Annotated in this window: 211 protein-coding genes, 2 tRNA genes, 1 other RNA gene, 1 pseudogene and 1 riboswitch (1 of these 216 running past the window's edge); of the genes and pseudogenes, 114 read left to right on the top strand and 101 right to left on the bottom strand. The window is 60.2% G+C overall.

The features are described 5' to 3' along the window. The first annotated feature begins 40 nt into the window (after nucleotides 1-40). Together speE and speD are read left to right on the top strand one after the other, a co-directional pair. Nucleotides 41-904: a polyamine aminopropyltransferase gene (gene speE, locus SSARUM2_RS20480; protein WP_041036651.1), complete on the top strand. Its 864-nt coding sequence runs from the start codon at nucleotides 41-43 to the stop codon at nucleotides 902-904. Between the two features lie 27 nt (nucleotides 905-931). Further along, nucleotides 932-1726 carry an adenosylmethionine decarboxylase gene (speD, locus tag SSARUM2_RS20485; protein WP_004937510.1) on the top strand — a complete coding sequence of 265 codons (795 nt, stop codon included), beginning with the start codon at nucleotides 932-934 and terminating at the stop codon, nucleotides 1724-1726. A gap of 32 nt (nucleotides 1727-1758) precedes the next feature. Here the strand turns inward: speD and yacL are convergent, their stop codons facing one another. The 6 genes from yacL to pdhR form a co-directional block, all read right to left on the bottom strand. Continuing rightward, nucleotides 1759-2121 carry a protein YacL gene (gene yacL, locus SSARUM2_RS20490; protein WP_004937507.1) on the bottom strand — a complete coding sequence of 121 codons (363 nt, stop codon included), beginning with the start codon at nucleotides 2119-2121 and terminating at the stop codon, nucleotides 1759-1761. A gap of 139 nt (nucleotides 2122-2260) precedes the next feature. Further along, nucleotides 2261-4858, bottom strand: a complete 2598-nt coding sequence (acnB, locus tag SSARUM2_RS20495; protein WP_033635927.1) for a bifunctional aconitate hydratase 2/2-methylisocitrate dehydratase — start codon at nucleotides 4856-4858, stop codon at nucleotides 2261-2263. A 514-nt stretch (nucleotides 4859-5372) separates the two neighbouring features. Then, nucleotides 5373-6797, bottom strand: coding sequence for a dihydrolipoyl dehydrogenase (gene lpdA / locus SSARUM2_RS20500; protein ID WP_004937500.1), 1425 nt, complete (start codon nucleotides 6795-6797; stop codon nucleotides 5373-5375). 233 nt (nucleotides 6798-7030) lie between these two features. After that, entirely contained in the window at nucleotides 7031-8914 is a 1884-nt protein-coding gene (gene aceF, locus SSARUM2_RS20505) for a pyruvate dehydrogenase complex dihydrolipoyllysine-residue acetyltransferase (protein ID WP_060453166.1), read from the bottom strand. Nucleotides 8915-8927: 13 nt separating this feature from the next. Beyond that, nucleotides 8928-11591: a pyruvate dehydrogenase (acetyl-transferring), homodimeric type gene (gene aceE / locus SSARUM2_RS20510; RefSeq protein WP_039567225.1), complete on the bottom strand. Its 2664-nt coding sequence runs from the start codon at nucleotides 11589-11591 to the stop codon at nucleotides 8928-8930. Between the two features lie 165 nt (nucleotides 11592-11756). Next, entirely contained in the window at nucleotides 11757-12521 is a 765-nt protein-coding gene (gene pdhR / locus SSARUM2_RS20515) for a pyruvate dehydrogenase complex transcriptional repressor PdhR (RefSeq protein WP_004937490.1), read from the bottom strand. A gap of 631 nt (nucleotides 12522-13152) precedes the next feature. Between pdhR and SSARUM2_RS20520 the strand changes: the two genes are divergently transcribed. Further along, nucleotides 13153-14529 (top strand): amino acid permease, encoded by a 1377-nt coding sequence (locus SSARUM2_RS20520; RefSeq protein WP_033635929.1) that lies wholly within the window; start codon nucleotides 13153-13155, stop codon nucleotides 14527-14529. 63 nt (nucleotides 14530-14592) lie between these two features. On the opposite strand, the gene SSARUM2_RS20525 is transcribed toward SSARUM2_RS20520, so the two are convergent. Genes SSARUM2_RS20525 through SSARUM2_RS20535 form a run of 3 tightly spaced genes read right to left on the bottom strand, consistent with a single transcriptional unit; the run spans nucleotide 14593 to nucleotide 19165 of the window. Then, nucleotides 14593-15828, bottom strand: coding sequence for a cytochrome c (locus SSARUM2_RS20525; protein WP_060453167.1), 1236 nt, complete (start codon nucleotides 15826-15828; stop codon nucleotides 14593-14595). Further along, nucleotides 15825-16379 (bottom strand): (2Fe-2S)-binding protein, encoded by a 555-nt coding sequence (locus SSARUM2_RS20530; RefSeq protein WP_060439202.1) that lies wholly within the window; start codon nucleotides 16377-16379, stop codon nucleotides 15825-15827. The genes SSARUM2_RS20525 and SSARUM2_RS20530 overlap by 4 nt, the downstream gene beginning before the upstream one ends. After that, nucleotides 16376-19165, bottom strand: a complete 2790-nt coding sequence (locus tag SSARUM2_RS20535) for a molybdopterin cofactor-binding domain-containing protein (RefSeq protein WP_049235390.1) — start codon at nucleotides 19163-19165, stop codon at nucleotides 16376-16378. Before SSARUM2_RS20535 ends, SSARUM2_RS20530 begins: the two co-directional genes overlap by 4 nt. 208 nt (nucleotides 19166-19373) lie before the next feature. Between SSARUM2_RS20535 and SSARUM2_RS20540 the strand changes: the two genes are divergently transcribed. Continuing rightward, complete coding sequence (locus SSARUM2_RS20540) at nucleotides 19374-19958, top strand: nucleotidyltransferase family protein (RefSeq protein WP_060439203.1); 585 nt, start codon at nucleotides 19374-19376, stop codon at nucleotides 19956-19958. Nucleotides 19959-19966: 8 nt separating this feature from the next. Continuing rightward, nucleotides 19967-21019 carry an XdhC family protein gene (locus SSARUM2_RS20545; RefSeq protein ID WP_049213495.1) on the top strand — a complete coding sequence of 351 codons (1053 nt, stop codon included), beginning with the start codon at nucleotides 19967-19969 and terminating at the stop codon, nucleotides 21017-21019. Here SSARUM2_RS20545 and SSARUM2_RS20550 read toward each other — a convergent pair. Next, nucleotides 20943-21809 carry a helix-turn-helix domain-containing protein gene (locus tag SSARUM2_RS20550; RefSeq protein ID WP_039567215.1) on the bottom strand — a complete coding sequence of 289 codons (867 nt, stop codon included), beginning with the start codon at nucleotides 21807-21809 and terminating at the stop codon, nucleotides 20943-20945. The two genes, SSARUM2_RS20545 and SSARUM2_RS20550, sit on opposite strands and share 77 nt — an antisense overlap. Nucleotides 21810-21959: 150 nt before the next feature. Continuing rightward, nucleotides 21960-23606: a class I fumarate hydratase FumA gene (fumA, locus tag SSARUM2_RS20555; RefSeq protein ID WP_033649593.1), complete on the bottom strand. Its 1647-nt coding sequence runs from the start codon at nucleotides 23604-23606 to the stop codon at nucleotides 21960-21962. A gap of 349 nt (nucleotides 23607-23955) precedes the next feature. On the opposite strand from fumA, the gene SSARUM2_RS20560 reads away from it, so the two are divergent. From SSARUM2_RS20560 to ruvX, 6 genes are all read left to right on the top strand, one after another. Further along, nucleotides 23956-24468 (top strand): SprT family zinc-dependent metalloprotease, encoded by a 513-nt coding sequence (locus SSARUM2_RS20560; RefSeq protein ID WP_033649592.1) that lies wholly within the window; start codon nucleotides 23956-23958, stop codon nucleotides 24466-24468. Between the two features lie 101 nt (nucleotides 24469-24569). Then, a complete protein-coding gene (endA, locus tag SSARUM2_RS20565) occupies nucleotides 24570-25265 on the top strand; it encodes a deoxyribonuclease I (protein ID WP_033649591.1) in 696 nt (231 codons plus the stop codon). A gap of 69 nt (nucleotides 25266-25334) precedes the next feature. Beyond that, nucleotides 25335-26066 (top strand): 16S rRNA (uracil(1498)-N(3))-methyltransferase, encoded by a 732-nt coding sequence (gene rsmE, locus SSARUM2_RS20570; protein WP_033649590.1) that lies wholly within the window; start codon nucleotides 25335-25337, stop codon nucleotides 26064-26066. A 10-nt stretch (nucleotides 26067-26076) separates the two neighbouring features. Beyond that, entirely contained in the window at nucleotides 26077-27027 is a 951-nt protein-coding gene (gene gshB / locus SSARUM2_RS20575) for a glutathione synthase (RefSeq protein ID WP_033635939.1), read from the top strand. A 145-nt stretch (nucleotides 27028-27172) separates the two neighbouring features. Beyond that, a complete protein-coding gene (locus SSARUM2_RS20580; protein ID WP_033635940.1) occupies nucleotides 27173-27736 on the top strand; it encodes a YqgE/AlgH family protein in 564 nt (187 codons plus the stop codon). Next, nucleotides 27736-28158: a Holliday junction resolvase RuvX gene (gene ruvX, locus SSARUM2_RS20585; protein WP_015379046.1), complete on the top strand. Its 423-nt coding sequence runs from the start codon at nucleotides 27736-27738 to the stop codon at nucleotides 28156-28158. Before SSARUM2_RS20580 ends, ruvX begins: the two co-directional genes overlap by 1 nt. Here the strand turns inward: ruvX and SSARUM2_RS20590 are convergent. Then, nucleotides 28155-29177 carry a type IV pilus twitching motility protein PilT gene (locus SSARUM2_RS20590; RefSeq protein ID WP_060439204.1) on the bottom strand — a complete coding sequence of 341 codons (1023 nt, stop codon included), beginning with the start codon at nucleotides 29175-29177 and terminating at the stop codon, nucleotides 28155-28157. The two genes, ruvX and SSARUM2_RS20590, sit on opposite strands and share 4 nt — an antisense overlap. Before the next feature lie 20 nt (nucleotides 29178-29197). On the opposite strand from SSARUM2_RS20590, the gene SSARUM2_RS20595 reads away from it, so the two are divergent. The 6 genes from SSARUM2_RS20595 to hemW are packed head-to-tail and all read left to right on the top strand — an operon-like array spanning nucleotide 29198 to nucleotide 33365. Then, nucleotides 29198-29905, top strand: a complete 708-nt coding sequence (locus tag SSARUM2_RS20595) for a YggS family pyridoxal phosphate-dependent enzyme (protein WP_033649587.1) — start codon at nucleotides 29198-29200, stop codon at nucleotides 29903-29905. Between the two features lie 19 nt (nucleotides 29906-29924). After that, a complete protein-coding gene (proC, locus tag SSARUM2_RS20600) occupies nucleotides 29925-30746 on the top strand; it encodes a pyrroline-5-carboxylate reductase (RefSeq protein ID WP_033635943.1) in 822 nt (273 codons plus the stop codon). A gap of 31 nt (nucleotides 30747-30777) precedes the next feature. Then, a complete protein-coding gene (locus SSARUM2_RS20605; protein WP_033635944.1) occupies nucleotides 30778-31332 on the top strand; it encodes a YggT family protein in 555 nt (184 codons plus the stop codon). Continuing rightward, nucleotides 31329-31619 carry a DUF167 family protein YggU gene (gene yggU, locus SSARUM2_RS20610; protein ID WP_049235392.1) on the top strand — a complete coding sequence of 97 codons (291 nt, stop codon included), beginning with the start codon at nucleotides 31329-31331 and terminating at the stop codon, nucleotides 31617-31619. The genes SSARUM2_RS20605 and yggU overlap by 4 nt, the downstream gene beginning before the upstream one ends. Nucleotides 31620-31636: 17 nt before the next feature. Further along, nucleotides 31637-32230, top strand: a complete 594-nt coding sequence (locus tag SSARUM2_RS20615) for an XTP/dITP diphosphatase (protein WP_033635946.1) — start codon at nucleotides 31637-31639, stop codon at nucleotides 32228-32230. Next, a complete protein-coding gene (hemW, locus tag SSARUM2_RS20620; protein WP_041036677.1) occupies nucleotides 32223-33365 on the top strand; it encodes a radical SAM family heme chaperone HemW in 1143 nt (380 codons plus the stop codon). Before SSARUM2_RS20615 ends, hemW begins: the two co-directional genes overlap by 8 nt. A gap of 36 nt (nucleotides 33366-33401) precedes the next feature. Here the strand turns inward: hemW and SSARUM2_RS20625 are convergent. From SSARUM2_RS20625 to trmB, 5 genes and pseudogenes are all read right to left on the bottom strand, one after another. Then, nucleotides 33402-33488: pseudogene (locus SSARUM2_RS20625) on the bottom strand (DUF2442 domain-containing protein); the annotation flags it as partial. A 116-nt stretch (nucleotides 33489-33604) separates the two neighbouring features. Next, entirely contained in the window at nucleotides 33605-34327 is a 723-nt protein-coding gene (locus tag SSARUM2_RS20630; protein ID WP_041036679.1) for a DUF2884 domain-containing protein, read from the bottom strand. Between the two features lie 30 nt (nucleotides 34328-34357). Next, on the bottom strand, nucleotides 34358-35281 hold the full coding sequence (gene glsB, locus SSARUM2_RS20635) for a glutaminase B (protein ID WP_039567907.1): 924 nt from the start codon (nucleotides 35279-35281) through the stop codon (nucleotides 34358-34360). A gap of 95 nt (nucleotides 35282-35376) precedes the next feature. Continuing rightward, nucleotides 35377-35703, bottom strand: a complete 327-nt coding sequence (locus SSARUM2_RS20640) for a YggL family protein (protein WP_025304256.1) — start codon at nucleotides 35701-35703, stop codon at nucleotides 35377-35379. Further along, a complete protein-coding gene (gene trmB, locus SSARUM2_RS20645; RefSeq protein ID WP_033654659.1) occupies nucleotides 35703-36422 on the bottom strand; it encodes a tRNA (guanosine(46)-N7)-methyltransferase TrmB in 720 nt (239 codons plus the stop codon). Before trmB ends, SSARUM2_RS20640 begins: the two co-directional genes overlap by 1 nt. A 177-nt stretch (nucleotides 36423-36599) precedes the next feature. Here trmB and mutY point away from each other — a divergent pair, with 177 nt between their 5' ends. The 3 genes from mutY to mltC all read left to right on the top strand — a co-directional run bounded on the left by mutY (nucleotide 36600) and on the right by mltC (nucleotide 39109). Further along, nucleotides 36600-37700: an A/G-specific adenine glycosylase gene (gene mutY / locus SSARUM2_RS20650; RefSeq protein WP_223182207.1), complete on the top strand. Its 1101-nt coding sequence runs from the start codon at nucleotides 36600-36602 to the stop codon at nucleotides 37698-37700. Continuing rightward, nucleotides 37697-37969, top strand: a complete 273-nt coding sequence (locus SSARUM2_RS20655) for an oxidative damage protection protein (protein WP_004937404.1) — start codon at nucleotides 37697-37699, stop codon at nucleotides 37967-37969. The genes mutY and SSARUM2_RS20655 overlap by 4 nt, the downstream gene beginning before the upstream one ends. Nucleotides 37970-38032: 63 nt before the next feature. Beyond that, the gene (gene mltC / locus SSARUM2_RS20660) at nucleotides 38033-39109 is read left to right on the top strand and encodes a membrane-bound lytic murein transglycosylase MltC (RefSeq protein WP_060453169.1); all 1077 of its coding nucleotides are present in this window, start codon (nucleotides 38033-38035) and stop codon (nucleotides 39107-39109) included. A 50-nt stretch (nucleotides 39110-39159) separates the two neighbouring features. On the opposite strand, the gene speF is transcribed toward mltC, so the two are convergent. Then, the gene (speF, locus tag SSARUM2_RS20665) at nucleotides 39160-41325 is read right to left on the bottom strand and encodes an ornithine decarboxylase SpeF (RefSeq protein WP_033654703.1); all 2166 of its coding nucleotides are present in this window, start codon (nucleotides 41323-41325) and stop codon (nucleotides 39160-39162) included. Between the two features lie 705 nt (nucleotides 41326-42030). On the opposite strand from speF, the gene SSARUM2_RS20670 reads away from it, so the two are divergent. Next, nucleotides 42031-42106: transfer RNA gene (locus tag SSARUM2_RS20670), tRNA-Phe, on the top strand. A 998-nt stretch (nucleotides 42107-43104) separates the two neighbouring features. Here the strand turns inward: SSARUM2_RS20670 and SSARUM2_RS20675 are convergent. From SSARUM2_RS20675 to SSARUM2_RS20720, 10 genes are all read right to left on the bottom strand, one after another. Then, a complete protein-coding gene (locus SSARUM2_RS20675) occupies nucleotides 43105-43647 on the bottom strand; it encodes a LuxR C-terminal-related transcriptional regulator (RefSeq protein ID WP_041036684.1) in 543 nt (180 codons plus the stop codon). Between the two features lie 94 nt (nucleotides 43648-43741). Continuing rightward, entirely contained in the window at nucleotides 43742-44728 is a 987-nt protein-coding gene (locus tag SSARUM2_RS20680; protein WP_072270163.1) for a fimbrial protein, read from the bottom strand. A gap of 62 nt (nucleotides 44729-44790) precedes the next feature. Continuing rightward, nucleotides 44791-45303, bottom strand: a complete 513-nt coding sequence (locus SSARUM2_RS20685) for a fimbrial protein (RefSeq protein ID WP_223479953.1) — start codon at nucleotides 45301-45303, stop codon at nucleotides 44791-44793. 46 nt (nucleotides 45304-45349) lie between these two features. Next, on the bottom strand, nucleotides 45350-45853 hold the full coding sequence (locus tag SSARUM2_RS20690; protein WP_049235438.1) for a fimbrial protein: 504 nt from the start codon (nucleotides 45851-45853) through the stop codon (nucleotides 45350-45352). A gap of 13 nt (nucleotides 45854-45866) precedes the next feature. Next, nucleotides 45867-46529: a fimbrial protein gene (locus SSARUM2_RS20695; protein WP_049235437.1), complete on the bottom strand. Its 663-nt coding sequence runs from the start codon at nucleotides 46527-46529 to the stop codon at nucleotides 45867-45869. Nucleotides 46530-46564: 35 nt separating this feature from the next. After that, nucleotides 46565-47098, bottom strand: a complete 534-nt coding sequence (locus tag SSARUM2_RS20700; protein WP_077791485.1) for a fimbrial protein — start codon at nucleotides 47096-47098, stop codon at nucleotides 46565-46567. Between the two features lie 56 nt (nucleotides 47099-47154). Then, nucleotides 47155-47910 carry a fimbria/pilus periplasmic chaperone gene (locus SSARUM2_RS20705; protein WP_094860153.1) on the bottom strand — a complete coding sequence of 252 codons (756 nt, stop codon included), beginning with the start codon at nucleotides 47908-47910 and terminating at the stop codon, nucleotides 47155-47157. A 14-nt stretch (nucleotides 47911-47924) separates the two neighbouring features. Further along, nucleotides 47925-50465 carry an outer membrane usher protein gene (locus tag SSARUM2_RS20710; RefSeq protein WP_060431354.1) on the bottom strand — a complete coding sequence of 847 codons (2541 nt, stop codon included), beginning with the start codon at nucleotides 50463-50465 and terminating at the stop codon, nucleotides 47925-47927. Between the two features lie 44 nt (nucleotides 50466-50509). Next, nucleotides 50510-51052 (bottom strand): fimbrial protein, encoded by a 543-nt coding sequence (locus SSARUM2_RS20715; protein WP_225369090.1) that lies wholly within the window; start codon nucleotides 51050-51052, stop codon nucleotides 50510-50512. A gap of 91 nt (nucleotides 51053-51143) precedes the next feature. Then, on the bottom strand, nucleotides 51144-51689 hold the full coding sequence (locus SSARUM2_RS20720; RefSeq protein ID WP_041036694.1) for a fimbrial protein: 546 nt from the start codon (nucleotides 51687-51689) through the stop codon (nucleotides 51144-51146). Between the two features lie 508 nt (nucleotides 51690-52197). Between SSARUM2_RS20720 and SSARUM2_RS20725 the strand changes: the two genes are divergently transcribed. Next, the gene (locus tag SSARUM2_RS20725; RefSeq protein ID WP_049235435.1) at nucleotides 52198-52974 is read left to right on the top strand and encodes a winged helix-turn-helix domain-containing protein; all 777 of its coding nucleotides are present in this window, start codon (nucleotides 52198-52200) and stop codon (nucleotides 52972-52974) included. 136 nt (nucleotides 52975-53110) lie between these two features. On the opposite strand, the gene SSARUM2_RS20730 is transcribed toward SSARUM2_RS20725, so the two are convergent. Together SSARUM2_RS20730 and SSARUM2_RS20735 are read right to left on the bottom strand one after the other, a co-directional pair. Then, complete coding sequence (locus tag SSARUM2_RS20730; protein ID WP_033636027.1) at nucleotides 53111-53596, bottom strand: hypothetical protein; 486 nt, start codon at nucleotides 53594-53596, stop codon at nucleotides 53111-53113. Next, the gene (locus SSARUM2_RS20735; RefSeq protein WP_060453170.1) at nucleotides 53586-54344 is read right to left on the bottom strand and encodes a helix-turn-helix domain-containing protein; all 759 of its coding nucleotides are present in this window, start codon (nucleotides 54342-54344) and stop codon (nucleotides 53586-53588) included. The genes SSARUM2_RS20730 and SSARUM2_RS20735 overlap by 11 nt, the downstream gene beginning before the upstream one ends. 885 nt (nucleotides 54345-55229) lie before the next feature. On the opposite strand from SSARUM2_RS20735, the gene SSARUM2_RS20740 reads away from it, so the two are divergent. The 12 genes from SSARUM2_RS20740 (at nucleotide 55230) to SSARUM2_RS20795 (ending at nucleotide 70491) form a co-directional block, all read left to right on the top strand. After that, nucleotides 55230-56525 carry a lysine N(6)-hydroxylase/L-ornithine N(5)-oxygenase family protein gene (locus SSARUM2_RS20740; RefSeq protein WP_060453171.1) on the top strand — a complete coding sequence of 432 codons (1296 nt, stop codon included), beginning with the start codon at nucleotides 55230-55232 and terminating at the stop codon, nucleotides 56523-56525. A 50-nt stretch (nucleotides 56526-56575) separates the two neighbouring features. Next, the gene (locus tag SSARUM2_RS20745; protein ID WP_049235432.1) at nucleotides 56576-57460 is read left to right on the top strand and encodes an ATP-grasp fold amidoligase family protein; all 885 of its coding nucleotides are present in this window, start codon (nucleotides 56576-56578) and stop codon (nucleotides 57458-57460) included. Between the two features lie 603 nt (nucleotides 57461-58063). Beyond that, the gene (locus SSARUM2_RS20750; protein ID WP_049213299.1) at nucleotides 58064-58978 is read left to right on the top strand and encodes an alpha/beta hydrolase-fold protein; all 915 of its coding nucleotides are present in this window, start codon (nucleotides 58064-58066) and stop codon (nucleotides 58976-58978) included. Between the two features lie 427 nt (nucleotides 58979-59405). Beyond that, nucleotides 59406-59816, top strand: a complete 411-nt coding sequence (locus tag SSARUM2_RS20755; protein WP_004937348.1) for a GNAT family N-acetyltransferase — start codon at nucleotides 59406-59408, stop codon at nucleotides 59814-59816. A gap of 27 nt (nucleotides 59817-59843) precedes the next feature. Next, the gene (locus tag SSARUM2_RS20760; RefSeq protein ID WP_033636032.1) at nucleotides 59844-60533 is read left to right on the top strand and encodes a PAS and helix-turn-helix domain-containing protein; all 690 of its coding nucleotides are present in this window, start codon (nucleotides 59844-59846) and stop codon (nucleotides 60531-60533) included. A 20-nt stretch (nucleotides 60534-60553) separates the two neighbouring features. Next, nucleotides 60554-61855: a cytosine permease gene (locus SSARUM2_RS20765; protein ID WP_033649111.1), complete on the top strand. Its 1302-nt coding sequence runs from the start codon at nucleotides 60554-60556 to the stop codon at nucleotides 61853-61855. 529 nt (nucleotides 61856-62384) lie between these two features. Then, entirely contained in the window at nucleotides 62385-62999 is a 615-nt protein-coding gene (locus SSARUM2_RS20770) for a helix-turn-helix transcriptional regulator (RefSeq protein WP_033636033.1), read from the top strand. Continuing rightward, on the top strand, nucleotides 63000-63896 hold the full coding sequence (locus SSARUM2_RS20775; protein ID WP_004937338.1) for a queuosine precursor transporter: 897 nt from the start codon (nucleotides 63000-63002) through the stop codon (nucleotides 63894-63896). Further along, complete coding sequence (gene queF, locus SSARUM2_RS20780) at nucleotides 63874-64713, top strand: NADPH-dependent 7-cyano-7-deazaguanine reductase QueF (protein WP_039567184.1); 840 nt, start codon at nucleotides 63874-63876, stop codon at nucleotides 64711-64713. The genes SSARUM2_RS20775 and queF overlap by 23 nt, the downstream gene beginning before the upstream one ends. 123 nt (nucleotides 64714-64836) lie before the next feature. Continuing rightward, the gene (locus SSARUM2_RS20785; RefSeq protein WP_060453172.1) at nucleotides 64837-66984 is read left to right on the top strand and encodes a phospholipase C, phosphocholine-specific; all 2148 of its coding nucleotides are present in this window, start codon (nucleotides 64837-64839) and stop codon (nucleotides 66982-66984) included. A gap of 86 nt (nucleotides 66985-67070) precedes the next feature. Continuing rightward, complete coding sequence (locus tag SSARUM2_RS20790; protein ID WP_033636036.1) at nucleotides 67071-68207, top strand: ABC transporter substrate-binding protein; 1137 nt, start codon at nucleotides 67071-67073, stop codon at nucleotides 68205-68207. 160 nt (nucleotides 68208-68367) lie between these two features. Next, nucleotides 68368-70491 carry a TonB-dependent siderophore receptor gene (locus tag SSARUM2_RS20795; RefSeq protein WP_060453173.1) on the top strand — a complete coding sequence of 708 codons (2124 nt, stop codon included), beginning with the start codon at nucleotides 68368-68370 and terminating at the stop codon, nucleotides 70489-70491. A gap of 27 nt (nucleotides 70492-70518) precedes the next feature. On the opposite strand, the gene SSARUM2_RS20800 is transcribed toward SSARUM2_RS20795, so the two are convergent. Then, complete coding sequence (locus SSARUM2_RS20800; RefSeq protein ID WP_025304273.1) at nucleotides 70519-71415, bottom strand: LysR family transcriptional regulator; 897 nt, start codon at nucleotides 71413-71415, stop codon at nucleotides 70519-70521. A 272-nt stretch (nucleotides 71416-71687) separates the two neighbouring features. On the opposite strand from SSARUM2_RS20800, the gene SSARUM2_RS20805 reads away from it, so the two are divergent. The 8 genes from SSARUM2_RS20805 (at nucleotide 71688) to SSARUM2_RS20840 (ending at nucleotide 82699) form a co-directional block, all read left to right on the top strand. After that, the gene (locus tag SSARUM2_RS20805) at nucleotides 71688-73004 is read left to right on the top strand and encodes a M20 family metallo-hydrolase (protein WP_060453174.1); all 1317 of its coding nucleotides are present in this window, start codon (nucleotides 71688-71690) and stop codon (nucleotides 73002-73004) included. Further along, nucleotides 73001-74452, top strand: coding sequence for a M20 family metallopeptidase (locus SSARUM2_RS20810; protein ID WP_060453175.1), 1452 nt, complete (start codon nucleotides 73001-73003; stop codon nucleotides 74450-74452). Before SSARUM2_RS20805 ends, SSARUM2_RS20810 begins: the two co-directional genes overlap by 4 nt. Before the next feature lie 100 nt (nucleotides 74453-74552). Continuing rightward, complete coding sequence (gene abgT, locus SSARUM2_RS20815; RefSeq protein ID WP_028127596.1) at nucleotides 74553-76079, top strand: p-aminobenzoyl-glutamate transporter; 1527 nt, start codon at nucleotides 74553-74555, stop codon at nucleotides 76077-76079. A 180-nt stretch (nucleotides 76080-76259) separates the two neighbouring features. After that, the gene (locus tag SSARUM2_RS20820) at nucleotides 76260-77186 is read left to right on the top strand and encodes an aminoimidazole riboside kinase (protein WP_060453176.1); all 927 of its coding nucleotides are present in this window, start codon (nucleotides 76260-76262) and stop codon (nucleotides 77184-77186) included. Between the two features lie 195 nt (nucleotides 77187-77381). Further along, nucleotides 77382-78791 carry a carbohydrate porin gene (locus SSARUM2_RS20825; RefSeq protein ID WP_060453188.1) on the top strand — a complete coding sequence of 470 codons (1410 nt, stop codon included), beginning with the start codon at nucleotides 77382-77384 and terminating at the stop codon, nucleotides 78789-78791. 63 nt (nucleotides 78792-78854) lie between these two features. After that, nucleotides 78855-80225 (top strand): sucrose-specific PTS transporter subunit IIBC, encoded by a 1371-nt coding sequence (locus tag SSARUM2_RS20830; RefSeq protein WP_060453177.1) that lies wholly within the window; start codon nucleotides 78855-78857, stop codon nucleotides 80223-80225. Next, on the top strand, nucleotides 80225-81634 hold the full coding sequence (locus tag SSARUM2_RS20835) for a sucrose-6-phosphate hydrolase (protein WP_049235441.1): 1410 nt from the start codon (nucleotides 80225-80227) through the stop codon (nucleotides 81632-81634). Before SSARUM2_RS20830 ends, SSARUM2_RS20835 begins: the two co-directional genes overlap by 1 nt. A gap of 30 nt (nucleotides 81635-81664) precedes the next feature. Continuing rightward, entirely contained in the window at nucleotides 81665-82699 is a 1035-nt protein-coding gene (locus tag SSARUM2_RS20840; RefSeq protein ID WP_041036713.1) for a LacI family DNA-binding transcriptional regulator, read from the top strand. Between the two features lie 55 nt (nucleotides 82700-82754). Here the strand turns inward: SSARUM2_RS20840 and exbD are convergent, their stop codons facing one another. Both exbD and exbB read right to left on the bottom strand, forming a co-directional pair. Then, nucleotides 82755-83177, bottom strand: a complete 423-nt coding sequence (gene exbD / locus SSARUM2_RS20845) for a TonB system transport protein ExbD (protein ID WP_004937307.1) — start codon at nucleotides 83175-83177, stop codon at nucleotides 82755-82757. A 3-nt stretch (nucleotides 83178-83180) separates the two neighbouring features. Beyond that, nucleotides 83181-84158 (bottom strand): tol-pal system-associated acyl-CoA thioesterase, encoded by a 978-nt coding sequence (gene exbB, locus SSARUM2_RS20850; protein ID WP_072264955.1) that lies wholly within the window; start codon nucleotides 84156-84158, stop codon nucleotides 83181-83183. A 430-nt stretch (nucleotides 84159-84588) separates the two neighbouring features. Between exbB and metC the strand changes: the two genes are divergently transcribed. Beyond that, nucleotides 84589-85800, top strand: a complete 1212-nt coding sequence (metC, locus tag SSARUM2_RS20855; protein ID WP_060453178.1) for a cystathionine beta-lyase — start codon at nucleotides 84589-84591, stop codon at nucleotides 85798-85800. A 130-nt stretch (nucleotides 85801-85930) separates the two neighbouring features. Continuing rightward, on the top strand, nucleotides 85931-86593 hold the full coding sequence (locus SSARUM2_RS20860) for a DedA family protein (protein ID WP_033636044.1): 663 nt from the start codon (nucleotides 85931-85933) through the stop codon (nucleotides 86591-86593). A 67-nt stretch (nucleotides 86594-86660) separates the two neighbouring features. On the opposite strand, the gene SSARUM2_RS20865 is transcribed toward SSARUM2_RS20860, so the two are convergent. After that, complete coding sequence (locus tag SSARUM2_RS20865; RefSeq protein ID WP_033649081.1) at nucleotides 86661-87578, bottom strand: AraC family transcriptional regulator; 918 nt, start codon at nucleotides 87576-87578, stop codon at nucleotides 86661-86663. 196 nt (nucleotides 87579-87774) lie between these two features. Here SSARUM2_RS20865 and yqhD point away from each other — a divergent pair, with 196 nt between their 5' ends. The 3 genes from yqhD (at nucleotide 87775) to SSARUM2_RS20880 (ending at nucleotide 90797) form a co-directional block, all read left to right on the top strand. Beyond that, nucleotides 87775-88938, top strand: coding sequence for an alcohol dehydrogenase (gene yqhD / locus SSARUM2_RS20870; protein WP_060453179.1), 1164 nt, complete (start codon nucleotides 87775-87777; stop codon nucleotides 88936-88938). Between the two features lie 287 nt (nucleotides 88939-89225). Next, complete coding sequence (gene dkgA / locus SSARUM2_RS20875) at nucleotides 89226-90050, top strand: 2,5-didehydrogluconate reductase DkgA (RefSeq protein WP_033649079.1); 825 nt, start codon at nucleotides 89226-89228, stop codon at nucleotides 90048-90050. 141 nt (nucleotides 90051-90191) lie between these two features. Then, a complete protein-coding gene (locus SSARUM2_RS20880) occupies nucleotides 90192-90797 on the top strand; it encodes a transglycosylase SLT domain-containing protein (RefSeq protein WP_033649078.1) in 606 nt (201 codons plus the stop codon). Between the two features lie 63 nt (nucleotides 90798-90860). Here SSARUM2_RS20880 and SSARUM2_RS20885 read toward each other — a convergent pair whose 3' ends face one another. Continuing rightward, nucleotides 90861-93029, bottom strand: a complete 2169-nt coding sequence (locus SSARUM2_RS20885) for a YgiQ family radical SAM protein (RefSeq protein ID WP_060453180.1) — start codon at nucleotides 93027-93029, stop codon at nucleotides 90861-90863. An 80-nt stretch (nucleotides 93030-93109) separates the two neighbouring features. Further along, nucleotides 93110-93844: a GntR family transcriptional regulator gene (locus tag SSARUM2_RS20890; RefSeq protein WP_060428769.1), complete on the bottom strand. Its 735-nt coding sequence runs from the start codon at nucleotides 93842-93844 to the stop codon at nucleotides 93110-93112. 658 nt (nucleotides 93845-94502) lie between these two features. Here SSARUM2_RS20890 and SSARUM2_RS20895 point away from each other — a divergent pair. After that, a complete protein-coding gene (locus SSARUM2_RS20895; RefSeq protein WP_025304294.1) occupies nucleotides 94503-95900 on the top strand; it encodes a cytosine permease in 1398 nt (465 codons plus the stop codon). Continuing rightward, a complete protein-coding gene (locus tag SSARUM2_RS20900) occupies nucleotides 95897-96829 on the top strand; it encodes a PfkB family carbohydrate kinase (protein ID WP_049196192.1) in 933 nt (310 codons plus the stop codon). Before SSARUM2_RS20895 ends, SSARUM2_RS20900 begins: the two co-directional genes overlap by 4 nt. A 34-nt stretch (nucleotides 96830-96863) precedes the next feature. On the opposite strand, the gene SSARUM2_RS20905 is transcribed toward SSARUM2_RS20900, so the two are convergent. Together SSARUM2_RS20905 and xapA are read right to left on the bottom strand one after the other, a co-directional pair. After that, nucleotides 96864-98114 (bottom strand): nucleoside permease, encoded by a 1251-nt coding sequence (locus tag SSARUM2_RS20905; protein ID WP_060453189.1) that lies wholly within the window; start codon nucleotides 98112-98114, stop codon nucleotides 96864-96866. An 80-nt stretch (nucleotides 98115-98194) separates the two neighbouring features. Next, entirely contained in the window at nucleotides 98195-99016 is an 822-nt protein-coding gene (gene xapA / locus SSARUM2_RS20910) for a xanthosine phosphorylase (RefSeq protein ID WP_041036721.1), read from the bottom strand. Between the two features lie 137 nt (nucleotides 99017-99153). Between xapA and SSARUM2_RS20915 the strand changes: the two genes are divergently transcribed. After that, nucleotides 99154-100065, top strand: a complete 912-nt coding sequence (locus SSARUM2_RS20915; RefSeq protein WP_060453181.1) for a LysR family transcriptional regulator — start codon at nucleotides 99154-99156, stop codon at nucleotides 100063-100065. A gap of 17 nt (nucleotides 100066-100082) precedes the next feature. Here the strand turns inward: SSARUM2_RS20915 and ftsP are convergent, their stop codons facing one another. The 3 genes from ftsP to parC all read right to left on the bottom strand — a co-directional run bounded on the left by ftsP (nucleotide 100083) and on the right by parC (nucleotide 104885). Continuing rightward, nucleotides 100083-101498, bottom strand: coding sequence for a cell division protein FtsP (ftsP, locus tag SSARUM2_RS20920; protein ID WP_039569305.1), 1416 nt, complete (start codon nucleotides 101496-101498; stop codon nucleotides 100083-100085). Between the two features lie 132 nt (nucleotides 101499-101630). After that, entirely contained in the window at nucleotides 101631-102365 is a 735-nt protein-coding gene (locus SSARUM2_RS20925; RefSeq protein WP_033636057.1) for a 1-acylglycerol-3-phosphate O-acyltransferase, read from the bottom strand. Nucleotides 102366-102611: 246 nt separating this feature from the next. Continuing rightward, on the bottom strand, nucleotides 102612-104885 hold the full coding sequence (gene parC / locus SSARUM2_RS20930; protein WP_033636058.1) for a DNA topoisomerase IV subunit A: 2274 nt from the start codon (nucleotides 104883-104885) through the stop codon (nucleotides 102612-102614). Nucleotides 104886-105200: 315 nt separating this feature from the next. Between parC and SSARUM2_RS20935 the strand changes: the two genes are divergently transcribed. Together SSARUM2_RS20935 and SSARUM2_RS20940 are read left to right on the top strand one after the other, a co-directional pair. Continuing rightward, nucleotides 105201-105782 (top strand): NAD(P)H-dependent oxidoreductase, encoded by a 582-nt coding sequence (locus SSARUM2_RS20935; protein WP_033636059.1) that lies wholly within the window; start codon nucleotides 105201-105203, stop codon nucleotides 105780-105782. A 33-nt stretch (nucleotides 105783-105815) separates the two neighbouring features. Further along, nucleotides 105816-106124: a putative quinol monooxygenase gene (locus SSARUM2_RS20940; RefSeq protein WP_060453190.1), complete on the top strand. Its 309-nt coding sequence runs from the start codon at nucleotides 105816-105818 to the stop codon at nucleotides 106122-106124. Between the two features lie 5 nt (nucleotides 106125-106129). On the opposite strand, the gene SSARUM2_RS20945 is transcribed toward SSARUM2_RS20940, so the two are convergent. The 6 genes from SSARUM2_RS20945 to nudF form a co-directional block, all read right to left on the bottom strand. Continuing rightward, nucleotides 106130-107044, bottom strand: a complete 915-nt coding sequence (locus tag SSARUM2_RS20945; RefSeq protein WP_049212936.1) for a LysR substrate-binding domain-containing protein — start codon at nucleotides 107042-107044, stop codon at nucleotides 106130-106132. Nucleotides 107045-107127: 83 nt separating this feature from the next. After that, nucleotides 107128-109023 (bottom strand): DNA topoisomerase IV subunit B, encoded by a 1896-nt coding sequence (gene parE, locus SSARUM2_RS20950; RefSeq protein WP_282488509.1) that lies wholly within the window; start codon nucleotides 109021-109023, stop codon nucleotides 107128-107130. A 46-nt stretch (nucleotides 109024-109069) separates the two neighbouring features. Continuing rightward, nucleotides 109070-109654, bottom strand: a complete 585-nt coding sequence (gene yqiA, locus SSARUM2_RS20955) for an esterase YqiA (protein ID WP_025304306.1) — start codon at nucleotides 109652-109654, stop codon at nucleotides 109070-109072. Continuing rightward, nucleotides 109654-110481 carry a 3',5'-cyclic-AMP phosphodiesterase gene (gene cpdA / locus SSARUM2_RS20960; protein WP_033636061.1) on the bottom strand — a complete coding sequence of 276 codons (828 nt, stop codon included), beginning with the start codon at nucleotides 110479-110481 and terminating at the stop codon, nucleotides 109654-109656. The genes yqiA and cpdA overlap by 1 nt, the downstream gene beginning before the upstream one ends. A gap of 27 nt (nucleotides 110482-110508) precedes the next feature. After that, nucleotides 110509-110934: a DUF1249 family protein gene (locus tag SSARUM2_RS20965; RefSeq protein ID WP_004937244.1), complete on the bottom strand. Its 426-nt coding sequence runs from the start codon at nucleotides 110932-110934 to the stop codon at nucleotides 110509-110511. After that, nucleotides 110934-111566: an ADP-ribose diphosphatase gene (nudF, locus tag SSARUM2_RS20970; RefSeq protein ID WP_033649068.1), complete on the bottom strand. Its 633-nt coding sequence runs from the start codon at nucleotides 111564-111566 to the stop codon at nucleotides 110934-110936. The genes SSARUM2_RS20965 and nudF overlap by 1 nt, the downstream gene beginning before the upstream one ends. 347 nt (nucleotides 111567-111913) lie before the next feature. Here nudF and hasF point away from each other — a divergent pair, with 347 nt between their 5' ends. Then, on the top strand, nucleotides 111914-113431 hold the full coding sequence (gene hasF, locus SSARUM2_RS20975; RefSeq protein ID WP_041036729.1) for a multidrug efflux transporter outer membrane subunit HasF: 1518 nt from the start codon (nucleotides 111914-111916) through the stop codon (nucleotides 113429-113431). 150 nt (nucleotides 113432-113581) lie between these two features. Then, nucleotides 113582-115531 (top strand): dihydroxyacetone kinase operon transcriptional regulator DhaR, encoded by a 1950-nt coding sequence (gene dhaR / locus SSARUM2_RS20980; protein ID WP_041036731.1) that lies wholly within the window; start codon nucleotides 113582-113584, stop codon nucleotides 115529-115531. A 4-nt stretch (nucleotides 115532-115535) separates the two neighbouring features. Here the strand turns inward: dhaR and dhaM are convergent, their stop codons facing one another. From dhaM to SSARUM2_RS21000, 4 genes are read right to left on the bottom strand one after another with little or no spacing between them, the layout of a single operon-like run. Continuing rightward, nucleotides 115536-116966: a dihydroxyacetone kinase phosphoryl donor subunit DhaM gene (gene dhaM / locus SSARUM2_RS20985; RefSeq protein ID WP_060453182.1), complete on the bottom strand. Its 1431-nt coding sequence runs from the start codon at nucleotides 116964-116966 to the stop codon at nucleotides 115536-115538. Nucleotides 116967-116977: 11 nt separating this feature from the next. Next, on the bottom strand, nucleotides 116978-117610 hold the full coding sequence (gene dhaL, locus SSARUM2_RS20990) for a dihydroxyacetone kinase subunit DhaL (protein WP_033636066.1): 633 nt from the start codon (nucleotides 117608-117610) through the stop codon (nucleotides 116978-116980). Between the two features lie 9 nt (nucleotides 117611-117619). Next, nucleotides 117620-118690 (bottom strand): dihydroxyacetone kinase subunit DhaK, encoded by a 1071-nt coding sequence (gene dhaK, locus SSARUM2_RS20995; RefSeq protein WP_041036734.1) that lies wholly within the window; start codon nucleotides 118688-118690, stop codon nucleotides 117620-117622. 51 nt (nucleotides 118691-118741) lie between these two features. Further along, entirely contained in the window at nucleotides 118742-119842 is a 1101-nt protein-coding gene (locus tag SSARUM2_RS21000) for a glycerol dehydrogenase (protein WP_060453183.1), read from the bottom strand. A gap of 353 nt (nucleotides 119843-120195) precedes the next feature. Between SSARUM2_RS21000 and SSARUM2_RS21005 the strand changes: the two genes are divergently transcribed. After that, complete coding sequence (locus SSARUM2_RS21005) at nucleotides 120196-120858, top strand: DUF1190 family protein (RefSeq protein WP_015379087.1); 663 nt, start codon at nucleotides 120196-120198, stop codon at nucleotides 120856-120858. A gap of 3 nt (nucleotides 120859-120861) precedes the next feature. Then, entirely contained in the window at nucleotides 120862-122022 is a 1161-nt protein-coding gene (locus tag SSARUM2_RS21010) for a glutathionylspermidine synthase family protein (RefSeq protein WP_033649062.1), read from the top strand. A gap of 48 nt (nucleotides 122023-122070) precedes the next feature. Here the strand turns inward: SSARUM2_RS21010 and ygiD are convergent, their stop codons facing one another. Beyond that, the gene (gene ygiD, locus SSARUM2_RS21015; RefSeq protein WP_049212940.1) at nucleotides 122071-122853 is read right to left on the bottom strand and encodes a 4,5-DOPA dioxygenase extradiol; all 783 of its coding nucleotides are present in this window, start codon (nucleotides 122851-122853) and stop codon (nucleotides 122071-122073) included. 322 nt (nucleotides 122854-123175) lie between these two features. On the opposite strand from ygiD, the gene SSARUM2_RS21020 reads away from it, so the two are divergent. Further along, complete coding sequence (locus tag SSARUM2_RS21020) at nucleotides 123176-124708, top strand: alkaline phosphatase (RefSeq protein ID WP_049212941.1); 1533 nt, start codon at nucleotides 123176-123178, stop codon at nucleotides 124706-124708. Between the two features lie 53 nt (nucleotides 124709-124761). Here SSARUM2_RS21020 and ribB read toward each other — a convergent pair whose 3' ends face one another. Further along, entirely contained in the window at nucleotides 124762-125415 is a 654-nt protein-coding gene (gene ribB, locus SSARUM2_RS21025) for a 3,4-dihydroxy-2-butanone-4-phosphate synthase (protein ID WP_033636071.1), read from the bottom strand. Between the two features lie 109 nt (nucleotides 125416-125524). After that, a riboswitch (FMN riboswitch) is annotated at nucleotides 125525-125685 on the bottom strand. A gap of 147 nt (nucleotides 125686-125832) precedes the next feature. On the opposite strand from ribB, the gene SSARUM2_RS21030 reads away from it, so the two are divergent. Next, nucleotides 125833-126108, top strand: coding sequence for an accessory factor UbiK family protein (locus tag SSARUM2_RS21030; RefSeq protein ID WP_033654817.1), 276 nt, complete (start codon nucleotides 125833-125835; stop codon nucleotides 126106-126108). 58 nt (nucleotides 126109-126166) lie between these two features. Here the strand turns inward: SSARUM2_RS21030 and hldE are convergent, their stop codons facing one another. From hldE to SSARUM2_RS21045, 3 genes are all read right to left on the bottom strand, one after another. Further along, complete coding sequence (hldE, locus tag SSARUM2_RS21035; protein ID WP_033649059.1) at nucleotides 126167-127597, bottom strand: bifunctional D-glycero-beta-D-manno-heptose-7-phosphate kinase/D-glycero-beta-D-manno-heptose 1-phosphate adenylyltransferase HldE; 1431 nt, start codon at nucleotides 127595-127597, stop codon at nucleotides 126167-126169. Between the two features lie 77 nt (nucleotides 127598-127674). Beyond that, complete coding sequence (gene glnE / locus SSARUM2_RS21040) at nucleotides 127675-130512, bottom strand: bifunctional [glutamate--ammonia ligase]-adenylyl-L-tyrosine phosphorylase/[glutamate--ammonia-ligase] adenylyltransferase (RefSeq protein WP_125460760.1); 2838 nt, start codon at nucleotides 130510-130512, stop codon at nucleotides 127675-127677. A gap of 45 nt (nucleotides 130513-130557) precedes the next feature. Beyond that, nucleotides 130558-131865 carry an inorganic triphosphatase gene (locus tag SSARUM2_RS21045; protein WP_041036747.1) on the bottom strand — a complete coding sequence of 436 codons (1308 nt, stop codon included), beginning with the start codon at nucleotides 131863-131865 and terminating at the stop codon, nucleotides 130558-130560. A gap of 278 nt (nucleotides 131866-132143) precedes the next feature. Here SSARUM2_RS21045 and SSARUM2_RS21050 point away from each other — a divergent pair, with 278 nt between their 5' ends. Continuing rightward, a complete protein-coding gene (locus SSARUM2_RS21050; RefSeq protein WP_019453078.1) occupies nucleotides 132144-132764 on the top strand; it encodes a TIGR04211 family SH3 domain-containing protein in 621 nt (206 codons plus the stop codon). 122 nt (nucleotides 132765-132886) lie between these two features. Then, entirely contained in the window at nucleotides 132887-134131 is a 1245-nt protein-coding gene (locus SSARUM2_RS21055) for a multifunctional CCA addition/repair protein (RefSeq protein WP_033649056.1), read from the top strand. 39 nt (nucleotides 134132-134170) lie between these two features. Here the strand turns inward: SSARUM2_RS21055 and bacA are convergent, their stop codons facing one another. After that, entirely contained in the window at nucleotides 134171-134995 is an 825-nt protein-coding gene (gene bacA, locus SSARUM2_RS21060) for an undecaprenyl-diphosphate phosphatase (RefSeq protein WP_041036750.1), read from the bottom strand. 136 nt (nucleotides 134996-135131) lie between these two features. Continuing rightward, nucleotides 135132-135491: a bifunctional dihydroneopterin aldolase/7,8-dihydroneopterin epimerase gene (gene folB / locus SSARUM2_RS21065; protein WP_033636077.1), complete on the bottom strand. Its 360-nt coding sequence runs from the start codon at nucleotides 135489-135491 to the stop codon at nucleotides 135132-135134. A 107-nt stretch (nucleotides 135492-135598) separates the two neighbouring features. Here folB and plsY point away from each other — a divergent pair, with 107 nt between their 5' ends. Next, the gene (gene plsY, locus SSARUM2_RS21070) at nucleotides 135599-136237 is read left to right on the top strand and encodes a glycerol-3-phosphate 1-O-acyltransferase PlsY (RefSeq protein WP_033636078.1); all 639 of its coding nucleotides are present in this window, start codon (nucleotides 135599-135601) and stop codon (nucleotides 136235-136237) included. Nucleotides 136238-136267: 30 nt separating this feature from the next. Here plsY and tsaD read toward each other — a convergent pair whose 3' ends face one another. After that, the gene (gene tsaD, locus SSARUM2_RS21075; RefSeq protein ID WP_033654813.1) at nucleotides 136268-137281 is read right to left on the bottom strand and encodes a tRNA (adenosine(37)-N6)-threonylcarbamoyltransferase complex transferase subunit TsaD; all 1014 of its coding nucleotides are present in this window, start codon (nucleotides 137279-137281) and stop codon (nucleotides 136268-136270) included. Nucleotides 137282-137606: 325 nt separating this feature from the next. On the opposite strand from tsaD, the gene rpsU reads away from it, so the two are divergent. From rpsU to rpoD, 3 genes are all read left to right on the top strand, one after another. After that, the gene (rpsU, locus tag SSARUM2_RS21080; protein WP_001144069.1) at nucleotides 137607-137822 is read left to right on the top strand and encodes a 30S ribosomal protein S21; all 216 of its coding nucleotides are present in this window, start codon (nucleotides 137607-137609) and stop codon (nucleotides 137820-137822) included. 136 nt (nucleotides 137823-137958) lie between these two features. Beyond that, on the top strand, nucleotides 137959-139707 hold the full coding sequence (gene dnaG / locus SSARUM2_RS21085) for a DNA primase (protein WP_025304325.1): 1749 nt from the start codon (nucleotides 137959-137961) through the stop codon (nucleotides 139705-139707). 157 nt (nucleotides 139708-139864) lie between these two features. Further along, nucleotides 139865-141706, top strand: a complete 1842-nt coding sequence (gene rpoD, locus SSARUM2_RS21090) for an RNA polymerase sigma factor RpoD (protein WP_033636080.1) — start codon at nucleotides 139865-139867, stop codon at nucleotides 141704-141706. Nucleotides 141707-141780: 74 nt separating this feature from the next. On the opposite strand, the gene mug is transcribed toward rpoD, so the two are convergent. After that, nucleotides 141781-142269, bottom strand: coding sequence for a G/U mismatch-specific DNA glycosylase (gene mug, locus SSARUM2_RS21095; RefSeq protein ID WP_049212942.1), 489 nt, complete (start codon nucleotides 142267-142269; stop codon nucleotides 141781-141783). A 146-nt stretch (nucleotides 142270-142415) separates the two neighbouring features. On the opposite strand from mug, the gene SSARUM2_RS21100 reads away from it, so the two are divergent. Next, nucleotides 142416-142491: transfer RNA gene (locus SSARUM2_RS21100), tRNA-Ile, on the top strand. Nucleotides 142492-142612: 121 nt separating this feature from the next. After that, nucleotides 142613-143053, top strand: coding sequence for an aminoglycoside 6'-N-acetyltransferase (gene aac(6') / locus SSARUM2_RS21105; protein WP_049212943.1), 441 nt, complete (start codon nucleotides 142613-142615; stop codon nucleotides 143051-143053). Here the strand turns inward: aac(6') and SSARUM2_RS21110 are convergent, their stop codons facing one another. After that, on the bottom strand, nucleotides 143054-143770 hold the full coding sequence (locus SSARUM2_RS21110; RefSeq protein ID WP_033649025.1) for an HPP family protein: 717 nt from the start codon (nucleotides 143768-143770) through the stop codon (nucleotides 143054-143056). Between the two features lie 172 nt (nucleotides 143771-143942). Between SSARUM2_RS21110 and yfcF the strand changes: the two genes are divergently transcribed. After that, complete coding sequence (gene yfcF / locus SSARUM2_RS21115; protein WP_041036793.1) at nucleotides 143943-144578, top strand: glutathione transferase; 636 nt, start codon at nucleotides 143943-143945, stop codon at nucleotides 144576-144578. 73 nt (nucleotides 144579-144651) lie between these two features. Here yfcF and SSARUM2_RS21120 read toward each other — a convergent pair whose 3' ends face one another. Genes SSARUM2_RS21120 through SSARUM2_RS21130 form a run of 3 tightly spaced genes read right to left on the bottom strand, consistent with a single transcriptional unit; the run spans nucleotide 144652 to nucleotide 148684 of the window. Further along, nucleotides 144652-145893 carry an amino acid permease gene (locus SSARUM2_RS21120; RefSeq protein ID WP_039569357.1) on the bottom strand — a complete coding sequence of 414 codons (1242 nt, stop codon included), beginning with the start codon at nucleotides 145891-145893 and terminating at the stop codon, nucleotides 144652-144654. Between the two features lie 58 nt (nucleotides 145894-145951). Beyond that, nucleotides 145952-147406 (bottom strand): NAD-dependent succinate-semialdehyde dehydrogenase, encoded by a 1455-nt coding sequence (locus SSARUM2_RS21125; protein ID WP_004937166.1) that lies wholly within the window; start codon nucleotides 147404-147406, stop codon nucleotides 145952-145954. Between the two features lie 12 nt (nucleotides 147407-147418). Beyond that, on the bottom strand, nucleotides 147419-148684 hold the full coding sequence (locus SSARUM2_RS21130) for a 4-aminobutyrate--2-oxoglutarate transaminase (protein ID WP_016930169.1): 1266 nt from the start codon (nucleotides 148682-148684) through the stop codon (nucleotides 147419-147421). 121 nt (nucleotides 148685-148805) lie between these two features. Here SSARUM2_RS21130 and SSARUM2_RS21135 point away from each other — a divergent pair, with 121 nt between their 5' ends. Beyond that, entirely contained in the window at nucleotides 148806-150296 is a 1491-nt protein-coding gene (locus SSARUM2_RS21135) for a PLP-dependent aminotransferase family protein (RefSeq protein ID WP_033654788.1), read from the top strand. 15 nt (nucleotides 150297-150311) lie between these two features. Here SSARUM2_RS21135 and SSARUM2_RS21140 read toward each other — a convergent pair whose 3' ends face one another. Next, the gene (locus SSARUM2_RS21140; RefSeq protein ID WP_049212944.1) at nucleotides 150312-151931 is read right to left on the bottom strand and encodes an ABC-F family ATP-binding cassette domain-containing protein; all 1620 of its coding nucleotides are present in this window, start codon (nucleotides 151929-151931) and stop codon (nucleotides 150312-150314) included. A 307-nt stretch (nucleotides 151932-152238) separates the two neighbouring features. Here SSARUM2_RS21140 and SSARUM2_RS21145 point away from each other — a divergent pair, with 307 nt between their 5' ends. Further along, nucleotides 152239-154260: an NADPH-dependent 2,4-dienoyl-CoA reductase gene (locus SSARUM2_RS21145; RefSeq protein ID WP_033654790.1), complete on the top strand. Its 2022-nt coding sequence runs from the start codon at nucleotides 152239-152241 to the stop codon at nucleotides 154258-154260. Between the two features lie 193 nt (nucleotides 154261-154453). Here the strand turns inward: SSARUM2_RS21145 and rlmG are convergent, their stop codons facing one another. Continuing rightward, nucleotides 154454-155593: a 23S rRNA (guanine(1835)-N(2))-methyltransferase RlmG gene (gene rlmG / locus SSARUM2_RS21150; protein WP_033649017.1), complete on the bottom strand. Its 1140-nt coding sequence runs from the start codon at nucleotides 155591-155593 to the stop codon at nucleotides 154454-154456. A gap of 230 nt (nucleotides 155594-155823) precedes the next feature. Here rlmG and SSARUM2_RS21155 point away from each other — a divergent pair, with 230 nt between their 5' ends. The 7 genes from SSARUM2_RS21155 to sstT all read left to right on the top strand — a co-directional run bounded on the left by SSARUM2_RS21155 (nucleotide 155824) and on the right by sstT (nucleotide 161440). Beyond that, complete coding sequence (locus tag SSARUM2_RS21155) at nucleotides 155824-156114, top strand: type II toxin-antitoxin system RelE/ParE family toxin (protein ID WP_033636092.1); 291 nt, start codon at nucleotides 155824-155826, stop codon at nucleotides 156112-156114. A 14-nt stretch (nucleotides 156115-156128) separates the two neighbouring features. Continuing rightward, on the top strand, nucleotides 156129-156452 hold the full coding sequence (locus tag SSARUM2_RS21160; RefSeq protein ID WP_033636093.1) for a HigA family addiction module antitoxin: 324 nt from the start codon (nucleotides 156129-156131) through the stop codon (nucleotides 156450-156452). Next, entirely contained in the window at nucleotides 156445-156957 is a 513-nt protein-coding gene (locus SSARUM2_RS21165; protein ID WP_060453133.1) for a M48 family metallopeptidase, read from the top strand. The genes SSARUM2_RS21160 and SSARUM2_RS21165 overlap by 8 nt, the downstream gene beginning before the upstream one ends. Before the next feature lie 50 nt (nucleotides 156958-157007). Continuing rightward, nucleotides 157008-157988 (top strand): Gfo/Idh/MocA family oxidoreductase, encoded by a 981-nt coding sequence (locus tag SSARUM2_RS21170; RefSeq protein WP_033636095.1) that lies wholly within the window; start codon nucleotides 157008-157010, stop codon nucleotides 157986-157988. A gap of 1 nt (nucleotide 157989) precedes the next feature. After that, nucleotides 157990-158721 (top strand): glutamine amidotransferase, encoded by a 732-nt coding sequence (locus SSARUM2_RS21175; RefSeq protein WP_015379152.1) that lies wholly within the window; start codon nucleotides 157990-157992, stop codon nucleotides 158719-158721. A gap of 252 nt (nucleotides 158722-158973) precedes the next feature. Next, nucleotides 158974-159948, top strand: a complete 975-nt coding sequence (locus SSARUM2_RS21180) for a TerC family protein (protein ID WP_060453134.1) — start codon at nucleotides 158974-158976, stop codon at nucleotides 159946-159948. Between the two features lie 256 nt (nucleotides 159949-160204). Further along, nucleotides 160205-161440 (top strand): serine/threonine transporter SstT, encoded by a 1236-nt coding sequence (gene sstT / locus SSARUM2_RS21185; RefSeq protein ID WP_033649012.1) that lies wholly within the window; start codon nucleotides 160205-160207, stop codon nucleotides 161438-161440. Nucleotides 161441-161493: 53 nt separating this feature from the next. Here sstT and SSARUM2_RS21190 read toward each other — a convergent pair whose 3' ends face one another. From SSARUM2_RS21190 to SSARUM2_RS21200, 3 genes are read right to left on the bottom strand one after another with little or no spacing between them, the layout of a single operon-like run. Then, on the bottom strand, nucleotides 161494-162981 hold the full coding sequence (locus SSARUM2_RS21190; RefSeq protein ID WP_033654795.1) for an altronate dehydratase family protein: 1488 nt from the start codon (nucleotides 162979-162981) through the stop codon (nucleotides 161494-161496). 20 nt (nucleotides 162982-163001) lie between these two features. Further along, nucleotides 163002-164414, bottom strand: coding sequence for a glucuronate isomerase (uxaC, locus tag SSARUM2_RS21195; RefSeq protein ID WP_060453136.1), 1413 nt, complete (start codon nucleotides 164412-164414; stop codon nucleotides 163002-163004). 55 nt (nucleotides 164415-164469) lie between these two features. Beyond that, nucleotides 164470-164637, bottom strand: coding sequence for a hypothetical protein (locus SSARUM2_RS21200; RefSeq protein WP_154610867.1), 168 nt, complete (start codon nucleotides 164635-164637; stop codon nucleotides 164470-164472). A 77-nt stretch (nucleotides 164638-164714) separates the two neighbouring features. On the opposite strand from SSARUM2_RS21200, the gene SSARUM2_RS21205 reads away from it, so the two are divergent. The 11 genes from SSARUM2_RS21205 (at nucleotide 164715) to SSARUM2_RS21255 (ending at nucleotide 172247) form a co-directional block, all read left to right on the top strand. Continuing rightward, on the top strand, nucleotides 164715-166013 hold the full coding sequence (locus tag SSARUM2_RS21205; RefSeq protein ID WP_033636101.1) for an MFS transporter: 1299 nt from the start codon (nucleotides 164715-164717) through the stop codon (nucleotides 166011-166013). A gap of 119 nt (nucleotides 166014-166132) precedes the next feature. Continuing rightward, nucleotides 166133-166909, top strand: a complete 777-nt coding sequence (gene exuR / locus SSARUM2_RS21210) for a transcriptional regulator ExuR (protein ID WP_033636102.1) — start codon at nucleotides 166133-166135, stop codon at nucleotides 166907-166909. A 186-nt stretch (nucleotides 166910-167095) separates the two neighbouring features. Beyond that, nucleotides 167096-167542, top strand: a complete 447-nt coding sequence (locus SSARUM2_RS21215) for a hypothetical protein (protein ID WP_033636103.1) — start codon at nucleotides 167096-167098, stop codon at nucleotides 167540-167542. Between the two features lie 135 nt (nucleotides 167543-167677). Beyond that, nucleotides 167678-168358: a DedA family protein gene (locus SSARUM2_RS21220; RefSeq protein WP_033636104.1), complete on the top strand. Its 681-nt coding sequence runs from the start codon at nucleotides 167678-167680 to the stop codon at nucleotides 168356-168358. A 32-nt stretch (nucleotides 168359-168390) separates the two neighbouring features. Beyond that, the gene (gene mzrA, locus SSARUM2_RS21225; RefSeq protein ID WP_016930183.1) at nucleotides 168391-168729 is read left to right on the top strand and encodes an EnvZ/OmpR regulon moderator MzrA; all 339 of its coding nucleotides are present in this window, start codon (nucleotides 168391-168393) and stop codon (nucleotides 168727-168729) included. A 241-nt stretch (nucleotides 168730-168970) separates the two neighbouring features. After that, nucleotides 168971-169342: a DUF1090 domain-containing protein gene (locus tag SSARUM2_RS21230; protein ID WP_033649008.1), complete on the top strand. Its 372-nt coding sequence runs from the start codon at nucleotides 168971-168973 to the stop codon at nucleotides 169340-169342. A 164-nt stretch (nucleotides 169343-169506) separates the two neighbouring features. After that, nucleotides 169507-169812, top strand: coding sequence for a YqjD family protein (locus tag SSARUM2_RS21235; protein WP_004937125.1), 306 nt, complete (start codon nucleotides 169507-169509; stop codon nucleotides 169810-169812). A 2-nt stretch (nucleotides 169813-169814) separates the two neighbouring features. Beyond that, on the top strand, nucleotides 169815-170216 hold the full coding sequence (locus tag SSARUM2_RS21240) for a phage holin family protein (protein WP_033636106.1): 402 nt from the start codon (nucleotides 169815-169817) through the stop codon (nucleotides 170214-170216). Beyond that, nucleotides 170213-170500 carry a YqjK-like family protein gene (locus SSARUM2_RS21245; RefSeq protein ID WP_004937121.1) on the top strand — a complete coding sequence of 96 codons (288 nt, stop codon included), beginning with the start codon at nucleotides 170213-170215 and terminating at the stop codon, nucleotides 170498-170500. The genes SSARUM2_RS21240 and SSARUM2_RS21245 overlap by 4 nt, the downstream gene beginning before the upstream one ends. A gap of 294 nt (nucleotides 170501-170794) precedes the next feature. Next, nucleotides 170795-171190: a DoxX family protein gene (locus SSARUM2_RS21250; RefSeq protein ID WP_004937119.1), complete on the top strand. Its 396-nt coding sequence runs from the start codon at nucleotides 170795-170797 to the stop codon at nucleotides 171188-171190. A 70-nt stretch (nucleotides 171191-171260) separates the two neighbouring features. Then, complete coding sequence (locus SSARUM2_RS21255; protein WP_033649007.1) at nucleotides 171261-172247, top strand: glutathione S-transferase family protein; 987 nt, start codon at nucleotides 171261-171263, stop codon at nucleotides 172245-172247. Nucleotides 172248-172297: 50 nt separating this feature from the next. On the opposite strand, the gene SSARUM2_RS21260 is transcribed toward SSARUM2_RS21255, so the two are convergent. Then, nucleotides 172298-173194, bottom strand: a complete 897-nt coding sequence (locus tag SSARUM2_RS21260) for a LysR family transcriptional regulator (protein WP_025304355.1) — start codon at nucleotides 173192-173194, stop codon at nucleotides 172298-172300. Nucleotides 173195-173301: 107 nt separating this feature from the next. On the opposite strand from SSARUM2_RS21260, the gene SSARUM2_RS21265 reads away from it, so the two are divergent. Continuing rightward, nucleotides 173302-174003 carry a pirin family protein gene (locus SSARUM2_RS21265; protein ID WP_033636111.1) on the top strand — a complete coding sequence of 234 codons (702 nt, stop codon included), beginning with the start codon at nucleotides 173302-173304 and terminating at the stop codon, nucleotides 174001-174003. 57 nt (nucleotides 174004-174060) lie between these two features. On the opposite strand, the gene rnpB is transcribed toward SSARUM2_RS21265, so the two are convergent. Together rnpB and rsmI are read right to left on the bottom strand one after the other, a co-directional pair. Next, nucleotides 174061-174438, bottom strand: an RNA gene (gene rnpB, locus SSARUM2_RS21270) — RNase P RNA component class A. A 41-nt stretch (nucleotides 174439-174479) separates the two neighbouring features. Further along, complete coding sequence (gene rsmI, locus SSARUM2_RS21275) at nucleotides 174480-175343, bottom strand: 16S rRNA (cytidine(1402)-2'-O)-methyltransferase (protein ID WP_060453138.1); 864 nt, start codon at nucleotides 175341-175343, stop codon at nucleotides 174480-174482. Between the two features lie 62 nt (nucleotides 175344-175405). Here rsmI and SSARUM2_RS21280 point away from each other — a divergent pair, with 62 nt between their 5' ends. The 4 genes from SSARUM2_RS21280 to dolP are packed head-to-tail and all read left to right on the top strand — an operon-like array spanning nucleotide 175406 to nucleotide 179019. After that, complete coding sequence (locus tag SSARUM2_RS21280; protein WP_041036809.1) at nucleotides 175406-177442, top strand: penicillin-binding protein activator; 2037 nt, start codon at nucleotides 175406-175408, stop codon at nucleotides 177440-177442. Continuing rightward, the gene (locus SSARUM2_RS21285; protein WP_086556960.1) at nucleotides 177439-177792 is read left to right on the top strand and encodes a YraN family protein; all 354 of its coding nucleotides are present in this window, start codon (nucleotides 177439-177441) and stop codon (nucleotides 177790-177792) included. Before SSARUM2_RS21280 ends, SSARUM2_RS21285 begins: the two co-directional genes overlap by 4 nt. 51 nt (nucleotides 177793-177843) lie before the next feature. Beyond that, complete coding sequence (diaA, locus tag SSARUM2_RS21290; RefSeq protein WP_004937103.1) at nucleotides 177844-178434, top strand: DnaA initiator-associating protein DiaA; 591 nt, start codon at nucleotides 177844-177846, stop codon at nucleotides 178432-178434. A 9-nt stretch (nucleotides 178435-178443) separates the two neighbouring features. After that, nucleotides 178444-179019: a division/outer membrane stress-associated lipid-binding lipoprotein gene (gene dolP / locus SSARUM2_RS21295; protein ID WP_033636114.1), complete on the top strand. Its 576-nt coding sequence runs from the start codon at nucleotides 178444-178446 to the stop codon at nucleotides 179017-179019. Between the two features lie 39 nt (nucleotides 179020-179058). Here the strand turns inward: dolP and mtgA are convergent, their stop codons facing one another. The 3 genes from mtgA to arcB form a co-directional block, all read right to left on the bottom strand. After that, nucleotides 179059-179790, bottom strand: coding sequence for a monofunctional biosynthetic peptidoglycan transglycosylase (mtgA, locus tag SSARUM2_RS21300; RefSeq protein WP_060453139.1), 732 nt, complete (start codon nucleotides 179788-179790; stop codon nucleotides 179059-179061). Further along, complete coding sequence (elbB, locus tag SSARUM2_RS21305; RefSeq protein WP_047570433.1) at nucleotides 179787-180440, bottom strand: isoprenoid biosynthesis glyoxalase ElbB; 654 nt, start codon at nucleotides 180438-180440, stop codon at nucleotides 179787-179789. Before elbB ends, mtgA begins: the two co-directional genes overlap by 4 nt. Before the next feature lie 237 nt (nucleotides 180441-180677). After that, on the bottom strand, nucleotides 180678-183017 hold the full coding sequence (arcB, locus tag SSARUM2_RS21310) for an aerobic respiration two-component sensor histidine kinase ArcB (protein WP_033649005.1): 2340 nt from the start codon (nucleotides 183015-183017) through the stop codon (nucleotides 180678-180680). Nucleotides 183018-183428: 411 nt separating this feature from the next. Here arcB and SSARUM2_RS21315 point away from each other — a divergent pair, with 411 nt between their 5' ends. Continuing rightward, complete coding sequence (locus SSARUM2_RS21315) at nucleotides 183429-184136, top strand: phosphatase PAP2 family protein (protein WP_033649004.1); 708 nt, start codon at nucleotides 183429-183431, stop codon at nucleotides 184134-184136. Here the strand turns inward: SSARUM2_RS21315 and SSARUM2_RS21320 are convergent. After that, nucleotides 184131-185063 carry a TIGR01212 family radical SAM protein gene (locus SSARUM2_RS21320; protein WP_049212947.1) on the bottom strand — a complete coding sequence of 311 codons (933 nt, stop codon included), beginning with the start codon at nucleotides 185061-185063 and terminating at the stop codon, nucleotides 184131-184133. The genes SSARUM2_RS21315 and SSARUM2_RS21320 overlap by 6 nt on opposite strands. Before the next feature lie 691 nt (nucleotides 185064-185754). On the opposite strand from SSARUM2_RS21320, the gene gltB reads away from it, so the two are divergent. The 3 genes from gltB to SSARUM2_RS21335 all read left to right on the top strand — a co-directional run bounded on the left by gltB (nucleotide 185755) and on the right by SSARUM2_RS21335 (nucleotide 192293). Continuing rightward, nucleotides 185755-190215 (top strand): glutamate synthase large subunit, encoded by a 4461-nt coding sequence (gene gltB, locus SSARUM2_RS21325; RefSeq protein ID WP_039569401.1) that lies wholly within the window; start codon nucleotides 185755-185757, stop codon nucleotides 190213-190215. 14 nt (nucleotides 190216-190229) lie between these two features. Next, entirely contained in the window at nucleotides 190230-191648 is a 1419-nt protein-coding gene (locus SSARUM2_RS21330) for a glutamate synthase small subunit (protein WP_033649001.1), read from the top strand. A gap of 165 nt (nucleotides 191649-191813) precedes the next feature. Further along, entirely contained in the window at nucleotides 191814-192293 is a 480-nt protein-coding gene (locus tag SSARUM2_RS21335; protein WP_033649000.1) for a hypothetical protein, read from the top strand. 63 nt (nucleotides 192294-192356) lie between these two features. Here SSARUM2_RS21335 and sspB read toward each other — a convergent pair whose 3' ends face one another. The 5 genes from sspB to zapE all read right to left on the bottom strand — a co-directional run bounded on the left by sspB (nucleotide 192357) and on the right by zapE (nucleotide 196058). Beyond that, nucleotides 192357-192857, bottom strand: a complete 501-nt coding sequence (gene sspB, locus SSARUM2_RS21340) for a ClpXP protease specificity-enhancing factor (RefSeq protein ID WP_004937084.1) — start codon at nucleotides 192855-192857, stop codon at nucleotides 192357-192359. Between the two features lie 5 nt (nucleotides 192858-192862). Next, nucleotides 192863-193504 carry a stringent starvation protein SspA gene (sspA, locus tag SSARUM2_RS21345; RefSeq protein WP_025304366.1) on the bottom strand — a complete coding sequence of 214 codons (642 nt, stop codon included), beginning with the start codon at nucleotides 193502-193504 and terminating at the stop codon, nucleotides 192863-192865. 325 nt (nucleotides 193505-193829) lie between these two features. After that, nucleotides 193830-194222 (bottom strand): 30S ribosomal protein S9, encoded by a 393-nt coding sequence (gene rpsI, locus SSARUM2_RS21350; RefSeq protein WP_004937080.1) that lies wholly within the window; start codon nucleotides 194220-194222, stop codon nucleotides 193830-193832. A 15-nt stretch (nucleotides 194223-194237) separates the two neighbouring features. Then, entirely contained in the window at nucleotides 194238-194666 is a 429-nt protein-coding gene (gene rplM / locus SSARUM2_RS21355; RefSeq protein WP_004937079.1) for a 50S ribosomal protein L13, read from the bottom strand. Between the two features lie 264 nt (nucleotides 194667-194930). Then, nucleotides 194931-196058: a cell division protein ZapE gene (gene zapE, locus SSARUM2_RS21360; protein ID WP_033648999.1), complete on the bottom strand. Its 1128-nt coding sequence runs from the start codon at nucleotides 196056-196058 to the stop codon at nucleotides 194931-194933. Nucleotides 196059-196289: 231 nt separating this feature from the next. Between zapE and zapG the strand changes: the two genes are divergently transcribed. The 3 genes from zapG to degS all read left to right on the top strand — a co-directional run bounded on the left by zapG (nucleotide 196290) and on the right by degS (nucleotide 199389). Further along, a complete protein-coding gene (gene zapG, locus SSARUM2_RS21365; protein ID WP_004937074.1) occupies nucleotides 196290-196691 on the top strand; it encodes a Z-ring associated protein ZapG in 402 nt (133 codons plus the stop codon). A gap of 180 nt (nucleotides 196692-196871) precedes the next feature. Beyond that, a complete protein-coding gene (gene degQ / locus SSARUM2_RS21370; RefSeq protein ID WP_033636125.1) occupies nucleotides 196872-198242 on the top strand; it encodes a serine endoprotease DegQ in 1371 nt (456 codons plus the stop codon). An 88-nt stretch (nucleotides 198243-198330) separates the two neighbouring features. After that, nucleotides 198331-199389: an outer membrane-stress sensor serine endopeptidase DegS gene (degS, locus tag SSARUM2_RS21375; protein WP_033636127.1), complete on the top strand. Its 1059-nt coding sequence runs from the start codon at nucleotides 198331-198333 to the stop codon at nucleotides 199387-199389. A 71-nt stretch (nucleotides 199390-199460) separates the two neighbouring features. Here degS and murA read toward each other — a convergent pair whose 3' ends face one another. From murA to mlaF, 7 genes are all read right to left on the bottom strand, one after another. Then, the gene (gene murA, locus SSARUM2_RS21380; RefSeq protein ID WP_004937068.1) at nucleotides 199461-200720 is read right to left on the bottom strand and encodes a UDP-N-acetylglucosamine 1-carboxyvinyltransferase; all 1260 of its coding nucleotides are present in this window, start codon (nucleotides 200718-200720) and stop codon (nucleotides 199461-199463) included. A 55-nt stretch (nucleotides 200721-200775) separates the two neighbouring features. Then, complete coding sequence (gene ibaG / locus SSARUM2_RS21385; RefSeq protein ID WP_004937066.1) at nucleotides 200776-201030, bottom strand: BolA family iron metabolism protein IbaG; 255 nt, start codon at nucleotides 201028-201030, stop codon at nucleotides 200776-200778. Between the two features lie 140 nt (nucleotides 201031-201170). Next, nucleotides 201171-201473, bottom strand: coding sequence for a lipid asymmetry maintenance protein MlaB (gene mlaB, locus SSARUM2_RS21390; protein WP_016930202.1), 303 nt, complete (start codon nucleotides 201471-201473; stop codon nucleotides 201171-201173). Then, entirely contained in the window at nucleotides 201473-202102 is a 630-nt protein-coding gene (gene mlaC / locus SSARUM2_RS21395) for a phospholipid-binding protein MlaC (protein WP_033636128.1), read from the bottom strand. The genes mlaB and mlaC overlap by 1 nt, the downstream gene beginning before the upstream one ends. A gap of 14 nt (nucleotides 202103-202116) precedes the next feature. Further along, a complete protein-coding gene (mlaD, locus tag SSARUM2_RS21400; protein WP_033636129.1) occupies nucleotides 202117-202665 on the bottom strand; it encodes an outer membrane lipid asymmetry maintenance protein MlaD in 549 nt (182 codons plus the stop codon). Nucleotides 202666-202669: 4 nt separating this feature from the next. Continuing rightward, nucleotides 202670-203452 (bottom strand): lipid asymmetry maintenance ABC transporter permease subunit MlaE, encoded by a 783-nt coding sequence (mlaE, locus tag SSARUM2_RS21405; protein WP_004937059.1) that lies wholly within the window; start codon nucleotides 203450-203452, stop codon nucleotides 202670-202672. 4 nt (nucleotides 203453-203456) lie between these two features. Next, nucleotides 203457-204272 (bottom strand): phospholipid ABC transporter ATP-binding protein MlaF, encoded by an 816-nt coding sequence (gene mlaF, locus SSARUM2_RS21410; protein ID WP_028127533.1) that lies wholly within the window; start codon nucleotides 204270-204272, stop codon nucleotides 203457-203459. A 303-nt stretch (nucleotides 204273-204575) separates the two neighbouring features. Here mlaF and SSARUM2_RS21415 point away from each other — a divergent pair, with 303 nt between their 5' ends. From SSARUM2_RS21415 to SSARUM2_RS21475, 13 genes are all read left to right on the top strand, one after another. Then, nucleotides 204576-205553, top strand: a complete 978-nt coding sequence (locus tag SSARUM2_RS21415; RefSeq protein WP_025160120.1) for a calcium/sodium antiporter — start codon at nucleotides 204576-204578, stop codon at nucleotides 205551-205553. A gap of 16 nt (nucleotides 205554-205569) precedes the next feature. Then, nucleotides 205570-206556, top strand: a complete 987-nt coding sequence (kdsD, locus tag SSARUM2_RS21420) for an arabinose-5-phosphate isomerase KdsD (protein WP_033648998.1) — start codon at nucleotides 205570-205572, stop codon at nucleotides 206554-206556. Between the two features lie 17 nt (nucleotides 206557-206573). Next, nucleotides 206574-207128 carry a 3-deoxy-manno-octulosonate-8-phosphatase KdsC gene (gene kdsC, locus SSARUM2_RS21425; RefSeq protein WP_021505108.1) on the top strand — a complete coding sequence of 185 codons (555 nt, stop codon included), beginning with the start codon at nucleotides 206574-206576 and terminating at the stop codon, nucleotides 207126-207128. Further along, nucleotides 207125-207703, top strand: coding sequence for an LPS export ABC transporter periplasmic protein LptC (gene lptC, locus SSARUM2_RS21430; protein ID WP_033654803.1), 579 nt, complete (start codon nucleotides 207125-207127; stop codon nucleotides 207701-207703). Before kdsC ends, lptC begins: the two co-directional genes overlap by 4 nt. Further along, nucleotides 207672-208211, top strand: coding sequence for a lipopolysaccharide ABC transporter substrate-binding protein LptA (lptA, locus tag SSARUM2_RS21435; protein WP_004937045.1), 540 nt, complete (start codon nucleotides 207672-207674; stop codon nucleotides 208209-208211). The genes lptC and lptA overlap by 32 nt, the downstream gene beginning before the upstream one ends. A 6-nt stretch (nucleotides 208212-208217) precedes the next feature. Beyond that, nucleotides 208218-208943 carry an LPS export ABC transporter ATP-binding protein gene (lptB, locus tag SSARUM2_RS21440; protein ID WP_004937040.1) on the top strand — a complete coding sequence of 242 codons (726 nt, stop codon included), beginning with the start codon at nucleotides 208218-208220 and terminating at the stop codon, nucleotides 208941-208943. Between the two features lie 52 nt (nucleotides 208944-208995). Then, entirely contained in the window at nucleotides 208996-210429 is a 1434-nt protein-coding gene (rpoN, locus tag SSARUM2_RS21445; protein ID WP_043141961.1) for an RNA polymerase factor sigma-54, read from the top strand. A gap of 23 nt (nucleotides 210430-210452) precedes the next feature. Next, nucleotides 210453-210740, top strand: coding sequence for a ribosome hibernation promoting factor (hpf, locus tag SSARUM2_RS21450; RefSeq protein ID WP_004937038.1), 288 nt, complete (start codon nucleotides 210453-210455; stop codon nucleotides 210738-210740). A gap of 155 nt (nucleotides 210741-210895) precedes the next feature. Then, nucleotides 210896-211357 carry a PTS IIA-like nitrogen regulatory protein PtsN gene (gene ptsN / locus SSARUM2_RS21455; protein ID WP_016930212.1) on the top strand — a complete coding sequence of 154 codons (462 nt, stop codon included), beginning with the start codon at nucleotides 210896-210898 and terminating at the stop codon, nucleotides 211355-211357. A gap of 129 nt (nucleotides 211358-211486) precedes the next feature. Continuing rightward, the gene (rapZ, locus tag SSARUM2_RS21460) at nucleotides 211487-212341 is read left to right on the top strand and encodes an RNase adapter RapZ (protein WP_015379177.1); all 855 of its coding nucleotides are present in this window, start codon (nucleotides 211487-211489) and stop codon (nucleotides 212339-212341) included. Beyond that, nucleotides 212338-212610: a PTS phosphocarrier protein NPr gene (gene npr / locus SSARUM2_RS21465; protein WP_033648996.1), complete on the top strand. Its 273-nt coding sequence runs from the start codon at nucleotides 212338-212340 to the stop codon at nucleotides 212608-212610. The genes rapZ and npr overlap by 4 nt, the downstream gene beginning before the upstream one ends. A gap of 296 nt (nucleotides 212611-212906) precedes the next feature. After that, nucleotides 212907-213218 (top strand): type II toxin-antitoxin system HigB family toxin, encoded by a 312-nt coding sequence (locus SSARUM2_RS21470; RefSeq protein WP_033636137.1) that lies wholly within the window; start codon nucleotides 212907-212909, stop codon nucleotides 213216-213218. After that, a complete protein-coding gene (locus SSARUM2_RS21475; protein WP_033636138.1) occupies nucleotides 213215-213637 on the top strand; it encodes a helix-turn-helix domain-containing protein in 423 nt (140 codons plus the stop codon). The genes SSARUM2_RS21470 and SSARUM2_RS21475 overlap by 4 nt, the downstream gene beginning before the upstream one ends. 4 nt (nucleotides 213638-213641) lie before the next feature. Here SSARUM2_RS21475 and SSARUM2_RS21480 read toward each other — a convergent pair whose 3' ends face one another. The 10 genes from SSARUM2_RS21480 to SSARUM2_RS21525 all read right to left on the bottom strand — a co-directional run bounded on the left by SSARUM2_RS21480 (nucleotide 213642) and on the right by SSARUM2_RS21525 (nucleotide 222472). Beyond that, a complete protein-coding gene (locus tag SSARUM2_RS21480) occupies nucleotides 213642-215558 on the bottom strand; it encodes a PRD domain-containing protein (RefSeq protein WP_033648995.1) in 1917 nt (638 codons plus the stop codon). 51 nt (nucleotides 215559-215609) lie between these two features. Further along, nucleotides 215610-216824, bottom strand: a complete 1215-nt coding sequence (locus SSARUM2_RS21485) for a lactonase family protein (RefSeq protein WP_060453142.1) — start codon at nucleotides 216822-216824, stop codon at nucleotides 215610-215612. Nucleotides 216825-216918: 94 nt separating this feature from the next. After that, complete coding sequence (locus SSARUM2_RS21490) at nucleotides 216919-217659, bottom strand: KDGP aldolase family protein (protein WP_004937022.1); 741 nt, start codon at nucleotides 217657-217659, stop codon at nucleotides 216919-216921. Then, nucleotides 217656-218774: a DgaE family pyridoxal phosphate-dependent ammonia lyase gene (locus SSARUM2_RS21495; RefSeq protein WP_049234180.1), complete on the bottom strand. Its 1119-nt coding sequence runs from the start codon at nucleotides 218772-218774 to the stop codon at nucleotides 217656-217658. The genes SSARUM2_RS21490 and SSARUM2_RS21495 overlap by 4 nt, the downstream gene beginning before the upstream one ends. Beyond that, nucleotides 218758-219897: an amidohydrolase/deacetylase family metallohydrolase gene (locus tag SSARUM2_RS21500; protein ID WP_060453143.1), complete on the bottom strand. Its 1140-nt coding sequence runs from the start codon at nucleotides 219895-219897 to the stop codon at nucleotides 218758-218760. Before SSARUM2_RS21500 ends, SSARUM2_RS21495 begins: the two co-directional genes overlap by 17 nt. Nucleotides 219898-219957: 60 nt before the next feature. Continuing rightward, nucleotides 219958-220608: a DUF4310 family protein gene (locus tag SSARUM2_RS21505; RefSeq protein WP_033636148.1), complete on the bottom strand. Its 651-nt coding sequence runs from the start codon at nucleotides 220606-220608 to the stop codon at nucleotides 219958-219960. An 11-nt stretch (nucleotides 220609-220619) separates the two neighbouring features. Continuing rightward, nucleotides 220620-221396, bottom strand: a complete 777-nt coding sequence (locus tag SSARUM2_RS21510; RefSeq protein ID WP_004937006.1) for a DUF4311 domain-containing protein — start codon at nucleotides 221394-221396, stop codon at nucleotides 220620-220622. A 30-nt stretch (nucleotides 221397-221426) separates the two neighbouring features. Beyond that, nucleotides 221427-221723 carry a DUF4312 family protein gene (locus tag SSARUM2_RS21515; protein WP_033636150.1) on the bottom strand — a complete coding sequence of 99 codons (297 nt, stop codon included), beginning with the start codon at nucleotides 221721-221723 and terminating at the stop codon, nucleotides 221427-221429. Continuing rightward, nucleotides 221723-222088, bottom strand: coding sequence for a glycine-rich SFCGS family protein (locus SSARUM2_RS21520; RefSeq protein ID WP_033636151.1), 366 nt, complete (start codon nucleotides 222086-222088; stop codon nucleotides 221723-221725). The genes SSARUM2_RS21515 and SSARUM2_RS21520 overlap by 1 nt, the downstream gene beginning before the upstream one ends. Nucleotides 222089-222124: 36 nt before the next feature. After that, nucleotides 222125-222472 carry a glycine dehydrogenase gene (locus SSARUM2_RS21525; protein ID WP_033648990.1) on the bottom strand — a complete coding sequence of 116 codons (348 nt, stop codon included), beginning with the start codon at nucleotides 222470-222472 and terminating at the stop codon, nucleotides 222125-222127. Nucleotides 222473-222895: 423 nt separating this feature from the next. Between SSARUM2_RS21525 and rnk the strand changes: the two genes are divergently transcribed. Beyond that, entirely contained in the window at nucleotides 222896-223306 is a 411-nt protein-coding gene (rnk, locus tag SSARUM2_RS21530) for a nucleoside diphosphate kinase regulator (protein WP_004936993.1), read from the top strand. A gap of 37 nt (nucleotides 223307-223343) precedes the next feature. Here the strand turns inward: rnk and SSARUM2_RS21535 are convergent, their stop codons facing one another. The 3 genes from SSARUM2_RS21535 to SSARUM2_RS21545 are packed head-to-tail and all read right to left on the bottom strand — an operon-like array spanning nucleotide 223344 to nucleotide 226457. Continuing rightward, on the bottom strand, nucleotides 223344-224132 hold the full coding sequence (locus tag SSARUM2_RS21535) for a sulfite exporter TauE/SafE family protein (protein ID WP_049212952.1): 789 nt from the start codon (nucleotides 224130-224132) through the stop codon (nucleotides 223344-223346). Beyond that, entirely contained in the window at nucleotides 224125-225006 is an 882-nt protein-coding gene (locus SSARUM2_RS21540; RefSeq protein ID WP_060453144.1) for a formyltransferase family protein, read from the bottom strand. Before SSARUM2_RS21540 ends, SSARUM2_RS21535 begins: the two co-directional genes overlap by 8 nt. Beyond that, nucleotides 225003-226457 carry an FAD/NAD(P)-binding protein gene (locus SSARUM2_RS21545; RefSeq protein WP_041036837.1) on the bottom strand — a complete coding sequence of 485 codons (1455 nt, stop codon included), beginning with the start codon at nucleotides 226455-226457 and terminating at the stop codon, nucleotides 225003-225005. The genes SSARUM2_RS21540 and SSARUM2_RS21545 overlap by 4 nt, the downstream gene beginning before the upstream one ends. A 283-nt stretch (nucleotides 226458-226740) precedes the next feature. Between SSARUM2_RS21545 and SSARUM2_RS21550 the strand changes: the two genes are divergently transcribed. Next, nucleotides 226741-227176, top strand: the 5' portion of a protein-coding gene (locus SSARUM2_RS21550) for a helix-turn-helix transcriptional regulator (protein WP_041036839.1). It continues 347 nt past the right edge of the window; 436 of the gene's 783 nt are visible here — the first part of the coding sequence; its start codon is at nucleotides 226741-226743; its stop codon lies beyond the right edge, outside the window.

Raw genomic sequence — 227176 nt, forward strand, 5'->3', positions numbered from 1 at the left:
CGCCGATTTTTCATGGCTGTTATTACGGAGTTTCCCGCACATGACCCAGAAAGAAATTTGGTACGAAACGCTGCATACGGGCTTCGGCCAGTATTTCTCGGTAGAGAAGGTGCTGTACCGCGAGAAGACCGATCACCAGGATCTGGTGATCTTCGAGAACCCGGTGCTGGGGCGCGTGATGGCGCTCGACGGCGTGGTGCAAACCACCGAGCGTGACGAGTTCATCTATCACGAAATGCTGACCCACGTGCCGCTGCTGGCGCACGGCGCGGCGAAGAAAGTGCTGATCATCGGCGGCGGCGACGGCGGCATGCTGCGCGAAGTCAGCCGGCACCCTGGCGTGGAGCAGATCACCATGGTCGAGATCGACGCCGGTGTCGTCGAGTTCTGCCGCCAGTACCTGCCCAACCACAGCGCCGGCGCCTATGACGATCCGCGCTTCAAGCTGGTGATCGACGACGGCGTCAACTTCGTGAACCAAACCGACGAAACCTTCGATGTGATCATCTCCGACTGCACCGATCCGATCGGCCCCGGCGAAAGCCTGTTCACTTCGGCGTTTTATGAAGGCTGCGCCCGCTGCCTGAATGAGGGCGGCATTTTCGTCGCGCAGAACGGCGTCTGCTTCCTGCAACAGGACGAGGCGGTCAACAGCCACGCCAAACTGAGCCGCTACTTTACCGACGTCAGCTTCTATCAGGCGGCGATCCCGACCTATTACGGCGGCATCATGACCTTTGCCTGGGCGAGCCAGAACCCGGCGCTGCGCCAGCGCGATCTGCCTACTCTGCAACAGCGCTTTAACCAAAGCGGCCTACACTGTCGTTATTACAACCCGGCAATTCACGTCGGCAGTTTTGCCCTGCCGCAATATTTGCTCAATGCCCTGAACGTAACACGTTAAGCGAGAAGATAAAGGAGGTGGCCCAAATTGCATAAGCTAAAACTGCACGGCTTCAACAACCTGACCAAGAGCCTGAGTTTTTGTATTTACGATATTTGTTACGCCAAGACCGCGGACGACCGCGACGGCTATATCGCCTACATTGACGAACAATATAACGCCAACCGGCTGACCGAGATCCTGAGCGAAACCTGCTCGATCATCGGCGCCAATATTCTGAACATCGCGCGTCAGGACTACGAGCCGCAGGGCGCCAGCGTCACCATCCTGGTCAGCGAAGAGCCGATCGATCCGAAAGACGTCGATACGTCGGAGCATCCCGGCCCGCTGCCGAACACGGTCGTTGCGCACCTGGACAAGAGCCATATCTGCGTACACACCTACCCGGAAAGCCATCCGGAAGGCGGGCTATGCACCTTCCGCGCCGATATCGAGGTTTCGACCTGCGGCGTCATTTCGCCCCTCAAGGCGCTGAACTACTTAATTCACCAGCTGGAATCCGACATCGTCACCATGGACTATCGCGTGCGCGGTTTTACCCGCGACGTGAACGGCGTGAAACATTACATCGATCATGAGATCAATTCGATCCAGAACTTTATGTCGGAAGACATCAAGGCGCTGTATCACATGATGGACGTGAACGTTTACCAGGAAAATATCTTCCATACCAAGATGTTGCTGAAAGATTTCGATCTGAAGCACTACCTGTTCAACGCGGAACCGGAGGCGCTGAGCGCCGCCGAACGCAAGCAGATCACCGATCTGTTATGGAAAGAGATGCAGGAAATCTATTACGGCCGCAATATTCCGCATCTGTGATGGAAAGGGCGCGGCACGCCGCGCCCTGATGCTTAGTATTTCAGCATGAAAGAACGATAGGCCTTCAACACCAGCAGGAAGTCCTCAACGCCGCAGAATGAGAGGCTTTCTTCGTCGTAGTAATTCATCCCCTCTTCCATTTCATCGCCCTCGAACTCCAGCTGATTGGCGCGGATCATCACTTCTTCACCATCCATCAGCAGCGTATATTCATGGCCTTCCAGCTGCCATTGACGTTCACTGCCTTTGACCTCGGCCGCACCGGCTTCAATCCGGTCCAGCAGGTTGAAATCGCCTTTGACTTCTTCGTTGATCCAGTGGCCAATCGCTTCATGCCCCATCGAAAATCTGACGATCACCTGACCGGTGACGTCACGCAGAAATTCGTAATCCATAGCATGCCCTCCTGAGCCCTTTTTCTTAGTGTAAACATAAATGGCGGACTAACTCAGTGAGCGCTCGCAAAGTTGGCAACTGAGCAAAATAAAACGGGAGGCCAAGGCCTCCCTTTAAACAGTTGCGCAATATAGCGGCTTACACGGCGGTTTGGAAGATCACGCCGTCGGCTTTTTCGGTGTACTGCCCCAGCTGGTCAAAGTTCAGGTAGCGGTAGGTATCCGCCGCCGTCTTGTCGACCTGCGCCATATAGGTCTGGTACTCGTCCGGCGTCGGCAGGCGGCCCAGCAGGGACGCAACCGCAGCCAGTTCGGCTGACGCCAGATAGACGTTGGCACCGGTACCCAGACGGTTCGGGAAGTTACGGGTCGAGGTGGAGACCACCGTCGCACCGTCCGCCACGCGCGCCTGGTTGCCCATGCACAGCGAGCAGCCCGGAATCTCGATACGCGCGCCGCTTTTGCCGAAGACGCTGTAGTAGCCTTCTTCGGTCAGCTGAGCCGCGTCCATCTTGGTTGGCGGCGCCACCCACAGACGGGTTGGCAGCTGGCCCTTGTGCTGATCCAGCAGCTTGCCGGCCGCGCGGAAGTGGCCGATGTTGGTCATGCAAGAACCGATGAACACTTCATCGATTTTGCTGTTGGCCACGTCGGACAACAGGCGCGCATCGTCAGGATCGTTCGGCGCGCACAGGATCGGCTCCTTGATCTCGTTCAGATCGATGTCGATCACCGCCGCGTATTCCGCATCCGCATCGCCTTCCAGCAGTTGCGGATCCGCCAGCCATTTTTCCATGCCCTGAATACGGCGCTCCAGCGTACGGCGGTCGCCGTAGCCTTCGGAGATCATCCACTTCAGCAGCACGATGTTGGAGTTCAGGTACTCTTCGATCGGCGCCTTGTCCAGCTTGATGGTACAACCGGCGGCGGAACGTTCGGCGGACGCATCGGTCAGCTCAAACGCCTGCTCGACCTTCAGATCCGGCAGGCCTTCGATCTCCAGGATGCGGCCGGAGAAGATGTTTTTCTTGCCCTTCTTCTCGACGGTCAGCAAGCCTTGCTGGATCGCGTAGTAAGGGATGGCGTGCACCAGATCGCGCAGGGTGATGCCCGGCTGCATTTTGCCTTTGAAGCGCACCAGCACCGACTCAGGCATATCCAGCGGCATTACGCCGGTCGCGGCGGCAAACGCCACCAGGCCGGAACCGGCCGGGAAGGAGATGCCGATCGGGAAGCGGGTGTGGGAATCGCCGCCGGTGCCGACGGTGTCAGGCAGCAGCATGCGGTTCAGCCAGGAGTGGATCACGCCGTCGCCCGGACGCAGCGAGACGCCGCCGCGGTTCATGATGAAGTCAGGCAGCGTGTGGTGCGTGGTCACGTCGACCGGTTTCGGGTACGCGGCGGTGTGGCAGAATGACTGCATGACCAGATCGGCGGAGAAGCCGAGGCAGGCCAGGTCTTTCAGCTCATCGCGGGTCATCGGGCCGGTGGTGTCCTGAGAACCGACGGAGGTCATCTTCGGTTCGCAGTATTCGCCAGGGCGAATGCCGGCGACGCCGCAGGCGCGGCCGACCATTTTCTGCGCCAGCGAGAAGCCTTTGCTGCTGGCGGCGACCGGCTTGGCGATACGGAACACATCGCTGTGCGGCAGACCCAGCGCTTCGCGCGCCTTGGTGGTCAGGCCGCGGCCGATGATCAGCGGGATACGGCCGCCGGCGCGCACTTCATCCAGCAGCACGTCGGTTTTCAGCTCGAAGTTGGCGATCAGCGCGCCGGTTTCGTGGTTGCGCACTTCACCTTTGTATGGGTAAACGTCGATCACGTCGCCCATGTTCAGCTCGGACACGTCCACTTCGATCGGCAAGGCGCCGGCATCTTCCATGGTGTTGAAGAAGATAGGCGCGATCTTGCCGCCCAGCACCACGCCGCCGCCGCGCTTGTTCGGCACGTGCGGGATGTCGTCGCCCATAAACCACAGCACGGAGTTGGTGGCGGATTTACGGGAAGAACCGGTGCCGACCACGTCGCCGACGTAGGCCAGCGGGAAGCCTTTTTTGTTCAGCAGCTCGATCTGTTTGATCGGGCCGACGCTGCCCGGCTGATCCGGCACGATGCCTTCACGTTCGTTTTTCAGCATCGCCAGCGCGTGCAGCGGGATATCCGGGCGCGACCAGGCGTCCGGCGCCGGAGAAAGGTCATCGGTGTTGGTTTCGCCGGTGACTTTGAACACGGTGACGGTGATTTTTTCCGCCAGCTCAGGGCGCGACAGGTACCATTCGGCGTCGGCCCAGGACTGCATGATCTGCTTGGCGTGCGGGTTACCGGCCTTGGCCTTCTCTTCCACGTCGTAGAAGTTGTCGAACATCAGCAGCGTGTGGGACAGCGCTTTCGCGGCGATAGGCGCCAGCGTTTCGTTATCCAGCGCTTCGATCAGCGGGTGAATGTTATAGCCGCCCTGCATGGTGCCTAACAGTTCAATGGCTTTCTCGGGGGTAACCAGGGGGGATGTCGCTTCACCTTTGGCGATGGCCGCCAGGAAACCTGCTTTGACGTAGGCGGCTTCGTCGACGCCCGGTGGAACACGGTTAATCAGCAGGTCTAACAGGAATTCTTCTTCGCCTTTTGGCGGATTCTTCAGTAGTTCGACCAGCGCGGCCATTTGGGTGGCGTCTAGCGGCTTAGGGGCGATGCCCTCAGCAGCACGCTCGGCTACGTGCTTACGGTATTCTTCTAGCACGACGTTCTCCTCGCTCTCATTGTCATTTATTGTGCCTGGCGTATATGCAAACCGGGTTTATACCCTTGGGGTTTCACTCTGTGGCTAGGCGATCGGCCCGTAAAGGCCCCGAAACGGTGATTGGGGCAAACAGACACGGTCAAACAGCGTTACAGCATGAAAGACTGATGGGTAGAGCGCACGGCGATATTGATGCCATCTATCCTGACGGGGCACTGCTGTCGATGTCCTGGACTGTAAGGTACAGTGCCCGGTTCCGCTCAGCCAGCATATCAGGATTTGAAACGGTTGTTAATTCGTTCACATAAAAGCAACATTAAATCTTTGCTGAATCGTTGAGCGCAGCGTAATCGGCTGCCGGACTAGCAGGGCATTATATCCATATAATTAGAATGGATATAAGCAGAGGGATCGGAATTTGGCGCAGCGGCCACAAAAAAACCGCTTTCTGAGTTTGAGCAAAAAAAACGGCTCCTTGTCAGGAGCCGCTTGTTAACCGGTCAAACCAGCAGAATTACTTCTTCTTGGCTTTCGGGTTAGGCAGGTCGGTGATGCTGCCTTCGTAGATCTCCGCCGCCAGGCCCACGGATTCGTGCAGGGTCGGGTGAGCGTGGATGGTCAGCGCGATGTCTTCCGCGTCGCAGCCCATCTCGATAGCCAGACCGATTTCACCCAGCAGTTCGCCGCCGTTGGTGCCGACAATCGCGCCACCGATGATGCGGTGAGTTTCTTTGTCGAAGATCAGTTTGGTCATGCCGTCTGCACAGTCGGAAGCGATCGCACGGCCGGAAGCCGCCCACGGGAAGGTGGAGGTTTCGTAGCTGATGCCTTTCTCTTTCGCTTCTTTCTCGGTCAGACCCACCCATGCCACTTCCGGCTCGGTGTAAGCGATGGATGGGATTACTTTCGGATCGAAGTAGTGCTTCATGCCGGCGATAACTTCTGCGGCAACGTGGCCTTCGTGCACGCCTTTGTGCGCCAGCATCGGCTGACCGACGATGTCGCCGATAGCGAAGATGTGCGGCACGTTGGTGCGCAGCTGTTTGTCGACGTTGATGAAGCCACGCTCGTCAACTTCAACACCGGCTTTGCCGGCATCCAGCAGTTTGCCGTTCGGCACGCGGCCGATCGCCACCAGCACCGCGTCGTAACGCTGTGGTTCTGCCGGCGCTTTTTTACCTTCCATCGTGACGTAGATGCCGTCTTCTTTGGCTTCTACCGCGGTCACTTTGGTTTCCAGCATCAGGTTGAACTGCTTGCTGATACGTTTGGTGAAGACTTTCACCACGTCTTTATCTGCCGCCGGGATAACCTGATCGAACATCTCAACGACGTCGATCTGTGAACCCAGCGCATGGTATACGGTGCCCATTTCCAGGCCGATGATGCCGCCGCCCATAACCAGCAGACGCTCTGGGACGGTTTTCAGTTCCAGCGCATCGGTGGAATCCCACACGCGTGGATCTTCATGAGGAATGAATGGCAGTTGGATCGGACGAGAACCTGCAGCGATGATGGCGTTGTCGAAGTTGATGGTGGTTGGGCCGTTTTCGCCTTCAACAACCAGGGTGTTAGCGCCGGTGAACTTGCCCAGGCCGTTGACCACTTTCACTTTACGGCCTTTCGCCATGCCAGCCAGACCGCCGGTCAGCTGAGTGATGACTTTTTCTTTCCAGACGCGCACTTTGTCGATGTCGGTTTTCGGCTCGCCGAAAACGATGCCGTGTTCGGCCAGCGCTTTGGCTTCTTCGATCACTTTGGCAACGTGCAGCAGTGCTTTGGAAGGGATACATCCCACGTTCAGGCAAACCCCGCCCAGAGTGGAATAACGTTCAACCAGAACGGTTTCAAGACCTAAGTCAGCGCAACGAAAGGCTGCAGAGTAACCTGCCGGGCCCGCCCCAAGTACCACGACCTGAGTTTTAATTTCAGTACTCATCATGACCTCTTAATTGATTGTCCGGCGGGTCAGACGTCATTTTTATTGCTAATCGATCTCATAACGCCCTTCATCCACCGGGACGCTTACACCGCGAGCAGTTTACAGAATTGTTAATAATCTGCAAAGCGTGTTCGAGTGACCCGTGTCTCAACAATTTTGTCGAGTTATGCAAAATCCGACAAAACTGCTACAGAATCGTCAGGGGCGCAGCATGCTGCGCCCCTTTTGCATTACATCACCAGACGGCGAATGTCGGACAACATGTTGTTGATGATGGTGATGAAGCGCGCACCATCGGCACCGTCGATAACGCGGTGGTCGAAGGACAGCGACATCGGCATCATCAGGCGCGGTATGAACTCTTTACCGTTCCAGACCGGCTCCATCGCAGACTTGGAGACGCCCAGGATAGCCACTTCCGGCGCGTTGACGATCGGCGCGAAGTGAGTCGTCCCGATGCCACCCAGGCTGGAGATGGTGAAGCAGCCGCCCTGCATCTCGCCCGCGGTCAGCTTGCCGTCGCGCGCTTTCTTGGAGATGGCCATCAATTCGCGGGACAGCTCGGTGATGCTCTTCTTGTTCACGTCCTTGAACACCGGAACCACCAGGCCGTTCGGGGTATCTACCGCCACGCCGATGTTGATGTATTTCTTCAGCGTCAGCTTCTGACCGTCTTCGGACAGCGAGCTGTTGAAGCGCGGCATCTGCTCCAGAGCGGCAGCAACGGCTTTCATGATGAACACGACAGGCGTGAACTTCACGTCCAGCTTGCGCTTGGCCGCTTCTTCGTTCTGCTGTTTGCGGAACGCTTCCAGATCGGTGATGTCGGTTTTGTCGAAGTGAGTCACGTGCGGGATCATCACCCAGTTGCGGCTCAGGTTCGCGCCAGAGATCTTCTGGATGCGACCCATTTCGACTTCTTCGATCTCGCCGAACTTGCTGAAGTCCACTTTCGGCCATGGCAGCATGCCTGGCAGACCGCCGCCGGCAGCGGCCGGGGCCGCTTCAGCGCGTTTCACCGCGTCTTTCACGTAAGCCTGAACGTCTTCGCGCAGGATGCGGCCTTTACGACCGGTGCCTTTCACTTTCGCCAGGTTAACGCCGAATTCACGCGCCAGACGACGAATGACCGGGGTCGCGTGCACGTATGCCGCGTTCTCGGCGAACTCGCCTTTGTCGTCAGCTTTCGCAGCCGGAGCGGCGGCTTTAGCAGCGGCCGGAGCCGGCGCAGCTTCCGCTTTAGCGGCTGGAGCGGCGGCAGCGGCAGGCGCAGCGCCTTCCACTTCGAACACCATGATCAGGGAGCCGGTTTTCACTTTGTCGCCGGTCGCGATCTTGATCTCTTTCACGGTACCCGCGAACGGTGCAGGCACTTCCATGGAGGCCTTGTCGCCTTCCACGGTGATCAGAGACTGCTCGGCGGCAACCTTGTCGCCCACCTTAACCATCACTTCGGTCACTTCGACTTCGTCGCCGCCGATATCCGGCACGGCGACGTCTTTGGCCGCAGAGGCCGCAGGCGCTGCAGCGGCGGCAGGAGCTTCAACCGCAGCCGGGGCCGCAGCGGAAGCGTCGCCGGCCACTTCGAACACCATGATCAGGGAACCGGTTTTCACTTTGTCGCCGGTCGCGATCTTGATCTCTTTCACGGTGCCCGCGAACGGCGCAGGGACTTCCATGGAAGCCTTGTCGCCTTCCACGGTGATCAGGGACTGCTCGGCTTCCACCTTGTCGCCCACTTTCACCAGGATCTCGGTCACTTCGACTTCGTCGGCGCCGATGTCCGGCACGGCAACGTCTTTGGCCGCAGCGGCAGCCGGGGCAGCTGCTGCTGCCGCCGGTTTTTCTTCCGCTTTCGCCGCCGGTGCAGCTTCCGCTGCGCCTGCCGCTTCGAAGATCATGATCAGTTTGCCGGTTTCGGTTTTATCGCCGACCGCCACTTTGATCTCTTTCACCACGCCCGCCTGCGGGGATGGCACTTCCATGGAAGCCTTGTCGCCTTCCACGGTGATCAGCGATTGTTCCGCTTCAACTTTATCGCCGACCTTCACCAGAATCTCGGTGATTTCGACTTCATCTGCACCGATATCCGGTACGTTGATTTCGATAGACATTATTCAGTACCTCTTAGGCCAGACGCGGGTTAACTTTTTCCGGGTTGATGTCGAATTTCTTGATTGCATCGGCAACCACAGAAGCTTCGATCTCACCGCGTTTAGCCAGTTCACCCAGAGCAGCAACCACCACGTAGGATGCATCGACTTCGAAGTGGTGACGCAGGTTTTCGCGGCTGTCCGAACGACCGAAGCCGTCGGTGCCCAGTACGCGATAGTCGCTGGCCGGCACATAAGTACGAACCTGTTCGGCGAACAGTTTCATGTAGTCGGTAGAAGCTACCGCCGGCGCGTCGCTCATCACCTGAGCGATGTAAGGCACGCGTGGCGTTTCGGTTGGGTGCAGCATGTTCCAGCGCTCGCAGTCCTGGCCGTCGCGCGCCAGTTCGGTGAACGAGGTCACGCTGTAGGTGTCGGAACCCACGCCGTAGTCCTTCGCCAGGATCTGCGCAGCTTCGCGCACGTGGCGCAGGATGGCGCCGGAGCCCAGCAGCTGTACCTTGCCTTTGCTGCCTTCCAGCGTTTCCAGCTTGTAGATACCCTTGCGGATACCTTCTTCCGCACCCTGCGGCATCGCAGGCATGTGGTAGTTTTCGTTCAGCGTGGTCAGGTAGTAGTACACGTTTTCCGGGTTGTCACCATACATGCGCACCAGACCGTCGTGCATGATCACCGCCACTTCGTACGCGTAAGCCGGATCGTAAGAGATGCAGTTAGGGATGGTCAGAGACTGAATGTGGCTGTGGCCATCTTCGTGCTGCAGACCTTCGCCGTTCAGGGTAGTACGGCCCGAGGTCCCGCCGATCAGGAAGCCGCGCGCCTGTTGGTCGCCCGCTGCCCAGCACAGGTCGCCGATACGTTGGAAACCGAACATCGAGTAGTAGATGTAGAACGGAATCATCGGCAGATCGTTGGTGCTGTAGGAAGTCGCTGCGGCCAGCCAGGAAGAAGCTGCGCCCAGTTCGTTGATGCCTTCCTGCAGGATTTGGCCTTTCTCGTCTTCTTTGTAGTAAGCCACCTGCTCACGGTCCTGCGGGGTGTACTGCTGGCCGTTCGGGCTGTAGATACCGATCTGACGGAACAGACCTTCCATACCGAAGGTACGCGCTTCGTCGGCGATGATTGGCACCAGGCGATCTTTGATCGACTTGTTCTTCAGCATCACGTTCAGGGCACGCACGAAGGCGATAGTGGTGGAGATCTCTTTGTTCTGCTCTTCCAGCAGCGAGCTGAAATCTTCCAGCGCCGGCATTTCCAGCTTCTGGGTGAACTCCGGCAGACGCGTCGGCACGTAGCCTTTCAGCGCCTGGCGACGTTCGTGCAGGTATTTGTACTCTTCGGAATCTTTCTCGAAGGTGATGTACGGCAGTTTTTCGATGTCAGCATCGGCAACCGGCACGTTGAAACGATCGCGGAAGTGGTGAACCCCTTCCATGTTCATTTTCTTCACCTGGTGAGCGATGTTTTTACCTTCCGCGGTTTCACCCATGCCGTAACCTTTGATGGTGTGGGCCAGGATAACGGTCGGTTTGCCTTTGGTGTCCTGCGCTTTTTTCAGTGCAGCGAAGATTTTCTTCGGATCGTGACCACCACGGTTCAGCGCCCAGATTTCGTCGTCGGTCATGTCTTTGACCAGCGCCGCGGTTTCCGGGTAACGGCCGAAGAAGTGCTCGCGCACGTAAGCGCCGTCTTTGGATTTGAAGGTCTGGTAGTCGCCGTCCAGGGTCTCGTTCATCAGCTGAACCAGTTTACCGCTGGTGTCTTTACGCAGCAGTTCGTCCCAACGGCCGCCCCAGATCACTTTCAGCACCTGCCAGCCTGCGCCGGAGAAGATGCCTTCCAGTTCGTTGATGATCTTGCCGTTGCCGGTGACCGGGCCGTCCAGGCGCTGCAGGTTGCAGTTGATGACGAACACCAGGTTGTCCAGTTTCTCGCGGGTCGCGATGGTGATGGCGCCTTTGGATTCCGGCTCATCCATCTCGCCGTCGCCCAGGAAGGCATAAACGGTCTGCTCAGAGGTGTCTTTCAGGCCGCGGTGTTCCAGGTATTTCAGGAACTTCGCCTGATAGATGGCGCTGATTGGGCCCAGGCCCATGGATACGGTCGGGAACTGCCAGAATTCCGGCATCAGCTTAGGATGCGGGTAAGAGGACAGGCCTTTGCCGTGCACTTCCTGACGGAAGTTGTTCATTTGTTCTTCGGTCAGGCGGCCTTCAAGGAAGGCACGCGCGTAAACGCCCGGAGAGATGTGGCCCTGGAAGTACACCAGGTCGCCGCCGTCTTTCTCGTTGCGTGCGCGGAAGAAGTGGTTAAAGCAGACTTCATAGAAGGTCGCGGAAGACTGGAAGGAAGCCATGTGGCCGCCCAGCTCCAGGTCTTTTTTGGATGCGCGAAGAACGGTCATGATCGCGTTCCAACGGATCGCAGAGCGAATGCGGCGTTCCAGATCCAGGTTGCCTGGGTAGGCCGGTTCGTCTTCTACCGCGATGGTGTTGACGTAGTTGTGCGCTGCAGCACCGGCCGCAACGTTAACGCCGCCTTTGCGGGCTTCTCCCAATACCTGATCAATCAGAAACTGAGCTCGCTCAACACCCTCTTCACGGATGACCGATTCGATCGCCTGCAGCCAGTCGCGGGTTTCGATCGGATCCACGTCATTGTTTAAACGTTCTGACATGGTGGTATTCCTTATCTGTCTAATGGTTTGTTTGGAGCCTGTCTTCCTGTGCTCTGTGCAAAAACACACGAAGACAGGCCCATCAGTTTAGTTGCCGCTTAAGTACTTAACTAAGTACCTCGAACTTAACCCCCGCAGGCTGGTGTACCCTGAAGAGGACAGCTCTTAATCCTTGCGTTGCTGGAGACGCCGTAGCGATCTCTCGCGCCGAGTATGCTCCCGGCTGAGATCCAGCAAGATTTCCTCGATAAACGCCAAGTGGCGATGCGAGGCTTCACGGGCCTTTTCCGGCTCGCGTGCCACAATCGCCTCAAAAATTCCGGCGCGGTGGCTGCTCACTTTTGCCAACATCTCACGGCGCGAGTAGAGCAATTCAAAGTTCTGACGCACGTTCTGTTCCAGCATCGGCCCCATGCAGCGTAGCAGGTGAAGTAACACAACGTTGTGGGCAGCTTCGGTCACGGCGATTTGATACTGCATGACCGCATCGGCTTCGGCGTCGAGATCGCCGCTGTCTTGAGCCTGTTGAATCACGATGTGGCAGTCGCGGATGCGCGCCAGATCTTCATCGGTGCCGCGCAGCGCCGCGTAATAGGCGGCAATGCCTTCCAGCGCGTGACGGGTTTCCAGCAGATCGAACTGTGATTCGGGATGGTCGGCCAGCAGCTCGGCCAGCGGATCGCTGAAGCTCTGCCACAGATTAGTTTGCACGAAGGTGCCGCCGCCCTGACGACGCAGGAGCAGCCCTTTCGCTTCCAGGCGCTGAATGGCCTCTCTCAGAGAAGGACGGGAGACATCAAATTGTTTCGCCAGCTCGCGCTCCGGAGGCAGTTTTTCGCCTGGGCGCAGTGTCCCCTCGAGGATCAGGTATTCGAGCTGTTGCTCGATAACATCTGACAACTTGGGTTGGCGGATTTTGCTGTAGGCCATGAGTGAATTCTTCTCTGCGAATGGCGCGGAGTCAATTGGTAATACCAATTTCAAAAACGTGACGGTAAAGTAACAAAGTATTCACCTCCTGTCCATACGGGCCTTGATCGAAATCAGGTTACCCGCACATTTTAACACCCCGCTGAAAACCCCGCTGCAAACCGGTAACGCCGTGATGGTATTACCATTTACGCGCCGGGTTGGGGATTTAACTTTTACCAAACCTTACGCAAGGAAGAGTGCAAACTTTTTGCCCAAGTTTTATTGCATGGTTATGACGCTTTAATGAATGGCTATTTGGCGAGCAGCGCAACGGCGATTCGTTCATTATTTGAACGCGCGCTGCCGTTCGGATCTACGTTATTTTTGCGCATTATGTGATTTGTTGCTTATTTCATGCACTGAATCCCTCCCGCCGTCACACAACCCGCATTTTGTTTCCTAAACTGCTGCAATCTTAATCACTCACACGACAAAGCAGGTGCAAACCGACGCGCATAACATTATTCTCTGCCAAACGGTAGCGGCGCCGTGGAATTAATAGCTATAACGCCGTAAATAAAACAAAACACACATCGTAACCACTGCTTTACAGGTATGTGGGCATTCACAACGACAGAGGGTTTGATTGATGGATGGTCAACAGCATGGTGACCAGCTGAAACGCGGCCTGAAAAACCGCCATATTCAGCTCATCGCCTTAGGTGGCGCAATCGGCACCGGGTTATTTCTCGGTATCGCTCAAACAATAAAAATGGCCGGCCCGTCAGTGCTTCTCGGCTACGCCATCGGCGGCTTCATCGCGTTTCTGATCATGCGCCAGCTGGGGGAGATGGTGGTGGAAGAGCCGGTTGCCGGTTCCTTCAGCCACTTCGCCTACAAATACTGGGGCAACTTCGCCGGCTTCGCCTCCGGCTGGAACTACTGGGTGCTGTATGTCCTGGTGGCGATGGCGGAACTGACCGCGGTCGGCATCTACGTGCAGTACTGGTGGCCGGAGATCCCCACCTGGGTTTCTGCCGCGGTATTCTTCCTGGCGATCAACGCCATCAACCTGGCCAACGTCAAAGTTTACGGCGAGATGGAGTTCTGGTTCGCCATCATCAAGGTGGTGGCGATTATCGGCATGATCGTGTTCGGCGCCTACCTGCTGTTCAGCGGCATGGGCGGCCCGGAAGCCACCGTCACCAACCTGTGGGCGCAGGGCGGGTTCTTCCCCAACGGCGTCATGGGCCTGGTGATGGCAATGGCGGTGATCATGTTCTCCTTCGGCGGCCTCGAGCTGGTCGGCATCACCGCCGCCGAAGCCGACGACCCGCAAAAGAGCATTCCGAAAGCCACCAATCAGGTGATCTACCGCATCCTGATCTTCTATATCGGTTCGCTGGCCATTCTGCTGTCGCTGTACCCTTGGGGCAAAGTGGTCGAAGGCGGCAGCCCGTTCGTGCTGATCTTCCACGCGCTGAACAGCAACCTGGTGGCGACCGTGCTGAACATCGTGGTGCTCACCGCCGCGCTGTCGGTGTACAACAGCTGCGTCTACTGCAACAGCCGCATGCTGTACGGCCTGGCGCAGCAGGGCAACGGCCCGAAAAGCCTGCTGAAGGTCGACGGCCGCGGCGTGCCGGTGGTGGCCATCGGCATTTCCGCCCTCGCCACCGCGCTGTGCGTGCTGATTAACTACCTGATCCCGGGCCGCGCCTTCGAACTGTTGATGGCGTTGGTGGTATCGGCGCTGGTGATCAACTGGGCGATGATCAGCCTGGCGCACCTGAAGTTCCGCGCCGCTAAAAATCGCGAAGGTGTGGTGCCGAAGTTCAAAGCCTTCTGGTACCCGTTCAGCAACTACCTGTGCCTGCTGTTCATGGCCGGCATCCTGGTGATCATGTATCTGACGCCGGGCATTCAAATCTCGGTGCTGCTGATCCCGGTGTGGGTGGCGATCCTGGCCGTCGGTTACGCCATCAAACAGCGCAGCCAACGCGTCGACGGCGTCACCAGCCGTTGAACCCCGTGACCGCGCAATAAAATGGCCCGCAGATGCGGGCCATTTTTTTCGCCTGAACGCCGCTTACTTGCGCAGCGCTTTCACCTGTTCGGCGGTGATGTCCGCCGGCAAGCCGCCCCAGGTCACGCGCAGATAATTCACCAGCTCCGCCACGTCGGCATCGCTCAGCCGTTCGCCGAAGCCCGGCATGCTCTGCATGCTTTCGCCGTTCGGGAACTGCTGAGCCGGCAGGCCGTCCAGCACCGACACGATCAGGTTCTTGCCGTCCACCTGGCGCAGCGTGGCGTTATCGCGCATCGCCGGTGCGACGTGCGGTTTGCCCTCGCCTTCGCGCGCGTGGCAGCCGGCGCACTGATCCAGATAGGCCATGCGCCCGGCATCACTGCCCTGGCCCATTTTCACCGGCACAGCCGCCGGCGGCTGCTCGCCCATCAGATACAGCGCCAGCGCCTGATGGTCTTCCGGCGTTAAATGCCGGGTGCTGAGATCCACCACCATGTGCATCTCGCTGAAGGCGGCCCCCTGCGGCGCGAGGCCGGTGCTGAGGAAGCGGCTGACGTCCTGCGGCGTCCAGCCGCGCTGCGCCAGGCCGTGCGGCGTAATGTCCGGCGCCATGAAGCGGCCGAGATCGCCGCCCTGCATCGGCTTGGCGAGATCCATCTGCCCCAGCGCGCCGCGCGGCGTGTGGCATTCGCCACAGTGGCCCAGCACGTCGGCCAGATAGCGGCCGCGCTGCCATTGCGGCGAGCTGCCCTGCGAACTGGCCGGCAGCGGATCCAGGCTGCGGAACAGCAGGTTCCAGCCGATCAGCGCCATGCGCTGGTTGAACGGGAACGGCATCTCGTTGGCCGGAATGGCCACGTCCACCGCCGGGCGCGTCATCAGGTAAGCGTAGATGTCGTCGGCGTCCTGACGTGACATGCCCTTGTACGAGGTGTAAGGCATCGCCGGGTACAGGTGTCGCCCGCCCGGCGCCACGCCCTGCGTCAGCGCCAGGAAGAAGTCGTCCCTGGTCCAGCGCCCGATGCCGTGGTCGGCCGACGGCGTCAGATTGCTGCCGTAAATCGTGCCGAACGGCGTTTCCAGCGGATAGCCGCCGGCCAGCGGCGCCCCGCCGCTGGCGGTATGACAGGCGGCGCAGTCGGCGGCCTGCGCCAGATAGCGGCCGCGGGCGATCTGTTCGGCGCCGGCGGTCACCTGCTGCACCGGGCCGTCGTAACGGCGGTTTTCCCGCCACCACAGCAGCGCAATCACCACGATCGCCACCAGCACAATCAATACTGCGAGACGTTTTTTCATTGCGCCGTCTCCTTCAGCAGGCCCGGCGTTTTCAGCACCACGTCGCGCACCGCTTCGTAGTAACGCACATAGCCGGTGCAGCGGCAGATGTGGCTGTCCAGCGCCTGCTCGATGGCGCTTTCCAACTGCTCACGAACGATAGGCTCACGCTTGAGCTTTTCCACGAAAATGGTGGCGGCGTTGACGAAGCCCGGCGTGCAATAGCCGCACTGGAAGCTGTAGTGCTCCAGAAACGCCTGCTGGATCGGCGACAGTTCAACCACCTCGCCCTGCTCGTCCACCTTGGCGTGGCCTTCGACGGTACGCACTTTCTTGCCGTTGAAGAAATGCGCGCCGGTGATGCAGGTGCGCACCTCTTCACTGGTGCCGCTCGGGTGATCGACGATCGCCACGCAGGCGTGGCAAATGCCCTGCCCGCAGCCGAGGCGCGAGCCGGTCAGGTCAAGGTATTCGTGCAGGAAATCGATCATCATCAGGCCTTCCGGCACCTCGATTGGGCCGTATTGCTTCTGGTTGATGGTCAGGGAGATCGGCTGGGTTTTAATGCTCATTGTAATACCTCACGAATATTTTCTGCACGAACGGGCAAATCACGGAAACGGTGGCCGGTGGCGTCGGCGATGGCGTTGACCAGCGCGGCCACAATCGGGATCATCACCACCTCCGCCATGCCTTTCGGCGGATCGGTTTCCGACAGCGCCGGCAGGATGTCGCCGCTCTGCTTCCACACCGCCACATCGCTGGCGCGGGGCAGGTGGTAACGGTTGAAGTTCCAGGTGCCGTTGCCCGGCCCGTCTTCGTACAGCGGTAAATATTCGTGCAGCGCATGGCCGATCCCCATCGCCAGCCCGCCCTGCAGCTGGCCGGAAACCAGTTCCGGCACGATCAGGTTGCCGCACTCCATGATCGAATGGTGATTCAGCAATTCCACCTGGCCGGTGGCGATATCCACCGCCACTTCCGCCAGCGTGCCAACGGCGCTGTAGTAGGTCACCGCCGCATTGTTGCGCTGGGTTGGCGGGTAGTAGACCTGCTCACGCGCCAGCGGTTTGAATTCGCCGCCGGCGTTGCGCAGCGCCATGCCGTCGATCGGCAGGCGTTCGCTTTTGCCGCTCAGCGTGAAATCGGCCTCCGCCCACTGCCAGCGGTTGAAAACGTGCACCGCCGCGCCGGTGACGCCGCCCATCTGATAAGCCGTCTTGGCCAGCAGCTCGAGGCTCAGCACCGACATGCCCGCCGCCGTCAGGCCGCCTTCGACCCAACGCGCATCTTCACGCCGCACCACCAGCGGCGCCGCCTGGCCGCCGCCGATGCCGGCCTGCCACAGCGCCATCGCCGCCGGCCAGATGCCGTGATCGAAGATCAGGCGCGCCGCTTCGCGGGTGCTGTGCGAGAAGTAATAGGCCGAGTTGCTGGCGCTGGACGGCGAACAGTAGCTCGGCGTCCAGTTAGGGTTGGTTTGCAGCTTGTCCTGCTCCTCCTGCGACATCAGGTAGGGATCGCCGCTGGTGACCATCGGCAGCACCGACCAGTCGGTGACCGAGAAATGCGCTTCGTCGGCCGGTTTGCCCAGCCACTGTGCGCACAGCACCGACTGCGAGGTCGACATGCCGGTACCCATCTCCGCGCCGCTGTGATGCAGCGTGATGCGGCCGTCTTCGCTCAGCTCCACCCGGGCGAACGAGGTTTCCGCCCCGGTGCCGAAGTCTTTCTGCACGCAGCCGAAGCCAACGCCATAGCGCTTGCCGGGATGGCGGCTCTCAAACTCGGCCTTGCGTTCGGCGCGCTTGAGCCACATCTCATGCTTCGCCGCCTTCTCCAGCACTTCATCGGCGCGGATCGCACCGGCCGGGATCGCCCCCTGGGTGTTTTTCATGCCGGATTTCAGCACGTTGCGCAGGCGGAACTCGATCGGGTCGATCTTCAGCTCGGCGGCCAGCTCATCCACCATCATCTCGGTGGCGGCCATGCTCTGCAGCGTGCCATAACCGCGCGCCGAGCCGGCGTCGATGGCGCGTGAGGCCAGCCCGACGGACGACAGATCGCTTTTCGGGAAGTAGTAAATCGACTGCGCGGCGGTCGCGCCGACCATCACCACCGAAGGGGTAAAGTTGCTGCGGCCGCCGCCGTCCGCGGTCATGTCGCCGAGGAACGACTGCATGACGCCGGTCTGCTTATTCACCGCGATGCGGTAATTCATGTCGAACGCGTGGCGCTTCAGCGCCGTCTGGAACTGCTCGAAGCGATCGTTGGCCAGGCGCACCGGGTGGCCGTCGCCGTACATCGCCGCCACCGCGCCGTAATACGGGAAGTTGTAGTGATCTTTCGAGCCGTAGCCCACGGTGTAGCACGGGTGCAGGATCAGCTGTTTCACCGGCGGGTTGCGCTTGGCCAGCATGCGCGGCATCTCGTCGGCCACTTCCTGCGGCGACTGGGTCGGCACCACCAGATGCAGCGTTTGCGTCTCGGCGTCGAACCAGCCGTTGGCGTTGTCCGGCTCCAGCGCCGAGGTGTCGATCGACTGCGTGGTGTAGCGGCGCGACATCACCAGCCAATCGGCCGGCGGATTGGCCATCTCGTCGGCGATCAGGCCCGCATAGCGCATGCCTTCCTGATCCAGCTTGCCGCCCTCGCGCCCTTCCGGCCACACCGGCAGGTGTTTTTTCATCGACACCGGGAAGATCGGCGTGTCCTTCAGGCTGGAGAAGCGATCGTCGTCGAACGGTTGATCGCCCCCCACCCGCACATAGCGGAAGCTGCCCCAGGGATCGCGCTCCAGCGGGCCGGTGACCGCGCCGTATTTGATGGTTTCCTCACGGAATTTCAGCTTGTCCTTGGCGAAGCGGAAACGGGCGAAGTCGTGATAGATCAGTATCGCCACCGCCTGGCCGAGATAGGCCGGGGTTTTGCCGCTCGGCAGCAGCATGTCGTCGCCGTAGAACGCCGGGAAGGCCAGGCCGTCGCGCGCCAGATCTTCCGCCGTCACCAGGCGATCCGGCTGCAGGTCGTCCCCCAGCAGCGACAGATCGACGCCCTCGAACAGCCGGTCGGCTTTAGTGACGCGAAGAATGAAGGCGTGCGCCTGTTTCTGCGGCCAGTGCGGCATGTCCACCGCGCGGATATCGCGCGCGAACACTTTCTGCCCCATGACCTTGGCGCGGCCATCGATACGGAAACGGACGCGTTTGGTCTGCGGATCCCAGTTGGGTGACTGGAGGATTTTTTGCTCGAACAGCGCGGCGTAGGCGCGGCTGTACAGGGGCGCGAGGTACACGGACACCCCCGCAATCACGGCGCCTTTGATAAAGCGGCGCCGCGACGGGTTGAAATTGCTCATAAATAAGTCCTTCACGTCTTTCTTGTAATTGGTTTTTGTTCGCGGTGTTGTTGCGCAAACGCTGACGACCTTGCCGTAGACGTCATAAGCATATGCTTATAACTAAAATTATGTGATGATTAACAGACTGTTTTCAACAAAAAAACATTTACAAAACACAGGTAGTTTGTAGGCTAATAAATAATTTGCGCAAACGCGGACTTCAACCATGACCACGGGCATTGTCATTACCGCCGCCGGACGCGGGGAGCGCTTTATTCAGGCCGGCGGCCGGGGCAACAAACTGAACGCCGGATTTGCCGATGCGGCGGGCGAGCGGCGATCGCTGTTCGAACACACCCTGCGCCAGGCGCTGGCCTCCGGCCTGCCGGTACAGGTGGTGACCCGGCCGGATAATCTGCCGGTGCTGGCCGCCTGCGCCGCCAACCAGGTGCCGGTCACCCTGCTCGCCAGCGCGGGCCTCGGCGACTCGATCGCCGCGGGCGTTGCGGCCACGCCGCACTGGCAGGGCTGGCTGATTCACCTGGCCGATATGCCGTTCGTCGGCGCCGATGTTTTCCGGCAGGTGGCGGATGCCTTACGGCAGCACGCGATCGTGCGCCCCTGCTATGCGCAACAGCCCGGTCATCCGGTCGGCTTTTCCGCTCTATTGCGCAAACCCCTTTGCCAACTGCGCGGCGATAATGGCGCGCGTGAACTGCTGCAAGGCGCGGCAGTGCACCTGCTGCCGCTTGAGCACCCCGGCGTCGTGCAGGATATTGATCTTCCATCGCAACTCCCGGCCAGCGAGTAAATTCACCTATGCAACATCTTGACGTCACCGTGGTCAGCCAGGCGATAAGCTGGCTGCAGCAACAGCCGGTCTGGTTATGTACCGTGCTCAGCACCTACGGCTCTTCGCCGCGCTCGCCGGGCGCGCTGATGGCGGCGACCCGCGACGGCCGCTACAGCGGCTCGCTGTCGGGCGGCTGCGTGGAGGAGGATTTTTTGCGCCGCGTGGCCGCCGGGGAGTATCAGGCGGCCAGCCAGGTGATCCGCTACGGCGAAGGCGGCATGACGCCCAACGTGGCGCTGCCCTGCGGCGGCGTGCTGGACGTGCTGATCGAATACCTGCCGGCGAGTGAAGCCAGCATCGCTTACCTGCGGCGCATCGCCGGCGCGCTGGAAGGGCATCACGCGTTGATCAAACGCCTGACGCTGCCCAACGCCTGCCACAGCCTCGAGCAGAGCCACTTCACCAGCGCCACCCAGGTCGAACGCCGGCTCGAGCAGATCACCCTGCACATCGCGGCCGCGCCGCGCCTGCTGATCGCCGGGCTGTCCAGCGTGGCGCTGTACTGCGCCGATTTCGCCGTGGCGTTGGGGTTTGAGGTGCTGGTGTGCGAGAACCGCCCGGAGGCGCTGGATAACTTTGCCGCCGAGCTGAAACCGGGCGTGACGTTGCTGCGTCAGTTTCCGGCCAAATTCATTGAGGAAGGGGGTTGCCACGCCAATACCGCCGTCGTGGCGCTGACCCACGATCCGCGCATGGACGACCTGACGCTGATGGAAGCGATCCACACCCCGGCGTTTTACATCGGCGCCATGGGCTCGCTCAGAAACAGCGCGCGGCGGCGCCAGCGTTTGCAGCAGATTGCCGAATTCACCCCGCAGGAGCTGGAACGCATCCATGCGCCGATCGGCCTGCCGCTGGGCAGCAAAACCCCGGCGGAGATCGCCCTGGCGGTGATGGCGGCGATCGTGCAGCAAAAAAACCGGCTGCCGGCCGCCGACGGGCTCAATGCAGCGGCACCACCGGCACCAGATGCTGCAACTCCAGATGCAGCTCCTCTTTCCCGCTCAGCGAATAGCTGAACACCGTAATGTCCGGCCCGTCACCGCGGGCCAGCCCCATTTCGGGCAGCACCTGCGTGTAGATTTGAATGATGTGGTCATTGAGCGCCACCGGCTTGCCGGAATAGCGAAAACGGCAAAACTCGCCGTGGATCTCCGGCAACGGCTCCAGCACCACGCCTTCGCGCAGCGGGTATTCCGTCGTCACGCCCAGGGTATAGTCGACCCTGACCCGCTCGCCGTCCGGCACCAGTTGGGTAAACGAATAGGTTTGCATCGGGCGCTCGCCCAATAAGGTATAGAACTGCGCCCGCAGCGCGCTGCGCTGCGGCAGGTGCGACTTGTCCAGCTTCTCGATATCCAGGTGATAAGCGTACTGCTTGCCGTGAAAGGCGTATTGCCCGCTGGCGATGCTGACGCGTTCGACCTGAATATCGCCCGGCTGGCTGGCCGCCAGCGAACGCACCAGATTGCTGAAGTCCTGCTTGCGGGCATGGCGATAGACGCTGGGCGATTCGGCGAAGTGTTTCTTGAAACAGCGCGAGAACGTCTGCTGGTTATCGAATTGGTATTCGACCGAGATATCGAGGATGCTCTTCTGCGTGAAACGCAAGGCGAAGGCGGCAAGATAGAGGCGGCGAGCGCGGATATACGAAGCTAACGATAATCCGGTCTGCTTCTTGAACATGCGCTGCAGATACCATTTCGTATAGCCTGACTTGGCGGAAACGATATCCAACGACAGCGGATTGGTCAGATTATCCTCAATCCAGACCAGCAATTCCTTGATATGACTTTCCTGCGTACTCATGTGCTTGCCGAGCCTTCTGTTGCCGATATTCCATCAGTCGAATTTTAGTGCTGTCCGCGTAGGGTATACAGGTTAAAACTCGCCGTCCAGCAGGCTACAGGACTTTACACAATCCCCTTCACCGCCCGCAGGCGGCGAAGGGGGCCGCGCTTATTTCAGGCAGCTGGAGCACTGACCGGCCTGGATCTTCTGGAAGAAGTCATTGCCTTTGTCATCCACCAGGATAAACGCCGGGAAATCTTCCACCTCGATTTTCCAGATCGCTTCCATGCCCAGCTCAGGGTACTCCACGCACTCCAGGCTCTTGATGCTCTGCTGCGCCAGCACCGCCGCCGGGCCGCCGATGCTGCCGAGATAGAAACCGCCGTGCTTGTGGCAGGCATCCGTTACCTGCTGGCTGCGGTTGCCTTTCGCCAGCATGATCATGCTGCCGCCGTGGGATTGCAGCAGATCGACGTAGGAGTCCATACGCCCGGCGGTGGTTGGCCCCAACGAACCGGACGCGTAGCCTTCCGGCGTTTTGGCCGGGCCGGCGTAGTAGATCGGGTGATCCTTGACGTACTGCGGCAGGCCTTCACCGCGATCCAGGCGTTCTTTCAGCTTGGCGTGCGCGATATCGCGGCCGACGATGATGGTGCCGCTCAGCGACAGCCGGGTGGAAACCGGGTACTGCGACAGCTGTTTGAGGATCTCGGCCATCGGACGGTTGAGATCGACCTTGATCGCCTCGCCCTCCCCGGCCTGGCGCAGCTCCTGAGGAATGAATTTCCCCGGATTGTGCTCCAGTTTTTCCAGCCAGATACCGTCGCGGTTGATTTTGCCTTTGATGTTGCGATCCGCGGAGCAGGAGACGCCCATGCCGACCGGGCACGACGCGCCGTGGCGCGGCAGGCGCACCACTCGGATATCGTGCGCGAAGTATTTGCCGCCGAACTGCGCGCCCAGACCCAGGTTCTGCGCTTCTTGCAGCAATTCCGCTTCAAGTTCCAGATCGCGGAACGCCTGGCCATGCTCGTTGCCTTCGGTCGGCAGACCATCGTAATACTTGGTCGAAGCCAGCTTGACGGTTTTCAGCGTCGCTTCCGCCGAGGTGCCGCCGATGACGAACGCCACGTGGTACGGCGGGCAAGCCGCGGTGCCCAGCGTGCGCATCTTGTCGACCAGGTAATTTTTCAGTTTGCCCGGCGACAGCAGCGCCTTGGTTTCCTGATACAGATAGGTTTTGTTGGCGGAACCGCCTCCCTTGGCGATGCACAGGAACTTATACTCTTCACCGTCCACGCTGTAGAGATCGATCTGCGCCGGCAGGTTGCTGCCGGTGTTGACCTCTTTGTACATATCCAGCGCGGCGTTCTGCGAATAGCGCAAATTCTCTTGGATGTAGGTGTTGTACACCCCGCGCGACAGCGCGGCTTCATCGCCGCCGCCGGTCCAGACGCGCTGGCCCTTTTTGCCGACGATGATCGCCGTGCCGGTGTCCTGGCAGGTCGGTAAAATACCCTTGGCGGCGATTTCTGAGTTACGCAGAAATTGCAGCGCAACGTACTTGTCGTTTTCGCTGGCGTCCGGATCTTTGAGGATATCGGCCACCTGCTGCTGGTGCGCCGGGCGCAGCATGAACGAGGCGTCGTGGAACGCATGCTGGGCAAGCAGGGTTAACGCTTCAGGGGCAACTTTCAGAATTTCCTGGCCTTCAAATTCGCTCACGGAAACGTGGTCGCGGCTCAGCAGGTAGTATTCGGTATCGTCTTTCTTCAGCGGGAACGGATCTTGATAGTGGAACGGTTTATTCGACATTGATCTCTCACTTGCAACATCAGCTGCGTTAAATTCACACTTGCGGCGCACGGCTCGGCGCCTTGTCAAAAAACTGCCTCCACCTTACGTATTTTTAATCAGTCAGTTATTGCGCCAAATCGCAAAATAACCGCTCTTTGCGTAAGGGATTACCACAGGCGGCGTTTCAACCTTGCTCGGTGAGAACTGCGGGTACAGGCTCATCATGCACGCTTTATTATCCCGCAGTTAACACATTGATTACAATCCATCGGCGGCGATCGTCTTATCAATGTGGCGAAAAAGCGCCGGATGCGATTTACGCGGGGCGTATTGTCAGCCGCCGCGCCATTGCTTAAGCTAGGCCGCAATGAACAAACCGAGAATCCCCATCGCGCTGCAACAAGCGGTAATGCGCTGCCTGCGAGAAAAGCTGCAGCTGGCCCGCCGGCATTTTGCCGTCGAGTTCCCCGAACCCAGTATCGCCTATCAGCAACGCGGCACCAGCGCGGGCACCGCCTGGCTGCAAAGCTGGGAAATCCGCCTGAATCCGGTGCTGCTGCTGGAAAACCAACAGCCGTTTATCGATGAAGTGGTGCCGCACGAGTTGGCGCACCTGCTGGTGTTTCGCCAATTCGGCCGGGTGGCGCCGCACGGCCGCGAATGGCGCTGGATGATGGAAAGCGTGCTGCTGACCCCCGCCAGCCGCACCCACCGCTTCGAAACCGCCTCGGTGCAAAGCAAAACCTTCCCCTATCGCTGCGGCTGCGGGCAGCACCAGCTCACCATCCGCCGCCATAATCGCGTGCTGCGCGGCGAAAGCGAATACCGCTGCCGCCGGTGCGGCGAAAAACTGAAATTTCTCGCTAGCGAGAACCTTTAGTTAAACGATTTATACGTTAAAACAAGCAAATATCGCCATTTGCCACTGCCGGCAAGTTCCGTTACCCTGCCTGCTTTTCCAATTTTGAGCTGTTTTGGAATATGCTTCGCAGAATTTTGTTTATCGCGGTTTTCGCCGCAGGCGCCGTACAGGCGCACGGCATCAATAATTTTTCTCAGGCCAAGGCGGCGGCGGCCAAGATTAACCAGGATGCGCCGGGCAGCTTTTACTGCGGCTGCCGCATTGATTGGCAAGGCAAGAAGGGCATCCCGGATCTCGCCGGCTGCGGCTATCAGGTGCGTAAAAACGCCCAGCGCGCGCAGCGCATCGAGTGGGAACACGTGGTGCCGGCCTGGCAGTTCGGCCACCAGCTGCAGTGCTGGCAGGACGGCGGGCGCAAAAACTGCAACAAGGACGCCACCTATCGCCAGATAGAAACCGATCTGCACAACCTGCAGCCGGCGATCGGCGAAGTGAACGGCGACCGCAATAATTTCATGTACAGCCAATGGAACGGCGGCGCCGGCCAGTACGGGCAATGCCCGATGAAGGTGGACTTCAAGAATAAACAGGCGGAGCCGCCCGCCCGCGCCCGCGGCGCCATCGCCCGCACCTACTTCTACATGCGCGATCGCTACCAGCTGCGGCTGTCACGCCAGCAAACCCAGCTGTTCGAGGTGTGGAACCGGCAATATCCGGTGAGCCAATGGGAATGTCAGCGTGAAGCACGTATCGCCAAGGTGCAGGGCAACCACAACCCCTATATTCAACAGGCTTGTCAGCAGCGGAAAAGCTAACCTACTATAGCCTTTATCTTTCATGGCGCCGCCAACCCACGGCGCCGTTTCGTCAGGATCAGACTACCCATGCGCATACCCCGCATTTACCATCCGCAGCCGTTGACCGATCGGGCGGAGATCGCCCTCAGCGAGGACGCCGCCAACCACGTCGGCCGCGTGCTGCGCATGAGCGCCGGCCAGGCGCTGCAGCTGTTCGACGGCAGCAACCAGGTGTTCGACGCCGAGATAGTCCGGGTGGACAAAAAGAGCGTGCTGGTGCGCCTCAGCGACGGCCGCGTGGACGACATCGAATCGCCGCTCAACCTGCATCTGGGCCAGGTGATCTCGCGCGGCGAGAAGATGGAGTTCACCATCCAGAAATCCATCGAGCTGGGCGTCAACGTCATTACCCCACTGTTTTCCGAGCGCTGCGGCGTCAAACTGGACGGCGAGCGTCTGGCGAAGAAAATCCAGCAATGGCAAAAGATCGCCATCGCCGCCTGCGAACAGTGCGGCCGCAACCGCATTCCCGAAATCCGCGAGGCGATGTCGCTGGAAGCCTGGTGCGCCGAACAAGACGGCAGCCTGAAGCTCAACCTGCATCCGCGCGCCAGCCACAGCATCAACACCCTGCCGCAGCCGGTAGACCGCGTCCGCCTGCTGATCGGCCCGGAAGGCGGTTTGTCCGCCGACGAAATCGCCATGACCACCGGCCACGGATTTACTGATATTCTGTTGGGGCCACGCGTGCTGCGTACCGAAACCACAGCGCTCACCGCCATTACCGCTCTGCAGGTCCGCTTCGGCGACCTGGGTTAAAGGAGAAAAGATGATTAAGCTCGGCATCGTGATGGATCCTATCGATTCCATCAACATCAAGAAAGACACCAGCTTCGCCATGCTGCTCGAAGCGCAGCGCCGCGGTTACGAATTGCACTACATGGAGATGAACGATCTCTATCTGCACGCCGGTGACGGGCGCGCCCGCACCCGCCTGCTGAGCGTGAAGGAAGACAAGGAGAACTGGTTCAGCTTCGGCAGCGAGCAGGATCTGGCGCTGCACGATCTGGACGTGATCCTGATGCGCAAGGATCCGCCGTTCGATACCGAATACATCTACGCGACCTACATTCTGGAGCGCGCCGAGGTCAAAGGCACGCTGGTGGTCAACAAGCCGCAGAGCCTGCGCGACTGCAACGAGAAGCTGTTCACCGCCTGGTTCCCTGAGCTGACGCCGGACACGCTGGTCAGCCGCAGCGCCGCGCACATCCGCAAATTCCACCAGCAGCACGGCGACATCATCCTGAAGCCGCTGGACGGCATGGGCGGCGCGTCTATCTTCCGCGTGAAGCAGGACGATCCCAACCTGTCGGTGATCATCGAAACCCTGACCGAACACGGCAGCCGTTTCTGCATGGCGCAGAACTTCCTGCCGGCGATCAAGGACGGCGACAAACGCATCCTGGTCGTCGACGGCGAGCCGGTGCCTTACTGCCTGGCGCGCATTCCGGCGCAGGGTGAGACCCGCGGCAACCTGGCGGCCGGCGGCCGTGGCGAAGCGCGCCCGCTGAGCGAGAGCGACTGGAAAATCGCCCGCACCGTCGCCCCGACGCTGAAAGAGAAAGGGCTGATCTTCGTCGGCCTGGACGTGATCGGCGATCGCCTGACCGAAATCAACGTGACCAGCCCAACCTGCGCGCGCGAAATTGAGGCGGCATTCCCGATCTCGATTACCGGCATGCTGATGGACGCGATTGAAAAGCGCCTGGCGGCGAAGTAATGCGCCATGCGGGCGGCCTGCCGCCCGCTATCCTGCATCGCGCCCGCCAAAGCACGCCTTTGCACGCGGCTTGAAAGGCGGCGGGTATAGCCGCATACTGGCGGCTGTTTATTTTCTCACCCATTGATTACCTTATACTAACGCCATGAATTTACAGCACCATTTTCTGATCGCCATGCCCACCCTGCAGGATCCTCGCTTCAAGCGCTCGGTGATTTACGTCTGCGAGCACAACGAAGAAGGCGCCATGGGTTTGGTGATCAATAAACCGGTGGAGCAGTTCACGGTAGCCACGGTACTGAGCAAGCTGAAGATCATGCCGCCTGCGCGCGATCCGGCCATCAGCCTGGACAAGCCGGTGTTCGCCGGCGGCCCGCTGGCGGACGATCGAGGGTTTATCCTGCATACGCCGCGCCACGGCTTCGGTGCCAGCATTCAAATTTCCCCCAACACCATGATCACCACCTCGAAAGACGTGCTGGAAACGCTCGGCACCCCGGAACAACCGGACGACGTGCTGGTGGCGCTGGGTTATGCAGGTTGGGAAAAGGGCCAGCTGGAGCAGGAGGTGTTGGAGAACGCCTGGCTGACCATCGAGGCCAACACCGACATTCTGTTCCGCACGCCGATCGCCAGCCGTTGGCGCGAGGCGGGGAACCTTCTGGGTATCGACATTCGCAGCATCGCCAACCACGCAGGACACGCCTGATGAGCAACCGCACCATTATCGCCTTCGACTTCGGCACCAAAAGCATCGGCGCGGCCGTCGGCCAGGAGTTGACCGGCAGCGCCCGCGCCCTACCGGCCTTCAAAGCGCAGGACGGCTCGCCGGACTGGCTGAAAATCGAAAAGCTGCTGAAGGAGTGGCAGCCGGATCTGGTGGTGGTCGGCCTGCCGCTGAACATGGACGGCACCGAACAACCCGTGACCGCCCAGGCGCGCAAGTTCGCCAACCGCCTGCACGGCCGCTTCGGCATCCAAATCGATCTGCATGACGAGCGCCTGAGCACCGTGGAAGCGCGCGCCAACCTGTTCGATCGCGGCGGCTTCCGCGCGCTCGACAAAGGCAGCGTGGATTCCGCCTCTGCGGTGGTGATCCTCGAAAGCTGGTTCGAACGGCAGCTGGGTTAACCCTCCGTTCCCTCCCCCGCACACTCCCCCAACACGCCGGCGTCGATCCGCTGCTGCAAACCTTGCTCAAAGGTTTGCATGCCGGACTGCGCGCCGGTTTGCAACACGCTCGCCAACTGGTGGGTTTTCCCTTCGCGGATCAGGTTGCTGACCGCCGCCGTCGCCGTCAGCACCTCAAAGATCGCCACTCGCCCACCGCCGGGCCGCCTCATCAGCTTTTGCGCGATCACCGCCTGCAGGCTGCCGGCCAGCTGGGCGCGCACATAGGGTTTCTCTTCCGTCGGAAACACGTCCACCAGCCGTTCCACCGCCTGCGGCGCGCTGCGGGTGTGCAACGTCGCCAGCACCAGATGGCCGGTCTCCGCCGCGGTGAGCGCCAGCCGGATGGTGGCGATATCGCGCAGCTCACCCAGCAGGATCACATCCGGATCTTCGCGCAGCGCGGCGCGCAACGCCGCATCGAAGCTGTGGCTGTCGCGGCCGATCTCCCGCTGCTGGATCAGCGAACGCCGGCTGCGGTGCAGGAATTCGATCGGATCCTCCAGCGTCAAAATGTGCCGCGGCTGGTGCCGGTTGATCTCGTCGATCATCGCCGCCAGCGTGGTGGACTTGCCGCTGCCGGTGGCGCCGGTGACCAGGAGAAGCCCGTCGTCGCGCCGCAGCAGCGCCGGGACGATGGCCGGCGCCGCCAGCTCGGCAAGCGAGGGCGCCTGCCCGGCGATGCGCCGCAATGCGAGAGACATCCCCGCGCTTTGCTGAAAAACGTTGGCCCGCAGCCGCTCCCCGCCCGGCCGGTGCAGCGCCAGATCGACCTGCCCCAGCCGCCGCAGGCTCTCGCGCTGCTGCGCATTCAGCAATCCGTCGCAGAGGGCCTGCACGCCTTGCGCCGTCAGCGTTGGCGCCGCCGCCAGCGGCTGCAGTTCACCGTCGATGCGCAACATCGGCGGATGGCCGGCACAAAGGTGCAGATCGGAAGCATTATGCTTTACACTAAGGGCCACGAATTCATCGATATCCATATCACTCTCCCGGGTCAATAATGAGCACTATCCAACAGAACCTGCAGGATGTCAGAAACCGCATCGCGGCCGCCGCGCAAAACTGCGCGCGGGCGCCAGAAGAAGTTGCCCTGCTTGCAGTCAGCAAAACCAAACCTGTGGCGGCGATCGAAGAAGCCATTGCCGCCGGCCAGCGCGCCTTCGGCGAGAACTACGTGCAGGAAGGGGTAGACAAGATCCGGCATTTCGCCGAGTCGCCGCAGGGCGGCGAGCTGGTGTGGCACTTTATCGGCCCGCTGCAATCCAATAAGAGTCGGCTGGTGGCGGAACACTTCGCCTGGTGCCACACCGTAGATCGGCTGCGCATCGCCCAGCGCCTGAGCGATCAGCGCCCGGCCGGCATGCCGCCGCTCAACGTGCTGATTCAAATCAACATCAGCGACGAGCAAAGCAAATCCGGCATCGCGTTAAGCGAACTGCCAGCGCTGGCCGAAGCGATCGCTGCGCTGCCGAACCTGACGCTGCGCGGCCTGATGGCCATCCCGGCGCCGGAAGCGGATTATCAGCGGCAGCTGGCGGTATTCAACCAGATGAACGACGCCTTTCTCGCCCTGCGTCAGCGTTATCCGCAGGCCGATACGCTGTCGATGGGCATGACGGACGATATGGCGGCAGCGATCGCCGCTGGCAGCACCCTGGTGCGCATCGGCACCGCAATTTTTGGCGCCCGCGACTACTCGCAGGCCTGACAAACAGACGAGGGATTTGATGCAACATCGCAAGATTACCTTTATCGGCGCCGGCAACATGGCGCGTGCAATCATCGCCGGCCTGGTGGCGGGCGGCTATCCGGCCAAATCCATCAGCGTCTGCGCCCCTTCGGCGAAAAACCGCGATGCGCTGGCGGCGGACTATGGCATCGTCAGCAGCGGCGACAACGTCGCCTGCGCGCGCGCGGCCGAAGTAGTGGTGCTGGCGGTCAAACCGCAGATGATGGCCGACGTTTGCCAACCGCTGCGCGAGCAGGTCGATTTCAGCGGCAAACTGGTGCTGTCGATCGCCGCCGGTATTCAGGTCAGCCGTTTCTATCAGCTGCTCGGCGACAAGCTGGACATCGTGCGCATCATGCCCAACACCCCGTCGTTGGTCGGCAAGGGCATGAGCGGGTTGTACGCGCCGGCGCAGGTCAGCCAGCAGGATCGCGACTACACCGGCGATTTAATGGCGTCGGTCGGTAAAGTTTGCTGGGTCGATGACGAAAATGGCATCAACGGCGTGATCGCCGCCGCGGGCAGCGCCCCGGCCTATTTCTTCCTGTTTATGGAGGCGATGCAAAAAGAGGCCGAACGTATGGGCTTCGACAGCCAGACCGCGCGCGATCTGGTGCAGCAGGCCGCTTCCGGCGCCGCCGCGCTGGTGGAAGCCAACCCGGATACGCCGCTGGGCACGCTGCGCGAGCAGGTGACCTCCAAAGGTGGCACCACCGCCGAAGCGCTGCGGGTGTTCAATGAACGCCAGCTGCCGGAAACCGTGGCGCAAGCGATGCAGGCCGCCGTTTCCCGCGCGCAAGAGATGGAAAAATTATTTTAAATAACCATGAGTTAAGGAGAAGGACCACTTCATGCTAACGCTGACTTTCCTGGTCAAGACCGTTATTGATCTGTACGTGATGGTGCTGTTGCTGCGCATTTGGATGCAGTGGACACGCACCGATTTTTACAACCCGTTCTCGCAGTTTGTGGTGAAGATCACCCAGCCGGTGGTCGGCCCGCTGCGCCGCATCATCCCGTCGCTGGGGCCCATCGACAGCGCTTCACTGCTGCTGGCGTTCCTGCTGATGACCATCAAGTACCCACTGCTGCTGCTGATCCAGGGCGGCGCGATGTCGCTCAGCCCCTATAACCTGCTGTTCGGCCTGATCTCGCTGGTGAAGTCTGCCGGCTACCTGATCTTCTGGGTGATGATCATTCGTGCGCTGATGAGTTGGATAAGCCAGGGCCGCAGCCCGATCGACTATGTAATGTACCAGCTCACCGAACCCTTGATGGCGCCGATCCGTCGCATCATCCCGGCGATGGGCGGCATCGACTTTTCCGCCATGGTGGTGATCCTGATCCTCTATCTGATCAATTACCTGGGCATGGATCTGTTCGGCGAGATCTGGTTCCTGCTGTGAGTGCAGTCACTCCGGTGCTGGACGGGCTGGCGATCAGGCTATATATTCAGCCGAAAGCCAGCCGCGACCAAATTATCGGCTTGTATGGCGACGAACTGAAAGTCGCCATCACCGCCCCGCCGGTCGACGGCCAAGCCAACGCCCATCTGATCAAGTTTATCGCCAAGCAGTTCAAAGTGGCGAAAAGCAGCGTCACCATCGAGAAAGGCGAACTGGGGCGGCATAAACAGTTACGCATCGTGAATCCGCAACAGATCCCCGCCGTGGTCGCGGCGCTCATCGAATAATTTTCAAGGTAGTCATTATGCAAAAAGTCGTTCTTGCCACCGGTAACCCGGGCAAAGTGCGCGAACTCGCCGACCTGTTGGCCGATTTCGGCCTGGACGTGGTCGCGCAAACCGATCTGGGCGTGGAATCCGCCGAAGAGACCGGCCTGACGTTTATCGAAAACGCCATCCTGAAAGCGCGCCATGCGGCACAGGTTACCGGCCTGCCGGCGATCGCCGACGACTCCGGCCTGGCGGTAGACGCGCTGGGAGGCGCGCCGGGCATCTACTCCGCGCGCTACGCCGGTGAAGACGCCGACGATCGGCAGAACCTCGACAAGCTGCTGGCGGCGCTGAAAGATGTGGCGCCGGGCCGGCGCGGCGCGCAATTCCACTGCGTGCTGGTCTATCTGCGCCATGCGCAGGATCCGACGCCGCTGGTGTTCCACGGCAGCTGGGCCGGCGAAATCACCGAGCAGGCCGCCGGCGAAGGCGGTTTCGGTTACGATCCTGTCTTCTACGTGCCGGAGCTGGGCCGCACCGCCGCCGAGCTGAGCCGCGACGAGAAGCGGGCGATTTCGCACCGCGGCAAGGCGTTGAAGCTGATGTTGGAAGCCATGCGCAATGCTTAAGCTGCCCCCGCTGAGTCTCTACATCCACATCCCGTGGTGCGTGCAGAAATGCCCGTACTGCGACTTCAACTCCCATGCGCTGAAGGGTGACGTGCCGCATCAGGAGTATGTCGATCATCTGTTGGCGGATCTGGATGCCGACCTGCCGCTGGCCGGCGGCCGGGAGATAAGCACCATCTTCATCGGCGGCGGCACCCCCAGCCTGCTGAGCGCCGAGGCGATGCAAGCCTTGCTGGACGGCGTGCGGGCGCGCATTCGCGTCGCCGACGACGCCGAAATCACCATGGAGGCCAACCCCGGCACCGTGGAGGCCGATCGCTTCAGCGGCTACCAGTGCGCCGGCGTCAACCGCATCTCCATTGGGGTGCAAAGCTTCAGCGCCGAGAAGCTGACCCGCTTAGGGCGCATCCACGGCCCGGAAGAGGCCAAGCGCGCGGCGACGCTGGCGACCGGCCTCGGCCTACGCAGCTTCAACCTCGATCTGATGCACGGCCTGCCGGATCAGTCGCTGGAAGAGGCGCTGGACGATCTGCGCCAGGCTATCGCCCTCAATCCGCCGCACCTGTCGTGGTATCAGCTGACCATCGAACCGAACACCCTGTTCAGCTCGCGCCCGCCGGTCTTGCCGGACGACGACGCGCTGTGGGACATCTTCGAACGCGGCCACCAGCTGCTGAGCGCCGCCGGCTATCAGCAGTATGAAACCTCGGCCTACGCCAAACCGGGCTACCAATGCCAGCACAACCTCAACTACTGGCGCTTCGGCGACTATCTGGGGATCGGCTGCGGCGCGCACGGCAAGGTGACCTTCAGCGACGGGCGCATTCTGCGCACCGCCAAGACCAAGCACCCGCGCGGCTTTATGCGCGGCGACTACATGGACAAGCAGCATGAGGTGGCGGCGGCGGATCGGCCGTTCGAATTCTTCATGAACCGCTTCCGCCTGCTGGAAGCCGCGCCGCGCGCCGACTTCGTCAACTACACCGGGCTGGCGGAAAGCGTCATTCGCCCGCAGCTGGACGAAGCGCTGGCCAAAGGCTATCTGGAAGAAACCGCGGAGCACTGGCAGATCACCGAGAAGGGCAAACTGTTCCTCAACTCGCTGCTGGAACTGTTCCTCGCGGACGACGAGTAAAAAAAAGCGCTGAATAATCAGCGCTTTTTTTCATGTTCAGGCGGCATTATGAGGGCGATGCGTCACGTCGCCACGCCCCTTCAGCAATCCCTCAACGGAAACATCCTCGTCCAACGCGTCCCAAAGCTGACGCGTTTAGCCGTACTCATGCCAAGCCTCCAAAACAATGCCTGATAGGTATCAACCAGGATTTCGCTTCAGCCTCAGCGTCTCTGATATGGATATGCGATATCTATCCGTTACTTCAACGCCTTCAGCAGATCCATGCGCTGGGTTTCCAGTGCGGTGACGCGGTTGCAAACGTCGCGGCCGAAGTTCTGGAAGTCCTGCTCCTGGTTGTTCCATTCGTTCTGGATCGCCTTCTGCAAGCCGCCCAGGTTGCCCATGATCGCCTGTAGCGGGTTGCCGCCGCTGTTGGCGGCCTGTTTGACGCCCATCTCGTTCAGGCTGTCCTGCAGCACGCCGCCCATGCTCTGCTGCACGATGTTGCGGCCGTCCTGTTCCACCTGGTCAATCGCCTTGTGGTGGAAGGTCAGGCCGTCGCTGCGGTGTTCGATGATGCGGTTCATCTGCTGTTTCAGCTGGCCGTTCAGGGTGGTCAGCCGGTTGCGCACGTTGCTGTTGCTGCCCAGCTCTTTGACGATCACCTTATCCAGAGACGAGCGGGCTTTCTCCAGGTGCTGCTGCGCGCCGTCGTCGATCCACGGCAACTGCTTGCGCAGCGCGCTCTGGTAACTGAAGGCTTTCTGCCGCTGGCTGTCGTTCAGGCTCAGCGCCTGGCCGTTGCGGATCACGTCGCCATCCGGCGAAATTTGCAGGTCGCCGCTGGCGCCTTTCACCTGCACGCTCTGCGGGCTGATGATCACATCATCCTGGGGTTTAACGCTGCATTGGTACTCGGCGTGGGCCTGCGCGGCAGTCGCCGCCAGCAGCAGTAAGGCTAACCCGGTTTTCTTCAACATAGCTTCTCCTGACTCCCATCCAGATTGGGATTAAAAAATCGAACGACCGATACGTTGAGACAACAGTTCCAGCGCCGCAGTTCCCGCCAGCGAGTTGCCGGAAGCATCCAGCTCCGGCGACCAGACGACGATCGACAACTCATCCGGTACGATGGCCACGATGCCGCCGCCCACGCCGGACTTGCCCGGCATCCCCACCCGATAGGCGAATTCGCCGGCGCCGTCGTACATGCCGCTGGTCATCATCAGAGCATTGATCTGCCGGGCCTGCAGCGGGCTGATCACCGCCTCGCCGCTGAGATCGCGGCCGCGATTGGCCAGATAGACGAAGCTGCGCGCCAGCTCCACGCAGCTCATGCGCAACGCGCAGTAGTGGAAATAGGTTTGCAGGACGGTGATCACGTCGTTCTCGAAGTTGCCGAACGACTTCATCAGATAGGCGATGGCCGCATTGCGATCGGAGTGTTCGAACTCGGAGCGCGCCACCCGCAGGTCATAGGCCAGGTCGTCTTCGCCGGCCAGCTGGCGCACCACCTCCAGCATCCGCTGTTTGGGGGCGCTGAGCCGGGTTTGCAGCATGTCGCACACCACCAGCGCGCCGGGGTTGATAAACGGATTGCGCGGTTTGCCCTGTTCCATCTCCAGCTGCAGCAGCGAGTTGAACGGCAGGCCGGAAGGCTCTTTGCCGACGCGCCGCCAGATCTCAGGCTCCTGATAGCGCGTCAGCGCCAGCGTCAGGCTCAGCACCTTGGAGATCGACTGAATGGAGAAGCGCTCCGCGGCGTCGCCGGCCTGGAACAGTTCGCCGTCCACCGTGCAGACGGCGATCGCCAGCCGATCGGCGGGCACTTCCGCCAACGCAGGGATGTAGTCGGCCACTTTCCCCTGGCCAATCAGCGGGCGCACCTGTTGCAGGATCTCCTCCAGCAACGCGTTATCCAATGTTGTTACCACCTCGGTCACACTCCGGGCAAAACAAAGGCGCCGTTAAGGCACCTTAGATCAATAAAACGGCGCGGCGCGAAGCCGCGCTCATCGGGCAAGCGCGATCAATCCCACCAGATATCGAACAGATCGCTGACCTTAACGTCGCTCAGTTTGCGCGCTTCCAGCCAGTTTTTCACCAGCTCGCGATGCTCGTCGGTGCAGTGACCGATCTTCTGCAGGCAGATCAGACCTTCCCACTGCAGGTAGCCGCTGCCGTCAAACGCCAGGCCGTTCGGCTCGATCACTTCATCGATGAAGGTATCCAGCGTGCTGTCGATGTCTTCCACCGACGTGCCTTCGGCGAAGCGCCAGGCTACGGAGAACCCCAGCTCCTGAAATTCTTCAATGTGCAACTTTTTACGTAAACGACGACTGCGGTTCTTAGCCATTATTCTTTCCTCTCAAACATCAAGTCCCAAACGCCATGTCCCAGGCGCTGGCCGCGTAATTCAAATTTCGTCAGTGGGCGCGAATCCGGACGCGGCACGTAATCATTATCGCTGGAAAGATTACGGTAGCCTGCGACCCCGTTCATAACCTCTAACATATGTTCCGCATAAGGTTGCCAATCGGTGGCCATGTGGAAGACGCCGCCGGTCTTCAGCTTGCGCAGCACCAATTCGACAAACGGCGTTTGCACGATGCGGCGCTTGTTGTGACGCGCCTTGTGCCACGGATCGGGGAAGAACAGCTGCACCATGTCCAGCGAGCCGTCCGGGATCATGTTTTCCAGCACCTCAACCGCGTCGTGGCACATCACGCGCAGGTTGCTCAGCTTCGCCTCGTGGGCGTCGGCCAGGCAGGCGCCCACGCCCGGCGAGTGCACCTCAATCCCTAAAAAGTTCTGCTGCGGGTTGTTGCCCGCCATGGTCACCAGCGAGGCGCCCATGCCAAAACCGATCTCCAGCACCGTCGGCGCGTCGCGGCCGAACAGCGCGGCGAGATCGACAGCGTCAGCCTGATACTCCACGCCCATCACCGGCCAATAGTTCTCCAGCGCGTGCTGCTGGCCTTTGGTCAGCCGCCCCTGGCGGCGGACAAAACTGCGGATACGGCGCATCGCGCGGCCGTTCTCATCAAATTCCGGGGAGATGACGTCATTAATCATAGTGCTTTCTGTCTGTTTGGCTGCCAATTAGGGAAACGCGCATTATGCAAAGATACATTGGTTTAGCAAGTGTTCATCTTCTGTACCCGCCGTGCGGCGTCGGAAAGTTCCGGTTTACAGCACCATGACTCTATGCTGCAATCTCGCTTCATTTTCTGCCGGATAACGACGCTGCTCATGATGCAAGCACAACAATTCGCACAGGTGGTGCTTGACTGGTATCAGCGCTACGGCCGCAAGACCCTGCCGTGGCAGCTGGAGAAAACCGCCTATCAAGTATGGCTCTCCGAGGTGATGTTGCAACAGACCCAGGTTGCCACCGTCATTCCTTATTTTCAGCGCTTTATGGCCCGTTTTCCCAACGTGCGCGCGCTGGCGGAGGCCCCGCTGGACGAAGTGCTGCATCTGTGGACCGGCCTCGGCTATTACGCCCGCGCCCGCAACCTGCACAAGGCGGCACAAACCATTGTCGCACAGCACGGCGGCGAGTTCCCGACAACCTTCGCAGAAATCGCCGATTTACCGGGCGTCGGCCGCTCTACCGCCGGCGCGGTGCTGTCGTTGGCGCTGGGCCAACACTATCCGATCCTCGACGGCAACGTGAAGCGCGTGCTGGCCCGCTGCTACGCGGTGGAGGGCTGGCCGGGCAAGAAAGAGGTCGAAAACCGGCTGTGGAAAATCAGCGAAGAGGTCACCCCGGCGCAGGGCGTCGGCCAGTTCAACCAGGCGATGATGGATCTGGGCGCCATGGTCTGCACCCGCTCCAAGCCCAAGTGTGAACTCTGCCCGCTCAACGTCGGCTGCCTGTCTTACGCCAATCACAGCTGGGCCAACTACCCCGGCAAAAAACCCAAACAGACCCTGCCGGAAAAAACCGCCTACTTCTTATTGCTGCAGCACGGCGAGCGCGTGTGGCTGGAACAGCGCCCGGCGGTGGGGCTGTGGGGCGGTCTGTTCTGCTTCCCGCAGTTCAGCGCGCGCGTCGATTTGGAACTCTGGCTGCAGCAGCGCGGTCTGAAAGGCAAGCGCCTGGAACAGCTGACCGCGTTTCGCCACACGTTCAGCCATTTCCACCTCGATATCGTGCCGATGTGGCTGTCGCTCGACGCGGCGGGCAGCGGCATGGATGAGGGCGCGGGTCTCTGGTATAACTTAGCGCAGCCGCCGTCGGTCGGGCTGGCGGCGCCGGTAGACCGTCTGTTGCAACAGTTGGCGAAGCAGCCCCCGATCCAACAAAACTTATATGGCGATAGCGCCATCGATGAGGAATTAGCATGAGCCGCACCATTTTTTGTACTTTCCTGCAGCGCGACGCCGAAGGCCAGGACTTCCAGCTTTATCCCGGCGACGTCGGCAAGCGCATCTACAACGAGATCTCCAAGGAAGCCTGGGGCGAGTGGATGAAGAAGCAGACCATGCTGATCAACGAGAAGAAGCTGAACATGATGAACGTGGACGACCGCAAGCTGCTGGAAGAGGAAATGATCAAGTTCCTGTTCGAAGGGCACGACGTGCACATCGAAGGCTATACGCCGCCGAGCGAATAACGCTGTTGGGGCCAGGCGCTGGCCCGCTTCAATCCTCTTATACTTCTTCCAAACGGCTTTAAGATGAAGAAAATTTTAGCTTTGCTCGTAATAGCGCCTTTGCTGATCTCCTGTTCCGGCAAAAAAAGTGAAGATATCAACGAAGCCTGGATCAAAGATACCAACGGCTTCGACATTCTGATGGGCCAATTCGCCCACAACATCGAGAACATCTGGGGTCTGAACGAAGTTCTGATCGCCGGGCCGAAAGACTACGTCAAATATACCGACCAATACCAAACCCGCAGCCACATCAACTTCGACACCGGCGCCATTACCATCGAGACCATCGCCACCACCGATCCGGCCGCGCACCTGCGCCAGGCGATCATCAGCACGCTGCTGATGGGTGACGATCCGGGCTCCATCGATCTCTATTCCGACGCCAACGATATCCAGATCAGCAAAGAGCCGTTCCTGTACGGCCAGGTGCTGGATAACAAGGGCGCGCCGATCCGCTGGGAATGGCGCGCGGCGCACTTCGCCGATTACCTGCTGCAGACCAAGCTGCAAAAACGCACCTCCGGCCTGCACGTGATCTACTCGGTCACCATCCAACTGGTGCCGAACCACCTGGACAAACGTGCGCACAAATACCTGCCGATGGTGCGCAAGGCGTCGGAAAAATACGGCGTGGACGAGTCGCTGATCCTGGCTATCATGCAGACCGAATCGAGCTTCAACCCGTATGCGGTGAGCGGTTCGGACGCGCTGGGCCTGATGCAGGTGATGCAGCACACCGCCGGCAAGGATGTGTTCCAGATGCGCGGCAAGTGGGGCACCCCGAGCCGCAGCTACCTGTTCGATCCGGAGAACAACATCGACACCGGCACCGCCTACCTGGCGATCCTGCAGAACAACTACCTGGGCGGCATTCAGAACCCGACCTCGCGCCGCTATGCGGTGATCACCGCCTACAACGGCGGCGCCGGCAGCGTGCTGCGGGTGTTCTCCAGCGACAGAACGCGCGCGGTGGGCATCATCAACGCCATGCAGCCGGGCGACGTGTATCAGACGCTGACCACCAAGCACCCGGCCGCCGAGTCGCGCCGCTATCTGGTGAAAGTGAATACCGCGCAGAAGAGCTACCGCAGGAAGTAACGCGTTCCGCGTGGATAAATGAGAAGGGCCGGTGCGAACCGGCCCTTTTTCTATGACTTGATCATATAGCCGAAAATGCGCTTCCAGCCGTGATCTTTTTTCTCGATGTAGACCCCCTGCAGCTCCGGCGAGAAGCCCGGCAGGCGGTTGATGCCCTCTTCCAGCGCCAGGAAATAGCGCTGCACCGCGCCGCCCCACACTTCGCCCGGCACCACGCACAGCACGCCCGGCGGGTACGGCAAGGCGCCTTCCGCCGCGATGCGCCCTTCCGCCTGGCCGATCGGCACCAGCTCGACGTTATCGCGGATAAACTCCACGTTGGCGTCCTGCGGGTTCATCACCACCGGCGGGAAATGATCCTGGCGGAACATCTCCTTTTGCAGCTGTTTGACGTCGAAGCTGACGTACAGATCGTGCATCTCCTGACACAGCCGGCGAATGCTGTAACCGCGGTAGCGCTGCTCGTTCTTGCGGTACACCGTCGGCAGCACCACGCTCAGCGGCGCGTCCTCTGCAACATAGCGCTCGAACTGCGCCAGCATCTCCACCAGCTGTTCCATCTTGGCCGGGTTCTCCGCCGGGGTCAGCAGGAACAGGATCGAGTTGAGATCGCACTTCTCCGGCACGATGCCGTTCTCGCGCAGGAAGTTGGCCAGAATGGTGGCCGGCACGCCGAACTCGGTGTATTGGCCGGTCGCGGCGTCGATGCCCGGCGTGGTCAGCAGCAGCTTGCACGGATCGACCAAATACTGATCCTGGGCATAGCCTTCGAAGCCGTGCCACGTCTCCCCCGGCACGAAGGTGAAGAAGCGCGCGTCGTTGGCGATAAGGTCAGTATCGTGATCCTGCCAGTCTTTGCCCGCCACCTGCTGCGGAATAAACGGCTTCAGCTGCGAGCAGCGCTTGAGCAGCTGTTTGCGGGTCTCGATGCCCAGCTTGACGCAGTCCATCCACATGCGGCGCCCGGCGGGGCCGGCATGCATCTTGGCGTTGACGTCCAGCGCGGCGAACAGCGGATAGAACGGGCTGGTCGAGGCATGCAGCATGAACGCGTTGTTCAGGTGCTTGTGGTTGCAGTGGCGCTTTTGCCCTTTGATATGATCGTCTTTCTTGTGGATCTGCGAGGTCTGCGAGAACCCCGCCTGCTGTTTATGCACCGACTGGGTGACGAAAATGCCCGGATCGTGCTCGTCCAGCTCCAGCAGCAGCGGCGAGCACTCTTTCAGCATCGGAATAAAGCCTTCGTAACCCACCCAGGCGGAGTCGAACAGGATGTAGTCGCACAGATGGCCGATGGTGTCGATCACCTGGCGAGCGTTGTAAATCGTGCCGTCGTAGGTGCCGAGCTGAATGATCGCCAGCCGGAACGGCCGCGCCGCCGCCGCCTTCTCCGGCGCCACTTCGCGGATCTGCTCGCGCAGGTAGCGCTCGTCGAAGCAGCGCGCGTCGATGCCGCCGATAAAGCCGAACGGGTTGCGGGCGGTTTCCAGATAGACCGGCGTGGCGCCGGCCTGGATCAGCGCGCCGTGGTGGTTGGATTTGTGGTTGTTGCGATCGAACAGCACCAGATCGCCACGGGTCAGCAGCGCGTTGGTCACCACCTTGTTGGCCGCCGAGGTGCCGTTGAGCACGAAATAGGTTTTATCGGCGTTGAACACCCGCGCCGCGTGCTTTTGCGCATCCTTGGCCGATCCTTCGTGGATCAGCAGATCGCCCAGCTTGACGTCGGCGTTGCACATGTCGGAACGGAACAGGGTTTCACCGTAGAAATCGAAGAACTGCCGGCCGGCCGGGTGCTTGCGGAAGAACTCGCCGCCCTGGTGCCCCGGGCAGGCGAAGGTCGAATTTTCCATCTCGACGTAGGTCTTCAGCGTTTTGAAGAACGGCGGCAGCAGCGCCTGCTCGTAGGCGTCGGCGGCGGCCTCCAGCTGCGCCATGTAGAACGGCTTGCTGGCGCCGGCCAGCAGCGCGAAGACCCCACTGACGAACGGCAGATAGTCCGGCGAGAGATGCTCATCCCCTTCCACCGCCACAAAGGTCGGGATGTCGAACCCCGTCGCCTGCAAGCGCGCCAGAATGCCGGCGTTCACGTCGGCGACCGACACCACCACCGCCGCCACGTCGGTGTAGTCCGTCTGCTCTACGCGCACGATCTGACGCAGCGTCTCAATGGTGGCGACCAGGCTGGCGCTGGTCGCGATTTTCAATTCTTTCATCATGCTGACTCTCAAACGGTGAAGGATGAGGGTGTGCCACCGGCACGGTAATGAGATAACGCGGTTATCCCGGTAAAAGCGATACCCGGGCACGGCAGCATAAGCGGCGTGCGTGACCGGCTCATGATCGGCGATCATCAGGCGGCTATCGGGAAAACTGGTCTTGGCAGCGTCCGACAGGCATCAGTAAAATCAGGGCCGCAGCGCTGGCTTTACGCATGCCTAACAGCGGGCATCAGGCGGCCTTACCGCATGGCCGGCAGGCGTATTCGGGCGGATGGCGTACGGAGGAAACAACGGCGGAACGGTGGCGGCGTCAGATGTCTGGTGCGCAGCAGCGCTTGAGCAACAAAACCAGTCATGCCAATAACCCTCTGGCTTATAAGAAGCGTGAACACCGTCAGGGAACGGAGAGTGCTAAAATTTGCGCAATGATTGCATGATTCGTTGCGGGGTTCAAGCAAGAATCGCCTTGATTGAACGCTCGTTGATTAAATCATAATGCATTGTTATTTAATTAAAAAATAATAACCCACGCTCGTGTCATCGGTATAAATACACGTTTTATATGCATATTTATTGAAAGGCGATATCCCCCCGCCCCCCATCCCGCCGGGTTCGCTGCCTGAAAATAGAGCAACCGATCGGCTTTGTGACAGAAAGCGATTGACGCCATCCGGCCAATACGGTTTAATGCGCCCCGTTGCCCGGATAGCTCAGTCGGTAGAGCAGGGGATTGAAAATCCCCGTGTCCTTGGTTCGATTCCGAGTCCGGGCACCATATTCAGAAGAACCCGCCTATGGCGGGTTTTTCGCTTTCTGGGGTACGGACTCTCCATCGAACTGCGTTCGATTATTCGGCCTGAAGGCCTCACCCTGCGGGCCAGCGCTAAAGCGCTGTTCAACGCGGCGCCAGCGCCGGTTGTCCGAGTCCGGTCGCCCTATTCAGAAGAACCCGCCTATGGCGGGTTTTTCGCTTTCTGGGGGGCGGACTCTCCATCGAACTGCGTTCGATTATTCGGCCAAAGGCCTCACCCTGCGGGCCAGCGCTAAAGCGCTGTTCAACGCGGCGCCAGCGCCGGTTGTCCGAGTCCGGTCGCCCTATTCAGAAGAACCCGCCTATGGCGGGTTTTTCGCTTTCTGGGGTACGGACTCTCCATCGAACTGCGTTCGATTATTCGGCCTGAAGGCCTCACCCTGCGGGCCAGCGCTAAAGCGCTGTTCAACGCGGCGCCAGCGCCGGTTGTCCGAGTCCGGGCACCATATTTAGAGAACCCGCCTATGGCGGGTTTTTCGCTTTCTGGGGTACGGACTCTCCATCGAACTGCGTTCGATTATTTGTCAGGTACGCCATGCGTTAAGCGATAGTGATCAGGGTCGGTTACAGCCAGGCAATCATCAATGGCAGAAAGGTTGTTGTGAGGCGGAAAACACTCTGGTTAGCCTATTCTGTTGGTTAATCAGCAAGTGGCCGCCGGCGAGGAAATGCCTTTCCAGGTGTGAATGAGCAATACCCCGGCGCTTCTTACCAATACCCAAGATGAATAAGCCGGCTTCGCCGTTTATTAAAATTTAACGAGTTGTCTCCTACCATAAAACTTTATGACGGCTAATAATCAGCCGTTTTTTCCTGACTAATTTAAGATGCTTATAAAAAGACAACAGGCTAAATAAAAATAGTATTGCTGCAGAAAGCAAAAAAAACACTTAAGTTCCTTTTGTTAGAAAAAGAAAGCTCTAAAACTGATAAAATAGTAAGCCATCATTTTCAAAAAAAGATTAGTCATCTTGCGATATTAACCAATACATAAATTCTCGATGGCGATTCAGCATCAGTTTTTTCATCACCGAGCGTTTATGGCTATGTACCGTTTTTACACTGACGCCGATCTCCCTGGCCGTCTGCGATTGATCCATCCCTCTTCGAAGGTGGCTGATCACCTGACATTCGCGATACGTAAACGGATGGGACACCAATGGACGTATCACCCCATGACAATTAGCAAAAAGATTCGTCAGCAACGCGCTGAGCGCCTCTCTTCCCCATGTGCGCAACAGCACAAGCGATCGGTCTTCATGGATGCCGGACTTTCGCTCCTTGATCGCCACAATATGCGACGCGGCGCCATAACGCCATAATACCCGCCAATACTGGATACGCAGCGCCGATGAGACAAAAACGATATCGGGATGTTCTTCATCATCTGAGGTTAGAAAGCGCACGCGTTTCGCGTACTCCTGCGCATATTCCTCAATAATTAGCCGCAGGCCAACGGCAAAATAGCCGTTCTCATCATCAATAAGAACTTTTATTGAGCTCATTCTCTCCCCTTTTAAATCTCATACGCTTTTATATAAAAGATGAGTATCCGAAATCTCTATTAATATAAAAGCGTTCCCTTCCCTAAGAGGGAAGTCAAGGTACGCTGAACACTAACGTTGCAGAACCGGAAAATGGCCCCGTATTTATCTCATTAAAAGGAACGTTCTTTTTTATCGGTACGAAGGTCAACGTGTCACTTCCCATACCGTTCACAATTTTTGAATTAAAAATTTCATTGGGCTTTATGACCTTACCTTTATACAGCATGGCAATGCCAATGTTCGCATTTGAAGTTTGAATTGCCTCAGAGGAAAATCCACTTGTATTGCCGACTAAACGAACCGCGATATCCTGACTGGCATTAGAGCCTTCGCAATAATAATCGAGATTCTGGTTCTGCTTAACCACTGCACTGTCCACGCTAGTGGTGAAGTTGTCTTGACTAATCGGCCCAAAATCGACATTCATCTGTTTGGCTTTATTGATGGTGCAGCTAGTCGTAGCAAAGTAGGCGTCATTATCAGCAACCACATCCCATATATAGGGGCCACACAGGGGGCAGCCCGGCTGATTGTTACTTTGTTCCATATAAAACCGCACTAATACATCACCTTTCTGTATAAAAACATCCTGCGAAGGGTTCTTACCCACCTTAATATATAAGCTAATAGGAACCCGGTAAAACGGAGACCCTCCGTGTCCGCCCCCCATAGCAAGCACCAGTTTATCTAAATCAAGCCGATTTCCTGGTATATCATAAGAACTAAACTCTAATTTCACACCAACAGTAAAAGGGTATAACTCAGGCTTTACAACAAGCACTGTTTTCAGCCTCATTTCATCCCACCAACCCGTACTCCAGCTCTCATTTTTACAGGAAATTTGACTGAGACTGGATAGCTCATTTTTCCCATTAACCAAGTTAGGACCAATTTTAACTCTGAGCGGAACTGGCGTATTGGAACCACCCTCCGGAATCACTCCACCATCACTGCTTTTACAGGTGAAGGCTTGCGCCTCACTTACCAATAAAAAGAGCAGTGCGCTCAATAACACATAAGGGGAATAAGTTTTACACATGAAGTCATTTCTCAGTAATTATTCACAATAAGTAAAATAAAACCGACTGCCTTTTACGGTCTCTAAAGATAATCCGCCAACAACGTCGCCGTAACGCTGAATTCGCCCGATGGCAATTCTGCCCCTGCTCTTTTAACCGGCACCGCCTGCAACATGGGCGGGCTGTCAATTGCAATATCGATACGCTTATTTAATTCAAGCGGTTGACCATTCTGCAATATACGGAGCGCCAAATCCGGAATGTTGGTTTGCAGAGCCGCCGTATCAAAGCCGCTGACTGGCCCGAAAAGCGTCAATCCCAACGCCATCCCGCCACCGCCCTGCTCACAGGTAATGCGGTAGTTGATCAATTGCAGGTAATTTTTACCATCCACTTTACTCACCCCTACCCGATCGCCAAAATCAACTTCAACGGTTTGCCCATTGTTGATCGTGCAAGGCGGTGGGGCATTCAGCGTGCCGTAAAAGACCATATCCGCGGTGGCTGCAGCCTGAGCCGCGCCGGTTTGCATCAATGCCAAGAGAGCCAACGCGCTCAGGCGTTTCACTCTTATCGCTTTCCAATACGGACACATCGCTGGGCTCCTTGAAGAAAATATGTTTTGCGCCTCAATCCGGTCGCTACTGATAATCCACCAGCATGGTCGCCGTAGCGTAAAACGAGCCGCCGGACAGCTTCGCATCGTGACGTTTAACCGGCACAGCCTGCAGCAACGGCGTCTCGGGATAAATAAACTTAAACCAGCTATTAGGTGCCACAGGTTTGCCGTTGACGCGTAGCTCGACAGCCAAGTCAGGCATCGTGGTCGTTCGCAACGCATGCTGGTTGAAATCAGAGACATCGCCCTGCAGCTGCATGCGAAGCGCATTCGGGCTGTTACTATGACACTCCAGCGTATAATCCAACGATTTCAGGTAATTACTGCCATCGATACGAGTAGTGACAAGATCGTTGCCAAAATGAGTGACTATTGCCCGTTTACCGTTAATTGAGCAAGGCATCGGCGCAGTCACGGTGCCGCTGAAAGAGATAGCGGTATCCGCCCAAGAGGCGCCGGCGGGTATAACCGACAATGCCAAAAACAGCCATGCCGCCACCCGGAGTTTTCCTCTCACACTTGCCATTTATTTCGCTCCGTCAGTCATAATTCAGCCTGAAATCTATCGTTGCGGCATAAGCACCGGCCCTTAATGGCGCCGGGGTTCGTTCCGGCGCCACCTTATACGTAAGTACATTGTTCCCCTGCTCAAGCAATAGCGGGGCGCCGCGTTCACCCAATCGGGCATCACGCCCCGCGGCATCCGTTACCCGCAGCCCGATGCCTGAAACGCCCACCAATTTGACCAACTGCGGATTATCCGCATCCGCAGGAGCACTGAAACCGATAGTGACCGCCGGTTGATAAGGCGACCAGCTCAAAGAGCCGGTGCGTTCATCTCTGGTGCCGGCGCCTACGCTGCGTAGGCAATCGCGTAACCTCAAGGAAAATGCCACCGGTTCACCACGATCACCGGCCCGCCGCAGCTGCGCGGTGCCGATATCGCCCAAACGTATGTCTTGCCTGGCACTGTCCATCTCCAGCCGACAGGCGCTTTCCGTCAAAGCCCCTCTCACATGCAGCACGCCGTCGGCGCCGTAGGTATCGAGATCGTTTGCCGCTTGCGCTGCAGGCATGAGCCACAGCGTTGTCATAATAATGAGTGGCACCATCAGCGCCAGCCCGCCCAATACGGCGTAATAGCAGAGTTCGTAAGCAACATATGAATATGAGCGATGCACTCTCGCTTTTTCCCTTGTCATATCATCCCCTCCTGAGTAACTGTCGCAGCCCGCCTTCACTCATATTCCAGACCGAAAGTGGTGACGGCTGAGAATGCGCCAAGACTGATTTTCTTTTGCGCTATCGCCTCCCCCTCCGCCTGGATGTAAACCTGCAGTTGCAAACTGTTGGTGCCGTTAACCAGCGCATAGCCTTGACCTGGCTTGTTCAATACGACGGGTTTCCCCTCCGCCGTCGCTATCCCTAAGGCGATGCCGCTGGCCTGGCTGCCGCCATCCAAAGCCAGCAGGCCAGGCAAGGCGGCGCTTTCAGTACCGCTAAACGTGAGCTTTACCGTTTTTCCCACGCTGACGTCGCAATCCTGTAAGGTCAGGCTAAACGGCTTTGCCGGCGTGCGACTGTGCATGTAGAGGTATTTGTCAATAACCGGATCCAACTCCAATTGAATATCTTCATCGCCCATTCGCAACGTACATGGCTCCGTAACCAACGCTCCGTGCAATAACATGTTGTCCGTCGTAGCGACTGAACAATACGAACTCATGCTCGCGCTCAGGGCGAGCGTCAGGCGCAATAACAGGCTTTTCATCTGACCCCCTAGGCTTTGAACACTGGTACTGACGTCAACCAATCGCCATCTCGTCATTAAGACGATTTTTTCTCCGGCGCCACCGTACAAGTCCCGCCGCGACAGTTAAACGCCAATTGCGGACGGCCGCCGTAGTCGTTGATGTAGGTCAGCACCGGGCTACCGCCTACGCTGGAGGCGCTCACCGTCAACGGTATCTGCCCCTTCGGCGGCACCATAAACGGTTCAAAATTATGCGGGCTGGCCGCACCTTTGCCCCTGGCCGCATCGACGATAGTGACGTAATACGGCGTCGGGTTATTGACGATGTACTTGTCGCCCTGTTTGGTCAGCGTCAGCTGCTCCTGCCACGGCGCGGCATTGCGTTCCGGCGCGATCGCCGCCGGGCGGTAGAACAGCTTGATGCGCGTCTGCAGCGCAATCTGCAGCGAGTTCGGCTTGTTGCTCTTCGGCGGGATCTCGCGCAGGTTGAAGTAGTACAGCGTCTCCCTGTCCTGCGGCAGCATCTTCGCCGCCGGCAACGCCTGGATCTTCACCTGGCTCGGCTTGCCCGGCTCGATGCGCTGCACCGGCGGCAGCACCGTCAGTGGGCTCTGGATCTTGTTGCCCTGCGCGTCTTCCAGCCAGCCCTGCGCCAGGTACGGCAGCTGCTTGTTCTGGTTGCTGACGCTCAGGCTCACCGACTGCACGCTGCCATCAAACACCACCCGGGTGCGATCCAGCGCGATGGCGGCATTCGCCGCAGGGGTCAAAGCCCCCGCCAGCAGCGAAGTGGTAGCCAGCAGGCCGATAACGTGACGTTTGCTCATCATAAAAACTCCTAAATTCAGTGTTCGTTGCCGCCGTCGCCCGCGCTCAGCGCCCGACACGGCAGCAGTAAATTGGTGGTCAACATCTCCGCCGGCAGCGGCGTCGGCATCTGCACCTCGCACTGCCCCGCCCCGCCCCAGCGCACCGTCATGCGCTCGCCGGCGTTGATGCCGCTCAGGTAAACGCTGCCGCCGTCGTTGACGATACCGGTCTCCTGCTTGCGGGCGTTCAGCACCGTGGCGCCGAACGGCGGCTCGCTGCCGTCCGCCAGCCTGATCACCGCCATCGCCTTCTCCCCGGCGATCACCGCAAACTTGCGGTAGCCGATAGCCCCTTCCGTCAGCGTCGCCTGCACCACCGATTTGGTGGCCTCGGCGTTATCCCCCAGCTTGTCGAGATCGATGCTGGCCTTGTTGCGGTAGTAACTGTTGACGTCCGTCACTACCGCCTTGCCCCAGCGATTGGTCGCCGCGGCGCTGCCATAGCCGCGCACCGGCACCCCGCTCACGCCTTCGGTATCCAACAGCAGCCGGGTGCTGCCCGGTATGTTGCTACGGTGCAACGCACCGCCTTCGGCGGTCAGCGTCATGCCCCCCTGTGCCGACAGGCCGATCGCGCTGTACCTGTCCTGCTGATAGCTGGCGTTGGCGCTAACGCGCGCCATATCGCTATCGCGGGTGTAATAGCCGCTCAAATTCGCGCCGCTGCGCGAGCCGCCGGCGCTGAGCTGGTAGTTGCTGCGCTCGTCGAGGCGATCGTAATAGCTCACCCGATGGGTGTTGTCGCCGCGGTTAAGCGTGGCGTTATAGCTGACGCTGGCGCCATTGCCCCACGGCACCGACAGCGACAAATAGGCGCCGTCGTCGTTACGCTCGTTGTAGCGGTTGCGGTAAGCCGTTAGCGACAGACTCAGGCTTCTGAACCGGCCAATATCGAAATAACGCGACATCGTCAGGTTGTAACGATCGTTAGCCGGCCGATCCCAATAGGTCTGGTGGTTATAGTTTAAGTACGCGCTCAGCCCCAGCTCGCGCAGTTGCTGGCTATAGCTGATGGTGTACATCTCCTTGCTGTTGCCGAACCGTCGCCCGAACTGACGAGCGTCCAGAAACTCACTCATGCTCATAAAGCTCTGCTCCGAGAAACGGTAGCCGGCGAAAGTGACCTGGCTGTCCAGCTCGTCGAAACTCTTCGAGTAACTGAGCCGGTATGATCCGCCGCTCAGCGTCTCGCGGTCGTAGGGCAGTTTGGCGCGCGACTGGGTGATATCGAATGACATCGCGCCCAATAGCATCAGATCGCGGCCGATGCCCAGCGCCGCAGCATTGTAATCCCCGCCCAGCAGTGCACCGCCGTACAGCGACCAACCGTTGCTCACCCCCCAGGAAAACTCGCCGGTGCCGAACAGCGGCCCTCGATAACGGTGATTCATATCGGAGGGTTTGCCCAAAGCCAGCTTATAGCGCACTGACCCGGGACGAGTCAGATACGGGATGCTGGCGGTGTTCATCGTGAACTCTTGTACGCTGCCATCCTGTTCTTCCACCCGCACATTCAATTCACCAGACACCGCATCATCAATATCCTGAATGCGGAACGGCCCCGCCGCGACCGTGGTTTCGTACAGTACCCGTCCTTGCTGACTGATGATTACCTTGGCGTTGCTTTTCGCCACGCCCACCACCTCCGGCGCATAGCCGCGCAGGTTGGGCGGCAACATACTGTCGTCGGAACGCAGGCTCACGCCGCCGAAGCGGAAACTGTCGAACAGCCCGGAATCGAGATAATCTTCACCGGCGGTCAATTTCGAACGCAGCGCTGACAAAGCCCGATAAGCGTAGTAACGGCTCCATTCCAACCGTTTTTCCGCGCCCTGCCCGGCCCCGCTTTGCTGGCTGATACTCGCTTGCCAGTCGGCCCGTAGCCGCCAGGCCCCCATGTTGGCGCCCGCCGTGCCGTTGCCGCTGGCATTGTATGACCGCGTACCGCCCTTTAACTGACGTTGCGCCTGCGCATTAAGGTTGTAATCGAGCAGCACTCCCGGTATGCCTTCGTCCCAGCGAGATGGCGGCTCCCAATCCTCCGAGATATAGTCCAGATAAGCCTGTGGGATGCTGAGATACAGCGACGACGACGCCAGATCGCCTCGCACCTCCATGCCCTTCAGGCTGGTTTCATTCAGACACTCTCCCTGGTGCCACCAGGTCAGTTCCTTCTGCATCGCCTCTTTCAGCCCCAGCTGTGCCACCAGCGCCCGGTTTACACAGGCGCGGCTACCGTTGGGATCGTCCTCAGGGACATAAAAAGGCACCTGTTGCTCAGGAAGATCGCTTTTATTCACATGCACCGTCATGCCGTAAGTCCCCGGCATAATGTAACCGCCGCGCGTAAACTGGCTCAGATCGATGTTTTTGCGATCGTTTATATCCAATACGTCGGTATTGAATTGGATTTCCTCCACGGCTCCAGCATTGGTCACCAGGCTGCCCAATGCCAGCGCTATCCAGACGCTCAGAATGGGTAAACGAAACGGCTTTCCTGCAGACAAAAACATCATATTCAAACCCTTTACTATAAACGTCCCTGAAATAGCCGGCCGACTCAGTAATAATCCATTTTGAATCTCACCGAAGTAAAATACTCACCCGATCTAAATGGCTGCCTGTTAGTCATTAACTTCATGACATAATCCAATCGACCATTTTTAAATGAATTATTACTTAGCGGCAGAGGTATTCCCGGCCTGACGATATTGCCATCCGCATCGCTGATAGCCAGTGCCACACCCGACGCTTTCCCTCCCACGCCAAACATCTGCCCGTCAACATTGCCGTCAAAAGTTATCTGAAACTGTCTCCATTCAGATATTGAGTTACTCCCCAGTGCTGAAATACAATTCACCAGATGGATACTGAAGGGGATTTCTTTTCCTTGGCCACCCGGATAAATATCCGAAAATGACGTAACATCCAGATCAAAAACTTGTTCACGGCTCTCTGTAGCAATGGCGCAAGCAGCATCATTAATAGCGCCCTGCATGTTTATCCGCCCCTGAAAAAGAGGGGAAGATATAGCTGTTCCCTCAACGCTTAGCACTCCCAAAAACAGGAGAAGTCTTTTCACACCTTTTAAACCAAGTTTCATTACCATTCCCTTTTGAAATAACGTTTATTTATAAATGGCATGCGAGTTCCCCCGCATGCCGATAATCACGCGTATTTCACCGGGTAATAGATTACTGATATGCCAGAGTGAAATCGGCTACGGCTTGGAATTCCCCAGGAACGATGACCGAATCAGAAGCCGAGCTGCCCTGCAGATAAGCAGCAAAGCTCAGTTTGTTACGGCCATTTTGCAGTTCAATCGCATTGGAAGCTTTGCCCAGTTCGATCAGGTTCTTGTTAGCATCGGTAATAGCAATACCTGCGCCTTTCGCCTCACCGGTAATAGCCAGCAGTTTTTTGTCGGTTTCCGAAGCGGTACCGTTGAACGTCAGCGTAACGGTGTTATTTTTCCCTGGCGCTTCCGTTTTCAGATCGCAGCCTTCCAGCTGAATATGAAAATCGCGCGGGGTCGATGCCTTGCTACCGTTTTTCAGCGCCACGTTGGAGATGGCGCCCAGCTCAACGGTCTGATCGATTGACTCAGGCGCGATGGAACATGGCGCATCGATAATGGAACCGCTGAAGGTCACAGTGCCACTGCCCTGATTAGCAGCATGAGCCAGAGAAGAAACACCAAACGCCATAACGGCAGCCAGCATGATTTTATTCAGTTTCATATAACCAATTATCCTTAATCGTATTAATACATAAGGTATTTTCTTAACAATGAGTAATGTGTATCAACGGCCTGGCCTGATGCTTTAAAAAACCAAGCCGCCTTTTCACGCGGCTATTACTGATGTAGTGGATAACCATGGTTAATAGGTCAGCCACATACTATTCAAGGAATAAACCAATTACTCATCCTGATTTCCCAACCGATGAAATCCTCCATCGCCGGGGTGAAGCCACTTTAGCGCCCCTGCCGCAATCTTGAAATATTATTTCATCAAACACGATAAATACGAGATTAAAACCTAATAAACACCATTAAATTACACATAGAATCTAAAAATGACATCTTTTAGTTCAATAATTAGATCTCCATAAAAAATTCATTATGGATAAATTATCACTTAGTGACAGATATCAATATTATTGGAAAACACAGAGAATCAGGGTTATTGAAAAATATAACCTCTCAGCGCAAAATCCCTTCCCGAAACAAAAAATGAGAGGATTCCTATGATTTTCATTATAAACGGAAGGGTTAAGTTCAATGAATACGAAGGAACCCTGGAGAGCGTCAATGCCCCGCACAATATGCAGCCGCTAGCGGCCGCGGCTTGCCGTTTGCTTTCTATTTTCGTCAGGAACAATGAAATGTTGATTAAGCGTCAACAATTACTTGAAGAGGTCTGGGAAGAACGAGGACTAAAAGGAACAAACAGCAACTTGAATAACTATATCTCACTGTTGCGTCGCCATCTGGCGCAACTTGGCGAGACGGAGTTGATAATCACTTACCCCCGGCAAGGCTTTAAGTTCGTTGCAAAAAAAATTAGCCGACACGCCACTGCCGAACCGGAAAAAGAACAAAACATAATGGAGGAAACCGCTGTTCCCACGCAACCGCCGGGGCAAGCCGCCCCCAGAGGGCGTGGTAGCGGAAAATTATTATCGGCCTGGCGGCAGTTTCAGAGTTGGAATAAATGGGTTAATCTCATCCTATTCATCAGCATCGCTGCATTGATCATGGCCAGCCATCAGTACTCCGTGCGTAACAACCTATTCAGCGGCACTCAGTTCGCGGGTTGCCAAATATACAACATGGGGTGGGATTACCCAGAGAAGGAAACGGTAACCGACATGGTAAAGGCCTATGTCAATTGCCAGAAAAAGACTAAAGTTTATTACTATAACAAAATCACGCAGGACAACAGGCAGTTTGAAGAGAAAATGCTCGTATCCTGCCGAGAAAACGCAGGCCGCCAACCTTGCGAAGTGGTTTATATTCCATAAATGAGTAACGTTTTTCACTACCAGTGATACAAAAACAGCAAGATGTCCGTTCACGGACACGTTCAACCTGCCGTTATTTGCTATACACGCCATCACCAACCACATCCCATAATCGTCTCATTATGGGATGTTCCCATCATTTTCTGGTTACGGAACACAGCAGCTCAGGCTGCCTGCCGTAGTACATAATAAAATTGTCATCATTCAATTTGGCAATTTTTAAAACATAGTAATGTTTTTCCTCACCCAACAGAAACGTCTGCGCATCGGAGTAGGTGAAGTTATCCATGGATTGAAGGATTTTCTTTTCAATGGCGACATAGTAGTACCCACGATGATAGTGATACTTCGTTTCGAGCACGCGGGCTATCACCTGCTTCTTTCCATCCCGATAGGCTAAACCGTTAAGCGTAATGGTCGCGCGGCGCCATCCTGAACGCACGATGTTCACGTACAAACCGCTGGTTACCGTCCCATTCGGCGTCATGCGCGTCGTCGATAAAGACGCATTGCACTCAGGGAAATCTCGCGAGGCGGTCAATAAATAAATCAATATAACAATAACAAGGGCAATAGCAGCAGATAATGCCAGGTAGAAAGCACGGCGCGAGCTAACCTTCATTGATCACCTCAAACTCATCTTCACAGTGCGCATCCATATTCTTAACGCGGTGTTTCGGGCAATACGAGATGAAATCAATCAGCTTTTTGTAGTTCGTATAATGGTATGTCAATCGAGAGTAATAAACCGTTGCCGGTACTTCACAATCAAAACCACGGCTTTTGAGCCTTTCCAGGGCGTCGGCAATATACCGCTCGTCGATCCGCTCGCTGGCGTTCAGCGTCTCCACGCGGCAAGATTTGTAGCTGGCGATCTGGGTCTGATAAGCGGTGTCGTAACGTTCGGTAAAAAAGTAAACGCCCGCCAATACCAACGCAATCCCGATAAACAGCAGCGTTACCTTAGGTAAAATGGCATCGCAACGGCGCCGGACGGGTAAAGGCGCGGCAGGAACAGTTTCGTCCTGCGTCATATTGTCCGCCACGGAATGAATGCTGGCGGCGGTAAACATAAATCCCTGCCTCGGCACGGTAACCAGAATTTCGCTCTCTCCCAAACCGGCAAATGTACGGCGCAGGCTGGCGATATAGTTGTTCAGGTTACTGTTCGAGGCCGTTTTGCCATGATCGTCCCAGACGGTGGAAAAAATAAAGTCCCGGCTAATCAAGATGCCGTTATTTTTTACCAACAGCGCGAGCAGACGATTGGCTATCGTGGTGAGCGTCACCGGTTCGAGGTTCTCCTCCGCCAACGCCAGCGTCGAGTTATCCTCATCGAAGATAATTCGGTTATTGATTAAGAACCTCATAATCGCTCTCTTAGACCTACTCCTGGCGCGGATTATAGCTGAAACATAAGAATCTTCCTATCACACGAACAATTAACCGCCGCGCGGTTAGATAAGTCTTTCTCACAACGTAACCACGTCGAGCGTGACGGCCAGCCTCTCTGTCCTTCCGCCGGCATTGAGCCGGTGTCCACTAAACAAACAGCGCATTTTGCATGCAGCATGAGCAATCTTTGCTCAGCCGATGAGTGCCCGCAGGGAGGGAATGCTTAGGATTCAGGAGGGATACAGCGAAGGAAGAGGCTCACTGCAGCAGGAAAAACCCTAGCTCACTGGCTCGCTACGCCATTATAAGTAACACTTCAACACGTTGAATTATATAACAAAAAACAAATCACAACAGGCTGATTTCATAATTTCACTTTTAATTTCATATTTTCAAAACGCCCTCTGCTTCTAATATCATGTTATTTCACCTTCCCAGGACGCATTTTAGGGCTATTCTAGGCAACGAATACTTGATCCCAGAGACATAAGACGAGCGCAGACCAGCGTCGACACGAGAACAACTGATGAAAACCCAACGGCTTTTCTTTTCCCTGGGTTGGCGTTTTTATGGAATGATAAATAAGACTTTATCGGATTTATACCTAAACGAGTTAATTATAAACACACGCAAGCTTTCATTGGGACTTTCATGGAAAGAAATACGCCCGTAGCCTTTACCTGATGTGCTACCGAATTCTAAACGGGCATTTAAATAATGCGGTATTTTTGGCCCGCACACCTTTTAATTACATTTAATTCGTGAAGCTTACTTATAAGAAAAAGGCAGCCTGGTTGCTATAAGCCGCCCTTCTGCAGCCGTATTTCTGGGTATTATTCTCATTATACTGGAGCTTATTAATGAATCAGCGTTTGGATATCATCGGTATTGGTCTTGGCCCGTCGAATCTTAGCCTGGCGGCCTTAGGGAGTGAAATAGAGGGATTTACGGGGCAATTCCTGGAACGCAAACCCCATTTCTCCTGGCACCCAGGGATGATCCTGGCGGATTGCAGCATGCAGACCAACTTTTTAAAAGACCTGGTGAGCGCGGTTGCCCCAACCAACCGGTACAGCTTTCTCAACTATCTGGTAAAAAACAGGAAGTTCTACCGTTTCCTGACCACGGAACAGCGCACCGCATCGCGTGAAGAGTTTGCCGATTACCTCTCCTGGGCCGCCGGCGGCATGCGCTCATTAGCATTTAATCAAGACGTTCAACGGGTCGAGTTTGACGATCGGCAGCGTCAGTTCGTGGTGACCACCTCGAATAAGGTCTTCCACGCCAGGCACGTCAGCATTGGGATTGGCAAGAAAATAAAGTTGCCTGATTGCGTGACAGCGCAAAGCGATCGCTGTTTCCATGCCAGCGAAATGATGCTGCGCAACCCCGATCTGACAGGCAAACGCGTGGCGATCGTCGGCGGCGGCCAGAGCGGCGCCGACCTGTTCCTGAATATTTTTAAAGGGGAATGGGGGCAACCGGAACAGCTCGACTGGATATCGCGCCGCAACAATTACAACGCGCTCGATGAAGCGGCCTTTGCCAACGAATATTTCACGCCCGATTACGTCGAGAGCTTTTACTCACTGGATAGCGCGGCCAAGCGGCATATGCTGGCCGAACAGAAGATGACCTCAGACGGCATCACCAGTGAGTCGCTGCTGGCGATTTATCGCGCCATGTACCACCGCTTCGACGTCCTGCGCGAGAAATTATGGGTGCGCCTGCTGCCCAGCCGTTCGCTGACGGCCGTGAAACACACGCTGGATAACGCCTACCAACTCGAAACGCGCCATCATCTCGATCACGGCGAAGAAGCCTTCAAGGCGGACGTGGTGATCTTTGCCACCGGTTACCAATCGGCAACGCCAGAGTTCCTTGAGCCTTTGGCCCACCGTTTGCTGACCACTGCGGATGGCGAATACCGCATCTCCCCCGACTTTACCTTTGAGTGGGAAGGCCCTGCGGAGAACTGCTTATTCGCCATGAACGCCAGTATGCATAATCACGGCATTGCCGATCCGCAGTTGAGCCTGATGGCGTGGCGATCGGCCCGTATTCTTAATCGCGCTTTAGAACAACAGCCGTTTGATCTGAGTACAACGCCGAGTGCAATTCAATGGCGAAGTGAAGGTGTCTCTCCCACGTTTTAACCGCGAGCACGCCTTAATCATTATCACAGCGCTATGATGGAATGACGTATATGAAAAGACAAATTATTAAATTTATTATAAAGCAGCTGGCCGTATTGGCCCCCGAATTCAAGGCCAGATTGCTCTACAAAAAAGCGTTTGGCAAACCGTTAAACTTGCAGGCGCCGTCCACCTGGAATGAAAAGATCAATCACCTGAAGTTGAATGGCTATAGTCACAATGCGTTGGTGAAGCAATGCGCAGATAAATATGCGGTGAGAGAGTACATCAAAGAAAAGGGGTGCGAAGAGATCCTGAATGAATTGTACTTTGCCTGCGATTCAGTAAACGATATTCCGTGGGACGCGTTGCCGGACAAATTTGTGATCAAAGGGAATCACGGTTCCGGGTATAACCTGATTTGCCAGAATAAAAAATTGCTGAATATCACGAGCGCCAAAAAATTGATCGACGGCTGGATGAAAGACGATTATTGGAAAACCTATGTAGAACTCAACTACAAAGGGATACAAAAAAAGATCATTGGCGAGAAGTATATCGAATCGGCCAATGGTCACGGGCCTGAAGACTATAAGATCTATTGCTTCCGCGGCGTGCCTTACTGCACCTTACTGTGTGTCGGCAGGGATACCGGGTCGCCGAAGTATTACTTCTTTGATAAAGATTTCAAGTTTCTCTGCTACAGCGAGGACTGCCTGGCATTGAGCCAGGAAGAAATAGACGCCTTCGTGAAGCCAGAGGGCTACGATGAGCTGTTTGAGTACGCCTCGCGCTTGTCGGCGCCCTTCGAGTTTGTTCGCGTTGATTTCTACATCTCGCAAGGCCGAATCATTTTTGGCGAGCTGACCTTTACCCCTTCCGCCGGGCTGGATACGGATATTCTGCCGCCGACCGATGTTTTGCTTGGCGAGATGCTGACGCTGCAACAGCACTGATTTTCACCTGGCCCCACGGTGAAGATCGGCAATACCTGCCGGCATGTTCGCAGCCTGCCGGCCGGTATTGCCCTGAGGGTTATCGGGCCGCCGATCTCGCCGGTTCATGCCGCCGTTACAGCAAAACCCCTGCCGGCAATCCCTGGCAGCCCACGCCCGACCCAAGAACAATACCTCAGCCAGACCACATAACCATTTGAAAAATAATGGCATTAAACGATTAATAAGAATCACTTACATATTTATAATAAAATGTTCTATATGTATAGGAAGCTATAATATAAGATACCGGAAAGTTTCCCTGGTGTTGTTGTGTGTCTTTGCCCTATTTTATAGGGCTTTTTTTGCTCAAAATCGTTGATAACCGTGTGTTTTCATCCGCCCTCGCCGTTTCTTCCCTCATAAGAATCATAACCATTTCTAATTAATACTAATCCTTCTTATTCCTGACTTACCAATAATAACAATGAGTTGCTATTAACCCGGCAAAGCAACTGGCGGCGCGCTTCCGGGTTTCGCGGCCGGAATGTCCACCCTAAAGGTAGGTTTTTGCCTGACGCGAACGGATGCTACTATCGGCCTTTTTCGAGGATGTTGATCCGCATGTTCTTGTCCAACCGGCATTTTATCTCCGCGCTTCTGGCGCTCGCCATCGGCCTTTGGCTGCCGGGCTCCGTGCTGGCCAGGCCCGATTTGGAACGCAAGATCGGCACTACCGTAGCCGATAGCGATTCTGCGGATTATCGTTTCAGCGATCTACGCTTCACCTCCGCCGATGGCCAACGGCATTACCGTGTGCGCATCGCCCAGCCGCGTCGGGCGCCTGCGCCTGACGGCTATCCAACGGTTTATTTCCTCGACGGCAATGCGGTGCTGATGGAGTTGAACGCCGCCTTACTGGCCAAATTGGCAGCGGCGAAGCGGCCGCCGGTGCTGGTGATGATCGGTTATGACAACGATCTGCGCATCGATGCCGCCGGCCGCGCCTACGACTATACGCTCCCTCTGCCGGCAGGCATGAAGAAAGCGCCGCGTGCCGGCGGGGGCGCGGATGCGTTCCTGCAATTGATTGAAACTCGGATCAAACCGGCGATCGCCGCCAAACTGGCGGTCGATCCGCAGCGCCAAACGCTGTGGGGCCACTCCTACGGCGGGCTTTTCGTTCTGCACACGCTGTTCACCCATCCCGCCGCCTTCCAGCGCTACATCGCCGTGGAACCCTCACTGTGGTGGGGCAACGGCATGATCCTGCAAGAAGCGCAGCAGATGACGGAACGACGTGCGGTGCCGGCGACAAGGCTGCAACTGTGGGTTGGCCTGGCGGAACGCGATCGCGCGGCTCCGCCCGGCGTGAAGAGCCCCACTCTGCCGGCGGATGCAACGCATTTGCTGGCCGAACAGCTGGCGCAGCTCGGCGGTCTCACCGTCGGCTATCGGGAGTGGCCCGCCTTAGGGCACGGCGCCATGCTGGGCGCGGCCATCGAGCCGGCGCTGAGCAGCGTCATCGCAGAGGACTGAATCCGCGTCTCAGAAGGTATCGGCCACATTTTCATCTGCGGCGCATATCTTCTGATGAGAAGAGTGTTTACTATCTGAGACGGTGAAGGGTGATCGCGGATGGGGGCGTCAAAAAACAAAGTGGCTCCCCCGTCGGCAAGTGAGCTTGCTCTATCCGGTGGAGCCATACAGTACTGCAGTTTTCCCGGTGGGGCCCTGGTGAGGCGCAAGTAGGAATAGATGGTGTTGGCAGGGCATTTCAGCGTTTTAATACCGCCTGTTTCACTATTTTCTTCTCCCTGTGACGCCTACTATAAGCGCCTGCTCACCGGGTGGAAAAGGGTGAAAACCACCCTTGAAATACATTAATTAAAGTGATATTAGAAGCGGTTGGAGCGAAAGCGCCTAGTTCGGTTTTGAATAATTAAATCAGGGAATTATATTAAAAATGAATATTAATATCACCGACAAACCCAACCCGCAGGATGAAGAGTTCGTTATCGACAGCCTTTGGGCGCACAATCACAAAACCCAGCCCGTAGACATTCACCCGCTGTTCCTGACCGTCACCGACGACAACCAGCAGATCGTCGGCGGCCTGGTCGCGCGCACCTGGTGGGGCGGCCTGGAAGTGCAGTATCTGTGGGTCGGCGATCAATGCCGCAAAAGCGGATACGGCCGCCAATTGATGGAGCTGGCCGAAGAAGAAGCCCGCAAGCGCGGTTGCCATATGGCCTATGTCGATACCTTCGATTTCCAGGCCAGAGGCTTCTACGAAAAACTGGGCTACCGGGTCTACGGCGAGCTGGGCGACTATGCGCATCGCCACACCCGCCATTACCTGGCTAAAAGCCTGTAACGCAGCCTGAGCGGCACAGAGGTGGGTATGGGTTCATCGCATAAAAATAATGAATCTTATTTTAAGGGCCTCATCACCATGATGGAGCACCTGAGCGAACCCTGGGGCATCAAAGATCAGCTGTCCCGCCACCTCTATATGAACCGCGCCGCTTATCTCTATACCAATACGCCGCTGAATTTCGACGTCGCCGGTAAATATGACCACGAATTCCCCGCCGACTGGGCCGACTCCGCCGCCGACTTTATCGAGCATGACAAGATGACCGAAGCGGCGCGCGATCGGGTCACGGTCATAGAAACGCACTACTGGTACGGCAAAGACAGCCTGACGCCGTTTATCAGCGAAAAGCTGCCGGTGTACAACGATGACAAACAGGTGATTGGCGTGATCTGGAACGCCAAGCCGATGAACAGCCTGTCGCCGCTGAAATACATCAATCAGCAAAAACCCAGCGTGTTGACCACCGAAGTCAATAACGAGCTGTTCACCCGTGCCGAACTCGATGTCATTTTCCTTATGCTGCAACGATTTACGGTGAAAGAGATCGCCAAAATCTATAACGTCAGCAATAAGACCATCGAAAACCGTATTTATAACATTTACCAGAAGGCCAACGTGCATACTCAGCAGCAATTTGAGGAATACTGCAAATACGCCAATCTGGATAACTACATTCCCGATCGCCTGATAACCAAAGGCATTCAGTTTATTTGAACCGCAAGGAAGATCTCACCGTGATAAAGATCGAAGATTATCCGCTCACCCGGGTGCCGCAGGATAAACGAGTTTCGTTTTTAAGCGTGGCCATCGTGCATATGGGCATGTTGACCGCGCTGGACCAGTTCATGCTCGGCGCCGTGCTCGGCAACTCCATGACGCTGATTGACGCCTTCACCGCCATTTTCGTCGGCAGCCTGATCTTCGGCGTGGTGACCTACGGCCTGGGGCTGGCGGGCATGCGCGAAGGCATTTCCGGCAGCCTGCTGGCGCGCTGGTGCGGCTTCGGCCGTCTGGGCTCGGTGCTGATCGGCGTGGTGGTGGCCGTCAGCCTGCTGGGTTGGTTCGGCATTCAGAACGCCATTTTCGCCAAGTCGCTCGACTTCGCGCTCGGCAATAAGCTGGGCTTCGGCCTGGCCGCCGGGCTCTCGGGCACGCTGCTGACCATCCTGGTGGCATTCGGCTTCAAGGCGCTGCGCATCGCCGCCCGTATCGCGGTGCCGATGTTCATCATGCTGGTGGCCTATATTTCGGTGACCGCGCTTTCCGGCCATAACCTGCAGGAGATCATCCAGCTGGCGCCGCCGGGTGAACCGCTGACCATCAGCGCCGGCATCACCATCGTCGTCGGCGGCGCCATCGTGGCCAGCCTGATGACCCCCGATCTGACTCGTTACTCCAAAAACGGCAAGCACGTGCTCGGCGTCACGCTCTTCACCATCATCGCCGGCGAGTTCGTGGTGAACGGCCTGGCGATCCTGATCGCCAAAACCCTGGGCACCGCCGATGTGGTCACCATCATGTCACAAGCGGCCGGCGGCGCCGGTTTGCTGGTGGTTGTGTTCTCCACCCTGCGCGTCAACGATCTCAACCTGTACTCTTCTTCGCTGGGCATCGTCAACGCGGTGGAAGGCATCACCGGCAAAAAGCTGAAGTACACCTACACCACGTTGGTGATCGGCATTCTTGGCACCACGCTGTCGGTGCTGGGCATTCTTGACCGCTTTGTCGACTTCCTGACGGTGCTTGGCGTGGTCTTCCCGCCGATTATCGGCATCATGCTGGTGGACTATTACCTGCTGCGCAGCCACCGCAAGATCCTGGACGAGAGCCGCCGTACCGGCCAGCTACCGAGCGAAACGCCGACCATCGGCTGGGCGGCGATCGTCGCCAGCATCGTCGGCGGCGCCGTTGGCCTTGCGACCGAATGGGGCGTGCCGACCATCAACTCTCTGGTGGCCGCCAGCCTGCTGTATTGGGTGCTCAAACTGGCCTTCAGCCGGGCGCAAAAACCGCTGGCCTCACAGAAATCGCTCTGATTTTCGCGCACGCGTTAATGCACTCCTCCGGTAACGGGGGAGTGTTTGATGCTCGAAAAGGGAGATTCAGTGCAAAAGAATAGGCCGATCGCGCAGACAAACGGCCGTGGTAGTTAGGGTCCCTGGTGTCGGTAGCAAGCTATCCATTATGCTCAGAGTGTGGCAACGCCCCCTCTGGGCTTTTTATTATAAAAATTGTTGGCTTCCGTGTTTGATCATAAAGAAAAACTTCAGCTTGCATGAACAGTAGCCCATGAAATCGGTTTTGGTCAACATAAAAGTAAACATAAAACCGGCTTTTGTGTTCACTTTTCCATAAGCAAAACCTAATCAATTGATTTACACGGCTTTATCTTTCGCACAGAGAAAGCAGGCCACCCCCGCTGACATCACTGCGCTAAACGGCTGACGAGAAACAATAATTACCGCCAATAATCAGCCTGTTACCCGCGCGTCCGCGCCTTTTTATCTGGACAACGCCAGTGCGTAGGATATAGTGAAGCCTGCGTAATGTTTGTAAGGACAGCCAATGAAAACCACCAACGCACAGCGCAAAATCAACATCATTAAAAATATTGAATATCTGATGCGTACCCGCGGTGAAACCAAGGCTTCCTTTTCCAATCGCAGCGGCCTGACGCGCACGACTCTCTACAAAATTCTTGACGGAAGAGTGAACAACGTTCAGCAATCCACCGTGAATCGGATCTCCGATTTCTTCGGTGTCTCCTGTGAAGAGATCGAAGACTACGATCTGGAAAAGCTGGAGCTGCTCAACGAGACGCTGTCCACCGAGGGCAACAAGAACCCTTCCGCCATTCCGGTGATCCCGCAGTCGCGCTATCTGGCCGTCTCGCAGCGCAAGATCGGGCAACTGGTCACCGAGTTTCCTCTGACTTATTTCTTCGGCGATGAGTCGAACATGTTGGCAATGAAAATAGAGACCGAAATTAAAGGGTCATTTATTCCCGGCGAGATCATCATCATAAAACGTCCGCCGGTACTGATTTGCGATTCGCCTTTGCTGTATCACTCGGGAAAAAGCGGCTTCTTTGTGGTTGACGACAAAGACAGCGAAAGCATGGACAAACGCCCTCAGGACACCGTGCAATTCCTGGGTTACATCGTTGGAGAAAGGTTATAAATGGAACCGAATCAGAAGTTCAAGCTGTTGGGCTTCACCCGGCATGGCACCATCGCGGCCAATGTCATGGTATTGGCCACCGGCAAAACCATTACCATGGGGCTGAATGAGCTGGCCGACAGCGAAATATCGGAAGATCTGAGCCGGCACGAGCTGCAGGCGCTGTACCGCAAACTCTATGGCGACAACCAACAAAAAACCGCCTACGAGCTCAGCGATCGCCATGAACGATCCTGGTACGCCTACCTGATTATTACCGTGGCGCTCAGCGTGATTTATATTTTCTCAACGCTGTGCGGCGTCAAGCCGATCCAAATCCCGGTGCTGAATCTCATCACGCCGCCGGCGATCTTCATCTACCCGCTCACGTTCATTCTGGTGGACATTCTCAACGAATTCTACGGGTTGCGGCTGGCCAGGCGCACCATCATCATCTCGTTTATCGCCAACCTGACCTTTGTCCTGGGGGTCTGGGTGACGACGCTGGTGCCGAGCATTCCGCAGTGGGAGTACAGCGAGACCTACAACGGCATCGTACACAGCATCATGGCGGTGCTGGTGGCCTCGTCAGCGGCCTATCTGATCTCCGAGAACGTCAACTCCTACCTGCTCTGCAAAATCAAAGAGTTGACCAACTCCCGCTACCTGTTTGTGCGCGTGATCACCAGTACCGTAGTGGCTTCGGCCATCGACAGCGTGGTGTTCTGTACGCTGGCGTTCTACAACGTGCTGAGCTGGGACATCATCAAAACCATGATCCTGTCGCAGTTCCTGATCAAGGTGGTTTACGCCCTTCTGGGCGTCGGGCCGATCTACGCCACCCGCAGTCTGTTTAACCGCTACATCAATACCGAACAAGCAAAGGGCAATGAATATGCATATCCAAAAGCAAGATAAGATCACCCATCTTGGCGCCAACTCCGATTATCCGGATCAATATGCTCCCGCATTGCTCGAAGCCTTGCCGCGCGCGCGCGGCCGCGATCTGATCGGCGTGGACGAGCGGCAGCTGCCGTTCAGCGGCTTTGATCTGTGGACCGCCTTCGAGCTGTCCTGGCTCAACGCCAAGGGTAAGCCGGTGGTAGGCATCGGCGAATTTACCTTCCCGCACTCCTCGTCGAACCTGATCGAATCCAAGTCGTTCAAGCTGTATCTCAACAGCTTTAACCAAACGCGCTTCGACAGCGTAGAACAGGTGAGCGCCGCCATGCAGCAAGATCTGTCGCAGGCGGCCAACGGCCAGGTCACCGTCAAGCTCTATCCGGGGCTGGAAGGTTACCCGGCGCAGATCGAGCGCCTGCCGGGCATCAACATCGACGATCTGGATATCGCGGTCGACGACTTCGCCTTCAAACCGGAATACCTGAGCGGCGCAGCCGAGAGAGGGGAACCGGTGTCGGAGACGCTGTCTTCCAATCTGCTGAAATCCAACTGCCTGGTCACCAACCAGCCGGACTGGGGCAGCGTGGTGATCCGCTATGAAGGCCGCAAAATCGATCGCGAAAGCCTGCTGCGCTATCTGATCTCCTTCCGCCAGCACAATGAATTCCACGAGCAGTGCGTCGAGCGCATTTTCAACGACATCAAGCAGAGCTGCCGCCCGGAAAAACTCAGCGTGTTCGCGCGCTACACCCGCCGCGGCGGCCTGGACATCAACCCCTTCCGCAGCGATTTCGAAACGGCGCCGGCGCTCGGCCGCCTGATCAGACAGTAAGCGTTATCCCCCAATGCTCCCGCCGGGGAGCATTGTTTCCCTCGCATTCATCTCCCTGTTATTTTTCGCCATTATCGTCGTCAGCGGCTATCTTCAAAGCACACTGACGGAGATTAACGACGCATGCCTGACCTTTCACGCAGAGACATCCTGCGGGCTGCCGCCATCGGATCGGCTTTCTCACTGTTGCCCGCCTCGATTCGCAAAGCGCTGGCCATTCCCGCCAATAACCGCACCGGCACCCTGCGCGACGTCGAACACGTGGTGATCCTGATGCAGGAGAATCGCTCTTTCGACCACTACTTCGGCACCTTGCCTGGCGTGCGCGGCTTCAGCGATCGCTTCACCATTCCACTGCCCGGCGATCGCCATGTCTGGCAGCAGCAGGGCGCCGAGCGGCTGGTGCTGCCCTACCACCTGGACAGCAAACGCGGCAACGCCCAGCGCGTCACCGGCACGCCGCATTCGTGGGTGGATGAGCAAGCCGCCTGGGATCACGGCCGCATGAGCGCCTGGCCCACCTACAAAACGCCGGCCTCGATGGGCTACTACCGCCAGCAGGAGCTGCCGTTCCAGTTCGCGCTGGCCAACGCCTTTACCCTGTGCGACGCCTATCACTGCTCCATTCACGCCGGTACCAACACCAACCGGCTGTTCCACTGGACCGGCACCAACGGCCCGTCCGCCGCCGACGTGGCGGTGGTGGTCAACGAGTGGGACAGCCCCGGCCCGGCGGAGATCGGCTACCAGTGGACAACCTATCCGGAACGGCTGGAGGCAAGCGGCGTCAGTTGGAAGGTGTATCAATTCCTGCCGGACAACTTTACCGACAACCCGCTGGCGGGTTTTCGCCAATACCGCGCCGCCAGCATTCAGGTGGGCAATCCGGCGCGGCCGCCGAAAGACTTCAACGCCTTCGTGCCCTACAGCGATGCGCTCAACGAGGCCGCGCCGCTGTACAAGGGCAACGGCAACACCCTGCCGGCCGCCGACGGCAACGATCTGGACGCCATGCTGGCCGGATTTCGCGCCGACGTGCAGCAGGGAAAACTGCCGCAGGTCAGCTGGATCATCGCGCCGGCGGCCTATTCGGAACACCCCGATCCCTCCAGCCCGGTGCAGGGCGGCTGGTTCACCCAAGAGATCCTCAACGCGCTGACCGACAACCCGGAGGTGTGGAGTAAAACCGTCCTGCTGGTCAACTACGACGAAAACGACGGCTTTTTTGACCATATGCCTTCACCTTCCGCACCCTCGCTGCGCGAAGACGGCAGCTTCGCCGGTAAATCGACCGTGCCGTTCGACACCGAGATCTTCCAGCACGTGGCGCCGCCCGGTTCGCAGGATCAACCGCCGCCGGACGGCCGCATCTACGGCCCCGGCCCACGGGTGCCGATGCTGGTGCTGTCGCCCTGGAGCCGCGGCGGCTGGGTCAATTCGCAGGTCTTCGATCACACCTCGGTGCTGCAATTTTTGGAAAAGCGCTTTCAGGTGCATGAACCCAACATCAGCGCCTGGCGCCGCGCGGTGTGCGGCGATCTCACCTCGGCGTTCAACTTTGTCGATCCTAACGGCGAAGCGCTGCCGAGCCTGCCCGCCACCAGCCGCCACGCCGCCGACGGCCTGCGCCTGCGCCAAGAACAGCTGCCGCAGGTGCCGCTGCCATCCCCCGCCCACCAGCGTTTGCCCCATCAACGCCGCCTGGCACGCCCTTCCCGCGCGTTGCCGTACCAGCTGCACGTCGAAGCCACCGTCGCGGCCGAGCAGCGCCGCGTGACGCTGAACCTGTTCAATACCGGCGAGCAGGGAGCGGTGTTTCACGTCTACGATCGGCGGGATCTGACGCAGATCCCGCGCCGTTTTACCGTCGAGGCGGGTAAGGCGGTCAGCGACGACTGGCTGGCGGAGAGTGAGTACCATCTGTGGTTGCTCGGCCCCAACGGCTTTCATCGCGAGCTGCGCGGCGCCCTGAGCCGGCCGCAGCCGGAGGTGCGTTTGCGCCCGACGGGCCGCAGCCTGCTGCTGCAGCTGAACAATCCGGGCACCGAAGCGATAGCGGTTACCCTCGAACGCTGCCCCTACACGCAGCAAGGGCCGTGGCCTATCACGCTGCCGGCGGGCGGCAGCCACCAGCAAGCGTTTGACACCCGTGCCAGCGGCGGTTGGTATGACCTTACGCTGCAAGGCGCCGACGGCTGGCTGCGCCGCCTGGCGGGGCGGCTGGAGGATGGCGAACACAGCGTCAGCGACCCGCTGATGGGCCAGGGGTAATCGATCGGCATCAAGGGAGTTCAAAAAGCGAAAGGATATCGCTTATCATTGCGTTCTCGTTCCCAGCCGATTACCCAAGGATCTTCATGCCCGCTGTTCTTATCGCCAAAGCCGGCCGCTGGTTGGCCGCCTGCGTTTTGCTGTTGGCCGGCGCCGCTCAAGCCGCGCCTATCGTCGTCACCGATGTCGCCGGCCGTCAGGTCACCCTGCCGCAACCGGCCAAACGCGTTATTCTGGCCGATGCCCGCGCGCTACTAGCGCTGAATATTCTGCACCCGCAGCAGCCGCTGAAAAACATCATCGCCTGGGACAACTCGCTGAAGGTCAAAGCACCGGATCTGGTTGAGGCCTATGCGAAAAAATTTCCGCAGGTCATGCAAATCCCTACCTTCGACAACCCTTACACCAGTGATTTCAGCGTGGAAAGCGCGGTGGTGCGCCAACCGGACCTGATCATTTTCGACATCGGTCTGCTGAGCAAATTGAAAGACAGCGGCGTACTGACCCAGCTGGAAAAAGTCGGCATCCCGGTGCTGATCATCGATTTTCGCCAGCAGCCGCTGACCAACACCGTCGCCAGCATGGCGCTGTTGGGTAAAGTGTTTGACGAGCAGCCCAACGCCGACGCCTTTATTCGCCTCTATCAGCAGCGCCTCGAGCTGGTGCGCCAGCGCGTCGCCACGCTGAAACCGGAGCAGCGCCCCAGCGTCTTCATCGAGCGCAGCGCCGGCATCAAAGGCGATCAGTGCTGCAACACCTTCGGCAAAGGCAGCTTCGGGCAGTTCATCGATACCGCCGGCGGCAACAATATCGGCAGCAAGCTGTTTTCAGACATGGGCGGTGAAGTGAACGTCGAGCAGGTGATCAGCAGCAACCCGGATTTCTATCTGCTGACCGGCGCCGACTGGAGCCGCGGGCATCGCGGCACGCTGGCGGTGCCGCTGGGTTACGCTACCGATATGGCCACCAGCCAAAAGAAACTGGCGCATCTGCTGGATCGCACCGGCATTAACGTGCTGAAAGCGGTGAAAGAAAAACGCGTGATGGCGATTTACCATCAATTTTACGACACGCCGCTCAACTTTATCGCCGTTGAGGCGATCGCCAAATTCCTGCACCCGGCGCTGTTTAAAGATATTGATCCGCAAGCGGATATCGAAATGGTGCATCAGAAATTCACCGCGCTGGATTACAGCGGCGTCTTCTGGCTTACGCCGCAATAACCCCCGCCAGGGCCCGCCAGCCGGGCCCTGTTTCCCGCATTCATTATTTAGTTACCCACTTAACTATCCCGTAACAATTCTATTTACTTGCCAATAATTATCATTAAGATTGTCTTTTCTAAAAAAACACATCCGGGTCTGAAACTCTTAAGGCATTATTATGTCACCTCTTTTTCGGCTTTCCCTGCTGACGGCTGCCATCGCCGTCGCGTTCCCTGTCCTTGCTACTGATAATTCATCTCAGAACGATACCGATACCGTGACCGTCGTCGGCAACTGGCTGGACAACCCTGATACCAGTTCGGTGCTGCTCAACCATCCGGGCGCGCGTTCCATCGTCACCCAGCAGCAGATGCACGAACAGGGCGACCAAACCATCGCCGACAGCCTGCGCGGCGTACCCGGCGTGCAGGTGCGCGACAGCAACGGCACCGGCGGCAGCGACATCTCGCTCAACGTCGGCGTGCGCGGCCTGACTTCGCGTCTTTCTCCGCGCTCCACCATTTTGATGGACGGCGTCCCGCTGGCGGTCGCGCCTTACGGCCAGCCGCAGCTGTCGATGGCCCCGCTGTCTATCGGTAATCTGCAATCGGTGGACGTGGTGCGCGGCGGCGGCGCGGTGCGCTACGGGCCGCAGAACGTCGGCGGCGTGATCAACTTCGTTACCCGAGACATTCCCAAAACGTTTGGCGGCACCGCCAGCGTACAAACCCAGGGTGCCAGCCACGGCGGCCTGAAGACCCTGACCAGCGCCTCCGTGGGCGGCACCGCAGACAACGGCCTCGGCGCCGAGCTGCTCTACTCCGGCCTGCACGGCCAGGGCTACCGCGACAACAACGACAACACCGACATCGACGATTTCATGCTGAAAACGCGTTATGCGTTCAGCGATCGCGACGAGCTGCTGGCCAATTTCCACTACTACGACGCCAAAGCCGGCATGCCGGGCGGGCTGAGTGCCGCGCAATACGCGCAAAACCCGTTCCAATCCACGCGGCCGTGGGACCAGTTCGAAGGCCGCCGCAAGGATATGTCGTTCAAGTACAAACATCAGGAAGACGACAAACAGTTCGAAGTGTTGACCTACTTCACCGACAGTTATCGCGGCAGCAACATCGAATCGGAAGGCACCGGCAAAAACGCGGGCCAGCGGCGCATGGTCTCCTATCCGCGTCACTATTCAACCTGGGCTATCGAACCAAGCTATTCGCAGGTCTTCCGCTTCTGGGATATGGCGCACGAGATCACCCTCGGTTACCGTTACCTGAATGAAACCATGGACGAAAAGGCGTCGCGTTCGGCCTGGTATAATCCGTCGGATATCGGCTCGACGCCGGAGACCCCGGACTATTACCAGCACACCTCCGGCGGCACCGCGGCCAACGCGTTCTATATCGACGACACCATCAACGTCGGCAACTGGACGGTCACGCCGGGCCTGCGTTATGAAAGCATCCGCACCCACGTGGACGATGCCTTCAACAACATCAGCCGCGAGAAAAGCTACAGCGAACCGCTGCCGTCCTTGAACGTGATGTACCACCTGTCCGACGCCTGGAAGCTGTTCGCCAACGCCAACACCTCGTTCGGCAGCATGCAGTATTTCCAGCTGACCAAAGGCGGCAACGGCAACCAACCTGCGCCGGGGCTGACGGCGGAGAAAGCACATACCTATGAATTCGGCACCCGCTACGACGACACCGTGGTCAAAGCCGAAGCCACGCTGTTCTACATCGACTTCGATAACCAGCTGCAATACATCAGCAACGACGTAGGCTGGACCAATATGGGCGCCACCAAGCACAAAGGTATCGAGCTGGCGCTCAGCTACGATCTCAGCGAGCTGAACCGGACGCTCGACGGCGCCAGCGTCTATACCAGCTATACCTACACCAAGGCCAGCACCGATAAGGGCGACTTCGCCGGTAAAGACCTGCCGTTCTACTCGCGCCAGGTGTATACCGTCGGCACGCGCTACGCCACCGGCAGCTGGGTATGGAATCTGGACGGCTACGCGCAGTCCAAACAGCATTCGCCGGGCACCGGGCCGGAGTACGTCACGCAGGAAAGCGCCGATGGTCAGTTCGGCGATATCGCCGGCTACATGGTGTGGAATGTGCGCGGGGAATATAACTTCGGGCCGCAGCTGTCGAACCTGACGCTGGGCGCCGGGGTGAAAAACCTGTTCGATCAGCGTTACTTCACCCGCTCCAACGACAATAACTTCGGCAAGTACGTCGGCGAACCGCGCACCTTCTTCGTGCAGGGGTCGATCGCCTTCTGATACCGAGGCCCCGCCGGGGCCTCGGTATCACCGACAGTAAAGGCGAAACAGGCGCGCCAGGTGCGCGCCCATCGGCGTCAAAGTGGTGTCCTTGCGTTGGATAAGATAAAACGTCGCTTTCGGCAGACTCTCTTCCAGCTCGAGCGGCACCAAATGCTTGCCCAGAATCGGATCCGAAATCACGTCCACCGACAGAATGCTAACAAAATCGCTCTGCGCCACCAGGCTGGTACAAGCCATAAAGGTCTCGCAGGTCACGCTGATCGACGGCGCCATGCCCAAGTCCCCGAACAGATCGTGCAATAACCGGTAATAACTGCCTTTCGGTGTCGGCATGGTCCAGTCGCAGTGCTGCAGCTGTTTCAGCGAGGTCGCCCCCTCCATCGGATGCCCTTTGCGCACCACCACCCGATACTCTTTTTCCATCAGCCGTTCGTACTGCAACTCGTTGTCGAGGCTGCTGGGATAGTAGGTATTGACGGTAAAATCCAGCTCGCCCTGGCGCAGTTCAGGGATCATCGACACCAGCTGCCCCTCGACGATGCGCACCTTCACGTTGGGATACTCACGATGAAACTGCGTGACCACCTGCGGCATCACGGTGCGCGCAATGCTGCCACCGACGCCGATATTCACCGTGCCGCCCGCCAACCCCAGCCGCTGCTGGATATCTTCCTGCGCCACCCGCAGCTCTTCAAGGATCAGGCTGGCATGCTGGAAAAAGTTATCGCCGCAGTCGGTCAAGACCACACCCTGGCTACGGCGAATAAACAGCTTGGCGCCCAGCACCTCCTCCAGCTCCTGAATGGCCTTGGTCAGTGCAGGCTGGGAAAGGCGTGAGGTGCGGCTGGCGGCGCGGATGCTGCCCTGGCGGCTAACGTCCACAAATGCACGTAATTGGTGCAATTTTATCGAGGCTGGCATAGGCGAAAGGCGATAACCGTTATTTATCAATAGCAAGATATTGGCATCTTATTTAGCCAGATTCCATTGTGTACATTCGGAAAAAACATAATAAATAACCAAATTCTTATTTCGCTTAATTAAGCGCATTTTCTGCGCCAATAAGCACCATTCACGGCAGTTAGTAACCAAATACACCTTTTTCTTTGCAATAGCTTCACCGTCTGATTTCAGTTCAGAGCATAACTGCTGCCTGGAGCGATCCAGCGCGCGATAACTTATGAGATATCACTATGACTAATTCGCTTTCGATGTTGGTGGCCGATTTGTACCCGCAATTACAGGCCTGGCGCCGCGACTTCCATCGCTATGCCGAGTCCGGCTGGTTTGAGTTCCGCACCGCTACCCTGGTGGCGGAAGAACTCGATCGGCTGGGTTATCGCCTGCAGCTGGGCCGCGAGGTCATCAAGGCAGAGTCTCGCATGGGGCTGCCTTCGTCCGATGAGCTGGAAGCGCAGGAACAGCGCGCCCGCAATCAGGGGGCGTTGGAAAAATGGTTGCCGCACTTTTCCGGCGGCTTCGCCGGCATCGTCGCAACGCTCGATACCGGCCGCCCCGGCCCAACCATCGCCTACCGCGTGGATATGGACGCCCTCGATCTCAACGAGTTGCTGGAACCCGAACACCTGCCGTTCCGTGAAGGCTTCGCCTCTTGCAACAGCGGCATGATGCATGCATGCGGTCATGACGGCCATACCACCATCGGCCTGGGGCTGGCGCACGTCTTCAAAAGCCTGGAGCCCCAGCTTAGCGGCACCGTCAAACTGATCTTCCAGCCGGCGGAAGAAGGCACCCGCGGCGCAAAATCGATGGTGGAGGCCGGCGTGGTGGACGACGTCGATTTCTTCACCGCGGTGCATATCGGCACCGGCGTGCCGGCCGGTGAGCTGGTGTGCGGCAGCGACAGCTTTATGGCCACCAGCAAGCTGGACGTCACCTTCCGCGGCGTCGCCTCCCACGCCGGCGCCAGGCCGGAAGACGGTCGCAACGCTCTGCTGGCAGCGGCCCAGGCTGCGCTGGGGCTTTACGCCATCCCGCGCCACAGCGAAGGCAGCTCGCGCATCAATGTCGGCGTGCTGCAGGCCGGCACCGGCCGCAACGTGATCGCCGATCGGGCGTTTATGAAGGTGGAAACGCGCGGCGCCACCAATGAGATCAACGCGTTCGTCTATCAGCAGGCGCTGAACGCCATCGAAGGCGCAGCCAAGATACACGGCGTCGCCTGCGACATCGCGCTGATGGGCGCTGCGCAGAGCAGCAAACCGACCCAACCGTGGGTGGATTACATCCGCCGCCAGGCACAGCAGGTAACCGAACTGACCTCGGTGGTCGATCGCCGCGAACAGGCTGCGGGTTCAGAAGACGCCACCTACATGATGGAGCGGGTGAAATCCCGCGGCGGCCAGGCCTCATACGTCATTTTCGGCACCGAGCTGAGCGCCGGGCACCATAACGAAAAATTCGACTTCAACGAGCAGGTGATGGCGGTGGCGGTGAAAACGCTGGCATCGCTGGCGCTGAACCTGCCGACATTCGGGAGCGAAGCATGAGCAACTCAGCACTGCAGGCATTTATCGACGACTACATTGACCAACGCCGACCCCGCCTCAGCGCGCTGAGCGACGCGATTTGGGACCACCCGGAAACGCGCTTCAACGAGACCTATTCCGCCACGTTGCTGGCCGATGCGCTGGAGCAGGAAGGTTTCTCGGTCGAACGCGGCGTGGGCGACATCGAGACGGCGTTTATCGCCAGCTACGGCAGCGGCCACCCGGTCATCGCGCTGCTGGGCGAGTACGACGCGCTGGCCGGGCTGAGCCAGCAGGCGGGCCGCGCCACGCCGCAGCCACTGGTGGAAAACGGCAACGGCCATGGCTGTGGCCACAACCTGCTGGGCACCGCGGCGCTGGCGGGCGCCTTCGCCGCCAAGGCGTGGATGCAGCAAAACCGGCTGACCGGCACCCTGCGCTTCTACGGTTGCCCGGGCGAAGAAGGCGGCTCCGGCAAAACCTTTATGGTGCGCGAAGGCCTGTTCGACGACGTCGACGCCGCCCTCACCTGGCACCCGGAAGGCTTCAGCGGCATGTTCAATACCAGTACGCTGGCCAACATTCAGGCGGCGTTTCACTTCAAGGGCGTCGCCGCCCATGCCGCCAACTCGCCGCACCTGGGGCGCAGCGCGCTGGACGCGGTGACGCTGATGAATACCGGCGCCAACTTCCTGCGCGAACATATCGTGCAAGAAGCGCGGCTGCACTACGCGGTCACCAACACCGGCGGCAACTCCCCCAACGTGGTGCAGGCCGACGCCGAGGTGTTGTACCTGATCCGCGCTCCGCAGCTCGACCAGGCGCAGGACATTTACCAACGGGTGATTAACATCGCCAAGGGCGCAGCACTGATGACTGACACCCAGATGGAAGTGCGCTTCGACAAGGCCTGCTCCAACTATGAGCCAAACCGCAGCCTGGAACGCGCGATGTATCAAAACCTGTGTGATTTCGGTCTGCCCGAGTACAGCGACGCCGAACGCCGCTTCGCCGAGGAAATCCGCCAGACGCTGAGCCGCGACGATCTGCGCAACGCCAAACTCAACATTGCCCGCACCGGCGGCGCAGCCGGGCGCGAGTGGGTGCAGTTGCTGGGAGAAAAGGTGCTGATGGACGAGGTCGCTCCTTATGTGGAATCCGACGACCTGCTGTACGGTTCTACCGACGTTGGCGACGTAAGCTGGGTGGCGCCGACCGCCCAATGCTTTAGCCCCTGTTTCGCACTCGGCACCCCTCTGCACACCTGGCAACTGGTGGCGCAGGGCCGCACCGCTATCGCCCATAAGGGCATGTGCCTGGCCGGCAAGGTGATGGCGGCGACCGCCATCGATCTGCTGAGCGACAGCGCTCTGCTGGCGCGCTGCCGCAGCGAGTTTGAACGCCGGCGCGCCGAACAGCCGTACCGCTGCCCAATCCCGCAGGGGGTGAAACCCTCCCCATTGAAATAGCATGAACAGACAGGGCCCGGAGAACCGGGCCACTAAGCATAATTATAAATAAATCAAATAATAACAATCACACAACAGAGCAAACACAGAGGGTAAAATCATGAGTGAGGCCACAACGCCAATCAATAAAAGCCCCGGACGCGTTTTTTACTGGGTGGAACGCATCGGCAATAAGATCCCCAATCCGTTTTTACTGTTCGTCTATTTGATCCTGGTGCTTATGCTGGCCACCGCGCTGTTTTCCTGGCTCGACGTGGCGGTGAAAAATCCGGCCACCGGCGAGCTCATCAAGGTCAATAACCTGATGAGCGTGGCGGGCATGCAGTGGATATTTCCCAACATCATCCATAACTTCAGCAGCTTTGCGCCGCTGGGGGCTATTTTGGCGCTGGTGATAGGCGCCGGCCTGGCGGAAAAGGTCGGCCTGCTGCAGGCGCTGATGTATAAAATGGCCTCGCGCGTCAGCGCCCGCTACGCCAGTTATATGGTGCTGTTTATCGCCTTCTTCAGCCATATCTCGTCGGACGCCGCGCTGGTGGTGATGCCGCCCCTTGGCGCGCTGATGTTTGTGGCGGTGGGCCGCCACCCGATAGCCGGACTGCTGGCGGCGATCGCCGGCGTCGCCTCCGGCTTTACCGCCAACCTATTGATCGTCACCACCGACGTATTGCTTTCCGGCATCAGCACCGAAGCCACCAAAGCGGTGGATGGCGCGGTTCACGTTAGCGTAATCGACAACTGGTACTTTATGGCCACCTCCGTGATCGTGCTGACCATCGCCGGCGCGCTGCTCACCGACAAGTTTATCGAGCCCCGGCTGCCGAAGTGGCAAGGCGGCGCCGAAGACAAAATCGCAGCGCTGACCCCGTTGCAAAACCGGGGGCTGATGATGAGCGGCATCGCCGCGCTGGTGTTTATCGCCATCATCGCCGCTCTGGTGGTGCCGGAGGCCGCGCCGCTGCGTGACCCGAACACCGGTTCGGTGATCCCTTCTCCGTTCATCAAGGGCATTGTGCCGATCATCATCCTGTTCTTCTTCACCGTCGCCATTACCTATGGCGTAGTCACCAAACAGATCCGGCGGCCGGATGACATTCCCCACCACTTGCTCGATCCGATGAAAAGCATGGCGGGTTTTATCGTGATGGTGTTTCCGCTGTCGCAGTTCGTGGCGTTCTTTAACTGGAGCAACATGGGCAAGTTTATGGCCGTCGGCCTGACCGATATGCTGGAAGCCGCCGGCATGAGTGGCGCGCCGGCATTTCTCGGCCTGATGTTCCTCTCCGCCTTCCTGTGCATGTTCATCGCCAGCGGCTCGGCGATCTGGTCAATTTTGGCGCCGATCTTCGTGCCGATGTTTATGCTGCTCGGTTTTCACCCGGCGTTCGCCCAGATGATCTTTCGCATCGCCGACTCTGCGGTGCTGCCGCTGGCGCCGATGTCGCCGTTCCTGCCGCTGTTCCTCGGCTTCCTGCAGCGCTACCGCAAAGACGCTCAACTCGGCACTTATTACGTGCTGATCCTGCCCTATCCTGTGGTGTTCTTCAGCGTGTGGATTTTGCTGCTGCTGGTCTGGTATGCGCTTGGGTTGCCAATCGGCCCGGGCGTGTATCCGAAACTGGGCTAAACCGCCCCGCTACCTCGCCCCCGAGCCGGCTCGCGGGGCGGGTTCTCTTCCCCCCGATCCCCGAAAAAAAATTGATCTTCCTCACCCTCCCAACGCCCCAGCGCATTATTTCATTGCCTTGCTAAACCGGTTCTTCTATTTTAGCACCCCATCTGACAAGGACAAAAACAGGGATTAAGCATGATGAATCGCGTATGGGTACTGGGCGACGCCGTGATCGACCTGGTGCCGGAAAATGCCAACGGTTATCTCAAATGCCCCGGCGGCGCGCCGGCTAACGTGGCGGTGGGTATCGCCCGGCTCGGTGGCGACAGCGCTTTTATCGGGCGAGTGGGGCAAGACAGCTTCGGCGCCTTTTTGCAGCGGGTGCTGAGCGATGAAGGGGTGGATATCGGCCATATGCGGCCGGATCCCGAACACCACACCTCCACGGTCGTGGTGGATCTCGATCTGCAGGGTGAGCGCTCATTCACGTTTATGGTGCAGCCCAGCGCCGATCTGTTTTTGCAGCCCGACGATCTGCCGGTTTTCCAACAGGGCGAATGGCTGCACCTCTGCTCCATCGCGCTCTCGCAGGAGCCCAGCCGCAGCGCGGCCTTTACCGCGATGGAACGCATTCGGGCGGCCGGCGGCCGGGTCAGTTTCGATCCCAACATCCGCGAAGAGGTCTGGCGCCAGCCGGAAGCGCTGCGCCCCTGCCTGCAAAAGGCGCTGCTGCTGGCGGACGTGGTGAAACTGTCGCGCGAAGAGCTGGCTTTCATCAGCCATCTTGACGATCTGGAGAACGCCATTCGCTGGATGATGCAAACCTATCCGCTGCGCCTGCTGCTGGTGACGCTGGGCGGCGACGGCGTCTGCGTACACGATGGGCAGCGTCTGCGCCATTTCCACGCGCCATCGATCGTGCCGGTCGATACCACCGGCGCCGGCGACGCCTTCGTCGCCGGGCTGTTAGCGGCGCTGGCGCGCCTTCACGAATTGCCGCAGGAAGCGCAATGGCCGGCGGTTATCGCCCAGGCCCAGGCCTGCGGCGCGCTGGCCACCACCGCCAAAGGCGCCATGACCGCCCTGCCCCGCGCCGACGAGCTGGCCGCTTTCCTGCGTTGATCCACTGCATTCACGGCGATCCGCAGGTTCGCCGTGCTCTTTTACCCACGATTTGCGCGCTCGATCACAATAGCTGAATCGGGTTAGCTAACTGAGTTGCCAGCTCGCTTCGCTCTCGTTATCTTTCGCCATGAAAAACCGGTTTAGCAATTTAGCAAACAATAATAACAACCCTTACCCGGATGATAGACGATGATAAAAAAACTCAGCTATTTGGCGATAACAACAGGGCTTTTCCTCTCCGCTTCCAGCGCAGCGGCCTCGGGCAGCGGCAGCATCGAGGCGCGTCTCAACGCGCTGGAACAACGTCTGGCGCAGGCGGAACGGCGCGCCGCACAGGCTGAAACCCGCGCGACGGCGGCGGAACGTCGGGCGCAACAGCTGGAACAACGCACCGCCAACACCGAACGGCAAACCGCACAGATTGCGCAGCAGGCCGCCACGCCGGAAACGCCGGTTGCCCCGGCCAGCGCGCTGCAGCTGAGCGGATTCAATGACCTGAAGCTGTACGGGGATGTGGAGTTCAATCTGGACGGCGCCAGCCGCAGCGGCCAGCTGACGTCGCTGAAAGGCAGCGACCACAAGGACTGGAAGCCCGGCAACAAAGAACGTTGGGATATCAACGGCCGCATTCTGGTCGGGCTGGACGACTACCGCCGCAATCCGGACGGCAACTTCTCCGGCTTCAGCGTGCAGCCGCTGGCGGACATGACCGGCAAAATGAACCTGGACGACGCCGCCTTCTTCTTCGGCAATGAAAAGAACTGGCAAACCAAAATCGGCCGCTTTGAAGCCTACGACATGTTCCCGCTGAATCAGGACACCTTCATTCAATACTCCGGCAATACCGCCAACGATCTGTACGCCGACGGCTTCGGCTATATCTACATGATGAAAGAGGGCCGCGGCCGCAGCAGCAGCGGCGGCAACCTGATGCTGAGCAAATACGCCGGTGATGTCTATTTCGAGCTGAACACGCTGGTGGAGGACGGCACTTCGCTGTTCCAGGACAACAGCTACCACGGCAACGCCCTGGACAATAAGAAAAACGTCGCCTATTTACGGCCGGTGATCGCCTGGAAAAAAGACGCCTTCAGCATCGCGGCGGCGATGGAAAGCAACGTGGTGAATAACGCCTACGGCTATCGGGACAGCCAGGGCCGTTTCGTCGATCAGTCCAAGCGCAACGGCTACGGCATGACGATGAGCTGGAACAACAGCGCCACCGATCCGGACAACGGCGTGGTGGCCAACCTGAGCACCGCCTATCTGGATGCCTCAGGCGAGCAAGACTTCACCGCCGGCGTCAACGTGCTGTGGCGGCGCTTCGAACTGGGTTATATCTATGCCCATAACAATATCAAAGAGTTCAATACCGCCGGGATCGCCGCCGATATCCACAACCCGCTCAGCGAACCGGGCAACTACGACATCCACACCGTTCACGCGTCGTATCAGATACCTGACATTATGAATATGAAGAATTTCAATCTGTATTTAGGCGCCTATGTGTCGCTGCTGGAGGCCAACGCCGACAACAAGATCGCCAACGGCGACAACGATCAACGTTACGGCATGCGCGCCAGATTCAAGTATTTCTTCTGACATCGATTCACGGCGCTGCGCCGCAAACGGCGCGGCGGCATTTTTATTTAGCAAGGGGACAACATGGACATTACCGCAACCGCCAACGCGCTGTTGCCGCTGCTTGGCGGTAAAGAGAATATCGCCAGCGCCGCCCACTGCGCCACGCGCCTGCGCCTGGTGCTGGTGGACGACAGCAAAGTGGACAAAGAGGCCATCGGCAAACTGGACGGCGTCAAAGGCTGCTTCAGCAACGCCGGTCAAATCCAGGTGATCTTCGGCACCGGGCTGGTGAACAAGGTGCATGCGGAATTCATCAAGGCGGCGGGCGTCAGCGAATCCAGCAAGGCCGAAGCCGCCGATATCGCGGCGAAAAAGCTCAACCCGCTGCAGCGCATCGCCCGCCTGCTGTCGAACATCTTCGTGCCGATCATTCCGGCGATCGTCGCTTCCGGCCTGCTGATGGGGCTGCTCGGCATGGTGAAAACCTACGGCTGGGCCGATGCCAACAGCGCGCTGTTCATCATGCTGGATATGTTCAGCTCGGCGGCGTTCATTATCCTGCCGATTCTGATCGGCTTCACCGCCGCACGCGAATTCGGCGGCAACCCCTATCTGGGTGCCACGCTCGGCGGCATTTTGACGCATCCGGCGCTGACCAACGCCTGGGGCGTCGCCGAGGGTTTCCATACCATGAACTTCTTCGGTCTGGAGATCGCCATGATTGGCTATCAGGGCACCGTGTTCCCGGTGCTGCTGACGGTGTGGTTCATGAGCCTGCTGGAAAAGCGGCTGCGCAAGGTGATCCCCAACGCGCTCGATCTGATCCTGACGCCGTTCCTGACGGTGGTCATCTCAGGCTTTGTCGCCCTGCTGTTTATCGGCCCCGCCGGCCGCGCGCTGGGCGACGGCATCTCCTTCGTGCTCAGCACGCTGATTGCCCATGCGGGCTGGTTCGCCGGGCTGCTGTTCGGCGGCCTCTATTCCGCTATCGTCATTACCGGCATTCACCACAGTTTCCATGCGGTAGAGGCCGGGCTGCTCGGCAACCCCAATATCGGCGTCAACTTCCTGCTGCCGATCTGGTCGATGGCCAACATCGCGCAGGGCGGCGCCTGCCTGGCGGTGTATTTCAAAACCCGCGACGCCAAAATCAAAGCCATCGCGGTGCCGTCGGCCTTTTCCGCCATGCTCGGCATCACCGAGGCGGCGCTGTTCGGCATCAACCTGCGCTTCGTGAAGCCTTTCATGGCGGCGCTGGCGGGCGGCGCGCTCGGCGGCGCCTGGGTGGTGGCCAACCACGTCGGCATGAACGCGGTCGGGTTGACGGCGATCCCCGGCATGGCGATCGTGCAGGCCAGTTCGCTGGTCAGCTATATCCTCGGCCTGGCGATCGCTTTTGGCAGCGCCTTCGTGCTCTCCCTGCTGCTGAAATATAAAACGGACGCGCAATGATGGAAGAACTCAGCTTAATCAAACAGGCGCTGCGGGCGGTAATGAACGGCCAGCCACGCGCACTGCGCGATCCGCACCGCCCGGCCTGGCATCTGGCGCCCAGCGTTGGCTTGCTGAACGATCCCAACGGCTTTATCCAGCACAACGGCGTTTATCACCTGTTCTATCAGTGGAACCCGCTGGGCTGCGATCATCGCAACAAGTGCTGGGGACACTGGCAATCGACCGATTTATTGCGTTGGGAACATCAGCCGATCGCCCTGGCGCCGGGCGCCTGTTACGACAGCCACGGCTGTTACTCCGGCTCGGCGGTGGTGGCGGAAGACAAAATCACGCTGATCTACACCGGCAACGTGAAATTCCCCGACGGCTCGCGCACCGCTTACCAATGCCTGGCTCAGGAAAGCGATCGGAGCGAATACCGCAAACTCGGGCCGGTGCTGCCGCTGCCGGAGGGCTACAGCGGCCACGTACGCGATCCGAAAGTGTGGCGTCATCAGGATGCCTGGTACATGGTGCTCGGCGCGCGTGACTTGCAGGATCGCGGCAAGGTGCTGCTGCTGCGTTCCTGCGATCTGCGCGACTGGCAAGCGCTGGGGGAGATCGCCGGTTCCGGCCTGAACGACCTGGGTGAATTCGGTTACATGTGGGAGTGCCCGGATCTGTTCTCGCTGGACGGCGACGACGTGTTGATCTGCTGCCCGCAGGGGCTGGCGCCGCAGCCGGAACGCTATCTCAACCGTTATCAGGCCGGCTATCTGCTCGGCAAGCTGGATTACCGGCAGGCGGCCTTCAGCCACGGCGAATTTCGCGAGCTGGACGCCGGCTTCGAGTTCTACGCGCCCCAGACGACGCAGGCGGAAGATGGCCGCCGCCTGCTGTTCGGCTGGATGGGCGTGCCCGAGCAAGATGAAGAAGCCCACCCGACGCGCCGTTACGGCTGGATCCACACCATGACCTGCCCGCGCGAGCTGTCGCTGCGGCATGGCCGCCTCTACCAGCGCCCGGCGCGCGAGCTGCAACAGCTGCGCGGCGAGCGGGCTGGCTGGCAAGGCCACGCCGATGACGCCCCCGCCTATGCGCTGGGCGCCGCGGAGCTGCAGCTGACGCCGCAGGGCGCGTTCAGCGCCGCCTTTGGCGACGCCATGACGCTGAGCTGGGACGGCGAACGGCTGCAGCTGACGCGTGCTTCCCTGGCCGACGGTAGGCCGGAGCACCGTTACTGGCACGGCCCGGTCACGCATCTGCAGCTGCTGTTCGATCGTTCCAGCGTGGAGATTTTCATCAACCACGGCGAGGCGGTGATGAGCGCGCGCTACTTCCCGGCAGCTGAACCGCAATTGCGGCTGAACGGGAGCGCGCCGCTGGCGTTGGAATACTGGCCGCTGACGCCATGCATGCTAGAATGACGCATCCTCCGATGACTTCAGACGGCGTCAGTGAAAAAAAATAAACGCATTACCATCAGTGACATCGCCACGCTGGCCGGGGTGTCGAAATCGACCGCCAGCCTGGTGCTGAACGGCCGCAGCAAGGAATACCGGGTGTCCGACGACACCCGCGATCGCATTCTGGCGCTGGCGCACGAACACCATTATCAGCCCAGCATCCACGCCCGCTCTTTGCGCTCCAACCGCAGCCACACGCTGGGGCTGGTGGTGCCGGAGATGACCAACTACGGCTTTGCGGTGATCTCGCGCGAGCTGGAAACGCTGTGCCGCGAGGCCGGTCTGCAGCTGTTGATCGCCTGTACCGATGAAAACCCGGCGCAGGAGATGATGGCGGTGAACAGTCTGGTGCAGCGGCAGGTCGACGGCCTGATCGTCGCTTCCAGCCAGTTGAACGACGCGGAATACCAGAAGATCAACGCCGGGCTGCCGGTGGTGCAGATGGATCGCCTGATCGCCGGTTCCGAACTGCCGCTGGTGATCACCGACTCGGTCAATTCGACCGCCGACCTGGTGGAGAAGGTCGCGCGCCAGCATCCGGATGAGATCTATTTTCTCGGCGGGCAGCCGCGCATTTCACCGACTCGCGATCGGCTGGCCGGCTTCCAGCTTGGCCTGGAGCGCGCCGGCGTATCGTGCAAACCGGAATGGATCATCAACGGCAGCTATCACCCCAGCTCGGGTTACGAGATGTTCGCTCAGCTGTGCGCCCAACTGGGGCGTCCGCCTAAAGCGCTGTTCACCGCCGCCTGCGGCCTGTTGGAAGGGGTATTGCGTTATCTGACTCAGCATCAGCTGATGGAAAGCGACATCCACCTGTGCAGCTTCGACGATCACTACCTGTTCGACTGCATGACGTTGAAGATAGACACGGTGGCGCAGGACTGCCGGGCGCTGGCGCAACATAGCTTCAGCCAGGTCACCGCGCTCATCGACGAGCGGCCGCTGGAACAGAACGCGCTTTATCTGCCGGGCCGTATCCACTGGCGCCATGCCGGTTCGCGGGCGTTGTTGGCCGGGGAGTGATATTTCTGAATCTATAAAAAAGGGCGCCTGAGCGCCCTTTATCGTTTTGCTGCCGCTACTTGGCGGCGCCTTCCATGCCCACCAGCCCCACTTTCAGGTAGCCGGCTTTACGCAGGGTGTCCATCACGCTCATCAGCGTTTCATAGTCCACGCTCTTGTCCGCCTGGAAGAAGATGGTGGTTTCTTTGTTGGCCTGAGTGCGTTGATCCAGCACCGAAGTCAGCTGATCGGCATTCACCGGCTGATCGCCAACGTAGAGCTGCTTGTCGGCCTTCACCGACAGGAACACCGGTTTTTCCGGCCGCGGCTGCGGTTTGGCGGAAGAAGCCGGCAGATCGACGCGGATATCTACCGTTGCCAGCGGCGCGGCCACCATAAAGATGATCAACAGCACCAACATGACGTCGATAAACGGCGTCACGTTGATTTCATGCAGTTCGCCGCTGTCGTCCAGATCTTCATTTAAGCGCATCGCCATGACTCACCCCGCCCGCAGTTGGTGTGCGTGCTGTGAGCGCTTGGCTTCCGCCGTCGCGGCCAGATCCAGATCGCGGCCCTGCAGCAGCAAGACCTGCGCCGCCACGTCGCCTACCTGGGCGCGATGGCCGCTGATGACGCGGGCAAAGATGTTGTAGATAACGACGGCAGGGATCGCCGCGACCAGGCCCAGCGCGGTCGCCAGCAGCGCTTCCGCGATGCCCGGCGCCACGACCGCCAGGTTGGTGGTCTGCGAATGGGCGATGCCGATGAAGCTGTTCATGATGCCCCACACGGTGCCGAACAGGCCGACGAACGGCGAGATGGCGCCGATGGTGGCCAGGAAACCGTTGCCGCGGCCCATGTTGCGGCTGTAGGCCGCCACGCGGCGCTCGAGGCGGAAGCCGGTACGCTCTTTGATGCCGTTGTTGTCGCTGGACTCTGCGGACAGCTCCAGCTCATTTTGCGCGTCGTTCAGCAAGACAGCGCTGACGCTCTGCGAGCCGAAGTTTTGCGCCAGCTCGGAAGCTTCATCCAGCGAGCGCGCGTCGGCCAGCGCCAGCTGTTCGCGTCGCAGGCGGCGTTTGGCGCGCAGCAATTCACTGCCTTTGGAGAACAGAATGGTCCAGGTCACGATCGAGGCCAGCACCAGGCCGATCATTACCGCTTTCACCACCGCGTCGGCGTGCTGATACATGCCCCAAACGGACAGATCCATGCCGCGGGTTTCCGGTGGCTGGATCGTTGGCGCCGGGTTCACCGGCGTGATGCTCTCCGGCGCGGCGGCTGCAGGTGCAGGCGCGGTGGTCGGCGCAACGCTTTCGGTAACGGCCGGATTGGCCGCCGGCGCCGCCTGCGCGCTGCCGGCCAGCCCCACGACCAGCACCATTGAAGCCATCAGGCTGCGGCCAAAGGCCTTGCCCCACTGCGCCCGGCCCTGGCCGAACGATCCTTGATTTAAATTCTTGCCAGCCGTTTTCACGCTGTGCCTCCACCCATTACCGATCAAAATTAAGGAATAATTCAGCGTGCGATCATATCAAACCAACCGGGGATTGATAGTAGTTCTCATTATTATTTACCAAATAAACGAGAAAATTTTAGCCAACCCCGCGGCAAAGCGCCAATCCGCGTCCGTTCACCGCCAAACGCCCCTTTTATGGGGTTATTTCGTTACTTTTCCCCCACAACGGCGCAACAAGGCCACGCTGCCGAACGGCATCTCGACCGATGAATGGGCTTCTCTCTCGCCGCTCGGCAGGAGGATGAGGCGAGAAATGCGCAGTCGGCAGCCAATTATAGCCGTTTCTGTATCTGGAAGTTAAAACGTCTGGATGGCTATATTAACTCATGTTAACGTAAGGGCTATCGCAACGGGCACGTGCAGAGCAACCAGAGGTGAGCCAGGTACCATGACGTCAAAACATATCGAAACCACGCTGATCGGCGCCGGCCGCGGCAAGCGCTACACCCAGGGCTCCGTCAATCCCGTCACGCAACGCGCCTCTTCTTTGGTCTTCGACTCCGTCGCCGCCAAAAAACACGCCACCGCGCAGCGCGCCCACGGCGAGCTGTTTTACGGCCGACGCGGCACCCTGACCCACTTCGCGCTGCAGGATGCGATGGTGGAGCTGGAGGGCGGCGCCGGCTGCGTGCTGTACCCCTGCGGCGCGGCGGCGGTAGCCAATGCGATCCTGTCGTTCGTCGGCGCCGGCGATCACCTGCTGGTCACCGGCTCGGCGTACGAACCGACCCAGGATTTCTGCACCCATATCCTCGGCCGCATGAACGTCAGCACCACCTATTTCGATCCATTAATTGGCGCCGATATCGCCACGCTGATCCAGCCCAATACCCGCGTGGTGTTCCTGGAATCCCCCGGCTCCATCACCCTGGAAGTGCAGGATATTCCGGCGATGGTGCAGGCCATCCGCGCCGTGGCGCCGGAGGTGGTGATCATGATCGACAACACCTGGGCGGCGGGCGTGCTGTTCAAGGCGCTGGATTTCGATATCGACATTTCGATTCAGGCCGGCACCAAATACCTGATCGGCCATTCCGATTACATGCTCGGCACCGCCGTCGCCAACGCGCGCTGTTGGGATCGGCTGCGCGAGTACTCCTACCTGATGGGGCAGATGGTGGATGCCGACACCGCCTACATGGCGAGCCGCGGCCTGCGCACCCTGAGCGTGCGCCTGAAGCAGCACGAGCGCAGCAGCATCGAAGTCGCCCACTGGCTGGCGGCACGGCCGGAGGTGGCGACGGTCAATCACCCGGCCCTGCCCAGCTGCAAGGGCCACGAGTTCTACCGCCGCGACTTCAGCGGCTGCAACGGGCTGTTCTCCTTCGTGCTGAAAGAGCGGCTGGATGATGCGCAGCTGGCCGCCTACCTGGACAACTTCAGCCATTTCAGCATGGCCTACTCCTGGGGCGGCTTCGAGTCACTGATCCTGACCAATCAGCCGGAAGAGCTGGAAGCGATCCGTCCGGCGGGCGGCGTCGATTTCTCCGGCACGCTGGTGCGCCTGCACATCGGCCTGGAGAACGTCGAAGACCTGATCGCCGATCTGGCGGCCGGCTTCGATCGCCTCAACGGCGTGCGCCAAGACGGATTCCGGTAATTTTCTTCGCCTTGTTTAATGTCGGCTTAAGCTATTAGCGGTACACTAATCGGGTAACTGTCAGATACGGTAACCGCCGCATCCTGGAGAACGTGACCCCGGGCGCAACCGGCATGCAACAGGACATAAAATGGATGTATTACGAGAGATTATTCATGCGCTTTGGCAGCAGGACTTTATCGCCCTCGCCGATCCAAGCGTAATTTGGGTGGTTTACGCCGTACTTTTCACCACCCTGTTTTTGGAAAACGGACTGCTGCCCGCCTCCTTCCTCCCCGGCGACAGCCTGCTGCTGCTGTCGGGCGCGCTGATCGCCAAAGGCGTGATGGGCTTTGCCCCCACCCTGCTGATTCTGACCGCCGCCGCCGGCCTCGGCTGCTGGCTGAGCTATATCCAGGGCCGCTGGCTGGGCCACACCGGCCTGGTGAAGAGCTGGCTGCTGCAGCTGCCGGCGCAGTACCACCAGCGCGCGCACAACCTGTTCAATCGCCACGGGCTGACGGCGCTGCTGATCGGCCGCTTCCTCGGCTTCGTGCGCACGCTGCTGCCGACCATGGCCGGCATTTCCGGGCTCAACAGCTCGCGCTTCCAGGTGTTCAACTGGCTGAGCGCGGCGATCTGGGTCTGTGCGCTGGTGGGCCTCGGCTACGCTTTCAGTCAAATCCCTCTGGTAAAACGCTACGAAAGCCAGGTGATGACCGGCCTGATGCTGCTGCCGCTGCTGCTGCTGTTCGTCGGCCTGCTGGGCGCCATGCTGGTGATCTGGCGCAAAAAGCGCGCTTCCTCTTCCTAAATCCGGCGCGCTACAGCGCCTTCTCGACCAGCGCCCGGCAAGATCGTCCTGCCCCCGTAAACGCGGCTCAGCCCTCCAGCAGCAGCGGGTTGGCCTCGCGCAGCCGGGCGACTTCATCGCTCGGCGTCATGCCGAACAGCCGCTTGAATTCACGGCTGAACTGCGACGCGCTCTCGTAGCCGACGCGGATCGCCGCGGTGCTGGCCTTCAGGCCGTCATGCACCATCAGCAGGCGCGCCTTATGCAGCCGGTACGACTTCACGTATTGCAGCGGCGAGGTGTTGGTCACCGCCTTGAAATTGTGGTGGAACGCCGAGACGCTCATGTTGACCTCGCCGGCCAACTGCTCGACGTTGAGGTTGTCGGCATACTGATGTTCGATGCGCCGCAGCGCCTTGGCGATCTGGCTGAAGTGGGTATGGCGATTGACCAACTCCTGCAGCGACGCGCCGCAGGTGCCGCGCAGCACGTAGTAAAGGATCTCGCGCACGATCTGCGGCCCCAGCACCCGGGCATCGAGCGGCTTGGCCATCACGTCCAGCAGGCGTTCGGTGGCGCACAGCAGCGCTTCCGTCAGCTCGGCCAGGTTCACCCCGTTGCTCTCCGCCCGCGGTTGCATCAGGTAGTCGTCGTCGCCGATGTCGATCAGCAAATCCTGCAGCATTTGGGTATCGATATTGACCGCCAATCCAACCAGCGGCAGTTCCGGGCTGGCGAAGGTTTCGCATTCGAACGGCAGCGGCACCGTCATCAGCAGGTAGTTGCGCGGATCGTACTGGAACACCTTACTGCCGCAATAGCCGACCTTGTGCCCCTGAAAGATGATGACGATCCCCGGTTCGTACATCACCGGTTGGCGCGGGCAGTGGCGATCGACATACAGGATCTTCACCCGCGGCACCGGCGACGGCGTGTAGCCGTTGCCGGTGGCGATAGCCATCGCCTGGCGCGCCATGCGGCTGCGCTGCGCATCGATTTCAATCACGGAAACACCCTCTTACAGTCAGAACGATTCGGCATAAATCATAATTTATAATTCGCCATTCCTACAGAGGATTGTAGAAATAGGCAAGAACCAAACAGGAATGTGCATTGTGCGCTGCCGGCAGGTTGCTGACAATACGGGCCAGAAACCTTTGCGCCGCGTTGGCGCCCGCCTGACAGAAAGAGAGAAATCAACCATGCAAAACTTCATTCTGCATACCCCAACCAAAATCCTGTTCGGCAAGGACCAAATTGCCGAAGTGGCCGGCCAGATCCCGGCGGACGCACGCATCCTGATCACCTACGGTGGCGGCAGCGTGAAGAAAAACGGCGTGCTGGATCAGGTGTATAGCGCGCTGGCCGGCCGCGACGTGCGGGAGTTCTCCGGCATTGAGCCGAACCCGACCTACGAAACGCTGATGAAAGCGGTCGAGGTGGTGAAGGCGGAAAACATCGATTTCCTGCTGGCGGTCGGCGGCGGGTCGGTGGTTGACGGCACCAAGTTCATCGCCGCCGCCGCCCGTTATACCGCCAACGGCGACGCCTGGCATATCCTGCAGACCGTCGGCAGCCACATCGCCGACGCGGTGCCGATGGGCTGCGTGCTGACGCTGCCGGCCACCGGTTCCGAATCCAACAGCGGCGCGGTGATCACCCGTAAAAGCAGCGGCGACAAGCAGCACTTCTTCTCGCCGCTGGTGCAGCCGCGCTTCGCCGTGCTGGATCCGGTGGTGACCTATTCGCTGCCGCCGCGCCAGATCGCCAATGGCGTGGTCGACGCCTTCGTGCACACCCTGGAGCAGTATCTGACCTACCCGGTCGACGCCAAGGTGCAGGAGCGCTTCGCCGAAGGCCTGCTGCTGACCCTGCTGGAGGACGGCCCGCGCGCGCTAGCCGAACCGGAAAACTATGCGGTGCGCGCCAACGTGATGTGGAGCGCCACCATGGCGCTGAACGGCCTGATCGGCGCCGGGGTGCCGCAGGACTGGGCAACCCACATGCTGGGCCACGAGCTGACCGCCATGCACGATCTCGACCACGCGCAAACGCTGGCCATCGTGCTGCCGGCGCTGCTGCACGAGAAGAAAGCGCAGAAGCGCGCAAAACTGCTGCAGTACGCTGACCGCGTTTGGGGCCTGCGCGAAGGCAGCGAAGACAGCCGCATCGACGGCGCCATCGCCGCCACTCGCGCCTTCTTCGAGCAGATGGGCGTACCGACCCGCATGGCGGATTATCAGCTCGACGGCAGCAGCATTCCGGCGCTGCTCGACAAGCTGCATCAGCACGGCATGACCGCCCTGGGCGAGCATCAGGACATCACCCTGGACGTCAGCCGCCGCATTTATGAAGCGGCGCGTTAATCGCAAAACGGCGATTTTTTGCTAGGCTTTAGTCTCCGTCAGCCATTTTTCGCCGCATCCGGCGCCCGGCCGATCACCGGGCGCCGTCAGGCGCCTCAGCGCGCCGCCGATCGTTTCGCACCACCCGTCTTACCGCTCATTCGCAGGGAGAGCGGCGAGAAAATCGCCCTCCCGCCACCGCTGAAATTAGGCTGGCAAACCCGGCAACCGCCCACTTTGCCAACTAGAATTTATCTATAGCCGTTTCGGTGCCGCAGGCGCCGCAATCCGTACACAAGGAGATGCGCATGACAACGCAACAACCCATCATCAAACTCCACGATGGTAATCTGATGCCGCAGTTGGGTCTCGGCGTTTGGCAGGCGAGTATTGAAGAGACCACCCGCGCGGTGAGCAAAGCGCTGGAGATCGGCTACCGCTCCATCGACACCGCCGCGATCTACAAGAACGAGGAAGGCGTCGGCGCCGCGCTGCAGTCCAGCGCGCTGCCGCGCAGCGACCTGTTCATCACCACCAAGCTGTGGAACGACGATCAGGGCGATCCGCTGGCGGCGCTGGAAACCAGTTTGGAAAAACTCAAGCTGGACTATGTGGATCTGTACCTGATCCACTGGCCGCGCCCGCAGCAGGATCAATACGTCTCCGCCTGGCGCGAACTGATCAACCTGCGCGATCAAGGCCTGGTGAAAAGCATCGGCGTATGCAACTTCCATACGCCGCACCTGCAGCGCCTGCTGGATGAAACCAACGTGGCGCCGGTCGTCAACCAGATAGAGCTGCACCCGCTGCTGCAACAGCGCCAGCTGCGCGCCTGGAACGCCACGCACCACATCGCCACCGAATCCTGGAGCCCGCTGGCGCAGGGCGGTGAAGGGGTGTTCGACCAGCCGCTGATCAAGGCGCTGGCCGAAAAATACGAGAAAACCCCGGCGCAGATCGTGGTGCGCTGGCACCTGGACAGCGGCCTGATCGTGATCCCGAAATCGGTCACGCCGTCGCGCATCCGCGAAAACTTCGAGGTGTTTGATTTCAAACTCGATAAGGACGAACTGGGCGAGATCGCCAAGCTGGACGTCGGCAACCGCCTCGGGCCGGATCCGGATACCCTGTAACCCCTCCCCAAGCCCTCTCCCGTCGGAGGGGGCTTTTCCTTCCCGCGCATTGCCCCCTTACGCCGCCTGACGTTATGATGACGAGCCGGAGGCTCCGCCCGCCGGTTAATACCGTTAAAAAACAGACAAGCACGGAGCACCATGAAATTCTCTTTCTCACACGGGTCACGGCTGGGCATGCTTTGCATCATGCTGGTGCTGGCGGGTTGCGCCGGCAAGAAACAGCGCGTCAGCTACGATCGCCACGCCTTCGACAGCGCCATTAAAGACGCCGCCAGCGAATACGGCGTGGACGCCAAGCTGATCACCGCCATGATCCAGGTGGAGTCCGGTTTCAACCCCGCCGCAGTGAGCAGATCCAATGCGATCGGCCTGATGCAGTTGAAAGCCGATACCGCCGGCTGCGACGCCTATCGTTACAAAGGCAAACGCGGTTGCCCGGACGATGACGATCTGCTGGATCCCGACACCAATATCGATCTCGGCGCCGCCTATCTGGCCACCTTGCAAAAACAACAGCTTAAAGGGATCGCCAATCCAGTTACGCTGCGCTACGCCACCATCATCGCCTACGTCAACGGCACCGGCGCGCTGCTGCGCACCTTCTCCAGCAACCGCCAGCAGGCCATCGCGATGATCAACAACCTGTCGCCGGAAGCCTTTAACTGGCACGTGCGCAAATACCATCCCGCTCCGCAGGCGCCGCGCCATTTGATGAAAGTGGAAGCCGCCTACGATCGGCTGTGATGAGTAAAAGTAAAAAGGAGAACCCGAGGGTTCTCCTTTTTGTTTGCGCCCGCGGCGTGGCCGTTACGGCTTGGCTTTGCGAATCGGTTTGCGCGGCGGCCGGTTGGACGGCGTGCGCTGCCGATTGATATCGGTATGTTTGGTCAGCGCCGGCCGGGTATGGCGCTGCAGGCGTTTCGCTTCGCGCTGCTCGTCGATGCTCGGCGCCGGCACCAGACACTCGCGGCGGCTGCCGATCAGGTGCTTCAGCCCCATCTCTTCCAGCGCGGCGCGGATCAGCGCCCAGTTGGCCGGATCGTGGTAACGCAGCAGCGCCTTGTGCAGGCGGCGCTGGCGATCGCCGCGCGGCACCACCACGTCTTCGCTCTTGTACCTCACCTTGCTCAGCGGGTTTTTGCCGCTGTAATACATGGTGGTGGAGTTGGCCATCGGCGAAGGATAGAAGTTCTGCACCTGATCGAGGCGGAAACGGTTCTTCTTCAGCCACAGCGCCAGGTTCACCATGTCTTCATCGCGGGTGCCCGGGTGCGACGAGATGAAGTACGGGATCAGGTACTGCTCTTTGCCCGCCTGCTTCGAATAGTGATCAAACAGCTGCTTGAAGCGATCGTAGCTGCCCATGCCCGGCTTCATCATCTTCGACAGCGGCCCTTCTTCGGTGTGCTCCGGCGCGATCTTCAGGTAGCCGCCGACGTGGTGGGTCGCCAGCTCCTTGATATAACGCGGATCTTCCACCGCCAGATCGTAACGTACCCCGGAGGCGATCAGGATCTTCTTGATGCCCTCCAGCGAACGCGCGCGGCGATACAGCTTGATGGTCGGCTCGTGGTTGGTGTCCATATAGGTGCAGATCTCCGGATACACGCACGAGGCGCGGCGGCAGGTCTGCTCGGCGCGCGGGTTGGTGCAGCGCAGCATATACATGTTGGCGGTCGGGCCGCCGAGATCGGAGATCACGCCGGTGAAGCCCGGCACCTTGTCGCGGATCTCTTCGATTTCGCGAACGATCGAATCTTCCGAACGGCTCTGGATGATGCGCCCTTCATGCTCGGTGATCGAACAGAACGAGCAGCCGCCGTAGCAGCCGCGCATGATATTCACCGAGAAACGGATCATGTCATAGGCCGGAATGCGATCCTGTCCGTAGGACGGGTGCGGCACGCGCTGATAAGGCAGCGCGAAGACGCTGTCCATCTCCGGCGTGGTCAGCGGGATCGCCGGCGGGTTGATCCACACGTAGCGGTCGCCGTGTTTCTGCATCAGCGCACGGGCGCAGCCCGGGTTGGTTTCATGGTGCAGAATGCGCGAGGTGTGCGCATACAGCACCTTGTCGCCCTTCACTTTCTCGAAGGACGGCAGCAGCACATAGGTCTTCTCCCACGGCTTCGGCTTGGCGGCGCGCACGGTGACAGGCTTGGCTTCCGGCTCTTTCGGCTTGGCGCCGTCGGCGCACGGCAGATCGTCGCCGTACGGGTTCGGGATAGGTTCGATGCGGCCCGGCTTGTCGAGGCGGGTGGAATCCACGCCGCTCCAGCCCGGCAGCGCTTCTTTGCGCATTACGGCGGTATTGCGAATATCGTGGATGTCGCCAATCTTCTCACCGGCGGCCAGGCGATGCGCCACTTCCACCAGCGGGCGTTCACCGTTGCCGTAGATCAGCATGTCGGCCTTGGAATCCACCAGCACCGAGCGGCGCACGGTATCCGACCAGTAATCGTAGTGGGCGATGCGGCGCAGGCTGGCTTCGATGCCGCCCAGCACGATCGGCACGTCTTTGTAGGCTTCTTTACAGCGCTGGCTGTAGACCAGGGTGGCGCGATCCGGGCGCTTGCCGCCGACGTTGCCGGCGGTGTAGGCATCGTCGTGGCGCAGTTTGCGATCGGCGGTATAGCGGTTGATCATCGAGTCCATGTTGCCGGCGGTGATGCCGAAGAACAGGTTCGGTTTCCCCAACCGCATGAAGTCTTCTTTGTTGCTCCAGTCCGGCTGCGCGATGATGCCGACGCGGAAGCCCTGCGCTTCCAGCATGCGGCCGATGATCGCCATGCCGAAGCTCGGGTGATCGACATAGGCGTCGCCGCTGATGATGATCACATCGCAGCTGTCCCAGCCCAGTTGATCCATCTCTGCTCGCGACATCGGTAAAAACGGCGCGGTGCCAAAACATTCCGCCCAGTAAGGCTTATAGGAAAACAGTTCACGATCGGGTTGGATCAGGCTGGTGGTGCTCATTCTGCTGCTCTTTTTACAGGTTAATTAATCGCCGGGCGGCGATTATACGCACTAGCTGCAAAAAGAGCATGGTTATTTCGCTAACCGTTCACTTCGAATTCATAAACGTCGCTGCGGCACAAGATATCGCTGAACTCCAGCGCCTCACCCTGGGCATTGCGGCTGGTCTGGGTGATGTGCAACAACGGCGCGCCGCACGGCACGTTGAGCAGCTCGGCGACCTCGTCGCTGCAGGATACCGCCTTCAGCAGAAAGTGCTTATCTTCGGGCACGATGCCGCGCGATTGCCATAACGCATACAGCGAATGTTCCAGCTGCCCCGGTTCGGGCAGGAAGCGCGGCGGAATATAGGTGGTTTCCAGCGAGACCGGGCTGCCGTTCAGCAAGCGCAAACGCCGCAGTTTGACCACCTCATCCCCTTCCGTCAGCCCCAGCGCCGCCGCGGCCTTGGCCGGCGCGCCGACCCGGGTGCGCAGCAGCCATCGATTGCTGACGCTGCTGCCGTGACGCAGCGCCTGAGCGGTGAAACCGCTGTCCTTATCGAGGGAATAGCCAATGTGCATCGCCACGCGGGTGCCAACGCCCTGCTGTCGCAAAATCAGCCCCTTCTCCTCCAGCAGTTTCATCGCCTTGCTGACGGTGACGCGCGACAGCGCCAGGCCTTCCGCCATCTGCCGTTCGGGCGGCAAAAACGCCTCTGCCGCCAGCACCTGCTGCCTGATCGCGTTTTCTATCGCCGATGCCAACTGAATATAACGCGGCGCTACCGCCCCCTGCGCCAGATGGCCACGCAGCCAGGCCATAAAATCCGTCATTCGCCCGCCCTCTTACCTATGCCATTTGTCTGGATTTCGTTTTTTATCCTATCGCCGATCCGGCGATAAGCCCCTCACCTTAACTAAAATATCGCTAATGTTTTCAGAGTGGCATCACAATTTTTGCCTAATGGACTTTCATTGGATCTAGATCGCGCGTAATCTGTGCTTATTGATGTTGATACATCAATCGCACCAACACCAGGGACCCACTTTAAAAACAATAAAAAACCCGCTGCCAGCCCTAAAGGATACCCTTGATGGCCGGTAGCGGGGATATACTGTCAGCACAAACGGCCGAGAATAAGCAACGTAGCTAATGGATAGCTTGCTCACTGCTCATAGCCACATCACAGGATCCCCTCGCGGTGGGCGCAACGGATCGATGTCGGCAAATAGAAACGTTCCCGCTTCGCCAAACCCCGCTGCAGACCCACTCTTTGACTACACTCATTGGCGCCGTGCGGCCGACGTGCCTCACCCGATAAGGCGGATACCGCCCTCACTTTGATAGACCTGGCGGTCTCAGCCGCTACACACTGCGCGGAATCGGCGTCTTCACCGACAACGGAATAGCCGGCGTCAACCGCGCCAACGGAATCGATTTTCAGTCAACTGCGGCGGCCCTCGCGGCCCTGCGCTACAGGGATCATTTGCTATGACCGATATCAATCGCAATGAAGCATGGAAGGTAGAAAGCACCGGTATCGATCGGGTGCCGGACGCGGAACAGACCGGCAAGCCCATCGAGCTGTTTTGGATCTGGTCGGCGGCCAATATCGGCATTCTCGGCGTGGTGTACGGCGCCATTATCGTCGGCTTCGGCTTATCCTTCCTGCAATCGGTACTCGCCGCGCTGGTCGGCGTCGCCAGCTTCGTGCTGGTCGGCCTCACCAGCTTCGCCGGCAAGCGCGGGCGCACCTCTACGCTGACGCTCTCGCGGGTGATTTTCGGCCTGAAGGGCAACGTGGCGCCCACCCTGTTCAGTTGGATCAACCTGATGGGCTGGGAAGCGGTCAATGTGATCACCGGCACCCTGACGCTGGCGGCGCTGTTCGAGGCCTTCGGGTTGGGTAGCAGCCACCTGCTGACCGCGCTCAGCCTGCTGCTGTTCGGCGGGCTCACTGTCGTCGTCAGCCTGCTGGGGCAAAATACCGTGGTCTGGATGCAAAGCTGGTTCAGCCGCATCTTCGGCACCATGACGCTGATCGTGGTGCTCTATATCCTGTTCAACACCGAGTGGAGCCAGGTGCTGGCGCTGCCTTCCGGCAGCTGGTTGACCGGCTTCCTGCCGGCGGTATCGGTGATTGCCGCCGGTACCGGCATCAGTTGGGCGATCGCCGGCGCCGATTACAGCCGCTATCAAAGCCCGAGCTCGTCGAGCAAAAGCATTTTCGCCGCGGTAATGGGCGGCGCCTGTTTGCCGCTGATGCTGCTGATGCTGGCCGGCATCCTGCTTTCCGTGCAGCTGCCCGATCTGGCCAGCGCCGCCAACCCCATCGCACTGATAGGCTCGGTGCTGCCCGCCTGGATGGCCATTCCTTATCTGCTGGCCGCCACCGCCGGCATCGTCACCATCGCGGTGCTCAGCCTGTATTCCGCCAGCCTTAACCTGCTGACCATCGGCGTGCAGGTCAAGCAGTGGCTGGCGGTGTCGATCGACGCGGTGGTGGTGTTGGGCATCGCCCTGTATGTGCTGTTCATCTCCGGCGATTTCATGGGGCCGTTCATCTCCTTCCTGGTGTTCTGCGGCGTCTTCCTGGCGGCCTGGGAGGCGATTTTCCTGCTCGATTACCTGTGCCTGCGCCGCCGCCACGGGTATGATGGCAACGCTTTGTACGGCCTGCATGGCCAGAACCGCGGCGTGCGCAAAGCCCCGCTGTTCTGCTGGTTCCTCGGCGCCCTGTGCGGCCTGCTGGTCACCAAAACCGGTTTTATCGACGGCCCGCTGGCCAAAGGCCTGTTCGCCGATTCCAGCCTGGGGCTGTTTGTGTCGTTCGCGGTGAGTCTGATCGCTTACGGTCTGTACCTGACCCAACGCAGAGAACATCAATGAGTGAGTGGGAAGCTGTAACACCTGTCCTGGTGATTGGGGGCGCGGTCGGCGATCTGGTGATGACGCTGCCGCGCCTGCCGACCAGCGGCGAAGATATCGAAGCCCAGCCGCAGGCGCGGCAAATCGGCGGCTGCGCGTTCAACGTGGCGCGTGCGCTGGTGCGCCTGGAAACGCCGGTGATTAACGGCATGCCGGTTGGCAACGGTGAATGGGGCGCGGCGGTCGAAGCCGCCATGGGCGAGCTGGGGCTGGAGGTGCTGTTACGCCACGGCCAGATGGACAACGGCTGGTGCCTGGCGCTGGTGGAGCCGAACGGCGAACGCACCTTCATCACGGTTTCTGGCTGCGAAAGCCAATGGAATAAAGCGCAGCTGGCGACGCTGCCGCTGACGGAGCACACCCTGATCTACGCCAGCGGCTACGAGCTGGCGGGCGAAAGCGGCGAGGCGCTGCGCGAGTGGCTGACGCGTATGCCGTTCGACCAACCGCGCCTGATCGATCCCGGCCCGCGCATCGCTCAGCTCAGCGAAGATTTCTTCGCCATGCTCAGCGACAGCCACACCCTATTGACACTCAACCGCGACGAAGTGACCGCGCTGTGCGGCGCAGGCGACGCCGTGGAGGCCGCGCAGCGCTATGCCGCCGCTCGTAACCTGACGCTGGTCTGCCGCCTGGATCGCGACGGCGCGTGGATCTGCGACGGCCGCACGCCGCCGCTGCACGTGCCCGCCTATCCGGTAGACGTCGTCGACACCATCGGCGCGGGCGATGCCCACTGCGCCGGTTTGCTGGCGGGCCTGTCCGCCGGCTGGCCTCTGCCGCAGGCGGTCGATCTGGCCAACCGGGTCGCCGCTTGCGTGGTGGCCAGCCTCGGCGCCGCCAATCCGCCGGACCGGCAGCAGTTGCAACAGCGCTTCCCGCAGGCCTGACGTTTCAAGGCGCCGTCACGCGGCGCCTTCTGCCTTACTGCGCCGCCGCCGCGCTCTCCTGCGGCGGGTGGCGATAGTTGAAGCTCAACGCGAACACGATCCCCAGCACCAGCGTATACAGCGCAAACACCAGCCAGATGCTCTGCCAGTCTTTCACGCCGTCATGGCTGAAGAAGTCCACCACCTCGCCGCTGGCAAGCGCACCCAGATAGGCGCCCAAACCGTTCACCATGGTCATGAACAGCCCCTGCGCGCTGGCGCGGATGCGGCGATCGGCCTCTTTCTCGACGAAGATGGCGCCGGAGATATTGAAGAAGTCGAACGCACAGCCGTAGACGATCATCGACAGCAGCAGCAGAACGAAACCAAAGCCGACCGGCGTGCCATAGGCCAGGAACAGGAAGCGCAGCGTCCAGGCCGCCATGCTGATCAGCATCACCTGCTTGATGCCGTAACGGCGCAGGAAGAAGGGAATGGTGAGGATAAAGAATACTTCGGAGATCTGCGACAGCGACAGCAGCACCGCCGGATACCGGACGCTGAGGCTGTCCTGATACAGCGGGTTGAGCGACAGATCGTGCAGGAACGGGTTGCCGAAGGTATTGGTTATCTGCAGCGCCGCGCCAAGCAACATGGCGAACAGGAAAAACAGCGCCATGCGCCGCTGGCGGAACAGCACCAGCGCATCCAGCCCCAGCACGCTCACCCAGCTCTTCGACTCGGCCGCGCGGTTGGTCGGGCAGCGCGGCAGCGTCAGTGAATAAGCGGACAGCAGCAGCGACGCCGCAGAAGCCAGATACAGCTGCAGATTGCTGAGCTCGATTCGGCTGAAGCCGACCAGCCACATCGCCAGAATGAACCCCACCGTGCCGTACACCCGCACCGGCGGAAAGTCCTTCACCGTGTCAAAGCCGTGCTTTTCGAGACAAAAATAGGAAATGGCGTTGGAGAGCGCGATGGTCGGCATATAGACCATGGCGTTGAACAGCATCACCCAGAACATCAGCATCGGTTGCTCGACCTGCGCCGCGCAGTATAGCGCCAGCGCCCCGAACAGGTGACAAAGCGCATACAGGTAGTTGGCCTTCATCCACCGATCGGCGATGATGCCCGCCAGCCCCGGCATGATCAGCGCGGCGATGCCTTTGGCGCTGTAAACCATCCCCACCTGCATGCCGCTGAAATGCAGCGTGTTGATCATGTAGGAGCCCAGCGTCACCAACCAGGCACCCCAGATAAAGAACTGCAGGAAAATCATGACCTTCAATCGTGCTTTTATCGCCATCGCCATCACCTTGTTATTATGCTTTCAACGATGATTGGTGCGGCGGGCCCCTGCAGCCCACCGCCGGTTTGCCTGCGGTGTTACAGCGTTTTGAACAGCTCGCGGATCAGGCGCATGAAATCGTCCGCCGCCAGCGCCGCGCAGCTGAGCGTTTGTTCATGGGAGAGCGGCGTATCCGACAGCCCTTCGGCGTAGTTGGTCATCGCGGACACCACCAGCACCTTGAGGCCGCAGTGGCGCGCCGTCAGGACTTCCGGCACGATCGACATGCCCACCACGTCGCAGCCCAGGGTCTGCATCATGCGGATCTCCGCTGGCGTTTCGAAATTCGGCCCGGTGTAGGCGGCGAACACCCCTTCCGCCAGCGGAATGCCCGCGCTTTCGGCCACCGCCGCCAGCCGGGCGCGCAGATCGCGATCGTAGGCGTTCGCCAGGCTGAAGAAGCGCGGCCCGAAGCGCTCGTCGTTGGCGCCGACCAGCGGCGATTCCGGCATGAAATTGATGTGATCGGTGATGGCCACCAGGCTGCCCGGCGCCACCGAGCGGCGCAGCGAACCGGCGGCGTTGGTCGCCAGCAGGAATTCACAGCCCAGCAGTTTGAAGGTGCGCACTGCGGTGGTCATCACCTGCATGCCGCGCCCTTCATAGAAATGACCGCGCCCTTTCATGCACAATACCGGCACGCCTTCCAGCTTGCCGGCGACCAGCTGCCCGGCATGGCCGGCGACGCCGCTCACCGGGAAGCCCGGCAGCTCCGCGTAGTCGATGGTGACGGTTTCGGTCATCACCTCCGCCAGGGCGCCGAGTCCAGAGCCGAGAATCAAGGCCGCTTTCGGCTGGAAACCCGGCAGGCGTGCGCGGACGACATCGGCGCAGGTAAAAGCATCTTCTTGATTAAACATCGTATTCTCTCTTTCAGCGGGGGATAATAATCCCCATAGTAGAGAGCGAGGCGCGGCCGAGACCAATACATTCTTAGCGGCCGATTTATTCCATTTACCTATAAGTTGAGCTGCGTCACAAGGAGGCGATACCCCGGATGAATCAGCCCCATACCCTGCCCGATCCCGGCCGGATTAACTTCCGCCTGCTGCACTATTTCCGCGTAGTGGCGGAAGAGATGAACTTCACCCAGGCGGCGCGGCGGCTGAATATGTCACAGCCGCCGCTCAGCAAGCACATCAAGGAGCTGGAAAGCCAGCTCGGCGTGGTGCTGTTCAAACGCACCACCCGCTCCATGACGCTGACACCGGCCGGCCGCACGCTGCTGCGCAACGTCGAGCGGCTGCTGGATCAGGCCGACAGCGCGCTGCATCAGGTGCAACAGATGGGGCGCGGCGAAGGCGGCCACATGGTGGTCGGCATGGTCGGCACCTCGGCCTGGGGCGGCCTGATCGCGGCGCTGCGGCGGTTCAGCGAGCAAAACGCCGGCGTCACCTGGTCGTTGAACGAGCTGACGCCCAGCCAGCAAATCGCCGCGCTGCAAAAGCGGCATATCGATATCGGGGTCTGGCGAGAGGCGCAGCAGCAGACGCTGCCGGGGTTGACCTGCCAACGCTTGGCGAGCGAGAGCATCGCCGTGGTGCTGCCGCTCGATCATCCGCTGGCGCAGCAGGAAAGCATCCCGTTGGCGGCGCTGCAGAACGACAGTTTCATCGTGCTGCCGCCGCACGAGGCCAGCCTGGGGCTGTATCTGCACAATCTGTGCCTGCAGCAGGGATTTTTGCCGGACGTCGCTTATCAGGTCAACGAACCGCAAACCCTGCTGGCGCTGGTGGCGGAGGGCTGCGGCATTACGCTGCTGCCGGACAGCTACGGCCGCATCCCGTGGCCCGGCGTCCGCTTTTGCTCGCTGCAGCAGGCGCCGCCGGCGGATCTGTACGCGGTTTACCGCGCCGACAGCGTCACGCCGGTCGTAGAGGCCTTTCTGGAGATGCTGCGGGCGCCGTAAGCGGCCCGCAGCGCAGATTACATCGTCGGCTGCACCATCAGCTGGCCGGCGGTGCCGCGATCGGCCATCTCCAGCGTCTGGCTGTAATACAGGAACGGGAAGTGTTCGGAGGTAGGTTGATTGAAATACACCAGCAGCTCGACGTCGCCATCGACCCAGACGGTGTCCTTCCAGCCGCGATCTTCCGCCATCGGCTGCGCGCCGTTGACGCGTTTGATCAGGAACTGCACGCCCTGAATATGGAACGACTGCGGCGTATCCGCATGAATGTTCCAGCGTTCCCAGGTGCCTTGCTGCGCCTGCACGTCGATGCGGTTCATGTCCCAAATCGCGCCGTTGATGCCGACGCCGCCGTCGCCCAGGCGGAAATCGCGGGTGCGGCTGGCGCTGCCGTCCAACAGCTGATCCGCCAGCAGGCGCATCGGCAGGTTGTCGGTCACCAGCGGCAGCAGGCCGGTCGGGCGCAGCGTCAGCACCTGGGTGGACACCAGAATGCTCGACGGCTCGAACAGGCCGCGCAGGCGATCCATGATGCCCGCCGCTTCACCGGCGGTGATGGTCACCTCCTCGCCCTTCGACATGTCGATTAGCACTTCCCGGCGTTCGCCCGGCGCCAGCGACAGCTGCTGCACCGCGACCGGCGCGGGCAGGAAGCCCTGATCGCTGGCGATCACGTTGAATGGGCGCCCGTCGCTGAGCTGCAGGGTATAGCGGCGCGCGTTGGAGGCGTTGAGCAGGCGCAAACGCACCCAGCCGCGCGACACCTCGACATACGGATTTTGCACGCCGTTGACCAACAGCGTATCGCCGACGAAACCGCCCTGCGACGGCGCATCGTATTGCGGCGTGCCGAAGTTATCGAAGCGCTTGTCCTGAATGATCAGTGGGAAATCGTCGACGCCGTAGTGGTTGGGCAGCGGCAGCGCTTTGCTGACGGCATCCTCCACCAGCCACAGCCCGGCCAGCCCGTTGTAAACGTGCGGCGCCATGCGGTTCGGCGTATTGGCGTGGTACCAGCAGGTGGCCGCCGCCTGACGGATGGGCAGCACCGGCGACCAGTCGACGTTGGGCGACATCATGCGCGGCGCGCCGCCCATCAGCGTGCCCGGCACCTGCAGACCGCTGACGGTCATCGCCACCGGCTCCTGCAGGCGGTTGCTGTAGATCAGTTTGACGTCGTCACCGCTGTAAACCCGCACCGTCGGCCCCAAATACATGCCGTTGATGCCCCACACCGCCGCCTTGCGGTTATCCATAAACGCCCAGTGGGCGCGCTGCAGGGTCAGGAACAGCGGCTGACCGCGGCGAGACTCCAGCAGCGGGGGGATGGGTAATGGGGTCTGCGTTCCGCTCGCCTCTGCCCTCAGCGGCACGGCGCTCGCGCACAGCGCCAGGCCCGATGCCTGTATAAACTGACGTCGACTGAGTGACATATTTTCTCCATGAAAAGCAATAACTAAACCGTGTGCAAAACCCAAACGCCCGCCAATCAAGATTAGCAGGCGCTCAGGCGTTAACGGCGCTGAACGCCAATTAAAAACGTATTCTTTGAAGCCGGTAGACTCTTATTTTTTGGCGGCGTTGCGCTGGGCGACTTCGGCGTCCAATTGGGCGATTTTCGCCTCCATCAGCTCGCGGCAATGCGCCGCCAGCTCGCGCACGTTTTCTTTGCCGTATTTGCTGGTATCCACCGGCGCCAACATCTCGACGATCACGTGGCCGTTATTCCAGCGATTAAGATTTATATTACCGCTGGTGGTCGATACGCAGATCGGCACAATCGGCACGCCGGCGGCGATGGCCGCGTGGAACGCGCCGGTTTTAAACGGCATCAGCCCGCGACCGCGGCTGCGGGTCCCTTCCGGGAACATCCAGATCGAAATGTCTTTCTTTTTGAACTGCTCCGCCACCTGGGCGATGGTGCCGTGCGCCTTGGCGCGATTATCACGATCTATCAGCAGATTACCGGTCAGCCAATACAGCGGGCCGAAAAACGGGATCCACACCAGACTTTTTTTACCGACGGTCACGGTGCGCGGCTGCACGATATTGGCGGCCGTCACCATGTCGTAGTTATTTTGGTGGTTGGCGATATAGATGCAGTTGCCGTTGTTGGCCGCATCGGCCGGCACGCGGGTTTCAACCTTGATGCCGAACAGCGTCGACAGGCGGCCGAAAAGGTGGCCGAAGGTCGCCACATGGCGGGGATTGCGCGGGCTGAACAAGCAATAAACAGAACCGAAAATACACACCAGAATACAGAAAAGAGTGGCGAGAACGGCACGCAAAATCAATAACATAACAACCTCATTAGCACACTGCCAACGCAGTTTACTTCGCTGCGCAGATTCCTTTACTCATTATTTGCCGGCCAGGCGATAAGCACGCCGATGTCGCCTGCCTTTCTCGCTATTTTCCCGCCAGCCGGCAATACGCACAATAATTTTATGCGCAGAAATGTTAACTATTTGGAAAATAAACGCCAGTAAAAATAAATAAGGCGGCCACAGCATGCTGCGACCGCCCGTTAACGCTGGCGCTAACGCTTACTCTTCGCTGTCGCCGCCCGACGCCCGCACCGGCGCATCCACTTCGACGCGATCGATGCGCTGCAGGCCGCGCGGCAGCTGAGTGCCCTTGCGCCCGCGCTCGGCGCGGAATTTCTGCAAATCCTCCGGCCGCAGCGTCAGCTTGCGTTTGCCGACGTGCAGCGTGACGGACGCCTGCGGCGGCAGCACGAACAGCCAGGCCAGCTTGTCGTCACCGGCCGCCGCCTGGGCTGCCGGAATGGAGACGATCTTGTTGCCTTTGCCCTTCGACAGCTGCGGCAGATCGGCGACCGGGAACATCAGCATGCGCCCGGCGGCGGTGATCGACAGCAGCATGTCGTCTGCGCCGTGGATTTCCATCGGCGGCAGCGCCCTGGCGTTGTCCGGCAGCGTGATCATCACCTTGCCGGCGCGGTTGCGCGCCACCAAATCGTTGAAGGTGCAAACGAAGCCGTAACCGGCATCCGACGCCATCAGCAGCTTCTGATCGTCGGCCGCCATCAGCACCTGCTCAATGGTGGCGCCCGGCGGCGGCGTCAGCTTGCCGGTCAGCGGCTCGCCCTGCCCGCGCGCCGAAGGCAGCGTCATCGGATCGAGCGCATAGCTGCGCCCGGTGGAGTCGATGAATACCACCGGCTGGTTGCTCTTGCCGCGCGCCGCGCCGCGGAAGCTGTCGCCGGCCTTGTAGCTCAGGCCGGCCGGATCGATGTCGTGGCCCTTGGCGCTGCGCACCCAGCCCATTTCAGACAGCACGATGGTCACCGGCTCGGACGGCACGAAGTCGTGCTCGCTCATCGCCTTGGCTTCCGCACGCTCGGTCAGCGGCGAACGGCGATCGTCGCCGTAGGTCTGCGCATCGGCCTGGATCTCTTTCTTGATCAGCGTGTTCAGCTTGCGTTCGGACGCCAGCAGCGCCTGCAGCTGATCGCGCTCTTTCGCCAACTCATCCTGCTCACCGCGGATCTTGACCTCTTCCAGCTTGGCCAGGTGACGCAGTTTCAGCTCGAGGATCGCTTCCGCCTGGGTGTCGGAGATGCCGAAACGCTGCATCAGCACCGGCTTCGGCTCATCCTCGCTGCGGATGATGTGGATCACCTCGTCGATATTGAGGAACGCCACCAGCAAACCTTCGAGGATATGCAGGCGTTTCAGCACTTTCTCGAGGCGGTAGTTCAGGCGGCGGCGCACCGTGTCGCGACGGTAGGCCAGCCATTCGGTGAGGATCTCCACCAGCCCTTTGACCTGCGGGCGGTTATCCAGACCGATCATGTTCATGTTGATGCGGTAGCTGCGTTCCAGATCGGTGGTGGCGAACAGGTGGTTCATCACCTGTTCCAGATCGATACGGTTGGAGCGCGGCACGATCACCAGACGCGTCGGGTTTTCGTGGTCGGACTCATCGCGCAGATCTTCGACCATCGGCAGCTTCTTGGCGCGCATCTGGCTGGCGATCTGCTCCAGCACCTTGGCGCCGGACACCTGGTGCGGCAAGGCGGTGATCACCGCGCTGCCGTCTTCTTTCTTCCACACGGCGCGCATGCGCACCGAGCCGCGCCCGCTCTGGTAAATTTTGCGGATTTCATCGCGCGGGGTGATGATCTCGGCTTCGGTCGGGAAGTCCGGCCCCTGCACGAATTCGAGCAGATCGTCGAGTGAGGCGCCCGGCTTGTCGAGCAGCGCCACCGCAGCGGCGGCGACTTCGCGCACGTTGTGCGGCGGAATGTCGGTCGCCATGCCGACGGCGATGCCGGTGGTGCCGTTCAGCAGGATGTTCGGCAGGCGCGCCGGCAACATCTTCGGCTCTTGCAGCGTGCCGTCAAAGTTCGGGATCCAGTCGACGGTGCCCTGCCCCAGTTCGGCCAGCAAGACTTCGGCATATTTGGACAGGCGCGATTCGGTATAACGCATCGCCGCAAACGACTTGGGATCGTCCGGCGCCCCCCAGTTCCCCTGGCCGTCCACCAGCGGATAGCGGTACGAGAACGGCTGCGCCATCAGCACCATGGCTTCATAACACGCGCTGTCGCCATGCGGGTGGTATTTACCCAGCACGTCGCCCACGGTGCGGGCGGATTTCTTGAATTTGGCGCTGTTGTTCAGCCCCAGCTCAGACATGGCGTAGATGATGCGGCGTTGTACCGGCTTCAAACCGTCGCCAATGTACGGCAACGCCCGATCCATGATGACGTACATGGAATAGTTCAGATAGGCGTTTTCAGTGAATGTGTGCAGCGGTAAACGCTCTACACCATCATGAGTCAGATCACTCATTACTCAATTATCCTCAGACCGTGGCTTGGCAATCCCTGGACGACAATAAGGCATCGCTTGTCGATTCTGCCCGCGATAGTAACCCATCTGCGGGGTGGCTGTCACAGTTGGCGCAAGGATCGTCGGCCGAAGGCGCTGCCGCCGGGACGTTTAGGCAAAATTCCATCGCGATTGTTGATTAAGAATCAACACTGTTGTGCCTGTCGTCACGTTTTTCCTTGCCTGGCCAGCGATTACACTCTCGTTCAGCAAGCTGTTTTTGCGCACCGCAGCGGAAAACGGCATCTATCTTAACTCTGACGGGAGACGCAAAAGATGAGCAATATCCTGATTATCAACGCTAAAAAGCAATTCGGCCATTCCAACGGCGAACTCAACCAAACCCTGAGCGACGTGGCGGAAAGCTTCCTGCGCGATCTGCAGCACGAGGTGCAGGTCACGGTGGTCGACGACGGCTATGACATTGAGGCCGAAGTGCAGAAATACCTGTGGGCCGACGCGGTCATCTATCAGATGCCGGGTTGGTGGATGGGCGAGCCGTGGATCCTGAAAAAATACATCGACGAAGTGTTCACCGCCGGCCACGGCAGCCTGTACGCCAGCGATGGCCGCACCCGCTCCGACGCCGGCAAGAAGTACGGCTCCGGCGGCCTGATTCAGGGCAAAAAATACCTGCTGAGCCTGACCTGGAACGCCCCGCTCGAAGCCTTCACCGATCCGAACCAGTTCTTCCACGGCGTCGGCGTCGACGGCGTTTACCTGCACTTCCACAAGGCCAACCAGTTCCTGGGGATGGAAGCCTTGCCGACCTTTATCTGCAATGACGTGATAAAACAACCGGATATCGAAACGGACATCGCACGTTATCGCGAGCATCTGGCGGGAATTTTTGCTTAACTGGCAGCGAAGGGCTTAACCAACGAGGTAATGATGATCACCGTAATCGCAGAAATCAAAGTCAAACCCGGCCACCGCGCCACCGTGTTACAAGCCATTGAAAAACTGGTGCCGCTGGTGCTGGCGGAAGAAGGCTGCGGCGAATACACGCCGATGGTAGACAGCCACACGCAGGCTCCCTGGCAGAAACTGTCGCCGGATTCGGTGTTTATGCTGGAAAAATGGCAAAGCCAGGCGCAACTGGAAAAACACCTGCAGATCGACCATATGCTCAAGCACCGCGAAACCATCAAGGACTACGTGCTGGGCACCGAGATCTACGTGCTGGAAAACGCGCTGTAATCCCTTCAGAGGCCCTCTGCGGCCTCTGGCGGCTCTCCCTCAAGGCGGGCGCTGACGTAGTCGAGAAAACAGGTGAGGCGCGCCGCCAGCTGGGCGTCGTGGTAATACACCGCGTTGATCGGCTGGCGCACGTCCAGCGTCTCCCGCACCAACAGCGGCACCAGCCTGCCCGCTTCCCGATCGCGGCGGGTCATGAAGTCCGCCAGCTGTACAATGCCCGCTCCGCGCAGCGCCAACTCACGCAGCGTCTCCCCGCTGGAGGCCGAGATCGTCGGTTCGATGGCGAAATGCCGCGCCTGCCGGTAACGCAGCGGCCACTGGTTCAGCGATTCTGGGTAGGTGAATCCCAACAGGCAATGGCGGTGCAGATCTTCCACGCCGCGCGGTTCGCCATGCCGTTGCAGGTAATCCGGGCTGGCGAGGATGCGCAACCGGCTGTGCCCCAGCAGGCGCGCATGGAGCGTGGAGTCACGCAGCGCGCCGATGCGGATCGCGATATCGGCGCGTTTCTCCAACAGGTCGATATTGCGATCGTCGGTGTCCAGCTCCAGCTCAATCTGCGGATAACGGCGGCGGAACTCCGCCACCATCGGCACCAGCACGTGCGCCATGAAAGGGGCGGCGGCGTTGACCCGCAGCCGACCGGCGGGCAGCTGGCGCCGCAGCGCCATCAGTTCTTCGGCCTGATCCACCGAACGCAGTATTTCGCGCGCAGGCGCCAGGAAGCTCTGCCCTTCTTCGGTCAGGCTCAGGCGACGCGTGGTGCGGCGCAAGAGCGTAGCGTCGAGTTTCGTTTCCAGGCGGCTGAGTGCGCGGCTGACGCCGGAGGTGGTTTGGCCGAGCCGATCGGCGGCGGCGGTGACCGAACCGCTGTCGACCACCGCAGTGAACGCCAGCAGCTCTTCGAGGGTGATCTTCACGCGGTTCGCCCCAGGTTGACGGGCGCCGCATGCAACGCCCTGCGGGAAAGCAGGCCCGGCATTTCACCGGGCCAGGGTCAGGCTCAGACCGCCAATTCGGCCATGTCGCCCTTGTCTTGCAGCCAGTTGCGGCGATCTTCCGAACGCTTCTTGGCCAACAGCATGTCCATCACCGCCAGCGTCTGATCGACGTCATCCTCTGCCACCGTCAGTTGCACCAGACGGCGGGTGTTCGGATCGAGGGTGGTTTCGCGCAGCTGCAGCGGGTTCATCTCGCCCAGCCCTTTAAAGCGCTGTACGTTCGGCTTGCCCTTCTTGCGCTTCAGCTGTTCCAGCACGCCGGCTTTCTCTTCTTCATCCAGCGCGTAGAACACCTCTTTACCGAGATCGATACGGTACAGCGGCGGCATGGCGACATAGACGTGGCCGCCTTTCACCAGCGAGCGGAAGTGGCGCACGAACAGCGCGCACAGCAGCGTGGCGATGTGCAGGCCGTCGGAGTCCGCATCCGCCAGGATGCAGATTTTGCCGTAGCGCAGCTGGCTGAGATCTTCGCTGTCCGGATCGATGCCGATCGCCACGGAAATGTCGTGCACTTCCTGCGAGGCCAGCACTTCGTCCGAAGACACTTCCCAGGTGTTCAGGATCTTGCCCTTGAGCGGCATGATCGCCTGATATTCGCGATCGCGCGCCTGCTTGGCCGATCCGCCCGCCGAGTCCCCTTCCACCAGGAACAGTTCGGTCATGGCCAGATCCTGCGAGGTGCAGTCCGCCAGCTTGCCCGGCAGCGCCGGCCCGCTGGTCAGCTTTTTGCGCACCACTTTCTTGGCGGCGCGCAGGCGGCGCTGGGCGCTGGAGATCGCCAGCTCGGCCAGCTGTTCCGCCGCCTGAACGTTCTGGTTCAGCCACAGGCTGAAGGCGTCTTTCACCACGCCGGAAACGAAGGCCGCGCACTGGCGCGAGGAGAGACGCTCTTTGGTCTGCCCGGCGAACTGCGGATCCTGCATCTTCACCGACAGCACGTAGGCACAGCGATCCCAGATATCCTCCGCCGACAGCTTCACGCCGCGCGGCAGAATGTTGCGGAATTCGCAGAACTCGCGCATCGCGTCCAGCAGCCCCTGACGCAGGCCGTTGACGTGGGTGCCGCCCTGCATGGTCGGGATCAGGTTGACGTAGCTTTCGGTCAGCAGCTCACCGCCTTCCGGTAGCCACAGCAGCGCCCAGTCCACCGCTTCGGTGTCCCCGGTGAAATTGCCGACGAACGGCGCTTCCGGCAGGGTAATCAGGCCGTTGACCGCTTCCATCAGGTAGTCGGTCAGGCCGTCCTGATAGCACCAGCGCTGTTCGGTGTTGTTCACCTTGTCGATAAAATAGATCTCGACGCCGGGGCACAGCACCGCTTTGGCTTTCAGCAGGTGAGTCAGGCGCGATACCGAGAAGCGCGGGCTATCGAAGAACTGCTCATCCGGCCAGAAGTGCACGCTGGTGCCGGTGTTGCGTTTGCCGCAGGTGCCGGTCACCGTCAGATCTTGCACCTTGTCGCCGTTTTCGAAGGCGATGCCGTAGACGTTGCCGTCGCGGCGCACGTTGACTTCCACCCGCTTCGACAGGGCGTTGACCACCGAGATCCCCACGCCGTGCAGGCCGCCGGAGAACTGGTAGTTTTTATTCGAGAATTTACCGCCGGCGTGCAGCCGGCACAGGATCAACTCAACCGCCGGCACGCCCTCTTCCGGGTGGATGTCCACCGGCATGCCGCGGCCGTCGTCGATCACTTCCAGCGACTGATCGGCGTGCAAAATCACGTCGATGCGCTTGGCGTGACCGGCCAACGCTTCGTCGACGCTGTTATCGATCACCTCTTGGCCGAGGTGGTTTGGGCGCGTCGTGTCGGTATACATGCCGGGACGACGGCGCACTGGTTCTAGACCGCTGAGTACTTCAATGGCATCAGCGTTATAGCTGGATTGAGTCATCGTTGATTATTTTTTCGTGGTTAAAGGGAGGTGCCGGAACGGTCCGTCAGACCGCGTTTAGCCCTAAAAAATCCACAATCTGGGGGAAGTAGTGCTCGAAACCGACGAAGGCGTGGTTTCCACCCGACTCCACCGTTTGCCGACACGCAGTGTAATACGCCACTGCCTGGCCGTAATCGAGAATTTCATCGCCCGTTTGCTGCAGCAGCCAGATTAAATCCGGCGACTCCAAGGGATCGATCTGCATCACTTTCAGATCGTAAACGTGCCGAGACTCTAACACATATTGCTGGCCGGTGTAGGGGTTCTCGTTGGCGCCGAGATAGTCGACCAGCAGCTCAAACGGCTTGACCGCCGGGTTGACCACCACCGCCGGCAGCGAAAAACACTGCGACAGCCAGGTGGCGTAATAGCCGCCCAGCGATGAACCGACCAGCCCGAGCGTTTGGCCGGCGCGCTCCAGCACCATATTCTCCAGCATCTCGGCGGCCTCCGCCGGAAAGGCCGGCAGCTGCGGCACCAGCATTTCGATATCGGGATGGTGCTCGGCCAGCCAGGCCTTGAAGGCCACCGCCTTTGCCGACTGCGGCGAACTGTTGAAACCGTGCAGGTAGAGCAGTGTCGAAGGCATCAGTATCCATCCGAGTCCATATCGGGGCGGAAATCGTCGTTTTCCAGGCGGAACACCTGCGTCTCGACGCGGCCGTCCGGCAGCAGATCGAGGTAGCGCCAGCCGGGGGAGACGTCGTCAATGGTGAAGTTCGTGCAGTGCGGCTTGAATTGCACACAGGTGGACGGCGTCGCCAACAGGCGTCGGCCCTGCCATTCCAGATCCAGATCCTGGTGAATGTGCCCGCACACCACGGTATTCACTTTCGGATAACGCAGCAGGATCGCGCCCAGCATATGCGGGTTGCGCAGGCTGTGCTGATCGAGCCAGGTGCAGCCGGAAGGCAGCGGATGATGGTGCAGCAGCAACAGCGTATAGCGCTCGGGGTGAGCCTGCAGGCAGCGCTCCATCCACTCGAGCTGGTATTCGCTCAATTCGCCGTGCGGCACGCCGAACACCTGGCTGTCCAGCATCAGCACCTGCCAGCTGTCGCCCAGCAGCACCTGTTTGGAAGGCGCGATGCCGGCGGCGGCCAATGCATCGACCATCGCCGGTTGAAAATCATGGTTGCCCGGCAGCCACACGCAGGGAGCCGGCAATTGCGCGATGCCGGCGGCGAAGTGGCGGTAGGCCTCTTGCGAATGATCCTGCGCCAAATCTCCCGTGGCGACGATCAAATCGACGTCGCGGCGCTGCGCCTGGATGGCGTCCAGCACCGCGTGATAGCTGCGATAGGTATTGATGCCGAGCAACGTTTCGTGTTCGCCGGCAAAAAGGTGGGTATCTGTTATTTGTAGAATCCTGACCGCGGCCCCACTCGCCACGGGCAGTTTAAACAGGCTTTCCAAATGGTGTCCTTTGTTATTTCAGTCTGTCTAACAAACCGGAACCGCCATCGCTCCATGCGCCAAACAGTAGCGCAGCCAATCAGCAAGAAACTGGTTAATTTGATGCTTTTCGTCGCGTTGATGCAACTTTTTATTAGGATAATCATAACGCGCTTTAAAGCGATAGATCTGCTGACTGGAACACACTTCCGCAACCATGGCGTCATGGTATAGCCGCACCGTCATCGCGGGCAGGCTCCAGTAGCTGACCGCCGGAAAGATCTGCTCGATCTCCACCAGCGACGTGTAACGCGTGGACTCAACGATGGTCAAACGATAGCCGGCGCCGTTCACCTGATAAGTCACCGTTTCGCCCGCTTCGTCGTTGCGCGGCAGCAAGCGGCGCAATTGCGCGAAGTTGGTTTCGCACAATCTCATCATTTCGGGGAAATCAGGGGTATAGCGCTGTTTCATTAGTTGGCCCACTCTTTTCTCAACGATTCATGGTGCAACGCCAGCCATTGCAATGCAATCACTGATGCGGCGTTATCGATCGCGCCCTCCTCAACCCAGCGGTAAGCCTGCTCGCGGCTGACCACGTGGACGCGGATATCTTCATGTTCTTCCGCCAGGCCGTGGATGCCCTCAGCGGTACCGGCGTCCACCTCGCCGACCATGATCGACAGACGTTCGCTGGTGCCGCCTGGGCTGGCCAGGTAGCTCAGCACCGGCTTGCAGCGCCCGACCACCACGCCGGCCTCCTCCTGCGCTTCGCGGCGGCACACGTCCTCGACGCTTTCGCCGGTCTCGATCATACCCGCCACCATTTCCAGCAGCCAGGGCGAATGGCTGGTATCAACCGCGGCGATGCGCAGTTGTTCAATCAGCACAACCTCGTCGCGCACCGGATCGTAGGGCAGCAGCACCGCCGCATGGCCGCGTTCAAAAATTTCACGCGTGATTTCAGGGCTCATTTCGCCATTGAACAACCGATGGCGAAACCGGTATAAATTGAGTGAAAAAAAACCACGGTACAGCGTCTCGCGTGCAATAATTTCTACATCTTTTTTCTCGAAAGTAACGGGCGACGGCTGCGAACGGTTCATGCGCGAATTCTCCTGCTTGAGTATGCCGATAAAATAATCGGTTTTGATGACAGAAACAGCGGGACTCTCCGCCGCGGCTTTATGTTAGGCTGTTTTCCGCCGCCGGATGCGGCACGTTTGTGCGCTCGCAGGTAATAGCGGGAAACAATCCGGATTGTCAGCCATAATATCAGCTGCAGTCGACCCGGGCAGTACGCCAAGGTAAATGGGCGGTCTGAAAGGTAAAAGTTACGTGAGATGGCACATTCAGCCACCTGATGCGTACCCCAGACTCTGCTAGAATCGGCAACTATTTCGTCTATCGTCAGCGCTAACATAGCAATATTGCTGCACAACAAGGAATGCAAATGAAGAAACTGCTCCCCCTTCTTATCGGACTGAGCCTGGGCGGCTTCAGTGCAATGAGCCAGGCAGAGAACCTGCTGCAGGTCTACAAACAGGCCAGGGAAAGTAACCCGGATCTGCGCAAAAGTGCTGCTGACCGCGACGCCGCATTCGAAAAGATCAATGAAGCGCGCAGCCCGTTGCTGCCGCAGCTCGGTTTAACCGCAGGTTACGATTACACCAACGGTTATCGTGACAGCAATGGCGTTAACAGCAACGTGACCAGCGGTTCGTTGGCGCTGACGCAAACTATTTTCGACATGTCGAAATGGCGCCAGCTGACGCTGCAGGAAAAGACCGCCGGCATCTCCGACGTCACCTTCCAGACCGCTGAGCAGCAGCTGATTCTCAACACCGCCACCGCCTACTTCAACGTGCTGAAGGCGATCGACACGCTGTCCTATACTCAGGCGCAGAAAGATGCGGTATACCGCACGCTGGATCAAACCACCCAGCGCTTCAACGTGGGCCTGGTGGCGATCACCGACGTGCAGAACGCCCGCTCGAACTATGACACCGTGCTGGCGGCGGAAGTCTCCGCCCGCAACGATCTGGATAACGCGCTGGAAACGCTGCGCCAGGTGACCGGGGCCTTCTACCCGGAGCTGGCCTCGTTGAATACCGATCGCTTCAGTACCCAGCGCCCGGAAGCGGTGAACAACCTGCTGAAAGAAGCGGAAGCGCGCAACCTGAGCCTGCTGTCCGCCCGTCTGAGCCAGGACCTGGCGCGCGAGCAAATCCGCGCAGCCCAAACCGGCTATATGCCGACGATTGACGTCAGCGCATCAACCGGCATCAGCAATACCAAATACAACGGCTCCAACACCGGCGGCGCAAATGCCGCACGCTACAGCGACTCCGATGCGGGCCAAAATAAGGTCGGCATCAGCTTCAACCTGCCGCTGTACAGCGGCGGCGCGACCAACTCGCAGGTCAAACAAGCGCAGTACGGCTTCGTCGGCGCCAGCGAGCAGTTGGAAAGCTCACACCGCAGCGTGGTGCAGACCGTGCGTTCGTCGTTCAACAACGTTAACGCCTCGATCAGCAGCATCAACGCCTACAAACAGGCGGTGATCTCCGCGCAAAGCTCCCTGGACGCGATGGAAGCCGGTTATCAGGTCGGTACCCGCACCATCGTCGACGTGCTGGACGCCACCACCACGCTGTATAACGCCAAACGTCAGCTGTCCGACGCGCGTTATACCTATCTGATCAACCAGTTGAACATCAAGTCGGCGCTCGGCACGCTGAACCAGAACGATTTGCTGCTGCTGAACGGCGCGTTGGGCAAACCGGTGTCGACCGCACCTGACGCCGTGGCGCCGCAGAATCGCGCGCAGGACGCCTATGCAGACGGCTATCAGGACAATGCGCCGATGCAGCAAACCGCGGCGCCGGTACCGGCGGCCACTCGCGCATCCGCGCCGGCCGTGGCCACCAGCCAACCGGCTCGCAACAGCGGCAACCCATTCCGCAACTGATGCGCGCACATTGATAAACACGGGGTTCGGCCTGCGCCGCGCCCCGTTTTTTTTGCCTCGATTTCACCACTTCTGCCCGCCGTCTCACAGCCGCCGCCACGTCAGGTGGTATCATCGTCACTCTCGTTTTCGCAGTCTGGATGAGGTTCGATGGACAACGATTCACGCTGGCAACGGCTGATTAACGACGGCGAACTGCCGCCGCCGCTGCGCCCGGCACAGGCGGTTTACGCCTCCTGGCTGCGCTGCCGCAGCCTGATGCAGCCCGACGTCTGGCAAGCACCGCACCGCGCTCAGGGCGCCACCTTCGAATCGATTTGCCGCCGCAAGAACGATCTGCTGACGCTCGGCCAGGCGGCGCTGGAAGACGCCTGCGAGTACATGGAGCCACGTCGTTGTCTGTTGATGATCCTCGACGAGAGCGGCTGCATGCTGTGGCGCTGCGGCGACGCCCAAACCTGGGAACATTTACAGCAACTGGGGTTCGCCCCCGGCGCTTACTGGGCCGAAGGGCAGATCGGCACCAACGCCCCGACGCTGGCAGCAACGGAAGGCCACCCGGTGCGGGTGAGCGGCGGGGAGCACGTGCGCCGGGCGCTGCACGGCTGGTCGTTCTGCGCTACGCCGGTCTACGACAACAGCGGCCGCCAGCGCGGTTCGATCGCGCTGGGCTGTCTGTTGGCCGACTGCGCCGCCGGCGATCTGTCGCTGACGCTGGCCATCGCCCGCGAAATCGGCAACTCGCTGAACGCCGACGGCCTGCTGGCGGAATCCAACCGCCATCTGAATCAGCTTTACGGCCTGCTGGACGGCGTGGACGACGGCGTGATGGCCTGGGATCACCGCGGCTATCTGCAATACATCAACCAGCGCGCCGCCGCCCTGCTGAAGCTGGACGAGCAGCAGAGCCAGGGCAAACCGCTGGCGCAGCTGCTGACGCTGCCCGCCCTGCTCAAGCGCGCTATCGCCGACCGGCAGCCGCTGCAACACGTCGAAGTCACCTTCGAAAGCCAGCGGCAGTTTATCGCCGCCCTGCTGACGCTAAAGCCGATTTTCGACGGCGATCGCTGCAGTTTCATCGCCCTGCTGCACCCGCTCGAGCGGCTACGCCAGTATGTCAGCAGCCAGTTGGGGCGCGTCAGCCACAGCTTCGAGCAAATGCCCTCCGCCTCGCTGGAGATGCGGCGGCTGATCCGTTACGGGCAGCAGGCGGCCAAGGGCCAGCATCCAATCCTGCTGCGCGGGGAGGAAGGGGTTGGTAAAGAGCGGCTCAGCCAGGCTATCCACAACGCCGGCGAACGCGCCGCCGGGCCGTATATCGCCCTCAACTGCCAGCTGCTGCCGCAGGCGCAGGGGCTGCGTGAACTGCTGGGCAGCGACGCCAACGAAGAAGAGGCGGGCCAGCTGAGTAAATTCGAATTGGCCAACGGCGGCACGCTGTACCTCGAACAGATCGAATACCTGCCGGCGGAGATGCAATCGGCATTGCTGCAGGTGCTGAAAACCGGCGTGGTGATCCGCCTCAATTCCAGCCGGGTGATCCCGGTCGATGTCCGAGTCATCGCCGGCAGCGCCGCCGATCTGCCGCTGCTGGTGCAGCAAAACCGCTTCCGCCGCCAGCTGTTTTACAGCCTGCAGGCGTTCGAGATTCAGATCCCGCCGCTGCGCCAGCGGCTGAGCGATATTCCGCTGCTGGTCAAACACCATCTGCGCACGCTGGAGCAGCATTTTCAGTGTCGCTTTCGGGTGGATGACGAAGTGATGGCCCAGCTGGCGCTCTACCTGTGGCCGGGCAACGATTTGGAACTGAAAGGGGTGGTGGAGCGCGCGGCAATGATCTGCCACGGCCACCACATCCAATTGGCGGATCTGCCGGCGCACCTGCTCGGCCAGCCGTCGCTGCTGGAAAGCGATCCGCAGCCCGGCGCGCCGCTGCTGACGCTGACGGACATGGAGCGCCAGGCGATCCTGCGCGCGGCGACCGTCAGCCGCGGCCAGCTGACGGAAATGGCGCAGCTGTTGGGCATCGGCCGCACCACCCTGTGGCGGAAGATCAAACAGCACGGGATCGACATCCGCCAGTTCAAGCTGCGCGCCTGAACGCCTAGTGGCTGAGCTGCAGTACCCCGCGCGCGGCGTCCAGCATCGCCTTCTGCCCGCTGCGGGTTTTGCTCAGGCAATCCTGCATGCCGACCACCATCGGCATGCCCATCGCCTTCGCCAGAATGGCGCTGTGCGACAGGGCATTGCCGCCGCTCAGGCAGATGCCGAGCACCAGCCGCCTGTCGAGCATCACCACCTCCGAAGGCATCAGTTCGTCCATCACCAGTATCGACGGCTCTGCCAGCGCAATCGTCGGTAACGGCAGCCCCTGCAGATGGCACAGCGTGCGGCGCAGCATGTCGCGCACGTCCAGTTCGCGCGCCCGCATGTAGTCGTCATCCAGCTCGCGGTACTCTTCGGCGATCGCCTCCAGCACCTGTCGCCAGGCCTGCTCGGCGTTGCACAACTGCTGCGCGATGCGGGTGTACGCCGCCTGCTGCAGATCCGGATCGTCCAGCAGCATGCTGTGGGCGCCGAAGATCGCCGCCTGCGGCTTGCCGATCAGCGTGCCGGTGCGCTCTGCCAGCCGGTTCAGATCGCTCAGCGTGCGCTGCAGCGCCTCACGCAGGCGTTGCTGTTCGCCCAACACCTCGTCTGCGCCGATTCGTCGATCGGCGGCTGGCGGCCAGAAGCTATGGGCCTGGAACACCGGCCCGCTGGTGACGCTTTCCGCCACCGGAATGCCATGCAGCGAAGGCTGCTGCCGCTCGGAAACCGTCTCGCCGAAATGTTGTTCCGCCAGCGCTTTGAACGCCGCCAGCGCTTCGTCCGCCTGCGCGCCGTCGGCGATCAGGCGAATGGTGTCGCCGTGGCGCACCTGCAGCAGCGCCAGCTGATTGAGGCTGCGCGGATCGATGCACTGCCCCTGCTTTTCCAGCACCAGCTCAGCCTTGAACGGCGCCAGCGCCTCGACCAACCGCGCCGCCGGGCGCGCATGCAGCCCATGCGGGTTCTGCACCGTCCAGGTTGCGCTTTTGCCCTGCGCCAGCGGCAAGGCCGCGCTTTTTGCGGCCGGCGAGCCTTCGCCCAGCTGCGCCTGTTTGGCCTGCAGCGCGCCCTGCGCCTCCGCCACCACCTGCTCCAGCGCGGCACCAGAGTTGGCGGCCACCACCGCCGCCAGCGTACCTTCGACCAGCGGCGCCGCACACAGCCGCACTTTGACAGCCACGTCCGGATCCAGCAGATCGAGCGCGGTTTCGGCGCTGAGCAGCGCGCTGCCCAGATCCATCAGCACCAGAACGCCGTCGCCGTCGGCGACCGCTTCGATCGCCTCCATCACTTTGACGGCGTCCGTGCCGATCGGGTGCTGCTCGTCATCCACGCCCGCCGCCAGCACCAGTTTGCAGCCGTCGCCGCGCATCATCTGCCGCGCCAGTTGCTCAACGCCGCGCGCCAGCAACGCGCTGTGCGAAACCACCACGATATTAATCATCTCGCCTCCTGCTAGCTGCCGGCGACCTCGGCCAGCGTTTTCATCATCAACATCACCGAAGTGGCGCCGGGATCCTGGTGGCCGATGCTGCGCTCGCCCAGGTAACTGGCCCGCCCCTTGCGCGCCTGCATGGTAATGGTGCTCTCCACCGCCCGCTCGGCGCTGTCGGCGGCGCGCTGCAGCGCCTCCGCCACGCTCAGGTTCTGCTGCGCGGACTGCCCGAGGCTTTCCACCACCGGCCACCAGACGTCGCACATGGTCTTGTCGCCCGGCTCCGCCTTACCGCGCATCACCACGCCTTCAACCCCCTCTTGCATCATTTGATGCAGCTCCGCCAGATCCAGGCTTTGCTTGGCGTTCGCCGCCTGCGCCGCGCGGATGAAGAAGGTGCCGAACAGCGGGCCGCTGGCGCCGCCCACGCTCGACAGCAGCGTCATGCCGGTGTTTTTCAGGATGAAGCCGATGTCCTTGTCCGCCACCGACGGCAGCTTTTCCACCACCTTGTTGAAACCGCGATTCATGTTCAAACCGTGGTCGGCATCGCCTATCTCGGTGTCCAGCCGGGTCAGAAAATCGCGCTCCCGGCTGAACACCTCGCCGCAACGCATCAGCCAATCGACAACCTGTTGTTTGGTCAACGCCATGATTCCTCCTCAGCAACCCCAACGCAGCGCAGGCGTTTTCACCGGCGCATCCCACAAGGACAACAGCTCGTCGTCCACGTTCAACAGCGTGATGGACACGCCCTGCATATCGAGCGAAGTGCAGTAAGAGCCCACCAGATTTCGCTCAATGATGATGCCCGCCTCGGCGCAGCGCTCCGCCAGCCGATGGTATACGCCGTACAGCTCAGACAGCGGCGTGGCGCCCAGGTTGTTGACCAGCGCGATGGCCCGATCGCCGCGCGTCAGCGGCTGCTTGGTCTGCATCTCGTCGCGCCACTCGCCCTGCTGACGATCCCAGACGCGGATCGTGCGCTGATAGTGGCCGTGGTCGATCAGCGTATGGAACATGTCGTCCACCGCCGCGTTGAGCGTGGTGAACGGGCGGCGCGCAATGCCCGGCTCGCCGTGAATGCCAACTCCGAACTCCATTTCGTTTTCCGCCAGGGTGAACGACGGCTTGCCGGCGGCCGGCACGGTGCAAGCCCCCAGCGCGATGCCGATCGAGTGCCCGTGGTTGTTGATGCGATGCCCTAACGTCACCACGCTGTCCAGATCGTCGCCGCGCGCCGCGGCGGCGCCCAGCAGTTTCTCCATCAGCACGGTGTTCGCCACCCCGCGCCGCCCGGCGGTAAACAGGCTGTCTTTGACCGCCACGTCGTCATCCACCAGCACCGTCGCCACCGCGACGCCGCTGTCGTGCAGCAGCTCGGTGGCGGTTTCGAAGTTGAGCACGTCGCCGGTGTAGTTCTTGATCAGCATCAGCACCCCGGCGCCGCCGTCGATCGCCTGGCCGCACTCGTACATTTTATCCGGCGTCGGCGAGGTGAAAATCTCGCCCGGACAGGCGCCATCGAGCATCCCTTCGCCGACGAAACCGCAGTGCATCGGCTCATGGCCGCTGCCGCCGCCGGACAGGATCGCCACCTTGCCCGCCACCGGCGCATCGGCGCGGGTCACGAACAGCGGATCCGCGTGCACCAGCAACTCGGGATGAGCCTCCGCCAGCCCCTGCAACTGCTCTTCCAACACCGACTCGACCTGATTAATCAGTTTTTTCACGATGGTTTCCTCTGTAAGAACAGGGGCGCGGCGCACCGCGCCCCAACGATATCAATGATGCTGCAGCCAGGCGGCGCCCAGCCGATCCGCCGTCAGGATCGCCGCCTGCACGCCCGCGGGAGTAACCTTGAACGGCATGTTGTGAATGGTTTCGCCGGCGGCGCAGCTGGCTTCGGCCACCGCCATGATCTTCGCCGCCGCATCGCCGGTGACGCCCATCTGCGCCAGCGAGATCGGCAGGCCGATGCCATGACAAAACGCCAGCACGGTTTCAATCTGCGCCATCGGGCTGTTCTGCAGCACCAGCTGCGCCAGGGTGCCGAACGCCACTTTCTCACCGTGATACAGGTGGTGGCACTCTTCGAGCACGGTAAAACCGTTGTGAATGGCGTGCGCCGCCGCCAGCCCGCTGCTCTCGAAGCCGATGCCGCTCAGATAGGTATTGGCCTCAATGATGCGTTCCACCGCTTCCGTCACCACGCCGGCCTCGACCGCCAGTTTGGCTTTCACCCCTTCCGCCAGCAGCGTGTCATAACACAGCCGCGCCAGGCTGAGCGCCGCCAGCGTCGATTTGCCGCCGGCCATGCTGGTGGCCTGGGCGTCGAAGCAGGCCTGCGCCTCGAAATAGGTGGAAAGTGCGTCGCCCATGCCGGCCACCAGCAGACGCACCGGCGCTTTGGCGATGATGGCGCTGTCCATCACCACCATGTCCGGGTTGCGCGGGTAAATCAGGTACTCGGCGAATTCGCCCTGTTCGGTGTAGAGAACCGACAGCGCGCTGGTCGGCGCATCGGTGGAGGCGATGGTGGGAATGAGCACCACCGGCAGCTGTTGGTAGTGCGCCACGGCCTTGGCGGTGTCGAGCGTCTTGCCGCCGCCGACGCCGATCACGCCGCGGCAGCCGTGAGCCTGCAGCTCATGGCCGAGCCGGTCTATCTCCTTGCGGCAGCATTCGCCGTTGAAGCGGGCCGCATGATGTTTCACACCGTGCTGCTGCAGGCTGCCCATTAGGGTGTCGCCCGCCAGCTGCATCACGAAGTCGTCGGCGATCACCAGATAGTGATCGGCGAGGGATTTGGCGTATTCGCCGACGGCGGCCACCGCATTGGCGCCCTGAATATATTTGCCTGGTGACTGGATGATTCTCAACATAACCGGATCCTTGTAGGGAGTTGGCGATGGTAACGTTCAGATATCAGGTGATGACGCGCCGACTTCGCCGCCGGCTTGTTGTTGTGCTTCGACTATGAGCGCCCGCCGCCCGCCTGGCGAGCCTCGCGATTTTTGTTCCATTATGGAACATCATCATAGCGACAACGTTTCATGATGAAACGCCAACGCGCGTTTTTTCGCCGCGAAAGCGAACTGGCGCACACCCCAACGTATAACTGCGTAAAGAGTCGATTCTGCGGGCGTTTCAGCTTTAATTTTGACCATGTTTCCCCTATCCTTAGCGCCACTACTGGGAAAGGGCGAAAACAGCCCGCATGATGGGATTGATAACGATGAAACGGACAAAAAACATCAACCAAGAGACGTTCCGCAAATCCTGGCGCAGCTACCGTGTCGCGCCCGTGGCCTTGGCGATCAGCGCCGTCTTTATGCTGGCCGGCTGCGAGAAGAGCGATGAAACGGTCTCCCTGTATCAGAATGCCGATGACTGTTCGCGCGCCAATCCTTCGATGAGCGAGCAGTGCACCACCTCCTACAACAACGCCCTGAAGGAAGCGGCGAAAACCGCGCCGAAATACGCCACCCGCGAAGACTGCGTCGCCGAGTTCGGCGAAGCGCAGTGCACCCAGGCACCGGCACAGGCCGGCATGGCGGCGGAATCGCAAAGCAGCGGCAGCTTCTGGATGCCGCTGATGGCGGGTTACATGATGGGCCGCCTGATGGGCGGCTCCGGCTTCGCGCAGCAGCCGCTGTTCACCTCCAAGAACGCCGCCAGCCCGGCGAACGGCAAGTTTGTCGACGCCAGCGGCAAGAGCTACGGCCCGGCCACCGCCGGCGGCCGCACCATGACGGTGCCGAAAACCGCCATGGCGCCGAAGCCTGCGGTCACCAACACCGTGACCCGCGGCGGTTTCGGCGAGACCGTAGCCAAGCAGACCAGCATGCAGCGCAGCAGCGCCACCTCCAACTCCGGCTCCCGCAGCATGGGCGGTTGATGCATGAAACGTATTGCTATTACCGAGCGCCCGGACTGGCGTGAAAAAGCGACCGAGTTCGGTTTCCGTTTCCACACCATGTACGGCGAGCCGTACTGGTGTGAAGACGCCTATTACCAGTTCACGCTGGCGCAGATTGAAGAGATCGAAAGTGCCACCGCCGAGCTGCACCAGATGTGTCTGCAGGTGGTGGAAAAAGTGGTCGGCAGCGACGAGCTGATGGCCAAGTTCTGCATCCCGAAACACACTTGGGAGTTCGTGCGCAGTTCGTGGCGCACCAATCAGCCGTCGCTGTATTCGCGTCTCGATCTGGCCTACGACGGCGTTAACCCGCCGAAGCTGCTGGAGAACAACGCCGATACGCCAACCTCGCTGTATGAGGCGGCCTTTTTCCAGTGGCTGTGGCTGGAAGACCAGATCAACGCCGGCAAGCTGGATCCGGAATCGGATCAGTACAACAGCCTGCAGGAGAAGCTGATCGAGCGTTTCGCCGAGCTGAAAGCGCATCACGGCTTCGGCCTGTTGCACCTGGCGTGCTGCCAGGACAGCGAAGAAGATCGCGGCACGGTGCAATATCTGCAGGACTGCGCGCAGGAAGCCGGTCTGCCGACCGAGTTCCTGTTCATGGAAGAGATTGGCCTCGGCGAGAAAGGCCAGTTTACCGATCTGCAGGATCAGGTGATCGGCAACCTGTTCAAGCTCTACCCGTGGGAATTCATGCTGCGCGAGATGTTCTCCACCAAGCTGGAAGACGCCGGCGTGCGCTGGCTGGAGCCGGCCTGGAAGAGCATCATCTCCAACAAAGCGCTGCTGCCGCTGCTGTGGGAAATGTTCCCGAACCACCCGAATCTATTGCCGGCTTATTTCGCGCAAGACGATCATCCGCCGATGGATCATTACGTCACCAAGCCGCTGTTCTCACGCGAAGGCGCGAACATTCAGATCGTCGAAAACGGTCAGGAAGTGGCGCGCGTCGATGGGCCGTACGGTGAAGAAGGCATGATCGTGCAGCAGTTCCATCCGTTGCCGAAGTTCGAAGACAGCTACACGCTGATCGGCAGTTGGCTGGTGAACGATCAACCTTGCGGCATTGGCCTGCGCGAAGATCGCGAACTGATCACGCAGGATCTGTCGCGCTTCTATCCGCACACCATCCTCGGCTGATTAGCCCCGCCGAGACCAAAACGCCAGTCTCTGACTGGCGTTTTTTCTTTAGCCCACCTGCACCGACAGCATGCTCAGCGCTCCCATTTCGATACCGTCGATCGGCACGCTGATGGCCTCTTTGCCATCCCAGCCGCCAAGCACGTACAGCAACGGCAGATAGTGTTCCGGCGTCGGATTCGACAGCGCTGCCCCCTCATGGCGCATGAAATCCACCAGCGGATGGTTATCGCCCCGATAACGCAGGTTATCCCGGACAAAGTTATTGAACGATTCCGCCCACGGGTAGGCGCTGGTATCGCCCTGCCATTTCACCATGCGCAGGTTGTGCACCACGTTGCCGCTGGCGACAATCATCCCCCCCTCATCGCGCAGCGCCGCCAGTTTGCGCCCCAGCTCATAGTGATAGGCCGCCGGCTGCGTGCCGTCGACGCTGAGCTGCACCACCGGGATGTCAGCATTGGGGTACATCTTGATCAACACGCCCCAGGTTCCGTGATCCAACCCCCACTCGCCGAGATCGGCCGTCACCGGCACCGGCGCCAGCATTTGCTGCAGCTGCGCAGCCAGCGCGGGAGAGCCCGGCGCCGGATAACGGGTATCAAACAGCGCCTGCGGGAACCCGCCGAAGTCGTGAATGGTTTTGGGTTTTTCCATCGCGGTGACCGCGGTGCCGCGGGTATACCAATGCGCGGAAACCGCCACGATCGCCTTCGGGCGCGGCAATGACTCACCCAACGCACGCCATGCCCGGGTGTAGCGGTTGTCTTCCAGCACGTTCATCGGGCTACCGTGGCCAAGAAACAGTGCCGGCATACGAGAGGTGTTCATAGGGAGATCCTTAGTTCAAATTGTGCTATGCCGCTACATTACGCGCTTTGCCGCGCCAACACAGCCGGATAACTGTGATGAAGATCTTCAATAAATTTGAATTAAAAGCGGAGGAATGCGCCGGCAGACAGAAAGATAAAAATTTAATATATTTCAATAGATTAATAAGATCAGTGAATGCCATGACATTACTGCCACACAGATCTAATTTGTGAATAATTTATGTATTTTTTGTTAACGCGATCTATACACTCCTCCTCTGCCGACGGGAGCAGGCAACCCCGCCGCGCGATGGGAATTACGTCTCACCAAGGAGGAATTCATGTTCAGACTCACACTGGCAACCCGCCTGGCGCTTTCCATATCCTTGCTCACCGGCTGGACGTCCCCCGCCGGCGCGACGGACAACGCGCAGCTGACGCAGCGCGAAGATCCTTACTTCCTTCAGGCGCAAGCTCAGCTGCAACAGCGGTTGAAACAGACGCCAAACACCAACCGCGCCAAAAACGTCATTCTGGTGGTCGGCGACGGCATGGGGTTTTCCACCGTGACCGCCGCCCGCATTTTTGAAGGGCAGCAGCGCGGCGTGGACGGCGAATCCAACGTGCTGGCCTGGGAGGCCTTCCCCTATCTGGCGGCGGCCAAAACCTACTCCGCCGACGCCCAAATCACCGACTCCGCGCCCAGCGCGGTGGCGATGACCACCGGCGTCAAAACCATCAACGATCTGATGGGCCTCAACCATACGGCCACCCTCAACAATTGCGAGGATCAGCAAACCAAGACCGTCACCACGCTGTGGGAGATGGCCGCAACGCTCGGCATGGCCACCGGCGCCGTGACAACCGCGACCATCACCCACGCCACGCCGGGCGCGACCTATGCCCATATCGCCAACCGCGATTGGGAATCCGACGCCAAAATGCCGGCAGCGGCTCTGGCCGCAGGCTGCCGCGATATCGCGCGCCAGCTGGTGGAAATGAAGTACGGCAACGGCCTTAACGTGGCGATGGGCGGCGGGCGCACCAACTTCCTGCCCGATAGCGTGAGCGATCCGGAATACCCCGGCAAGAAAGGCGCCAGAAAGGATGGCCGCGATCTGACGCAGGCCTGGCTGCAACGCTATGGCGAGCGCGGGCAATACGTCTGGAATCAGGCGCAGTTCGACAAAATCGAACCGGGTAAGGTCGATCATCTGCTGGCCCTGTTCGAGCCGTCGCACATGAACTTCGAGCACGATCGGCGGCAAGACGCAGCGGGAGAACCCTCGCTGGCGGAAATGACCGGTAAGGCCATCGATATTCTGGCCAGGAATCCCGAAGGCTACCTGCTGTTGGTGGAGGGCGGACGCATCGATCACGGTAGCCACAACGGTAACGCCTACCGTACGCTGAGCGACGCGGTCGCCCTGAACGAGGCGGTGAAAACCATCGTCGACAAGGTCAACCTGGACGAAACCCTGGTGATCGTGACCGGCGATCACAGCCACACGTTGACCATCGCCGGCTATGCCAAGCGGGGTAATCCTATCCTCGGCATTTCCGTCGGCGTCGACGGCAAACCGCGGCTGGGCAGCGACGGCAAACCTTATACCACCGTCGGCTTCGCCAATGGCCCCGGCGGCACGATCCCGCTGACCGAACGCCCGACATTGACCATGGAACAGGCCACCGCGCCCGACTTTATTCAGCCGGCGCTGGTGCCGCTGAAAAGCGAGACCCACGGCGGGGAAGATCTCGGCATCTACGCCATCGGCCCCTGGGCCCATCTGTTCCAGGGTACGGTGGAAGAGAACTACACCTTCCACGTGATGAATTACGCCAGCCGCATCGGCGAACGCCTGTCAGAACGATAGCCACAAAAAAGCCGCGTTACGCGGCTTTTTTTATCGTTGAAAGCGACTGGCTATCAGCTGGCCTTTTTCTCGTGCGCCTGGCGGTAGGCCACCAGATCTTCGATGGTCAGCACCACCATGTCGTGCTGTTTGGCGAAGGCGATCACTTCCGGCGCGTGCGCCATGCTGCCATCGTCGTTGGTCAGTTCACACAGCACGCCGGCAGGTTTGAAACCGGCCATGGAAACCAGATCGATGGTCGCTTCGGTGTGGCCACGACGGCTCAGCACGCCGCCCGGCTGCGCGCGCAGCGGGAACACGTGGCCCGGACGGTTCAGGTCGCTCGGCTTGGCGCTGTCTGCCACCGCCGCACGGATGGTGGTCAGGCGATCGGAAGCGGAAACCCCGGTGGTCACGCCCTGCGCCGCTTCGATGGTCACGGTGAAGGCGGTCTGGAACTGGCTGGAGTTGTTGGTCACCATCATCGGCAGCTCAAGCTGCTGACGGCGTTCTTCGGTGATGCACAGGCACACGATACCGCTGCCGTGGCGAATGGTCAGCGCCATCTGCTCAACGGTCATGGTTTCCGCGGCGAAGATCATGTCACCTTCGTTTTCACGGTTTTCATCATCGAGCACCATTACGCCGCGCCCGTTGCGCAGTGCGTCGATCGCGCGTTCAACGCGTTCTGTCGGCGTGCCGAAGTCTGAAAGTAGCGTCTGATTCATGGTAAAAAACCTCATTAAAAATTATGGATTACCAGAACCAGGGCGATCTTGAGGAGTAGCTAGCAATAGCTAAAAAAATAACGCAAGCGGGCGCAAGCCCGGCAGATACCGTTACTCTCTCCCATCCGGACTATAACCGTCGGCCCCGGAATTGCACCGGATCTGCTGACCTCTAACCGGCCTTTACAGGCTGGCTGAGCGCTCGCGGGCTTTCACCGTAGAAGGTGATTTACCGCCGGTGGGGACTTTCACCCCGCCCTGAGAATAAGCAGGATGACTATAACGCTAATGGGTAGGCAGGGCAATTGGCAAAAGCACAATTCGGCCACGCGCGGCGAATGCGCTTAATGGTGTTTATCCGGCGGGCAACTCGCATTACACTAAGCGGCAGCAATTAAACTCTGAAAGGGATACGCCATGATTGACCCGAAAAAAATCGAACAAATCGCACGCCAGGTTCATGAGTCCATGCCTAAAGGCGTTCGTGAATTCGGGGAAGACGTTGAGAAAAAAATCCGTCAGGTGCTGCAGTCGCAGCTGACCCGCCTGGATTTGGTTAACCGCGAAGAGTTCGACGTGCAGACTCAGGTGCTGTTGCGCACCCGCGAGAAGCTGGCGCTGTTGGAACAGCGCCTGGCCGAGCTGGAAAGCAAGCTGAGCGCGGCGCCGGCCGCCAAGCAGGAAGACGAATAAATTCCCGCCAAGGGCGCGCACCTGAACCGCGCGCCCCTGTTCTTTCGGTCGCCCGGCGTTAGCCGCGCCCGTCTTTGATCGCTTTGATGATGTTGGTGGTCGACAGCCCGTCTTCAAAGTTCAACACTTTGACATCGCCGCCGTTGGCCCACACTTCCGCACTGCCGGCAATCTCTTCCGGTTTGTAATCGCCGCCTTTCACCAGCAGATCCGGCAGAATGTCGGCGATCAAGCGCTGCGGCGTGTCCTCTTCGAACGGCACCACCCAATCCACCGCTTCCAGCGCGCCCAGCACGATCATGCGATTCTCCAGCGCGTTGACCGGGCGTTTTTCCCCTTTCAGGCGTTTGGTCGAGGCGTCGCTGTTCACCGCCACGATCAGGCGGTCGCCCAGTTTGCGGGCGTTGGCCAGATAGGAGACGTGGCCGGCGTGCAGAATGTCGAAAATGCCGTTGGTCATCACCACTTTCTCGCCGCGCTGACGCGCCTGAGCAACAGCGGTTTTCAACTGCGCTTCGGTCATCACGCCAAAGCCGGTTTCGGCCCGGCCGCGCACCGCGTTTTCCAGCTCGATTGGCGACACGGTAGAGGTACCGAGCTTGCCCACCACCACGCCGGCGGCGGCGTTGGCCAGGAAGCAGGACTCTTCCAGCGAATTGCCGGCGGCCAGCGAAGCGGCCAAGACGCCGATCACGGTGTCGCCGGCGCCGGTCACATCGAACACTTCCTGCGCCTGGGTCGGCAGGTGCAGCGGCTCAACGCCAGGCTGCAGCAGCGTCATGCCGTGTTCGGAACGGGTGACCAACAGCGCCGACAGCTCGAAATCCGCCACCAGCTTCATACCGCGTTCCACCAGTTCCGCCTCATCCTTGCAGTGGCCCACCACCGCTTCGAACTCGGACAGATTCGGCGTCAGCAGCGTCGCGCCGCGATAGCGTTCGAAGTCAGAGCCTTTCGGATCGATCAGCACCGGCACCTTGGCGGCGCGCGCCAGTTGGATCATGCCCTGCACCTGGCTGAGCGCGCCCTTGGCGTAATCGGACAGCACCAGCGCGCCGATCTGCGGCAGCGCCTGCTGAATGCGCTCCAGCATCGGCTGCGGATCGACGTTGGAGAAACCTTCTTCGAAGTCGAGGCGGATCAGCTGCTGGTTGCGCGACAGCACGCGCAGCTTGGTGATGGTCGGATGGGTCGGCACCGAGACGAAGTCGCAGCGCACGTTGACTTCATTCAGCTTGGCGCTCAGCGCCCGCGCCGCATCGTCGATGCCGGTCAGGCCCACCAGGCGGGAATTGGCGCCCAGCGAAGCGATGTTCATCGCCACGTTAGCCGCGCCGCCGGGACGCTCTTCGATGGTGTCGACCTTGACCACCGGCACCGGGGCTTCCGGTGAAATGCGGCTGGTCGGCCCATACCAATAGCGATCCAACATGACGTCACCGACCACCAGCACACCGGCGCGGCGAAAATCAGGCAGCGTAACTTTCATCCGATAACTCCAAAAAAGAACAAAATTTTAGTGGCGCAGATATTACCACAGACCGCCGGAATACCCGCAAAAAGGTATTAATCCAGCCATTTGGCCCAGCTGGCGCGCACCTGCTCGCGCTCGGCGGTGAACAGCTCGCTGCCGACCTTGCCGGAATGCTCCTGCAGCGCCAGATGGTGGATCTCGTCGCGCATGGTGACATAGGCCTGGGTCAGCGCGCGCGCCTCCTCTTCCGGCATGATGTCGTAATTGGCCATCAGCTCGAAGATGCGCACGTTGTCTGACCAACGCGTCAGCCGCGGTTCATCCGGCGCATAGCGTAAGACCAGATATTGGGCGATAAATTCGATGTCGGTAATGCCGCCCTCATCGGTTTTGATATCAAACAGATCGCGCTGCTTGTTGCCGAGATGGTTGCGCATCTTTTCGCGCATCTCGCGCACTTCGCGCTTCAGGGTCTCCGCATCACGCGTTTTGCACAGGATTTCGCGCCGAATCGCGTCGAACTGCTGGTGCAGCGCCGGGTCGCCATGCACGATGCGCGCGCGCACCAGAGCCTGATGTTCCCAGGTCCAGGCTTCGTTTTGCTGGTAATCGGCGAACGCCTCGACGGTGCTGACCAGCATCCCCGCGGCGCCGGAAGGCCGCAGACGCGCGTCCACCTCATACAGAATGCCGGAGGAAGTGCGGGTGCTGAACAGATGCATCACCCGCTGCGCCAGCCGCAGGTAGAACTGGCGGCCGTCGATGCAGCGATCGCCGTCGGTCATCACCTCCGGCGGGCAATCCAGCAGGAACACCAGATCGAGATCGGAACTGTAACCCAGCTCCCAGCCGCCCAGCTTGCCGTAGCCGATCACCGCAAAGCCGCGCCCTTCGCGCTCCTGCAGATGGGTCGGCTGGCCGTAGCGCGCCACCATGTCGCTCCAGGCCTGTTGCACCACCGCGTCGATGATCGCCTCCGCCAGATAAGTCAGGTGGTCGCTCACTTTCATCACCGGCAGCGCACCGGCGATATCCGCTGCGGCGATGCGCAGCTGCTGCGCCTGTTTGAACTGGCGCAGCGCCTCCAGCTTTTGCTCTTCGTCGTCTTCCGGCACCCGCAGCAGGTACTGGCGCAGCTCGCTGCGGTAGGCGTCCAGCGCCACCGGCTGATACAGCGTGGCTGGATCCAGCAGTTCGTCCAGCAACAGCGGGTAGCGCGACAGCTGGTTGGCAACCATCGGCGAAGCGGCGCACAGACGGATCAGATGGCTGAGCGCCGCGTGATACTCAACCAGCAGTTCGAGGTAAGTGGTGCGGGTGACGATGCTGAGCAGCAACTGCGCCAGCCGCACCAGCGCGGTGGGCGCGTCCTGGCGCGGGCACACTTCCGCCAGCAGGCGCGGCATCAGTTGATCGAGCACGTCGCGGCCGCGCGGGCCTATGGTGCGCTTGTCGACGTCATGGCGGAAATCGGCGATGGTGCGCAGCATCTGTCGGCGCCCCTCTTCGTCCAGGTGCGGCGTCAGCGGCGCCAGCTCGTTTTCCTCCAGCGCGTCCTGCCACAGGCTGTGATAGTGCTGGTAGTCGGGATCTTCGCCGATATCCGGGCTATCGTCGCCGATCAGATCGTCGAACACCGCCCGCACCGCCTGCATGTGCACCTCCAGCGTCGCCATCAGCGCCGGCCAATCCGCCAGCCCCATGCCGTAGGCCAGCCGCGCCTGGTCGAGCGCATCCTGCGGCAGCGTCTGGGTTTGCTGATCGCCGATCGCCTGCAGCAGATTCTCCAGCCGCCGCAGGAACAGGTAGGCGGCGCTCAGCGCCCGCACCTGCTCGGCCTCCAGCAGCCCCAGCTCACCCACCGCCTGCAGCGTCGGCAGCAGCGAACGCCCCTGCAGCGCCGGCTCACGGCCGCCGCGGATCAGCTGAAATACCTGGGTGATGAATTCGATTTCGCGAATGCCGCCGGCGCCCAGCTTGATGTTGTCCTTCAGGCCGCGCCGCCGCACTTCACGGGCGATCATGCCCTTCATGTTGCGCAAAGACTGGATGACGCTGAAATCGATATAGCGGCGGAACACGAACGGCCGCAGCGTTTTGCGCAGCTCCTGGCTGTAGGCGTCTTCCATACCGCCCATCAGACGCGCCTTCACCATCGCATAGCGCTCCCAGTCGCGCCCCTGCTCCTGATAGTAGTCTTCCAGCGCCACGAAGCTCATCACCAATGGGCCGCTGTCGCCGAACGGCCGCAGCCGCATGTCGACGCGATAGACGAAGCCGTCGATGGTCTGCTGATCCAGCGCCTTGATCAGCCGCTGGCCCAGGCGGGTGAAGAACTGGGCATTGTCCAGCTCGCGCCGCCCGCCCTGGGTCTGGCCGTTTTCCGGGTAGGCGAAGATCAGATCGATATCCGACGAGAAATTCAGCTCGCCGCCGCCCAGCTTGCCCATGCCGAGGATCAGCAGCGGCTGCGGTTCACCGGCGGCGTTGCACGGCGTGCCCCACTCGCGGCAACAGGTTTGGTACAGCCAGTCGCGCGCGCTGACGATCAGCGTCTCTGCCAGCCCGCTCAGCTGCAGCAGCGTTTCTTCGGTCGAACACAGCCCCTGCGCCTGCGCCCAGGCAATGCGCACCAGCGTTTCACGGCGAAACAGACGCAGCGTGCGCATCAGTTGCGCCTCATCGCGCACCTCTTCCAGCTCGTCCTGCAGCCAGGCGGCATAGTGTTGCCACTCACCGGGCGCCGGCGGCTGTTCGCGCAGCGTCGCCAGCCAGGCCGGCTGGGCGAGCAGTGCGTCGCTGACGAAGTCGCTCGACGCCAGCACCCACTGCTCCTGCTCGCTAAAGGCGCTGTCCGCGCCGTGAACTTCCTGAAAACGCTGCACAACCTGCTGTGCCTGAGCCTGTAACGCGGCTGAAAGTGGCGACATAGTGTATGACCCGTTCTGCGGCCCACGGCTGGCGGGCCGGCTTGATTAACGAAGCGCGCCGTTTAACCAGAATGGCGCATGCGATAAGGCCTGTTTGCGGCTGGCTTCATACCAGCCCTGACGGCGCTCGCTCAGCGCCGCCTGCAGTTCGCGCCAGGCCTCGATATAAGGGCCGGTCTGCTCGTCGGGGTAGGCGCCCGACAGCAGGACCAGCGCCGAAATCTGACGCGTCAGGCGCGGCAATTGTTCCTGATATTCATCTTCGTTCAGCGTACGGCTGAAGGCCTCTTTCAGCTCCGCGCCGCTGCGCCCCAGCATGATGTCGCTGAAGCGTTTGAAAGAACCGTCCAGCTTGGCCTGCCCTTTGGCGTCAATAAACGGCCGCCAGGCGCCGCTCACCAGCCATGATGTGAGCGCCAACTTACATTGCAGGTAGGCCGCGCTGTAGCACAGGCTCTCTGGTTGCGCGGCTTTGTCCGCCAACAGCGGCTCGAGCTCGGTCAGGCGGGCGCGCAGATCGGCGCTGGCCTTGCGCGGCACCAGGCCGCCGAAGATCACCAGCGCCTGGCGGATCGTGCCGACCGCCTCAACCACCGAGGCGCGCGCCTGCGCGTCGCCGCGCAGCCACAGCTCTTCATGGTACTGCCAGTGGCTGAGCGCCAGTTCGAAGGCGGCGATCATCCCCTGTTCGACGGTCGCCTTCGCCGCCGGCTTCAGCACCCGCAGCGGGCGCACCTCACGCGGCGGATTGCCCTGCGCCAGGTGGTAACCGCGCGCCGCCTTGCTCAGACTGCCCTGGCGCAGCCCGTCGTGCGCCGCCAGCTCACCGGCCAACGCCAGCAGATCGGCGGTATTGCCTTTCAGCAGCTCCAGCTCGATCTCGCTCAGGGCTTCGCTCTGGTCACCGGCGCGCACCTCGCCCTGGTCCAGGCCAATCTCTATCTCGCTTTGGCCGTAAGTAACCACCCACTTCTCACGCACGAAATCGGTACGGAACAGCGGTTGCAACGCCTGCTGCAACGCTGCGATATCGCAATCCTGCGGCCAAATGTCGGCAGGAAACTGCGCCAGCGCCAGCTGCGGCTCGGCGATAGCGACATTGTATTCCGGGCGTTGGTGCAGGCCGCCCACCACTTTACCGGCGGTTTTGATGGTCATCTCATAGCGATCGTCGAAACCGCGAATGCGCAGCCCCATGTCGTGACGGCGCAGGAAGTTGTCGGCCGTTTCGAAGTAAATGTTGGTCAGTTTTTGCGGCGCGGAATGCTGATGCGGCCAGGCGGCGAGCCAGTGTGGCAGAGCGGCCACCGCTTGCGGCGCGGCGATGAATTTCAGTTCAATTTCAACGGTCATAATTCTTTAACACCAATAAGTTATGCATTCACGTCAGTTTCAGCGCGGCGCGTTCGGCCCGCCGGATGCTGCCCACTGACGCACAGTTGCCGTTATCTTACCGCGATTCCCGGCGCCTTAACCCTGCTAACTGTAGAAAAAACCTGTTACGTTATAAAACACTGCGCAACTCACAGAATCAGCCACAGTAAGATAGTTCTCATTCCGGTTTTGGCGTTGCGTCGTCAGACTGAACCCTCTACTATCGTTCCATAAATTCACCCAGAAACGATGAACTAATGCAGAAATTACGCCTGATTTGCCTTGCCGCGCTGAGCTTCAGCATCACTTGGGCCGCACATGCCGAAGATAAACGCTATATCTCCGATGAGTTAAGCACTTACGTCCATAGCGGCCCAGGTAATCAGTACCGTATTGTCGGCACTCTCAACGCCGGTGAAGAAGTGACCCTGCTGAGCGTCAACGACAGCACCAACTACGGCCAGATCCGCGATCCGAAAGGCCGCACCACCTGGATCCCGCTCGACCAACTCAGCCAGACGCCAAGCCTGCGCACCCGCGTGCCCGAGCTGGAACAGCAGGTGAAAACCCTGACCGACAAGCTGGCCAACATCGACAACACCTGGAACCAGCGTACCTCGGAAATGCAGGAAAAAGTCGCGGGCAGCGACAGCACCATCAGCAGCCTGCAGAAGGAAAACCAGGATCTGAAAAACCAGCTGGTGGTCGCGCAGAAGAAGGTCAACGCCGTTAACCTGCAGCTCGACGACAAGCAGCGCACCATTATCCTGCAGTGGTTCATGTACGGCGGCGGCGTCGCCGGCGTCGGTTTGCTGCTGGGCCTGCTGTTGCCGCACCTGATCCCGCGCCGCAAGAACAACAACCGCTGGATGAACTGATCTCAGTATCGTTCAGTTTGAGTATGGGCGCCTGCGGGCGCCCTTTTCATTGGCGCCGACATCCCGCGGCCAATTCATGTAATCTGATAGACAGAGCCTTACACGATATTCAGGAGTCAACAGTGCAGATTTATCTGGTCGGCGGCGCCGTTCGCGACAGCCTGCTCAATATTCCGGTGGTCGATCATGATTGGGTGGTGGTGGGCGCCACGCCGGCAGAGCTGCTGGCGTTGGGCTACCAGCAGGTCGGTAAAGATTTTCCGGTGTTCCTCAACCCCGACTCCCACGAGGAGTACGCGCTGGCGCGCACCGAGCGCAAATCCGGCCAGGGGTACACCGGTTTTACCTGCTATGCCGCGCCGGACGTGACGCTGGAAGAAGATCTGCTGCGGCGCGATCTGACCATCAACGCCATCGCCCGCTCCGCCGAAGGAGAGCTGATTGATCCTTACGGCGGCGTGGCCGATCTGCAGGCGCGCGTGCTGCGCCACGTTTCCGACGCGTTCGGCGAAGATCCGCTGCGCGTATTGCGCGTGGCGCGATTCAATGCCCGCTTCGCCCATCTGGGTTTTCGCATCGCCGACGAAACGCTCGCCCTGATGCGCCAGATGGCGCACAGCGGTGAACTGGCCGCGCTGACCGCCGAACGCGTCTGGAAGGAAACCGAAAAGGCGCTGCAAAGCCAGAGCCCGCAGGTCTATTTTCAGGTGCTGCGCGATTGCGGTGCGCTGGCGGTGCTGTTCCCGGAAATCGACGCGCTGTTCGGCGTGCCGGCTCCCGCCAAGTGGCACCCGGAGATCGACACCGGCGTACACACGCTGATGGCGTTGGCGATTGCCGCCCGCCTCACGCCGGAGGTGGACGTGCGCTTCGCCACTCTGTGCCACGATCTCGGCAAAGGGTTGACGCCGAAAGAGTTCTGGCCGCATCACCACGGCCACGGCCCGGCGGGCGTGCGGCTGGTCGAAGCGCTGTGCCAGCGGCTGCGGGTGCCCAACCCGGTACGGGATTTGAGCAAGCTGGTGGCCGAGTACCATGATTTGATCCACACCGTGAACAAGCTGCGTCCGGAGACCCTGTTGAAGCTGTTCGACGCCATCGACGTCTGGCGCAAACCGCAACGGCTGGAGCAGATGATCCTGACCAGCGAAGCGGATGCACGCGGCCGTACCGGCTTTGAGGAGAATCCTTATCCGCAGGGCGACTATCTGCGCCAGGCGTATCAGGTGGCGAACGCGGTATCTATTAAAGAAGTGGTAGCCAGCGGGCTGCAGGGCACCGCGATCCGCGACGAGCTCAAACGCCGTCGCCAGCAGGCGCTGGCCGACTGGAAGCTCAATCAAACCATCCTCAACGATCAGGCATAAAAAAACCCCGCAGAGCGGGGTTTCTTCCTGGCATCGGGCTTACAGGAATACCATGTAAACCACGGCCGCCACGATAAAGCGGTAGATGGCGAACGGCACGAACGAGATACGTTTGATCAGCGACAGGAAGGTTTTGATCGCAATCAGCGCCACCACGAAGGCAGTAACGAAACCGACGGCGAACATCGGCAGGTCGCCCCAGGTCAGGAAGTGCAGGCTCTTATACAGATCCAGACCGCTGGCACCAATCATCATTGGCACCGCCAAAATGAAGGAGAACTCGGACGCCGCATAGCGGTTCACGCCCACCAGCATACCGCCGGCGATAGTGGAACCCGAACGGGAGAAGCCCGGCCACAGCGCCAGGCACTGGAAGCAACCGATCAAAAACGCCTGCCGGTAGGTGATGTCATCCAGCCCTTCCGCACGCGGTTTCTTCGGCTTCAGCCATTCCGCCGTCAACAACAGCAGGCCGCCGACCACCAACGCGTACATCACGTTTTTCGGCGCGAACAGCGATTTAATGACATCGTGGAATATCAACCCCAGCACCACCGCCGGGATCATCGCCAACAGGATGTGCCCCAGCTTCAGCCGGCCGTGTGTTTTGCCCTCGTGCTCCACCGGCTTGCCGCCGAAATGGATGCCGATCAGGCCGAACAACCGGCGCCAGAACATCACTACCACCGCCAGGATCGATCCTAGTTGGATGATGACTTCAAAGGTCTTGGCTTTGTCGCCGGTAAAGCCCAGCCACTCGCCAACGATGATCATATGCCCGGTGGAAGACACCGGCAGAAATTCGGTTAATCCCTCAACAACCCCAAGAACAAACGCAATAAACAGTGAATGCATGTCCGTCATGTGCTTCGCTCACCCCATAAATTTGCGACTAACATAAACATAAAAAAGCGGCAGTGCTTAAAGACAATGCCGCTAAAACAATTCTCAGGATTAAGACCAGCTTAACGGTCTTTCGTTGCAAGCAGATGACATAAAATCATGCGGGACGAGTGCCGCGCTCAATGATCACGCCGACCCGATTGGCATGTGCTACAGCGCCCGGTTTGCTGACCTTAATACGGACCCACGGGGAATTGAAGCGCTGAAGCAAAATTTCGGATATTTCCTCCGCCACGCGTTCCACCAGCGCGAACCGGTTCGATTCAACGTGCCGGATCACGGCGTCGCTGACGTCGGCATAGCTCAGACAGTCAGTTACGTCGTCGCTGGCGGCGGCCGGCCGGTTATCCCAGCCCATTTCGATATCGAACACCAGCTTCTGACGAATGCCCTGTTCCCACTCATAAACGCCAATGGTGGTAATTACGGTAAGCTCTTCAATAAATACGATATCCATCACGTCATTCTCTGTTTTTGGCCTTGCCGGATACCACTTCCAGCGGAATGTGCGTATTATCCATGGATGTTGCGAGTAAAACGACCATTATTAAACGGAACCGCGTTATGAGTGCTACCGCGCTTGGCATGATTATCTTCGCGTATCTGTGCGGCTCGATTTCCAGTGCGATCCTGGTTTGCCGGATCGCCAGGCTGCCGGATCCGCGTGAACATGGCTCAGGAAACCCCGGGGCGACCAACGTCCTGCGCATCGGCGGCCGGCTGGCGGCAGCGGCGGTGCTGGTGTTCGATATTCTGAAAGGGATGCTGCCGGTCTGGCTGGCCTACAAACTCGATGTGCCGCCGCTGTACCTCGGCCTGACGGCGATCGCCGCCTGTCTGGGGCACATCTATCCGGTGTTCTTCCACTTCCGTGGCGGTAAAGGCGTGGCGACGGCATTTGGCGCCATCGCGCCTATCGGCTGGGATCTGACCGGCCTGATGACCGGTACCTGGCTATTGACGGTGCTGCTCAGCGGTTACTCTTCGCTCGGCGCCATCGTCAGCGCGCTGATCGCCCCGTTCTACGTCTGGTGGTTCAAACCGCAGTTCACCTTCCCGGTAGCGATGCTCTCCTGCCTGATCCTGATGCGGCATCACGACAATATTCAGCGCCTGTGGCGCGGCCAGGAAGGCAAGATCTGGGGCAAGCTGCGCAAGAAGAAAAACGACGCGGATAACGGCGACCAGCCGAAAGACGAATAGCAGAAGGGCCGGATAATCCGGCCCTTTGTTTTATACCGCAGGCAATTCCGCCAGCGGCCAGCGCGGCCGCACCGAAACGCTCAGCTCCGGGTTGGCGCCGCTCTTCAGGCGCACCATGCCGGCATAGGCGATCATCGCGCCGTTGTCGGTGCAAAATTCCGGGCGGGCATAGAATACCTCCCCACCGCGCTTGTGCATCATCTCCGCCAGTTTGGCGCGCAGCGTGCGGTTGGCGCTTACGCCGCCGGCCATCACCAGGCGCTTGAAGCCGGTCTGCTCCAGCGCGCGTTTGCATTTGATCGCCAGCGTATCCACCACCGCATCCTCGAAGGCGCGGGCGATGTCGGCACGCGTCTGATCGTCGTTGCCGTTGGAGCGGATGGTGTTGGCGGCGAAGGTTTTCAGCCCGGAGAAACTGAAGTCCAGCCCCGGACGATCGGTCATCGGCCGCGGGAAGGTGAAGCGCCCCGCCGTGCCCTGCTGCGCCATCTTCGACAGCATCGGCCCACCGGGATAATCCAGGCCGAGCAGCTTGGCGGTCTTGTCGAACGCTTCGCCGGCCGCGTCGTCGATCGACTCGCCCAGCAGCTCATACTCACCGATGCCGGTGACGCTGATCAGCTGGGTGTGGCCGCCGGAGACCAGCAGCGCGACGAACGGGAATGCCGGCGGATTGTCTTCCAGCATCGGTGCCAGCAGGTGGCCTTCCATATGGTGCACCGGCACCGCCGGCACGTTCCAGGCGAACGCCAGCGCGCGCCCGACGGTCGCGCCGACCAGCAGCGCCCCCACCAGGCCCGGCCCGGCGGTGTAGGCCACGCCGTCGATGTCGGCCGGGGTCAGGTTGGCCTCTTTCAGCGCCGCCTGAATCAGCGGCACGGTTTTGCGCACGTGATCGCGGGAGGCCAGTTCCGGCACCACACCGCCGTAGTCGGCGTGCAGCTTCACCTGGCTGTATAATTGGTTGGCCAACAAACCGGTTTGATCGTCATACACTGCAATTCCGGTTTCATCGCAGGACGTTTCTATACCCAGTACTCGCATTACATTTCCCATCATTCACGTGCGGCCGCCAGTCTACCACATTCCGCCGCATTTACCGCCAGCGCGGCGCATCTTGTCACCGGCTCGCACCTATGTCGATGATTCATCCAGAAAATGCCCAGGCGATTAAACACGAGCATTTTTTTCTGATTAGTCTATAATCAGCGCCCGGTGCAAAATTGCGCACGTTGCGGCAGAGCGACGCGGGTTTCAATTTGCTGTGGTGCTTTACAAAGCAGCATCCATTGGAGTAAAATTCCGCACCATTTTGAAAAGGCTGGCGCTTGGCCAGCAGCAAACCGAATTTTATTGAGGTGAGAGGCACATGCCGGTAATTAAAGTACGTGAAAACGAGCCATTTGACGTTGCTCTGCGTCGTTTCAAACGCTCTTGCGAAAAAGCGGGTGTTTTAGCTGAAGTTCGTCGTCGTGAGTTTTATGAAAAACCAACTACCGAACGTAAACGCGCTAAAGCTTCTGCTGTGAAACGTCACGCGAAGAAACTGGCTCGCGAAAACGCACGCCGCACTCGTCTGTATTAATTCTTCGGGGGCAACCCCACCGCGTGAATTTCTGATTTTCAAAATCGCGCAGACCGAGTAGTTGCATACGAAGGCCGTGCTTTCCGAAAGGAATGCGCGGCTTGTTCTCGTTTATAGGCTAATGAAGTAAGGGCTTATGGCTGGACGAATTCCGCGCGTATTTATCAATGACTTGCTGGCTCGCACCGACATCGTCGATCTGATCGACGCCCGCGTGAAGCTCAAGAAGCAAGGCAAGAACTACCACGCGTGCTGTCCGTTCCACCACGAAAAGACGCCTTCATTTACCGTTAATGGCGAAAAGCAGTTTTATCACTGTTTTGGGTGTGGTGCGCACGGCAACGCCGTCGACTTTTTGATGAATTACGACCGGCTTGAGTTTGTCGAAACCATCGAAGAGCTGGCGACCATGCACGGGCTGGAAGTGCCTTACGAAGCGGGCACCGGGCCAACCCAGATCGAACGCCATCAGCGCCAGAGCCTGTACCAACTGATGGAGCAGCTCAGCGCGTTCTATCAACAGTCACTGCAGCAGTCCTCCGGGGCACCGGCGCGCAGCTATTTGCAGCAGCGCGGATTAAGTGACGACGTTATTCGCCATTTCGCCATCGGCTTCGCGCCGGCGGGATGGGACAACGCCCTGAAGCGTTTCGGCCGCGACGCCGACTCGCGCCGCGCATTGAACGATGCCGGCATGCTGGTGACTAACGATCAGGGGCGTTCGTACGACCGTTTCCGCGAACGGGTGATGTTCCCCATCCGCGACAAACGCGGGCGCGTGATCGCCTTCGGCGGCCGCGTATTGGGCGATGGCATGCCGAAGTACCTGAACTCGCCGGAAACCGAAGTTTTCCATAAGGGCCGCCAGCTTTACGGCCTGTATGAAGCACAGCAGAACCACCCTACCCTGCAGCGGCTGCTGGTGGTGGAAGGGTATATGGACGTGGTGGCGTTGGCGCAATTCGGCATCGATTATGCCGTCGCCTCGCTCGGAACCTCGACGACGGCTGAACACATTCAGCTGCTGTTCCGCGCCACCGACAACGTCGTCTGCTGTTACGACGGCGACCGCGCCGGCCGCGAAGCGGCATGGCGGGCGTTGGAAACCGCGTTGCCGTACCTGAACGACGGGCGCCAGCTGCGGTTCATGTTTTTGCCTGACGGCGAAGACCCGGACACCCTGGTGCGCAAGGAAGGCAAAGAAGCCTTCGAACAGCGAATGGAGCAGGCGCAGCCGCTGTCCACTTTCCTGTTCGAAAGCCTGCTGCCGCAGGTGGATCTGAGCAGCCCGGACGGGCGCGCCAAGCTGAGCACGCTGGCGCTGCCGCTGATTACTCAGGTGCCGGGCGAAACGTTGCGCTTGTACCTGCGCCAGGAGCTCGGCAACAAGCTGGGGCTGCTGGACGACAGCCAGCTCGACAAGCTGATGCCCAAGCAGGCGGAAAATGCGAATCCTTATCAGGCGCCCCAGCTAAAACGCACAACCATGCGTATACTGATAGGGCTACTGGTGCAAAATCCGCAGTTGGCTACACTTATCCCTTCGCTTGAAGGGCTGGAGCAGACCAAACAGGCGGGATTGCCGCTGTTCGTCGAACTGGTGCAGACCTGTTTGGCTCAGCCGGGCCTGACGACCGGGCAATTGCTGGAGCTGTATCGCGACAACAAATTCAGCCAGCAGCTTGAAACCTTGGCGACCTGGAACCATATGATCGTTGAGGATATGGTCGAGCAGACCTTTTTGGATACGTTGGCCAGCCTGTACGACTCGGTGCTCGAGCAACGGCTGGAAACGCTGATCGCCCAGGCCAGAACGCGCGGCCTGAGCCCGGAGGAACGTGAAGAAGTCCGTTCCCTCAACCAGGTTTTAGCGAAGAAAAACTGAATACCAAACGGCTTAAGTGCCGATAATTGCGAGGGCAGAGCCCTGCACAGTGCCGCCATAGTGGGCCGCGGCGATAACGAAAACGCCCCAAATGCTATTGTTGGCGGTTTCGCCGACCGACACCAACCTAAATACTCTGAAGTGTGGATACCGTCTTATGGAGCAAAACCCGCAGTCACAGCTGAAGCTACTTGTCACCCGTGGTAAGGAGCAAGGCTATCTGACCTATGCTGAGGTCAATGACCATCTGCCGGAAGATATCGTCGACTCCGATCAGATCGAAGACATCATCCAGATGATTAACGACATGGGCATCCAGGTGATGGAAGAAGCACCGGACGCCGATGACCTGCTGCTCGCCGAAAACTCGAACAGCACGGACGAAGATGCGGAAGAAGCCGCCGCACAGGTTCTGTCCAGCGTGGAATCCGAAATCGGCCGCACCACCGACCCGGTGCGCATGTACATGCGCGAAATGGGTACCGTCGAACTGCTGACGCGCGAAGGCGAAATCGACATCGCCAAGCGCATCGAAGACGGCATCAACCAGGTGCAGTGCTCGGTTGCCGAATACCCGGAAGCCATTACCTACCTGCTTGAACAGTACGATCGCGTCGAAGCGGGCGAAGCGCGCCTGTCCGACCTGATCACCGGCTTCGTCGATCCTAACGCGGAAGAGGACATCGCCCCAACCGCCACCCACATCGGTTCCGAACTGTCGAGCGAAGAGCAAGACGACGACGAAGAAGATGAGGATGCCGAAGAGGACGACACCGAAGACGACAACAGCATCGATCCTGAGCTGGCGCGTCAGAAGTTCGCCGAGCTGCGCGATCAGTATGAAGCGACGCGCTTGGTGATCAAAAAGAACGGCCGCAGCCACGCCAGCGCCGCGGACGAGATCCTGAAGCTGTCCGAAGTGTTCAAGCAGTTCCGCCTGGTGCCGAAACAGTTCGACTTCCTGGTCAACAGCATGCGCACCATGATGGATCGTGTTCGCACCCAGGAACGCATCATCATGAAGCTGTGCGTTGAACAGTGCAAAATGCCGAAGAAAAACTTCGTCACCCTGTTCGCCGGCAACGAAACCAGCGATTCCTGGTTCGAAGCCGCGCTGGCGATGGCCAAGCCATGGTCGGAAAAGCTGAAAGACGTGGCCGAAGACGTGCAGCGCAGCCTGCAGAAACTGCGTCAGATCGAAGAAGAAACCGGCCTGACCATTGAGCAGGTCAAAGACATCAACCGTCGCATGTCGATCGGTGAAGCGAAAGCGCGCCGCGCGAAGAAAGAGATGGTTGAGGCCAACCTGCGTCTGGTTATTTCTATCGCCAAGAAATACACCAACCGCGGCCTGCAGTTCCTGGATCTGATTCAGGAAGGCAACATTGGCCTGATGAAAGCGGTAGACAAGTTCGAATACCGCCGCGGCTACAAGTTCTCGACGTACGCCACCTGGTGGATCCGTCAGGCTATCACCCGCTCCATCGCCGACCAGGCGCGCACCATCCGTATTCCGGTGCATATGATTGAGACCATCAACAAGCTCAACCGTATTTCGCGCCAGATGCTGCAAGAGATGGGCCGCGAGCCGACGCCGGAAGAGCTGGCCGAGCGCATGCTGATGCCGGAAGACAAGATCCGCAAGGTGCTGAAGATCGCCAAAGAGCCAATCTCGATGGAGACGCCGATCGGCGACGACGAAGATTCGCATCTGGGCGACTTCATCGAGGATACCACCCTCGAGCTGCCGCTGGATTCCGCGACCTCGGAAAGTCTGCGTTCCGCCACCCACGACGTGCTGGCCGGCCTGACCGCGCGCGAAGCGAAAGTGCTGCGCATGCGTTTCGGTATCGACATGAACACCGACCACACGCTGGAAGAGGTAGGCAAGCAGTTTGACGTTACCCGTGAGCGTATCCGTCAGATCGAAGCCAAGGCGCTGCGCAAGCTGCGTCACCCAAGCCGCTCCGAAGTGCTGCGCAGCTTCCTGGACGACTAAGTCCGGCTGCCGCAGCAAAAACAAAAACCCCGGCCTGCCGGGGTTTTTTTATGCCCTGAATACGCCTCGCCGCATCATTGCAGCGCCAGGAACAGCTCGCGATAGCTGGCGGTGAGCTGCTCCAGGGTGGCGCGGTTCAATCCGCTGGGGTTGGGCAATACCCACACCTCGGTTTCCCCCAACATCAGCGTCTGCTTGCCCCAGGGCGCATTTTTCACCCCGAAGGCGGTGGTGAACGCCTGCTTGCCCAAAATCGCCAGCGCGTGCGGCTGATAGCGCAGGATCTTCTCTTGCAGCGCCTCGCCGCCGCTGCGCAGCTCGTCGCGCGACAGCTCGCTGGCCGCCACCGTCGGGCGCGCCACCAGCGCGGTAATGCCGCAGCCGTTGTCCTTCAGCTGCTGCCACTGCTCCGGCGCCAGCTGGCTCTCGGTAAAGCCGGCCTGATGGATCACCTTCCAGAAGCGATTGCTGCCGTTGGCGAAAGGGTAGCCCTGATGGGCGGAAGAAAGACCGGGGTTGATGCCGCAAAACACCACCCGCAGATTGGGCGCCAGAAGTTCCATGAGTGTCGTGAGTCCATTGCAGGGATTTACTGCGGTTATCGCAAAATCCGCCAGCAATTACAACAGGCTAGAACTGTGCAGAAAAACAACATACGGGCGAGTAACAGTAGACCGCCGCTTAAGGATTCCCTATAATCTCGCGGCTTGGCCCCTTAGCTCAGTGGTTAGAGCAGGCGACTCATAATCGCTTGGTCGTTGGTTCAAACCCAACAGGGGCCACCAAATTTTTGCTGTTTTCACAGCCTTACAAGCCATCCTGTCCGGGGTGGCTTTTTTGTTTCCCGCCTGCGTGCCACACTTCTCTCTCGGCATTCTTGTTTATTCCGACCCATAAGGATCCCGCATGATCGTCATCTGCGACCACGACAACCTCGACGCCTGGCTGGCGCTGCGCACCGCGCTGTGGCCGTCCGGCTCGCCTGAAGATCACCGCGCGGAAATGCGCGAGATACTGGCTTCACCGCACCACACCGCGTTTATGGCGCGGGGGCTGGACGGCGCTTTCGTTGGCTTTGCCGAGGTCGCGCTGCGCTACGATTACGTCAACGGCTGCGAATCGTCGCCGGTGGCGTTTTTGGAAGGGATTTATACCGCCGAACGCGCCCGCCGCCAGGGCTGGGCCGCGCGCCTGATCGCGCAGGTGCAGGAGTGGGCGAAGCAACAGGGGTGCAGCGAGCTGGCGTCGGATACCGATATCGCCAATCTGGACTCCCAGCGCCTGCATGCGGCGCTGGGCTTTGCCGAAACGGAGCGGGTAGTGTTTTACCGCAAAACGCTGGGCTGATCAGGCAGTTTTGCTTTGCCGCTGATGCGCCAGCTGCTCGGCGCGCAGCAGAAGCTCCTGCAGATCGTCCTCGTCGATATCGAACAGATCCCCCTCCATCAGCGCCTCGTGCAGATCGCCGCGGGTGATGGACACGGCATCGATCGGCAGATTGGCCGGCTTGGCCTCCGCCGGCGCCAGCGCGTGCGGGTAGCGTCGCCCGGCCAGGTTATTGAACAGAATGGCCAGCGCCGCCAGCAGCACCGAGTTCAGCAGCACCGGGTACAGCACGAAGTGGTAGCCCATCTGATGAATGCCGGGGCCGCCGAGGATAGCGGTGAGCGCCACCGCGCCACCCGGCGGATGCAGGCAGCGCAGCTTGAACATCAGGCCGATGGCCACCGCCGCCGCTATGCCGCAGGCCAGCCCCGGATCGGGGATCAGCAGGCCGGCGCTGACGCCCACCGTCGCCGCCAGCGCATTGCCGCCGACGATCGACCAGGGCTGCGCCAGCGGGCTGTTGGGCACGCCGAACAGCAACACCGCCGAGGCGCCCATCGGCGCGATAAACCACAGGTTCACCTCGCCCAAAATAAAGTGGCTGATCCAGCCGGCGAGCATCAGCCCCAAACCGGCGCCGACGCTGGAAATCAGCATCTCTCGCTTGCCCACCGCCAGCGGGTGCGGCCACAGGCGCGCGCATCCCACTTTTACTCGTTCTATCCACTGCGTCTTCATGTTACCCAATACGGCTCAATTCACGTGTTGGCAACAAATATATCACATCATCCGGAAGGAACTCACGGCGCTGCAGCGCCGCGGCATCAAACAACTTTTGGCCTAACAGATTGATTTTTAGCCATCCCTCGACAATGATGAATGTTCTCCCCTTAACCCCGAGGAACCGCCGATGTCTCAACCGATCACCGAGCTTTACACCGACAGTGAATTTTTCAGCCCGTACGCCATGTCCGCCTTTGTCGTGCTGACGGAAAAAGGCATTCCGTTCACCGTGAAGACGGTGGATCTGGCGAAGGAAGAGAATAAAGAGGCGGCCTACGCGGCGCTGTCGCTCACCCGCCGGGTGCCGACGCTGGCCATCGGCGAGTTTCAGCTCTCGGAGTCTTCGGCGATCGCCGAATACCTGGAGGACATCCATCCGGCCCACGCCGTGTACCCGCGCGACGTGAAGCTGCGCGCCAAGGCGCGCGAGATCCAGGCCTGGCTGCGCAGCGATCTGCAGCCGATCCGCGCCGAGCGCTCGACCGAGGTGGTGTTCAACAACGGCAAGTTCCCGCCGCTGTCCGAAGCCGCACAGGGGGCCGCACGCAAGCTGATCGACGCCGTCGAAAAGCTGTTGAGCCATGGGCAGGATAATCTGTTCAGGGAGTGGTGCATCGCCGACACCGATCTGGCGCTGATGCTCAACCGGCTGGTGATGCACGGCGATCCGGTGCCGGAGCGCCTGCGCCACTATGCGCACAAGCAGTGGCAGCGCCCGTCGGTGCAGGCCTGGCTAGCGCTGTCGGCAAAGCGGCGCGCCTGAGAAAAAAATCGGCGGCCACGACGCCGCCGTTCTCAATGCCGAGAAACAACATCACTGCTTGAGGGAAGGCAAATCACCATCCAGAGGGCAGATAGCCTAACAATGAAGCGATGGCGTACACCGCGCTGGCCAGGTACAGCAGCACAATGCTGATCTGCAGCAGCGGGTGCGTGATCCAGTTGCACTGCCAGCGCGGCGTCTGGTCGCCATGTTTGCGTGCGCCGCGCAGGATCAGCATCGGCATGATCGACAGGATCACCCCGCTGAACACCCCGGCGAAGTAGAGCGCGTTGACGAACGACACCAGCCCGCTGTAGGCCAGCGCGAACGGCGGCACCACCACCAGCAGCAGCACGCCGAAGCGGCGCAGCGGCAGCTCGTCGTTGCCCAGCCGGAACTTGTCGAAAATATTGGTCAGAAAGCTGCCGCCCAATCCCCAGTAGGAAGTCAGCATCGCGCACAGCGCGAAGATGTTGGCGGAGAAGAACGCCCACTGCCCCAGCGCCTGGCCCCAGGAGATGGTGGCCACGTCGGAGATGCCATCCAGCCCGCTGAGCGCGATCACCGACATCGGCACCGCCGCCAGCAAAATGAAGGTCACCGCCATGCCGACGATGATCGCCTTCGGCAACTGCTCCGGCTTGTCGGCAAAGCCGCGCGCCATTTCCGGCACGATGTACTGCGCCGAGAAGCAGAACACCACCACGTTGAACACCGGCACCATAAAGCGCCAGTCGCCGTCCAGCAGGTTGCGCATCTGGGTGGTGTCTTTCAGCAGCGTCGCCGCCACCAGCGCGGTCAGCATCACCACCATGCCGATGCTGATGAACTTCTCGCCGCGGCCGATCGCTTTCAAACCGAGATACAGCACGCCGGCGGCAGGCACGAAGAACAGCAGGCTGCCCAGCGCCGGCGAGATGCCGAACAGCGATTGCAGCAGCTTGCCGCTGCCGGTCATGTAGGCGGTAAGCGCCCCGACGCTGTTGACGCACACCGAAGCGAACATCAGCCAGGCGCCCAGGCCGCCGACGTAGCGCTTCGCCAGCCCGCTCAGCTGCAGATGCGCGCGGGTGCGCAGCGTGGATTCGGCGACGTACAGCATGGTGATGGTGGTCAGGCTCCCCACCAGCACCAGCCAGAACAGCAGCGGCAGGAAACCGGCCTTGCTGGAGGCGTAGGCGATGGAGAGCACCCCGGCGCCGATATTGGTGCCGACGATCATCGCCACCCCTTCAAGGAAACTTAACGATTTGGCGGGTGCAGGTGCTCGCACCCCGGCGGCAAGCGCCGGAGAAACAGAGGTATTATCAGACATGCATCATCCTTTATCGCCCGGCGACGCTGGCCGCCGGGATGGGTTAACGTCCTGACGCTCAACGGCTCACATCGATACACAGGTATTTCAGCTCCAGATATTCTTCTATCCCGTAGCGCGATCCTTCACGCCCGAGCCCTGACTGTTTCACGCCGCCGAACGGCGCCACTTCGTTGGAAATCAGCCCGGTGTTGATGCCGACCATGCCGTACTCCAGCGCTTCCGGCACGCGCCACTGGCGCGCGGCGTTCTGCGTGAACAGGTAGGCGGCCAGGCCGAATTCGGTGTCGTTGGCCATGGCGATGGCTTCCGCCTCGTCATGGAAGCGGAACAGCGGCGCCACCGGCCCGAAGGTCTCTTCTTTGGCGAAGCGCATTTTCTGCGTCACGCCGGTCACCACCGTCGGCTGGAAGAAGGTACCGCCCAGCGCGTGCGGCTGGCCACCGGTGGCGATCTGCGCCCCTTTGATCAGCGCGTCGTCGATATGGCTCTGCACCTTCGCTACCGCATCGCTGTCGATCAGCGGCCCCTGGGTGGTGCCTTCCTGGCTGCCGTCGCCGACTTTCAACTGCTCGACCGCCGCCACCAGTTTCTCCGCCAGCCGCTCGTAGATGCCGTCCTGCACGTAGATGCGGTTGGCACAGACGCAGGTCTGGCCGCTGTTGCGGAACTTGGAGGCCATGATGCCCGCCACCGCCGCGTCCAGATTGGCGTCGTCGAACACGATGACCGGCGCGTTGCCGCCCAGCTCCAGCGACAGCTTCTTGATGCTCGGCGCGCACTGCGCCATCAGGATGCGGCCGACCTCGGTCGAACCGGTAAAGCTCAGCTTGCGCACCACCGGGCTGTCGCACAGCACTTTGCCCACCTGCGCCGCTTCCCCAGTCACCACCTGCAACACGCCGGCGGGAATGCCGGCGTCCTGCGCCAGCTTGGCCAGCGCCAACGCGGTCAACGGCGTTTGCTCGGCCGGTTTGACGATGATGGCGCAACCGGCCGCCAGCGCCGGCGCCACCTTACGGGTAATCATCGCCGCCGGGAAATTCCACGGGGTGATGGCCGCGCACACGCCGATCGGCTGCTTCACCACCACCAGGCGCTGCGAAGCCTGCGGCGCCTGCAATACCGCACCGTCCACCCGCTTGGCCTCTTCGGCGAACCAGGTGATGAACGACGCGGCGTAGGCCACTTCGCCGCGCGCTTCCGCCAGCGATTTGCCCTGCTCGGCGGTCATCAGCTGCGCCAGATCTTCCTGTGCGGCCAGCACCTTGTCGGCCCAGGCCAACAGCAGCGCAGAACGCTGCTTGGCGGTCAGCTGTTTCCAGTCGTTTTGCGCCCGCTGCGCCGCCGCGATCGCCTGCTGGGTTTCCTCTTCGCTGACCAGCGGAATGCTGGCCAGTTCGGCGCCGGTGGCCGGGTTGATCACCGCTTCGCGCTTGCCACTCAGGGCATCGCACCATTCACCGTTGATCAGACACTGGCTGCGCAGCAGCTCGGGATTGTTCAATTTCATGCCGTTCGCTCCTTAGTGAGCCAGCGCGCGGGACAGGATGCCCATCGCCTTGGTGAACTGATCGTCCGGGATGGTCAGCGGATACAGGAAGCGGATCACGTTGCCGTTCACGCCGCAGCTCAACAGCAGCAGCCCTTCTTCCATCGCCTTCTGCTGAACCTGACGGGTGATCTCCGCCGAAGGCTTGCCGGTAGCCGGATCGTTGAACTCCACCGCCACCATCGAACCTTGCGCGCGCACATCCGCAATTGCCGGGCTGGTTTTGCGCGCCTGCTGCAGCACTTCCACCAGGTGCTGCCCCAAGCGCTGGGCGCGCTGGCACAGCTGCTCTTCTTCGATCACATCCAGCACCGCGTGCGCCGCGGCCACCGCCAGCGGGTTACCGGCGTAGGTGCCGCCCAGCCCGCCCGGCGCCGGCGCGTCCATCACCTCGGCGCGGCCCGCCACCGCCGACAGTGGCATGCCACCCGCCAGGCTTTTCGCCATGGTGATCAGATCCGGTTTAACGCTGTAGTGCTCCATGGCGAACAGCTTGCCGGTACGGGCGAAGCCGGTCTGTACTTCGTCGGCAATGAGAAGAATGCCGTGCTGGTCGCACAGCGCGCGCAGCGCCTGCATAAAGTCGGCCGGCGCCACGTTGAAACCGCCTTCGCCCTGCACCGGCTCCAGCACGATCGCCGCCACCTGCTTGGGATCGATATCCGCTTTAAACAAGCGATCCAGGCTGTTCATCGCGTCTTCGGTAGTCACGCCGTACAGCGCATTCGGGTACTGGCCGTGGAACACCGAGCCGGGGAACGGCCCGAAGCCCAGTTTGTAAGGCGCCACTTTGCCGGTCAGCGCCATGGTCATGTAGGTACGGCCGTGGAAGCCGCCGCCGAAGGTGATCAAGCCCGGGCGGCCGGTGTAAGCGCGGGCGATCTTCACCGCGTTTTCCACCGCCTCCGCGCCGGTGGTGAAGAAGGCGGTTTTACACGGGCCGGCGATCGGCGCGCGCTGGTTGATGCGCTCCGCCAGCGAGACATAGCTTTCGTAAGGAACGATCTGATAGGCGGTGTGGGTGAAGGCCTGCAGCTGCTTTTCAATCGCGGCGATCACCTTCGGGTGGCGGTGGCCGGTGTTCAGCACGGCGATCCCCGAGGCGAAATCGATCACTTCTTTGCCTTCCACATCCCACAGCGTGGCGTTCTCTGCGCGCTCGGCGTAAAAACCACACATCACGCCCACTCCGCGCGGGGTGGCGTCCTGACGGCGTTGGTTCAATTCTGCGTTTTTCATGCTGTTCTCTCCGGTCGGTGCCAGTTACACGTTTCGTTCACATTCGTGAAACAATGCCGTTTATTTACACAGGATGTGGCCCTATAATCGAGTGCCAGTTACGAATAATTGAGGGATCCAATTGCGCTCATTGAGTGGTGATCTGTTGCTGCAGCGCCTCGGCGAGCAGCCCGATGACAAGCTGCACAAGCGGCTTTACAACGCGATCCGCACCAGCATTCTCGACGGCAGCCTGCCGCCCTCCAGCCGCTTGCCCGCCTCGCGCGATCTGGCGCAGGAGCTCAGCCTGTCCCGCAACACCGTATTAACCGTTTATGAACAACTGTTGGCGGAAGGCTACGTATCGGCGCGCGCCGGCAGCGGCACCTTCGTCGCCGACACGGTACCGGACAGCTGCCTCTCCACCGGCGGCGCGCCGGCCGACGGCAGCGGGCAACCGCGGCGCGTCGAACTGTCCGAGCGCGGCGCCACGCTGCTGCACCACGCCAGCGCCAGCCCCAAACAGTGGGGGGCATTCATTCCCGGTGTGCCCGACGTCAACGCCTTTCCCCATCAGCTGTTCAGCAAGATCCAGGCGCGCCTCAGCCGCCGCCCGGCGCCGCAGCGGCTGACCTACAGCAATCAGGGCGGCAGCCCGGAGCTGCAGCATGCGTTGGTGGAGTATTTACGGGTGGCGCGCTCGGTGCGTTGTTCGCCGGAACAAATCCTGATCACCGAGGGCATTCATCAGGCGATCGATCTGGTGACGCGCATGTTGTGTAATCCGGGGGATGACGCCTGGATCGAAGAGCCGGGCTATTGGGGGATCCGCAATATCCTGCGCATCAATGCGCTGAACATCTGCCCGCTGGCGGTGGACGAAGCCGGGCTGGTGCCGCCGGAGCAGCCGACCACCCCGCCCCGCCTGATTTTCGTCACTCCGTCGCACCAGTATCCGCTCGGCTCGGTGATGAGCCTGGCGCGCCGCCAACGGCTGCTGGCGCTGGCGCGCAACGCCGGCGGTTGGATCGTCGAGGACGATTACGACAGTGAATTCCGCTTTTCCGGCCAACCGATCCCGGCGCTGCAAGGGCTGGAGGCCGACGCGCCGGTGATTTACATCGGCACCTTCAGCAAAACGCTCTATCCGGCGCTGCGCCTCGGCTATGTGGTGTTGCCGCCGCCGCTGGTGCAGGCGCTGAAAACCGCCCACGCCGAGCTGTACCGCGGCGGGCACCTGCTGATCCAGAGCGCGCTGGCGGAGTTTATTCAGGCGGGGCATTACACCGCGCATATCCGCCGCATGCGGCTACTGTATGCCCGGCGGCGCGCTTTCCTGACCGGCTTGATCGAACAGCACCTCGGCAAACAGGCGCTCAGCGAGTTCAACAGCAACGCCGGGCTGCATCTGATCCTCAACCTGCCGGACGAGGCCGACGACGTGGCGATCGCCGCCGCCGCCGGCGCGCGCGGGGTGCTGGTGCGGCCGCTGTCGCGCTACTACATGCAGCCCAACCGCCGGCGCGGCCTGCTGATGGGGTTTGCCTGCGTACCGGAAGAGCAGATGGCCGCCGCCTTCACCCAGCTGCTGGCGTGCATCAACGCGCCCGAAATGAAAAAGGCGGCTCCTTAGGGCCGCCTTCGCGCGTTACCAGGCCTGAAGCCGCCAACCGTCCGCCTGCCGGTGCAGACGGTGCGTCGGCCGCAGCGCCTGCAGGAAGTCTTCGTCGTGCGACACCACCAGCATCGCGCCGGGGAAATCCGCCAGGGCGGTTTCGATCGCCAGCGACGACGCCAAATCCAGGTGGTTGGTCGGTTCGTCCAGCAACAGCAGCTGCGCCGGTTGCCGCCGCCACAGCGCGCAGGCCAGCGCCGCCTTCAGCCGTTCGCCACCGCTCAGCGAATCCAGCGGCAGCGCGATGCGATCGGCGCCAAGCTGCAACTGCGCCAGCCGGGTGCGCAACGCGCCTTCCACCAGCGGCGAATCCTGCAGCCCGAGATGCTCCATCACCGACAGGCTCGGGTCGAGCTGCGACAGAGTTTGATCGAGATAGGCCGTCGACAGCGGGCAATGACAATGGCCGGCAAGCGGCGCCAGCTGGCCGAGAACGGTCTTCAGCAAGGTGGACTTGCCGCAGCCGTTAGGGCCGGTCAACGCCACGCGCATCGGACCGTCGATCCGCAGATCCAGCGGCGGCGCGCTGACGAACGGCAGCTGCAGCTGTTCGAGCACCAGCACCTGCTTGTTCGCGCTCACATCACTGCCCGGCAGCGCCAGCAACACCGGCTGTTCCTCTTCCACCCGCTGATAGGCCTCGCGCACCGCCGCATCGAGGCTGTCGCGCTGGTCCTGATGCTGTTTGCGTAGCGTGCCGAGGCTCTCCTTCGCCGCCGATTTGTAGGCCACCCGCTCGAAAGAGGCGATATTCAGCGTATCGACGACGCGCAGCGTTTGCGCCGAGCGCCGCTGGCTCATGTCGTGCTCTTTCTGCTGACGCGCGCGGGTACGGCGGCGTTCCTCGCGCGCATGCTCCAGATCGGCGCGCGCCGCCTGCTGCTCCGTGTCGCGCTGGCGGCGGTAGTCGTCGTAGTTGCCGCCGTAGCTGCGCAGCGCGCCGGGCGTCAGTTCGACGATGCGCTCCATACGCCCCAGTAGTTGCCGGTCATGGCTGGCGATCAGCAGCCCGCCCTGCCACCGCTCCAGCTGCTGATACAGCCAGGCGCGCCCGGCGCTGTCGAGGTGGTTGGTCGGTTCGTCCAGCAGCAGATAATCCGCCTCCCCCAGAAAAGCGCCGCATAGCGCCGCGCGCATCCGTTCGCCGCCGCTCAAATCGCATGCGGATCGCAACGGATCGAAGGCCGGCAGCCCGGCGGCGGCGAAGGCGCTTTGCAGGCGATCGTTGAGATCCCAGCGCCCTTCCAGACGATCGATGTCGTCCGCCAACGGCCGCCCCTGCTCGATGCGCGCCAGCGCGGCGAACACCTCGCCGTAGCCCAGCAGCTGCGCCAGCGTGGTGTCGGCCGCGATCTCCGGCTGCTGCGCAACGTAAGCCAATGCGGCATGGGATTCGACGTGCCCGTTGCCCGGCCGATCCCGCCCGGCGATCAGGCGCAGCAGCTGGGTTTTGCCGACGCCGTTGCGCCCCACCAGGCCGCAGCGCTGCCGATCGAAAGCGAGATCCAGCGGGCCGAACAGCGTTTCGCCGTCAGCAAATTGGCAGGTCAGTTGATGTAAAACGAAATAAGGGGACTGCGCAAAATGAGCCATAAGCACTCCTGAATGAGATCAAAACATCCCCACAGGGCGCGAGAGCGCACGGCGTGGGACCAGATATCAACAGGTGTGGTTGTTCATTTTCGGTTATGGCTCCGCAGAGAGAAGGTATTTGCAACGCGCAAAGGTTAACCGATCTTTTGTTCGTTATGCAAACAGTGTCTGAGATTCATGACGTCTATCACATTCGGCGCAACGCAGATTCCCAAGCGGCGCGACAACGGCTAGATTTATCTCATCCGACCACTTTTGTTCACATAATTATAACAACGGGCCCCGATTTCACCCGATGGAGAGTGCAATGAGCAATTACCCTCACCTGCTGGCGCCGCTGGATCTCGGCTTCACCACCCTGAAAAACCGGGTGCTGATGGGATCGATGCATACCGGCCTGGAAGAGCTGCCCGACGGCCCGCAGCGCCTGGCCGCGTTCTATGCCGAGCGCGCCGCCGCCGGCGTGGCGCTGATCGTCACCGGCGGCATTGCCCCGAACGAACAGGGCGTGGTTTTTCGCGGCGGTTCGATCCTCAACAGCGAGGAGCAATTGCCTCACCACCGCCCGGTGACCGAAGCCGTCCACCGGGCGGGCGGCAAAATTGCGCTGCAGATCCTGCACACCGGCCGCTACAGCTATCAACCCAAGCTGGTCGCCCCTTCTGCCCTGCAGGCGCCGATCAACCCGTTTACGCCGAGCGCGCTCAGCGAAGCGGAGATCGAGCAGACCATCGCCGACTTCGCCCGCTGCGCGGCGCTGGCGCAGCAGGCCGGCTACGACGGCGTGGAAGTGATGGGATCCGAAGGCTATCTGATCAACCAATTCTTGACGACGCGCACCAATCAGCGCGACGACCAATGGGGCGGCAGCTTCACCAACCGCATGCGCTTCGCCGTCGAGACCATCAGGGCGGTGCGCCAGGCGGTGGGCGCGGAGTTCATTCTGATCTACCGGCTGTCGATGCTCGATCTGGTGGAAGACGGCTCCAGCTGGCAGGAGATCGAGCAGCTGGCGCTGGCGGTTGAACAGGCGGGCGCCACGATCATCAATACCGGCATCGGCTGGCACGAAGCGCGTATTCCGACTATCGCCACCATGGTGCCGCGCGCCGGATTCAGCTGGGTGACCCGCAAGCTGATGGGCAAGGTCGGCATCCCGCTGATCACCACCAACCGCATCAACGATCCGGCGGTGGCCGAGCAGGTGCTGGCGGACGGCTGCGCCGACATGGTGTCGATGGCGCGTCCGTTCCTCGCCGACGCCGCCTTTGTGCAGAAAGCCGCCGAGGGGCGCGCCGACGAGATCAATACCTGCATCGGCTGCAACCAGGCCTGTCTCGACCAGATTTTTGAAGGCAAGCTGACTTCCTGCCTGGTCAACCCGCGCGCCTGCCGCGAAACCGAAATGCCGCTGACAATGGCGGAGAAACCGAAAAAACTGGCGGTGATCGGCGCCGGCCCCGCCGGGCTGGCCTTCGCCACCACCGCCGCCAGCCGAGGCCATCAGGTGACGCTGTTCGACGCCGCCGAGCAGATCGGCGGCCAGTTCAACATCGCCAAGCAGATCCCCGGCAAGGAAGAATTCCATGAAACCCTGCGTTACTTCCGTCGCCAGCTGGCGCTGCGCGAAGTGACGGTCAGGCTGGGCGTCAAGGTCGAGGCGGCGGATTTAAGCGAATTCGACGAAGTGATCCTCGCCTGCGGCATCGTGCCGCGCACCCCGGACATCCCCGGCATCGGCCACGCCAAGGTGCTGAGCTATCTGGACGTGCTGCGCGATAAAAAACCGGTCGGCCAGCGGGTGGCGATCGTCGGCGCCGGCGGCATCGGCTTCGACACCGCCGAGTACCTCAGCCAACACGGCGTGTCCAGCAGCCTGGATCAGGCGGAATTCAACCGCGAATGGGGCATCGACGGCCGCCTTGAGCAGCGCGGCGGGCTGGCGGCGCAAGGGCCACAGGCACCGCGCGCCGCGCGGCAAATCTACCTGTTGCAGCGCAAAACTAGCAAAGTGGGTGAAGGCCTGGGGAAAACCACCGGTTGGATCCATCGCGCCAGCCTAGCGATGCGCGGCGTGAAGATGCTCAACAGCGTCAGCTATCGGCTGATCGACGACGAAGGGCTGCACATCACCCGCGCCGAGCAGGACAGCTGCCTGCCGGTGGACACGGTGGTCATCTGCGCCGGGCAGGAACCGCGCCGCGAGCTGCAGCAGCCGCTGCTGGCGATGGGGAAAACCGTGCATCTGATCGGCGGCGCCGACGTGGCCGCCGAGCTGGATGCCCGCCGCGCGATCGATCAGGGGACGCGGCTGGCGATGGCGCTGTAAAAAAGGGGCGCACAGCGCCCCTGACATTGATGACAAACCTCATCCCCATGCCGGGTGGCAGAGAGCAGCGAATAGAAAACAAGGAAAATCAATTTATTGATTTTCGGCTGATAACCACAAAGGGGGAAAAACCACGCTTTTTCCCCCCTTTGTCAACAGCATGAGGGGCGCACAGCGCCCTTGGTCATCACGCTCAGCGACGCGCGCCGGATTTCACCGCTCTCAAGATCACGAACTTCTTGTTCGAGGCCACCAGCGTGCAGTTGCCGAACAGACGCTTGAGCTTCTGGTGATAGTCGAGGTGGCGGTTGCCGACGATGCGCAATTCGCCGCCCACCTGCAGGCAGCGCTTGGCGTCGCAGAACATCTGCCAGGCGGTGTGATCGGTAATGGCGTGCTGCTGGTGGAACGGCGGGTTGCACAGCACCGCCTGCACGCTTTCGCGCTCGATGCCCGCCAGCGCGTTGTTCACCTCAAATTGGCAACGATCCAGCTCTTGCGGCAGGTTGTGCTCCACGTTCAGTTCGCTGGAGGCCACCGCCATGTAAGATTCATCGACGAAGGTCACCTGCGCTTCCGGGTTTTGCGCCAGCGCCGTCAGGCCAATCACGCCGTTGCCGCAGCCCAGATCGACGATATGGCCGTTCAGGCCGCGCGGCAGATGCTCCATAAACAGGCGCGCGCCGATATCCAGGCTGCCGCGCGAGAAGACGTTGGCGTGGTTATGGATAAGCCAATCGGTGCCGTCCAGCGGCCAGTCGGTGGTTTCCGCCGCCGCCGGCGGGACGATGTCCGACGCCTGGCAGAAGATCAGGCGCGCTTTCTTCCACGCCAGGCTGGTGCGCGTCGGGCCCAGCACCTTTTCAAACAGCTGCATCGTCGAGGTGTGCACGTCGCGCGCCTTGGCGCCGGCGACGATCAGCGTGTCTTCGGTCACGACGTGGCGCAGCGCGCGCAGCTGCTGCTCCAGCAGCGCCAGCGCCTTTGGCACGCGAATCAACACCACCGCCGGCGCCGCCGGCAGCTCGGCCAGACTGTCCAGCAGCGTAACCTGCTCGGGATCCAGCCCGTTGAGCTTGAGGTTGTGGCGCGTCGCCAGCTGGCTCATGTAGGAGTCGCTGACGCTGTAAGGGCGATGCGCGTGCAACGCACAGGCCAGGGTGCCGAAGTTATCGTTGAAAATCAGCACCGGACGGCCGCCGATATCTACGTTTTCAAGCTGTTGCAGCAGATATTCGTCCGCCGCTTCCCACGCCTGCAGTTGGGTGGATTCTTCTTGTTGGGGATAACGCTCCAGCTCAAGTTGCTGTGTTCCCAGATCGAGTTGGCTCATTGCCCCTCCTGACTGATAAAATTTGGGCTGTTTATCCCCTAAAAACGCCCGTCAGTAAAATGTTTTTTCGGATAAATTGCGTATTGCGCCGCGTATCTGAAAACCCGCGCTCCTTTTCTCCTTTAACAACATTAACCTTTCCCTCCCGAGCACCCATGTCGACGTTTTTTTAACCTGACGGGGTGTAACTTTAAATGTTACACTGCCAGTCCCTATGGAAGGGGGAAAGCATGATTAAATCTTTCCGCGATCGCTACCTGGAGCAGTTCTATCTGGGAGGCAGACGCAGCCGTCTGATCCCCGGTGCGCTCGAGCGGCAGTTGGCCAGAAAACTCGATATGTTGGCCGCCGCGCAGCAAGAGCGTGATTTGCATCACCCCACGGGTAACTATTACAAACGGCTATCCGGGCCATTTCAGGGATGGTCAAGCCTGCGCGTCAATATGCACTGGCGGCTGATGTTCCAGTGGCGGCATGATGCCGCTGAAAAAATTTACCTCGATCCTCACCAAGATACCTGAACGAGGGGGAACCAATGTTGGAAACCACGACTCGCGAACCCACCACGGTGGGAGAAGTGCTGCAGGAAGAATATTTAACGCCGCTAGGCATCGGCCAGGAGGAACTGGCAAAGGTCTTGGGCGTCACCCGCGCCACCGTCAATCGCCTGTGCAACGGGCATCGACGCATGAGCGTTGCCGAGGCCAATCTGTTTGCCGATCTGTTCGAAACGACCGCTGACTTTTGGCTAAACCTGCAGGCGGCACACGATCGCTGGGAAGCCAGACAGTCCGATGCGCAGCGTGTGCGGCTGCGGCCAATCAAAGAAATACTGGGGCGCAATATCACTCATGCATGACACCGAACTCGCCTACCTGCAAGGCTACCCAACGCATCTGCAAAGCCAGGTGCAGCAACTGATCCATCAGAATCGGCTGGGAGACGTGCTGCTGCAGCGCTACCCGCAGGTGCACGACTGCACCACCGACAAGTCGCTGTATCAGTTTACCGTCGATCTGAAAAATCAGTATCTGCGCAACGCCCAGCCGCTGAGCAAGGTGGCCTACGACAGCAAGATCCACGTCATGAAGCACGCGCTTGGCCTGCACACCGCCATCTCGCGCGTGCAGGGCGGCAAGCTGAAGGCCAAGGCGGAAATCCGCGTGGCGACGGTGTTCAAGGTCGCGCCCGAACCCTTTTTGCGCATGATCGTGGTGCATGAGCTGGCGCACCTGAAAGAGAAAGATCACAACAAGGCGTTCTACAGCCTGTGCTGCCATATGGAGCCGGATTACCACCAGCTGGAGTTCGATACCCGGCTGTATCTGACGCACCTTTCGCTGTTCGGCGAGCTGTATGCATAGCGAGTGAGGGCGTGATAATCTGCGGTTTTAGGCCTGGACCGGAGCTCGCCATGATTCGCTTTGCCGTCGTCGGCACCAACTGGATTACGGAACGTTTTATCGATGCCGCCCATGAAAGCGGCAAACTCAAGCTGAGCGCCGTGTATTCACGCTCGCTGGAACAGGCGCAGGCGTTTGGCGCCAACTACCAGGTCACGCAGTTTTTCGACTCGCTCGAGGCGATGGCGCAGTCTGACGCCATAGACGCGGTGTATATCGCCAGCCCCAACTCCCTGCACTGCCCGCAATCGCTGCTGTTCCTGCGCCATAAAAAGCACGTGATCTGCGAAAAACCGCTGGCCTCCAACCAGCGCGAAGCGGAACAGCTGGTCGCCTGCGCGCGGGAAAACCAGGTGGTGCTGTTCGAGGCGTTCAAAAGCGCCTATCTGCCGAATTTCCTGGCGCTGCAGCAGGCATTGCCTAAAGTCGGCCGGCTGCGCAAAGCCTTTATCAACTATTGCCAATACTCTTCGCGCTATCCGCGCTATCTCGCCGGCGAGAATCCCAACACCTTTAACCCGCAGTTTTCCAACGGCTCGATCATGGACATCGGCTACTACTGCCTGGCCAGCGCGGTGGCGCTGTTCGGCGCGCCGCAGTCGGTGCTGGCCAGCGCCACGCTGCTGGATACTGGCGTGGACGCCCACGGCACCGTCTGCCTAAACTACGGCGATTTCGACGTCACGCTTTCCCATTCCAAGGTCAGCGACTCGGCGCTCCCCAGCGAGATCCAGGGGGAAGAAGGCACGCTGATTATCGACAAGATTTCCGAGTGCCAGGGCGTGGCGCTGACGCCGCGCGGCGGCAACCGGCAGGACCTGAGCCAGACTCAGCACATCAACACCATGCTGTATGAAGCGCTGGCCTTCGCCGAGCTGGTTGAGCAGCGTCAGGTGGAACATCCGGGGCTGGAGAATTCGCTGATCGTCGCCCGCCTGCTGACCGACATCCGCCGCCAGACCGGCGTCGTCTTCCCCGCCGACGGAGAATGAGATGAAACCGCTGCTCGTGATGCAAACCGGCGACGCGCCGCAGGCCATTCGTCAGGAATTGGCCAACTTTGATGGCATGTTCCTGCAACAGGGGAATATCGACGCCGAACGCGCGCACATCGTGCATCTGCCCGCCGGCGAAAGGCCGTTGCCGCCGGCCGCCTATTGCGGCGTGGTCATCACCGGCTCGCCGGCGATGGTGACCGAACGGCTGCCGTGGAGCGAGGAGGCCGCCGAATGGCTGCGTCAGGCGATGGCGATCAAACTGCCGCTGTTCGGCGTCTGCTACGGCCACCAGCTGTTGGCCTACGCGCTCGGCGGCGAAGTGGGCTATCACCCGCAGGGCATGGAGGTCGGCACGCTGGAGATCGAACTGCTGCCCGCCGCGGCCGACGATCGGCGGCTCACCCTGCTGCCACCGCGATTCAAGGCCAATCTTATCCACTCGCAGAGCGTGCTGACGCCGCCCGCCGGCGCGCAGACGCTGGCGCGTTCGCAGCAGGACGCGCACCAGATCCTGCGCTATGGCGATCACGCTCTGACCACCCAGTTCCACCCGGAATTCAACGGCGCGGTGATGAGCCAGTATCTGCAGTGGCTCGGCGAACTGCATCCTGAGCAGCAAGCCCGCTATCAACAGCAACAACAACAGGTTAGCGACACGCCGTTCAGCCGCCTGCTGCTGCAGGGATTCGTCGTCAGCCTCGGCGCGCAAAAAGCGATGGCCGGCTAACGCGATTCACGTTGACCGCCGACACATTTTGCATTACTTTCTGCTCTGCAAAGGGGAGTAACTTCATTGCCGGTCAATCGTCATTACGATGCGCAAGCATCCGGTTACCGGGCAACCTGATGTCAAAGGTGTAACCACCTTCATCAACGTTGTAAGTGAGACCTTGCCGGAAGGCGAGGTTTGCTTGCAGCGTTCACAGAGCGGCTGGCGTCTTCCGACGTTGGCCGTTTTTGTTTTTGAAGGATACCTCTGATGATGAATTCCGTTGGCACACCGTGGTTATGGGGCAGCTTCGCCGCCGTCATAGTCGTGATGCTCGCAATCGATCTCCTGTTGCAGGGCCGTAAAGGCGCGCACACCATGTCTATGAAGCAGGCCGCCAGCTGGTCGCTGGTGTGGGTCAGCCTCTCCCTGCTGTTCAATTTCGGTTTCTGGTACTACCTGAATGAAACCGCCGGGCGCGCCGTCGCCGATACCCAGGCGCTGGCCTTCCTCACCGGCTACCTGATCGAAAAAGCGCTGGCGGTGGATAACGTGTTCGTCTGGCTGATGCTGTTCAGCTACTTCGCCGTGCCGGCCAACCTGCAGCGGCGGGTGCTGATCTACGGCGTGCTGGGGGCGATCGTGCTGCGTACCATCATGATCTTCGCCGGCAGCTGGCTGGTCAGCCAATTCCAGTGGCTGCTGTATCTGTTCGGCGCCTTCCTGCTGTTCACCGGTATCAAAATGGCGCTGGCGAAGGAAGATGACTCGGCGATCGGCGACAAGCCGCTGGTGAAATGGCTGCGCAGCCACCTGCGCATGACCGACAACCTGGAAGGCGAGCGCTTCTTCGTGCGCCGCAACGGCATCCTGTTCGCCACCCCGCTGGTGCTGGTGCTGATCCTGGTAGAGCTGAGCGACGTGATCTTCGCGGTGGACAGCATTCCGGCGATCTTCGCCGTGACCACTGACCCGTTCATCGTCCTGACCTCCAACCTGTTCGCCATCATGGGCCTGCGCGCCATGTACTTCCTGCTGGCCAACGTGGCGGAGCGTTTCTCGATGCTGAAATACGGCCTCTCGGTGATCCTGGTGTTTATCGGCATCAAGATGCTGATTATCGACTTCTTCCACATCCCGATCGGCCTATCGCTGGGCGTGGTAGCGGGCATCCTGACGCTCACCTTGCTGATTAACGCCTGGGTCAACCGTCGCAACGATCGCCTGGCGAATAAACAACCATAATCTGTTATCCGGGGCGCTAGTCGCCCCGTGATTGTTTGGCAATTCCCCCAAAACGCCAAACGTTATTGCGATCACACAAATGTAACCAGTATGTTACCAAGTGTTGATCCGCGCTTAGAATTTCACCTTCGCCTCTTTCCAACATCATTCGATTGCTGAATACTGATTCGGCAAACACACTTAGTTACAGAATCATATAAAGCCACCCGGCGTCGTTCCCGCCGCGGCGGCCAGATAACATCAGGAAGAAAGCACTATGCAAAAACTACTACAAAAGATCACGCAGGGTAGCCTGGTCAAACAAATCATGGTCGGCCTGGTGGCCGGCATTCTGTTGGCGCTGGTTTCGCCGGCGGCGGCCTCCGCCGTTGGCCTGCTCGGTTCCCTGTTCGTCGGCGCGCTGAAGGCGGTGGCGCCGGTGCTGGTGCTGGTGCTGGTGATGGCCTCGATCGCCAACCATAAACAGGGGCAGAAGACCAACATTCGCCCGATCCTGTTCCTCTACCTGTTGGGCACCTTCGCCGCGGCGCTGGTGGCGGTCGTCGTCAGCTTTATCTTCCCTTCCACGCTGGCGCTGAGCACCGGCGCGACGGACATTACCCCGCCGGGCGGCATTGTGGAGGTGATGAAGGGCCTGCTGATGAGCGTGGTGGCCAACCCGTTCCATGCGCTGATTAACGCCAACTACATCGGTATTCTGGCGTGGGCCGTCGGGCTGGGGCTGGCGCTGCGCCACGCTTCCGAAACCACCAAGGGGCTGATCAACGACATGTCCCATGCGGTCACGCTGGTGGTGCGCGCGGTGATCCGCTGTGCGCCGCTCGGCATCTTCGGCCTGGTGGCTTCCACGCTGGCGGAAACCGGTTTCGGCGCGCTGTGGGGCTACGCCCAATTGCTGATGGTGTTAATCGGCTGCATGCTGCTGGTGGCGCTGGTGCTCAACCCGCTGATCGTTTACTGGAAAATCCGCCGCAATCCGTATCCGCTGGTGTTCGCCTGCCTGCGCGAGAGCGGCGTAACCGCCTTCTTCACCCGCAGCTCGGCCGCCAACATCCCGGTGAACATGGAGCTGTGCAAGAAGCTGAACCTGAATGAGGACACCTACTCGGTTTCCATCCCGTTGGGCGCAACCATCAATATGGCCGGCGCGGCGATCACCATCACCGTACTGACGCTGGCGGCGGTAAACACGCTGGGCATCGCGGTGGACGTTCCGACCGCCCTGCTGCTGAGCGTGGTGGCCGCCCTCTGCGCCTGCGGCGCGTCCGGCGTGGCCGGCGGCTCGCTGCTGCTGATCCCGCTGGCGTGCAACATGTTCGGCATTCCGAACGACGTGGCGATGCAGGTGGTTGCGGTCGGCTTTATCATCGGCGTGCTGCAGGATTCGGCGGAAACCGCCCTCAACTCCTCCACCGACGTGCTGTTCACCGCCGCGGCCTGCCAGGCGGAAGACCAGCGGCTGGCGAACGAAGACCCGCTGAAGGTGCGTTAATCCCACCTGGCTGCATTGCAAAGGCGCTCTTTCGAGCGCCTTTTTTGTCAGCCTTACAGCGTCACTCCGCTTTTAAAGATCGCCAGCTCGCGGAAATCGTTGGCTTCATTGCGCGCCGGACGGCCGTTGGCGATCTCGACGATCAGATCGACGAAGCGGCTGAGCAAGGTCTCCATCGCCACGCCGTGAACCAGACCGCCGGCGTCGAAATCGATCCAGTGCGGTTTCTTCGCCGCCAGTTCGCTGTTGGTGGCCAGCTTCACCGTCGGCACAAAGCCGCCGTACGGCGTGCCGCGCCCGGTGCTGAACAGCACCATATGGCAGCCGGCGCCGGCCAGCGCGCTGGTCGCCACCGCGTCGTTGCCCGGCGCGCTGAGCAGATTCAACCCCGGCACGCGCAGCCGCTCGCCGTATTTCAGCACGTCCACCACCTGGCTCAGGCCCGCTTTTTGGGTGCAGCCGAGCGATTTCTCTTCCAGCGTGGTAATGCCGCCGGCCTTGTTGCCCGGCGACGGGTTCTCATAAATCGGCTGTTGATGGGCGATGAAATAGCGTTTGAAATCGTTGATCATGTCGACGGTTTTGTCGAAAGTCTCCCCATCGCGGCAGCGGCTCATCAGGATGCGCTCGGCGCCGAACATCTCCGGCACTTCGGTCAGCACCGTGGTGCCGCCATTGGCGATCACATAATCGGAAAACCGTCCCAGCAGCGGGTTGGCGGTAATGCCCGACAATCCGTCCGAACCGCCGCACTCAAGGCCGAACTTCAGCTCGCTCAGGCGGCCCGGCTCGCGGCGATCGTGGCGCATCTCACGGTACAGCTCGTGCAGCAGCCCCAGCCCGGCCTCCACCTCGTCGTCCTGCTGTTGGCACACCATAAAGCGCAGCCGCCGCTCGTCCGCCATCCCCAGCGTGGCGCGAAAGGCCTCCACTTGATTGTTCTCGCACCCCAGCCCGATCACCAGCACCGCGCCGGCGTTGGGATGGCGCGCCATGTTTTGCAGCATGATACGGGTGTTGGCATGATCCTGTCCCAGCTGCGAGCAACCGAACGGATGGCTGAACAGATGCACGCCGTCGATCCCCTCCGCCTGCGTTTGCTGCAAAAAGCGCTGCTGGATCTGGCGGGCGATGCCGTTGACGCAGCCGACGGTCGGCACGATCCACAGTTCGTTGCGGATCCCCACGTCGCCGCCGGCCCGGCGGTACAGCTGCACCTCGCGATCCGCCGCCTGCGGCGGCAACGCCGGAAACTGCGGCTGGTAACGGTAGCTGTCCAGATCGCTCAGGTTGGTTTTGGCGTTTTGCGAATGAATATGTTCCCCGGGCCCGATGGCCGCGAGCGCGTGGCCGATCGGCTGGCCATATTTGATGATGTCCTCGCCCTTTGCGATCGGGCCGAGCGCAAACTTGTGCCCGCGCGCCACCGGCTGCGCCAGTTGAACGCGCTCCCCGTCCAGCTCAACCGTTTCTCCGGCGGCCAGATCGCGCAGCGCCACCGCCACGTTATCCTGCTCGTGAATCTTTATCGTACTTTGCATAAACCGGTCCCAGATAACGGCTACGCCAGTTCAATGGCGAAATAGTTTTTGGCGTTGTCGAAACAGATGTTTTTCACCATCTCGCCCAGCAGCGAGAGATCCGCCGGCGCTTCGCCGTCCGTCACCCAGCGGCCGATCAGCTGGCAAAGAATGCGGCGGAAGTATTCATGCCGCGTATACGACAGGAAGCTGCGACTGTCGGTCAGCATGCCGACGAAGCGGCTCAGCAACCCGAGCTGCGCCAGCTGCGTCATTTGGCGCTGCATGCCGTCCTTCTGATCGTTGAACCACCAGCCAGAGCCGAACTGCATCTTGCCCGGCGTGCCTTCCCCCTGGAAATTGCCGATCATGGTGCCGATCACTTCGTTATCGCGCGGGTTGAGGCAATAGAGAATGGTTTTCGGCAGGCCGCCCTGCCGCGCCTGGGCATCCAGCAGCCGCGACAGCGGCTCCGCCAGCGGCCGATCGTTGATCGAGTCGAAGCCGATATCCGGCCCGACGGCGGCCAGCATGCGGCTGTTGTTATTGCGCAGCGCGCCGATATGGTACTGCTGCACCCAGCCGCGGCGCCGGTATTCGCCGGCCAGGAACAGCAGCACTGTGCTTTTGAACTGGGCGCTCTGTTCCGGGGTCGGCAGCTCGCCGTTCAGGCGGCGCAGCAGGATCGCATCCAGCGCCGCTTCGTCGGCCTCGCCGAACACCACCACGTCCAGCGCATGATCGGCCACCTTGCAACCGTGGGCGGCGAAGTGATCCATGCGCTTGTACAGCGCGTCGCACAGCGCGCTGAAGCGGCCGATGGCGGTGTCCGCCGCTGCCTCCAGCTGCCGCAGATAGTCGTTGAAGCCAGGCGCATCGATGGCGAAGGCCTTGTCCGGCCGCCAACTCGGCAACACCTTGATATCGAAGCTGTGATCGTCGGCGATCGCCCGATGATGGAGCAGATCGTCGATCGGATCGTCGGTGGTGCCGACCATTTTCACGTTCATCTGCCGCATGATGCCGCGCGCGCGAAACTCATCCTGCGCCAGCAGCGCATTGCCGCGCTGCCAGATCTCATCCGCCGTGGCCGGCGACAGTAGCGTTCCGGTGATGCCGAACGGCCGACGCAGCTCCAGATGCGTCCAGTGATAGAGCGGATTGCCGATGGTGTGCGGCACCGTGGCGGCCCAGGCGTCGAATTTCTCGCGATCGCCCGCATCGCCGGTGCACAGCCGCTCCGCCACGCCGTTGGTGCGCATCGCCCGCCATTTATAGTGATCGCCCCGCAGCCAAATATCGTAAAGGTTGCTGAAGCGGGTATTCTCCGCGATCTGCTGCGGCGGCAAATGGCAGTGATAATCGAAAATCGGCTGGTCCGCCGCGTAGTCATGATACAAACGCCGGGCAAATTCGCTGTCCAGCAGGAAATCTTCGCTCAAAAACGTCGCCATCTCGGGCTCCTTACCTTACTTGCCGTGCGGCATGGGGATCGAATCACAAAAGTTATCACACCAATTTCAATGAGCGTCCAGCAAATTTTTCTCGACGCCTGCCGTTTTGCTGTCCCTTAATCCCTTTTCTGCTCGTTTTTACGGCAAACTTGCGCCATAAATGCGCTATTTCATCGGCGACAGTATCGCTCAGGCGAATAATTCCTTTTGTGATATCACTCAACTTTTAAACCTGTATGACAGGTTATTGTCTCGCCAGCCGCATCGCCGGCCATACCTTCAAACGGGGAGACATTTCGGATGCGTAAAATTAAAGGGTTACGCTGGTACATGATCGGGCTGGTGACCGTCGGCACCGTGCTGGGCTACCTGACCCGCAACGCCATCGCCGTGGCGGCGCCGACGCTGGAAGATACGCTGCACATCACCACCCAACAGTATTCCTACATCGTCGCCGCCTACTCCGCCTGCTACACCGTGATGCAGCCGGTGGCGGGCTATGTGCTGGACGTGCTGGGCACCAAGGTCGGCTACGCCATGTTCGCCATTCTGTGGGCGCTGTTCTGCATGGGCACCGCGCTGGCCAACAGCTGGGGCGGCCTGGCGCTGGCGCGCGGCGCGGTCGGCATGGCCGAGGCGGCGATGATCCCCGCCGGGCTGAAGGCCAGCAGCGAGTGGTTTCCGGCCAAAGAGCGTTCGATCGCCGTCGGCTATTTCAACGTCGGTTCGTCGATCGGCGGCATGATCGCCCCGCCGCTGGTGGTGTGGGCCATCGTGGCGCACAGCTGGGAGATGGCGTTCATCATCACCGGCGTGCTGAGCCTGATCTGGGCCATCTGCTGGCTGCTGTTCTACAAACACCCAAAAGATCAGAAGAAACTGAGCCAGGAAGAACGCCGTTACATCCTCGAAGGCCAGGAGGCGCAGCACCAGACCTCTAACGCCAAAAAAATGTCCGCCTGGCAGATCGTGCGCAACCGCCAGTTCTGGGGCATCGCGCTGCCGCGCTTTCTGGCGGAGCCGGCCTGGGGCACCTTCAACGCCTGGATCCCGCTGTTCATGTTCAAGGCCTACGGTTTTAACCTGAAAGAGATCGCCATGTTCGCCTGGATGCCGATGCTGTTCGCCGATCTCGGCTGCATCGTCGGCGGCTACCTGCCGCCGCTGTTCCAGAAGTATTTCAAGGTCAATCTGATCGTCTCGCGCAAGCTGGTGGTGACGATGGGGGCGGTGTTGATGATCGGCCCCGGCATGATTGGCCTGTTCACCAGCCCTTACGCGGCTATTGCGCTGTTGTGCGTCGGCGGCTTCGCCCATCAGGCGCTGTCCGGCGCGCTGATCACCCTCTCTTCCGACGTGTTCGGCCGCAATGAGGTGGCGACCGCCAACGGCCTGACCGGCATGGCGGCCTGGACCGCCAGCACGCTGTTCGCGCTGGTGGTCGGCGCCCTGGCGGACACTCTCGGCTTCAGCCCGCTGTTCGCCGCGCTGTCGGTCTTCGATATTCTCGGCGCCATCGTCATCTGGACGGTGCTGCAAAACCGCCCGGCCGCCGAAGCGCAACCGGCCGCGCTGCAGCCGTCTCCGGCGCGCAGCTGATCCCGTCGCCCGGCCCCCGCGCCGGGCCTTCTGCTCCTCTGGCAGCGGTGCCGAATAAGTGGTATAACAAATCCGATGGCCACGCGCCCCTTCCCACCGCACCGTATAGAGCATTCACTATGGAATTCACTGAAACCAGACGCCTGTATCAGCAACTGGCCGCCGAGCTTAAACAACGCATCGAAAGCGGCCGCTACCCGGTGGGCGACAAGCTGCCGGCCGAGCGATACATCGCCGAAGAGATGAATGTCAGCCGCACCGTGGTGCGCGAAGCGATCATCATGCTGGAAGTGGAAGGCTATGTGGACGTGCGCAAGGGATCCGGGATCCACGTGGTGTCCAACCAGCAAAAACACCTGGTGGTGCCGGGCGATAGCATCGAGTTCGCCACCGCCGGCCCGTTTGAGCTGCTGCAGGCGCGCCAGCTGATCGAAAGCAACATCGCCGAATTCGCCGCCACCCAGGTGACCAAGCAAGATATCGTGCAGCTGATGGAGATCCAGGAGCACGCCCGCAAAGAGGATCGCTTTCGCGACTCGCAGTGGGATCTGAAGTTCCACGTGCAGGTGGCGCTGGCCACCCAGAACACCGCCATGGCCACCATCGTGGAAAAAATGTGGGTGCAGCGGGTCAACAACCCTTACTGGAAGAAACTGCACGAACATATCGACGAACGTTCGATCGCCAGCTGGTGCGACGATCACGATCAGATCCTCAAGGCGCTGATGCGCAAAGATCCTTACGCCGCCAAACTGGCGATGTGGCAACACCTGGAAAACACCAAGCAGATGCTGTTCAACGCCACCAGCGACGATTTCGAATACAATGCCGACCGCTATCTGTTCGCCGAGAATCCGGTGGTGCATCTGGATGGCGTGAGCCACGAACCGAAATAGCCACGGCGGTCAAAAACCGTCGGCTTATGTCAGGTAATGTAAAATCCGCTGAATCGATGCCGGAACCGCCGTTTGCCGTGTACTATTTCACCGTCGGCAACGTAGATTTCCCTGTTGCCAATCGTGCTATTTTGGTAGAGTTAGCCCACTTTTTTACCCATTGCTGCGGGGGCGGGACGCGAATAAATGCGCTGGTTGTTTGCCATGCTGATTGCTGTTTTTTGCTGGACCGGTTCGGTCTCCGGCCAACAGCTATGCGTGGCGTCACCCAAGCCAACCCCCAGCGCGCTGAGCAGCCTGCCGCTGCTGGCGGAGCCGGCGCTTTCCCCCTATGATCATGTGTATCGGGCACCGGCCGAAGCGCGCCGCAAAGCCCCCGGCAAGTTGCCGCTGCTGCTGCCCAGAGCGCACTCTTTCCCCGGTTCGCTGCTCGCATCCTCCCTGCCGGCGCCGGTCTATACCTTGGCCGCAGAGCCGGGCTACCGAATTCGCTTCCCCCGCCAGGACACTCCGGCTCCCAACCGGCTTGCCCAGGTCGACTGGATGCTGGACGCCTCCAGGCAACAGAGTCGGCAGGCCGGCTGGAAAGAAAGTAACATGCAGTACCGTGGCACGCTGACTTATCACCTATGACCGGTGTCGCACCGCTAAAAACCTTAAAGCAACGCCGTTTCATCGTTATCAGCATTCAGGATCGCCGCGCGCTTTCAGCCCACGCCCGTTCCGCCGCTGAGATAAAAATAAACAATGACGTTTTAGGAACACCGGATGGACATCATTAAAGAACTGATACATGCCCTGTGGCAGCAGGATTTTGAGACGCTGGCGAACCCTTCGTTGGTGTGGACCCTCTACATCCTGCTGTTCATGATTCTGTTTTTGGAAAACGGCCTGCTGCCGGCCGCTTTCCTGCCGGGTGACAGCCTGCTGATCCTGGTCGGCGTGCTGATCGCCAAAGGCACCATGGGCTTCCCGCTGACCATCGTCATCCTGACCGTCGCCGCCAGCCTGGGATGCTGGGTCAGCTACATACAGGGCCGGTGGCTCGGCAATACGCGAACGGTGCAAGGCTGGCTTTCGCACTTGCCGGCCCACTACCATCAACGCGCTCACAACCTGTTCCACCGCCACGGGCTTTCCGCCCTGCTGGTCGGCCGCTTCCTGGCCTTCGTACGCACCCTGCTGCCGACCATCGCCGGCCTGTCCGGCCTGAGCAACGCGCGCTTCCAGTTCTTCAACTGGATGAGCGGCCTGCTGTGGGTCTTGATCCTGACGACGCTGGGCTTCGCGCTGGGCAAAACCCCGGTGTTCCGCAAGTATGAAGATCAGCTGATGTTCTGCCTGATGATGTTGCCGCTGGTATTGCTGGTGGTCGGGTTGATCGGCTCGTTGATCGTGCTGTGGCGCAAGAAACGCGCCAGCGGCCAGAACCCGGGGAAAGGGGCGTGACAGCAAAGCGCCCGCGCTGGCAATACGTCCTGATGATCGCGCTCGCCCTGCTGGCGTTGGCGACGCTGTTGGTGCCCTGCATGGTGCGCACCGAGAGCGAGCTGCGCATTCGCGCCAGCCAGCAAGGGCTGTCGCTGCCCGACGGTTTTTACGTCTACCAGCGCCTGGATGAGCGCGGCATCCGCATCAAAAGCATCACGCCGGAAGGCGATGGCCTGGTCATCCGTCTGGATTCGCCGGAGCAGCAGTTGCTGGCGCGCGAAGCGCTGCAAACCATCCTGCCGCCCGGTTACCACATCGCGTTGAGCGAATCCCCCGTGCCATCGCATTGGGTACGCGAATTTGCGCGTTCCCCACTCAATCTGGGATAATCCCCCTTCATGTGAAGGGGTTTCCTTTCATTGCATTATTTTCATTTTCATTCGCACCGATTAGCTCAAGAATTAATCAGTCAGCACCGAGTCACGGCTGATTCTTTGGGGGCGCGCCGGTTTCATGACTATGCTGAAGGGTAACTTCAGCCGGCGATGAACGCCCTCCTCTCGCGCTGCCGCCTTCGGCAGTCAGGAAAGCGGGTGCCTGTTCAGGCATCCCATGAAAAGGAACTGAAAGATGAAATTACGCCATTCACTGTTACTGCTGTTGCCACTCTGCACGCTGCCGGCCCTCGCTTCGGCCGCTGAGGGCGGCTGCGCCGCCAAAGCGCAAGACATCCAGCAGCAAATCGACTATGCCACCCAGCACGGCAACACCCACCGCGTGGACGGGCTGAAAAAAGCACTGAGCGAAGTGCAGACTCACTGTACCGAAGCCGGCCTGCAGGCCGAACGCCAGGAAAATATCGCAGAGAAACAGCGCAAGGTCGACGAACGCCGGCAGGAGCTGAAAGAAGCGCAGCAAACCGGCAAGCTGGACAAGGTCGCCAAGAAGCAGCAGAAGCTGGCGGAAGCGCAGGCTGAGCTGAAACGCGCTCAGGCGGAATAATTTTTTTGTACCAGCGGATTTATCGATGAGAGCCCCATCACACGGGATTTATTAAGCATATGGGATTGATGCCTGGTGTTATCTGCTGGCCATCACCCCTTTGCTCCGGCGAAAAAATCCGCTATGTTAAAAGTCTGTCGAAATAAACGTTAAGGAATAATCACATGGCACATGATTCAAATGCAGAAAACTTACGCGCTGAACTGAAGTCCTTAGCCGATACGCTGGAGGAAGTGCTGAACTCCTCTACCGACAAGCCGAAAGCCGAGCTGGAGAAGCTGCGCTCGAAGGCGGAAGGCGCGCTGAAAGAGACCCGTGCTCGCCTGAGCGACGCCGGTGACAAGCTGGCTTCGCAAACCAAGCAGATCGCCGGCCAGGCCGACGACTATGTGCGCGACAACCCGTGGACCGGCATCGGCATCGGCGCAGCGGTCGGCGTGGTGTTGGGCGTGCTGCTCGCGCGTCGTTAATCATGGCTGAACAACCGCAAGTGCGCGCGCAGGGCCCCGCTAAAGGGGTCCTGGATATCGGTCAGCGCATCATCACGATCCTGGTCGGCATGGTGGAAACCCGTGTCCGGCTGGCGGTGGTCGAGCTGGAAGAGGAGAAAGCCAACCTCATTCAGCTGCTGATCATGGCCGGTATGACGCTGCTGTTTACCGCCTTCGGTTTGATGAGCCTGCTGATCCTGATCTTCTGGGCCATCGATCCGGTCTATCGGCTGATGGCGCTGGGTGCCACGACCGGCGTGCTGCTGTTCCTGGCCGTGGTCGGCACCATTTGGACGCTGGTCAAGGCCCGTCGCACCACGCTGCTCGGCGCCACGCGCAAGCAGCTGGAACTCGATCGTGCCGAACTGGAGCGCGAGCCATGAGCCGCCGCCGCTATCTGGAATGGAAAAAAGAGAGGCTGATTCGCCAGATCCAGCAACAGCGTCTGGATCTGGCCGAACACAAGTCTTTATGGCTGGAAAAGACCGAACGCATCGACCGCGGCTGGCAGACGGTGTTTGGCCTGCGCCGCTATCTGGTGCTCGGTTCAAGCGTCATGGCGCTGTACGGCATCCGCCACCCCAGCAAGATGATCCGCTGGTCGCGCCGCGCTTTCGGCGCCTGGAGCGCTATCCGCCTGTTTAAAAAGACCTTCTCCGCCAAGTAAGCCCCGCGCTTTTCCTTCAAACATCCTGTTGCTCCGCCCTCGTTTCCCCCCTAAAACAGCGCTGCTTATCCCGAGGGCCGGGCAACCTGCTGACAAGCGTCAGTTTATTAGCACGCTAAAGATTCAGATTTTTTGAAAAATTACGACAGTTTTACTTGCTAACAACCTGAGCACTTCCCGCTTAACATTCACTCCATCAATTCGAGATGGAGCGGACAGGGTAAGAGACCCGCTACGCCGCCCGTTGATATGACTACCGCCGAACAGGCACACAAAAACACGTTGGAGTAGATGATGAAAAAATTAGAAGATACAGGTTTGTTGGTTGCTCGTATTCTGATGCCAATCCTGTTTATCGTGGCAGGCTACGGCAAAATGGGTGACGCTTATGCCGGTACCCAACAGTACATGCAATCGATGGGCGTGCCTGGCTTCTTGCTGCCACTGACCATCCTGCTGGAATTTGGCGGCGGTCTGGCGATCCTGTTCGGCTTCCTGACCCGCACCGTGGCGCTGTTCACTGCCGGTTTCACCATTCTGACCGCGCTGCTGTTCCACACTGACTTTGCGGAAGGCGTAAACCAGCTGATGTTCATGAAAAACCTGACCATCGCCGGCGGCTTCATCGTGTTGGCGGTCGCAGGCCCTGGCGGCTTTAGCATCGACCGTCTTCTGAACAAGAAATGGTAATCTAAACTGTCATTCAGGGCCCGGCATGCCGGGCCCTGTCGCTTTTCACTCGGACACCAAGGAGACTCCCATGGGACAACTCGTCGATGGCGTTTGGCAAGACATCTGGTATGACACCAAATCTACCGGCGGCCGTTTCAAACGTTCAACCGCTCAGTTTCGCAATTGGGTGACCGCCGACGGTCAGCCGGGCGAACACGGTGCGGGCGGCTTCCAGGCCGAAGCAGGCCGTTATCACCTGTACGTTTCTCTCGCCTGCCCCTGGGCGCACCGCACGCTGCTGATGCGCAAACTGAAAGGGCTGGAGCAGATCATTCCGGTCTCGGTGGTGCACCCGCTGATGCTGGAAAACGGCTGGACCTTCGGCCAGGATTTTCCTGAAACCACCGGCGATCCGCTGTATCACGCCGATTTCCTGTACCAAATCTACCTGCGGGCCGATCCGCACTACAGCGGGCGCGTGACCGTGCCGGTGCTGTGGGATAAACAGCAGCAAACCATCGTCAGTAACGAATCCGCCGATATCATCCGCATGTTCAACAGCGCGTTTGACGGCGTGGGCGCCCGCGCGGGCGATTACTACCCGGCCGATCTGCGCGGCAAAATCGATGAGCTGAACGGTTGGATTTACGATCAAGTGAACAACGGCGTGTACAAGGCCGGTTTCGCCACCAGCCAGGAAGCGTATGACGACGCGGTCAGCGGGGTCTTCAGCGCGCTGGAGCGCCTGGAGCAGATCCTGGGGCAGCACCGCTACCTGACCGGCGATCGGCTGACCGAAGCCGATCTGCGTCTGTGGACCACGCTGGTTCGCTTCGATCCGGTGTACGTCACCCACTTCAAGTGCGACAAACACCGCATCAGCGACTACCTGAACCTGTACGGTTTCCTGCGCGACATCTACCAGATGCCGGGCATCGCCGAGACGGTCAGCCTGCCGCACATTCGCAACCACTACTACCGCAGCCACGCCACCATCAACCCGCACGGCATCATTTCCATCGGGCCGGCGCAGGATCTGGACGAGCCGCACGGCCGCGACCAGCGCTTCGGCTAAGGCAAAAAAATCCCCTTGCCGCCCGGCAAGGGGATGTCATCCAACCGGCGTTAGCGCTGTGCGAACAGGCGCGGAATTTCGCGCAGGAACCAGGCTTTCGCCTCCCCCATGCTGTCGCGCCGCCAGGCCATGATGATATCGGCTTCGCGGCTGTATTCCGGCCCCACCACGCGCAGCCGCCCGGCCTCGATATCTTTCTCCACCATCGGGTACGGCATGGTCGCCACCCCCAGCCCGGCCAGCAGCGCCAGGCGCTTGTCTTCGATGGTGCTCACCGTCAGGCGCTGTTGTTTATCCAGCAGCTGTACGGTCAACACCGGGCGCTCGCGGGCGGTATCCGCCACCGCGATGCCGCGGTACTTCACGCGGGTCACCTCGGACAACGGCTCCGGCTCCAGGTGGATCGGGTGATCCGGCGCGGCGACATAAACGCTCATCACCTTGTACAGTTTGCGGGTGTTGATCTCCGACGACGCGCGGAAGTGCATGTCCGGCGCGATCACGATGTCGGCGCGCCCCTGCTCCAGCCGTTCCCAGGCGCCCGCCAGCACCTCGGTGAAAATCGACACCTGGGTGTTGGCCTTCAGCGCCAGCTTGTCCACCAGCGGAAACAGCAGGCTCGGCGGCGACAGCGCTTCGCTGACGATGGTCAGGTGGGTTTCCCAACCGCGCGCCAGCGCTTCGGCGTCGGTGGTCAGCTTGTCGGCCGCTTCCAGCAGCACCCGCCCGCGCTCCAGCAACATGCGCCCCACGTTGGTGAACTTGGTGCGGTGGCCCGAACGGTCGAACAGCACCACGTCCAATTCTTCTTCCAATTTTTGCATGGTGTAGCTGAGCGCCGACGGCACCCGGCCCAATTCGTCGGCGGCCGCGGCGAAGCTGCCGCGCCGGTCGATCGCGTCCATCACTCTCAGCGCCTCAAGCGTGAGCGCCCGATCTCTGGCCATCACATCCCTCTGTCAGGAAATTTGAATATGCCGACCAGATTAACTGGCTAACAATCCGACGTCCAGATGCTTACCATTTGGATAATGAATTTAGAGAGCCGATTGCCATGATCACATGCAGAACAGCACAACAATGCGGGCAAGCTGACTTTGGTTGGCTGCAGGCTCGCTACACCTTTTCCTTTGGTCACTACTTCGATCCCAAACTGATGGGCTACGCGTCGCTGCGGGTGCTGAATCAGGAGGTGCTGGCGCCGGGCGCGTCGTTCCAGCCGCGCACCTATCCCAGCGTGGATATCCTGAACCTGATCCTGCAGGGCGAGGCGGAATACCGCGACAGCGACGGCAACACCGCGCGCGCCAAAGCCGGTGAAGCGCTGCTGCTGGCCACCCAGCCGAGCCTGAGCTACAGCGAACAGAACGTCAGCAGCGATACGCCGCTGACTCGCCTGCAGCTGTGGCTGGACGCCTGCCCGGAACGCAACAACGAGCGGGTGCAGCGCCTGACGCTGCCGGCGGCGGGCAACCTGCTGCTGGCCTCGCCGGACGGCGCGCAGGGTAGCCTGCAGCTACGCCAGCAGGTTTGGATCCACCATCTCGATCTGCAGCCGGGCGAAGAACAAACGCTGACGATTAACGGGCCGCGCGCCTATTTGCAGTCGATTCACGGCACCATCGCCGCCACCGGCGAGCGCCACGAAGAACAACGCCTGACCTGCGGCGACGGCGCCTTCGTGCGCGAGGAGAATCGCCTGACGATCCGCGCCGAGACGCCGCTGCGCGCACTGCTGATTGACCTGCCAGTGTAAGCCGGCCGGAAAACGAAAAACCCCGCGCAACTGGCGTTGCGCGGGGTTTTCTTTTGTCGAGGGAGTTGACCGGTAAGCCGGGTTCTGTCGTGGACAGTCATTCCTCTAGGCCAGCAATCGCTCACTGGCTCAAGCAGCCTACCCGGGTTCAGTACGGGCCGTACCATGTGAACCCCTATTTGGCCTTGCTCCGGGTGGAGTTTACCGTGCCACGAACTGTTGCCAGCCGCGCGGTGCGCTCTTACCGCACCCTTTCACCCTTACCTGATCCCGCTTGCGCGGGCCATCGGCGGTTTGCTCTCTGTTGCACTAGTCGTAGGCTTGCGCCTCCCAGGCGTTACCTGGCACCCTGCCCTATGGAGCCCGGACTTTCCTCCCCTCCATCTGTCTCCCCGAAGAGGACGGCAATGAAGCGGCGACTGTCTGGTCAACTCCGGCGCGGATAGTAGCGTCGCGGCGGCGGCAGGTCAACCGCTTTACGGCTGTTGTTGCTCCAGCGCGTGCTTATACAGCGCATTTTTCTTCACGCCGTGGATTTCCGCCGCCAGCGCCGCCGCCTTTTTCAGCGGCAGCTCTTTTTGCAGCAGCGCCAGCGTGCGCAGCGCCTCAAGCGGCAGCGCATCCTCCTGCGCCTTGTGGCCTTCGACGATCAGCACCATCTCGCCGCGGCGGCGCACTTCATCTTCCTGCACCCACGCCAGCAGCTCGCCCACCGGCGCGCCGTGGATGGATTCCCAGGTTTTGGTCAGCTCGCGCGCCAGCACCACATAGCGCTGCGGCCCCCAGACGGTGACCATGTCCTGCAGGCTTTCCAGCAGGCGGTGAGTGGACTCGTAGAAAATCAGCGTGCGCGGTTCCTCCGCCAGCGCCATCAGCGTATCCTTGCGCCCCTTGGTTTTCGCCGGCAGGAAGCCCTCGTAGCAGAAACGGTCGGAAGCGACGCCCGCGGCGCACAGCGCGGTGGTGGCGGCGCAGGCGCCCGGCAGCGGCACCACGCGAATGCCGGCCTCGCGGCAGCGGCGCACCAGGTGATAACCGGGATCGTTGATCAGCGGCGTGCCGGCGTCGGACACCAGCGCGATGCTCTGGCCTTCCTGCAGTTTCGCCAGCAATTGATCGGCCTTTTGCTGTTCGTTGTGATCATGCAGCGCGAACAGACGCGCGTTGATCGCGAAGTGTTGCAGCAGCAATCCGGTATGGCGCGTGTCTTCCGCCGCGATCAGATCAACGCTTTTCAGTACCTCTAACGCGCGGTGGGTGATATCGCCCAGATTGCCGATTGGGGTGGGCACCACATACAGCGTTGATACAGAAATGACTGATTGTTGGTGTTGATTCATTGTTTCATCCGGGTTGCCGATTTAATATTGAGCATCTTGAAAAAAACATCACTGGATACAGTATGCTTTCCTCAACATTCGTTCGTACCAAAGCAGGGCGTTCCAAGCCTGTCCGACTTACCGCAGTCATCGCGGCCGCCCTTTTCCTGGCAGGCTGTCCAAGTCGGGCCCCGCAAACGCCGCCCGCCAATATACAGGACGAAGCGAGCGCCAGCTCCGATTACTACCTGCAGCAGTTGCAGCAAAGCAGCGATGATAACAAGGCTGACTGGCAATTACTTGCTATTCGCGCCTTGCTGCGTGAAGGAAAACTGCCGCAGGCCGGCGACCAGTTGAATCAGCTGCCGAAAAACCTCAGCGGCGCGCAGCAGACTGAACGCCAGTTGCTGACCGCCGAACTGCAGATCGCCAACAAGAGCTACGTCAGCGCCCGCAGCACGCTGGGCCACCTGGACAGCGGTTCGCTGTCGCCGAATCAGAAGGTGCGCTACTACCAGGCGCAGATCGCCGCCAATCAGGGCAAAGCGTCGCTGCCGTTGATCCGCGCCTATATCGCTCAGGAGCCGTTGCTGACCGGCAAACCGCATCAGGACAACCTGGATCAGACCTGGCAGGCGCTGCTGCAGCTGACGCCGCAGGAGATGAACAGCCTGGTGATCAACGCCGACGAGAACGTGCTGCAAGGCTGGCTGGATCTGCTGCGCGTCTATCAGGACAACAAGCAGGATCCCGATCTGCTGAAGGCCGGCATCAAAGACTGGCAAAACCGTTATCCGAAGAACCCGGCGGCCAAAACGCTGCCGGCTCGCCTGAACCAGGTGCTGAACTTCACCCAGGCATCCACCTCGAAAATCGCCCTGCTGCTGCCGTTGAACGGCCAGGCGAAAGTGTTCGCCGACGCCATCCAGCAAGGCTTCGAAGCGGCGAAAAACGGCGGTTCCATGCCGGCGCCGCAGCCTCAAGCCGCGCCACCGGCCAGCGCGCCGGCCCAAACGGCGCCGGCCGATCAGGCCGCCACGGGTGACATCAACGCCAACGGCGCGGTCAGCCCTTCGGCGCAAGAGAGCCAGCCTGCCGTGACCGCCGCGCAACCCGCTGCGCCGTCCAGCGCGCCGATAACGCCGCCGCAGGCCGCCAACGCGCAGGTCAAAGTGTACGATACTACCAGCCAGCCGCTGGCCGCCTTGCTGAGCCAAGCGCAGCAGGATGGCGCCACCCTGGTGGTCGGGCCGCTGCTGAAAGAGAACGTCGATCAGCTGTCCGCCAGCACCACCACGCTGAACGTGCTGGCGCTCAACCAGCCGGAAACGCCGAAGGACAACCTGAACATCTGTTACTTCGCCCTGTCGCCGGAAGATGAAGCGCGCGACGCCGCTCGCCACATCTGGGAACAGCAGAAGCGTCAACCGCTGCTGCTGGTGCCGCGCGGCGCCTTCGGCGATCGCGTCGCCAAGGCCTTTAACCAGGAATGGCAGAAGCAAGGCGGGCAAACCGTGCTGCGTCAGGACATCGGCTCCGCCGGCGAGCTGCGCCAGATGGTGAACAGCGGCGGCATCCGCATGACCGGCACGCCGATGTCGAGCGCCCCGGCGCCGCAGAGCGTGACCATCGCCGGGCTGACCATTCCGGCGCCGCCGAGCGACGTGCCCGCCGCAACCGGCGGCGTCGACGCGGTGTATATCGTCGCCACGCAGTCTCAACTGACGCTGATCAAACCGATGATCGACATGGCCACCAGCTCGCGCGGCAAGCCGGCGATGTACGCCAGCTCGCGCAGCTACCAGGCCGGCGCCGGCCCGGACTTCCGTCTGGAAATGGAAGGCCTGCAGTTTAGCGATATCCCGCTGCTGGCCGGTTCAAACCCTCAGCTGTTGCAGCAGGCCAGCGCGCGCTTCCGCAACGACTATTCGTTGGTGCGCCTGTATGCGATGGGGATGGATGCCTGGACATTGGCCAACCACTTTGCTGAAATGCGCCAGCTGCCGGGCTTCCAGGTTTCCGGCACCACCGGTATGCTGAGCGCGTCGCCGAACTGCGTGATCAACCGTAAGCTGCCTTGGCTGCAATACCGTCAGGGCACGGTCGTTCCGGTCTCTTGAACCCACGCGCCTCAGGGGCGGGCTATGAGTTACTGGCCCGCCGTCACCTGGAACACGCCGGGCTCACCTTCTGCGCCGCCAACGTCGCGGTGCGCGGCGGTGAGCTCGACCTCATCATGCGCGACGGCGCTACCTGGGTATTCGTCGAAGTGCGCTACCGCCGCAACGACGCCTTCGGCGGCGCGGCCGCCAGCGTCACCTTTCGCAAACAACGGCGGTTGCTGCACGCCGCCGCCGTCTGGCTGGCGGGGCGCGGAGCCAGTTTTGACACATCATCTTGCCGTTTTGATGTTTTGGCCATTACCGGTAGCCAGTTAGAATGGATACCCAACGCCTTCAATGCGGATTAATCGGGGTTTTGCGGCGCAGACCGGCCCTTTGACTTAGTGGATTAATACAACGTGCTGGATAGAATTAAAGTCTGTTTTACCGAAAGCATCCAAACCCAGATCGCGGCGGCGGAAGCATTGCCGGACGCCATTTCCCGCGCTGCAATGACGCTGGTTCAATCCTTACTCAACGGCAACAAAATCCTGTGCTGCGGCAACGGCACCTCGGCGGCCAACGCGCAGCACTTCGCCGCCAGCATGATCAACCGTTTTGAAACCGAGCGCCCCAGCCTGCCGGCCATCGCCCTCAACGCCGACAACGTGGTGCTGACGGCGATCAGCAACGATCGGCTGCACGACGAAGTGTACGCCAAGCAGGTGCGCGCGCTCGGGCACACCGGCGACGTGCTGCTGGCGATTTCCACCCGCGGCAACAGCCGTGATATTGTGAAAGCGGTCGAGGCGGCCGTTACGCGCGATATGACCATCGTCGCGCTCACCGGCTACGACGGCGGCGAGCTGGCCGGGCTGCTCGGCCAGCAGGACGTCGAGATCCGCATCCCGTCGCACCGCAGCTCACGCATTCAGGAAATGCATATGCTGACCGTAAACTGCCTGTGCGACCTGATAGACAACACGTTATTCCCCCACCAGGACGATTAAGGAACTGAGATGAAGCTAAAAGCCACATTTGCAGTGCTGTCCAGCGCCCTGCTGTTGCAAGGCTGTATCGCCGGCGTCGTCGTCGGCAGTGCGGCCGTCGCCACCAAAACCGCCACCGACCCGCGCAGCGTAGGGACCCAGGTGGATGACGGCACGCTGGAAGCCAGGGTCGAAAATGCCCTGAGCAAAGACCAGCAGTTGAAGAAAGATGCCCGGGTGGTCGCCACCGCCTATCAGGGCAAGGTGCTGTTGACCGGCCAGTCGCCTAACGCCGATCTCACCGCGCGCGCCAAGCAGATCGCCATGGGCGTGGAAGGCACGAGCGAAGTGTATAACGAAATCCGTCAGGGCACGCCGGTCAGCCTCAGCACCGCGTCCTCCGACACCTGGATCACCACCAAGGTGCGTTCGCAGCTGTTGACCAGCGATACGGTGAAATCGTCCAACGTGAAGGTCACTACCGAAAACGGCGAAGTGTTCTTGCTGGGCCTGGTCACGCAGCAGGAAGGGCAGTCTGCGGCGCAGATCGCCAGCCAGGTCAGCGGCGTGAAGCACGTCACCACCGCCTTTACCTATGTGAAATAATCCGCTTGGCGGGAACGGCGCCCTGCCGTTCCCGCCCGTTTAATCCAGCGAGTTCTCGCGTAAAAACGCTTCCCCGCCCAGCTGCCGCATCTGGCGCATGATCCACTGTTGACGCTGCACCACATAGCCGGACGGCGCATCGGCCCTGAAACGATGCGGATTCGGCAATACCGCCGCCAGCAGCGCCGCCTCGGCCGCGCTCAGCCGTTTAGCCGGCTTATGGAAAAAGCGCTGTGAAGCCTCCTCCACGCCGAATACCCCGTCGCCGAACTCGACGATGTTCAGATACACCGTCAGAATGCGCCGTTTGGTCCACACCAGCTCGATGCCCGACGTCAATCCGGCCTCCAGCCCTTTGCGCAGCCAGCTGCGGCCATCCCACAGAAACAGGTTCTTGGCGGTTTGCTGCGACAGCGTGGAGGCGCCGCGGATGCGCGTCGGGCGCTTCTCGTTGTGGCTGAGCGCCTTTTCAATGGCCGCCACGTCGAAGCCCCAATGGTCTGGAAACTTCTGATCCTCCGCCGCCATCACCGCCAGCGCCATTTGCGGCGAGATGTCGTCCATCGACACCCAGTCCGAATGGGCGACGTAGCCGAAGTCGCCGCTCAGCCAGGCGCTGATTTGCCTCTCCACCATCACGGCGGAAAACGGCACCGGCAGGAAGGCGAAGAGCACAATGCCCAACGCCCACAGGCCGAGGATCGCGATGACGCCGCGCTTCAGCCAATACCACGGGCGCAGCCGCCGCCATCCGCCGAGCGATTTTCTCATTCGGCCAGTTCCAGCACCCGCGCCACCAGCTTATCGATGCCGAGGGCCGCCTGCGCGATCGACGGCGCCAGCATATAGGCCGGCGTGGTCACGATCTTGTGATCGCTGTCCACCACGATGTCGTCCACCGGGCAAATCACCGGTTCGCCGCCCATGGCGTCAATCACTTCTCCCAGGTCCGGATCGTTGCCAATGGTCAGCCGCGCTTGTTGATCCAGCAGTTTCGGCAACAGCGCCGGCGCGATGCACATCAGGCCAATTGGTTTGTTGGCCTTATGCATCTCGCGCGTCAGGCGCGCCAAATCTTCATCGACCCAACATTCCGCGCCGGCTTCGGCAAAATTGCTGAGGTTCTTGGCGGCGCCAAAGCCGCCGGGCACGATCAGGGCATCCAGCTGCGCGGCCTCCGCCAGCGCCAGCGGCTGCACCGCGCCGCGGGCAATGCGCGCCGACTCAATCAGGACATTGCGCGTCTCCGCCATCTCATCACCCGATAAGTGATTAATAACATGGCGTTGTGGTTTATCAGGCGCAAAGCACACCGCCTGCGCGCCGGCACGATCCAACGCCAGCAGCGTCAGCACCGCTTCATGAATCTCCGTACCGTCATAAACGCCGCTGCCGCTGAGGACTACACCCACCTTTTTCATCACTCTTACTCCTGTCGCTGCTGTCAACTGGTTCGTGCTCGGAGTTGACAAACACTAATCTACATCACACATTTTAATGAATCTTCTAACAAGAGCGCTTACATTTGCTATGTTGTTGGCTGTATGATGTTTAGGAATTCGCTACAACCTGCTCGACCAGAACACTGAAACCAATACGCAGGTTCACAATTTCCCTGGTGTTGGCGCAATATTCGCGCACCCCGGCTTAGGTCGGGGTCATTTTTTTTCAGCGTTCTCTACCCAAGCCCGCAGTACCTGCACGTCGTTGCGCCACTCTTGCTTCAACTCATCCACCCAGTCCTGCACGTTATCCCACCAGGCCGGCAGCGTCGGCGTTTGAATCTGCTGGGCCAGCTGCTGCAGATGGCGCAGACCGACCGAACCGGCGGCGCCCTTGATCTTGTGCCCTTCCTCGGTGATGCCTTTCTGATCGCGCGCCGTCATGTTGGAGTCCAGCACCGCCAGATAGCCCGGCATCATCTGTTCGAACATCTCCAGGCTTTGGTGGATCAGCTGCGGGCCAACCAGATCCATATACTGTTCCAGCATCGCGGTATCGAGTAACGACTCATTAATCTGCATCGCCTTGTGCTCCGTTTTCTTTGAAGTGTGAGAAGGTTGATGATCCCAATAGTGTTTGATGACCTGGGTCAGCGCCGGCACCGACAGCGGCTTGCTCAGCACATCGTCCATGCCCGCCTCGAGGTACTCTTTTTTGTCTTTCAGCACGTTGGCGGTCAGCGCAACCAGCGGCGGCAGCGCCTGACCGGCATAGCGCTCACGCAGCGCCCGGGCGATGTCCAGCCCGGTCATGTCCGGCAGTTGAATGTCCAGCAGCACCAGATCGAACTCGTCCGGATCGAACATCGCCAGCGCATCGTGGCCGTTCATCGCCACCTCGACGCTGTTGCCCAGCTTCTCCAGCACCGAGCGCGCCACGATCACGTTCAGTTCGATATCCTCCACCAGCAGGATGTGCAGCGCCGGCAACGGCAGCTCCTCTTCCTCCGGCGCCGCGCTGACGGCTTCCTGCACCGCCGGCGCCTGGATGGTCAGAGTGAAGCAAGAACCGTGCCCCTGTTCGCTGCGCACGGTGATGTCACCGCCCATGCTCTGCGCCAGCCGCTTGGAGACCGCCAGCCCGATGCCGGTGCCGGTGGCCGGGCGGCCGCCGCGCTGATCTTTCACCTGGTAATACATGGCGAAGATCTTGTCCTGCTCGTCCTGCGGGATGCCCATGCCCGAGTCTTCCACCTCGAACACCAGCTTCTCCTGCGCCTCGCGCCGCACGCGCACCACGATTTGCCCCTGCTGGGTGAATTTCACCGCGTTGCCGATCAGGTTCCACAAAATCTGCCGCAGGCGCGTGCCGTCGGTCACGATCTGCTGCGGCAGCGGCGTTTGCGGCTCCATGATGAACTGCAGCCCTTTCGGCTGCGCCAGCAGGCCGGAGAGATTTTCCAGATCCGCCAGGAAACCGGTGAAGTCCACCGGCTGGTTGTCGAGCTGCACCTTGCGCCGCTCGAGCTTGTCCATTTCGATAATGTCGTTGAAGATATTGCCGAGGGTGATGGCGCTGACGTGAATGGTCTTCAGGTATTTCAGCTGCTCGTCGTTCAGCTCGGTATCGAGCAGGATGCGGCTCAGGCCGACGATGCCGTTAAGCGGCGTACGCAGCTCGTGGCTGATGGTGGAGATAAAGGTGGTCTTCTCCCGGCTGGCGTTCTCCAGCGCGTCCTGGTAGCGCTTACGCTCGGTAATATCGCGGCCGAAGCCCATCAGCCCGTGGCGTTTGCCCACCCGGTCGTAAAACGGCACCTTGCGCAGTTCGAAACAGGCCTTGCGGCCGTCGGGATACACCAGCCATTGTTCGTAGGTCAGCGAGACGTTGTGGCGGAACACCTTCTCGTCGGTCTCAATGACCTTTTCGGCGATCTCCTGGCCGTAGACGTCGAACGGCGTCAGGCCGATCAGCTGCTTCTCGCTCTTGCCGGTCAGCAGCTCCATCGCGCGGTTGCAGCCGGAGAACTCTTTGTCTTCGTTGCGGTAGTAGACCAGGTCCGGCGAGGCGTCGAGGAAGGAACGCAGCAGCGCCGACTGCTGGCCCAGCTCAATCTGCGCCAGCTCGCGCTGTTCCATCTCTTCCGTCAGCTTCTCCATCACCTGCAGGCGCTCTTCTTCCGCCTTGATGCGATCGGCGATCTCCTGATTCAGCTGGCTGATATTGTCTTTGAGCTGCTGATTGAGCTCCAGATCGCGGTGGCGCATCTCTTCCAGCTTGTCCACCAGCCGCGCCAGCCGTTGGCGCGACTCCTCCAGCTGCTCCACCACCACCGAGAGGAAGTAGACCGCCCACGGGGTGATCAACAGGCCGAAGAAGATTGAACGCACCACGTCGATGCTTTCCACTTCGCCGCGCAGCAGCATGGTCACCGCCATCTGCACCACCATCGCCAGCACCACCAGCGCCGAGGCCAGCAGCAGCGAGAAGCGCACCAACCCCAGTTTCACCATTAAATCAACGTAGTACTGGGCCAACACCCGGATTTGCTTCATAGCGGCTCCCATCAGACACAATCTTTTGAATCATACCGTAAATTTTTCCGCCGTGTCTGAGAGTCAAGTCCTGCTAACGGAAAATAGCGGCGTCTGGCGTGCATCGGGCGGTTCATTGCCGTCGACACCGTGGAAAAGCACGTTGATCAATCCGCTCATACTTAGGGATTAATCACTTGTAACTAAAAGACTTTTTATGTGACGCACCCCACACCTCAGCCGCTTGAGAAGGCCTTTCCGTTAATATATTAATGATGCACCGTGCATGACGCATGCTTTAGCAGACACGGATAGCGAAGCCCTGAGGCTTGAAGTAAGGGAAAGGATGTTATCCCGCGGTTTACTTTCACCGGCAGCAGCGTTGTGGCCAGCCCGGCAGGCTTCCTCATTTCCCTGACGTGAGGATTGACCATGTTAACCATCTATCGCACTACCCTGTTCGTCCTGTCTTTGACCGTTATTTTGCCCCTGAAGGCCGCCACTGCCGTGACCGGCTATCTGAGTGCAGAGCAACGGCAAATCGCCACGCTGTTGCCGCCGCCACCTTCAACGGATACGCCGCAGAATCGGGCGGATCTGCAGGCGGTGCTGGCCATTCAGGCTAACCGCACGGCGGAACAAATCGCCAAAGCCAAGCGGGATGACCACCTGGAAGACGCCGCCTTCCCCTTCGCCCGCGAGATCTTCGGCCCGACCTTTACCGTCGATCGCCATCCGCTCACCGCCGCCCTGTTCCGCCGGGTCTATCAGGACTTTGAACAAAGCCTGATGCCCGCCAAGGCCTTCTATGGCCGCCCGCGCCCCTATGAGGCCGACAGCCGCGTGAAACCGCTGCTGCCGCCGCCGGAAGGCGATTCCTACCCTAGCGGACACGCGATGGACAGCTACCTGACGGCGCTCCTGTTGGCGCAGATGGTGCCGGAAAAACGCAGCGCGCTGTTTGAGCGGGCGGCAAGCAATGCGCAAAGCCGGGTGATTGCCGGCGTTCACTACCCGAGCGATCTTGAAGGCGGCAAGTTGGCGGCGACGGCGCTCGCCGCACGACTGCTGGCGAATCCGCAGCTGCAGGCCGATCTGCAGCGCGCCCGCGTGGAGGTGCGCGCCAACCTGCAGTTATAACGTCGGTGAATAATGCAGGGCGGCATCCAGCGCGCTGCCCTGCCCGCCGTATTGCTGCAGATAAGCGCCCACCGCCTGCATGCCGCGCCAGCGGTTTTCGCACCACAGCGGCGCCAGCAGCGTAGGCCGACGGGCGCTGGCGGACAGGCGGTGATACACCACCTCGCCCGGCGTGTGGCGGATCATCTCCCCGGCGCTGACGGCGTAATCTTCCAGCGCCAGTTCGGACAAGCGCCCGGCGCGCCACGCGCGGGCCAGGGTGCTGCCGGTAACGACGTGCAGCGGATGCAGCTTGATGCCATCCACGCCGCTCTCCACCACCCGCTGCAGCGTGAGCAGATGATCGCGCTGGGTTTCTCCCGGCAGCCCGACGATCAGATGGCAGCACACCTTCAGCCCGCGCTGCCGAGCCCGTTGCGCGGTCTGCTGATAGCAGCGGAAATCATGGCCGCGGTTGATGCGTTTGAGCGTTTTATCGTGCGCCGTCTGCAGCCCCAGTTCCAGCCACACTTCATAACCCTCTTCGCGATACCCCGTCAGCAGATCCAATGCGGCGGACGGCACGCAGTCCGGGCGAGTGCCGACGCACAGGCCGACCATGTCGCTCTGCGCCAACGCCTGCCGATACATCGACGCCAGCAGTTCGACCTCCGCATAGGTGCTGGTATAGGCCTGAAAATAGGCCAGATAGCGCCGCGCCCGGTCGACCCGCGCGGCCTGCTGCGCCAGCTGTTCGGCGATACTTTGCCGCTGCATCGCCTCATCGGCGAATGAAGCGACGTTGCAAAACGTACAGCCGCCGCGCCCCAACGTGCCGTCGCGGTTAGGGCAGCTGAATCCGCCGTGCAGCGTGAGTTTATGGATCTTTTCGCCATAGCGGCGCTGGAGATCTGCGCCAAACATATTGACTAATTGCGGCAACTGCATAATCTTGGTGATTCTCTGTGTTCAAAGCCGCGATGCTAATAAGAAACGGCTTTTCCCGCGATGACAGAGATCAACGCTTTCCCCGCAAGGTGCCACCAGGCATAACTATTCATCATAAACGCAAATCAATTCACTATAATTCTGATGAATTATTCTAATCGTCACGCAACCGTTAACGGCAATATGACAACACGGTGAAAAATAGTCATAAACATCAACCAAGCAATATCTTATAGAATAAAACTCTGCCATTAACCCCCGCACTAGCATGGTGCAGAGATTAAGGGGTTGCACTATAGTGAGACAGCTCACACTTCTGCGGGGATCGGCGTTGCCCCACGATAGTGCAAAAATGCATTAAACACCTTATTTTTCAAATAAATAAATACCATAAATTCGATAAGAATCTATCTTAAGCCCACATTTGACCTGCGAATTCTTTCTCGCTAAGTTGGAAGTCCGCTGGAAGCTTTCTGGACGGGCAAACGTCTCGTCATATTTATGCAGTAATTGAAGACTCCCTCTTAAAACAAGTCCTATACCACTTGTGAGACCGTCACGAGAGGCCATTGATGGAGGGCGGAAAAGCAGATTGGCGGGGTTAACTTGCTGATTGGACTTCTGCCTGAAATTGGGAAGCCCCCTCGCAGTAGGTTGTGAGAGTCACGCAGAGCCTGGGGAGGTTCACGATATGTTGTACGATAAATCCCAAGAGAGGGACAACTGTGGTTTCGGCCTGATCGCCCACATAGAAGGCGAACCTAGCCACAAGGTGGTGCGCACCGCCATTCACGCGCTGGCCCGCATGCAGCACCGCGGCGCGATCCTGGCCGACGGCAAGACCGGCGACGGCTGCGGCCTGTTGCTGCAAAAACCCGATCGCTTCTTCCGCATGGTGGCGGAAGAGCGCGGCTGGCGTTTGGCCAAGAACTACGCCGTCGGCATGATGTTCCTCAGCCAGAATGAAGAGGAAGCGCGCCTCAGCCGCCGCATCGTGGAAGAAGAGCTGCAAAACGAAACGCTGTCGATCGTCGGCTGGCGCGAAGTGCCGACCAACCCGGACGTGCTGGGTGAAATCGCCCTCTCCTCCCTGCCGCGCATCGAGCAAATCTTCGTTAACGCCCCCGCCGGCTGGCGCCCGCGCGATATGGAGCGCCGCCTGTTCGTGGCGCGCCGCCGCATCGAGAAACGCGTGCAGGACAACAGCTTCTACGTCTGCAGCTTCTCCAATCTGGTGACGATCTATAAAGGCCTGTGCATGCCTGCGGATCTACCGCGCTTCTATCTCGATCTGGCGGACCTGCGCCTGGAATCGGCCATTTGCCTGTTCCACCAGCGCTTCTCCACCAACACTGTGCCGCGCTGGCCGCTGGCGCAGCCGTTCCGCTACCTGGCGCACAACGGCGAAATCAACACCATCACCGGCAACCGCCAATGGGCGCGTGCCCGTACCTACAAATTCCAAACGCCGCTGATCCCGGATCTGCAGGCCGCCGCGCCGTTCGTCAACGAAACCGGCTCCGACTCCAGCTCGCTGGACAACATGCTGGAGCTGCTGCTGGCGGGCGGGATGGATCTCATCCGCGCCATGCGCCTGCTGGTGCCGCCGGCCTGGCAGAACAACCCGGACATGGACGGCGATCTGCGCGCCTTCTTCGACTTCAACTCGATGCACATGGAGCCGTGGGACGGCCCGGCCGGCATCGTGATGTCCGACGGCCGCTACGCCGCCTGTAACCTCGATCGCAACGGCCTGCGCCCAGCGCGCTATGTGATCACCAAAGACAAGCTGATCACCTGCGCCTCCGAAGTCGGCATCTGGGATTACCAGCCGGATGAAGTGGTGGAAAAAGGCCGCGTCGGCCCCGGCGAGCTGATGGTGATCGACACCCGCAGCGGCCGCATCCTGCACTCGGCGGAAACCGACAACGATCTGAAAAGCCGCCACCCGTATAAAGAGTGGATGGAGAAAAACGTCAAACGTCTGGTGCCGTTCGAAGATCTGCCGGACGATCAGGTCGGCAGCCGCGAACTCGACGACGCACAGCTCGAAACCTACCAGAAACAGTTCGGCTACAGCAGCGAAGAGCTGGATCAGGTGATCCGCGTGCTGGGCGAGATCGGCCAGGAAGCCACCGGTTCGATGGGCGACGATACCCCGTTCGCCGTGCTCTCCAGCCGGCCGCGCATCGTTTACGACTATTTCCGCCAGCAGTTCGCGCAGGTCACCAACCCGCCGATCGATCCGCTGCGCGAAGCGCACGTCATGTCGCTGGCCACCAGCATCGGCCGTGAAATGAACGTGTTCTGCGAAGCCGAAGGCCAGGCGCACCGCCTGAGCTTCAAATCGCCGATCCTGCTGTACTCCGATTTCAAACAGCTCACCACGCTGGAAGGCGAATACTATCGCGCCGAGACGCTCGATCTGACCTTCGATCCGCAGCAGCAGGATCTGGAGCAGACCATTCGCGCCCTGTGCGACGAAGCGGAACGCAAGGTGCGCGAAGGCGCGGTGCTGTTGGTGCTGTCCGACCGCGCCATCGCGCCCGGCCGCCTGCCGGTCCCGGCCCCGATGGCCGTTGGCGCCGTGCAAACCCGCCTGGTAGAGAAAAGCCTGCGCTGCGACGCCAACCTGATTGTTGAAACCGCCAGCGCCCGCGATCCGCACCACTTCGCCGTGCTGCTCGGCTTCGGCGCGACCGCCATCTACCCGTACCTGGCCTATGAAACCCTGGCCAAGCTGGTGGACAGCCAGGCGATCGACAAGAAATACCGCGACGTGATGCTGAACTACCGCAACGGCATCAATAAAGGCCTGTACAAGATCATGTCCAAAATGGGCATCTCGACCATCGCCTCTTACCGCTGCTCCAAGCTGTTCGAAGCGGTCGGCCTGCATCGCGATCTGGCGGATCTGTGCTTCCAGGGCGTGGTCAGCCGCATCGGCGGCGCCAGCTTCAGCGACTTCCAGCAGGATCTGCAGAACCTTTCCAAGCGCGCCTGGCTGAAACGCAAGCCGCTGGAGCAAGGCGGCCTGCTGAAATTCGTGCACGGCGGCGAATACCACGCCTACAACCCGGACGTGGTGAACTCGCTGCAAAAAGCGGTGCACAGCGGGGAATACAGCGACTATCAGGCCTACGCCAAGCTGGTAAACGAGCGGCCGGTCGCCATGCTGCGCGATCTGCTGGCCATCACGCCGAAAGGCGAACCGATCCCGGTCGATCAGGTTGAACCGGCGGAGTCGCTGTTCAAACGCTTCGACACCGCGGCGATGTCGATCGGCGCACTGAGCCCGGAAGCGCACGAGTCGCTGGCGATCGCCATGAACGGCCTCGGCGGCTTCTCCAACTCCGGCGAAGGCGGCGAAGATCCGGCGCGCTACCGCACCAACAAGGTGTCGCGCATCAAACAGGTGGCCTCCGGCCGCTTCGGCGTGACGCCGGCCTACCTGGTGAACGCCGACGTGATCCAGATTAAGGTGGCGCAGGGCGCCAAACCGGGCGAAGGCGGCCAGCTGCCGGGCGACAAGGTCACTCCGTACATCGCCAGACTGCGTTACTCGGTGCCGGGCGTAACGCTGATCTCCCCGCCGCCGCACCACGACATCTACTCGATCGAAGATCTGGCGCAGCTGATCTTCGACCTGAAGCAGGTCAACCCGAAAGCGGTGATCTCGGTGAAACTGGTTTCCGAGCCGGGCGTCGGCACCATCGCCACCGGCGTGGCAAAAGCCTATGCCGATCTCATCACCATCGCCGGTTACGACGGCGGCACCGGCGCCAGCCCGCTGTCCTCGGTGAAATACGCCGGCTGTCCGTGGGAGCTGGGCCTGGTGGAAACCCAGCAGGCGCTGGTGGCCAACGGCCTGCGCCACAAGATCCGCCTGCAGGTGGACGGCGGCCTGAAAACCGGCGTCGACATCGTCAAGGCGGCGATCCTGGGCGCGGAAAGCTTCGGCTTCGGCACCGGGCCGATGGTGGCGCTGGGCTGTAAATACCTGCGCATCTGCCACCTCAACAACTGCGCGACCGGCGTTGCGACTCAGGACGACAAACTGCGCCGCGATCACTACCACGGCCTGCCGGAACGCGTGACGAATTACTTCCAGTTTATCGCGCGTGAAACCCGCGAGATCATGGCGCAGCTGGGCGTGAGCCAGCTGGTGGATCTGATCGGCCGCACCGAGTTCCTGACCGAGCTGGACGGCATCTCCGCCAAGCAGAACAAGCTGGATCTGGCGCCGCTGCTGAAAACCGCCACGCCGCATCCGGGCAAAGCGGTGTACTGCACCGAAAGCAGCAACCCGGCGTTCGACAAGGGCTTGCTGAACAAAGAGCTGCTGGCGCAGGCGCAGCCGCATATCGAAGCGAAGCAGGGTAAAACCTTCTACTTCGACATTCGCAACACCGACCGCTCCGTGGGCGCCATGCTGTCCGGCGCAATCGCCGACGTGCACGGCGATCAGGGCATGGCGGCCGATCCGATCAAGGCGCACTTCTCCGGCACCGCCGGGCAGAGCTTCGGCGTCTGGAACGCCGGCGGCGTCGAGCTGACCCTGACCGGCGACGCCAACGACTATGTCGGCAAAGGCATGGCCGGCGGCAGCATCGCGGTGCGTCCGCCGATCGGCTCCGCCTTCCGCAGCCATGAAGCCAGCATCGTCGGCAACACCTGCCTGTACGGCGCCACCGGCGGCAAGCTGTTCGCCGCCGGCCGCGCGGGCGAACGCTTCGCGGTGCGCAACTCCGGCGCCATCACCGTGGTGGAAGGCATCGGCGACAACGGCTGCGAATACATGACCGGCGGCATCGTCTGCGTGCTGGGTAAAACCGGCATCAACTTCGGTGCGGGCATGACCGGCGGCTTCGCCTACGTGCTGGACGAAGACGGCGAGTTCCGCAAGCGCGTGAACCCGGAGCTGGTGGAAGTGCTGGATGTCGATCAGCTGGCGATCCATGAGGAGCACCTGCGCGGCCTGATCACCGAACACGTGCAGGCGACCGGCTCTTCCCGCGCGGAAGAGATCCTGGCCAACTGGCCGGAATGGGCGCCGAAGTTCGCCCTGGTCAAACCGAAGTCCAGCGATGTCAAAGCGCTGTTGGGTCACCGTAGCCGTTCCGCAGCCGAGCTGCGGGTGCAGGCGCAGTAAGAGGTAGGTCATTAATGAGCCAGAACGTTTATCAATTTATCGACCTGCAGCGTGTTGATCCGCCAAAGAAACCGCTGAAGATCCGCAAAATCGAGTTCGTCGAGATCTACGAACCGTTTTCGGAAACCCAGGCCAAGGCCCAGGCGGACCGCTGTCTGTCCTGCGGCAACCCGTATTGCGAGTGGAAGTGCCCGGTGCACAACTACATCCCGAACTGGCTGAAGCTGGCCAACGAAGGCCGCATCATGGAAGCGGCGGACCTGGCGCATCAGACCAACAGCCTGCCGGAAGTGTGCGGCCGCGTGTGCCCACAGGATCGCCTGTGCGAAGGCTCCTGCACCCTGAACGACGAGTTCGGCGCGGTCACCATCGGCAATATCGAGCGCTACATCAGCGATAAGGCCATCGAAATGGGCTGGAAGCCGGACATGTCACACGTGCAGCCGACCGGCAAGCGCGTGGCGATCGTCGGCGCCGGCCCCGCCGGGCTGGCCTGCGCCGACGTGCTGACCCGCAACGGCGTCAAAGCGGTGGTGTATGACCGTCATCCTGAGATCGGCGGCCTGCTGACCTTCGGCATCCCGGCCTTCAAGCTGGAAAAGGAAGTGATGGTCAAACGCCGCGGCATTTTCAGCGAGATGGGCATCGAGTTCCAGCTGAACACCGAAGTGGGCAAAGACGTCAGCATGGAGACCTTGCTGAGCGAGTACGATGCGGTATTCCTCGGCGTCGGCACCTATCAGTCGATGCGCGGCGGCCTGGAGAACGAGGAAGCGCAGGGCGTGTACGACGCGCTGCCGTTCCTGATCGCCAACACCAAGCAGCTGATGGGGTATGAAGCCGATCAGCACGAGCCTTACGTCAGCATGGAGGGCAAGCGGGTGGTGGTGCTGGGCGGCGGCGATACCGCCATGGACTGCGTGCGTACCTCGGTGCGCCAGGGCGCGACGCAGGTCATCTGCGCCTACCGCCGCGACGAAGCCAACATGCCGGGCTCCAAGCGCGAAGTGAAGAACGCCCGGGAAGAAGGGGTGGACTTCCAGTTCAACCTGCAGCCGCTGAGCATCGAACTGAACAGCGCCGGCCGCGTGGCCGGGGTGAAAATGGTGCGCACCCAGCTGGGCGCGCCGGATGCCAACGGCCGTCAGGCGGCGGAGCAGGTACCGGGTTCCGAACACGTGATCGACGCGGACGCGGTGGTGATGGCGTTCGGCTTCCGCCCGCACCGCATGGACTGGCTGGCGGCGCACGACGTGCAGCTCGATAAACAGGGCCGCATCCTGGCGCCGGAGGGCAGCGACAACGCGTTCCAGACCAGCAACCCGAAAATTTTCGCCGGCGGCGACGCGGTGCGCGGCTCCGACCTGGTGGTGACAGCGATTGCCGAAGGCCGCAAAGCGGCAGATGGCATCATGAACTACCTGGAAGTGTAAACCTTCCGTACCATCGGAGGCCCGGCATATTGCCGGGCCTCCGTTTTTAGCCTGCCACGCTTTGTCACTCCTCCCCCTCTCCTCACCGTCTCAACGCGCTATAGTATTGAGTTGGCACCATTGCGGGGCGCGGCTGCGCCTGACACCGAGATAAGGATAGCGAACATGAAATGCTCCATTTCCCTGTTGGCCGGCGCGCTGCTGGCCGTCAGTTTCAGCGCTTCAGCCATGGCGCTGGATTCGCAGGAGGTTGGTTACAATATCGAAGCGCGCGGCGCGCGGCCGGTCGTGGCTCAGTTAGGCAAGGCCGGGCAGTTCAACGCCGTGGAAAACAGCATCCGGCTGGGGGACGACAATTGGATTGCCCTAGCGCCCAAGCTGGCCGGCGGCGGCAATGCCGGCTTTACCGCCGGCATCAAATCGGCCCTTTCTGCCGCCCTGATCTACAATCCGGCGGCGGTGTTGCAGGCGCTCAACAAAGGCAACGATCTGCCGCTCAATGACATTTGCACCGCGCCGCCGGAAGTGCAAGGCGACACCGCCGTCACCAGTTTCCGCCAGCGCGCAACCCGCGCCTTGTCCACCGTGCGCGTAGGCGATCTCAGCGCGCCACGCGATGCCTGCATTGCCGCCTTGAAAGGCTGATTCATTTCTGCCGGGCAAAAAAAAAGCACCCCATGAGGTGCTTTTTCGTTTGTTCGCGCGGGCTTATTTCACCACGCGCAGCGCCGGGCGGCCACCGCGCGGCGGCTGCGGCGGTTCGTCGTCCGGGCCGTTGTCTTCCGCGGTGTCCGGGCGATCGCCGTCGATCACCGACATCAGCGTTTCCGAAGGGATCGTCTCATTGTCCAGGCCTTCGAACACGCCTTCGCTCTCGTCGTAGGCGGCTTCCGGTTCGAACATCGTGCCGGCACCGTTTTCACGCGCATAGATCGCCAACACGGCGGCCATCGGCACCGAAACCTGACGCGGCACGCCGCCGAAGCGCGCGTTGAACTGCACGTCTTCGTTACCCAACGCCAGGTTGCCTACCGCCCGCGGCGCGATATTCAGCACTATCTGGCCGTCACGCGCGAACTCCATCGGCACCTGCACGTCCGGGCGAGTCACGTCGACCACCAGGTGCGGCGTCAGCTGGTTATCCAGCAGCCAGTCGTAGAACGCCCGCAGCAGATACGGGCGACGCGGCGTCATCTGAGACATGTCCATCGCGCTTAGCCCCGGGTCTGCAGGCGCATTTCACGCTCGGCTTCGGTCAGGGAAGCCAGGAAGGCGTCGCGTTCGAAGACGCGGGTCATGTAGCCTTTCAGCTCTTTGGAGCCGGCACCGCTCAATTCGATGCCCAGCTGCGGCAGACGCCACAACAGCGGCGCCAGGTAGCAATCCACCAGGCTGAACTCTTCGCTCATGAAATACGGCGTCTGACCAAAGATCGGCGCGATCGCCAGCAGCTCTTCACGCAGTTGGCGACGGGCGGATTCCGCTTCCTGGCCGCTGCTCTTCTCGATCTTGTCCATCAGCGAGTACCAGTTCTTCTCGATGCGCAGCATCATCAGACGGCTCTCGCCACGGGCAACCGGGTAAACCGGCATCAGCGGCGGGTGCGGGAAACGCTCATCCAGGTATTCCATGATGATGCGGGATTCATACAGGGTCAGTTCGCGATCGACCAGCGTAGGCACCGTCTGGTAAGGGTTGAGGTCAATCAGATCTTGCGGCAGGTTATCCATTTCGACCTGCTCGATCTCGACGCTGACACCTTTCTCCGCCAGTACGATGCGTACTTGATGGCTAAAAATGTCGGTCGGGCCAGAGAACAGCGTCATTACCGAACGTTTGTTGGCAGCGACAGCCATGAAAACCTCCAAGTTATCTAGAAAATACTGCGAATAGCCAACTGACAGGCTGCTATCCTGAATAATCTTGCCGCAGGCCGGCAGCACGCAGCGCGACCCGAGCCCATGAAAAACCGGCCCAGGGGATCAACTGCACGGCGAACAGGCGCAAAAGTGGGTGATAGTTTACCAGATTTTGCTTGTTTTGTGGGGGCGGTGCGGCGAATTCATGTTGAATTGTCTGATATGCCACAGATTTTAGTCGGGGATGGCGGATTTCAGGCATAAAAAAACCCGGTGAAGCACCGGGTTTTTTGCGTAAATCGCACTGCCGAAGCAGCGAAAATTAACGCTTGGAGAACTGCGGACGACGACGTGCTTTACGCAGACCGACTTTCTTACGTTCAACCTGACGAGCGTCACGGGTGACGAAGCCAGCTTTACGCAGTTCAGAACGCAGAGTCTCATCGTATTCCATCAGTGCACGGGTGATACCGTGACGGATAGCGCCAGCTTGACCGGAGATACCACCACCTTTAACGGTGATGTACAGATCCAGTTTGCCAACCATGTCGACCAGTTCCAGCGGCTGACGAACTACCATGCGGGCAGTTTCGCGACCGAAGTACTGTTCCAGGCTGCGCTGGTTGATAACGATGTTACCGTTGCCCGGCTTGATGAAGACGCGAGCGGCGGAGCTTTTGCGGCGACCAGTGCCGTAGTATTGATTTTCAGCCATTGCCATTAATCCCGATTAAATGTCCAGAACTTGCGGTTGCTGTGCCGCGTGATTGTGCTCGGTGCCCGCGTAAACTTTCAGTTTACGGAACATAGCACGACCCAGCGGGCCCTTTGGCAGCATGCCTTTAACCGCGATTTCAATCACGCGCTCAGGACGGCGGGCAATCATCTCTTCAAAGGTCGCTTGCTTGATACCACCGATGTGGCCGGTGTGGTGGTAGTACACTTTGTCTGTACGCTTGTTGCCGGTTACAGCAACTTTGTCAGCGTTCAGAACGATGATGTAATCACCGGTATCCACGTGCGGGGTGTATTCCGCTTTATGCTTGCCGCGCAGGCGACGAGCCAGTTCAGTAGCGAGACGGCCTAAAGTTTTACCATCTGCATCAACAACGTACCAGTCGCGTTTTACGGTTTCTGGTTTAGCTGTAAAAGTTTTCATTAGAAAGCTTACCCAATAATTAGTTACACGTTGGTGAACACCCAAACGCTCGAAAACAGTTGAGGCTCACACGACCATACAAGTCCAGCAAACCTACCCCTTCGAATAGCCATTGCCGGCACTATAAAGTTTTTGGGAAAAAAAACTTTGTTGTAACGTGGGGTCGCAAGATTATAGAGAAGTCGCTCACAAAGATCGAACGGTTTTTGAATGGAAAATAAATTTATCGCCGGCGGCAGGCAACCGGCGATAGGCCCGGCGGACTCAGGGCAGATGCGGCAGCTTGAGGTACTCTTCGCTCTGCATTTCCTGCAGGCGCGACAGGCAGCGCTGGTACTCGAACTTAAGCCGTTCCCCCTGGTAGATCTCGAACATCGACGCCTCGGCGCCGATCACCAGCTTGACGTGCCGCTCGTAGAATTCGTCCACCAGCGCCAGGAAACGGCGCGCGGTATTCTCTTTCAGCGGCCCCATCACCTGCACATTATACAGGATCACGCTGTGATACAGCCGCGACAGCGCAATGTAATCCAGCTGGCTGCGCGCCTCTTCGCACAGCGTGTGGAAATCCACCGCCAGCACGCCGTCCACCGAACGAATGGCCTGCAGCGGCCGATGGTTGATCTGCAGCACCGGCGCCTCCTCCCCCGCCTTGCCCGCCAGTTTGACGAACATCCGATCCAGGGTCGCGCGCGTCTGGTCGTTCAGCGGCGTCAGATAGAGGTGAGCCTGGGTCAGGGTGCGCAGACGATAGTCGATGCCGGCGTCGACGTTCATCACGTCGCAGAACTCGTTGATCAGATCGATAGCCGGCAGGAAACGCGCCCGCTGCAGGCCGTTGCGATACAGATCGTCCGGCGGGATGTTTGACGTAGCCACCAGCGTGATGCCGCGGGCGAACAGCGCCTGCAGCAGCGTGGCCAGCAGCATGGCGTCGGTGATGTCGGACACGAAGAATTCGTCGAAGCACAATACGTCGGTTTCGGCCTTGAAGCCGTCGGCGACAATGTCCAGTGGGTTTTCCCGCCCTTGCAGCTCGGTCAGCTCTTCATGCACCCGCAGCATGAAGCGGTGGAAGTGCAGACGCATTTTGCGATCGCCCGGCAGGCTGTGGAAGAACATGTCCATCAACCAGGTTTTGCCGCGCCCGACGCCGCCCCACATATACAGCCCCTGCACCGGGCGCTGCGGCGCCGTTTCGCCGCCTTTGCCCAGCAAACGGCTGAGCTTGCCGCGCAGCCCGCCGGCCGGCGCGCTCGCCGCCGGTTTTTGCAGCAAGGCCTGATAAATGCGATCCAGTTGAGTGACGGCCCGGCGTTGAACCTCATCGGCCTGATATTCCCCCGCCTCCAGCGCCTGCTGGTAGCGAGATAACGGTGATAGTGCCTGCATCTGTTCGATGTTCCCTAAGAACGCTTAGAAATTATTTAGCCAACGTTGGCGGCAAGTTGATGCCGATTCGCACCGTTATCGCCACAAATGCCCGCTGCGGGCGCCGCTGAAAACCCTGTAAACACTGGGTGGAAGCGCATCAGGATTCCACTCTGACAAGGTTAACGGTTATAGTGGATATTATTAAGTGAAAAATCCCTGCGGAACAACGAAGTCAAAATAGGAGTCATCATGACCTGGGAGTATGCGCTGATTGGTTTGGTCGTCGGTATCGTGATTGGTGCGGTGGCGATGCGTTTTGGCAACCGTAAATTACGTCAACAACAAGTCCTGCAGAACGAGCTGGACAAGAGCAAAACCGAGCTGGAAGAGTACCGTCAGGAGCTGGTCGGTCACTTTGCCCGCAGCGCCGAGCTGCTGGACAACATGGCGCGCGATTATCGTCAGCTGTATCAGCATATGGCGAAAAGCTCCAACAACCTGCTGCCGGATCTGCCGATGCAGGAGAACCCGTTCCGCTATCGCCTGACCGAAGCGGAAGCGGACAACGATCAGGCGCCGGTGGAAATGCCGCGCGACTATTCTGAAGGGGCCTCCGGCCTGCTGCGCGGCCAAAGCGCGCGCCGCGACTGATATCCCTTCTTCACCCGCGGGGCCACCCGCGGGTTTAACCCCGTTTGTGCCTTATTGACCTTCCTTCGCATTACCTTTACTGAACTTTGCACGCAAATTCACGGTCTTACCCTTCACTATGACAAGGTGATTGCCTTATCATCAAATTTTCATCGGCAGGTATTGAGAGAGTTATCATCAATGAAGAAAAAGTCGTTAATTCTTAGTGCATTGGCAATGAGCCTCGGCCTGGCGCTCAGCGCCGCACCGGTGGCCAACGCGGCCCTGCCCGTCGCCGTTCAGGGGCAGCCGCTGCCGAGCCTGGCGCCGATGCTGGAAAAAGTCTTGCCCGCCGTCGTGAGCGTGCATGTCGCCGGCACCCAGGTGCAGCGTCAACAGCTGCCGGAAGAGTTCAGACGCTTCTTCGGCCCCAATTTCCCCGGTCAGCAGCAGAGCTCTCGCCCGTTTGAAGGGCTGGGCTCCGGCGTCATCATCGACGCTGCCAAAGGCTACGTGCTGACCAACAACCACGTCATCAACAACGCCGATAAAATCCGCGTGCAGTTGAACGACGGCCGCGAACTGGACGCCAAACTGGTCGGCCGCGATGAGCAATCCGACATCGCCCTGCTGCAGCTCAGCGACACCAAAAACCTGACCGCCATCAAGATGGCCGATTCCGATCAGCTGCGCGTCGGCGACTTCGCCGTGGCGGTCGGCAACCCGTTTGGCCTGGGCCAAACCGCCACCTCCGGCATCATCTCGGCATTGGGCCGCACCGGCCTGAATCTGGAAGGGCTGGAAAACTTCATTCAGACCGACGCCTCGATCAACCGCGGCAACTCCGGCGGCGCGTTGGTTAACCTGAACGGCGAGCTGATCGGCATCAATACCGCCATTCTGGCGCCGAGCGGCGGCAACGTCGGCATCGGCTTCGCCATTCCGAGCAATATGGCGCAGAACCTGAGCCAGCAGCTGATCGAATTCGGCGAAGTGAAACGCGGCCTGCTCGGCATCAAGGGCAGTGAAATGACCCCGGACATGGCCAAAGCCTTCAACACCGACGCGCAGCGCGGCGCCTTCGTCAGCGAAGTGCTGCCGAAATCCGCCGCCGCCAAGGCCGGCATCAAAGCCGGGGATATTCTGGTTTCCGTCGACGGCAAGCCGGTGAACAGCTTCGCCGAACTGCGCGCCAAGGTCGGCACCACCGCGCCGGGCAAAACCCTCAAGGTGGGCCTGCTGCGCGACGGCAAACCGCAGGAAGTCTCGGTCACGCTGGACAACAGCGAGAGCGCCTCGACCAATGCCGAAACGCTGTCGCCGGCGCTGCAGGGGGTTTCCCTCAGCAACGGCGCGCTACCGAGCGGCGACAAGGGCGTGAAGGTGGAGAACGTGGATAAAGGCTCGACGGCGGCGCAAATCGGCCTGCAAAAAGGCGACGTGATCATCGGCGTCAACCGCCAGCGCGTGGACAGCATCACCGCGCTGCGCAAGGTGCTGGAAGCCAAACCACCGGTGATGGCGCTCAATATCGTGCGCGGTAACGAAACCATTTATCTGCTGCTGCGTTAATTTGTGCAAAAACCGGGCTCGGTGACATACTGCGCCCGGTTAACTCATGCTATCCTCCGAACATCGTTCACCACACCACGAAAACTCCATGTTTGCTAAGCTCTTGCGTTCTGTCGTTATCGGTCTCATCGTTGCCGGCCTGCTGTTGGCCGCTCTGCCCGTGCTGCGCTCTTCCAACGGCCTGTTTGCAGAGAAAACCGAGAATACCAGCGACGAAACGCCGGTGAGCTACAACAAAGCGGTGCGCCGCGCCGCGCCCGCCGTGGTGAACATCTACAACCGCAACCTGAACGGCGCCGCCAACGTGCTGTCGCTCGGTTCCGGCGTGATCATGAACGAACGCGGCTATATCATCACCAACCGCCACGTGATCAAAGACGCTCAGCAGATCACCGTGGTGTTGCAGGATGGCCGCCGCTACGAAGCGCTGCTGGTCGGCTCCGACGGCCTGACCGATTTGGCGGTGCTGAAGATCGATCCCGGCAACCTGCCGGTGATCCCGACCAATAAAAATCGCGTTGCCCACGTCGGCGACGTGGTGCTGGCAATCGGCAACCCGTACAACCTGGGGCAGACCGTGACTCAGGGCATCCTCAGCGCCACCGGGCGCATCAGTATGAGCACCACCGGCCGGCAGACATTCCTGCAGACCGATGCCTCAATCAACCGCGGCAACTCCGGCGGCGCGCTGGTCAACTCGCTGGGCGAGCTGATCGGCATCAATACCCTGACCTATGACAAAATCACCGACGGCGAAACGCCGGAAGGCCTCGGCTTCGCCATTCCGATCGAACTGGCTACCAAAATCATGGACAAGCTGATCCGCGACGGCCGCGTTATCCGCGGCTATTTCGGCATTCAGGGTAAGGAGATCATTCCGCTGCGTTCCTCCAATTCCGGCATCGATCGCCTGCAGGGCATCATCGTGACCGAAATCACGCCGAACGGCCCGGCGAGCAGCGCCGGTTTCCAGATCAACGACATCATCATCAACGTGGATAACAAACCGGCGGTGTCCGTGCTGGAGACCATGGATCAGGTGGCGGAGATCAGGCCGGGCACCGAGATACCGGTTATCGTGCTGCGCGACGGCAAACGCATTACGTTGAAAATGACGGTGGGCGAATTCCCGGAAGACAACAATTAAAAAAGGGCCGGCATTGATAGCCGGCCCTTTGATTTTCATCCTGCCGACGCAGCCGCGCCGGCGCTAATGACTTACTCGCCTTTCACGCGCTCGATGTTAGCACCCAGCGCGCGCAGCTTGTCTTCAATACGCTCATAGCCGCGATCGATGTGGTAGATGCGATCGACGACGGTCACGCCGTCGGCGATGCAGCCGGCGATCACCAGGCTGGCGGAAGCGCGCAGATCGGTCGCCATCACCTGAGCGCCGGACAGTTGCTCAACGCCGTGGCAGATCACGGTGTTGCTCTCGATTTCCGCGTGCGCGCCCATGCGGATCAGTTCCGGCACGTGCATGAAGCGGTTTTCGAAGATGGTCTCGGTGATGACGCCGGTGCCTTCCGCCACCAGGTTCAGCAGGCTGAACTGGGCCTGCATGTCGGTCGGGAAGCCCGGGTGCGGCGCGGTGCGCACGGTGACCGCTTTCGGGCGTTTGCCGTGCATGTCCAGGCTGATCCAGTCCTCGCCCACTTCGATATCGGCACCGGCTTCGCGCAGCTTGGCCAGCACCGCATCCAGCGTGTCCGGACGAGTGTTGCGGCACATCACTTTGCCGCCGGAAACCGCGGCGGCGATCAGGAAGGTGCCGGTTTCGATGCGGTCAGGCAGCACGCGGTACACGCCGCCGCCCAGGCGCTCGACGCCCTCGATGGTGATCTTGTCGCTGCCGGCGCCGCTGATCTTCGCGCCCAGCGTATTGAGGAAGTTGGCGGTATCGACAATTTCTGGCTCACGCGCGGCGTTCTCGATAACGGTGGTGCCGGTCGCCAGGGTCGCGGCGCTCATGATGGTCACGGTCGCGCCCACGCTCACCTTGTCCATGACGATGTGTGCGCCCTTCAGGCGGCCCTCGACGGACGCCTTGACGTAGCCTTCTTCCAGCTTGATCTCGGCACCCAGCTGCTCGAGGCCGGTGATGTGCAGATCGACCGGACGCGCGCCGATCGCACAGCCGCCCGGCAGGGAAACCTGACCGCGGCCGAAACGCGCCACCAGCGGCCCCAGCGCCCAGATGGAAGCGCGCATGGTTTTCACCAGATCGTAAGGAGCGCAGAACTCGTTCACGCCGCTGGCGTCCACGAAGACCGAACCGTTGCGCTCAATCTTGGTACCCAACTGGTTGAGTAGTTTAATGGTGGTGTCGATGTCCTTCAGTTTGGGGACATTCTGCAGCTCGACCGGCTCTTCCGCCAACAGGGCGGCGAACAGGATCGGCAGGGCGGCGTTTTTGGCCCCGGAAATAGACACTTCACCGCTCAGGCGAGTCCGACCCTGCACACGAAATTTATCCATCTGACTACTCTCTGTTATCTAATCTGAAGCTGCCCGCCCGGCAGGGCAAACAGCCTTAAAATCCGTTGAGTTTGCGGTCTCGCTGCCACTCTTCAGGGGTGTACGCCTTGATAGACAAGGCATGAATGCGGTTGTCCGCAATGTATTCCATCAGCGGTGCGTAAACCGTCTGCTGTTTTTTGACGCGGCTCATGCCGGCGAACAATTCGCCGACCACGATCGCCTGAAAATGGCTGCCGTCGCCCGTCACATGTACTTCATCCAGTGCCAATGCCTGCATCAGCACGTCTTTAATCTCGTTGGTTTCCATAGTATCCAGTTCTGCCGCTAAAGGATCATAAACAGCCTAGTATCTTAGTGGAATACGATGTTTTCTTAAACTAAAGAAAAAGCCCCTGCATAACAGGGGCTTTGTATCGTTTTACCACGTAAGGGCGGCGTAAAACGCCGCTAACCGGCGGTATCGACAGGCATTATCGCCTGCAGGTTGTAGAGCGCAATCAGCGTTTTCAGGCGCTCGGTGGCCCCGAAAATTTTCAGCGCGACGCCGCGCTCGCGCTGCTCTTCCTGCAGATGCAGCAACAGCGCCAGCCCGGCGGAGTCTACGCGCTGCAGTTGCGCCACGTCGATCGCGGTTTTATCCGCCATCAGCGCGTCGCGCTGCCGCCACAGCGGCTGCAGCGTTTCCCGGTCCAGTTCACCGCGCAGGATCAGCGTCTGCTGCTCTGATTCGAAGCTGAGCGCTGCCGACATCAGTTTTTCTTGTCCAGCGTGATAGGCTGCGCGGCGGCGGCCTGCAGCTGTTTGGTCAGGCCGTCGATGCCCTGAGTACGCAGCGTGGACGCCCACTCGTTCTGCTTGGTGGTGATCATGCTGACGCCTTCGGCGATCATGTCATAGGCCTGCCAATAGCCGGTTTTGCTGTTCTTGCGCCATTGGAAATCCAGACGCACCGGCGGGCGGCCGCCGTTGTCGATGATGGTGACGCGAATGGCCACGATGTCGGCATTGCCCAGCGGCTGTTCAGGCGCGATCTGATAAGTCTGGCCGTGGTACATCGCCAGCGCCTGGCCGTAAGCCTGCTCCAGGTAAGCCTGGAAGGCGGTGAAGTAAGCTTCGCGCTGTGCAGGCGTCGCCTCTTTATAGTAACGGCCCAGCACCAGCGCGCCGGCGTATTTCACCTGCACGAACGGCATCAGTTCCTGATGCACGATGGAGCGCAGGTAGTTCGGGTCCTGCTTGATCTTCGGCTGTTCATTCTTCAAACGGCTGAAGGTCTTCTGCGCCGCTTCTTGCATCATGCTGTAAGGATTGGTTTGGTCGGCTGCGCTCGCCAGCGGTGCAACCACCAGCAGAGCCACCATCAGTAAACGTTTAAACATGCAGGTATCCCCTCTTAATGATTTGGAACAGCGGGTTGCGGTGCGGCACCGGCAGCCGGCTCAGCGGCCGCGTCTCCCGGTTTGGCGCTGTCCTGACCGCCGCTTTTATACAGGAACTGGCCGATCAGGTCTTCCAGAACCATGGCTGATTTGGTGTCCTGAATGGTGCCACCGTCTTTCAGGATGGCGGTGCCCATATCAGGATCTTCGAAGCCCACGTTAAGCGCCAGATATTGCTCGCCCAGCAGGCCGGAGGTGCGGATCGCCAGCGAGCTGGTATCCGGGATTTGGTCGTACTTTTTCTGGATATCCAGCGCCACGCGCGGCGTGTAGGTTTTCGAATCGAGTTCGATGTCCGCCACGCGGCCGATCACCACGCCGCCAATCTTCACCGGCGAACGCGGTTTCAGGCCGCCGATGTTGTCGAACGTCGCGTAAATGCGGTAGGTCGGCTCGCTGCCGATCGATTTAAGGTTCGCCACCTGCAGGCAGATAAACACGATGGCGCACAGCGCGATCAGCATAAATGCCCCAACCCAGATTTCACTCTTCTTCGTTTGCATCGAATCAATTCCCAAACATCAGTGCTGTCAGCACGAAATCCAATCCCAACACCGCCAGTGACGAATGCACCACGGTACGCGTCGTCGCCCGGCTAATCCCTTCAGAGGTAGGCACGGCGTCGTACCCGTTGAAAATGGCAATCCAGGTTACGGTAATGGCGAATACCACGCTTTTGATCAGGCAGTTGAGCAGATCTTTTTTCCACTCTACGGCGCCCTGCATCGCCGACCAGAAGAAGCCGCTGTCGATGCCCTTCCAGTCCACGCCGACCACCGAGCCGCCCCAGATGCCGATCGCCACGAAAATGATGGTCAACAGCGGCATGCTGATCAGCCCCGCCCAGAAACGCGGCGCCACGATGCGCCGCAGCGGATCGACCGCCATCATCTCCAGGCTGGAGATCTGCTCCGTCGCCTTCATCAGGCCGATTTCCGCCGTCAGCGCGGAACCGGCGCGGCCGGCGAACAGCAGCGCCGTCACCACCGGCCCCAGCTCGCGCAGCAGCGACAGCGCCACCATCATGCCGAGGCTGGCCTCGGCGCTGTAGGTGGTGAGCACGATATAGCCCTGCAGGCCCAGCACCATGCCGATGAACAGCCCGGAGACCATGATGATCAGCAGCGACTGCACGCCGACGCTGTAGAGCTGTTTCAACAACAGCGGCCACTGCTTGCCGGGTTCCGGCCGGCCAATCAACGCGTTGAACAGCATCAACCCGGCGCGGCCGAAGCTGGCGCTGGTGTTGATGCCACTGCGCCCCAACGACGCTAACGCTCTTAATAACATGAGCTTATTTACTCCCTAAGCCTAGCAGTTCGGTCTGATAATCCCCGGCCGGATAGCGGAACGGCACCGGCCCATCCGCTATACCATCCAGAAACTGGCGCACGCGCGCATCAGGATTGTTCTGCAATTGCTGCGTGGTGCCTTCGGCGATCACCCGGTGATCGGCCACGATGTAGGCGTAGTCGGCGATGCTGAGCACCTCCGGCACGTCGTGCGACACCACGATGCAGGTAATGCCCAGCGCATGGTTCAGCTCGTCGATCAGCTTGACCAGCACCCCCATGGTGATCGGATCCTGGCCGACGAAAGGTTCGTCGAACATGATCATCTCAGGGTCCAGCGCGATCGCGCGCGCCAACGCCGCCCGGCGCGCCATGCCGCCGGAAAGCTCATTGGGCATCAGCTGGGCCGCGCCGCGCAGCCCCACCGCTTCCAGCTTCATCAGCACCGTGCTGCGCAGCAGGGGTTCAGGCAGGTTGCTGTGCTCGCGCAGCGGGTAGGCCACGTTTTCGAACACGGTCAAATCGGTGAACAGCGCGCCCGACTGGAACAGCATGCTCATCTTTTTGCGCGCGTCGTATAACTGACGGCGGGACAACGCGGGAATGTTGTCGCCGTCGAACCAAATCTCCCCGCTGTCCGGCGCCAGCTGGCCGCCTATCAGGCGCAGCAGCGTGGTTTTGCCGATGCCCGATGGCCCCATGATCGCCGTGACCTTACCGCGAGGCACCGTCAGGTTGATGTCTTCAAATATCCGTCGGTCGCCGCGCGAGAAGCTCATGTCGCGCACTTCGACCAAATTATCTGCCTTTTGGAGCATGTTAATGGACCCTTTACGACTCATCTTTTGCTGAATCTACCCGTGATGTTAAAGCAATGGGCGCAATCCGTCTCATCTTTACAAAAACTTACTGCCATTTCGCAACCAATGGTGCCATTGGTTTTACTTTTCCGCGCCACCCGGTCAAAATTGGCGCCATAACGAAAAAAAACGAAACTGTTCAACTATTAGCCGGGAAAAACCGTTGCTGCGGCTCATGCGCGCGCAACGGAGGGCAAGCAATACCGCCGCATTGACGGCTTTAACCAACGAACCGGGATAATACCCGACAAAGGACCCTGCATGTTTCTCGCGATAGCATTATTAATCGTTGGTTTATTTCTACTGGTGTATGGTGCAGACCGCTTAGTTTATGGTGCTGCCGTGATTTCCCGCTCGCTCGGCGTCCCGCCGTTGATCATCGGCATGACCATCGTCGGCATCGGCACTTCGCTGCCGGAGCTGATCGTGTCCACCACCGCCGCGCTGAACGGGCAGATAGATATGGCCGTTGGCAACGTATTAGGTTCCAACATCACCAACATCTTATTGATCCTGGGTGTGGCGGCGCTGATTCACCCGCTGGCCGCGCGTTCCGAGATACTGCGGCGCGAACTGCCGTTGATGTTAGCGGTCACAGTATTGTGCGGTTTCGTGTTGATGGACGGCACCCTGAGCAGGCTGGACGGCGTGCTGCTGCTGGCCGCCGCCGCCGGCTTCATCCTGCTGATGCTGAAAATCGCCCGGCTGGCGCAGCGCGAGGGCAGCGACAGCCTGACCATGGAGCAGATCGCCGAGCTGCCGCAGGACAGCAGCAACACCGTGGCGGTGCTGTGGCTGGTGCTGGCGTTTATCATTCTGCCGCTCTCTTCCAGAATGGTGGTCGATAACGCGACGGTGATTGCGCACTATTTCGGCCTGAGCGAACTGGTGGTCGGCTTGACCATTATTGCCATCGGCACCAGCCTGCCCGAATTGGCTACCTCCATCGCCGGGGCGCTGAAGGGCGAGGATGATATGGCGATTGGAAATATCATCGGCTCCAATATTTTCAACACGGTGATCGTGCTGGGCGTCCCCGCCCTGCTGTCGCCGGGCAGCGTAGACGCCGCCGCCTTCCAGCGCGATTACTGGGTGATGCTGGCGGCCAGCGTGCTGCTGAGCGTACTGTGCATCGGCCGCAAGCATCGCATCGGTCACCTGGCGGGCGCTCTGTTATTATGTGGCTTTATTGCGTATCTTGCGGTGCTGTTCTTTAACCCTTTCAGTACTTTCGGCTAAACCGACGGGAATGAGTATGTCGAACATTGAGTTGCAACCGGGCTTCGATTTTCAGCAGGCCGGCAAAGAAGTGCTTCAGATAGAGCGTGAAGGGCTGGCTCAGCTCGACAGCTACATCAACGCAGACTTCACCCGCGCCTGCGAAACGATCGCCGCCTGCGGCGGCAAAGTGGTGGTGATGGGCATGGGCAAATCCGGCCATATCGGCTGCAAGATCGCCGCGACCTTCGCCAGCACCGGCACCCCCTCATTCTTCGTTCACCCGGCGGAGGCCAGCCATGGCGATTTGGGCATGGTCACCCCACAGGACATCGTGCTCGCCATCTCCAACTCCGGCGAGTCCAGCGAGATCCTGGCGCTGATCCCGGTATTGAAACGCCAGCAGATCACCCTCATCTGTATGACCAACAATCCGGAAAGCTCGATGGGCAAGGCGGCGGATATCCACCTGTGCATCAAGGTGCCGCAGGAAGCCTGCCCGCTGGGGCTGGCGCCGACCACCAGCACCACCGCCACGCTGGTGATGGGCGATGCGCTGGCCGTCGCGCTGCTGAAGGCGCGCGGTTTCACGCAGGAAGATTTCGCGCTGTCGCATCCGGGCGGCGCACTCGGCCGCAAACTGCTGCTGCGGGTTAGCGATATCATGCACAGCGGCGACGAAATGCCCCACGTCAGCGCCGACGCCTCACTGCGCGACGCGCTGCTGGAAATTACCCGCAAAAATCTGGGCCTGACGGTTGTCTGCGACGATTTGATGAAAATCGCCGGCATCTTCACCGACGGCGACCTGCGCCGGGTGTTCGACATGGGCATCAACCTGCACGAGGCGAAGATCGCCGATGTCATGACGCCGGGCGGCGTACGGGTGCGCCCCAACATCCTGGCGGTCGATGCATTGAACCTGATGCAACAACGCCACATCACCGCGCTGCTGGTTGCCGATGGCGACCAGTTGCTGGGTGTGGTACATATGCATGACATGCTGCGCGCCGGCGTCGTTTAATTAAGGAATAGAACGGAATGGGTATGGTAGAAACCTGCTACGGGCCGGTAGAACAAGAGGTTATGGCGCGTGCCGGGAACATCCGCCTGTTGATTTGCGACGTTGACGGCGTGCTGTCGGACGGCCTGATCTTCATGGGCAACAACGGTGAAGAATTGAAAGCGTTCAACGTGCGCGACGGCTACGGCATCCGCTGCTTGAAAACCTCGGACATCGAGGTGGCGATCATCACCGGTCGCTCCGCCAAGCTGCTGGAAGACCGCGCGCAGACGCTCGGTATCACCCATCTGTATCAGGGGCAATCCGATAAGCTTTTGGCCTTCCGCGAACTGTTGGATAAACTGTCGTTAACGGCGGATCAGGTCGCCTATATCGGCGATGACCTGATCGACTGGCCGGTGATGGCGCAGGTCGGCCTGGCGGTCGCGGTGGCGGACGCCCACCCGCTGCTGACGCCGCGCGCCCACTACGTCACCCGCATTGCCGGCGGCCGCGGCGCGGTGCGCGAACTGTGCGACATCATTCTTTTGGCTCAAAATAAGCTGGAGGACGCCAAAGGGCTGTCGATATGAGTAAAACCAAACTGTGGATCACCATCCTGTTGACGGTGATCGTTCTGGCGCTGATCGGCTGGAACATGACGGATTTTAGCGACGACACGGCCCCTGGCCCGGTCAACGATCAGGATCCGACCTACCAGAGCCAGCACACGGTCACCGTGGTGTACAACCCGGCCGGCAAGCTGAATTACAAACTGGTGGCGGAAGACGCGAAGTATTACACCGCCGGCGAGCTGAGCTGGTTCACCCAGCCGGTGATGACGCTGTTCGATGAGAATGCGGTGGCCACCTGGTCAGTTCGCGCCGATCGCGCCAAACTGACTAAAGACCGGATGCTGTATCTGTATGGTCACGTCGAGGTAAACAGCCTGACCACCACCTCGCAGCTGGAAAAAATTAAGACGGACAACGCTCAGGTAAACCTGGTCACCCAGGACGTCACCTCCGATGACGAAGTCACGATTTACGGGACCAATTTTACCTCTAACGGCATGAAAATGCGTGGGAACCTGCGGACCAAAACCGCTGAGCTGATTGATAAGGTTAAGACCAACTATGAAATTCAGAACCAAAAACCAACTCCGTAACCTGTTGCTCGGCAGCTTAGTTTTGGCCGCCAGCGCCCCCGCTCTGGCGCTGAAATCCGACTCCAGCCAGCCGGTCAGCATCGACTCGCTCAAGCAGTCGTTGGACATGCAGAGCAACGTCAGCACCTTCACCGACAACGTGGTGATCAAGCAAGGCACCATCGATATTCGCGCCGACAAGGTGGTGGTCACCCGCCCGGGCGGAGATCAGAATAAGACCTATATTGAAGCGTTCGGCAACCCGGTAACCTTCTACCAGATGCAGGACAGCGGCAAGCCGGTCAAAGGCCACGCGCAGAAAGTGCGTTACGACGTGGCGACCCAGCTGGTGACCCTGACGGGCAACGCCTATCTGGAGCAGCTCGACAGCAACGTGAAAGGCGATCGCATCACCTATCTGGTGCAACAGCAGCAAATGCAGGCGTTTAGCGACAAAGGCAAACGCGTGACAACGGTTCTGGTACCGTCGCAGTTGCAAGACAAAAACGAGCAGAAAAAGAGTAACTAATCACTTATGGCAACACTCATCGCAGAAAACCTGGCGAAAGCCTACAAGGGCCGTAAAGTTGTCGAAGACGTCAGCCTGAAAGTGAAATCCGGCGAGATCGTCGGCCTGCTCGGGCCGAACGGCGCCGGTAAAACCACCACCTTCTACATGGTGGTCGGCATCGTGCCGCGCGACGCCGGGCGCATCGTGATCGACGAAGAAGACATCAGCCTGCTGCCGCTGCACGCCCGCGCGCGCCGCGGCATCGGTTACCTGCCGCAGGAAGCGTCGATCTTCCGCCGCCTGAGCGTGTACGACAACCTGATGGCGGTGCTGGAGATTCGCCCCGACCTCACCAGCGAACAGCGTGAAGACCGCGCCAAGGAGCTGATGGAAGAGTTCCATATCTCCCATCTGCGCGACAGCCTCGGCCAGGCGCTGTCCGGCGGTGAGCGTCGCCGCGTCGAAATCGCCCGCGCGCTGGCGGCCAACCCGAAATTCATACTGCTGGACGAACCCTTCGCCGGGGTGGATCCGATTTCCGTTATCGATATCAAGAAAATCATCGAGCACCTGCGTGACAGCGGCCTGGGCGTGCTGATCACCGACCACAACGTGCGCGAGACGCTGGACGTGTGTGAACGCGCCTACATCGTCAGCCAGGGCAAACTGATTGCCCACGGCACGCCGGATGCTATTCTGGCCGACGAGCAGGTTAAACGCGTTTATCTGGGCGAAGAGTTCCGCCTCTAAGCGCCGGCGCGCCCTGCGGGGCGACACCGTTAACGGAAGTAGACAGAAAACTATGAAGCAAGGTTTGCAACTCAGGCTCAGCCAACAGCTGGCCATGACTCCTCAGCTCCAGCAGGCGATCCGCCTGCTGCAGTTGTCCACGCTTGAGCTTCAGCAAGAAATCCAGCTGGCGCTGGAGAGCAATCCGCTGCTTGAACAGACCGATCTGCACGACGAAATCGACGCCAAAGAAACCCAGGAGACCGAGGGGCTCGATACCCGCGAGGCGCTGGAACAGAAAGACATGCCGGAAGAGCTGCCGCTGGACGCCACCTGGGATGAGATCTACACCGCCGGCACGCCGTCCGGCACCGGCACCGACTACAGCGACGACGAACTGCCGGTCTATCAGGGCGAGACCACCCAAACGCTGCAGGATTACCTGATGTGGCAGGTGGATCTGACGCCGTTCTCCGATACCGACGCCGCCATCGCCACCTCCATCGTCGACGCGGTGGACGACACCGGCTATCTCACCGTGCCGCTGGAAGACATTCTGGAAAGCCTGGGCGACGAGAACGTGACCCTCGAGGAAGTCGAGGCGGTATTGAAGCGCGTGCAGCGTTTCGATCCGATCGGCGTCGCCGCGCGCGATCTGCGCGATTGCCTGCTGGTGCAGCTCTCCCAATACGCCAAAGACACCCCTTACCTGGCCGAAGCGCGGCTGATCATCAGCGAGCATCTGGATCTGTTGGCCAACCACGACTTTCGCAGCCTGATGCGATCAACCCGGCTAAAAGAAGATACACTGAAAGAAGCGATGCTGCTGATTCAGTCGCTCGATCCGCGCCCGGGGCAGTCGATCAATACCGGCGAGTCGGAATACGTGATCCCGGACGTGCTGGTGCGCAAGACGCAGAACAAATGGACGGTCGAGCTCAACGGCGACAGCGTGCCGCGTTTGAAGATCAATCAGCAGTACGCCGCGCTGGGCAACAGCGCCCGCAGCGAAGCCGACGGCCAGTTTATCCGCAGCAACCTGCAGGAAGCCAAGTGGCTGATTAAAAGCCTGGAGAGCCGCAACGAGACGCTGCTGAAGGTCACCCGCTGCATCGTCAGCCAACAGCAGGCGTTCTTCGAGCAAGGCGAAGAGTTTATGAAACCCATGGTGCTGGCGGATATCGCCCAGGCCGTGGAGATGCATGAATCGACGATCTCGCGCGTCACCACGCAGAAGTTTCTGCACAGCCCGCGCGGCATTTTTGAATTGAAGTATTTCTTCTCCAGCCACGTGAATACCGACAGCGGCGGCGAAGCCTCCTCGACGGCGATCCGCGCGTTGGTGAAGAAATTGATTGCGGCGGAAAACCCCGCCAAGCCACTCAGCGACAGCAAGCTGGCCACCCTGCTCGCCGATCAGGGGATCATCGTGGCGCGGCGCACCGTCGCCAAGTACCGAGAGTCTTTGTCCATCCCGCCGTCGAACCAGCGTAAACAGTTGGTTTGACCTCTATTGAGAAGGAAGACACTATGCAGCTCAACATTACCGGACACCACATCGAAATCACCGATCCGTTGCGCGAGTTCGTGAACAACAAGTTCGCCAAACTCGAACAGTATTTTGATCGCATCAATCAGGTGTATGTTGTATTAAGTGTGGAAAAAGTGCAGCAAATTGCGGAAGCAACGGTGCACGTGAATGGAGGCGAGTTGCACGCCACCTCGGAAGACGAGAATATGTATGCCGCAATTGATACGCTGATCGACAAATTGGCACGTCAATTGAACAAACATAAAGACAAATTGAAGCAACACTGACACCCTAACCCACTCCATGAGGCGGCATCCGTCGCCGCCTCGCCCTTCGGCGCGTGACCCGCATGGGTGACGCGCCGAACGGTAATCAGGGTTAAAACCGACGAAAAACCGCCTTGCCGGGTGCGCCCGGCGGCGCGGTTTTAAGTGAAGATGAGATGAACAACGAATATATGCAATTAAGCTCGGTGTTAAACATCGAGTGCACCAAAAGCTCGGTACACTGCACCAGCAAGAAGCGGGCTTTGGAAATTATCAGCGAACTGGCCGCCAAACAGCTCAATCTGCCTTCGCAGGTGGTGTTTGACGCGGTTCTCACCCGGGAGCGCATGGGCAGCACCGGTATCGGCAACGGTATCGCCATTCCCCACGGCAAACTGGAAGAGGACACACTGCGGGCCGTTGGCGTGTTTATCCGTCTCGACCAACCCATCGCTTTCGACGCTATCGACAACCAGCCGGTCGACCTGCTGTTCGCGCTGCTGGTGCCTGCCGATCAGTGCAAAACCCATTTGCATACCCTGTCGCTGGTCGCCAAACGCCTGGCCGACAAAACCGTATGCCGCCGCCTGCGCGCCGCGCAAAGCGACGAAGAACTTTACCAAATCATCACCGAGTGATGCCCGGCCGGCGTGACTTCCAGCCCGGATAACGTTACTGTTTCACGATGATGGATCCGGCCTCGGCCGGAATAACAAAGTTTCCACCGGTGGCGATGAACGCCGCCGCGATGCCAGGGGAGTTGCCACATGGTGCTGATGATTGTCAGCGGCCGTTCCGGTTCAGGAAAATCCGTCGCCTTGCGGGCGCTGGAAGACATGGGTTTTTACTGCGTTGACAACCTGCCGGTGGTGCTGCTGCCGCAGCTCGCCAATACGCTGGCGGAACGCAATATCTCCGCGGCGGTCAGCATCGACGTGCGCAACATGCCGGAATCGCCGGAAGTGTTCGAATACGCGATGACTCAGCTGCCGGACAGCTTCTCGCCGCAGCTGCTGTTCCTCGACGCCGATCGCAACACGCTGATCCGCCGTTACAGCGACACCCGCCGCCTGCACCCGCTCTCCAGCAAAAACCTGTCGCTGGAAAGCGCCATCGACGAAGAGAGCGATCTGCTCGAACCGCTGCGCTCGCGGGCTGACCTGATTATCGACACCTCGGAAATGTCGGTGCACGAGCTGGCCGAAATGCTGCGCACCCGCTTGCTGGGCAAGCGTGAGCGCGAGCTGACCATGGTGTTCGAATCCTTCGGCTTCAAGCACGGCATCCCGATCGACGCCGACTACGTGTTCGACGTGCGCTTCCTGCCGAACCCGCACTGGGATCCGAAGCTGCGGCCGATGACCGGTCTGGATAAGCCGGTCGCGTCGTTCCTCGATCGCCATACCGAAGTGCACAACTTCATCTACCAGACCCGCAGCTACCTGGAGCAATGGCTGCCGATGCTGGAAACCAACAACCGCAGCTACCTGACGGTCGCCATCGGCTGTACCGGCGGCAAGCACCGCTCGGTGTACGTGGCAGAACAGCTGGCCGATTACTTCCGCTCGCGCGGCAAGAACGTGCAGTCGCGCCACCGCACGCTGGAAAAGCGCAAACAATGACGGTCAAACAGACGGTTGAAATCAAAAACAAGCTGGGCATGCACGCGCGCCCGGCGATGAAACTGTTCGAGCTGGTGCAAAGCTTCGACGCCGAAGTGATGCTGCGCAACGAAAGCGGCACCGAAGCCGAGGCCAGCAGCGTCATCGCGCTGCTGATGCTGGACTCCGCCCAGGGCCGGCATATCGAAGTCGAAGCGACCGGCCCCGACGAAGTCAACGCACTGGAGGCGGTCGTCGAGCTGTTCAACTCCGGGTTTGATGAAGATTAGCCGCTGAAGCCCTCCCGCGAATGCGTCGCACCGACGCGTTCGTTCTCTTTGCCTTCTCTCCCTGACACGATCTCCCGCTTTTCACTTTGCGTATCCGCTTCCAAAGTCAGCCGTAACTGACTGTAAATGCGAAGTATTGATTTACCCACACGGCGCTAACCGCAATAGTATGCAACGACAACAACGGGCTGCGGCCGGGTATTATTCCCTCTCTAAGAGTGGAGATGATAAGTTTACAATTTGTGAACACCTAAGACAGTCGCTATAATGTTCACCAGGCAGGAATCGAGGGAACGATGCATATCATTTCCAGGGAGCCGTTCAATAACGCAACCAAGCAATACCCTAATGAAGCCGCTGCTCTCGAGGCCATTTATAAAGCGTTGCGACGCGGCGAGTTCCGCACGCCGGACGAGTTAAAAGCGCTTTTTCCTTCGCTCGATCGTATGAAATACAAAGAGAAATGGTGGGTCATTGACGTCGGCGGCAACCACCTGCGGATTTTGTTCTTCGCCAGCTTCGAGACACAGAAAGTCTTCATAAAGCATATCGTTAGCCACGCCGAGTACGACAAGCTGATGCAGCACTATCGAAGGAGTTCATCATGATTACAGATGCCATTAAGGCCGCCGATGCGCTGCTGCGCGCCGTGCCCTTATTGCAGGGCAGCAGCTCTCAGCAAGACTACCGGGAAGCGCTCGAATTGGTGGAATATCTGCTGGAAAACGATGAACACCATCCGCTGATTGACATGCTGGCAAAAAAAATCGCCGAATATGAAGATAACAGCGCCGAATTTACCGCATTCAACCAGCGTATCGCCCAACTCCCGCAAGGAGTGGCCGCGCTTCGCGTATTGATGGAACAACACCAACTTAGCCAAAGTGATTTTGAACATGAGATCGGTAAAAAGTCGTTGGTCAGCCAAATCCTGAGTGGCAAAAGATCGCTGACCATTCCGCACATTATGGCGCTGGCCAAACGCTTCAATCTGCCCCCGGCCCTCTTCCTGCCGGAAGCGGATTAGCCACTCAGCTCCGGCTCAGGCAGTCCAGCGCCACCGCTTTAAAGCTGTCGAAGCTGTCGCTGCTCAGCAGGCGGCTCATTGAGCGTTCACGCACGAAGGTGACAAACAGCTCGTAGATCGCCATCGCCTCTTCATAGTCGCTCTTGCTGATCGCCAGCAGGAAAATCACGTGCGCGACCTCACCTTCTCCCCAGGCGACGCCCTGCGGCGCCAGCAGCGTCACCACCACGGTTTTTTTGGCCAGCAGCCCCAGCGAGTGCGGCAGCGCGATGCCCTCGCCCAGCAAGGTGGAGACGATCGCCTCGCGTTCGACCACCGACGGATAAAAGTCCGCGCCGACGTACCCTTCCCGCTCCAGCTGGCCGCACACCCGGCTGAACAGTTCCGCCTGCGTCAGCGGCTCGTTGAGCACCATGAAATGCTCGGCGTCGAAAAACTTCTCCAGCATGTACGGTCGGGTGCGATCCACCAGCACCAGCTTGCCCAGCTGCTCCAGCTGGTAATCGGTTGGGAACGGCGACATCACCACCACCGGCTTGTTCTTTTCGCCGATGCGGGCGTTGGAAATCACGAAGTCTTCGTCGATATGCGCAAGCATCTCGTAATCGCGCAGCGAGACGATGCGCGTCATCACCAGCTGCGGATACTTACGCGCAATCTGCGCCTGGATCATGCGCACCGTCGAGTTGCCGGTATCGCATACCAGCATCACCTGCGGGTGGCGTTCATAACCGATGTTGTAATGCCGCTCCAGCCCCACGCCGATGTGCAGCACCAGATAGCCTATCTCATTCTCGCTCAGGGTATAGGGGGTGTATTTGCCCCAGCTGGAGACCGCCGCCAGCGTCACGTCGTAAGCCATCGGATAGTGCTGTTTGATGTTGGCCAACAGCGGATTGGGGATATTGATCTGGTATTTCACCCGCGTAATCATGGTTTTGATATGGGTGAGCAGATCGGCCCGCAGCTGCTCGTCGCCCTGCAGGTTGTAGTTATAGTGTGCGTTGATGTAGGACAGAATGTAGTCCACCAGCGCTTCTTCATCGTCGGCGTTGATCTCGGTCGGCTGCACGTCCTGCACGCGCCGCGCGGCGATATTGACCCGCAGATAGGCCTCTTCGGCCATCGAGATCTCTTTGCCGGAGGCCGAACGCAGTTCCGCCGCCAGGCGGGTCGATACCTGGCGCACCGCATCGTCGCCGTCTTCCACCTCGAAGTCCGGCAGCGGATAGCCGTCGTTGATGCGCCGCAGCGCCACCGCGCAGTAGAAGATCAGGTACTGCTCACCCTCGTCGGTCAGGCGAATGGCGTATTGCGACAACAGCGGGTGCAGCAATCCGGCAAACGCCGCTACCTGCGGCTGCAGCAGGATCTCGTTGTTGAGCAGCGGGTTCTCGGCGTCGGCCAGCTGCAGTTGGAACAGCAGATCGGTCAGGCAGGCGCGGATCGCCATCTCCGTGCCGAACAGCTTCATGCCGTAACGCGGCTTGGTTTCAATCGTCAATTGATAGTGCGCCAGACGCTCTCTCACCTCAGCCATGTCGTTTTGCAACGTACCGCGGCTGACGAACCACTCGTCGGCCAGATCTTCCAGTTTAAGGGAGAAGGCTGAGGTCAAAAAACGCACCAGCAGATAATGCACACGCTCCTGCGCGCTGCGCGGGGTGGCATGCTTGCGGCGCTCCTGATGCTGCAGGGCGCTGAACAGCGCGGCGTTATCGACCTGCAGACGATAGCCGGCACCGCGGTTATGCACGAAACGCGCGCCGTATTTGTCCAGAATCTCGTTCAGCGCGGTGATGTCCGCCCGCACCGTGCGGGTGGACACGGCGAAACGCTTCGCCAGCTCATCCTGCGGCAAAGTCTCGGTTTGCAAAGCATCGAACAAGTAAGCCAAACGCGGGTAAGGAAATCGCACCATTCTGTGTCCGTCAATCAGGCGACCCGCCCGGCGAACCGGGCGGGCCACGGGTTACTTCGGCGGCGGCAGGAACACCATTTGCGAGGGGCTGCCGATCGGTAGATAACCGCCCACAAAGCTGAGTTTGCCGTCCGTCGGGTTTACGCTGAAGCGGGTAACGTTATCGCTGCGCTGGTTCAGCGCATACAGATAGCGGCCATCCGGGCTCAGCGCCAGCGAACGCGGATAATCGCCGCGCGTCCAGGTTTCCGCCACCGGTTTCAACTCACCGCCGGCGCCCACGCTGAACTGGGCAATGCTGTTATGCAGCCGGTTGGCGACGTACAGCGTGTCGCCGTTCTTGCTGAGCGCCAGCCCCGAAGCGAAGCTGGTGCCCTGATAGTCGGCGGGCAGCGCGGAAACCGCATGCAGTTGTTTCAGAGTACCTTTTTGGCGATCAAAACGGTAGCTGGTCAACGTCGAGGCCTCTTCGTTCACCAGCAGCACGGTTTCGCCGTCCGGATGGAACACAAAGTGACGCGGACCCGCGCCGGCGGAAGAGGCGGCGATCCACGGCGGATCGTTCGGCGTCAGCCGGCCGCTCACGGCGTCAAAGCGCCATTGGTAGATGCGATCCAACCCCAGATCGGTGGAGAACACGAACTTGCCGCTCGGATCGCTGGCGATCATATGGGCATGTGGGCCATTGTGATCGCTGATGGCGAAGCTGCCGTTCACCGCCGCCGCCGGTTTGGCCGCGCCCGCCGGGCCCTGCTGTTGCTGCACCGAGCTGGCGGCGCCCAGGCTGCCGTCCGCTTCGATCGGGAAAGCCGCCACGCTGCCGCTGACGTAGTTGGCCACCAGCAGATGGCGCCCGTCCGGTGTCGATGAGAGATACACCGGCCCCGCTCCCTGCGAATCCACCTGGTTGAGCTGCGTCAGGCCGCCGTCGGCCGGATTGACCCGGTAAGCGGTGATGCCGCCGTGCTTGCCGCCGTTGAAATCGGCCACTTCGCTGGCGACATACAGCGTCTTGCCATCGGCGCCCAGCGCCAGCTGCGCCGGATTCGGCACTTTGCTGACCAGCGTAGTGTGGCTCAGCGCGCCGCTGGCCGGATCGACCTGCACCCGGTAAACGCCTTCGCCGTTGGGATTGTAGGTGCCGATATAGGCGAAATGAGATGACGTGGAATTCATTGCATCCTCAGCATGCAGCGCCGGGCCGGTCACGGCCAGCAGCGCCAGGAACAACGCGGTGCGTCGGGTTGGAGCCTGCCAGTTTCGCATAGTTATCCTCAGACCTGAGTATAGGTAACGGCGCGGCATGCCGCGCCAGGGGAAAGCCTTCGCCTCCCAGCCTTTACCTCATCCCATTGCGCGTTCAGCCCACCAGCTTTTTGGTCATCGCCAGCAGGGTTTTCACGTCCTGCGGGCGCGTGTCGCCGCTGGCGGCGTCGATGATCGAACTGTAGATATGCGGGATCACGCGTTTCACGCCGGCCGCCAGCGCGATCTCGACGATCGGCTCGTAGTTCTCCAGATCGATGCCGCCGGTCGGCTCCAGCATAAAGTCATGCTCGGCGCAGGCCTTGGCGACGTACTGATATTCGTCCTTGCACTTCAGGCCGCCCATCGGGAAATACTTGATGGAGCTGCCGCCCATGTCTTTCAGCAGGGCGATGGCGGTTTCCACCGGCACGATGCCGTCCGGCGCCGCGGCGCTCAATGGGCCGGTAGAGATCTTCACCCAGCCAACGCGGCCGGTCGGCGATACCAGGCCGTTGACCACGCTGTCGTTCTGGCCCAGCAGCGCGCGGCTGGCGCCAACGCCGGTAAACACCTGGTTGACGTGCTGCGGCTGCACCTGCTGAGCGATCAGGCTGACCATCGCCGACTGCTTCGGATCGCCGGCGCCCAGGCCGACCGAGAGCGCGTTGTCGATCAGGCGCGCATAGCGCAGCATGTCGGTCACCGCGCTGTCGACGTCCGGGTAGTTCTTGGAGAGCACGCCCACCAGCACATGGCCTTCCGCCGCGGCGTAGATGTCCTGCGCGTTGGCTTTGGAGCCGGCCAGCACGTTCAGGCAGACGCGGTCGCGATAGTAGTTAGGCTGCAGCTTCATGCTTGTTTCTCCGTAAACAGGTTTTTGATACAGGTAAAGACGGTCATCAGCTGTTGCTCATCGACGCTGCGCACGTCGACCTCAATCTTGCCCTCGTTGGCCTTGTAGCCGCGGAAGTAGATGGCGATGTCACCGGTTTTCAGCGCCTGGACGATGTCATAGGTCGACCGCCCCAGCACCGCTTCGTCGAAGGCGATCTCGGCGCGGGCGATATCGCGGCCGGCGCTGTCCCAGACGGTTCTGGCGCTGACGCCGGTCAGGGTGTTGAGGCTGTCGAGGAACGGCGTCATCCGCGCCACCATCTGTTGCCCGGTGGTTTTCTCAAGCGTCAGATAGCTTTCGATCGCCTGCGTCAGGCCGAGGATGCCCTCTTTGCCGACCTTCATCGCCCGACCGATGCCACCGGACTGCAGCTTCACCCACTCGACGTACTGTTTCTTGCCGATAACCAGGCCGCTGGTCGGCCCCTCGATGGCTTTGGCGCCGCTGTAGATCACCAGTTCGGCTCCCATCTGGTAGTAACACATCAGATCTTCTTCCGCCGCGGCGTCGACAATCAGCGGCAGGTTATGCTTGCGCGCCACCACCGCCGCCTGTTCGACGGACAGAATGCTTTTCTGCACGCAGTGGTGCGATTTGACGTACAGGATCGCCGCCGTCTGCGGCGTGATGCAGGCTTCAATCTGCTCCGGCGAACATTCATTGGCGTAGCCCGCTTCCACCACCTTGCCGCCGCCCAGCGCCACCATGGTGTCCACCGGCGCGCCGAAGTTGACGTTGTGGCCGCGCGGCAGCACGATCTCGCGCGGCACGGCGATCGGCGCCGAGTGCAGGTTCACCAGCAGATTGGCGTTATCTTTGACGATCACCGCCGCCACCGACTGGGCGATGCCCGCCGAGGCGCAGGAAACGATCACCGCGTCCTCCACGTTGAGCAGATCGGCGATGTAGGCGCCGGTCTTGTTGACCAGATCCTTGATTTCGAAATAGTGATTCAGGCCGTAGTCAACGGCGTCGATCACATCCTGGCGCGGCGTGGAAACGCCGAGAATGGTCATGCGGCCGGAGGTGTTGATCACCTGCTTCAAACCGTATTTTTCATAAATCGAAGACATCGCTTGCCTCCCCTTGTTCGGTTAATAGGATTTCCCCGGCCACCACCGCGGCCAGCGGCACCAACAGCTGTTCGCCCTCGGCGGTTTGCCCTTCGGCGTCGGCGAACACCTGCGGTTCGCGGCGCAGTTCAAACAGCGTGAAATCGGCGTCATAGCCCGGCTCCAGCCGCCCTTTGCCGCTGAGCTGCAGCGCCGACGCGGCGTTCTCCGTCACGCAGGCGATCACCTGCGGCAGCGTCAGGCCGACGCTGAAAAATTTGGACATCACCGTCGCCAGGCTGTGCACCGGCCCGTTTATGCGGTTGCGGCAGTAAATATCGGAGCTGATGGTGTGCGGCAAAATGCCCAGCTTGATCGCCTGGCGCGCCACCTCGAAGCTGAAGCTGGCGGTGCCGTGCCCCACGTCGAGCAACACGCCGCGCCGCAGCGCGCGCTGGATCGACTCGCGCAGCGTGCCCGCCGGCGTCAGAATGCGGTTCGGTTTGCCGTTGTAGCAGTGGGTGATGATGTCGCCACGGGTCAGCAGATCGGCGATCTCGTCCAGATTCGGCGGGTTGTTGCCGATATGCACCATCAGCGGCAGTTGGCGGTTTTCCCGCTGGATCTCTTTGGCCAACACCAGCGGCCGGGTGCCGTTCTTGCCCACCACGCTGCTGCTCATGCGCGCCTTGATGCCGATAATGAAACCGGGATGGTTGGCGATGGCCTGGCCGGCCTCGCGCTTGTCGATGTCCGTCAACTCCGCCAGCTCGTTCTGCCGCAGCAGGCCGATGCGCGAGATGTTGAGGAAGGCGAACACGTTGGTTTTTGCGCTGCGCGTCAGCTGATAAAAGGCGTCGATATCGTCGGCGCCGGTGCTGCCGGCATCGACTACGCTGGTGACGCCGCTGGCGACGCCGACCCGATCCGGCTCGTCATGGTAAATCGGCGAGTCGGGATAGCAGTGCACGTGCGCATCGATCCAACCGGCGCTCAGGCGGCAGTTGCCCGCCAGATCCAGTTGGCGAACGGCGCTGACGTCCGCCGCCAGCCGCCCGACCGAGGCGATTTTGCCGTCTTTCACCGCCAGATCGATCAGCGTGTCGTCCGCCAGTCTGGCGCCTCTGATTACTAAGTCATACATACCGCATTGCTCCTGTTAGCCCGGGCGCCGCCGCATCGGGCGGCGCCTGGCGCAGGCCTCTCAAGAAATGGCTACCGGGAAGATCGCCCCCAGGATCATCGCGCCGAGGATCGCTCCGCCGGTGATCGGTTTACCCCAGATATAGAACAGCAGCGCGCCGAGCAGCGAACCGATGCCGATCGGGATCGAGGCGGTCATCGCCGACAGGATGATCAACGGCCCGAGGAAACGGCCCGACGAGTTGCCCGCGCCCATCATCACGTCCGCCCCGTAGGTGGAGTTGCTCTGATTGATGGTGAATTTGCGCGCCAGAATGATCACGTAACCGATCGCCAGGCCGATGACCAGGCCGGTCACCAGCGAAGCGGCGAAGTTGGCGACCGGGAACACGATGCCGGCCCCCAGCAGCAGCGCCGGCACGCCCAGCCCAACGCCGGTCTGGATCGCGCCACCGATGTCCAGGATCCCCACCAGCGAGCCTTCGATGATGCGCGCGAACAGGAAGCTGGCGCCGAACGCCGCCACCGCGCCGTATACGCCGGTATCCATCCCCGCCCGCAGCATGGAGACGAACGCCACTTCGTTAAAGGCGCCGATGCCGTACAAGTAATACATGTGCGTCCCGGCGAACACGCCGGAGGACAGCAGGCCAACAAAAATCGGGAATGACCAGTCGGCGTACCAGAAGCCTTTTTGGGTTTGCTCTTCCATCATCCCGCTCCTTATTTACCGCTCAGGGTGTTGTGAATGGCGTCCAGCCAGCCCGGCACGCCGAGGCTGAAGGACTCGAGAACTTTCATGTCGAAGCCGCGGAAGAAGCCGCTCAGCACGAACAGCAGCACGATCACCGCCATCATGATCTTGGTGATCTTGTTCCAGCCGCTCTCTTCCACGCCTTTGCCGATCAGAATACCCAGCACCAGGCCCGGCACGGCGTTGCCCATGATCAGCTGCGCCAGGCCGCCGAAGATGGTGCCCCAGAAGCCGGAACGGCGCCCGGCGTCGATCGCCGCCAGCCAGAAGATCACTGGCATCACGGTGTTCACCAGCAGGTTGGCCGCCGGCACCAGCACCTTGATCGCGGTGACCTGCAGCGCGGCCGGCACGGCGGAAGCGGTGGTATTGAGGAACGCCACCACCAGCATGCCGATGATGCCGCAGGCGATGGCCATTTTTTTCGGATCGTGCAGCGTTTGCGCCAGATTGCGGTTCTTGACCATCAGGGCCGCCGCGCCCCAGTGCGGGATGATGCGGTGGTCGACGTCCTGCGTGAAGGAACCCGCCGCCACGGAAGACGCCCAGGCGTTGAAGAAGAAGCCCAGACCGAATGAGAAGTGGGAAGCCGGATCGCCCTCGCAGGAATTCAGCTCGCCCAGGGTGCGAAACGCCCCCATGCCCTGTGTTGTCGGCGCGTGGAACATGCGTGCGGCGCCGGCCCCTACGCCGACCCCCACCAGCCCACCGATAATAATCGATTTAAATAAGATGATTAAAAACATCAGTATACCCTTTCATTTATGCTAACGTTTTTATTTCGTGACGAAGACAACCTTCTCGGTATTGATAATGGTTACGTTCACGGTTATTTCCAAAGAAACGGCATAGCTCTTTCTTTCACGCGGCAAAAAGAAGAAAAGAAATTTCTCTTTAGTTATTTTCTCTTCCGCTCTCACGACGCTGACGTCCTGCGGCTCGATACGCAGCAGAATATTGTTGGTGGACTTTAATACCGCACCCTGCACATTAGCCAAGGCGGAAGCAAAAGCTTTCGCTTTGCTGTCGCCTTTACCCTCCACCTTTACCGATGTGGTATATTGCTCTTTCATTATGGATTGCCATGTTTTTTGATGTAGGCTTCCACCAATTTCTGGCCCAACTCTTCTTTATCCATAAAGCCGAAGCCCAGCACGTTGCAGCCTTCGTTAATTGCCGTCACGCCCTCTTCCACCGAACGCATGCCGTATTTGGCTTTGTAGCCGTGTTTGGTTTGCGCGGTAATCGCGCCGGCGCCGCCGCTGCCGCAAAAAGAGATGCCCAGCTGCGCGTTTTCCGCTTTCATGACGTCACCCAGCTTCATATCCGCCGCCACGCCGGGGATAACCACCGCTTTTCCGCCTGCGTTTTCAACGCCCTGGCCGACTTTTTGCCCTTTACCCAAACGATCGCCGATCACTACGGTAATTTGACCCATGGTATATTCTCCTGATTGAAATCGATGCGTTAACCGCTATGCGTTATTATCTTTCGCCACTTCGAAGTGCACTGACAATAAATAGGCTTCTTCGATAGGCAATGTGCCAAACTGATTCACCACGCGCTCCGCCATTTGCATGGATTCGGCGGAGATTTCGTCGAACAACGATTTATCCACCTCCGGCAACGGCTCGCCGGTTATTGAACGCAGCACCATGGCGCGAATATGCGATTCCAGCATCTGTTGCTGCACCGCATTGGTATAAATATTTTCAGCATTCAGCATCGCGGCAATATCCGCCAACACCCGAGCGGTGATCTCACCGGCTGCGCTGACATCGGATTGTTCAATTTCTTTTATCGAAGCAGATCCATCATTCACTTTTCAGTACCCCTAGATCCCACATTAATCAGTAAGCCGTAAAGCGCATCACCTGAATAACCCGCTTTCTGTGATGTCTTTACCCTACCCCCGGTAGGATTTTCTGTGTAGACCGGTTTTTTCCAGTTCGAAGTGGAAATCGCATGACGCGCGGGGATCCATTTCGCAAAACGGCGCTGCGGTGAAAAAGTTAATGAGATAACATATAGATAACCGGGCTAACCGTTTCTTTCGCCACAATTGACGATGAAAGCCTTCGTGATCGGGATCTCTTTCTTTTCTCGTCCCAACCGCCTACTATCAATGGGACAAATCGACATTACCCACACCCCCGCTCCTCTGGCGCGGGGGTGTTGCTTTGTGTTGTTTTTCCGAATTTATGGGTGCACAGACTGGCACCCTTTGATTTGACTGGAGAGTGGAATGACCAAACCCATCATTACTATTAATGAGCTGGATGCGGAACGCCTGGATGCGCTATTGGAACAACCGGCCTTTGCCAACACCGACGTCGCCGCCGCGCTGAACGACGAGTTGGATCGCGCGGAAATCCTGCCGCCGGAGAAAATGCCGGCCAACGTGGTGACCATGAACAGCCGCGTGCGTTTTCGCGATCTGCACACCGATGAAGAGCACGTGCGCACGCTGGTTTACCCGGCATCGCTGAAAGACAGCCACGATCAGCTGTCGGTGATGGCGCCGCTGGGCGCAGCGCTGCTCGGCATGCACGTCGGCAAGCAGATTTCCTGGCAATTGCCGAACGGTGAAGAAGCGCGGATTGAAGTGCTGGAGTTACTGTACCAGCCGGAAGCGGCGGGCGAATACCACCGTTAAGCGGTTCTCAGGGCGGCATCCGGCCGCCCTTTCTGTTTCAGACGCAGATAGCGATCAGCACGGCGATCAGCAGCAGCACGTAGATTTTGGCATGCAGCGCATCGCTCACCTTAGGCAAACAGCGCCTGGCAAACACGATCCCCGCAATTCCCGCGGCCACCAGCAACCCCAGAATGTTCAGATTGACGTAGCCCAGATACTGCGGCCCGCTCATCTCGCGCCACCCCAACACGATATACATCAGCGCGCCGATCACCGCCACCGGGATCGACAGCGGGTTGGCGGCGCTGACGCAATACTTCATGTCGTAACCATGGCGGCGCAGCAGCGGCACCGTCATCACGCTGCCGCCCACCCCCAGCAGGGTGGCGATGCCGCCGATCAGCGGCCCGCCGCCCCACAGCGTGGCGGGGGAAAGTTCGGCGCGCGCCGGTTTGATCAGGAAGCCCCGGCGGAACAGACAGTCGGCGATGGTCACCGCCATATAGGCCACGAACAGCCCGCGGATCACGCCGTCCGCCAGCAGCGAGGAGGCGAACGCGCCCAGCGCCGCGCCGATGCCGATGAAAAAGATCAGCGGCACGATGGTTTCACGCAGCAGGTTGCCGCTGCGCCAGTTGGTCAGCGTGGCGTAACTCGCGTTGAGGATCATCACCGCCGTCGAGGTCGCCACCGCGATATGCATCGCCTGGCCGGGCTGCTCGCCCGACGCGGAGATCAGGTGATAGACGAAAGGCACCACCACAAAGCCGCCGCCGAAGCCGAACAGAATGGTGGTGATGCCGGTCAGAAAACCGGCACCCAGTACAATCAAGGTTTCAATCATGGCCGTGCGCCCGCACGAAGTCGTCGAACCCGGCGCAGAACTGCCCCGCCAGCGGGTGAAAACGATCGCCGACGAACAGCCCCAGATACTGCTCGCGCACGGCGTCATGGTCCACCAGCTCAATGCCCGCCTGTTCCGCCTGCGCCAGCGTCTGCGCGTCCGGGAAGCCCCAATAGCGCGAATCGCCCTGCTTTTCCGCCGCGATCGCTTCGCTGTGCTCCGCCAACATCAGCCGGCGCGCCAGGAAAGAGCCACTCTGCACGCCCAACAGCATCATGTTTTCCAGGAACGACAGATCGTGACGCAGCTCGGCGGGCAGGCGGGCGATAACCGGGCCGGCGTCCCAGTGCTCATCCATTTCATGCAGCGTTACCGCACAGTCCCTGTCACCGTTCATCAACGCGCGGAACAGCGTCATCACCCCGCGATAACGCGGCAAGTCCCCCGGATGCAGGTTCCACAGCAGCTTGCCGCGTCGGCTGAAGGCGCGCACATAGTCGGCGGAGAATTTCTGATAACAGCGCAGGGAGATCACCCCATCCATATGCCCCAGGCTGCTGATAAACGCGGCGTCATTGATGTCGAGAACGCGATGCGCTTTGACCCCGGCGGCGGCCAGGAACAGGGCCGGCGGCTGATAGGCCCCCTCGCAGGCGGCGGCGTTGCGGCCAACGAACGGGAACACGAAATCGTTCAGCACTTCGCGCTCATACAGCCCCAGGCGGCGAACCGCCGGCTCCTGCGTGCACCCAGCGCTTTTCGCCAGGGGGAAATACACCGTAAAGGCACACTGGCCCTTCAGGGTGGCGATCAGATCCTGACACACCAGCCAGGAGAAAATGTCGTTGCCGACAAAGAGCGCTACGTTTTTCATGCTTCAGCCTTCTTTGCGTTGAAAATAGGGTTGTTGAACACGATCTTGCTGATATCCCGCGTGATGGACTCCATCGCCGAGGTGTAAAAAAGATCGCCCTTGGCAGGCGCGCCGAGCGAGTAGAGATGCTGCTCGCGGCCGCGTCGGTCGGCGATTTTCAGCGTGTGCGGGTTGCACTTCACGCCGCCGAACAGGTTCTCTTGCACCAGCCCGTCTTGCAGCAGTTGCTGGCTCAGCCGGTTGGGCGGCAGTTGATAGGACGGCGTGGTGCAGTTGAACAGATACTGCGCATGCACCCGCGCCTCATGGCAACGAAGGATAAACCCGTCCGTTCCCTTGCTGATATCCGCCAGGCCGCCACAGGCGCGCAGGCGTTGGCTCTCCAGCGCCGCTACGATCTTGTTGGCGTTCTTGATCGGCATGGCGTGCCGATTGCGCATCCAGGAGGAGTTGTAAAAGCGCATGAAGACCTGCCGGTTGTTGGCATCCATCTTGACCCAGGCAGCGCACACCGCCGGGTGGATCGCCGCCAGATAGCTGCAGATATGCTCCCGGGCAAAACGCGCGCGATCGAGGCTTTCCGCCAGATCGCGGTAACAATCGCGCCTTTCCCCCAGCGCCGAGAGCACCGTCAACCGCTCCGGCCCCGGATAGTGGCGCGCCAGCGCGGCGTTGATCGCATGCACCAGCTGATGCGCGTCAATGAAATCGCGGCCGGCGACAAAGCGCCGAACCCCCTCCACAAACGCCTCCGGCGGCGGACGCATCAGCGCCGGCTGCACGCTGGGGAACAGGCCCGAGCGCGACAGGGCGCAGATGTCGGTCGCCCCCAGGCGCTCCATCAGCTCAACGATGGCGTCAATCGCCGTCAGGCTACAGCCGATCACGCCGATGCTCGAATAAGGGTTGATCGGCGGCAGATCCTGGTGGGCCTGATAAGCGATCACCCCATCCACCGGATAGAGACATTCCGGCGGGTTGTGCCCCGAACACAGCACCAGCGCGTTCATCTGTTCGGCGCCGCCACAGGTGGTGGTCAGCCGGTAGCCGGCTTCCAGCGGCGCGATGGCATTCACTTCGGCGGTCACGAAATTCAGCGCTACGTTGCTATCCGCCGCCATATAAATCGTCATGTCGCGAATAAAATCGAGATATTCCCGATACAGCCAGCGCGGCGGATAACGATCCTGGCAAAACTGTGGGAAATGCATGGCGATCCAATCGACGAAGTGCACATCGTCGAAAATATCCGCCGACATATTTTCCGGCGTCATATTTAATATATGGCTGTCAAAATCGCTGCTGTATGCCATACCGCCCTTGAAGCCCTGCTTGTCGAACACCGTCAGGGAAAGCGGCCTTTTGCAATGATTAACCGACTTATTTTTTATAAAGTTATACGCAAAAGCGATCCCGGCGGCTCCGCCGCCAACCACACCGAACTTATACATGAAATATCACCTTATAGTCATTGAACTGCGCTAAGAACTATTGCTTCAGGTGTTGGAATAAAAAGACGCTTTATTCCTTATTAACTTCTTGTATTGCGAGAACGAAAATCTTCGTCCCACCCCGGTGTGAAAACTTGCACGGGCTATATGGCCGATAAAATAGCGGCGCCCCGAACAAGCGTTATTTTTCTGCTCCGATAGTAGGGCGACGGCCGTTGGCTTGCTTTATATGAAGGGCCAACTATCATTGCGTTTCGGCCAATCTGCCCGCCAAAGGGAACACATGCGCAACGTCCGCATTGATGACATCGACCACGTAACGCGCGCGGTGATCGCCATCGGCACCGATTATCCGCCGGGGCACCTGCTGCCGATGCACAGCCACCGGCGCGCGCAGTTGTTGTACGGCGCCACCGGCGTCATGCACGTTTTCACGCAGCAAGGCAATTGGGTCGTCCCGCCGCAGCACGCAGTGTGGCTGCCGCCGCAGATGCCGCACGCGGTGAGGATGGTCGGCGTCACCACCCGCAGCCTGTATCTCGAACCCGGCGCGTTGCCCGCCGAACGGCCGCAGGTCTGTCAGGTGGTCAGCGTCACCCCGCTGATGCGCCAGCTGTTGATGGCCGCGGTGGATATGCCGCTGGAGTATGCACAAGAGGGGCGCGACGGAGCGCTGGCGACGCTGTTGCTGCATGAGCTGGCTCGGCTGCAGCCCTTGC

It is taken from the genome of Serratia sp. K-E0102, assembly GCF_029962625.1.
GTDB classification, from domain to species: Bacteria; Pseudomonadota; Gammaproteobacteria; order Enterobacterales; family Enterobacteriaceae; genus Serratia; species Serratia sarumanii.

Excerpts from the sequence above, each read along its gene's own strand:
- speE (WP_041036651.1), top strand. The coding sequence starts at position 41 with ATGACCCAGAAAGAAATTTGGTACGAAACGCTGCATACGGGCTTCGGC.
- yacL (WP_004937507.1), bottom strand. The coding sequence starts at position 2,121 with ATGGATTACGAATTTCTGCGTGACGTCACCGGTCAGGTGATCGTCAGA.
- lpdA (WP_004937500.1), bottom strand. The coding sequence starts at position 6,797 with ATGAGTACTGAAATTAAAACTCAGGTCGTGGTACTTGGGGCGGGCCCG.
- aceF (WP_060453166.1), bottom strand. The coding sequence starts at position 8,914 with ATGTCTATCGAAATCAACGTACCGGATATCGGTGCAGATGAAGTCGAA.
- aceE (WP_039567225.1), bottom strand. The coding sequence starts at position 11,591 with ATGTCAGAACGTTTAAACAATGACGTGGATCCGATCGAAACCCGCGAC.
- pdhR (WP_004937490.1), bottom strand. The coding sequence starts at position 12,521 with ATGGCCTACAGCAAAATCCGCCAACCCAAGTTGTCAGATGTTATCGAG.
- SSARUM2_RS20520 (WP_033635929.1), top strand. The coding sequence starts at position 13,153 with ATGGATGGTCAACAGCATGGTGACCAGCTGAAACGCGGCCTGAAAAAC.
- SSARUM2_RS20525 (WP_060453167.1), bottom strand. The coding sequence starts at position 15,828 with ATGAAAAAACGTCTCGCAGTATTGATTGTGCTGGTGGCGATCGTGGTG.
- SSARUM2_RS20530 (WP_060439202.1), bottom strand. The coding sequence starts at position 16,379 with ATGAGCATTAAAACCCAGCCGATCTCCCTGACCATCAACCAGAAGCAA.
- SSARUM2_RS20535 (WP_049235390.1), bottom strand. The coding sequence starts at position 19,165 with ATGAGCAATTTCAACCCGTCGCGGCGCCGCTTTATCAAAGGCGCCGTG.
- SSARUM2_RS20540 (WP_060439203.1), top strand. The coding sequence starts at position 19,374 with ATGACCACGGGCATTGTCATTACCGCCGCCGGACGCGGGGAGCGCTTT.
- SSARUM2_RS20545 (WP_049213495.1), top strand. The coding sequence starts at position 19,967 with ATGCAACATCTTGACGTCACCGTGGTCAGCCAGGCGATAAGCTGGCTG.
- SSARUM2_RS20550 (WP_039567215.1), bottom strand. The coding sequence starts at position 21,809 with ATGAGTACGCAGGAAAGTCATATCAAGGAATTGCTGGTCTGGATTGAG.
- fumA (WP_033649593.1), bottom strand. The coding sequence starts at position 23,606 with ATGTCGAATAAACCGTTCCACTATCAAGATCCGTTCCCGCTGAAGAAA.
- SSARUM2_RS20560 (WP_033649592.1), top strand. The coding sequence starts at position 23,956 with ATGAACAAACCGAGAATCCCCATCGCGCTGCAACAAGCGGTAATGCGC.
- endA (WP_033649591.1), top strand. The coding sequence starts at position 24,570 with ATGCTTCGCAGAATTTTGTTTATCGCGGTTTTCGCCGCAGGCGCCGTA.
- rsmE (WP_033649590.1), top strand. The coding sequence starts at position 25,335 with ATGCGCATACCCCGCATTTACCATCCGCAGCCGTTGACCGATCGGGCG.
- gshB (WP_033635939.1), top strand. The coding sequence starts at position 26,077 with ATGATTAAGCTCGGCATCGTGATGGATCCTATCGATTCCATCAACATC.
- SSARUM2_RS20580 (WP_033635940.1), top strand. The coding sequence starts at position 27,173 with ATGAATTTACAGCACCATTTTCTGATCGCCATGCCCACCCTGCAGGAT.
- ruvX (WP_015379046.1), top strand. The coding sequence starts at position 27,736 with ATGAGCAACCGCACCATTATCGCCTTCGACTTCGGCACCAAAAGCATC.
- SSARUM2_RS20590 (WP_060439204.1), bottom strand. The coding sequence starts at position 29,177 with ATGGATATCGATGAATTCGTGGCCCTTAGTGTAAAGCATAATGCTTCC.
- SSARUM2_RS20595 (WP_033649587.1), top strand. The coding sequence starts at position 29,198 with ATGAGCACTATCCAACAGAACCTGCAGGATGTCAGAAACCGCATCGCG.
- proC (WP_033635943.1), top strand. The coding sequence starts at position 29,925 with ATGCAACATCGCAAGATTACCTTTATCGGCGCCGGCAACATGGCGCGT.
- SSARUM2_RS20605 (WP_033635944.1), top strand. The coding sequence starts at position 30,778 with ATGCTAACGCTGACTTTCCTGGTCAAGACCGTTATTGATCTGTACGTG.
- SSARUM2_RS20615 (WP_033635946.1), top strand. The coding sequence starts at position 31,637 with ATGCAAAAAGTCGTTCTTGCCACCGGTAACCCGGGCAAAGTGCGCGAA.
- hemW (WP_041036677.1), top strand. The coding sequence starts at position 32,223 with ATGCTTAAGCTGCCCCCGCTGAGTCTCTACATCCACATCCCGTGGTGC.
- SSARUM2_RS20630 (WP_041036679.1), bottom strand. The coding sequence starts at position 34,327 with ATGTTGAAGAAAACCGGGTTAGCCTTACTGCTGCTGGCGGCGACTGCC.
- SSARUM2_RS20640 (WP_025304256.1), bottom strand. The coding sequence starts at position 35,703 with ATGGCTAAGAACCGCAGTCGTCGTTTACGTAAAAAGTTGCACATTGAA.
- trmB (WP_033654659.1), bottom strand. The coding sequence starts at position 36,422 with ATGATTAATGACGTCATCTCCCCGGAATTTGATGAGAACGGCCGCGCG.
- mutY (WP_223182207.1), top strand. The coding sequence starts at position 36,600 with ATGATGCAAGCACAACAATTCGCACAGGTGGTGCTTGACTGGTATCAG.
- SSARUM2_RS20655 (WP_004937404.1), top strand. The coding sequence starts at position 37,697 with ATGAGCCGCACCATTTTTTGTACTTTCCTGCAGCGCGACGCCGAAGGC.
- mltC (WP_060453169.1), top strand. The coding sequence starts at position 38,033 with ATGAAGAAAATTTTAGCTTTGCTCGTAATAGCGCCTTTGCTGATCTCC.
- speF (WP_033654703.1), bottom strand. The coding sequence starts at position 41,325 with ATGAAAGAATTGAAAATCGCGACCAGCGCCAGCCTGGTCGCCACCATT.
- SSARUM2_RS20675 (WP_041036684.1), bottom strand. The coding sequence starts at position 43,647 with ATGAGCTCAATAAAAGTTCTTATTGATGATGAGAACGGCTATTTTGCC.
- SSARUM2_RS20680 (WP_072270163.1), bottom strand. The coding sequence starts at position 44,728 with ATGTGTAAAACTTATTCCCCTTATGTGTTATTGAGCGCACTGCTCTTT.
- SSARUM2_RS20685 (WP_223479953.1), bottom strand. The coding sequence starts at position 45,303 with ATGTGTCCGTATTGGAAAGCGATAAGAGTGAAACGCCTGAGCGCGTTG.
- SSARUM2_RS20690 (WP_049235438.1), bottom strand. The coding sequence starts at position 45,853 with ATGGCAAGTGTGAGAGGAAAACTCCGGGTGGCGGCATGGCTGTTTTTG.
- SSARUM2_RS20695 (WP_049235437.1), bottom strand. The coding sequence starts at position 46,529 with ATGACAAGGGAAAAAGCGAGAGTGCATCGCTCATATTCATATGTTGCT.
- SSARUM2_RS20700 (WP_077791485.1), bottom strand. The coding sequence starts at position 47,098 with ATGAAAAGCCTGTTATTGCGCCTGACGCTCGCCCTGAGCGCGAGCATG.
- SSARUM2_RS20705 (WP_094860153.1), bottom strand. The coding sequence starts at position 47,910 with ATGATGAGCAAACGTCACGTTATCGGCCTGCTGGCTACCACTTCGCTG.
- SSARUM2_RS20710 (WP_060431354.1), bottom strand. The coding sequence starts at position 50,465 with ATGATGTTTTTGTCTGCAGGAAAGCCGTTTCGTTTACCCATTCTGAGC.
- SSARUM2_RS20715 (WP_225369090.1), bottom strand. The coding sequence starts at position 51,052 with ATGAAACTTGGTTTAAAAGGTGTGAAAAGACTTCTCCTGTTTTTGGGA.
- SSARUM2_RS20720 (WP_041036694.1), bottom strand. The coding sequence starts at position 51,689 with ATGAAACTGAATAAAATCATGCTGGCTGCCGTTATGGCGTTTGGTGTT.
- SSARUM2_RS20725 (WP_049235435.1), top strand. The coding sequence starts at position 52,198 with ATGATTTTCATTATAAACGGAAGGGTTAAGTTCAATGAATACGAAGGA.
- SSARUM2_RS20730 (WP_033636027.1), bottom strand. The coding sequence starts at position 53,596 with ATGAAGGTTAGCTCGCGCCGTGCTTTCTACCTGGCATTATCTGCTGCT.
- SSARUM2_RS20735 (WP_060453170.1), bottom strand. The coding sequence starts at position 54,344 with ATGAGGTTCTTAATCAATAACCGAATTATCTTCGATGAGGATAACTCG.
- SSARUM2_RS20740 (WP_060453171.1), top strand. The coding sequence starts at position 55,230 with ATGAATCAGCGTTTGGATATCATCGGTATTGGTCTTGGCCCGTCGAAT.
- SSARUM2_RS20745 (WP_049235432.1), top strand. The coding sequence starts at position 56,576 with ATGAAAAGACAAATTATTAAATTTATTATAAAGCAGCTGGCCGTATTG.
- SSARUM2_RS20750 (WP_049213299.1), top strand. The coding sequence starts at position 58,064 with ATGTTCTTGTCCAACCGGCATTTTATCTCCGCGCTTCTGGCGCTCGCC.
- SSARUM2_RS20755 (WP_004937348.1), top strand. The coding sequence starts at position 59,406 with ATGAATATTAATATCACCGACAAACCCAACCCGCAGGATGAAGAGTTC.
- SSARUM2_RS20760 (WP_033636032.1), top strand. The coding sequence starts at position 59,844 with ATGGGTTCATCGCATAAAAATAATGAATCTTATTTTAAGGGCCTCATC.
- SSARUM2_RS20770 (WP_033636033.1), top strand. The coding sequence starts at position 62,385 with ATGAAAACCACCAACGCACAGCGCAAAATCAACATCATTAAAAATATT.
- SSARUM2_RS20775 (WP_004937338.1), top strand. The coding sequence starts at position 63,000 with ATGGAACCGAATCAGAAGTTCAAGCTGTTGGGCTTCACCCGGCATGGC.
- queF (WP_039567184.1), top strand. The coding sequence starts at position 63,874 with ATGCATATCCAAAAGCAAGATAAGATCACCCATCTTGGCGCCAACTCC.
- SSARUM2_RS20785 (WP_060453172.1), top strand. The coding sequence starts at position 64,837 with ATGCCTGACCTTTCACGCAGAGACATCCTGCGGGCTGCCGCCATCGGA.
- SSARUM2_RS20790 (WP_033636036.1), top strand. The coding sequence starts at position 67,071 with ATGCCCGCTGTTCTTATCGCCAAAGCCGGCCGCTGGTTGGCCGCCTGC.
- SSARUM2_RS20795 (WP_060453173.1), top strand. The coding sequence starts at position 68,368 with ATGTCACCTCTTTTTCGGCTTTCCCTGCTGACGGCTGCCATCGCCGTC.
- SSARUM2_RS20800 (WP_025304273.1), bottom strand. The coding sequence starts at position 71,415 with ATGCCAGCCTCGATAAAATTGCACCAATTACGTGCATTTGTGGACGTT.
- SSARUM2_RS20805 (WP_060453174.1), top strand. The coding sequence starts at position 71,688 with ATGACTAATTCGCTTTCGATGTTGGTGGCCGATTTGTACCCGCAATTA.
- SSARUM2_RS20810 (WP_060453175.1), top strand. The coding sequence starts at position 73,001 with ATGAGCAACTCAGCACTGCAGGCATTTATCGACGACTACATTGACCAA.
- abgT (WP_028127596.1), top strand. The coding sequence starts at position 74,553 with ATGAGTGAGGCCACAACGCCAATCAATAAAAGCCCCGGACGCGTTTTT.
- SSARUM2_RS20820 (WP_060453176.1), top strand. The coding sequence starts at position 76,260 with ATGATGAATCGCGTATGGGTACTGGGCGACGCCGTGATCGACCTGGTG.
- SSARUM2_RS20830 (WP_060453177.1), top strand. The coding sequence starts at position 78,855 with ATGGACATTACCGCAACCGCCAACGCGCTGTTGCCGCTGCTTGGCGGT.
- SSARUM2_RS20835 (WP_049235441.1), top strand. The coding sequence starts at position 80,225 with ATGGAAGAACTCAGCTTAATCAAACAGGCGCTGCGGGCGGTAATGAAC.
- exbD (WP_004937307.1), bottom strand. The coding sequence starts at position 83,177 with ATGGCGATGCGCTTAAATGAAGATCTGGACGACAGCGGCGAACTGCAT.
- metC (WP_060453178.1), top strand. The coding sequence starts at position 84,589 with ATGACGTCAAAACATATCGAAACCACGCTGATCGGCGCCGGCCGCGGC.
- SSARUM2_RS20860 (WP_033636044.1), top strand. The coding sequence starts at position 85,931 with ATGGATGTATTACGAGAGATTATTCATGCGCTTTGGCAGCAGGACTTT.
- yqhD (WP_060453179.1), top strand. The coding sequence starts at position 87,775 with ATGCAAAACTTCATTCTGCATACCCCAACCAAAATCCTGTTCGGCAAG.
- dkgA (WP_033649079.1), top strand. The coding sequence starts at position 89,226 with ATGACAACGCAACAACCCATCATCAAACTCCACGATGGTAATCTGATG.
- SSARUM2_RS20880 (WP_033649078.1), top strand. The coding sequence starts at position 90,192 with ATGAAATTCTCTTTCTCACACGGGTCACGGCTGGGCATGCTTTGCATC.
- SSARUM2_RS20885 (WP_060453180.1), bottom strand. The coding sequence starts at position 93,029 with ATGAGCACCACCAGCCTGATCCAACCCGATCGTGAACTGTTTTCCTAT.
- SSARUM2_RS20890 (WP_060428769.1), bottom strand. The coding sequence starts at position 93,844 with ATGACGGATTTTATGGCCTGGCTGCGTGGCCATCTGGCGCAGGGGGCG.
- SSARUM2_RS20895 (WP_025304294.1), top strand. The coding sequence starts at position 94,503 with ATGACCGATATCAATCGCAATGAAGCATGGAAGGTAGAAAGCACCGGT.
- SSARUM2_RS20900 (WP_049196192.1), top strand. The coding sequence starts at position 95,897 with ATGAGTGAGTGGGAAGCTGTAACACCTGTCCTGGTGATTGGGGGCGCG.
- SSARUM2_RS20905 (WP_060453189.1), bottom strand. The coding sequence starts at position 98,114 with ATGGCGATAAAAGCACGATTGAAGGTCATGATTTTCCTGCAGTTCTTT.
- xapA (WP_041036721.1), bottom strand. The coding sequence starts at position 99,016 with ATGTTTAATCAAGAAGATGCTTTTACCTGCGCCGATGTCGTCCGCGCA.
- SSARUM2_RS20915 (WP_060453181.1), top strand. The coding sequence starts at position 99,154 with ATGAATCAGCCCCATACCCTGCCCGATCCCGGCCGGATTAACTTCCGC.
- ftsP (WP_039569305.1), bottom strand. The coding sequence starts at position 101,498 with ATGTCACTCAGTCGACGTCAGTTTATACAGGCATCGGGCCTGGCGCTG.
- SSARUM2_RS20925 (WP_033636057.1), bottom strand. The coding sequence starts at position 102,365 with ATGTTATTGATTTTGCGTGCCGTTCTCGCCACTCTTTTCTGTATTCTG.
- parC (WP_033636058.1), bottom strand. The coding sequence starts at position 104,885 with ATGAGTGATCTGACTCATGATGGTGTAGAGCGTTTACCGCTGCACACA.
- SSARUM2_RS20935 (WP_033636059.1), top strand. The coding sequence starts at position 105,201 with ATGAGCAATATCCTGATTATCAACGCTAAAAAGCAATTCGGCCATTCC.
- SSARUM2_RS20940 (WP_060453190.1), top strand. The coding sequence starts at position 105,816 with ATGATCACCGTAATCGCAGAAATCAAAGTCAAACCCGGCCACCGCGCC.
- parE (WP_282488509.1), bottom strand. The coding sequence starts at position 109,023 with ATGACTCAATCCAGCTATAACGCTGATGCCATTGAAGTACTCAGCGGT.
- yqiA (WP_025304306.1), bottom strand. The coding sequence starts at position 109,654 with ATGCCTTCGACACTGCTCTACCTGCACGGTTTCAACAGTTCGCCGCAG.
- SSARUM2_RS20965 (WP_004937244.1), bottom strand. The coding sequence starts at position 110,934 with ATGAAACAGCGCTATACCCCTGATTTCCCCGAAATGATGAGATTGTGC.
- nudF (WP_033649068.1), bottom strand. The coding sequence starts at position 111,566 with ATGAACCGTTCGCAGCCGTCGCCCGTTACTTTCGAGAAAAAAGATGTA.
- hasF (WP_041036729.1), top strand. The coding sequence starts at position 111,914 with ATGAAGAAACTGCTCCCCCTTCTTATCGGACTGAGCCTGGGCGGCTTC.
- dhaR (WP_041036731.1), top strand. The coding sequence starts at position 113,582 with ATGGACAACGATTCACGCTGGCAACGGCTGATTAACGACGGCGAACTG.
- dhaM (WP_060453182.1), bottom strand. The coding sequence starts at position 116,966 with ATGATTAATATCGTGGTGGTTTCGCACAGCGCGTTGCTGGCGCGCGGC.
- dhaL (WP_033636066.1), bottom strand. The coding sequence starts at position 117,610 with ATGGCGTTGACCAAACAACAGGTTGTCGATTGGCTGATGCGTTGCGGC.
- SSARUM2_RS21000 (WP_060453183.1), bottom strand. The coding sequence starts at position 119,842 with ATGTTGAGAATCATCCAGTCACCAGGCAAATATATTCAGGGCGCCAAT.
- SSARUM2_RS21005 (WP_015379087.1), top strand. The coding sequence starts at position 120,196 with ATGAAACGGACAAAAAACATCAACCAAGAGACGTTCCGCAAATCCTGG.
- SSARUM2_RS21010 (WP_033649062.1), top strand. The coding sequence starts at position 120,862 with ATGAAACGTATTGCTATTACCGAGCGCCCGGACTGGCGTGAAAAAGCG.
- ygiD (WP_049212940.1), bottom strand. The coding sequence starts at position 122,853 with ATGAACACCTCTCGTATGCCGGCACTGTTTCTTGGCCACGGTAGCCCG.
- SSARUM2_RS21020 (WP_049212941.1), top strand. The coding sequence starts at position 123,176 with ATGTTCAGACTCACACTGGCAACCCGCCTGGCGCTTTCCATATCCTTG.
- ribB (WP_033636071.1), bottom strand. The coding sequence starts at position 125,415 with ATGAATCAGACGCTACTTTCAGACTTCGGCACGCCGACAGAACGCGTT.
- SSARUM2_RS21030 (WP_033654817.1), top strand. The coding sequence starts at position 125,833 with ATGATTGACCCGAAAAAAATCGAACAAATCGCACGCCAGGTTCATGAG.
- hldE (WP_033649059.1), bottom strand. The coding sequence starts at position 127,597 with ATGAAAGTTACGCTGCCTGATTTTCGCCGCGCCGGTGTGCTGGTGGTC.
- glnE (WP_125460760.1), bottom strand. The coding sequence starts at position 130,512 with ATGTCGCCACTTTCAGCCGCGTTACAGGCTCAGGCACAGCAGGTTGTG.
- SSARUM2_RS21045 (WP_041036747.1), bottom strand. The coding sequence starts at position 131,865 with ATGACCGTTGAAATTGAACTGAAATTCATCGCCGCGCCGCAAGCGGTG.
- SSARUM2_RS21050 (WP_019453078.1), top strand. The coding sequence starts at position 132,144 with ATGCAGAAATTACGCCTGATTTGCCTTGCCGCGCTGAGCTTCAGCATC.
- bacA (WP_041036750.1), bottom strand. The coding sequence starts at position 134,995 with ATGACGGACATGCATTCACTGTTTATTGCGTTTGTTCTTGGGGTTGTT.
- folB (WP_033636077.1), bottom strand. The coding sequence starts at position 135,491 with ATGGATATCGTATTTATTGAAGAGCTTACCGTAATTACCACCATTGGC.
- plsY (WP_033636078.1), top strand. The coding sequence starts at position 135,599 with ATGAGTGCTACCGCGCTTGGCATGATTATCTTCGCGTATCTGTGCGGC.
- tsaD (WP_033654813.1), bottom strand. The coding sequence starts at position 137,281 with ATGCGAGTACTGGGTATAGAAACGTCCTGCGATGAAACCGGAATTGCA.
- rpsU (WP_001144069.1), top strand. The coding sequence starts at position 137,607 with ATGCCGGTAATTAAAGTACGTGAAAACGAGCCATTTGACGTTGCTCTG.
- dnaG (WP_025304325.1), top strand. The coding sequence starts at position 137,959 with ATGGCTGGACGAATTCCGCGCGTATTTATCAATGACTTGCTGGCTCGC.
- rpoD (WP_033636080.1), top strand. The coding sequence starts at position 139,865 with ATGGAGCAAAACCCGCAGTCACAGCTGAAGCTACTTGTCACCCGTGGT.
- mug (WP_049212942.1), bottom strand. The coding sequence starts at position 142,269 with ATGGAACTTCTGGCGCCCAATCTGCGGGTGGTGTTTTGCGGCATCAAC.
- SSARUM2_RS21110 (WP_033649025.1), bottom strand. The coding sequence starts at position 143,770 with ATGAAGACGCAGTGGATAGAACGAGTAAAAGTGGGATGCGCGCGCCTG.
- yfcF (WP_041036793.1), top strand. The coding sequence starts at position 143,943 with ATGTCTCAACCGATCACCGAGCTTTACACCGACAGTGAATTTTTCAGC.
- SSARUM2_RS21120 (WP_039569357.1), bottom strand. The coding sequence starts at position 145,893 with ATGTCTGATAATACCTCTGTTTCTCCGGCGCTTGCCGCCGGGGTGCGA.
- SSARUM2_RS21125 (WP_004937166.1), bottom strand. The coding sequence starts at position 147,406 with ATGAAATTGAACAATCCCGAGCTGCTGCGCAGCCAGTGTCTGATCAAC.
- SSARUM2_RS21130 (WP_016930169.1), bottom strand. The coding sequence starts at position 148,684 with ATGAAAAACGCAGAATTGAACCAACGCCGTCAGGACGCCACCCCGCGC.
- SSARUM2_RS21140 (WP_049212944.1), bottom strand. The coding sequence starts at position 151,931 with ATGGCTCATTTTGCGCAGTCCCCTTATTTCGTTTTACATCAACTGACC.
- SSARUM2_RS21145 (WP_033654790.1), top strand. The coding sequence starts at position 152,239 with ATGAGCAATTACCCTCACCTGCTGGCGCCGCTGGATCTCGGCTTCACC.
- rlmG (WP_033649017.1), bottom strand. The coding sequence starts at position 155,593 with ATGAGCCAACTCGATCTGGGAACACAGCAACTTGAGCTGGAGCGTTAT.
- SSARUM2_RS21155 (WP_033636092.1), top strand. The coding sequence starts at position 155,824 with ATGATTAAATCTTTCCGCGATCGCTACCTGGAGCAGTTCTATCTGGGA.
- SSARUM2_RS21160 (WP_033636093.1), top strand. The coding sequence starts at position 156,129 with ATGTTGGAAACCACGACTCGCGAACCCACCACGGTGGGAGAAGTGCTG.
- SSARUM2_RS21165 (WP_060453133.1), top strand. The coding sequence starts at position 156,445 with ATGCATGACACCGAACTCGCCTACCTGCAAGGCTACCCAACGCATCTG.
- SSARUM2_RS21170 (WP_033636095.1), top strand. The coding sequence starts at position 157,008 with ATGATTCGCTTTGCCGTCGTCGGCACCAACTGGATTACGGAACGTTTT.
- SSARUM2_RS21175 (WP_015379152.1), top strand. The coding sequence starts at position 157,990 with ATGAAACCGCTGCTCGTGATGCAAACCGGCGACGCGCCGCAGGCCATT.
- SSARUM2_RS21180 (WP_060453134.1), top strand. The coding sequence starts at position 158,974 with ATGATGAATTCCGTTGGCACACCGTGGTTATGGGGCAGCTTCGCCGCC.
- sstT (WP_033649012.1), top strand. The coding sequence starts at position 160,205 with ATGCAAAAACTACTACAAAAGATCACGCAGGGTAGCCTGGTCAAACAA.
- SSARUM2_RS21190 (WP_033654795.1), bottom strand. The coding sequence starts at position 162,981 with ATGCAAAGTACGATAAAGATTCACGAGCAGGATAACGTGGCGGTGGCG.
- uxaC (WP_060453136.1), bottom strand. The coding sequence starts at position 164,414 with ATGGCGACGTTTTTGAGCGAAGATTTCCTGCTGGACAGCGAATTTGCC.
- SSARUM2_RS21205 (WP_033636101.1), top strand. The coding sequence starts at position 164,715 with ATGCGTAAAATTAAAGGGTTACGCTGGTACATGATCGGGCTGGTGACC.
- exuR (WP_033636102.1), top strand. The coding sequence starts at position 166,133 with ATGGAATTCACTGAAACCAGACGCCTGTATCAGCAACTGGCCGCCGAG.
- SSARUM2_RS21215 (WP_033636103.1), top strand. The coding sequence starts at position 167,096 with ATGCGCTGGTTGTTTGCCATGCTGATTGCTGTTTTTTGCTGGACCGGT.
- SSARUM2_RS21220 (WP_033636104.1), top strand. The coding sequence starts at position 167,678 with ATGGACATCATTAAAGAACTGATACATGCCCTGTGGCAGCAGGATTTT.
- mzrA (WP_016930183.1), top strand. The coding sequence starts at position 168,391 with ATGATCGCGCTCGCCCTGCTGGCGTTGGCGACGCTGTTGGTGCCCTGC.
- SSARUM2_RS21230 (WP_033649008.1), top strand. The coding sequence starts at position 168,971 with ATGAAATTACGCCATTCACTGTTACTGCTGTTGCCACTCTGCACGCTG.
- SSARUM2_RS21235 (WP_004937125.1), top strand. The coding sequence starts at position 169,507 with ATGGCACATGATTCAAATGCAGAAAACTTACGCGCTGAACTGAAGTCC.
- SSARUM2_RS21240 (WP_033636106.1), top strand. The coding sequence starts at position 169,815 with ATGGCTGAACAACCGCAAGTGCGCGCGCAGGGCCCCGCTAAAGGGGTC.
- SSARUM2_RS21245 (WP_004937121.1), top strand. The coding sequence starts at position 170,213 with ATGAGCCGCCGCCGCTATCTGGAATGGAAAAAAGAGAGGCTGATTCGC.
- SSARUM2_RS21250 (WP_004937119.1), top strand. The coding sequence starts at position 170,795 with ATGAAAAAATTAGAAGATACAGGTTTGTTGGTTGCTCGTATTCTGATG.
- SSARUM2_RS21255 (WP_033649007.1), top strand. The coding sequence starts at position 171,261 with ATGGGACAACTCGTCGATGGCGTTTGGCAAGACATCTGGTATGACACC.
- SSARUM2_RS21260 (WP_025304355.1), bottom strand. The coding sequence starts at position 173,194 with ATGGCCAGAGATCGGGCGCTCACGCTTGAGGCGCTGAGAGTGATGGAC.
- SSARUM2_RS21265 (WP_033636111.1), top strand. The coding sequence starts at position 173,302 with ATGATCACATGCAGAACAGCACAACAATGCGGGCAAGCTGACTTTGGT.
- rsmI (WP_060453138.1), bottom strand. The coding sequence starts at position 175,343 with ATGAATCAACACCAACAATCAGTCATTTCTGTATCAACGCTGTATGTG.
- SSARUM2_RS21280 (WP_041036809.1), top strand. The coding sequence starts at position 175,406 with ATGCTTTCCTCAACATTCGTTCGTACCAAAGCAGGGCGTTCCAAGCCT.
- dolP (WP_033636114.1), top strand. The coding sequence starts at position 178,444 with ATGAAGCTAAAAGCCACATTTGCAGTGCTGTCCAGCGCCCTGCTGTTG.
- mtgA (WP_060453139.1), bottom strand. The coding sequence starts at position 179,790 with ATGAGAAAATCGCTCGGCGGATGGCGGCGGCTGCGCCCGTGGTATTGG.
- elbB (WP_047570433.1), bottom strand. The coding sequence starts at position 180,440 with ATGAAAAAGGTGGGTGTAGTCCTCAGCGGCAGCGGCGTTTATGACGGT.
- arcB (WP_033649005.1), bottom strand. The coding sequence starts at position 183,017 with ATGAAGCAAATCCGGGTGTTGGCCCAGTACTACGTTGATTTAATGGTG.
- SSARUM2_RS21315 (WP_033649004.1), top strand. The coding sequence starts at position 183,429 with ATGTTAACCATCTATCGCACTACCCTGTTCGTCCTGTCTTTGACCGTT.
- SSARUM2_RS21320 (WP_049212947.1), bottom strand. The coding sequence starts at position 185,063 with ATGCAGTTGCCGCAATTAGTCAATATGTTTGGCGCAGATCTCCAGCGC.
- gltB (WP_039569401.1), top strand. The coding sequence starts at position 185,755 with ATGTTGTACGATAAATCCCAAGAGAGGGACAACTGTGGTTTCGGCCTG.
- SSARUM2_RS21330 (WP_033649001.1), top strand. The coding sequence starts at position 190,230 with ATGAGCCAGAACGTTTATCAATTTATCGACCTGCAGCGTGTTGATCCG.
- SSARUM2_RS21335 (WP_033649000.1), top strand. The coding sequence starts at position 191,814 with ATGAAATGCTCCATTTCCCTGTTGGCCGGCGCGCTGCTGGCCGTCAGT.
- sspB (WP_004937084.1), bottom strand. The coding sequence starts at position 192,857 with ATGGACATGTCTCAGATGACGCCGCGTCGCCCGTATCTGCTGCGGGCG.
- sspA (WP_025304366.1), bottom strand. The coding sequence starts at position 193,504 with ATGGCTGTCGCTGCCAACAAACGTTCGGTAATGACGCTGTTCTCTGGC.
- rpsI (WP_004937080.1), bottom strand. The coding sequence starts at position 194,222 with ATGGCTGAAAATCAATACTACGGCACTGGTCGCCGCAAAAGCTCCGCC.
- rplM (WP_004937079.1), bottom strand. The coding sequence starts at position 194,666 with ATGAAAACTTTTACAGCTAAACCAGAAACCGTAAAACGCGACTGGTAC.
- zapE (WP_033648999.1), bottom strand. The coding sequence starts at position 196,058 with ATGCAGGCACTATCACCGTTATCTCGCTACCAGCAGGCGCTGGAGGCG.
- zapG (WP_004937074.1), top strand. The coding sequence starts at position 196,290 with ATGACCTGGGAGTATGCGCTGATTGGTTTGGTCGTCGGTATCGTGATT.
- degQ (WP_033636125.1), top strand. The coding sequence starts at position 196,872 with ATGAAGAAAAAGTCGTTAATTCTTAGTGCATTGGCAATGAGCCTCGGC.
- degS (WP_033636127.1), top strand. The coding sequence starts at position 198,331 with ATGTTTGCTAAGCTCTTGCGTTCTGTCGTTATCGGTCTCATCGTTGCC.
- murA (WP_004937068.1), bottom strand. The coding sequence starts at position 200,720 with ATGGATAAATTTCGTGTGCAGGGTCGGACTCGCCTGAGCGGTGAAGTG.
- ibaG (WP_004937066.1), bottom strand. The coding sequence starts at position 201,030 with ATGGAAACCAACGAGATTAAAGACGTGCTGATGCAGGCATTGGCACTG.
- mlaB (WP_016930202.1), bottom strand. The coding sequence starts at position 201,473 with ATGTCGGCAGCGCTCAGCTTCGAATCAGAGCAGCAGACGCTGATCCTG.
- mlaC (WP_033636128.1), bottom strand. The coding sequence starts at position 202,102 with ATGTTTAAACGTTTACTGATGGTGGCTCTGCTGGTGGTTGCACCGCTG.
- mlaD (WP_033636129.1), bottom strand. The coding sequence starts at position 202,665 with ATGCAAACGAAGAAGAGTGAAATCTGGGTTGGGGCATTTATGCTGATC.
- mlaE (WP_004937059.1), bottom strand. The coding sequence starts at position 203,452 with ATGTTATTAAGAGCGTTAGCGTCGTTGGGGCGCAGTGGCATCAACACC.
- mlaF (WP_028127533.1), bottom strand. The coding sequence starts at position 204,272 with ATGCTCCAAAAGGCAGATAATTTGGTCGAAGTGCGCGACATGAGCTTC.
- SSARUM2_RS21415 (WP_025160120.1), top strand. The coding sequence starts at position 204,576 with ATGTTTCTCGCGATAGCATTATTAATCGTTGGTTTATTTCTACTGGTG.
- kdsD (WP_033648998.1), top strand. The coding sequence starts at position 205,570 with ATGTCGAACATTGAGTTGCAACCGGGCTTCGATTTTCAGCAGGCCGGC.
- kdsC (WP_021505108.1), top strand. The coding sequence starts at position 206,574 with ATGGGTATGGTAGAAACCTGCTACGGGCCGGTAGAACAAGAGGTTATG.
- lptC (WP_033654803.1), top strand. The coding sequence starts at position 207,125 with ATGAGTAAAACCAAACTGTGGATCACCATCCTGTTGACGGTGATCGTT.
- lptA (WP_004937045.1), top strand. The coding sequence starts at position 207,672 with ATGAAATTCAGAACCAAAAACCAACTCCGTAACCTGTTGCTCGGCAGC.
- lptB (WP_004937040.1), top strand. The coding sequence starts at position 208,218 with ATGGCAACACTCATCGCAGAAAACCTGGCGAAAGCCTACAAGGGCCGT.
- rpoN (WP_043141961.1), top strand. The coding sequence starts at position 208,996 with ATGAAGCAAGGTTTGCAACTCAGGCTCAGCCAACAGCTGGCCATGACT.
- hpf (WP_004937038.1), top strand. The coding sequence starts at position 210,453 with ATGCAGCTCAACATTACCGGACACCACATCGAAATCACCGATCCGTTG.
- ptsN (WP_016930212.1), top strand. The coding sequence starts at position 210,896 with ATGAACAACGAATATATGCAATTAAGCTCGGTGTTAAACATCGAGTGC.
- rapZ (WP_015379177.1), top strand. The coding sequence starts at position 211,487 with ATGGTGCTGATGATTGTCAGCGGCCGTTCCGGTTCAGGAAAATCCGTC.
- npr (WP_033648996.1), top strand. The coding sequence starts at position 212,338 with ATGACGGTCAAACAGACGGTTGAAATCAAAAACAAGCTGGGCATGCAC.
- SSARUM2_RS21470 (WP_033636137.1), top strand. The coding sequence starts at position 212,907 with ATGCATATCATTTCCAGGGAGCCGTTCAATAACGCAACCAAGCAATAC.
- SSARUM2_RS21475 (WP_033636138.1), top strand. The coding sequence starts at position 213,215 with ATGATTACAGATGCCATTAAGGCCGCCGATGCGCTGCTGCGCGCCGTG.
- SSARUM2_RS21480 (WP_033648995.1), bottom strand. The coding sequence starts at position 215,558 with ATGGTGCGATTTCCTTACCCGCGTTTGGCTTACTTGTTCGATGCTTTG.
- SSARUM2_RS21485 (WP_060453142.1), bottom strand. The coding sequence starts at position 216,824 with ATGCGAAACTGGCAGGCTCCAACCCGACGCACCGCGTTGTTCCTGGCG.
- SSARUM2_RS21490 (WP_004937022.1), bottom strand. The coding sequence starts at position 217,659 with ATGAAGCTGCAGCCTAACTACTATCGCGACCGCGTCTGCCTGAACGTG.
- SSARUM2_RS21495 (WP_049234180.1), bottom strand. The coding sequence starts at position 218,774 with ATGTCTTCGATTTATGAAAAATACGGTTTGAAGCAGGTGATCAACACC.
- SSARUM2_RS21500 (WP_060453143.1), bottom strand. The coding sequence starts at position 219,897 with ATGTATGACTTAGTAATCAGAGGCGCCAGACTGGCGGACGACACGCTG.
- SSARUM2_RS21505 (WP_033636148.1), bottom strand. The coding sequence starts at position 220,608 with ATGGAAGAGCAAACCCAAAAAGGCTTCTGGTACGCCGACTGGTCATTC.
- SSARUM2_RS21510 (WP_004937006.1), bottom strand. The coding sequence starts at position 221,396 with ATGTTTTTAATCATCTTATTTAAATCGATTATTATCGGTGGGCTGGTG.
- SSARUM2_RS21515 (WP_033636150.1), bottom strand. The coding sequence starts at position 221,723 with ATGAAAGAGCAATATACCACATCGGTAAAGGTGGAGGGTAAAGGCGAC.
- SSARUM2_RS21520 (WP_033636151.1), bottom strand. The coding sequence starts at position 222,088 with ATGGGTCAAATTACCGTAGTGATCGGCGATCGTTTGGGTAAAGGGCAA.
- rnk (WP_004936993.1), top strand. The coding sequence starts at position 222,896 with ATGACCAAACCCATCATTACTATTAATGAGCTGGATGCGGAACGCCTG.
- SSARUM2_RS21535 (WP_049212952.1), bottom strand. The coding sequence starts at position 224,132 with ATGATTGAAACCTTGATTGTACTGGGTGCCGGTTTTCTGACCGGCATC.
- SSARUM2_RS21540 (WP_060453144.1), bottom strand. The coding sequence starts at position 225,006 with ATGAAAAACGTAGCGCTCTTTGTCGGCAACGACATTTTCTCCTGGCTG.
- SSARUM2_RS21545 (WP_041036837.1), bottom strand. The coding sequence starts at position 226,457 with ATGTATAAGTTCGGTGTGGTTGGCGGCGGAGCCGCCGGGATCGCTTTT.